The sequence below is a fragment of the Xanthomonas sp. fls2-241-TYG-148 genome (genome assembly GCF_030208815.1).
GTDB classification, from domain to species: domain Bacteria; phylum Pseudomonadota; class Gammaproteobacteria; order Xanthomonadales; family Xanthomonadaceae; genus Xanthomonas; species Xanthomonas campestris.
In genome coordinates, this window is record NZ_JARVTE010000001.1 from 564,767 (window position 1) to 795,452 (window position 230,686).

Annotated in this window: 192 protein-coding genes, 5 other RNA genes and 4 pseudogenes (2 of these 201 cut by a window edge); 106 read left to right on the forward strand and 95 right to left on the reverse strand. The window is 65.6% G+C overall.

What is annotated here, in order from left to right; all coding sequences use genetic code 11:
• Together parC and QRM60_RS02600 are read left to right on the forward strand one after the other, a co-directional pair.
• Window positions 1–1,303, forward strand: the 3' portion of a protein-coding gene (gene parC, locus QRM60_RS02595; protein ID WP_076039267.1) for a DNA topoisomerase IV subunit A. The gene continues 941 nt to the left of window position 1, outside the view; 1,303 of the gene's 2,244 nt are visible here — the last part of the coding sequence; its start codon lies beyond the left edge, outside the window; its stop codon occupies window positions 1,301–1,303.
• A 306-nt stretch (window positions 1,304–1,609) separates the two neighbouring features.
• Window positions 1,610–2,275: a thiopurine S-methyltransferase gene (locus QRM60_RS02600; protein ID WP_285445551.1), complete on the forward strand. Its 666-nt coding sequence runs from the start codon at window positions 1,610–1,612 to the stop codon at window positions 2,273–2,275.
• Window positions 2,276–2,512: 237 nt separating this feature from the next.
• Here the strand turns inward: QRM60_RS02600 and bfr are convergent, their stop codons facing one another.
• Window positions 2,513–2,998 carry a bacterioferritin gene (bfr, locus tag QRM60_RS02605; RefSeq protein ID WP_042599086.1) on the reverse strand — a complete coding sequence of 162 codons (486 nt, stop codon included), beginning with the start codon at window positions 2,996–2,998 and terminating at the stop codon, window positions 2,513–2,515.
• Between the two features lie 153 nt (window positions 2,999–3,151).
• Here bfr and QRM60_RS02610 point away from each other — a divergent pair, with 153 nt between their 5' ends.
• From QRM60_RS02610 to hpaM, 3 genes are all read left to right on the forward strand, one after another.
• On the forward strand, window positions 3,152–5,539 hold the full coding sequence (locus tag QRM60_RS02610) for a penicillin acylase family protein (protein WP_285445552.1): 2,388 nt from the start codon (window positions 3,152–3,154) through the stop codon (window positions 5,537–5,539).
• A 207-nt stretch (window positions 5,540–5,746) separates the two neighbouring features.
• Window positions 5,747–7,882, forward strand: coding sequence for a TonB-dependent receptor (locus QRM60_RS02615; protein ID WP_228418097.1), 2,136 nt, complete (start codon window positions 5,747–5,749; stop codon window positions 7,880–7,882).
• 337 nt (window positions 7,883–8,219) lie between these two features.
• The gene (gene hpaM, locus QRM60_RS02620) at window positions 8,220–9,269 is read left to right on the forward strand and encodes a type III secretion-associated outer membrane-bound protein HpaM (protein WP_161963255.1); all 1,050 of its coding nucleotides are present in this window, start codon (window positions 8,220–8,222) and stop codon (window positions 9,267–9,269) included.
• 202 nt (window positions 9,270–9,471) lie between these two features.
• On the opposite strand, the gene asnB is transcribed toward hpaM, so the two are convergent.
• Entirely contained in the window at window positions 9,472–11,166 is a 1,695-nt protein-coding gene (gene asnB / locus QRM60_RS02625) for an asparagine synthase B (protein ID WP_076036074.1), read from the reverse strand.
• 369 nt (window positions 11,167–11,535) lie between these two features.
• Between asnB and QRM60_RS02630 the strand changes: the two genes are divergently transcribed.
• Window positions 11,536–12,408 carry a tetratricopeptide repeat protein gene (locus tag QRM60_RS02630; RefSeq protein ID WP_285445715.1) on the forward strand — a complete coding sequence of 291 codons (873 nt, stop codon included), beginning with the start codon at window positions 11,536–11,538 and terminating at the stop codon, window positions 12,406–12,408.
• A gap of 192 nt (window positions 12,409–12,600) precedes the next feature.
• On the opposite strand, the gene dapE is transcribed toward QRM60_RS02630, so the two are convergent.
• From dapE to map, 6 genes are all read right to left on the reverse strand, one after another.
• Complete coding sequence (gene dapE, locus QRM60_RS02635; protein ID WP_285445553.1) at window positions 12,601–13,731, reverse strand: succinyl-diaminopimelate desuccinylase; 1,131 nt, start codon at window positions 13,729–13,731, stop codon at window positions 12,601–12,603.
• Window positions 13,732–13,839: 108 nt separating this feature from the next.
• Complete coding sequence (locus QRM60_RS02640) at window positions 13,840–14,196, reverse strand: arsenate reductase (protein WP_014507250.1); 357 nt, start codon at window positions 14,194–14,196, stop codon at window positions 13,840–13,842.
• On the reverse strand, window positions 14,193–14,672 hold the full coding sequence (locus QRM60_RS02645; RefSeq protein ID WP_285445554.1) for a hypothetical protein: 480 nt from the start codon (window positions 14,670–14,672) through the stop codon (window positions 14,193–14,195). The genes QRM60_RS02640 and QRM60_RS02645 overlap by 4 nt, the downstream gene beginning before the upstream one ends.
• Entirely contained in the window at window positions 14,669–15,841 is a 1,173-nt protein-coding gene (gene dapD, locus QRM60_RS02650; protein ID WP_285445555.1) for a 2,3,4,5-tetrahydropyridine-2,6-dicarboxylate N-succinyltransferase, read from the reverse strand. Before dapD ends, QRM60_RS02645 begins: the two co-directional genes overlap by 4 nt.
• Window positions 15,842–15,861: 20 nt before the next feature.
• Window positions 15,862–18,471: a [protein-PII] uridylyltransferase gene (locus QRM60_RS02655; RefSeq protein WP_042598706.1), complete on the reverse strand. Its 2,610-nt coding sequence runs from the start codon at window positions 18,469–18,471 to the stop codon at window positions 15,862–15,864.
• The gene (map, locus tag QRM60_RS02660; protein ID WP_011036574.1) at window positions 18,468–19,244 is read right to left on the reverse strand and encodes a type I methionyl aminopeptidase; all 777 of its coding nucleotides are present in this window, start codon (window positions 19,242–19,244) and stop codon (window positions 18,468–18,470) included. Before map ends, QRM60_RS02655 begins: the two co-directional genes overlap by 4 nt.
• Before the next feature lie 270 nt (window positions 19,245–19,514).
• On the opposite strand from map, the gene QRM60_RS02665 reads away from it, so the two are divergent.
• From QRM60_RS02665 to bamA, 16 genes are all read left to right on the forward strand, one after another.
• Window positions 19,515–20,066, forward strand: coding sequence for a spore coat U domain-containing protein (locus QRM60_RS02665; protein WP_029216855.1), 552 nt, complete (start codon window positions 19,515–19,517; stop codon window positions 20,064–20,066).
• Between the two features lie 8 nt (window positions 20,067–20,074).
• The gene (locus QRM60_RS02670; RefSeq protein WP_285445556.1) at window positions 20,075–20,818 is read left to right on the forward strand and encodes a molecular chaperone; all 744 of its coding nucleotides are present in this window, start codon (window positions 20,075–20,077) and stop codon (window positions 20,816–20,818) included.
• Between the two features lie 16 nt (window positions 20,819–20,834).
• On the forward strand, window positions 20,835–23,183 hold the full coding sequence (locus QRM60_RS02675) for a fimbria/pilus outer membrane usher protein (protein ID WP_285445557.1): 2,349 nt from the start codon (window positions 20,835–20,837) through the stop codon (window positions 23,181–23,183).
• Window positions 23,180–24,214, forward strand: a complete 1,035-nt coding sequence (locus tag QRM60_RS02680) for a spore coat U domain-containing protein (RefSeq protein WP_161961883.1) — start codon at window positions 23,180–23,182, stop codon at window positions 24,212–24,214. Before QRM60_RS02675 ends, QRM60_RS02680 begins: the two co-directional genes overlap by 4 nt.
• A gap of 48 nt (window positions 24,215–24,262) precedes the next feature.
• A complete protein-coding gene (locus tag QRM60_RS02685; protein WP_285445558.1) occupies window positions 24,263–24,601 on the forward strand; it encodes a hypothetical protein in 339 nt (112 codons plus the stop codon).
• Between the two features lie 37 nt (window positions 24,602–24,638).
• The gene (locus QRM60_RS02690; protein WP_285445559.1) at window positions 24,639–25,319 is read left to right on the forward strand and encodes a fimbria/pilus periplasmic chaperone; all 681 of its coding nucleotides are present in this window, start codon (window positions 24,639–24,641) and stop codon (window positions 25,317–25,319) included.
• A gap of 297 nt (window positions 25,320–25,616) precedes the next feature.
• On the forward strand, window positions 25,617–26,444 hold the full coding sequence (gene rpsB / locus QRM60_RS02695; protein WP_115530088.1) for a 30S ribosomal protein S2: 828 nt from the start codon (window positions 25,617–25,619) through the stop codon (window positions 26,442–26,444).
• Between the two features lie 170 nt (window positions 26,445–26,614).
• Window positions 26,615–27,493, forward strand: a complete 879-nt coding sequence (gene tsf / locus QRM60_RS02700; RefSeq protein ID WP_115530087.1) for a translation elongation factor Ts — start codon at window positions 26,615–26,617, stop codon at window positions 27,491–27,493.
• 284 nt (window positions 27,494–27,777) lie between these two features.
• A complete protein-coding gene (locus tag QRM60_RS02705) occupies window positions 27,778–29,301 on the forward strand; it encodes a GGDEF domain-containing protein (protein ID WP_285445560.1) in 1,524 nt (507 codons plus the stop codon).
• A 108-nt stretch (window positions 29,302–29,409) separates the two neighbouring features.
• Window positions 29,410–30,132: a UMP kinase gene (pyrH, locus tag QRM60_RS02710; protein ID WP_011036563.1), complete on the forward strand. Its 723-nt coding sequence runs from the start codon at window positions 29,410–29,412 to the stop codon at window positions 30,130–30,132.
• Window positions 30,133–30,368: 236 nt separating this feature from the next.
• Window positions 30,369–30,926, forward strand: coding sequence for a ribosome recycling factor (gene frr / locus QRM60_RS02715; RefSeq protein ID WP_011036562.1), 558 nt, complete (start codon window positions 30,369–30,371; stop codon window positions 30,924–30,926).
• Between the two features lie 17 nt (window positions 30,927–30,943).
• Window positions 30,944–31,705, forward strand: coding sequence for a polyprenyl diphosphate synthase (gene uppS, locus QRM60_RS02720; RefSeq protein WP_042598688.1), 762 nt, complete (start codon window positions 30,944–30,946; stop codon window positions 31,703–31,705).
• Complete coding sequence (locus QRM60_RS02725) at window positions 31,702–32,529, forward strand: phosphatidate cytidylyltransferase (RefSeq protein ID WP_011036560.1); 828 nt, start codon at window positions 31,702–31,704, stop codon at window positions 32,527–32,529. Before uppS ends, QRM60_RS02725 begins: the two co-directional genes overlap by 4 nt.
• Before the next feature lie 2 nt (window positions 32,530–32,531).
• Window positions 32,532–33,722 (forward strand): 1-deoxy-D-xylulose-5-phosphate reductoisomerase, encoded by a 1,191-nt coding sequence (locus tag QRM60_RS02730; RefSeq protein WP_119959939.1) that lies wholly within the window; start codon window positions 32,532–32,534, stop codon window positions 33,720–33,722.
• 26 nt (window positions 33,723–33,748) lie between these two features.
• Window positions 33,749–35,095 carry an RIP metalloprotease RseP gene (rseP, locus tag QRM60_RS02735; RefSeq protein ID WP_285445561.1) on the forward strand — a complete coding sequence of 449 codons (1,347 nt, stop codon included), beginning with the start codon at window positions 33,749–33,751 and terminating at the stop codon, window positions 35,093–35,095.
• 83 nt (window positions 35,096–35,178) lie between these two features.
• Entirely contained in the window at window positions 35,179–37,548 is a 2,370-nt protein-coding gene (bamA, locus tag QRM60_RS02740) for an outer membrane protein assembly factor BamA (protein ID WP_161962618.1), read from the forward strand.
• Window positions 37,549–37,629: 81 nt separating this feature from the next.
• Here the strand turns inward: bamA and QRM60_RS02745 are convergent, their stop codons facing one another.
• The gene (locus QRM60_RS02745) at window positions 37,630–37,830 is read right to left on the reverse strand and encodes a hypothetical protein (RefSeq protein WP_011269917.1); all 201 of its coding nucleotides are present in this window, start codon (window positions 37,828–37,830) and stop codon (window positions 37,630–37,632) included.
• Between the two features lie 127 nt (window positions 37,831–37,957).
• Between QRM60_RS02745 and lpxD the strand changes: the two genes are divergently transcribed.
• From lpxD to QRM60_RS02785, 8 genes are all read left to right on the forward strand, one after another.
• The gene (gene lpxD / locus QRM60_RS02750) at window positions 37,958–38,971 is read left to right on the forward strand and encodes a UDP-3-O-(3-hydroxymyristoyl)glucosamine N-acyltransferase (protein WP_285445562.1); all 1,014 of its coding nucleotides are present in this window, start codon (window positions 37,958–37,960) and stop codon (window positions 38,969–38,971) included.
• A complete protein-coding gene (fabZ, locus tag QRM60_RS02755; RefSeq protein WP_014507233.1) occupies window positions 38,968–39,429 on the forward strand; it encodes a 3-hydroxyacyl-ACP dehydratase FabZ in 462 nt (153 codons plus the stop codon). Before lpxD ends, fabZ begins: the two co-directional genes overlap by 4 nt.
• A 21-nt stretch (window positions 39,430–39,450) precedes the next feature.
• Window positions 39,451–40,242 (forward strand): acyl-ACP--UDP-N-acetylglucosamine O-acyltransferase, encoded by a 792-nt coding sequence (gene lpxA / locus QRM60_RS02760; protein WP_285445563.1) that lies wholly within the window; start codon window positions 39,451–39,453, stop codon window positions 40,240–40,242.
• Window positions 40,239–41,555 carry a lipid-A-disaccharide synthase gene (gene lpxB / locus QRM60_RS02765; RefSeq protein WP_285445564.1) on the forward strand — a complete coding sequence of 439 codons (1,317 nt, stop codon included), beginning with the start codon at window positions 40,239–40,241 and terminating at the stop codon, window positions 41,553–41,555. Before lpxA ends, lpxB begins: the two co-directional genes overlap by 4 nt.
• Window positions 41,552–42,274 carry a ribonuclease HII gene (locus tag QRM60_RS02770; RefSeq protein WP_115555689.1) on the forward strand — a complete coding sequence of 241 codons (723 nt, stop codon included), beginning with the start codon at window positions 41,552–41,554 and terminating at the stop codon, window positions 42,272–42,274. Before lpxB ends, QRM60_RS02770 begins: the two co-directional genes overlap by 4 nt.
• 245 nt (window positions 42,275–42,519) lie before the next feature.
• Window positions 42,520–46,116 (forward strand): DNA polymerase III subunit alpha, encoded by a 3,597-nt coding sequence (gene dnaE / locus QRM60_RS02775; RefSeq protein ID WP_285445565.1) that lies wholly within the window; start codon window positions 42,520–42,522, stop codon window positions 46,114–46,116.
• A gap of 147 nt (window positions 46,117–46,263) precedes the next feature.
• Entirely contained in the window at window positions 46,264–47,223 is a 960-nt protein-coding gene (locus QRM60_RS02780; RefSeq protein WP_011036549.1) for an acetyl-CoA carboxylase carboxyltransferase subunit alpha, read from the forward strand.
• A 57-nt stretch (window positions 47,224–47,280) separates the two neighbouring features.
• Complete coding sequence (locus tag QRM60_RS02785; protein ID WP_103699911.1) at window positions 47,281–48,036, forward strand: tetratricopeptide repeat protein; 756 nt, start codon at window positions 47,281–47,283, stop codon at window positions 48,034–48,036.
• A 126-nt stretch (window positions 48,037–48,162) separates the two neighbouring features.
• Here the strand turns inward: QRM60_RS02785 and QRM60_RS02790 are convergent, their stop codons facing one another.
• Window positions 48,163–48,609: a CopD family protein gene (locus tag QRM60_RS02790; protein WP_011036547.1), complete on the reverse strand. Its 447-nt coding sequence runs from the start codon at window positions 48,607–48,609 to the stop codon at window positions 48,163–48,165.
• Window positions 48,610–48,680: 71 nt separating this feature from the next.
• Here QRM60_RS02790 and QRM60_RS02795 point away from each other — a divergent pair, with 71 nt between their 5' ends.
• On the forward strand, window positions 48,681–49,283 hold the full coding sequence (locus tag QRM60_RS02795) for a class I SAM-dependent methyltransferase (protein ID WP_161960790.1): 603 nt from the start codon (window positions 48,681–48,683) through the stop codon (window positions 49,281–49,283).
• Window positions 49,284–49,437: 154 nt separating this feature from the next.
• Entirely contained in the window at window positions 49,438–50,745 is a 1,308-nt protein-coding gene (locus QRM60_RS02800; RefSeq protein ID WP_012438824.1) for a polyhydroxyalkanoate depolymerase, read from the forward strand.
• A 212-nt stretch (window positions 50,746–50,957) separates the two neighbouring features.
• Here the strand turns inward: QRM60_RS02800 and QRM60_RS02805 are convergent.
• The 3 genes from QRM60_RS02805 to QRM60_RS02815 form a co-directional block, all read right to left on the reverse strand.
• A non-coding RNA gene (locus QRM60_RS02805) (sX9 sRNA) lies at window positions 50,958–51,032 on the reverse strand.
• Window positions 51,033–51,267: 235 nt separating this feature from the next.
• Window positions 51,268–52,179, reverse strand: coding sequence for a sensor domain-containing protein (locus QRM60_RS02810; RefSeq protein WP_285445566.1), 912 nt, complete (start codon window positions 52,177–52,179; stop codon window positions 51,268–51,270).
• Window positions 52,176–52,538 carry a PadR family transcriptional regulator gene (locus QRM60_RS02815; protein WP_040941562.1) on the reverse strand — a complete coding sequence of 121 codons (363 nt, stop codon included), beginning with the start codon at window positions 52,536–52,538 and terminating at the stop codon, window positions 52,176–52,178. Before QRM60_RS02815 ends, QRM60_RS02810 begins: the two co-directional genes overlap by 4 nt.
• Before the next feature lie 412 nt (window positions 52,539–52,950).
• Between QRM60_RS02815 and QRM60_RS02820 the strand changes: the two genes are divergently transcribed.
• Window positions 52,951–54,498, forward strand: a complete 1,548-nt coding sequence (locus tag QRM60_RS02820) for an alginate export family protein (RefSeq protein ID WP_285445567.1) — start codon at window positions 52,951–52,953, stop codon at window positions 54,496–54,498.
• A gap of 200 nt (window positions 54,499–54,698) precedes the next feature.
• On the opposite strand, the gene QRM60_RS02825 is transcribed toward QRM60_RS02820, so the two are convergent.
• Complete coding sequence (locus tag QRM60_RS02825) at window positions 54,699–56,054, reverse strand: hypothetical protein (protein ID WP_192884148.1); 1,356 nt, start codon at window positions 56,052–56,054, stop codon at window positions 54,699–54,701.
• Window positions 56,055–56,218: 164 nt separating this feature from the next.
• On the opposite strand from QRM60_RS02825, the gene QRM60_RS02830 reads away from it, so the two are divergent.
• The 3 genes from QRM60_RS02830 to QRM60_RS02840 all read left to right on the forward strand — a co-directional run bounded on the left by QRM60_RS02830 (window position 56,219) and on the right by QRM60_RS02840 (window position 59,798).
• The gene (locus QRM60_RS02830; RefSeq protein WP_011036539.1) at window positions 56,219–56,890 is read left to right on the forward strand and encodes a DUF502 domain-containing protein; all 672 of its coding nucleotides are present in this window, start codon (window positions 56,219–56,221) and stop codon (window positions 56,888–56,890) included.
• A gap of 4 nt (window positions 56,891–56,894) precedes the next feature.
• Entirely contained in the window at window positions 56,895–57,671 is a 777-nt protein-coding gene (locus QRM60_RS02835; protein WP_012438830.1) for a queuosine precursor transporter, read from the forward strand.
• Between the two features lie 210 nt (window positions 57,672–57,881).
• On the forward strand, window positions 57,882–59,798 hold the full coding sequence (locus tag QRM60_RS02840; protein ID WP_011269918.1) for a DUF885 family protein: 1,917 nt from the start codon (window positions 57,882–57,884) through the stop codon (window positions 59,796–59,798).
• Between the two features lie 6 nt (window positions 59,799–59,804).
• Here QRM60_RS02840 and mmuM read toward each other — a convergent pair whose 3' ends face one another.
• Complete coding sequence (gene mmuM, locus QRM60_RS02845; protein WP_115555679.1) at window positions 59,805–60,767, reverse strand: homocysteine S-methyltransferase; 963 nt, start codon at window positions 60,765–60,767, stop codon at window positions 59,805–59,807.
• Window positions 60,764–62,161, reverse strand: coding sequence for an S-methylmethionine permease (gene mmuP, locus QRM60_RS02850; RefSeq protein ID WP_115555678.1), 1,398 nt, complete (start codon window positions 62,159–62,161; stop codon window positions 60,764–60,766). Before mmuP ends, mmuM begins: the two co-directional genes overlap by 4 nt.
• 345 nt (window positions 62,162–62,506) lie before the next feature.
• Between mmuP and QRM60_RS02855 the strand changes: the two genes are divergently transcribed.
• The 16 genes from QRM60_RS02855 (at window position 62,507) to QRM60_RS02930 (ending at window position 77,433) form a co-directional block, all read left to right on the forward strand.
• Window positions 62,507–62,896, forward strand: a complete 390-nt coding sequence (locus QRM60_RS02855) for a VOC family protein (protein ID WP_103699918.1) — start codon at window positions 62,507–62,509, stop codon at window positions 62,894–62,896.
• A 193-nt stretch (window positions 62,897–63,089) separates the two neighbouring features.
• Window positions 63,090–63,539: a DUF2147 domain-containing protein gene (locus QRM60_RS02860; RefSeq protein ID WP_114997528.1), complete on the forward strand. Its 450-nt coding sequence runs from the start codon at window positions 63,090–63,092 to the stop codon at window positions 63,537–63,539.
• A gap of 270 nt (window positions 63,540–63,809) precedes the next feature.
• A complete protein-coding gene (gene metG / locus QRM60_RS02865) occupies window positions 63,810–65,900 on the forward strand; it encodes a methionine--tRNA ligase (RefSeq protein ID WP_285445568.1) in 2,091 nt (696 codons plus the stop codon).
• 158 nt (window positions 65,901–66,058) lie between these two features.
• Window positions 66,059–66,649: an HAD family hydrolase gene (locus QRM60_RS02870; protein ID WP_285445569.1), complete on the forward strand. Its 591-nt coding sequence runs from the start codon at window positions 66,059–66,061 to the stop codon at window positions 66,647–66,649.
• Between the two features lie 11 nt (window positions 66,650–66,660).
• A complete protein-coding gene (gene rnfB, locus QRM60_RS02875; protein WP_042595954.1) occupies window positions 66,661–67,080 on the forward strand; it encodes an Rnf electron transport complex subunit RnfB in 420 nt (139 codons plus the stop codon).
• A gap of 471 nt (window positions 67,081–67,551) precedes the next feature.
• Window positions 67,552–68,340: a hypothetical protein gene (locus QRM60_RS02880; RefSeq protein WP_115572743.1), complete on the forward strand. Its 789-nt coding sequence runs from the start codon at window positions 67,552–67,554 to the stop codon at window positions 68,338–68,340.
• 82 nt (window positions 68,341–68,422) lie between these two features.
• On the forward strand, window positions 68,423–68,791 hold the full coding sequence (locus QRM60_RS02885; RefSeq protein WP_014507208.1) for a membrane protein: 369 nt from the start codon (window positions 68,423–68,425) through the stop codon (window positions 68,789–68,791).
• A 58-nt stretch (window positions 68,792–68,849) separates the two neighbouring features.
• Window positions 68,850–69,413: a sigma-70 family RNA polymerase sigma factor gene (locus tag QRM60_RS02890; protein ID WP_011036526.1), complete on the forward strand. Its 564-nt coding sequence runs from the start codon at window positions 68,850–68,852 to the stop codon at window positions 69,411–69,413.
• Window positions 69,410–70,249 (forward strand): anti-sigma factor, encoded by an 840-nt coding sequence (locus QRM60_RS02895; RefSeq protein WP_285445570.1) that lies wholly within the window; start codon window positions 69,410–69,412, stop codon window positions 70,247–70,249. The genes QRM60_RS02890 and QRM60_RS02895 overlap by 4 nt, the downstream gene beginning before the upstream one ends.
• 356 nt (window positions 70,250–70,605) lie before the next feature.
• Window positions 70,606–71,607 (forward strand): acyl-CoA desaturase, encoded by a 1,002-nt coding sequence (locus QRM60_RS02900; RefSeq protein WP_193387311.1) that lies wholly within the window; start codon window positions 70,606–70,608, stop codon window positions 71,605–71,607.
• Window positions 71,604–72,854, forward strand: coding sequence for an FAD-dependent oxidoreductase (locus QRM60_RS02905; protein WP_014507204.1), 1,251 nt, complete (start codon window positions 71,604–71,606; stop codon window positions 72,852–72,854). Before QRM60_RS02900 ends, QRM60_RS02905 begins: the two co-directional genes overlap by 4 nt.
• Window positions 72,848–73,732, forward strand: a complete 885-nt coding sequence (locus tag QRM60_RS02910; protein ID WP_161962613.1) for a DUF1365 domain-containing protein — start codon at window positions 72,848–72,850, stop codon at window positions 73,730–73,732. The genes QRM60_RS02905 and QRM60_RS02910 overlap by 7 nt, the downstream gene beginning before the upstream one ends.
• Window positions 73,729–75,024 carry a cyclopropane-fatty-acyl-phospholipid synthase family protein gene (locus QRM60_RS02915; protein ID WP_011036521.1) on the forward strand — a complete coding sequence of 432 codons (1,296 nt, stop codon included), beginning with the start codon at window positions 73,729–73,731 and terminating at the stop codon, window positions 75,022–75,024. Before QRM60_RS02910 ends, QRM60_RS02915 begins: the two co-directional genes overlap by 4 nt.
• Window positions 75,021–75,566, forward strand: coding sequence for a DUF2878 domain-containing protein (locus QRM60_RS02920; RefSeq protein ID WP_285445571.1), 546 nt, complete (start codon window positions 75,021–75,023; stop codon window positions 75,564–75,566). The genes QRM60_RS02915 and QRM60_RS02920 overlap by 4 nt, the downstream gene beginning before the upstream one ends.
• Window positions 75,563–76,345: a DUF1295 domain-containing protein gene (locus QRM60_RS02925; protein WP_115555671.1), complete on the forward strand. Its 783-nt coding sequence runs from the start codon at window positions 75,563–75,565 to the stop codon at window positions 76,343–76,345. Before QRM60_RS02920 ends, QRM60_RS02925 begins: the two co-directional genes overlap by 4 nt.
• Window positions 76,346–76,362: 17 nt before the next feature.
• The gene (locus tag QRM60_RS02930) at window positions 76,363–77,433 is read left to right on the forward strand and encodes a cyclopropane-fatty-acyl-phospholipid synthase family protein (RefSeq protein WP_103699928.1); all 1,071 of its coding nucleotides are present in this window, start codon (window positions 76,363–76,365) and stop codon (window positions 77,431–77,433) included.
• A gap of 95 nt (window positions 77,434–77,528) precedes the next feature.
• Here QRM60_RS02930 and QRM60_RS02935 read toward each other — a convergent pair whose 3' ends face one another.
• Window positions 77,529–77,876 carry a RidA family protein gene (locus tag QRM60_RS02935; protein WP_011036517.1) on the reverse strand — a complete coding sequence of 116 codons (348 nt, stop codon included), beginning with the start codon at window positions 77,874–77,876 and terminating at the stop codon, window positions 77,529–77,531.
• A gap of 11 nt (window positions 77,877–77,887) precedes the next feature.
• Window positions 77,888–78,589: a DUF998 domain-containing protein gene (locus tag QRM60_RS02940; RefSeq protein ID WP_161962612.1), complete on the reverse strand. Its 702-nt coding sequence runs from the start codon at window positions 78,587–78,589 to the stop codon at window positions 77,888–77,890.
• Window positions 78,590–78,847: 258 nt separating this feature from the next.
• On the opposite strand from QRM60_RS02940, the gene mprF reads away from it, so the two are divergent.
• Window positions 78,848–81,412, forward strand: a complete 2,565-nt coding sequence (gene mprF, locus QRM60_RS02945; RefSeq protein ID WP_228438908.1) for a bifunctional lysylphosphatidylglycerol flippase/synthetase MprF — start codon at window positions 78,848–78,850, stop codon at window positions 81,410–81,412.
• Between the two features lie 54 nt (window positions 81,413–81,466).
• On the opposite strand, the gene QRM60_RS02950 is transcribed toward mprF, so the two are convergent.
• The 7 genes from QRM60_RS02950 to QRM60_RS02980 all read right to left on the reverse strand — a co-directional run bounded on the left by QRM60_RS02950 (window position 81,467) and on the right by QRM60_RS02980 (window position 87,165).
• A complete protein-coding gene (locus QRM60_RS02950) occupies window positions 81,467–82,840 on the reverse strand; it encodes an AcvB/VirJ family lysyl-phosphatidylglycerol hydrolase (protein WP_115555669.1) in 1,374 nt (457 codons plus the stop codon).
• Between the two features lie 69 nt (window positions 82,841–82,909).
• On the reverse strand, window positions 82,910–83,092 hold the full coding sequence (locus QRM60_RS02955) for an oxidoreductase-like domain-containing protein (RefSeq protein WP_014507194.1): 183 nt from the start codon (window positions 83,090–83,092) through the stop codon (window positions 82,910–82,912).
• Between the two features lie 177 nt (window positions 83,093–83,269).
• A complete protein-coding gene (locus QRM60_RS02960) occupies window positions 83,270–83,872 on the reverse strand; it encodes a hypothetical protein (RefSeq protein WP_115555668.1) in 603 nt (200 codons plus the stop codon).
• A gap of 35 nt (window positions 83,873–83,907) precedes the next feature.
• The gene (locus tag QRM60_RS02965) at window positions 83,908–84,510 is read right to left on the reverse strand and encodes a 2'-5' RNA ligase family protein (RefSeq protein ID WP_285445572.1); all 603 of its coding nucleotides are present in this window, start codon (window positions 84,508–84,510) and stop codon (window positions 83,908–83,910) included.
• Window positions 84,511–84,914: 404 nt separating this feature from the next.
• Window positions 84,915–85,370, reverse strand: coding sequence for a PA2169 family four-helix-bundle protein (locus tag QRM60_RS02970; RefSeq protein ID WP_011036511.1), 456 nt, complete (start codon window positions 85,368–85,370; stop codon window positions 84,915–84,917).
• Window positions 85,371–85,609: 239 nt separating this feature from the next.
• Window positions 85,610–85,786: a hypothetical protein gene (locus QRM60_RS02975; protein WP_115555667.1), complete on the reverse strand. Its 177-nt coding sequence runs from the start codon at window positions 85,784–85,786 to the stop codon at window positions 85,610–85,612.
• A gap of 170 nt (window positions 85,787–85,956) precedes the next feature.
• Window positions 85,957–87,165 (reverse strand): MFS transporter, encoded by a 1,209-nt coding sequence (locus QRM60_RS02980; protein ID WP_285445573.1) that lies wholly within the window; start codon window positions 87,163–87,165, stop codon window positions 85,957–85,959.
• Window positions 87,166–87,409: 244 nt separating this feature from the next.
• On the opposite strand from QRM60_RS02980, the gene QRM60_RS02985 reads away from it, so the two are divergent.
• Together QRM60_RS02985 and QRM60_RS02990 are read left to right on the forward strand one after the other, a co-directional pair.
• Window positions 87,410–88,504 carry an alkene reductase gene (locus QRM60_RS02985; RefSeq protein WP_285445574.1) on the forward strand — a complete coding sequence of 365 codons (1,095 nt, stop codon included), beginning with the start codon at window positions 87,410–87,412 and terminating at the stop codon, window positions 88,502–88,504.
• Between the two features lie 414 nt (window positions 88,505–88,918).
• Window positions 88,919–89,974, forward strand: coding sequence for a L,D-transpeptidase (locus tag QRM60_RS02990; protein ID WP_343237642.1), 1,056 nt, complete (start codon window positions 88,919–88,921; stop codon window positions 89,972–89,974).
• A gap of 248 nt (window positions 89,975–90,222) precedes the next feature.
• On the opposite strand, the gene QRM60_RS02995 is transcribed toward QRM60_RS02990, so the two are convergent.
• Window positions 90,223–90,297: non-coding RNA, sX9 sRNA (locus QRM60_RS02995), on the reverse strand.
• Window positions 90,298–90,657: 360 nt separating this feature from the next.
• On the opposite strand from QRM60_RS02995, the gene QRM60_RS03000 reads away from it, so the two are divergent.
• Window positions 90,658–91,455, forward strand: coding sequence for a DUF6491 family protein (locus tag QRM60_RS03000; RefSeq protein WP_285445576.1), 798 nt, complete (start codon window positions 90,658–90,660; stop codon window positions 91,453–91,455).
• A 138-nt stretch (window positions 91,456–91,593) separates the two neighbouring features.
• Here QRM60_RS03000 and QRM60_RS03005 read toward each other — a convergent pair whose 3' ends face one another.
• Window positions 91,594–91,929: a zinc ribbon domain-containing protein YjdM gene (locus tag QRM60_RS03005; RefSeq protein ID WP_285445577.1), complete on the reverse strand. Its 336-nt coding sequence runs from the start codon at window positions 91,927–91,929 to the stop codon at window positions 91,594–91,596.
• A gap of 118 nt (window positions 91,930–92,047) precedes the next feature.
• On the opposite strand from QRM60_RS03005, the gene QRM60_RS03010 reads away from it, so the two are divergent.
• The 4 genes from QRM60_RS03010 (at window position 92,048) to QRM60_RS03025 (ending at window position 95,529) form a co-directional block, all read left to right on the forward strand.
• Entirely contained in the window at window positions 92,048–93,010 is a 963-nt protein-coding gene (locus tag QRM60_RS03010) for a cation diffusion facilitator family transporter (protein WP_285445578.1), read from the forward strand.
• A gap of 157 nt (window positions 93,011–93,167) precedes the next feature.
• Window positions 93,168–93,641, forward strand: a complete 474-nt coding sequence (locus QRM60_RS03015; protein ID WP_011036503.1) for a peptidylprolyl isomerase — start codon at window positions 93,168–93,170, stop codon at window positions 93,639–93,641.
• A gap of 130 nt (window positions 93,642–93,771) precedes the next feature.
• Window positions 93,772–95,154, forward strand: coding sequence for an Hsp70 family protein (locus QRM60_RS03020; RefSeq protein ID WP_285445579.1), 1,383 nt, complete (start codon window positions 93,772–93,774; stop codon window positions 95,152–95,154).
• Window positions 95,155–95,343: 189 nt separating this feature from the next.
• Window positions 95,344–95,529: a hypothetical protein gene (locus QRM60_RS03025; RefSeq protein ID WP_008578219.1), complete on the forward strand. Its 186-nt coding sequence runs from the start codon at window positions 95,344–95,346 to the stop codon at window positions 95,527–95,529.
• Window positions 95,530–95,630: 101 nt separating this feature from the next.
• On the opposite strand, the gene QRM60_RS03030 is transcribed toward QRM60_RS03025, so the two are convergent.
• From QRM60_RS03030 to QRM60_RS03040, 3 genes are read right to left on the reverse strand one after another with little or no spacing between them, the layout of a single operon-like run.
• Window positions 95,631–96,515 (reverse strand): DUF4097 family beta strand repeat-containing protein, encoded by an 885-nt coding sequence (locus tag QRM60_RS03030; protein WP_115530057.1) that lies wholly within the window; start codon window positions 96,513–96,515, stop codon window positions 95,631–95,633.
• Window positions 96,516–96,526: 11 nt separating this feature from the next.
• Window positions 96,527–97,060 carry a hypothetical protein gene (locus QRM60_RS03035; RefSeq protein ID WP_285445580.1) on the reverse strand — a complete coding sequence of 178 codons (534 nt, stop codon included), beginning with the start codon at window positions 97,058–97,060 and terminating at the stop codon, window positions 96,527–96,529.
• Window positions 97,057–97,644, reverse strand: a complete 588-nt coding sequence (locus QRM60_RS03040; protein WP_285445581.1) for a sigma-70 family RNA polymerase sigma factor — start codon at window positions 97,642–97,644, stop codon at window positions 97,057–97,059. The genes QRM60_RS03035 and QRM60_RS03040 overlap by 4 nt, the downstream gene beginning before the upstream one ends.
• Before the next feature lie 96 nt (window positions 97,645–97,740).
• Between QRM60_RS03040 and QRM60_RS03045 the strand changes: the two genes are divergently transcribed.
• Window positions 97,741–97,815, forward strand: a non-coding RNA gene (locus QRM60_RS03045) — sX9 sRNA.
• 295 nt (window positions 97,816–98,110) lie between these two features.
• Window positions 98,111–98,368 (forward strand): hypothetical protein, encoded by a 258-nt coding sequence (locus QRM60_RS03050; protein ID WP_285445582.1) that lies wholly within the window; start codon window positions 98,111–98,113, stop codon window positions 98,366–98,368.
• A gap of 153 nt (window positions 98,369–98,521) precedes the next feature.
• Here QRM60_RS03050 and QRM60_RS03055 read toward each other — a convergent pair.
• A non-coding RNA gene (locus QRM60_RS03055) (sX9 sRNA) lies at window positions 98,522–98,595 on the reverse strand.
• A gap of 131 nt (window positions 98,596–98,726) precedes the next feature.
• On the opposite strand from QRM60_RS03055, the gene QRM60_RS03060 reads away from it, so the two are divergent.
• Window positions 98,727–99,320, forward strand: coding sequence for a mechanosensitive ion channel domain-containing protein (locus QRM60_RS03060; RefSeq protein WP_042599338.1), 594 nt, complete (start codon window positions 98,727–98,729; stop codon window positions 99,318–99,320).
• A 13-nt stretch (window positions 99,321–99,333) separates the two neighbouring features.
• Here QRM60_RS03060 and QRM60_RS03065 read toward each other — a convergent pair whose 3' ends face one another.
• Window positions 99,334–99,600: a DksA/TraR family C4-type zinc finger protein gene (locus tag QRM60_RS03065; protein WP_042599337.1), complete on the reverse strand. Its 267-nt coding sequence runs from the start codon at window positions 99,598–99,600 to the stop codon at window positions 99,334–99,336.
• Window positions 99,601–99,729: 129 nt separating this feature from the next.
• Between QRM60_RS03065 and QRM60_RS03070 the strand changes: the two genes are divergently transcribed.
• A complete protein-coding gene (locus QRM60_RS03070; RefSeq protein ID WP_228438932.1) occupies window positions 99,730–99,993 on the forward strand; it encodes a DUF2789 domain-containing protein in 264 nt (87 codons plus the stop codon).
• 165 nt (window positions 99,994–100,158) lie between these two features.
• Here the strand turns inward: QRM60_RS03070 and QRM60_RS03075 are convergent, their stop codons facing one another.
• Window positions 100,159–100,332, reverse strand: coding sequence for a DUF1328 domain-containing protein (locus QRM60_RS03075; protein WP_003489471.1), 174 nt, complete (start codon window positions 100,330–100,332; stop codon window positions 100,159–100,161).
• A 227-nt stretch (window positions 100,333–100,559) separates the two neighbouring features.
• Here QRM60_RS03075 and QRM60_RS03080 point away from each other — a divergent pair, with 227 nt between their 5' ends.
• The 3 genes and pseudogenes from QRM60_RS03080 (at window position 100,560) to QRM60_RS03090 (ending at window position 102,591) form a co-directional block, all read left to right on the forward strand.
• Complete coding sequence (locus tag QRM60_RS03080) at window positions 100,560–101,060, forward strand: YgjP-like metallopeptidase domain-containing protein (RefSeq protein WP_228425890.1); 501 nt, start codon at window positions 100,560–100,562, stop codon at window positions 101,058–101,060.
• Window positions 101,061–101,162: 102 nt separating this feature from the next.
• A pseudogene (locus tag QRM60_RS03085) lies at window positions 101,163–101,333 on the forward strand (2OG-Fe(II) oxygenase); the annotation flags it as partial.
• 157 nt (window positions 101,334–101,490) lie between these two features.
• Entirely contained in the window at window positions 101,491–102,591 is a 1,101-nt protein-coding gene (locus tag QRM60_RS03090; RefSeq protein WP_011036492.1) for a Glu/Leu/Phe/Val dehydrogenase dimerization domain-containing protein, read from the forward strand.
• A gap of 101 nt (window positions 102,592–102,692) precedes the next feature.
• Here the strand turns inward: QRM60_RS03090 and QRM60_RS03095 are convergent, their stop codons facing one another.
• The gene (locus tag QRM60_RS03095) at window positions 102,693–105,536 is read right to left on the reverse strand and encodes an autotransporter serine protease (RefSeq protein WP_285445583.1); all 2,844 of its coding nucleotides are present in this window, start codon (window positions 105,534–105,536) and stop codon (window positions 102,693–102,695) included.
• A 156-nt stretch (window positions 105,537–105,692) separates the two neighbouring features.
• Here QRM60_RS03095 and QRM60_RS03100 point away from each other — a divergent pair, with 156 nt between their 5' ends.
• From QRM60_RS03100 to pdeM, 12 genes and pseudogenes are all read left to right on the forward strand, one after another.
• The gene (locus tag QRM60_RS03100; protein ID WP_285445584.1) at window positions 105,693–106,868 is read left to right on the forward strand and encodes a thiolase family protein; all 1,176 of its coding nucleotides are present in this window, start codon (window positions 105,693–105,695) and stop codon (window positions 106,866–106,868) included.
• A 123-nt stretch (window positions 106,869–106,991) separates the two neighbouring features.
• A complete protein-coding gene (locus tag QRM60_RS03105) occupies window positions 106,992–107,333 on the forward strand; it encodes a hypothetical protein (RefSeq protein ID WP_011036489.1) in 342 nt (113 codons plus the stop codon).
• 251 nt (window positions 107,334–107,584) lie between these two features.
• On the forward strand, window positions 107,585–107,920 hold the full coding sequence (locus QRM60_RS03110) for a hypothetical protein (RefSeq protein WP_011036488.1): 336 nt from the start codon (window positions 107,585–107,587) through the stop codon (window positions 107,918–107,920).
• Window positions 107,921–108,063: 143 nt separating this feature from the next.
• Window positions 108,064–109,800 (forward strand): diguanylate cyclase, encoded by a 1,737-nt coding sequence (locus tag QRM60_RS03115; protein ID WP_225041536.1) that lies wholly within the window; start codon window positions 108,064–108,066, stop codon window positions 109,798–109,800.
• Between the two features lie 69 nt (window positions 109,801–109,869).
• Window positions 109,870–110,430, forward strand: a complete 561-nt coding sequence (locus QRM60_RS03120) for a polymer-forming cytoskeletal protein (protein WP_225041552.1) — start codon at window positions 109,870–109,872, stop codon at window positions 110,428–110,430.
• On the forward strand, window positions 110,427–110,792 hold the full coding sequence (locus QRM60_RS03125) for a hypothetical protein (protein ID WP_012438863.1): 366 nt from the start codon (window positions 110,427–110,429) through the stop codon (window positions 110,790–110,792). Before QRM60_RS03120 ends, QRM60_RS03125 begins: the two co-directional genes overlap by 4 nt.
• A gap of 186 nt (window positions 110,793–110,978) precedes the next feature.
• Window positions 110,979–111,077: pseudogene (locus QRM60_RS03130) on the forward strand (MBL fold metallo-hydrolase); the annotation flags it as partial.
• A 219-nt stretch (window positions 111,078–111,296) separates the two neighbouring features.
• Window positions 111,297–112,307, forward strand: a complete 1,011-nt coding sequence (locus QRM60_RS03135) for a ligase-associated DNA damage response exonuclease (protein WP_285445585.1) — start codon at window positions 111,297–111,299, stop codon at window positions 112,305–112,307.
• Entirely contained in the window at window positions 112,304–112,537 is a 234-nt protein-coding gene (locus QRM60_RS03140; RefSeq protein ID WP_285445586.1) for a hypothetical protein, read from the forward strand. The genes QRM60_RS03135 and QRM60_RS03140 overlap by 4 nt, the downstream gene beginning before the upstream one ends.
• The gene (locus tag QRM60_RS03145; protein WP_285445587.1) at window positions 112,534–114,138 is read left to right on the forward strand and encodes an ATP-dependent DNA ligase; all 1,605 of its coding nucleotides are present in this window, start codon (window positions 112,534–112,536) and stop codon (window positions 114,136–114,138) included. Before QRM60_RS03140 ends, QRM60_RS03145 begins: the two co-directional genes overlap by 4 nt.
• Window positions 114,135–116,627 (forward strand): ligase-associated DNA damage response DEXH box helicase, encoded by a 2,493-nt coding sequence (locus QRM60_RS03150; RefSeq protein WP_285445588.1) that lies wholly within the window; start codon window positions 114,135–114,137, stop codon window positions 116,625–116,627. Before QRM60_RS03145 ends, QRM60_RS03150 begins: the two co-directional genes overlap by 4 nt.
• The gene (gene pdeM, locus QRM60_RS03155; RefSeq protein WP_285445589.1) at window positions 116,617–117,261 is read left to right on the forward strand and encodes a ligase-associated DNA damage response endonuclease PdeM; all 645 of its coding nucleotides are present in this window, start codon (window positions 116,617–116,619) and stop codon (window positions 117,259–117,261) included. Before QRM60_RS03150 ends, pdeM begins: the two co-directional genes overlap by 11 nt.
• Window positions 117,262–117,358: 97 nt before the next feature.
• On the opposite strand, the gene QRM60_RS03160 is transcribed toward pdeM, so the two are convergent.
• The 9 genes from QRM60_RS03160 to QRM60_RS03200 all read right to left on the reverse strand — a co-directional run bounded on the left by QRM60_RS03160 (window position 117,359) and on the right by QRM60_RS03200 (window position 125,884).
• Window positions 117,359–118,630: an NAD(P)/FAD-dependent oxidoreductase gene (locus QRM60_RS03160; protein ID WP_070692576.1), complete on the reverse strand. Its 1,272-nt coding sequence runs from the start codon at window positions 118,628–118,630 to the stop codon at window positions 117,359–117,361.
• 96 nt (window positions 118,631–118,726) lie between these two features.
• Window positions 118,727–118,933, reverse strand: a complete 207-nt coding sequence (locus QRM60_RS03165; protein WP_003488188.1) for a cold-shock protein — start codon at window positions 118,931–118,933, stop codon at window positions 118,727–118,729.
• 86 nt (window positions 118,934–119,019) lie between these two features.
• Window positions 119,020–119,772 (reverse strand): S-methyl-5'-thioinosine phosphorylase, encoded by a 753-nt coding sequence (locus QRM60_RS03170; protein ID WP_285445591.1) that lies wholly within the window; start codon window positions 119,770–119,772, stop codon window positions 119,020–119,022.
• Window positions 119,773–119,860: 88 nt separating this feature from the next.
• Complete coding sequence (locus QRM60_RS03175) at window positions 119,861–120,415, reverse strand: hypoxanthine-guanine phosphoribosyltransferase (RefSeq protein ID WP_011036478.1); 555 nt, start codon at window positions 120,413–120,415, stop codon at window positions 119,861–119,863.
• Window positions 120,415–121,410: a beta-N-acetylhexosaminidase gene (gene nagZ, locus QRM60_RS03180; protein WP_285445592.1), complete on the reverse strand. Its 996-nt coding sequence runs from the start codon at window positions 121,408–121,410 to the stop codon at window positions 120,415–120,417. Before nagZ ends, QRM60_RS03175 begins: the two co-directional genes overlap by 1 nt.
• 405 nt (window positions 121,411–121,815) lie before the next feature.
• Window positions 121,816–123,405 carry a cryptochrome/photolyase family protein gene (locus QRM60_RS03185; RefSeq protein WP_285445593.1) on the reverse strand — a complete coding sequence of 530 codons (1,590 nt, stop codon included), beginning with the start codon at window positions 123,403–123,405 and terminating at the stop codon, window positions 121,816–121,818.
• Window positions 123,406–123,575: 170 nt separating this feature from the next.
• On the reverse strand, window positions 123,576–124,583 hold the full coding sequence (locus tag QRM60_RS03190) for an FAD-dependent oxidoreductase (RefSeq protein WP_115555650.1): 1,008 nt from the start codon (window positions 124,581–124,583) through the stop codon (window positions 123,576–123,578).
• Window positions 124,584–124,611: 28 nt separating this feature from the next.
• The gene (locus QRM60_RS03195; RefSeq protein ID WP_161962609.1) at window positions 124,612–125,298 is read right to left on the reverse strand and encodes a DsbA family oxidoreductase; all 687 of its coding nucleotides are present in this window, start codon (window positions 125,296–125,298) and stop codon (window positions 124,612–124,614) included.
• Window positions 125,299–125,389: 91 nt separating this feature from the next.
• On the reverse strand, window positions 125,390–125,884 hold the full coding sequence (locus QRM60_RS03200) for a CYTH domain-containing protein (RefSeq protein ID WP_115555648.1): 495 nt from the start codon (window positions 125,882–125,884) through the stop codon (window positions 125,390–125,392).
• Window positions 125,885–125,977: 93 nt separating this feature from the next.
• Between QRM60_RS03200 and QRM60_RS03205 the strand changes: the two genes are divergently transcribed.
• Window positions 125,978–126,622 (forward strand): hypothetical protein, encoded by a 645-nt coding sequence (locus QRM60_RS03205; RefSeq protein WP_193589144.1) that lies wholly within the window; start codon window positions 125,978–125,980, stop codon window positions 126,620–126,622.
• A 171-nt stretch (window positions 126,623–126,793) separates the two neighbouring features.
• Here QRM60_RS03205 and rlmD read toward each other — a convergent pair whose 3' ends face one another.
• The gene (gene rlmD, locus QRM60_RS03210) at window positions 126,794–128,128 is read right to left on the reverse strand and encodes a 23S rRNA (uracil(1939)-C(5))-methyltransferase RlmD (RefSeq protein ID WP_285445594.1); all 1,335 of its coding nucleotides are present in this window, start codon (window positions 128,126–128,128) and stop codon (window positions 126,794–126,796) included.
• Window positions 128,129–128,286: 158 nt separating this feature from the next.
• On the opposite strand from rlmD, the gene QRM60_RS03215 reads away from it, so the two are divergent.
• Entirely contained in the window at window positions 128,287–129,009 is a 723-nt protein-coding gene (locus tag QRM60_RS03215) for a response regulator (protein WP_042599319.1), read from the forward strand.
• Window positions 129,010–129,064: 55 nt separating this feature from the next.
• On the opposite strand, the gene recO is transcribed toward QRM60_RS03215, so the two are convergent.
• The 10 genes from recO to rpoE form a co-directional block, all read right to left on the reverse strand.
• Window positions 129,065–129,790 carry a DNA repair protein RecO gene (gene recO, locus QRM60_RS03220; RefSeq protein ID WP_057672959.1) on the reverse strand — a complete coding sequence of 242 codons (726 nt, stop codon included), beginning with the start codon at window positions 129,788–129,790 and terminating at the stop codon, window positions 129,065–129,067.
• A gap of 143 nt (window positions 129,791–129,933) precedes the next feature.
• Window positions 129,934–130,710 (reverse strand): hypothetical protein, encoded by a 777-nt coding sequence (locus QRM60_RS03225; protein WP_285445595.1) that lies wholly within the window; start codon window positions 130,708–130,710, stop codon window positions 129,934–129,936.
• 26 nt (window positions 130,711–130,736) lie between these two features.
• Window positions 130,737–131,636, reverse strand: coding sequence for a GTPase Era (gene era, locus QRM60_RS03230; protein ID WP_115004221.1), 900 nt, complete (start codon window positions 131,634–131,636; stop codon window positions 130,737–130,739).
• Window positions 131,633–132,313 (reverse strand): ribonuclease III, encoded by a 681-nt coding sequence (gene rnc, locus QRM60_RS03235; protein ID WP_011036467.1) that lies wholly within the window; start codon window positions 132,311–132,313, stop codon window positions 131,633–131,635. Before rnc ends, era begins: the two co-directional genes overlap by 4 nt.
• Entirely contained in the window at window positions 132,303–132,710 is a 408-nt protein-coding gene (locus QRM60_RS03240) for a DUF4845 domain-containing protein (RefSeq protein ID WP_080640134.1), read from the reverse strand. The genes rnc and QRM60_RS03240 overlap by 11 nt, the downstream gene beginning before the upstream one ends.
• Window positions 132,711–133,511, reverse strand: coding sequence for a signal peptidase I (gene lepB, locus QRM60_RS03245; protein ID WP_011036465.1), 801 nt, complete (start codon window positions 133,509–133,511; stop codon window positions 132,711–132,713).
• Window positions 133,512–133,615: 104 nt separating this feature from the next.
• Window positions 133,616–135,406: a translation elongation factor 4 gene (gene lepA, locus QRM60_RS03250; RefSeq protein ID WP_014507149.1), complete on the reverse strand. Its 1,791-nt coding sequence runs from the start codon at window positions 135,404–135,406 to the stop codon at window positions 133,616–133,618.
• 180 nt (window positions 135,407–135,586) lie between these two features.
• Window positions 135,587–137,164, reverse strand: coding sequence for a DegQ family serine endoprotease (locus QRM60_RS03255; RefSeq protein WP_285445596.1), 1,578 nt, complete (start codon window positions 137,162–137,164; stop codon window positions 135,587–135,589).
• A gap of 109 nt (window positions 137,165–137,273) precedes the next feature.
• On the reverse strand, window positions 137,274–138,134 hold the full coding sequence (locus QRM60_RS03260) for a sigma-E factor negative regulatory protein (protein ID WP_285445597.1): 861 nt from the start codon (window positions 138,132–138,134) through the stop codon (window positions 137,274–137,276).
• Window positions 138,131–138,751 carry an RNA polymerase sigma factor RpoE gene (rpoE, locus tag QRM60_RS03265; protein WP_011036461.1) on the reverse strand — a complete coding sequence of 207 codons (621 nt, stop codon included), beginning with the start codon at window positions 138,749–138,751 and terminating at the stop codon, window positions 138,131–138,133. Before rpoE ends, QRM60_RS03260 begins: the two co-directional genes overlap by 4 nt.
• A gap of 236 nt (window positions 138,752–138,987) precedes the next feature.
• Between rpoE and QRM60_RS03270 the strand changes: the two genes are divergently transcribed.
• A complete protein-coding gene (locus QRM60_RS03270; protein ID WP_285445598.1) occupies window positions 138,988–141,060 on the forward strand; it encodes a 3-hydroxyacyl-CoA dehydrogenase NAD-binding domain-containing protein in 2,073 nt (690 codons plus the stop codon).
• A gap of 166 nt (window positions 141,061–141,226) precedes the next feature.
• Here QRM60_RS03270 and QRM60_RS03275 read toward each other — a convergent pair whose 3' ends face one another.
• The 3 genes from QRM60_RS03275 to QRM60_RS03285 form a co-directional block, all read right to left on the reverse strand.
• Entirely contained in the window at window positions 141,227–144,079 is a 2,853-nt protein-coding gene (locus tag QRM60_RS03275; RefSeq protein ID WP_285445599.1) for a TonB-dependent receptor, read from the reverse strand.
• A 314-nt stretch (window positions 144,080–144,393) separates the two neighbouring features.
• Complete coding sequence (locus tag QRM60_RS03280; RefSeq protein ID WP_285445600.1) at window positions 144,394–145,974, reverse strand: tetratricopeptide repeat-containing sulfotransferase family protein; 1,581 nt, start codon at window positions 145,972–145,974, stop codon at window positions 144,394–144,396.
• A 39-nt stretch (window positions 145,975–146,013) separates the two neighbouring features.
• Entirely contained in the window at window positions 146,014–146,466 is a 453-nt protein-coding gene (locus QRM60_RS03285) for a hypothetical protein (RefSeq protein WP_285445601.1), read from the reverse strand.
• A 157-nt stretch (window positions 146,467–146,623) separates the two neighbouring features.
• Between QRM60_RS03285 and QRM60_RS03290 the strand changes: the two genes are divergently transcribed.
• On the forward strand, window positions 146,624–148,126 hold the full coding sequence (locus QRM60_RS03290; protein ID WP_285445716.1) for a sulfotransferase: 1,503 nt from the start codon (window positions 146,624–146,626) through the stop codon (window positions 148,124–148,126).
• A gap of 18 nt (window positions 148,127–148,144) precedes the next feature.
• On the opposite strand, the gene QRM60_RS03295 is transcribed toward QRM60_RS03290, so the two are convergent.
• From QRM60_RS03295 to QRM60_RS03325, 7 genes are all read right to left on the reverse strand, one after another.
• Window positions 148,145–149,428 carry an aspartyl/asparaginyl beta-hydroxylase domain-containing protein gene (locus QRM60_RS03295; RefSeq protein ID WP_042599311.1) on the reverse strand — a complete coding sequence of 428 codons (1,284 nt, stop codon included), beginning with the start codon at window positions 149,426–149,428 and terminating at the stop codon, window positions 148,145–148,147.
• A 152-nt stretch (window positions 149,429–149,580) separates the two neighbouring features.
• Entirely contained in the window at window positions 149,581–150,540 is a 960-nt protein-coding gene (locus QRM60_RS03300) for a cation diffusion facilitator family transporter (protein WP_042599310.1), read from the reverse strand.
• A gap of 552 nt (window positions 150,541–151,092) precedes the next feature.
• Window positions 151,093–151,980: a 3-hydroxyisobutyrate dehydrogenase gene (gene mmsB / locus QRM60_RS03305; RefSeq protein ID WP_042599309.1), complete on the reverse strand. Its 888-nt coding sequence runs from the start codon at window positions 151,978–151,980 to the stop codon at window positions 151,093–151,095.
• A 16-nt stretch (window positions 151,981–151,996) separates the two neighbouring features.
• A complete protein-coding gene (locus tag QRM60_RS03310; protein ID WP_285445602.1) occupies window positions 151,997–153,169 on the reverse strand; it encodes an enoyl-CoA hydratase/isomerase family protein in 1,173 nt (390 codons plus the stop codon).
• Window positions 153,169–153,966, reverse strand: a complete 798-nt coding sequence (locus tag QRM60_RS03315) for an enoyl-CoA hydratase (protein WP_285445603.1) — start codon at window positions 153,964–153,966, stop codon at window positions 153,169–153,171. The genes QRM60_RS03310 and QRM60_RS03315 overlap by 1 nt, the downstream gene beginning before the upstream one ends.
• Window positions 153,963–155,144, reverse strand: a complete 1,182-nt coding sequence (locus QRM60_RS03320; RefSeq protein ID WP_285445604.1) for an acyl-CoA dehydrogenase family protein — start codon at window positions 155,142–155,144, stop codon at window positions 153,963–153,965. Before QRM60_RS03320 ends, QRM60_RS03315 begins: the two co-directional genes overlap by 4 nt.
• A gap of 15 nt (window positions 155,145–155,159) precedes the next feature.
• Complete coding sequence (locus QRM60_RS03325) at window positions 155,160–156,665, reverse strand: CoA-acylating methylmalonate-semialdehyde dehydrogenase (protein ID WP_285445605.1); 1,506 nt, start codon at window positions 156,663–156,665, stop codon at window positions 155,160–155,162.
• A 125-nt stretch (window positions 156,666–156,790) separates the two neighbouring features.
• On the opposite strand from QRM60_RS03325, the gene QRM60_RS03330 reads away from it, so the two are divergent.
• The 4 genes from QRM60_RS03330 (at window position 156,791) to galA (ending at window position 165,153) form a co-directional block, all read left to right on the forward strand.
• Window positions 156,791–158,173: a short-chain fatty acyl-CoA regulator family protein gene (locus QRM60_RS03330; RefSeq protein ID WP_115555633.1), complete on the forward strand. Its 1,383-nt coding sequence runs from the start codon at window positions 156,791–156,793 to the stop codon at window positions 158,171–158,173.
• Between the two features lie 358 nt (window positions 158,174–158,531).
• Entirely contained in the window at window positions 158,532–161,216 is a 2,685-nt protein-coding gene (locus QRM60_RS03335) for a TonB-dependent receptor (protein ID WP_285445606.1), read from the forward strand.
• 164 nt (window positions 161,217–161,380) lie between these two features.
• Entirely contained in the window at window positions 161,381–162,589 is a 1,209-nt protein-coding gene (locus QRM60_RS03340; RefSeq protein WP_285445607.1) for an arabinogalactan endo-1,4-beta-galactosidase, read from the forward strand.
• Window positions 162,586–165,153 (forward strand): beta-galactosidase GalA, encoded by a 2,568-nt coding sequence (galA, locus tag QRM60_RS03345; RefSeq protein WP_285445608.1) that lies wholly within the window; start codon window positions 162,586–162,588, stop codon window positions 165,151–165,153. The genes QRM60_RS03340 and galA overlap by 4 nt, the downstream gene beginning before the upstream one ends.
• A 227-nt stretch (window positions 165,154–165,380) precedes the next feature.
• Here the strand turns inward: galA and QRM60_RS03350 are convergent.
• Window positions 165,381–166,033, reverse strand: a pseudogene (locus tag QRM60_RS03350) (DDE-type integrase/transposase/recombinase); the annotation flags it as partial.
• 814 nt (window positions 166,034–166,847) lie between these two features.
• Here QRM60_RS03350 and QRM60_RS03355 point away from each other — a divergent pair.
• Window positions 166,848–167,894, forward strand: a complete 1,047-nt coding sequence (locus QRM60_RS03355; RefSeq protein ID WP_153066158.1) for a hypothetical protein — start codon at window positions 166,848–166,850, stop codon at window positions 167,892–167,894.
• 1,761 nt (window positions 167,895–169,655) lie between these two features.
• Here QRM60_RS03355 and QRM60_RS03360 read toward each other — a convergent pair.
• The 3 genes and pseudogenes from QRM60_RS03360 to QRM60_RS03370 all read right to left on the reverse strand — a co-directional run.
• Window positions 169,656–169,891, reverse strand: a pseudogene (locus QRM60_RS03360) (hypothetical protein); the annotation flags it as partial.
• A 64-nt stretch (window positions 169,892–169,955) separates the two neighbouring features.
• Window positions 169,956–171,881, reverse strand: coding sequence for an alpha-L-fucosidase (locus QRM60_RS03365; protein ID WP_115530037.1), 1,926 nt, complete (start codon window positions 171,879–171,881; stop codon window positions 169,956–169,958).
• A 943-nt stretch (window positions 171,882–172,824) separates the two neighbouring features.
• Entirely contained in the window at window positions 172,825–173,145 is a 321-nt protein-coding gene (locus QRM60_RS03370; RefSeq protein WP_103702246.1) for a hypothetical protein, read from the reverse strand.
• Between the two features lie 279 nt (window positions 173,146–173,424).
• Between QRM60_RS03370 and QRM60_RS03375 the strand changes: the two genes are divergently transcribed.
• The 4 genes from QRM60_RS03375 to katG all read left to right on the forward strand — a co-directional run bounded on the left by QRM60_RS03375 (window position 173,425) and on the right by katG (window position 182,615).
• A complete protein-coding gene (locus tag QRM60_RS03375) occupies window positions 173,425–175,680 on the forward strand; it encodes a methyl-accepting chemotaxis protein (RefSeq protein WP_285445609.1) in 2,256 nt (751 codons plus the stop codon).
• A 686-nt stretch (window positions 175,681–176,366) separates the two neighbouring features.
• Window positions 176,367–178,922: a DNA mismatch repair protein MutS gene (gene mutS / locus QRM60_RS03380; protein WP_343237643.1), complete on the forward strand. Its 2,556-nt coding sequence runs from the start codon at window positions 176,367–176,369 to the stop codon at window positions 178,920–178,922.
• 524 nt (window positions 178,923–179,446) lie between these two features.
• Entirely contained in the window at window positions 179,447–180,061 is a 615-nt protein-coding gene (locus tag QRM60_RS03385) for a DUF937 domain-containing protein (RefSeq protein ID WP_115555625.1), read from the forward strand.
• 307 nt (window positions 180,062–180,368) lie between these two features.
• On the forward strand, window positions 180,369–182,615 hold the full coding sequence (gene katG, locus QRM60_RS03390) for a catalase/peroxidase HPI (protein ID WP_115555624.1): 2,247 nt from the start codon (window positions 180,369–180,371) through the stop codon (window positions 182,613–182,615).
• A gap of 344 nt (window positions 182,616–182,959) precedes the next feature.
• On the opposite strand, the gene QRM60_RS03395 is transcribed toward katG, so the two are convergent.
• A complete protein-coding gene (locus QRM60_RS03395; protein WP_115555623.1) occupies window positions 182,960–183,367 on the reverse strand; it encodes an RNA-binding S4 domain-containing protein in 408 nt (135 codons plus the stop codon).
• Window positions 183,368–183,912: 545 nt separating this feature from the next.
• On the opposite strand from QRM60_RS03395, the gene QRM60_RS03400 reads away from it, so the two are divergent.
• Window positions 183,913–185,388 (forward strand): MATE family efflux transporter, encoded by a 1,476-nt coding sequence (locus QRM60_RS03400; protein ID WP_115555622.1) that lies wholly within the window; start codon window positions 183,913–183,915, stop codon window positions 185,386–185,388.
• Window positions 185,389–186,375: 987 nt separating this feature from the next.
• Here QRM60_RS03400 and rplS read toward each other — a convergent pair.
• The 9 genes from rplS to ffh all read right to left on the reverse strand — a co-directional run bounded on the left by rplS (window position 186,376) and on the right by ffh (window position 194,362).
• Window positions 186,376–186,783: a 50S ribosomal protein L19 gene (gene rplS / locus QRM60_RS03405; RefSeq protein ID WP_011036399.1), complete on the reverse strand. Its 408-nt coding sequence runs from the start codon at window positions 186,781–186,783 to the stop codon at window positions 186,376–186,378.
• A gap of 144 nt (window positions 186,784–186,927) precedes the next feature.
• A complete protein-coding gene (gene trmD / locus QRM60_RS03410; protein ID WP_042596825.1) occupies window positions 186,928–187,686 on the reverse strand; it encodes a tRNA (guanosine(37)-N1)-methyltransferase TrmD in 759 nt (252 codons plus the stop codon).
• A gap of 58 nt (window positions 187,687–187,744) precedes the next feature.
• A complete protein-coding gene (rimM, locus tag QRM60_RS03415) occupies window positions 187,745–188,257 on the reverse strand; it encodes a ribosome maturation factor RimM (RefSeq protein ID WP_011036397.1) in 513 nt (170 codons plus the stop codon).
• 43 nt (window positions 188,258–188,300) lie between these two features.
• Window positions 188,301–188,561: a 30S ribosomal protein S16 gene (gene rpsP / locus QRM60_RS03420; protein ID WP_011036396.1), complete on the reverse strand. Its 261-nt coding sequence runs from the start codon at window positions 188,559–188,561 to the stop codon at window positions 188,301–188,303.
• 108 nt (window positions 188,562–188,669) lie between these two features.
• Window positions 188,670–189,467 carry an aminotransferase class IV family protein gene (locus tag QRM60_RS03425; RefSeq protein WP_285445717.1) on the reverse strand — a complete coding sequence of 266 codons (798 nt, stop codon included), beginning with the start codon at window positions 189,465–189,467 and terminating at the stop codon, window positions 188,670–188,672.
• The gene (locus tag QRM60_RS03430) at window positions 189,458–190,552 is read right to left on the reverse strand and encodes a nitronate monooxygenase (protein ID WP_285445611.1); all 1,095 of its coding nucleotides are present in this window, start codon (window positions 190,550–190,552) and stop codon (window positions 189,458–189,460) included. Before QRM60_RS03430 ends, QRM60_RS03425 begins: the two co-directional genes overlap by 10 nt.
• A gap of 1 nt (window position 190,553) precedes the next feature.
• Window positions 190,554–191,393, reverse strand: a complete 840-nt coding sequence (locus tag QRM60_RS03435; protein ID WP_115555619.1) for a DUF2314 domain-containing protein — start codon at window positions 191,391–191,393, stop codon at window positions 190,554–190,556.
• A gap of 262 nt (window positions 191,394–191,655) precedes the next feature.
• Window positions 191,656–192,885, reverse strand: a complete 1,230-nt coding sequence (locus QRM60_RS03440) for a hypothetical protein (protein ID WP_285445612.1) — start codon at window positions 192,883–192,885, stop codon at window positions 191,656–191,658.
• 100 nt (window positions 192,886–192,985) lie between these two features.
• Window positions 192,986–194,362, reverse strand: a complete 1,377-nt coding sequence (gene ffh, locus QRM60_RS03445) for a signal recognition particle protein (protein ID WP_043921677.1) — start codon at window positions 194,360–194,362, stop codon at window positions 192,986–192,988.
• A 289-nt stretch (window positions 194,363–194,651) separates the two neighbouring features.
• Between ffh and ccsA the strand changes: the two genes are divergently transcribed.
• Window positions 194,652–195,449: a cytochrome c biogenesis protein CcsA gene (gene ccsA, locus QRM60_RS03450; protein ID WP_011036390.1), complete on the forward strand. Its 798-nt coding sequence runs from the start codon at window positions 194,652–194,654 to the stop codon at window positions 195,447–195,449.
• Between the two features lie 268 nt (window positions 195,450–195,717).
• Here the strand turns inward: ccsA and QRM60_RS03455 are convergent, their stop codons facing one another.
• The gene (locus tag QRM60_RS03455) at window positions 195,718–196,773 is read right to left on the reverse strand and encodes an aldose epimerase family protein (RefSeq protein ID WP_285445613.1); all 1,056 of its coding nucleotides are present in this window, start codon (window positions 196,771–196,773) and stop codon (window positions 195,718–195,720) included.
• Between the two features lie 274 nt (window positions 196,774–197,047).
• Here QRM60_RS03455 and QRM60_RS03460 point away from each other — a divergent pair, with 274 nt between their 5' ends.
• Window positions 197,048–198,628: an alpha-L-arabinofuranosidase C-terminal domain-containing protein gene (locus QRM60_RS03460; protein WP_285445614.1), complete on the forward strand. Its 1,581-nt coding sequence runs from the start codon at window positions 197,048–197,050 to the stop codon at window positions 198,626–198,628.
• Between the two features lie 161 nt (window positions 198,629–198,789).
• Here QRM60_RS03460 and QRM60_RS03465 read toward each other — a convergent pair whose 3' ends face one another.
• Window positions 198,790–199,773: a LysR family transcriptional regulator gene (locus tag QRM60_RS03465; RefSeq protein ID WP_115555616.1), complete on the reverse strand. Its 984-nt coding sequence runs from the start codon at window positions 199,771–199,773 to the stop codon at window positions 198,790–198,792.
• Window positions 199,774–199,902: 129 nt separating this feature from the next.
• Between QRM60_RS03465 and QRM60_RS03470 the strand changes: the two genes are divergently transcribed.
• Window positions 199,903–200,172, forward strand: a complete 270-nt coding sequence (locus QRM60_RS03470; RefSeq protein WP_042596814.1) for a DUF2798 domain-containing protein — start codon at window positions 199,903–199,905, stop codon at window positions 200,170–200,172.
• Between the two features lie 228 nt (window positions 200,173–200,400).
• On the forward strand, window positions 200,401–201,759 hold the full coding sequence (locus QRM60_RS03475) for a glycoside hydrolase family 16 protein (protein ID WP_285445615.1): 1,359 nt from the start codon (window positions 200,401–200,403) through the stop codon (window positions 201,757–201,759).
• A gap of 58 nt (window positions 201,760–201,817) precedes the next feature.
• Here the strand turns inward: QRM60_RS03475 and QRM60_RS03480 are convergent.
• From QRM60_RS03480 to QRM60_RS03490, 3 genes are all read right to left on the reverse strand, one after another.
• A non-coding RNA gene (locus QRM60_RS03480) (sX9 sRNA) lies at window positions 201,818–201,892 on the reverse strand.
• 77 nt (window positions 201,893–201,969) lie between these two features.
• Entirely contained in the window at window positions 201,970–202,332 is a 363-nt protein-coding gene (locus QRM60_RS03485; protein ID WP_285445616.1) for a response regulator, read from the reverse strand.
• The gene (locus QRM60_RS03490) at window positions 202,325–203,488 is read right to left on the reverse strand and encodes a PAS domain S-box protein (protein ID WP_223647649.1); all 1,164 of its coding nucleotides are present in this window, start codon (window positions 203,486–203,488) and stop codon (window positions 202,325–202,327) included. The genes QRM60_RS03485 and QRM60_RS03490 overlap by 8 nt, the downstream gene beginning before the upstream one ends.
• A 156-nt stretch (window positions 203,489–203,644) precedes the next feature.
• Between QRM60_RS03490 and QRM60_RS03495 the strand changes: the two genes are divergently transcribed.
• The 6 genes from QRM60_RS03495 to trxC all read left to right on the forward strand — a co-directional run bounded on the left by QRM60_RS03495 (window position 203,645) and on the right by trxC (window position 210,482).
• A complete protein-coding gene (locus QRM60_RS03495; protein WP_115556050.1) occupies window positions 203,645–206,785 on the forward strand; it encodes a response regulator in 3,141 nt (1,046 codons plus the stop codon).
• Window positions 206,758–207,606 carry a CheR family methyltransferase gene (locus QRM60_RS03500; RefSeq protein ID WP_193589142.1) on the forward strand — a complete coding sequence of 283 codons (849 nt, stop codon included), beginning with the start codon at window positions 206,758–206,760 and terminating at the stop codon, window positions 207,604–207,606. The genes QRM60_RS03495 and QRM60_RS03500 overlap by 28 nt, the downstream gene beginning before the upstream one ends.
• Window positions 207,603–208,190, forward strand: coding sequence for a chemotaxis protein CheB (locus QRM60_RS03505; protein ID WP_115539862.1), 588 nt, complete (start codon window positions 207,603–207,605; stop codon window positions 208,188–208,190). The genes QRM60_RS03500 and QRM60_RS03505 overlap by 4 nt, the downstream gene beginning before the upstream one ends.
• On the forward strand, window positions 208,187–209,311 hold the full coding sequence (locus QRM60_RS03510) for a hybrid sensor histidine kinase/response regulator (RefSeq protein ID WP_285445617.1): 1,125 nt from the start codon (window positions 208,187–208,189) through the stop codon (window positions 209,309–209,311). The genes QRM60_RS03505 and QRM60_RS03510 overlap by 4 nt, the downstream gene beginning before the upstream one ends.
• A 180-nt stretch (window positions 209,312–209,491) precedes the next feature.
• Entirely contained in the window at window positions 209,492–209,860 is a 369-nt protein-coding gene (locus QRM60_RS03515) for a DUF1428 domain-containing protein (protein WP_011036378.1), read from the forward strand.
• A 175-nt stretch (window positions 209,861–210,035) separates the two neighbouring features.
• Window positions 210,036–210,482, forward strand: a complete 447-nt coding sequence (trxC, locus tag QRM60_RS03520) for a thioredoxin TrxC (RefSeq protein ID WP_103702517.1) — start codon at window positions 210,036–210,038, stop codon at window positions 210,480–210,482.
• Window positions 210,483–210,716: 234 nt separating this feature from the next.
• On the opposite strand, the gene QRM60_RS03525 is transcribed toward trxC, so the two are convergent.
• Complete coding sequence (locus tag QRM60_RS03525) at window positions 210,717–213,086, reverse strand: TonB-dependent receptor (protein WP_285445618.1); 2,370 nt, start codon at window positions 213,084–213,086, stop codon at window positions 210,717–210,719.
• Window positions 213,087–213,186: 100 nt separating this feature from the next.
• Here QRM60_RS03525 and QRM60_RS03530 point away from each other — a divergent pair, with 100 nt between their 5' ends.
• A complete protein-coding gene (locus tag QRM60_RS03530; RefSeq protein WP_146049893.1) occupies window positions 213,187–213,369 on the forward strand; it encodes a hypothetical protein in 183 nt (60 codons plus the stop codon).
• Window positions 213,370–213,392: 23 nt separating this feature from the next.
• Window positions 213,393–215,033 (forward strand): glycoside hydrolase family 43 protein, encoded by a 1,641-nt coding sequence (locus QRM60_RS03535; RefSeq protein ID WP_285445619.1) that lies wholly within the window; start codon window positions 213,393–213,395, stop codon window positions 215,031–215,033.
• 88 nt (window positions 215,034–215,121) lie between these two features.
• Here QRM60_RS03535 and QRM60_RS03540 read toward each other — a convergent pair whose 3' ends face one another.
• The 9 genes from QRM60_RS03540 to QRM60_RS03580 all read right to left on the reverse strand — a co-directional run bounded on the left by QRM60_RS03540 (window position 215,122) and on the right by QRM60_RS03580 (window position 227,166).
• Window positions 215,122–217,056, reverse strand: a complete 1,935-nt coding sequence (locus tag QRM60_RS03540) for a response regulator (RefSeq protein ID WP_192884136.1) — start codon at window positions 217,054–217,056, stop codon at window positions 215,122–215,124.
• Window positions 217,049–217,927, reverse strand: a complete 879-nt coding sequence (locus QRM60_RS03545; protein ID WP_011036372.1) for an ATP-binding protein — start codon at window positions 217,925–217,927, stop codon at window positions 217,049–217,051. The genes QRM60_RS03540 and QRM60_RS03545 overlap by 8 nt, the downstream gene beginning before the upstream one ends.
• Entirely contained in the window at window positions 217,924–218,940 is a 1,017-nt protein-coding gene (locus tag QRM60_RS03550; RefSeq protein ID WP_115572685.1) for an ATP-binding protein, read from the reverse strand. Before QRM60_RS03550 ends, QRM60_RS03545 begins: the two co-directional genes overlap by 4 nt.
• Entirely contained in the window at window positions 218,931–219,332 is a 402-nt protein-coding gene (locus QRM60_RS03555) for an anti-sigma regulatory factor (protein WP_011036370.1), read from the reverse strand. The genes QRM60_RS03550 and QRM60_RS03555 overlap by 10 nt, the downstream gene beginning before the upstream one ends.
• Window positions 219,329–219,691 carry an STAS domain-containing protein gene (locus QRM60_RS03560; RefSeq protein WP_011036369.1) on the reverse strand — a complete coding sequence of 121 codons (363 nt, stop codon included), beginning with the start codon at window positions 219,689–219,691 and terminating at the stop codon, window positions 219,329–219,331. Before QRM60_RS03560 ends, QRM60_RS03555 begins: the two co-directional genes overlap by 4 nt.
• Before the next feature lies 1 nt (window position 219,692).
• Window positions 219,693–220,535: an STAS domain-containing protein gene (locus QRM60_RS03565; RefSeq protein ID WP_115555608.1), complete on the reverse strand. Its 843-nt coding sequence runs from the start codon at window positions 220,533–220,535 to the stop codon at window positions 219,693–219,695.
• A 647-nt stretch (window positions 220,536–221,182) separates the two neighbouring features.
• Complete coding sequence (locus QRM60_RS03570; RefSeq protein WP_285445620.1) at window positions 221,183–223,507, reverse strand: bacterial transcriptional activator domain-containing protein; 2,325 nt, start codon at window positions 223,505–223,507, stop codon at window positions 221,183–221,185.
• Between the two features lie 22 nt (window positions 223,508–223,529).
• Complete coding sequence (locus QRM60_RS03575; protein ID WP_285445621.1) at window positions 223,530–225,404, reverse strand: ATP-binding protein; 1,875 nt, start codon at window positions 225,402–225,404, stop codon at window positions 223,530–223,532.
• A gap of 406 nt (window positions 225,405–225,810) precedes the next feature.
• On the reverse strand, window positions 225,811–227,166 hold the full coding sequence (locus QRM60_RS03580; RefSeq protein WP_186829611.1) for a helix-turn-helix transcriptional regulator: 1,356 nt from the start codon (window positions 227,164–227,166) through the stop codon (window positions 225,811–225,813).
• A gap of 901 nt (window positions 227,167–228,067) precedes the next feature.
• Between QRM60_RS03580 and QRM60_RS03585 the strand changes: the two genes are divergently transcribed.
• Window positions 228,068–228,853, forward strand: a complete 786-nt coding sequence (locus QRM60_RS03585) for a response regulator transcription factor (RefSeq protein ID WP_103702731.1) — start codon at window positions 228,068–228,070, stop codon at window positions 228,851–228,853.
• Window positions 228,854–229,327: 474 nt separating this feature from the next.
• Here QRM60_RS03585 and QRM60_RS03590 read toward each other — a convergent pair whose 3' ends face one another.
• Both QRM60_RS03590 and radA read right to left on the reverse strand, forming a co-directional pair.
• Window positions 229,328–229,714 (reverse strand): DUF805 domain-containing protein, encoded by a 387-nt coding sequence (locus QRM60_RS03590; protein WP_115000798.1) that lies wholly within the window; start codon window positions 229,712–229,714, stop codon window positions 229,328–229,330.
• 328 nt (window positions 229,715–230,042) lie between these two features.
• Window positions 230,043–230,686, reverse strand: partial view of a DNA repair protein RadA gene (gene radA, locus QRM60_RS03595; RefSeq protein ID WP_043922114.1) — the 3' end only. It continues 748 nt past the right edge of the window; only the last 644 of its 1,392 coding nucleotides appear in the window; the start codon falls outside the window, past its right edge — the gene reads right to left on this strand; the stop codon is at window positions 230,043–230,045.

Here is a 230,686-nt window from a genome sequence, read left to right on the forward strand (position 1 = left end):
TGCCGAGCAGTTGATGGGCCACCTGTTCGTGACCACCGATCTGGAACGCAGCTACCGCGTCAACCTCAATGTGATCGGCCTGGATGGCCGCCCGCAGGTCAAGAACCTCAAGCACCTGCTGAGCGAATGGCTGACCTTCCGCAGCGACACCGTCACCCGCCGCCTCAACCATCGCCTGCAGAAGGTCGAGCGCCGCCTGCACCTGTTGGAAGGTTTGTTGATCGCCTTCCTCAACCTGGATGAAGTCATCCGCATCGTCCGCAGCGAGGACGAGCCCAAGCCGGTGCTGATCGCCCGCTTTGCGCTGAGCGAAGAACAGGCCGAATACATCCTGGAAACCAAGCTGCGCCAGCTGGCGCGCCTGGAAGAAATGAAGATCCGCGGCGAGCAGGAAGCCCTCGCCAAGGAACGCGAGCAGATCCTGTCCATCCTCGGCAGCAAGACCAAGCTGAAGAAGCTGATCAAGGACGAGCTCACTGCCGACGCCAAGAAGTTCGGCGATGCGCGCCGCTCGCCGCTGGTGCAGCGCGGTGCCGCCCAGGCGATCGACGAGACCGAGATGGTTGCCAGCGAACCGATGACGGTGGTGCTGTCGGAGAAGGGCTGGGTGCGTGCAGCCAAGGGCCACGAGGTGGATCCGGCCGGCATGTCGTACCGCGACGGCGACGGCCTGCTGGCCGCCGTGCGCAGCCGCAGCACCTACCACGTGGCGTTCCTGGATTCGGACGGCCGCGCGTACTCCACGCTGGTGCACACCCTGCCCTCGGCGCGCGGCAACGGCGAACCGCTGACTGGGCGTTTTTCACCGGCCTCCGGCGCCTCGTTCCAGGTGCTGGCCAGCGGCGAGAACAATGCCCGCTTCGTGCTGGCGTCCTCGCACGGCTATGGCTTCGTGACCCGTTTCGAAAACCTCACCGGCCGCAACAAGGCCGGCAAGGCGATGCTCAACCTGACCACCGGCGCGCATGTGCTCACGCCAGCGCAGGTGCTCAACCCGCAGACCGACCGCATCGTGGCGGTGACCAGCGCCGGCAACCTGCTGGCGATCACGGCCTCGGACCTGCCCGAACTGGACAAGGGCAAGGGCAACAAGCTCATCGAGATCCCCAAGGCCAAGCTCGGCACCGAACGCGTGGTCGCCGTGGCCGCGGTCGCCCCGGGCAACACCTTGCTGGTGCGCAGTGGCGCACGCGTGATGAGCCTGTCGTTCAAGGATCTGGACACCTATGTGGGCGCGCGTGCGAGCCGTGGCGCGTTGTTGCCGCGTGGATGGCAGAAGGTGGATGGGCTAGACGTGCAGTAAGAGGTGTTCACCAGCCGGGCGCGCGGCGGCGCGTTTGGCACTGCCGCGCTTTTGGGTCACTGAGGCGCGGCAGGAGGTTGGTGGATTAGACGTGCAGTAATGGGTGTTCACCAGCCACACGCGCGGCGGCGCGTTTTCCCATCAACGAATGCCGAGCACTGCGCCCTCATGCGCATTGCTGACCAAGCCTGCGCCCACGCAAGCATGCATAGCACTGTGCCCGCAGTTGGTTGCCATCGCACATCCCACCGCGGTGTTCAAAGTGGGCCAATGATCACCGCGCCAAAGCGCAGCTGGAGAAACACGATGGACACAGAGTTCTGGATACAACGCTGGCAGGCCGGCCAGACCGGCTTTCATCAGGACGAGGTGATGCCGCTGTTGCAGAAGCACTGGCCCGCCGTACAGGCGCCGCCTGCTGGTCGCGTGCTGGTCCCGCTGTGTGGCAAGAGCCTGGATATGCACTGGTTGGCCGCGCAAGGCCACCGCGTGCTTGGCGTGGAGCTGTCGCCGCTGGCAGTCACGCAGTTTTTTGCAGCAGCGGGGATTGAACCGCAGCGCCACACCAGCAACATGGGCGAGCACTATGTTGCCGGCCCGATCGAGATCATCTGCGGTGACGCATTTGCGCTGGATGCGCAGGTGCTGGCTGATTGCAGCGCCGTCTATGATCGTGCGGCGTTGGTGGCACTGCCTGCCGACCTGCGCCAGCAGTATCTGCACACCGTCTATGCGCGCCTGCCTGCGCAGTGCCGTGGTCTGCTGATCACCCTGGAGTATCCGCAAGCCGAAAAAGCCGGCCCACCGTTTTCGGTGGACGCAGCCGAGGTGCATGGCTTATTCGATGCCCACTGGCAGGTGCAACTGCTGGAGCAACGCGACATCCTCGACCAGGAGCCGCGCTTCCGCGCCGATGGCGTCACCACGCTGGCAACCGGCGTGTACCGTCTGCAGCGCAGCGGATCGACATAGGCGGGAACGGCTGAGCCGCGCGGTGATCGCAACGGCGAGCGTGCGAGTCTTCCGCACGCATCGACAACACGGCACTGTTGATGCGGTGACTCACGAGAACTGCACCGACCCGACGCAAGAAACCACCCTGCGCAACTGACAGCTGCCACCCCACGACACGCAGGCAGCACGCCTCAACCACGTACCCGCTTACACTCCGCCACGCAGACCTAGCGCTGCGCGGCGTCGAGACCGGATTTACCCGGCCACGTGACCCTTGTCGATCTTCGAGGTCTGGTACAGCTCCAGGCCGATGCGCTTGATCAGGCCGAGCTGCTGCTCCAGCCACCAGGCATGATCTTCCTCGGTGTCCTGCAACTGCTTGAGCAGCATGTCGCGGCTCACGTAGTCGCCGTGGTCTTCGCACAGCTTCATGCCGGCGGCCAGCGCAGCGCGCACTTCGTATTCCACGACCAGATCGCGCTCCAGCATCTCCACCACGGTCTTGCCCGGCGCAAACTCGGCAGGTCGCATGTCCGGGTCGCCTTCCAGGAACAGGATGCGACGCAGCAGCGCGTCGGCATGCTCGGTTTCCTCTTCCATCTCGTGATTGATGCGCTCGTACAGCGCCATCAGGCCCTGATCCTCGTAGCGACGCGAATGCAGGAAATACTGGTCGCGTGCCGCCAGCTCGCCACGCAGCAGCTGCTTGAGGTAATCGACGACTTCGGGATGGCCTTTCATGGTGTGCTCCAGCAACGCAATGCGCGCATGGTGCCCGAAGCGGGCGGGCAATGATCTAATCGGAATCACTTTCAGTTGCGCTTGCAGGCGGACCGGCAACGGTCACGCACCGGCGCGACACTGGTCACAGATGAATCGCTCAAGGAATCGATGATGCGCAAATGGCTGCGCCGGCTGTTGCTGGCCCTGGTGGTGCTCACCCTGCTGGTCACGCTGGGGCTCTACCTGGCGGTGCGTGGCAGCCTGCCACGGCTGGACGGCGAGACTGCGCTGCGTGGCCTGGGCGCACCGGTCAGCGTGCTCCGCGATGCGGGCGGCGTGGTCACCATCGACGCCACCAGCCAACGCGATGCGCTGCGTGCGCTCGGGTATGTGCACGCGCAGGAGCGCTATTTCGAAATGGACCTGATGCGCCGCGCACCGGCTGGCGAACTGTCCGAACTGTTCGGCCCTGCTGCGCTGGACCTGGACAAGCGCAACCGCGTGCACCGCCTGCGCGCCCGCGTGCACGCCAACCTGGACGTGGCCGCCGGCAGCGAGCGTGCGGCACTGCAGGCCTATACCGAGGGCGTAAACGCTGGGCTGGCGGCATTGCGCGTGCGCCCATGGCCGTATCTGTTGCTGCGGCAGACCCCGCGCGCCTGGACGCTGGACGATTCCATCCTGACCGGCATGGCGATGTACGCCGAACTGCAGGACAACGACAACCAGACCGAACTGGCCGCTGCGCGCATCCGCGCGGTTGTACCGCCGGCACTGGCCGCCCTGCTCGATCATCAGGGCTCCAGCTGGGATGCACCGCTGTTCGGCCCGGCGCTCGGCGATGCGGTGTTGCCGGATGCTGCCGCTGTCGACCTGCGCCGCCTCCCGCACCCGTCCACCGCGCCCGGCGCCGAGGCCCCCACGCCCGGCAGCAACAACTTTGCCGTGGATGGCAGCCTCACCGCCGATGGCCGCGCCATCGTTGCCGACGACATGCACCTGGGCCTGCGCGCACCCAATATCTGGTTCCGCGCGCGCCTGCGCTATCCGGATGCACGCGCGCCCGACGGCAAGGTGGACGCCACCGGCTTCACCCTTCCCGGCCTGCCCGCAGTGGTGGTCGGCAGTAATGGGCATGTGGCATGGGCGTTCACCAATAGCTACATCGACACCGCCGATTTCGCCCGCATTCCGGCTGACCAGGCAGGCCGCACCATCCCGCTGCGCGATTACACCGAAACCATTCGCGTCGCCGGCGCCGCGCCAGTGCCGTTCACTGTCCGCGAGGCGGCATGGGGCCCGATCCTGCACACCGAGGCCAACGGCGATCTGCTCGCCTTGCGCTGGGCGGCGCAGCTGCCCGGTGCAATCCGCCTGGATTTCGCCGAGATGGTCAACGCCGGCGATCTGGAGGCCGCCTTCGCCGTGGCCGACCGTTCCGGCATCCCGGCGCAGAACCTGCTGATTGCCGACCGGAGCGGGCGCATCGGCTGGCGGCTCATCGGCGCGCGGCCAGCGCGCAACCCGGGCTGCGGGCCCAGCGGGATTGCCGAGCTTGCGCCCACCACGCCCGCTTCGAATGGCACCGTCGCGCCGGGCAATTCGCCTGGCGGCTGCGTGCCCTGGCCGCTACGCAGCGATGCCGCGCCGTCGCTGATCGACCCACCCACGCACCGCCTGTGGACCGCCAATAGCCGCATCGTCGATGCGCAACAGCTCGCCATCCTGGGCAATGCCGGTTACGACCTCGGCGCGCGTGCGCAGCAGATCCGCGACGACCTGTTCGCCAAACAGCGCTTCACCGAACGCGATCTGCTGGCCATCCAGCTCGATGATCGTGCCGTGCTGCTCACGCGATGGTGGCAGCTGCTGCGCAGTGTGGTCGAACACAGCAAGGACCCGGCGCTGCAACAGATCGAAGTGGCGACACGGCAGTGGAGCGCCCATGCGGCCACCGATTCGGCGAGCTACCGCATCGTGCGTGGCTTCCGTGGCATGCTGCTCGATACGCTTCAGGCCGGCCTGCTCGCCCCCGCCAAAGACGCACTGGGCGAGACCTTCCTGCCGCCGCGCCGCGCGCAGCTGGAAGGCATTGTCTGGCCGCTGCTGCAGCAGCGCCCGGCCAACCTGCTGCCGCCGCCTTATCGCAGCTGGGAGCAACTGCTGGACGAGACCGCACACGCACTGCATGCCGATCTGGCCTCACAAGGCGACACGCTGGGCGAGCGCACCTGGGGCGAACGCAATACCGCCGCCATCTGCCATCCCGTCGCGCGTGCGCTGCCGGCGGTGGCGAAACATGTGCTGTGCATGCCGCCGGACCAACTCCCAGGCGATCGAGACATGCCGCGCGTGCAAGGCCCGGCCTTTGGCGCCTCCGAGCGCATGGTGGTCTCCCCCGGACACGAGCGCGACGGCATCGTACACATGCCAGGCGGGCAAAGCGGCCACCCGCTGTCGCCGTTCTGGGGCGCCGGCCACGACGACTGGGTCCATGGGCGCCCCACGCCGTTCCTGCCCACCGCCACCCAATACACGCTGCAGTTGCGGCCGGAGTAGCGGGTTCCGTTCTCTCACCTGGGCAGGCCGCTCTGCTCGGCGTACAGCTACGCGGCGCCAGCGAATTGCCGCATGCCCACCGCGCAATGCGTGGGCGTCTTTCACGGACTAGTCGCAGCGCCGTTCCAAACGCTGCGCCCGAGACGAACCCAACCGCGCAACCCGCCATGCTAAGATGCATTTGATAACCATTCCCATTGGTAAACAATGCGCCCCACGCTTCTTGTCACTGCGCTTGCCGCCGCACTCCTGCTGCCCCCGCCGTCCGCGCTTGCCCAGCACACCACGCCCGCACCCACCGAGCTAGATGGCGTGGATGTCATCGGCCGTGCGCAAACCTTGTACAAGTCCGACGACGCCGCGGTGGGTACGCGTACCGATACGCCGCTGGCGTTGGTGCCGCAATCGGTGCAGGTGCTGCCGCGTGAGTTGATCGACGACCAGGCCGCACGCCAGATCACCGATCTGTATCGCAGCATTAGCGGCATAAGTTTCTTCAGCTATGCCGGCGTCACCTTGCGTGGCTTCCGCCAGGAAAACGTGCTGTATGACGGGCTGCGTGGCGACCCGTACGCCGGCTTTTCGGTGCCGCAGCTGTTCAATATCGAACGCGTGGAAGTGCTCAAGGGCCCCGCCGGCGCGCTGTACGGCGGCGGTGAGCCGGGCGGTGTCATCAACTACGTGACGCGCAAACCCAGCCATCAGGCGTTGCGACGGGTGGAGCTGCAACTGGGCAACCAATCGTTCGGCGCGGCATCGTTCGAAGCCACCGGCCCGGCACGCGAGGATGGCCGCATCCGTTACCGCATCGGCGCCTATGCCGACGGCGAGGACGGGTTCCGCTGGAACACCGACAGCGAAAGCCAGATCGGCGATGCGTCGGTGGCATTCGATATCGGCGAGACCGGCGAGCTCACGTTGCAATACACCGACATCACCCAGAACCTGGGCGGCAACCGCTTGCGTGGCGTGCCGGTGGACGATGACGGCAACTTCCTGACCAACCGGCGCTGGAATCACAACGAATCCACCGACTTCCTGGACATGCGCGCCAAGGTCGCCTTCGCGCAATACAAATTCGCCCCCTCCAGTGCGTGGGACGTGGACATGGCGCTGCGTTGGTTCAAGAACGACGAGCACCAGATCTACCACGAGCCCATGGGCTTGATCGACCGCGATGGCGACGGCACCGCCGAGTGGATGACCCGCCAGTTGCGTAACCAGTACCGCGACAACGACGCGCTTTCCAGCAACGTCAACGCGGTGTTCCGCACCAGCACCGGTGCGATCGGCCACAAGCTGCTGATGGGCGCGGACTACTACCGCCTGGATGCGGATTTCCGCGCGCAAACCGCCAACACCGCCGACACCGGTCGCACGCGCGGGCCGGTACCTGGCATCGATCTTTTCAATCCGGTCTACGGCCGCAGCGGCTTTTACGACTACGGCCTGGACACGCTGCCCTGGCGCGCCACCAGCACCCGCAGCCAACGCTATGGCGCCTACCTGCAGGACGAACTCACCCTCACCGAGCGCTGGTTCGCGATGGCCGGGCTGCGCTGGGATGGCTTCAAGGACGACAACCGCCTGGATGGCTCGCGCATCACCGGCAACGACCTCAGCTGGCGCGTCGGCAGCACCGTGGTGTTGCGCGAGGGCATCAACGCCTACGCCAGTTACGCCAGCGGCTTCCTGCCGCAGGATGCGGCCAACCAGGACAGCAGCGTCGGCGGCCCGTTCGATCCCGAGCGCAGCACGCAGTGGGAAGTGGGCCTGAAGACCGCGCTCAACGACGGCGGGCTCACGCTCAACACCGCGCTGTATCGCATCGAGCGCAGCAACATCGTGCAGGCGAACGGCAGCATCGTCGATGGCGTCAACCAGCTCTCGGCGCTGGGCCTGGTCCGCAGCGAAGGCCTGGAAGTGGATCTGCTGGCCGACCTCACCGAGCGTTGGGTGCTCAACCTCACCTACGCCTACAACGACGCGCGCGTGCTGGATGCCGGCACCAACGGCATCACCAATGCCTCCGGCGATCGCTTTGCCAATGCACCGCGCAATACCTTCGGGCTGTGGACGCGCTATGAGCTACCGGCGTGGAACTCGGCCGTTGCGTTCGGCGCCGATTACGTCGGCGAGCGTCTGAGCCTGGAAGGTCAACGCGTCAAACCGTACGCCATCTTCGACATCAGCTGGCAGACCCAGTGGGATGCGTGGAAACTGCAGGTCAACGTCAAGAACCTGTTCGACAAGGTGTATGCGGCCAGCGGTTTCACCGAACGCACCGGCCACTTCCCCGGCGAGCCACGTCGCATCTACGCGCAGCTGGCCTACAGCTTCTGAGCCTGCTGCACAGCGCTGCTGCGCGGCCACGGAGCCGCGCAGCAGCGCGCTACGATCAACATCGCAGATGCGCTGCATCGCACGGCGCTGTACGCGCATCGCTGCGCTACCTGATCATCAATCGCGCCCCTGCCGCATCACAGCGCCAACGGTGCAGCACCAGAGTGCGCAACCGCGCACAGTTGGCTCACCGCCACGTTGACCGCCATGAACCTGCGCCGACCATGTGGGCCGATGTCGGCTGGAACTTAACGCCTGGTGCGACACACTAGAGGCCGTCGCGATTGGACGCTGCATCGCACCCATCGCCCCCCTCCCCTCACTGACCGGAATCCGCATGCCTCTGCTTGCCCGCTCCGTTTCCGCCCTGTTGCCCCTGGTCTTTGCGACCGCTTGCTCGGCTGCACCGCCAGCGCCTGCCGGCCCACCTGCGGCGCCTGTCGCCAGCTGCACCGCCAAGGTGCGGCCGGGCCAGGACCTGCAAAAAGCCATCGACAAGCTGCCGCAAAGCGATACGCCTGCCGTGCTGTGCCTGGAAAAAGGCGAGTTCCCGCTCAACGGGCTGGTATCGATCCACCGCGGCAACCTCACCGTGCGCGGTAAAGGCCCGGCCACCGTGCTGCGCATGGCCGATGGCGTGCAACAGCCGGTGCTGGTGGTTGGCGATTACGAGAACCAGCAGCCCACCGGTGTGATCCGCAACGTCAGCATCGAAGACATGCAGATCGTGGCCAGCACCGGCGACAAGGAATTCATGCCGGAGCGCCCGTACCTGAGCAACAGCGCGGTGGTGGTGCGTTCGGGCCAAGGCATTCGCCTGGCCGGCCTGCAGGTCAACAAGTGCCGCAGTGCGTGCCTGCTCAGCGAATACGACACGCGCGAGATCACCATCGAACGCAATGATGTCTCCGGTGCCATCTGGGACGGCGTGTCGTTCAATCGCACCGCCAAGGTGACGATGATGAATAACTACATCCACGACAACGTGGCTGCCGGCCTCACCACCGAGCACCTGGAAGACAGCGAGATTCGCGACAACCGCTTCGAGCGCAATGGCAGCCAGGGCATCTATCTGTCGGATGCGCGGCGCAACCGCTTCACCAACAATCAGTTCGATGGCAACAAGGTGGCGGGCATCTTCCTGGCCTGCGCCATCCGCTATCGCACGCCGGAAATCCTGTGCTGGGACAACAGCATGAGCCAGGACAACCTGTTCGAGAACAACCGCTTCGCCAACAACCCGTTTACCTACACCATCGGCGTGGACCGTGCGGCCAACTGCAGCGCGGCCGACTTCAAGCCCAACGTGTGGCGTAACAACCAGGCCGATGTGGCCGGCGTGGATATCGAGCCGCAGCGCTACGGCTACTGCGTGCGCCACGAGTAAGCGCAACGATCAAAACCGCTACGCAGCCGACAGGTGGGCGTGGCCGGTGCTCGGAATACGCACGTACACCTCCGCTCTGGTTCCCCGCGCCGTCCGCATCTACCTGGCGATTGCTCGCTACGTTTCCTAATCGGCTCGAAGCGCCGCACTGGCATGGCCGGCGCCCTTGGGCTGCCGGCCATGCTGTAGCGCAGTCGTTTGATCAGGAGGCCAACGCCTGCGCGTGCACGCCGGCAATCGCACGGCCCGACGGATCGGCCATCGCCGCAAAGCTCGCGTCCCAGGCAATGGCCGTCGGCGACGAACACGCGATGGATTTGCCACCCGGCACCGTCTCCGCAGCGGCCTGGCTGGGGAAGAACTGCTCGAACAGACTGCGGTAGAAATACGCTTCCTTGGTCTGCGGCGGGTTCACCGGGAAGCGCCGGTCGGCCGCCGCCAGTTCGCGGTCGCTCACGTGCGCGGCGGCATGTGCCTTCAGGCCGTCGATCCAGCCATAACCAACGCCATCGCTGAATTGCTCCTTCTGCCGCCACAGGATCGATTCCGGCAGATAGCCGGCAAATGCCTCGCGCAAAATGCCTTTCTCGATGCGGGTAGCACCGGTGCTGGTCTTGTCGATCATCTTGAAGCGCGCGTCCATGCGCATCGCCACGTCCAGGAATTCGCGATCCAGGAACGGCACGCGCGGCTCCACGCCCCAGGCCATCATCGACTTGTTGGCGCGCAGGCAATCGTAGTTGTTGAGCGCATCGAGCTTGCGCACCAGTTCTTCGTGGAATTCCCGCGCATTGGGCGCCTTGTGGAAGTACAGGTAGCCGCCGAAGATCTCGTCGCTGCCTTCGCCGGACAGCACCATCTTGACGCCCATCGCCTTGATGCGCCGCGCCAGCAGGAACATCGGCGTAGACGCACGAATCGTGGTCACGTCATAGGTCTCGATGTGGCGGATCACTTCCGGCAACGCATCCAGGCCTTCTTCAAAGCTGTATTCGAAGCCGTGGTGCACGGTACCGAGCGCGGCGGCGGCCACCTCGGCGGCGGCCAGATCCGGCGAGCCGGTCAGGCCGATTGCGAAGGAATGCAGACGCGGCCACCAGGCTTCGGTGGTGTCGTTCTCTTCGATGCGATGCCGCGCGTAGCGCGCGGCCACCGCCGCCACCAACGACGAATCCAGGCCACCGGACAGCAGCACACCGTAGGGCACGTCGGTCATCAGCTGGCGATGCACCGCGCGCTCGAACGCCTCGCGCAGCTCTTGCAGCGGCACCTGCACGTTTTCCACTTCGCTGTATTCGCGCCACGAGCGCTCGTAGTAGCGGCTCAATGCGCCGGTGGCGCTGTCGTACCAATGACCAGGCGGAAACTGCGCGGCATCGGCGCAATCGTCCACCAGCGACTTGAGTTCGGACGCCACGCGCAGGCGGCCTTCGCGGTCGTGGCCCCAGTACAACGGCACCACGCCAATCGGGTCGCGCGCGATGATCACCCGCCCCGCGGCCTTGTCCCACAGCGCGAAGGCGAAGATGCCATTGAGGCGGTTGAGATAGGAGGCCGGTGCATCTTCGCGGTACAGCGCGTTGATCACTTCGCAGTCCGAGCCGGTCTGAAAAGCGTACGGCTGCAATAACTCGCCCTTGAGTTCGCGATGGTTATAGATCTCGCCGTTGACTGCCAACGCCAGGCTGCCGTCCTCCGACAACAGCGGCTGCGAACCGCCCGCCGGGTCGACGATGGCCAGGCGCTCGTGCACCAGGATGGCACCAGCATCGACGTACACGCCGCTCCAGTCCGGCCCGCGATGGCGTTGCCGCTGCGAACATTCCAGGGCCTGCCGGCGCAGGGCCTGCAGGTCGTCGCCGGGTTGCAGGCCGAAGATACCGAAGATGGAACACATGGAGACACTCCTGGAAAAGTCGTGATGGGCGGCCGAAGGATCAACGCAGTGCAAGACGTCACCCATAAAAAAAACCCGCATCGGCCGATGCGGGTTTTCTGGAAACTGGGCGTGGGTGTTGGTACTTCGCCTAGTCGCAGACCCGCATCGGCCGCGCACGATTATTCGCGCGCAGATTGCTGCGGTGATTGGCGTTGGCGACGTTGGACTGAGACGATGTCATGGGCCGACCGTATCCCGCTTTCAACGGCGACGCAACTGTTGCGATGGCAACCAAGCAGGGCCGGCAAGCCCGGCATTCAAAGGCCGCCGCGCGATCGCGGACGCGTTGCGCGGATAATGTCGCCCCCGTCGTCGGAAGCCTCTGCAATGACCCCACGCATCGGACGCCTGGCGTTTGCGGCCCTTATCCCACTCGTGCTGCTGCAAGGGTGCAGCACGACGGCGCCGCGCACCGACCCTGCCAAACTGCGACAGCTGGAGCAGACGGCTGCCGATGGTAGTTTTGACAGCATCTGGGAGGTCGCCAGCCAACTGGAGAGCCGCAACGATCCGCGCGCCATCGGCTGGTATGAGCGTGCCGCCGCGACCACGCCGTGGACCTTCCGCAATGCCCTTGCCGAGCTGGCACTGGGCCGGATCTGGGCAAGCGGGACGCTTACGCATGCAGACAGCCCCTACATCGACCAGCGCGCGGCGTTGCGGGCATCGCCGCGCAAGGGCGAACGCTGGTATCTGGCGGCGGCCATGCACGGCAGCCCGTATGCGATTCGCGAGCTCGCCAAATTCCACCGTGACCGCGGCGAAGCGGCCGCTGCGTTGCGCTGGGATTTGCGCGTCGCGATCTACGAGCGCGCCGCCTCCGGGCCGTCAGGGCTTCCCGCCACCATCGCGCCACGCGACGGCGACATCCATCCGCTGGTGCGCGACATCCAACGCCGTGCGCGTGGCGGTGACGCCGAGGCGCAGGTCGATCTTGGGGCGCTCTACGAAAAGGGAATGGGCGGCGTGAACAGGGATGGTGCCGAAGCGCTGCGCTGGTATCGACGCGCGGCCGACCAGGGCAATGTGTATGGAGAATATTTCTACGCCCTACTGCTGGGACGCGGCAGCAGTGGGGTAACGCGCGACGAGGAAACCGCGGCGATCTGGTTTGCCAAGGCGTCCGCACAGCGGTTCTACATCGCCGACGCATCGCATTGGCGCGAGGCGATAAAACCACCGTTCTGGACCTTCGACTAGGCACTCTCGCTGGCGTGTTCGTACGGCCCGGCGACGCGGCGCGGTGTAAACGAGATGCTGCTGCAGCACCAAGTTCGCAGCGCACACGGTAGGACGCGCGCATCAGGATCAACCTGCCACGCATCGCTGCCGGCAGTGACGAGCGTCGCGCATGGCGTGCGTCAAATGTCGGCCTGAAGCGCCTGCAACACTTCAGACCAGCAGACGCTCGACGAGCGTGCGGTACAGCGCCGGCAGCGCTTCCAGATCGGCCACGCGCACGTGCTCGTCCACCTGATGGATCGATGCATTGACCGGGCCGACCTCGATGCACTGCGCACCCAGCGGTGCGATGAAGCGCGCATCGGAGGTGCCGCCGCCGGTGCTCTCTTCGGGCGGTACCCCGGCGAATGCGCCGAGCACTTCGCGGGCCACGCGCCGCAGCGTGCCTTCGGGCGTGTAGAACGGCTCGCCGCTGCGGTGCCAAGCCAGCGTGTAAGTCAGCGCATGCCGCTCCAGCAGCGCGACGATCTCGCGCTCGAGCGTCTCGGCATTCCAGTGCGGCGTGTAGCGCAGATTGAAGGCCACCTGCAGCTCGCCGGGAATCACGTTGTTGGCGCCAGTGCCGGCGTGGATATTGGAGATCTGCAGGCTGGTAGGCGGGAAGCTCTCGAAGCCATCGTCCCATTGCCGCGCGATCAATTCGGCCAGCGCAGGCGCCGCCAGGTGGATCGGATTGCGCGCCTTGTGCGGGTAAGCCACGTGCCCCTGCACGCCTTTGACGATCAGGTTGCCGGACAGGCTGCCACGGCGGCCCACCCGCAGCAGATCGCCCAACCGCTCGGTGGACGATGGCTCGCCGGTGATGCACCAGTCGATCTGCTGGCCGCGCTCGGCAAACAGCCGGGCCACATGGCGCACGCCGTCGATGGCATCCCCTTCCTCGTCGCTGGTCAGCAGTACTGCCAACGTGCCCGGGTGCTCCGGATGGGCAGCCACAAACTGCTCGGCAGCCACCACGAACGCAGCCACGCTGCCTTTCATGTCGGCCGCACCGCGGCCGTACAACACGCCATCGCGCACCTGCGGCGCGAATGGGTCGCTGGTCCAATCGCTCGCCGGCCCGGGGGGCACCACGTCGGTGTGCCCCAGCAACACCAGCACGGGTGCGCCACTGCCGTGCGTGGCCCACAGGTTATCGACGGCGCCCAGCCGCAGGTGTTCGCACGCGAAGCCGGCAGCGCTCAGGCGATCGGCGATGAGCGCCTGGCAGCCCGCATCGGCGGGCGTCACCGAGGCGCGTGCGATGAGGTCGCAGGTCAGTTGCAGGACGTCGCTGGTCATCATGGTCTCTTGGCAAGGGACTGCATGCAGCGCATGCGTGGGAGTGCAGCATGCGGCAACGCGCGCCACCGCGCGGGCCGCCAGGCGAAGCGATGTTGCCGCGCAGGTTCAACCCACGGCGAAGCGCGCCTTGAAGCCGTTGTCGGAGAACCCCTGGCTCAGCGTGCCATCGTCGGTCAGCACCACCGGGCGGCGGATCAATTGCGGGTACTCGCGGAGCAGCAGTTTCCACTCTGCCTCCGAGCCGGGCGTTTTCTTGTTGTCGGGCAACTGCCGCCACGTGGTCGAGGACTTGTTGATCAAGGCATCGAATCCACCGGCTTTGCCGGCCCATTCCAGCAAGGTGTCCGGTGCGGGCGTGTGCTCGCGGTAATCCACGAACGTGTAGGCAACACCAAAGCGATCCAGCCACTTGGTGGCCTTTTTGCAGGTATCGCAGTTCTTCAATCCATATAGCGTGGTCATGTCGTGCTCTCTTCAACTGCCTGGCGCGCGCCTGCACGCGCCAGCAGGGTGGTGGCCAACACGGCGGGGTCTTGCCCGTGCGCAGGCAGGAACACCACCGGTATGCGCTCACCGTGGAATTTCAATGCCAGCCGCACCGGCGGCATCACCCAGGCGGGATCGACCGCACGCAACTGCGCAAGGTCCACACGCTGCGATCGTCCCTGCTGCACGATCTCCAGCGCATCGCCGGCATCGCGCACCTGCGCCCATCGCCCGCACAGCACGAGGTACCGCACGGTCAGCCCCACCATCGCGACGGGCGCCAGCCAGCGCAGTACATCCAACTGCTGCGGGACGCCGTCGCGTGCCAGCGAGCCCGCCACGTAGATCGCAACCCAGCCCAGCCACAGGGCCGGGATGCCCCACCGGATCCAGCCACTGGCCGGACGCGACAGCAGGGTGCCGGCGCGCGTCTGTGCCTGTGCTGTACTCAATCGGCCAGACCGCGCAGCAATTCGTTGACACTGGTCTTGCTGCGCGTGCGCGCATCCACCTGCTTGACGATCACCGCGCAATACAGCGAATGCGAGCCATCCTTGGATGGCAGCTGGCCGGACACCACCACGCTGTACGGCGGCACGTAGCCGTAGGAAATCTCGCCGGTCGCGCGGTTATAGATGCGCGTGCTCTGGCTGATGAACACGCCCATGCCGATCACGCTGTGATGGCCGATCACCACGCCTTCCACCACTTCCGAACGCGCACCGATGAAGCAATGGTCTTCGATGATGGTCGGGCTGGCCTGCAGCGGTTCGAGCACGCCACCGATCCCGGCACCGCCGGACAGATGGCAGTGCTTGCCGATCTGCGCGCACGAGCCCACCGTGGCCCAGGTATCGACCATGGTGCCTTCACCGACGTACGCGCCGATGTTGGTGAAGCTGGGCATCAGCACCACGTCCTTGCCGAAATAACTGCCGCGCCGTGCGACCGCACCGGGCACCACACGCACGCCAGCCTGGCGGAACTCGGCCTCGTGGAAGCCGGCAAAGCGCGACTCTACCTTGTCCCAGAACGGCGCCGGCTGCGCATCGATCACGGCCATCTCGTTGACGCGGAAGTACAGCAGCACTGCTTTCTTCAACCACTCGTTGACGGTCCAGCCGCCCTGCCCGTCCGGCTCGGCAACACGGAACTCGCCGCTTTCCAGGCCATCGATGACACGATTGACGATTGCCCGCGTGGAGCCTTCGATCTCGTCGATGGTCAATGCCGCACGGCGTTCAAACGCGCTTTCGATACCGAACTTCAGTTCGTCACTGCTGACCTGCGCGGTGGGCTGCACGGCCTTCTTGGCAATCGGCAGCTTCTTGGCCGCTGCGGCCTTCTTGGCGGCCGGTGCAGCCACCACGGTGGTCGCCTTCTTGGCAACGCGCGGCGACTTTGCGGCGGCTTGCTTCGGCTGCGCTGGCGCAGCGGTGGCGTTACCGCGCGCGCTCTGCTTGGCGACGGCGGCGGTGCTGGCGGCCGGCTTGGTTGCCGGCTTTTTGGAGGCTGCAGCCTTGGACGCGGACGCGCGCTTGGGCGTTGCAGAAGAAGCGCGCTTGGCGGCTGCGCTGGCGGGAGTCGCGCGCGGCGTGCGCGCAGGCTTCTTGGTGCTCATGGGGGCTCTCCGGGAGGAACTCAGGTGGGGTCGAGACAGGCGCACAGCGCATCGCGCAGCGCCTGCCGGGCAGCATCGGGCAACGGGCGATCGTGCTCGTCGGTAATCTGGAACTGGTCTTCGGCGCGCTCGCCGAAGGTGGCAATGCGCGCGTCGTGCACGCGCAGGTGCTGCATGCGTAACACGTGCGCCACGTCGGCCAGCAGGCCCGGGCGGTCAGGCGCCACCAGGCTGATGCGAGTGCGCCTGCCACCGGCACTTTCGCTGAATTCCACCCGCGGGGCGAAGCGGAAATGCCGCAACTGACGCGGCACCGCGCGCCGTGACGGGCGCACTTTGAGCAGATCGCCCGCCAGTACCTGGCGCAGGGCAGCGGCCAGGCGCTGCGGGTCGCCATCGGCGGAACTGTCCTGCGGCAGCACTTCGAACACGTCGAAGATCGCATCGTGTGGCGCGTCCAGCACGCGGGCGCGGTGGATGCCGTAGCCCTTGCGGTCCAGCGTGGCCACGATCGCCGAAAACAACCCATCGCGGTCGGGCGAATACACGAACACTTCCAGCGCGTCGTTATCGGGTACCGCGCGGCGCGCCTTGACCAGCGTCTGGCCGATCTGCACCTCGATCAACGAGGCCGCTTGCCAGGCCAGTTGCTCGGGCCGGAAACGCAGGAAATTCTCGTCCGGCATGCCCGCAAACTGGCGATCGATGGTGGCATCGTCATGGCCTTGCGCCTGCATCAGCGTACGCGCGGATTCGCGCGCTTCGCGCAGGCGTTCCTCACGCGGCGGCGGGTGTTCCAGACCTTCGCGCAAGGCGCGGCGTGCGGCGAAATACAGATCCGCCAGCAACCGGTCCTTCCAGGCATTCCACAGTTTGGGGCTGGTGCCGGCGATGTCGGCACAGGTCAGCAGATACAGGTAATCCAGGCGCTCGCGCGTGCCCACCAGCGTGGCAAAGCGGTGAATCACCTCCGGGTCGGAGATGTCCTGCTTCTGCGCGGTGACCGACATGCGCAGGTGCTGCTCCACCAGCCAGGTGACCAGCTCGGTATCGCCTTCGCTCAACCGATGCGCCAGGCAGAACGCGCGCGCGTCCACCGCGCCGAGTTCGGAATGATCGCCGCCGCGGCCCTTGGCAATGTCATGGAACAAGCCCGCCAGCAACAACAGCTCCGGCTTGCGCAGGCGCGGCCAGACTTCGTGGGTGATCGAAAAACGCTCGTCGGCGCGGCCGGCGGCAAACAGCGCGATGTTCCGCAGCACCATCAAGGTGTGCTGATCCACCGTGTAGACATGGAACAGGTCGAACTGCATGCGTCCGGACACACTGGCGAACGCGGGAATCCATTGGCCAAGCACGCCCAGCCGCGCCATGCGATTGAGCGTTTCCACCGCACGCGGGCCGCGCAGCAGCGCCATGAACCGGTCGCGCGCGATGGCGTCGGCAACGTCGTACGCAGGTAGATCGCGCAACACTTCGGCCAGCGCGCGCGCAGTCAACGAATGCAGCCCACGCACCTCGCGGTGGGCCGCCCATTGCGCGAACAACGCAAACACCTGCAGCACATCGCCATCCGGCCAGGTGTCGGCATCGGCGGTGAGATAGCCACGGCGCAGGCTGAAACCGGCGTCCAGTTGCACCGGCACCGCTTCGCCATCGAACTGTTCTTCGAAGCGCTGCAGCAGGCGGTCGCTGATCCGGCGAATCAACGCGGCGCTGCGATAAAAGCGCTGCATCATCTTTTCCACGCCCAGGCTTTCCGGGTCGTCGGCAAAGCCCAGTCGCTCGGCCAGGGTCTTCTGGTAATCGAAACGCAAGCGTTCTTCCGGCCGGTTGGCGACCAGGTGCAAGCCGTAGCGCAGGCGCGCGAGCTCTTCGCGTTCGCGCCGCAATGCGGCCGCTTCGTCCATACCGACATGGCCCAGCCCGACCAGCGCTTCCAGGTCCTTGACCCCGAACGCGCGCAAGGCCATCCAGCCCAGCGTCTGCAGGTCGCGCAGGCCGCCGGGGCCGTCCTTGATGTCCGGTTCCAGGTTGTCGGCGGTGTCGCCGAAGCGCTGATGCCGCGCGTGTAGTTCCTCGCGCTTGGCCTGGAAGAATGCGCGCGGCGGCCACACCTGCTGCGGCGCGATCGCTGCGGCCAACGCCGCACGCGCCTGCGCATCGGCCACCAGCGGGCGCGATTCGATCAGTGCGGTGAGCACGGTCTGGTCAGCGGCCGCACTCGTGCATTGCGCGGGTGAACGCACCGCATGGCTGATTGGCAGGCCCACGTCCCACAACAACGCAAACAAGCGCGCCAGCGCCTGCTCGTGGCGTTGTTGCGCAGCGGTCTCGCCCAGCACCAGCAGGTCCACATCCGAACGCGGAAACAGTTCACCGCGCCCATAGCCCCCCACCGCATGCAAGGACAGCCCGGCGTCGGCGGGAATACAGCGCGTCCACGCATTGCGCATCAATTGATCGACGGCGCGCGCGCGCAAGGCAAGCAGACGCTCGGTCGGCTCGCCCTGGTCGAAGCGCTTGCACAGCCGCATGTCCGCATGCACCAGCAGCGGACGGGCCTCGGCGGCCCAGTCGGCGTCGCCGGCGACGCCCGGATCGGGTCTGTCCGCCGGCGTTGCGGTCATGCCGGCGCGGAGGCGTTGGGCGACAGCGTCAGCACATCCACGCCGTCTTCGGTCACCGCCACCATGTGTTCCCACTGCGCGGACAACTTGCGGTCCTTGGTCACCACGGTCCAGCCATCCGGCAGGGTCTTATGGTGATAGGTGCCTTCGTTGATCATCGGCTCGATGGTGAAGGTCATGCCCGGCTTGAGCACCAGGCCCTCGCCCGGCCGGCCGTAATGCATCACCTGCGGTTCGTCGTGATAGACCTTGCCGATGCCGTGGCCGCAGTAATCGCGCACCACGCTGAAGCGCTCGGCCTCGGCAAATTTCTGGATGGCATGGCCCACATCGCCCAGCGTCGCGCCCGGCTTGACCGCGCGGATGCCGCGCCACATTGCCTCATAGGTGGTTTCCACCAGGCGCTTGGCCATCACCGACGGCGTGCCCACGTAATACATGCGGCTGGTATCGCCGTGCCAGCCGTCCTTGATGACGGTGACATCGATATTGACGATGTCGCCTTCCTTCAGGACCTTGGCCGCGCTCGGGATGCCGTGGCAGATCACGTTGTTGACCGAAGTGCACACGCTCTTGGGAAAGCCGCGGTAGCCGACATTGGCCGGGATGGTGCCCTGCACATTGACGATGTGGTCGTGGCAGATGCGGTCCAGCTCGGCAGTGGTCACGCCTGGTTTCACATGCGGGGCCACCACGTCGAGCACCTCGGCGGCCAGGCGGCCGGCGACGCGCATCAGTTCGATTTCTTCTTTGGTTTTCAGATTGACGCTCATGCGGCGGATTATCGCCGATTCCGAGCGAATCTGAATGACTCCGCGCTTTGCACGGCACGCTCGCGCTCGCCGGCGGAAATCCGTCGCAAGGGGGCCGGAACTGTGACGAAGGTCTTCACGCGTCAAAACTGCGTGAAACGGAGTCATCCGTAGGACATCGCATTTTTTACTAAAGACCCAAAAAAAACAGCGGGATAGCTAACCGATTCATGGTTATCTTTGGCACGGACGATGCATTACGAAGAGGGCGACGACTTGGTCGCGTCATCAATGACCTATTCGGTCAAGGAAATGTCCATGCGTAATGTCCGCCCTGTCTTACTCTCTCTCGGCCTGCTCTCGACCGTCGGCATCGCGACAGCAGCAGACACCACCACCTTCAACGTCAAGATTGCCGTGACCAAGGCCTGCACCATCACCGCGGCATCGGCCACGGATGTCGACTTCGGCTCGGTGCTCTCCACCTCTACCGCAAATGCCGATGCAAACGGCAGCGTCACCGCGCAGTGCACCGCATTGACGCCTTACAACATCGCCCTGAGCGCAGGTAGCAACGCCGGGACGGCCAACGATGTGACCACCCGCCGCATGAAGAACACCGATGCACTGGTCACCACCAACAACTTCGTCGCCTATCAGCTCTACCAGGACCTGGGCCGCAGCACAGTGTGGGGCAGCACCAGCGGCACCAATACGCTGAGCCGCACCGCCACCGGCATCAATCAGATCTACCCGGTGTACGGCCGCGTGACCAACCCGTCCGCCGGCAACCCAGCCACTGGTACCTACCAAGACACCATCACCGCCACGATCATCTATTGAGCCCACGCATGCCGCTATCGCTGCTTTCGCCACTGCGTCCGTTGTTATTGCTGGCTTTGTCCGGCCTTGGCCTGGCTACCCAGTCGACCACAGTGCGCGCTGCCAGTCTGCAATTGGCGCCGACCTCGCTCACGCTGACCGCCCAGCAGAGCGCCGATGGATTGTGGCTGAGCAACAGCGGCAGCGCGCCGGTGCAGGTGCAGACCCGCGCCTACCGCTGGACCCAGCGCGAGGGCCAGGATCAGCTCGATCCCACCCAGGAACTGCTGATCAGCCCACCCATGCGCACGCTGGCCGCCGGCGAGCGTCAGCTGATCCGCGTGATCCGCGCCGGGCCGCCGCCACGTGGTGAAGAGGTGTGCTACCGCATCATCGTCGACGAACTGCCCAGCGTCGACGCAGACCGCAACGGCATGCAGTTCGTGCTGCGCTACTCGGTGCCGATCTTCGTGCTGCCACCCGGCATCGCCGCGCCCACGCCGCGGCTGGACACGCAACTGGTAGCCGGCAGCGACGGCAACGCGCAGATCCAGATCCGCAACACCGGCAACGGCCATGCACAGGTGGCCGATCTGCGACACCTGATCGAAGGCAAGGCCAAGACGGAGTTGAACGGACTGGTGGGCTACGTCCTGCCCGGGCAGACCATGCGCTGGTCGCTCGGCGCGCCGCTGGCACAGTTTGACCGCGGCGCCATCACCGCAAGGATCAATGGTGAGGCTGACGAACGCACCCTGCTGGCCGCGCCGTGATGTGGCGCGGCTGACGATGACGCTGCTTGCCGCCGCCATCGGTCTGCAGAACGCTGCAGCCGCCGATCTGGCAGATGTGGCGTCCCTGCCGCATCCTGCACCGCAGACCGGTGTCTTGGCCGCGCAGACCTTGTATCTGGATGTCAGCGTCAACCAGGCCGATCGCGGCCTGGCGCCGTTCGAACTGGTGGATGGAAATTTGCGTGCGTCGGTGCAGACCTTGCGCAAACTCGGTTTCATCCTGGCCGATCAAGCGCCCGAGGCGCTGGTCGACCTGGACCGCATGCCCGACGTCGAAGTGCGTTACGACGCCGCCCTGCAGCGGCTGGCCCTGCAGGTCCCGCTGGCGCAACTCTCGCTGTCCACGACGGTGTTGAAGAGCGAAGAAGTCGCGCCGCCCAGTGCCACTGCCTCGCCGGGCGCGCTGCTCAACTACGACCTGTATGCCAACCGCAACGCGGGGGCCAGCAGCGTCTCGCTGGCCACCGAACTACGTGGCTTCGGTCTGGGTCGGGGCATGGTCGAAAGCACGGCCGTGTTCCAGACCTACAGCCGCGCGCAAGACCACGGCTGGCGGGGCGAAGCCGTACGCCTGGACAGCGCCTGGCAGATGGATTTCCCCGACACCGCCACCAGCCTGCGGGTGGGCGATTTCTATAGCGGCTTCGTCGACTGGAGCCGGTCGATCCGCCTGGGCGGCATCCAGATCGGCCGCAACTACGCCCTGCAGCCGTATCGCGTACTGACCCCGACGCCCAGCTTTCTTGGCGAGGCAGCAGTGCCGTCGACCGTGGAGCTGTACGTCGATGGCCTGCGCCAATACAGCGGCCAGGTCCCGGCCGGCCCGTTCCAGCTCGCCGCACAGCCCGGCATCAGCGGCACCGGCCAGGCGCAGATCGTGGTGACCGATGCGTTCGGCCGCGTGCGCCGGCTGGATTTCGCGTTCTACGGCACCCCGCAGCTGCTGGCGCGCGGCATCTCCGAGTGGTCGGCCGGCATCGGCCACCTGCGTCGCGATTACGGCGTGCGCTCGTTTTCTTACGACAGCCGGCCGGTTGCCAGCGCCAGCCTGCGCAAGGGCGTGCGCGAGGATTTCACCATCGAGGCGCATGCCGAAGCCGGCGGCAGCCTGGTCAATGCCGGTGCCGGCGGCATCTGGTTGCTCGGTGTCGGCGGCGTGTTCAACGTGGCCTACGCGCACAGCCAGATGGGCGGCTTGCGCGGCGGCCAATACGTGCTGGGCTACGCCTGGAACAACCGCCGCTTCAATCTCAACTTCGCCACCCAGCGCACCCATGGCGACTATCGCGACCTGGGCGCCCTGCAGGGCAGCTTGCCGGCGAGCGTCAGCGACCGCGCGGTGTTCGGCGTCAACGTCAACCCGCTCGGCTCGCTCGGCACCAGCTACGTCCGGCTGAGCTATCCGCAGGGCGAAACCTCGCGCTACGCCAGCGTGTTCTGGTCGCGCAGCTTCGGCCGCAACTGGGCCGCCAACCTGTCCGGCAACCAGAACCTGGATCTGCGCCGCGACCGCAGCCTGTATCTGTCGCTCTCCACCACCTTCGGCGGGATCCGCCAGGCCAGCGCTTCGATGCAGCGCAACGGCAACCGCACCGGCTTTGTGGCCGATGTCAGCCAACCGCTGCCGGGTGACGGCGACCTGGGCGGCGTGGGCTGGCGCCTGCAGGCACGCGCCGGCGACGACGCCAGCGGCGGGCTGGCGGAACTGGGCTGGTTGAACCGCATCGGCCGCTACAGCCTGGGCGCTGCCACGCAAGACGGCGACACCTTCGGCTATGCCAGCGCCAGCGGCAGCCTGGTCTGGATGAACGGGCGCGGTTTCGCCGCGCGTGACGTGCAGGATGCCTTCGCCGTGGTCTCCACCGATGGCCAGCCGGGCATCCCGGTGCGCCTGGAAAACCGCCTGATCGGCGTGACCGACGCCAAGGGCATGTTGCTGGTGACCCCGCTGCAATCGTGGCAACGCAATCAGCTGTCGATCGATACGCTGGCATTGCCTGCCAACCTGCGTGTGGACCGGGTCGACACCACGGTGACTCCGCGCCAGCAATCCGGCGTGGCGGTGCGCTTCGGCATTACGCCCGTGCGCGCAGCCATGATCGTGCTGCATGACGCGCAAGGTGTGCCGTTGCCGGTCGGCAGCGTGGTATGGCGCGAGGGCGATGCCGAACGCGTGGTGGTCGGGTACGACGGCGAAACCTATCTGGACAATCTGCAGCAGGAGAACCGCATCCTGGTCGACCTGCCCGACGGCCGCTGCAGCGCGCAGTTCACCTACCCGGCCAATCCCACCGACATCCCGCGCGTCGGCCCGCTGCCGTGCATCGCCGAGCCGGCGCCATGAGCCTGCCGGGCCTGGGCCGTTTGTTATTTGCGCTGGCGATTGCCACGCTGTGGCTGGCCCCAAGCCAGCGCGCGCACGCGGACACAAACTGCACCGTCACGCTCGGCACGCCACTGGCGTTTGGCAACGTGGCCGCCAACGGCACCACCGACGCGGTGGCAACGCTCAACGTGTCCTGTGCAACCGCCGCGCTCAGCGTCCTGGGCTATGCGCACGTGAGCCTGTGCCTGGATCTGGGCCCGGGCAGCGCCAGTGCCGGACTGTATACGCCGCGCCGCATGCTCAACCCCACCAGCGACAGCCTGGATTTCCAGATCTACTCCGAGGCGACCCGTACCCAGGTCTGGGGGGCCACTGGCTCGACGACGCCCTCGCCGCGCGTACTGACACTTTCGTACGGGGTACCGCTGATCACCGGCGGCTCGCAGACCACGTCGGTCACGCTGTACGGCCGCATTCCAGCCAATCAGACCCTGTCGGTGGGCAACCACACCAGCACCTTCAGTGGCGCCGACACCGTGCTGCGGTATGCCTATACCGAAAGCATCATCGGCGTTCCGCCGGCGCCCAGCAGTTGCACGGCCGGCGGCAGCGGCGCCAAGACCGCCAGCAACGCCTTCCCGTTCACTGCCTCGGCCAACGTGCCGGCCCGCTGCAATACCTACGTCACCACCGACCTGGACTTCGGCACCATTGCCGGCAGCATTACCAGCGACATCGACCGCACCTCTACCGTCAGCCTGTCGTGCACCAACCGGACCGCCTGGAACATCGGCCTGGGCGACGGAGTGAATGCCAGCGGCAGCACCCGCCGAATGCGCCAGGCCAGCAGCAGCAACTACATCACCTACGAGCTCTACCGCGATGCGGCGCGCAGCAACCGCTGGGGCACCACCATCGGCACCGACACCCTGAATGGCACCGGCAACGGCGTCGCCCAGACGGTCACCGTCTATGGGCGTGCGCCGTCGCCACAGCTACCGGCCGCTGGCGCCTATACCGATACGGTGACCGTCTCGATCACTTACTGATGGTTAATTAAGTTCGCACCGGGCACGTCGTTATTGGCTACGTCTCCAATGCAAACGATTGCCTTCATGACGCCGTTCAACCTTCTGAAGTGCTCTGCATTACTTGCGCTGGCCTGCGCCGCCTCCCCTGTCGAGGCGGCCGGCACCAGCCAAGGACTGGAAAATTCCACCCTGCATATCGGCTTGCGCGTGCTCAGCGGCTGCGAACTGCGCACCTCGCCGGCACGCGCCAACTGCTCCAAGGGCACCCCGGCGGCGATTGCCCCGGCCACCAGTGCCGCGCCCGACACCGCTGCTACTGCCGCCAGCGCAACCGGCCAGGTCGCCAGCGCCTTGGCCGGCCCGGCGCCGACCGGTGCTGCCCGCATCACCACGGTGGCTTTCTGAAATGGCCGGCGCCTGGCCACTAACGCGCTGGCTTGCCATGGTTCTGGCCGCTGGCATGCTCCTGTTCACGTCCGCCCCGGCCCTTGCCGCCGAGATCACAATCGCGCCGACCACTGCACGCATCCCCGCCGATGCCGACCAAGCCACCGTGTGGCTGTACAACCAGGCCGGCAAAACGTGGCGTGCAGAGGCAAAGCTGTATCGCTGGCGTCAGGACGGCGAGCGCGAGGTGCTTGAACCGGCCATCACTGCCACCGTCAGCCCCAGCCAGTTTGAAATTCCCAGCCAGGGCCGCCAGCTGCTGCGGGTAATCCGGCTCGGCCCCAGCCCGGCCACCACCGAAGACAGCTATCGCTTGGTAGTGACACAGCAGGTGAGCGCCGAGGAGCCCGAACTGCTGCGCTATTCCATTCCCGTCTTCACCCTGCCCAGCCAGGCCAGTGAGGCGAAACCGAAGCTGCACGCTCACTTACTCCAGTCCGACACCGAAAGGGCATTGACGCTGCACAATGCCGGCATCGGCCACGCCCGCCTGGCCGACCTGGCCTACATCGATGCCAGCGGCACCCGGCTGAACATCCGCAACGACCTGGCCGGCTACATCCTGCCCGGGCAGACCCGACGCTGGACGCTGCCGGCCAGCCTGCCCTCCGGCAAGGGCCGCTTCGTGGCCCGTATCAATGGCGACACCGAGAGCACCCTGGTGCTGGAGCCATGATCCGGCGCTGCACGCACCGCGGCCCCTGAGTCAGATTGCATCGCCCTGCCCCGGCGGCTATACTCCGCCGGCTGTTTTGCGTTTCATGCGCAGCGCGCCGTCCACGTCGGACGTCATCGACGAATTCACACCTGCCGCCGCCATCCGTGCCGGGGTGCCCCGCAAGGGGTTCGTCACGGAGGCGACAGGGAAGCCCAACCCCGGAATTACGTGCGTCCCCGCAAGGGCTCGCACAGTCATGCGCAGGTTTTCAAACCACAGCCGCGCACGGCAATTCCGCTATCAGGAGTTTTTTCAATGCCTCAGGTCACCATGCGTCAGATGCTGGAAGCCGGCGTCCATTTCGGCCACCAGACCCGCTACTGGAATCCCAAGATGGCGCCGTACATCTTCGGCGCGCGCGGCAAGATCCACATTATCAACCTCGAGAAGACCGTTCCGCTCTTCAATGACGCGATGAACTTCCTCTCCTCGATCGCGCAGAAGCGCGGCACCGTGCTGTTCCTCGGTACCAAGCGCAGCGCGCGCGAGTCCATCAAGGAAGAAGCCGAGCGTTGCAACATGCCGTTCATGACCCAGCGCTGGCTGGGCGGCACGCTGACCAACTTCCGCACCGTGAAGCAGTCGGTTGCCCGCCTGAAGGAACTGGAAGCCGCTGAAACCGACGGCACCTTCGAAAAGCTGGTCAAGCACGAAGTGCTGGGCCTGCGTCGCGAACGCGAGAAGCTGGACGCGTCGCTGGGCGGCATCAAGGAAATGAACCGTCTGCCCGACGCGATCTTCGTGATCGATATCGGCCATGAAGACATCGCCATCAAGGAAGCCAAGAAGCTCGGCATCCCGGTGATCGCCGTGGTCGATACCAACTACGATCCGGCCCTGGTCGATTACGCCATCCCGGGCAACGACGACGCCATCCGCGCCGTGCAGCTGTACGCACGCGCCGCTGCCGATGCCGTGCTGGAAGGCAAGGCGGCTGCGCCGAACTCGGCGTCGGTTCGCGAAGAAGAGTTCTCGGCTGAAGCCAGCGACGAAGGCAAGGGCCGTCGCGCTCCGGCCAAGAAGGCCACCGAGAAGAAGGCCGACGCACCGGCCGCTGCACCTGCGGCACCGGCTGCCGAGTAATCGGCATGCAATGCGGCCGCACCATGCTGTGCGGCCGCAGCCCCGACGGGACCCTCGCGTCCCGTCGCTCGGGCCATTGAAGACACCCACGGGGGCGGCCAGTACGCTGCACCGTCTCCTCATTGGCGGAACACTTCCGCCGCACGTATTCGTCCATACGAGGTAATTCCATGGAAATCACTGCTTCCCTGGTTAAAGAACTGCGCGAGCGCACCGGCGCCGGCATGATGGAGTGCAAGAAGGCACTCGTCGAAAACGCAGGCGACATCGACGCCGCGGCCGAATGGCTGCGCAAGTCGGGTCTGGCCAAGGCTGACAAGAAGGCCGACCGCGTTGCCGCCGAAGGCCGCATCGCCACCGCACAGGCTGGCGGCAAGGCCGTGCTGGTCGAAGTCAACTCCGAGACCGACTTCGTCGCCAAGGACGAGAACTTCCTGGCCTTCACCGACGTCGTCGCCACCGCTGCGCTGAACTCCGACGCGGCCGATGCCGACGCCCTGAAGAGCGTCAAGCTGGACAGCGGCGAGACCATCGAAGAGCGTCGCGCTGCGGTCATCGCCAAGGTCGGCGAGAACCTGCAGGTACGTCGCCTGGTCCGCATCGACAGCGCCAACAACGTCGCGGCCTACGTGCACGGCGGCCGCATCGGCGTGCTGGTCGAGCTCAAGGGCGGCGACGCCGAGCTGGCCCGTGGCATCGCGATGCACATCGCTGCGATGAACCCGCCGCACGTCAAGGCCTCCGACGTCCCGGCCGAGTTCGTTGCCAAGGAAAAGGAAATCGAGCTGGCCAAGATGTCTGAGAAGGACAAGGCCAAGCCGGCCGAAATCCTGGAAAAGATCATCAGCGGCAAGATCAGCAAGATCGTCAACGAAGTCACCCTGTACGGCCAGCCGTATGTGCTGAACACCGACCAGACCGTCGAGCAGGCGGTCAAGGCCGCCGGCGCCGAGGTGATCGGCTTCCAGCGTCTGGCCGTTGGCGAAGGCATCGAGAAGGTGGTGGAAGACTACGCCGCCGAAGTGATGAAGCAGGCCGGACTGGCCTGATTCACCACGTTCGATTACGAAAAAAGCCGCGGCATGCCGCGGCTTTTTTTTTGCACGCAATGCGCGCTGGCGCAGTGCTGTTTGCCGCCAGGCCGCCTGCATGCGCGGTGTACGCAACCGGCCACATCGCTACAGATGCGCCTGCCGCTGCCGCTAAAAACGAGATGCCGACCAGGCTTTCCAGCGCCCATTGCGCCTGCGTTGCAGCGCGGCGACTGCACTGCGTGGCGTGCCCAACTCAACGACCGCGGCTGTATGCTTGCGATCACTGTCGGCGATGAACCATGCAACCAGACCTCCAGGCCGCCCTGCACTACTGCCGCAACCTGCCCTCCCCGCCGGGCGTGGCGCTGCGCATCATCGAGCTGGCGCAAGACCCCGACGTCGACATGACCACCACGGCCAACGTCATCGGCATGGACATGGCATTGAGCGCACGCATGTTGCGCGTGGCCAATTCACCGCTGTACGCCAGCCGGCGCCGCATCGACAACCTGGGCCAGGCACTGACCATGCTCGGCCTCAATGCAACCTTGAGCCTGGCGCTGGGCTTTTCGATGGTCCACGGTGTGCGCAGCACGTTCAAAACGCATCCGCTGCACGAGCGCATCTGGCGCCGCGCCGGCCTGTGCGCGCTGGCCAGCCGCATCCTTGGCCAGGCCTATGGCATCCGCAAGCCGGAAGAGCTGATGCTGGCCGGCCTGCTGCAGGACATCGGCAAGCTGGCGCTGCTGCAGGGCACGCCGGAGGTGTACGCCCCACTGCTGGAGCAGGCACCCGATAACGCCGCCCTGCTGGACGCCGAACGCGAGCATTTGGGCGCCACGCATGCCGAGGTCGGCGCCTGGCTGGCGCATCAATGGCAGCTGCCGCCGTACTTGCAGAACGCCATCGCCCAGAGCGAAGAAGAGCCCGCAAGCCTGGAACCCTTCATGGCCTGCGTGGCGCTGTCCGGGCGGCTGGCCGATATCTGGCTCTCGGCCAGTGCGGTCGCCGCCACCGAGCGCGCGCAACAGCAGGCGCAGGATGTGCTGGAGCTCGATGCCGAGCGCTTTGAAAAGGTGATCGAGCGCATTGCCGAATCGCTGCCCGAACTCGAAGCCCTGTTCGATATCCGTGTGCCGCAGCCCGAGCACATCCAGCTGATCTTCGAACAGGCACGCGAGCTGGCCATGCTGCGCAGCCTGCGCGAGCTGCAGGACGTGGCCGAGGCACGCCGGCATGCCGACGAATCGGAAAACCGCATGCGCCACCTGGCCGAACAGGCCAGCCGCGATGCACTGACCGGCGTGTTCAACCGCCACCAGCTCGGCACCGCGCTCGCGCATGAGTTCGAACTGGCCACCCGGCAGGCGTGGCCGCTGTCGATCGCCTTCATCGACCTGGACGACTTCAAGCGCGTCAACGATGCGCATGGCCACCTGGTCGGCGACGAGGTGCTGCGCAACTTCGCGCAGACCCTGCAGCGCATGGTGCGTACCAGCGACCTGGTGGCGCGCTACGGCGGCGAAGAATTCCTGGTGATCCTGCCCAACACCACCGCCGAGGCCGCACTGATGGTGATCGAGCGCATCCTGGCCGAAACCGCACGCACACCGATGGCGCAATTGCCCGGCGGGCCGCTGCACATCACGTTTTCTGCGGGATTGGCCACGCACGGTGGCGGCGACCGCCAATTCGAAAGCATCGAGCATCTGTTGCAGGCCGCCGACACCACGCTGTATCGCTCCAAGCATCGCGGCCGCAACCGCGTCACCGCCTACGATGCGACCGAGGTGCCGGCGCAACCGACACCACGCGCGCACTGAGCAACACGGCACGCATCGCGCAACAAAGGAATTTTTACCACGCCCGGTGACAGGCTTCCGCTAGAATTGCCGGCGTTTGCCGATCCCCCACCCCCGAGGCCTCCCCCCATGTCTGAACTTTCCTATCGCCGCATCCTTCTCAAACTTTCCGGGGAGGCGCTGATGGGGGATGGGGATTACGGCATCGACCCCAAGGTCATCAATCGCCTCGCGCATGAAGTGATCGAAGCCCAGCAGGCCGGCGCGCAGGTCGCGCTGGTGATCGGCGGCGGCAACATCTTCCGCGGTGCCGGCCTGGCTGCCAGCGGCATGGACCGCGTCACCGGCGACCACATGGGCATGCTGGCCACCGTGATCAACGCGCTGGCCATGCAGGACGCGCTGGAAAAGCTCGGCGCCAAGGTGCGCGTGATGAGTGCGATCAAGATCAACGACGTCTGCGAAGACTTCATCCGCCGCCGCGCGATCCGGCACCTGGAAAAGGGCCGCATCGCGATCTTCGCCGCCGGCACCGGCAACCCGTTCTTCACCACGGACTCGGGCGCCGCGCTGCGTGCGATCGAGATCGGCGCCGATCTGCTGCTGAAGGCGACCAAGGTCGACGGCGTGTACGACAAGGACCCGAAGAAGCACAGCGATGCCGTGCGTTACGACAGCCTGACCTACGACGAAGTGATCATGCAGGGCCTGGAGGTGATGGACACCGCCGCCTTCGCACTGGCCCGCGACAGCGACCTGCCGCTGCGCATCTTCGGCATGAGCGAGCCCGGCGTGCTGCTGCGCATCCTGCACGGCGCGCAGATCGGCACGCTGGTACAGGGCCGCAGCTGAGCGACACGGTCGGGCCCGGCTGAGACGCCGGAGCTCGCCAGACAGTGACCACACAGCCGCCTCCGGGCGGCTGTGCTGCATTTCCACCATGCAACGTGGCCATGCCCCGCCCGGCCGCGCCGCGTGTCCCCATGAATCCCGGCGGGCCGCTGCCGGGCTTTTTGCTGCGCTGCGCCGGCTGTCGGCGCCGCTGGCGGCTATAATCGATCAATTACGATTCACCAGGACGTTCGGCGATGCTCAACCAGATCAAACAAGACGCGCAGACGCGCATGACCAAGAGCATCGATGCTCTGCGCCATTCCCTGACCACCGTGCGCACCGGCCGCGCCTCGCCGGCGCTGCTGGACAACATCAAGGTCAAGGCCTACGGCACCGACACCCCCCTCAACCAGGTCGCCAGCATCAGCGTCTCTGAAGGCCGCTCGCTGGTCATCAGCCTGTTCGACAAGGGCATGATCAAGGACGTCGAGAAGGCGATCTATGCCTCCGACCTGGGTCTGACCCCGACCGTGGTCGGCACCGTGATCCGCCTGAACCTGCCGCCGCTCACCGAAGAGCGCCGCAAGGAGTTGAGCAAGTCGGTGCATGGCGAAGGCGAAGACGCCAAGGTCGCCATCCGCAACATCCGGCGCGATGCCAACCAGCAGGTCAAGGATCTGCTCAAGGACAAGCAGGTCACCGAGGACGAAGCGCGCGGCGCCGAAGACGACATCCAGAAGCTCACCGACAAGGCCATCAAGGACGTGGATGAGGTCGTCAAGGGCAAGGAACAGGAATTGATGACGGTCTGACCGTGGCGTCCACTGCCATGCATTCGGAGCCCTCCGCTGCCGCGGTGCCGCGCCACATTGCCATCATCATGGATGGCAACGGACGCTGGGCGCAGCGTCGGCGGCGTCCGCGCGTGATCGGCCACCGTGCCGGCGCGCGGGCGGTCAACCGCACCATCGATTTCTGTCTCGACAAGGGCGTGTCGGCACTGACCTTGTTCGCGTTTTCCAGCGAAAACTGGGGCCGCCCGCAGGACGAAGTCGACGCACTGATGAAGCTGTTTCTGCATGCACTCGATCGTGAGGTCGAAGAGTTGCAGCGGCGTGGCGTGCAGGTGCGTTTCATTGGCGACCGCAGCCGCTTTGCCGCGCCACTGCGCGACCGCATGGCCGGTGCCGAGCGCATCACCGCGGCTAACACGCGGCTGGTGCTGAGCATCGCCGCCAGCTATGGCGGCCGCCAGGACATCGCCATGGCCGCGCGCGCGCTGGCGGTCGAGGTCGCGGCGGGCCGGTTGCAGCCGGAGCAGATCGACGAAGCCTTGCTGGCCAGCCGGGTCGCGCTGGCCGATCTGCCGGCGCCGGACCTGTTCATCCGCACCGGCGGCGACACCCGGATCAGCAATTTCCTGTTGTGGCAGCTCGCCTACACCGAGCTGTGGTTCACCGAAACCCTGTGGCCGGAGTTCGACGCCGGCGTGCTGCAACAGGCTCTGGACGACTATGCCGGGCGAGAACGCCGCTTCGGCCTGACCAGCGCCCAGATCGCCGAGAAGGCGACGGAGACGTCTTCCGCATGACCCAGACCCGTGTGATTGCCGCGCTGATCATGGCGCCGCTCGCCATCTGCGCGATCGTGCTGCTGCCCACCCAGTGGCTGGCGGCGCTGGCGGCGATCCTGTTCCTGACCGGGCTGTGGGAGTGGCTCAAGCTCTCCGGCATCGACGACAGCCTGCCGCGCACCGTGCTGCTGATGCTCAACCTGCTGCTGATGGTGTTGATGGTCTGGGCATCGGTCGGCTCGATGGTGCTGTTCCAGATCGCTGCCCTGGTGGGCGTTGGCTGGTGGCTGGTGGCGCTGCTGTGGCTGCGGTTCTTCAACTTCGGCGCCGATCACGGCAATGGCCAGGCACGCGCGCTCAAGCTGGCCGCCGGCACGCTGGCGGTCCTGCCGGCCTGGGCCGCGCTGGTGCTGCTGCACGCCAATCCCGACAAGGGCAACCTGTGGCTGCTAACCGCCCTGACCATGGTCTGGGCGGCTGATTCGGGCGCGTATTTCGCCGGGCGGCGGTTCGGCAAGCACAAACTGGCGCCGCGGATCAGCCCCAACAAGACCATCGAAGGCCTGCTGGGCGGGCTGGTCGCTGGTATTGCCGTGGCCTGCGCCTTCGGCTGGCTGGCCGGGCTGACCCTGGCGCATGTGCCGCAGCTGGTGCTGGTGGCCGCCGTCGCGGTGCTGGCCTCGGTGCTGGGCGATCTGTTCGAAAGCCTGCTCAAGCGGCATGCCGGCGCCAAGGATTCGGGCACGGTGATTCCCGGCCACGGCGGCGTACTGGATCGGATCGACGGCGTGCTCGCCGCGCTGCCGGTGTTCGCGCTCGGCAAGGAAATTCTCGGATTCTAGGCATGTCAGGTTCTTCTCTTCGTCGGGTCGCCGTGTTTGGCGCGACCGGCTCCATCGGTGCCTCGGCACTGGACGTGATTGCCCGGCATCCGGAGCGGCTGCGTGCCAGCGTGCTGTCGGCCGGCAGCAAGGTCGATGCGCTGCTGGCGTTGTGCGTGCAGCACCGCCCCGCCCATGCGGTGATCGCCGACGCCACCTTGTATCCGGCATTGCGCGATGGCCTGCGCGCCGCCGGCCTGACCACCCAGGCGCACGCCGGTGATCAAGCGCTGGATGCGCTGGCGGCCAGCGATGCCTGCGACACCGTGGTGGCGGCGATCGTCGGCGCCGCCGGCTTGTCGTCCACCCTGGCGGCCGCGGCCGCCGGCAAGCGCCTGTTGCTGGCCAACAAGGAATCCCTGGTGCTGGCCGGCGAGCTACTGACCCGCACCGCCGCGGCGGCCGGCGCGGAGATCATCCCGATCGACAGCGAGCACAGTGCGATCTTTCAGTGCCTGCGCTCCTGCGACGCCAGCCGCGGGGTGCGGCGGGTGATCCTGACCGCCTCCGGCGGGCCGTTCCGCGGCCGCCAGCGTGCGCAATTGGCCGAAGTGACGCCCGCCCAAGCGGTGGCGCACCCGAAATGGTCGATGGGGCCGAAGATCTCGGTCGACTCGGCCACGCTGATGAACAAGGGCCTGGAAGTGATCGAGGCGCACCATCTGTTCGGCCTGCCCGGCGAGCAGATCGACGTGCTGGTGCACCCGCAGAGCCTGGTGCATTCGTTGGTGGAATTCGTCGACGGCTCCACCTTGGCCCAGCTCGGGCTACCGGACATGCGCACCACCCTGGCGGTCGGCCTCGCCTGGCCGGAGCGCGTCGAGTCCGGCGTCGGCGGCCTGGATCTGCTGCAGCAAGGCCGGCTGGACTTCGAAGCTCCGGACACCGAGGCGTTCCCGTGCCTGCGCCTGGCCTGGGACGCCTTGCGCGCCGGCGGCACCGCGCCGGCGATCCTGAACGCAGCCAACGAAGTGGCTGTTTCAGCGTTTCTTCAGGGCAAGGTGGGTTTCCTAGCCATCCCTGCGTTGGTCGAACACACGCTGACAACGCTTCAGCGGCAGAATGCCGATACCCTGAATACTCTCCTTTTCGCCGATGCCGAAGCACGGCGAACCACTGAACGCGCCCTCGCCCATCATTCCCTTCATGCCTGATCGAACCACGCTGCCGAGTTGCATCCATGGGTGATTTCATCGGTTCGGTCTGGTGGATGATCGTCAGCCTGGGCGTGTTGGTGACCTTCCACGAATTCGGGCACTTCTGGGTCGCGCGCCGCTGCGGCGTCAAGGTGCTGCGCTTTTCGGTCGGTTTCGGCAAGCCGCTGTGGATGCGCCGCGACCGCCACGGCACTGAGTTCGCGATCGCCGCAATCCCGCTGGGCGGCTACGTGAAGATGCTCGACGAACGCGAAGGCGAGGTGCACCCCGCCGAGCGTGAGCAGGCCTTCAACCGCAAGACGGTGTGGCAGCGCATCGCGATCGTGGCCGCCGGGCCGATCGCCAACCTGCTGCTGTGCATGGTCATGCTGTGGGCGATGTTTGTGATCGGCAAACAGGATTACTCGGCCACCGTCGGCCGCGCCGATGGGCTGGCCGCGGCCGCCGGGCTGGTGCCGGGCGAGCGCATCGTGCGCATCGACGGTCGCAGCGTCAGCAGCTGGAGCGATGCCAGCATGCAGTTGACCACCGCGGCCATGGACCGTCGCGACGTGCAGATGCTGACCGCAGCGGAGGAAGGCGGCAACAGCGAGCACACGCTGCGCCTGTCGCAGCTGCCGGCGGGGTTCGACGAGCGCCGCGTGGCCACGCTGGCCGGCATCGGCTGGCAGTTCATGCTGCAACCGCCGGTGGTGGACAAGGTGGTCGCCGGCTCGGCGGCCGACGGCGTCCTGAAGCCGGGCGACCGGATCGTAGCCATCGACGGCCAGCCGATCCGCTCGGCCGGCGAAGTGCCCGCCCAGCTCCAGGCGCTGGGCACGCAGGGCGGCACCGGCATGATCGAGGTCGCGCGCGAGGACGACCGGCTGGCGCTGGAAATTGCCCCGCGCAGGTCGCCCGAAGGCCAGTGGATGCTGGGTGTGGGGTTTGCGGCCACCGCAGCGCCGGCCTACGACAGCCGCCAGCAGTACGGGGTGTTTGCCGCGGTACCCGCCGCGATCCGCGAAACCGGCAAGATGACCGCCGATTCGCTGGGCATGATGAAGCGCATGCTGACCGGCCAGGCCTCGGTGAAGAACATTTCCGGCCCGGTCACCATCGCCCGCGCCGCCAACGCCTCGGCCGAACGCGGCGTGGACTGGTTCCTGTATTTCCTGGGCCTGCTCTCGCTCAGCCTGGCCATCATCAACCTGATGCCCATCCCAATCTTGGACGGTGGGCACCTGCTGTATTACCTTATTGAGTTGGTCAAGGGCAGCCCGATCAGCGAACGGGCCATGATCGCCGGGCAATATGTCGGCCTCGCGGTCCTGGCAGGCTTGATGGGTCTGGCGTTCTACAACGACATCCTCGGCCTGGTTCCACGATGAAGCTGCTCCACTCTTTCCGCCTGTTGTCGTCGTCATACGCCGGCACCCAGCAACACCCGCAATCGACTCCAACCGGATGTGACATGACGCGTCTTCCCACTCGCCGCCTGCTTGCCCTCGCTCTTGCCGCCGGCCTCAGCCTGCCAGCCGCCGCAGCCCTGGCCGCCGAGCCGTTCGTCGCCAGCGACATCCGCGTGGACGGCCTGCAGCGCATTGCATCCGGCACTGTGTTCACCTACCTGCCGGTGAACCGTGGCGATACCGTGGACGATGGCAAGGTCGCCGACTCGATCCGCGCGCTGTACCGCACCGGCTTCTTCGAAGACGTGCAGCTGGATCGCCAGGGCAACATCCTGGTCATCACGGTCAAGGAACGCCCGGCGATCAACAAGCTCACCGTGACCGGCAACAAGGACATCAAGTCCGAAGAGCTGCTCAAGGGCCTGGGCGACATCGGCCTGACCGAAGGCGGCACTTTCGACCGTCTGAGCCTGGACCGCGTGACCCAGGAGTTGACCCGCCAGTACAACAACCGCGGCAAGTACAACGTCGAGATCACCCCGACGGTCAGCCCGCTGGACCGCAACCGCGTCGATGTGGCCATCGCGATCAAGGAAGGCAAGGCGGCCAAGATCCGCCACGTCAACCTGATTGGTACGGAAAAGTTCGCCAACGAAGACATCCTGGAAAACTGGGAATCCAAGGAGCACAACTGGGCTTCGTGGTACCGCCGCGACGATCAGTACTCCAAGGAAAAGATGTCCGGCGACCTGGAGAAGCTCAACTCCTGGTACCTGGACCGTGGCTATGTCGACTTCAGCATCGACTCCACCCAGGTATCGATCAGCCCGGACAAGCGCGACATGTTCGTTAGCGCCGGCGTGACCGAGGGTGAGCAGTACAAGATTTCCGAGATCAAGGTCACCGGCGACACTGTATTGCCGCAGGCAGACATCGAGCGCCTGGTGATCCCCAAGGCCGGCGACATCTTCTCGCGCGCCTTGCTGGAGTACACCTCCGATGCCATCACCAACACGCTGAGCAACGTCGGCTACGCCTTTGCCAAGGTCAACCCGATCCCCACGCCGAACCGCGAAGACCGCACCGTTGCAGTGAACCTGCAGGTCGTGCCGGGGCCGCGCGTGTCGGTGCGCCGCATCCTCTACAAGGGCAACAGCCGCACCTCCGACGAGGTCTTGCGCCGCGAAATGCGCCAGTTCGAGAACACCTGGTACTCGCAGGCCGCGATCGACCGTTCCAAGATCCGTCTGCAGCGCCTGGGCTACTTCGAGAGCGTGGACGTGGAAACCCCCGCAGTGCCGGGCAGCAACGACCAGGTGGACGTGGTCTACAACGTCAAGGAAACCACCTCCGGCAGCTTCGTGTTCGGCCTGGGCTATTCGCAGAGCTTCGGTGTGACCACCTCGGTGCAGTTGTCGCAGAACAACTTCCTGGGCGGCGGTAACCGCGTGGCAGTGGAAGCCTCGCGCAGCACCTTCCAGCAGCGCTATGCGTTCTCGTACACGAATCCGTTCTTTACCGATGACGGCGTGTCGCTGGGCTACAACCTGTCGTGGCGCGAACTCGATTACTCGGACTTCAACACCGCGCAGTACAACAGCACCAACGGCTCGGCGCAGGTGGTGTTCGGTGTGCCGATCACCGAAAACGACACCGTCTCGGCGATGATCGGTATCGACAGCAATCAGATCACCACCTTTGGCGGTTCCACGCCGCAGGCGATCGTCGACTACATCGACGCGATCGGCACGCGCACCTTCCACGCCTGGCGCACCGAGTTGGGCTGGGCGCGCGATACCCGCAATGACTTCTTCATGCCAACCCGCGGCATGTACCAGCGTGTTGGTCTGGAAACCACCCTGCCCGGCTCCACGGTCGAGTACTACAAGCTCAACTACCAGATCTCCAATTACTGGCCGATCATTCCGGCGATCGTGTTGAACACGCGCTTCGAGCTGGGTTACGGCGACAGCTACGGCAACGACAGCTCGCGCGTGGTCACCAATCCGGATGGTTCCAGCCGCACGATCACCGCCTCGGGCCTGCCGTTCTACGAGAACTTCTACGCCGGCGGTACCAACTCGGTGCGTGGCTTCGAGGACAACACACTGGGACCGCGTTCGGAGCCGACCTTGTCGTATTCGCGCGGCCAGCCGCTCGGTGGCTCGTTCAAGACCGTGGGCTCGGTGGAAATGTATTTCCCGAAGCTGTTCGACAGCCCGTCGGCACGCATCTCGGCGTTCTTCGACTTCGGTAACGTCTATAACGGCGTGGACAACTTCAAGGCCAACGAGCTGCGCGCCTCTACCGGTGTGGCGCTCTTGTGGCGTGCACCGGTCGGCCCCATTTCGATCAGCTATGCGTTCCCGCTGAAGAAGGAAGACAACGACGAAGTCGAGCGCTTGCAGTTCACCTTCGGCGGCCAGTTCTAAGTAGGACGCAGCAAAACAATGGCGGCCCGACTACTCGGGCCGCCATTGTTTGTTTACACCAGGTCTGTTTGCGGGACTGACTCAGTAGGTGCTGAGGTAGTTGCTCCACACGGTGCCCAGGCAGTCGGCGGTGCCGCTCCAATCGGAGCTGTTGACGCACTGGACCTGCTGGTCCCACAGGCTCTGCGCATTGGCTTGCTGTTCCGAGAAGTCATACGCGGAGGCGGTGCTGACCGCGCCCAGCAGGACCAGGCTTCCGAAGACGGAGAGGACAGTTTTCATATGCTTCTTCCTAGGTGTGCCGCACGATTGCGACCACGCAAGGGATACGCCCGGAGTTTTAGTCACTTGTTGGTTGCGTTTTCTTTTCGTAAAACCAGCGCCTTCCTGTTTAAAAGAGGTTCACCTGATGCGTTTGACCGCCAGTGAGATTGCCGCGCAATTTGGTCTGACCGTTGTCGGCGATGGCGCCACCGAAGTCAGCGGTGTCGCCACCCTGGCGCACGCGGGAACAGGACAGCTGAGCTTCCTGGCCAATCCGCGCTATCGCCCGCAACTGGCCGAAACGCAGGCGTCGGTGGTGATCCTGCGTGCTGACGATGCCGAGTCTGCGCAGGGCACGGCACTGGTCGCCAAGGACCCGTACACCGCATTTGCCAAGATCGCTGCGCTATTCGATGTCGCGCCGGTGCGTGCGCCCGGCATCCACGCCTCCGCGGTTATCGACCCGACCGCCATCGTGTCGCCAACCGCGCATGTCGGCCCGTTCGTGAGCATTGGCGCGGGCAGCCGCGTGGGCGATGGTTGCGTGATCGGCGCCGGCAGCATTATCGGCGAAGACTGCGTGGTCGATGACGGATGCGAACTGATTGCCCGCGTCACCCTGGTCACCCGCGTTCGCCTGGGCAAGCGCGTGCGCGTGCATCCCGGCGCGGTGCTCGGCGCCGACGGCTTTGGCCTGGCGATGGACGCCGGCCACTGGATCAAGGTGCCGCAGCTGGGCGGCGTGGTGATCGGCGACGATTGCGAAATTGGCGCCAACACCTGCATCGACCGCGGCGCGCTGGAAGACACCGTGCTGGAAGAAGACGTGCGCGTGGACAACCTGGTGCAGATTGCCCACAACTGCCGCATCGGCGCGCACAGTGCGATCGCCGGCTGCACCGGTATCGCCGGCAGCGCCAAGATCGGCCGCTATTGCCTGCTGGGCGGCCACGTTGGCGTGGTTGGCCATCTGGAGATCTGCGACAAGGTGGTCATCACCGGCAAGTCGGTGGTGCGCAATTCCATCCATGAGCCCGGCGAGTATTCGTCCGGCACCCCTCTCACCGACAATCGCACGTGGCGCAAGAATGCCGCGCGCTTCAAACAACTCGATGCGCTGGCAAGGCGCATTCTGGCTGTGGGCAAGGAGAACCAATGAGTCACCCCATTTACGAGCTGCCGATCGACGTCAACCAGATCCAGACGCTGATCCCGCACCGCTACCCGTTCCTGCTGATCGACCGCGTCATCGAGCTGGATCTGGAAGCCAAGCGCATCGTCGGGCAGAAGAACGTCACCATCAACGAGCCGTTCTTTCAGGGGCACTTCCCGACCCGTCCGGTGATGCCAGGCGTACTGATCATCGAAGCGCTGGCGCAGGCCGGCGGTGTGATGACCCAGCTCGGCCTGGGCCGCGATGCGCTGTCCAAGCTGTTCTACATGGTCAAGGTCGACAACGCGCGCTTCAACAAGCAGGTGGTGCCGGGCGATGTGCTGATCCTGGAGGTGCAGATGAAGCGCCTGATCCGCAACATGGGATGCTATTACGGCGAAGCCAAGGTCAACGGCGAAATCGTGGCCAGTGCCGAAGTCATGTGCGCCGGCGCCAAGGAATAACCCGTTTTTGGAGGTGAGACGATGCGTGATCAGGCACCCTTGATTCATCCCACCGCTGTCATCGACCCTGCGGCGCGGCTGGCCGGCGATGTGCGCGTCGGCGCGTTTTCGCTGATCGGCGCAGACGTGGAGATCGGCGCCGGCACCGAGGTGGGGCCGCATTGTTCGATCCACGGCCCTACCCGGATCGGCAGCAACAACCGCTTCATCGGCCACGCCGCGATCGGCGGCGAACCGCAGGACAAGAAGTACGCCGGCGAGCACACCGAATTGGTGATCGGCAACGGCAACGTGATCCGCGAGTTCGTCACCATCAACCGTGGCACCGGCGGCGGCGGCGGCATCACCGTGGTCGGCGACGACAACTGGATGCTGGCCTACACGCACGTGGCGCACGACTGCCATGTCGGCAACCACTGCGTGTTCTCCAACAACACCACGCTGGCCGGCCACGTCACCGTGGGCGACTACGTGATCATCAGCGGGTTTGCCGGCGCGCATCAGTTCTGCCGGATCGGCGCGCACGCCTTCCTGGGCATGGGCGCGCTGACCAATGGCGACGTACCGCCGTTCACCATGGTGGGCAGCGACTCGCTGGGCCGCCCGCGCGGCATCAACAGCGAAGGGCTCAAGCGCCGCGGCTTCGATGCCGAGCGGATCTCCGCGATCAAGCGCGCCTACCGCACGCTGTATGTGGCCGGCCTGCCGCTGGCCGAAGCAAAGTTGCAGCTGGCCGAACAGGCGCGCGACAGCGACGACGTGCGGGGGCTGCTCGAGTTCATCGAGGCGGCGGAACGGCCGCTGCTGCGATGACCGGAATCGGGAATCGAGAACCGGAACACGGTGCAGGCGCGCATGTTGGTGCGGCCGTCACCGTCCCGGATGCCGCATCGATTCCCCATTCCCCACCCCCGATTCCCGGCGCGCGCATGCGCGCTCCACGTATCGCCCTGATCGCCGGTGAAGCATCCGGCGACATCCTCGGTGCCGGCTTGATCGACGCGCTGCGCCGCCGCTATCCCGATGCCGAATTCGTCGGTATCGGCGGCGATGCGATGCGCAGTGCCGGATGCCAGACCTGGTTCGACGCCAGCGAGCTGGCGGTGATGGGCCTGACCGAAGTGCTGCGGCATCTGCCGCGCCTGCTGAAATTGCGCAGCGCCTTTCGCGAGCGCGTGCTGGCGTGGAAGCCGGATGTCTTCATCGGCATCGACGCGCCCGACTTCAATCTGCCGGTGGAGCGCTGGCTCAAGCAGCGCGGCGTGCGCACCGTGCATTACGTGAGCCCCTCGGTGTGGGCCTGGCGCGAGAAGCGTGCCGAGAAGATCGGCGTCAGCGCCGACCTGGTGTTGTGCCTGTTCCCGATGGAGCCGCCGATCTACGCCAGGCACGGCGTGGATGCGCGCTTCGTCGGCCACCCGATGGCCGATGCCATTGCCTACCAGGCCGACCGCGAGGCCGCACGCGCCAAGCTGGGGCTGTCGACCTCCAGCACCGTGCTGGCGGTGCTGCCAGGCAGCCGGCATGGCGAAATCAGCCGGCTGGGCGACACCTTCTTCCAGGCGGCCTGGCTGGTCTCCGAGCACCTGCCCAACCTGCACGTGCTGGTGCCGGCCGCCAATCCGGGCTGCAAGCAGTTGCTGGCCGAGCAGTTGTCGCGCAGTTCGCTGCCGGTGATGCGCTCGCACCTGCTCGATGGCCAGGCGCGCACCGCGATGCTGGCCGCCGACGTGGTGCTGCTGGCCTCCGGCACCGCCACCCTGGAAGCGATGCTGGTCAAGCGGCCAATGGTGGTGGGCTACAAGGTCGCGCCGCTCACCTACCGCATCGTCAAGACGCTGGGCCTGCTCAAGGTCAACCGCTATGCCCTGCCCAACATCCTGGCCAACGAAGACCTGGCGCCGGAGCTGATGCAGGACGACTGCACCCCGGAGCGCCTGTGCGTGGCTCTGCTGGACTGGTTCAAGCACCCGGAAAACGTCGCCGGCCTGCAGTCGCGCTATCTGGCCCTGCATGCGCAACTGCGCCAGGACGCCTCGACGCGCGCGGCCGAGGCGGTGGCTGAGCTGCTTGAAGGCAGGGATTCGGGAATCGGGAATCGGGAATCGGGAGGAGCGGGGTCATGACGCGCTCAAGCTCGGACCGCGTGATCGTCGTTCCGGCGGCGCAGAACGCGCTGTTTACCGATTCCCCATTCCCGACTCCCGATTCCCGCCTCATTGCCGGCGTCGACGAAGCCGGCCGTGGTCCGCTGGCCGGGCCGGTGGCCGTGGCTGCGGTGGTGTTCGACCCGGCCAAGCCGCGCATCAACGGGCTGGACGATTCCAAGCAGCTCAGCGCCGAGCGCCGTGAGCAGCTGTATGCACGCATCGTCGATCGCGCGCTGGCCTGGTCGGTGGTGCTGATCGACAGCGACGAGATCGACCGCATCAACATCTACCAGGCCACCATGCTGGGCATGCGCCGTGCGGTGGAAGGCGTGGCGCATGTGGCCGGGTTTGCGCGCATCGACGGCAACCGGGTGCCCAAAGGGCTGCCCTGCCCGGCCGAGGCATTGATCGGCGGCGATGCACTGGACCGCGCCATCATGGCGGCCTCGATCGTGGCCAAGGTCACCCGCGACCGGCTGATGCGCGAGCTGCATACGCAGCACCCCGAATACCGCTTCGACCTGCACAAGGGCTATAGCACTCCTGCCCATCTGGCGGCCCTGCAGACCCACGGGCCCTGCCCGCAGCACCGGCGCAGCTTTGCCCCGGTGCGTCGCGCCCTGGGGCTGGAGACGGCCCAAACCGCCTGGGACGTGCCCTGCGCGCCGGCCGATGGACTGCTGCTGGCCGAGTAAGCCGATCCATTGCCGTCTGCCGGTCACCGGGTCACCGGGTCCCCGGGTCGCCACTACGAGGCTCTCGCGCTCGCCACGCAGCTTGCGCATCCACCTGTCTGCACACCGGCGCAACCCGCCGCCGCCTGAACCACCCGCGCCGCCCAGCCCCTGCCCCGCCTGGGCGCAGCGCGTGAACCCCGCTGTCAAGCCTTGTTCCACCCGCCCGCCATCGCTACCCTGACCGCGCATTATTCCGGTCTCGCATGTCCACTTCCCGCTTCGTCCATCTGCACGTCCACACCGAGTTCTCGTTGGCGGATTCCACCATCCGCGTGCCCGAGAAACCGGATCAGGCTGACCCGAAAAAAGCCAAGCAGGCCAACCTGCTGAGCCGCGCGGTCGAACTCGACCTGCCTGCGCTGGCGGTCACCGACCTGAACAACCTGTTCGCCCTGGTCAAGTTCTACAAGGCCGCCGAAGGCGTGGGCATCAAGCCCATCGCCGGCGCCGATGTCATGATCGCCACGCCGGACATGACGCCCTGGCGTATGACCCTGCTGTGCCGCGACCGCGACGGCTACCTGAGCCTGTCGCGGCTGCTCACCCGTGCCTGGATGGAAGGCCACCGCCCCGAAGGCGGCGTGGCGATCCACCCCGAATGGCTGCAGGCCGGGCATGCCAACCTGTTCGCACTGGCCGGCCGCGACAGCCTGGCGGGGCGGCTGTTCGCCGAAGGCCGCGCCGACCTGGCCGAGCAGCAGCTCGCCGACTGGCAGCGGGTGTTCGGCGACGGCCTGCACCTGGAACTGACACGCACCGGCCGCGAGGGCGAGGAGCGCTTCAACCAGTTCGCGCTGCATGCCGCCGGCGTGCGCGGCCTGCCGGTGGTCGCCAGCAACGATGTGCGCTTTCTGTATGCCAGCGACTTTGCAGCGCACGAAGCGCGCGTGTGCATTTCCTCCGGTCGCGTGCTGGACGACCCCAAGCGCCCGCGCGACTACAGCGACCAGCAATACCTCAAGTCCAGCGAGGAGATGACGGCGCTGTTCGCCGATGTGCCCGACGCCATCGACAACACGCTGGCGCTGGCGCAGCGCTGCAACATCGAGATGCGCCTGGGCACCTACTTCCTGCCCGCCTACCCGGTGCCGGAAGACGAAACCCTGGACAGCTGGATCCGCAGCCAGTCGCGCGACGGTCTGGCCGCGCGCCTGGAAAAGAATCCGATCGCGCCCGGCAAGACCCGCCAGGACTACGTGGACCGGCTCGAATTCGAGCTGGACACCATCATCAAGATGGGCTTCCCCGGCTACTTCCTGATCGTGGCCGACTTCATCCAGTGGGGAAAGAACCAGGGCATCCCGATCGGCCCGGGCCGCGGCTCCGGTGCCGGTTCGCTGGTGGCGTGGGCGCTGCAGATCACCGATCTGGACCCGCTGCCGTACAACCTGCTGTTCGAGCGCTTCTTGAATCCAGAGCGCGTGTCGATGCCCGACTTCGACATCGACTTCTGCATGGACCGCCGCGATGAGGTGATCGACTACGTCGCGCGCAAATACGGCCGCGAGCGGGTCAGCCAGATCATCACCTACGGCACCATGGCCGCCAAGGCAGTGGTGCGCGACGCCGGGCGCGTGCTTGGCTTCACTTACGGTCTGGTCGACAGCGTCGCCAAGCTGATTCCCAACATCCTGGGCATCACGCTTAAGGACGCGATGGGCGAAGGCAAGGACTCGGAGATGGCCTCGCCGGAGCTGATCCAGCGCTACCAGGTCGAGGACGATGTCCGCGACCTGATGGACCTGGCGCGCCAGCTCGAAGACCTCACCCGCAACGCCGGCAAACACGCCGGCGGCGTGGTGATCGCGCCCGAACCGCTCTCCGAGTTCTGCCCGCTGTTCGCCGAACACGACGAAGGCGGCCGCGGCAAAAATCCGGTCACCCAGTTCGACAAGAACGACGTGGAAGAAGTCGGCCTGGTGAAGTTCGACTTCCTGGGCCTGCGCACGCTGACCATCATCGATTGGGCGGTGAAGGCGATCAACGTGCGCCACGCACGTGCCGGCATCGACCCGGTCGATATCACCGCCATTCCGCTGGACGATGCGCCCACCTACAAGGGCGTGTTCGCCTCCGGCAACACCGGCGCGGTGTTCCAGTTCGAATCCTCGGGCATGCGCCGCCTGCTCAAGGACGCGCGACCGGACCGCTTCGAAGACCTGATCGCGCTGGTGTCGCTTTACCGGCCCGGCCCGATGGACCTGATCCCGGACTTCAACGCGCGTAAGCACGGCCAGCAGGAGATCATCTATCCCGATCCGCGCACCGAAGCGATCCTGAAAGACACCTACGGCATCATGGTGTATCAGGAGCAGGTGATGCAGATGGCGCAGATCGTCGGCGATTATTCGCTGGGCGGCGCCGACCTGTTGCGTCGTGCGATGGGCAAGAAGGTGCCGGCCGAAATGGCCAAGCACCGCGAAATTTTCCGCGAAGGCGCGGCCAAAGGCGGCGTGAGCGCGCAGAAGGCCGATGAAATCTTCGACCTGATGGAGAAGTTCGCCGGCTACGGCTTCAACAAGTCGCACGCCGCCGCCTATGCGCTGGTCAGCTACCAGACCGCCTGGCTCAAGCGCCACTATCCGGCCGAATTCATGGCGGCCACGTTGTCCTCGGATATGGACAACACCGACAAGGTGGTGGGCTTTCTCGATGAGGTGCGCAACCTCGGCCTCACCGTGCTGCCGCCGCGCGTCAATGAGTCGGCCTACATGTTCGAGGCCGCCAGCCCGGACACGATCCAGTACGGTCTGGGCGCGATCAAGGGCGTTGGCCAGGGCGCGTGCGAGGCCATCGTCGAAGAGCGCCTGCGCAACGGCCCCTACACCACGCTGCTGGATTTCTGCACGCGCGTGGGCACCGCAAAGCTCAATCGCCGCACGCTGGAAGCGATGATCAACGCCGGTGCGATGGACGGGCTGGGCAAGAACCGCGCTTCGTTGATGCTGCAATTGCCGGAGGTGATGAAGGCCACCGAGCAGATGGCACGCGAACGTGCCTCCGGCCAGAACTCGCTGTTCGGCGGGCCCGACCCGAGTGCGCCGGCGATGCGCCTGGACCTGCCCGAAAGCAAGGAATGGCCGCTGGGCCAGTTGCTCACCGGCGAACGCGAAACACTGGGCTTCTACCTCAGCGGGCATCCGTTCGATCCGCACCGCGACGAAGTGCGCGAACTGGTCGGCTGCGACCTGAGCGCGCTCGACAAGATCCTGGCCTCGCAGCAGCGCGGCGGCGGCGGCGGTGGAGGCGGCGATGGTGAAAAGCGCGCCTGGCGTCCTGAAGTCAGCGCCATCCTGGCCGGCCAGGTGGTGGGCGTGCGCCGCAAGGGCGACAGCCAGGTGTTCGTGCAACTCGAAGATGGCCGCGGCCGGGTGGAATGCAGCGCGTTCTCCGATGCGATGGCCGAGTTCGGCCACCTGCTCACCCGCGATCGCATCCTGATCATCAAGGGCGGCCTGCGCGAGGATGAGTTCAATGGCGGCTACAGCCTGCGCATCCGCCAATGCTGGGACTACGAGCAGATCTGCGCCGACCATGCGCAGCGGCTGTCGTTGCGCCTGGACCTGCGCGAGAAACAAGCCTGGTCCCGTATCGACACGTTGCTGGCCAAGCACCGCCCCGGCAAGACGCCGCTGCGCCTGGACCTGCTGCTGCGCTCGCCGGCCGGCGGCGTGGCCGGCATGCTCGACCTCAACGGCAGCCACTCGGTGCGCATCGACCAGCAACTGATGGACAGCCTGCGCGCCGACCCTGCCGTGCGCACGCTGAAGGTCAAGTACAGCCCGCCGTGGGCGCAGTGAATCGGGAATCGAGAATGGGGAATCGCAACAGCAGAGCAGCCAGCCGCCCTGCTTTGATTCCCGATTCCCGATTCTCCCAACGCCCCCGTACGGGCCGCAGACACCGCTTCAGCTACACTCCCCGCCTTACGTTGACGACGCCATTGCATGAATCCTAACTACCTCGACTTCGAGCAACCCATCGCCGATCTGGAAGCCAAGATCCAGGAGCTGCGCAAGGCCAGCACCGGCCCTGCAGTGAATGTCGATGCGGAAGTGCGTGCCTTGCGCGACAAGCTGCGCGTGCGTACTGCGCAGATTTTCCGCGACCTGTCGGCCTGGCAGGTATCGCAGCTGGCGCGCCATCCGCAGCGCCCGTACACGCTGGACTACATCAACACCATGTGCGACGAATTCCAGGAACTGGCCGGCGACCGCGCCTATGCCGACGACAAGGCGATTGTCGGTGGCCTGGGCCGCATCGATGGCCGCCCGGTGGTCATCATCGGGCACCAGAAAGGCCGCGATACCAAGAGCAAGGTGGCGCGTAATTTCGGCATGCCGCGCCCGGAAGGCTATCGCAAGGCGCTGCGCCTGATGAAGCTGGCCGAGCGCTTCCGCTTGCCGCTGCTGACCTTCATCGACACCCCCGGCGCCTACCCCGGCATCGGTGCCGAAGAGCGCGGCCAGTCCGAGGCGATCGCACGCAACCTGATGGAAATGGCCGAGCTGAAAGTGCCGGTGATCTGCACGGTGATTGGCGAAGGCGGCTCCGGCGGCGCGCTGGCGATCGGCGTGGGCGACCGCACCCTGATGCTGGAATACGGCACCTACTCGGTGATTTCGCCCGAAGGCTGCGCGTCCATCCTGTGGAAGGATGCCGCCAAGGCCAAGGACGCCGCCGAACAGCTCGGCCTCACCGCCAAGCGCCTGAAGGGCCTGGGCCTGGTCGACAAGGTGATCCGTGAACCCACCGGCGGCGCGCACCGCAATCCGGAACAGATGGGCAAGCGGCTCAAGGCCGTGTTGCTCAACGAATTGGACGCGCTGGAAAAAGTGCCGGTAGACGCGCTGATGCAGCAACGCTACGAGCGTCTGCGCAGCTACGGTGCCTACGAAGGGCATTGAGTCACTGGCAATGATCGCCGCGCAAATGCGCGGCCACGGAATGGAATCCTTGCACCGATGAGCCCTCTCCTGCTGCTGTCGCTGGTTCTGCAAGCCGCTTGCTGCGTGCACGTCGTGCGCAGCGGCCGCCCGCTGTACTGGATCTTCCTGCTGTTGGCGTTTTCGTTGCTGGCGGTGCTGGTCTATGTGTTCGTAGCGGTGATTCCAGACCTGCGCAACGACCCGAACGCGCGCCGCAGCCTCAAACGCGTGCGTAGCAAACTGGACCCGCAACGCGAACAGCGCGACGCCTCGCGCCGCCTGGACGTGGCCGACACCCCGGAAAACCGCCGCCAGCTCGCCGAAACGCTGCTGGCCCAAGGCGATTACGCCCAGGCCGCCGAGCACTTCCAGGGCGCGCTGCGCGGCTTGTATCGCGACGATCCGCACCTGATGCTCGGGTTGGCCAAGGCGCAGTTCGGGCTCGGCCAGCCGGCCCAGACACGCCAGACCCTGGATGCATTGATCGCAGCCAATCCCACCTTCCGCTCGCATGATGGGCACCTGCTGTATGCCCGTGCGGTAGAAGACAGCGGCGACATCGACGCCGCCCTGCATGAGTACGAAACGCTGGCACAGGGCTACCCGGGCGAAGAAGCGCGCGTGCGGTATGCACAGCTGCTGCAGCGCACCGCACGTACCGACCAGGCCAAGGCAATGTACGAGCAGGTGCTACGCCACGCTGGGGCCTCGCCCAAGCATTACCAGCGCGAACAACGCAGCTGGGTCGAGCTGGCGCGCAAGGGCTTGAGCGAGTTGGGCACCACGGCGTAAGCGCTGCGTTGCACTGTCTGCGTCAGTGCGGCAAGGCGATGCGTTGTGATCGCCCCACAGATCTGTCTTCTCGCAAGATCGATCACCACGCCTGATGGCATGGCGACGTTGCCGCCAGAGTGGCCCTTAAAACGGCTTGGCCAGCACCAGCCAGATCACGCCCACCAGCAACACCACCGGCACTTCGTTGAACAGGCGCAGCGCGCGCCCGCTGGGCAGTGCCCGGCCTTGGTCCACGCCCTTCAACCAACGCCCGGCCACGATGTAGTGCGCCAGGATCAGCGCGACGGCAAACAGCTTGGCGTGCAACCAGCCGCCAGCCACCATCGTGGGGAAGTCCGGGATCACCCGGTACCCCAGCCACAGCACCGCGCCTAGCAGCAGCGCCAGCCCGAGCATGCTGTGACCGAATTTGTAGAGCCGCCGCCCCATCAGCACCAGGCGCGCACGCACGGCGGTGTCGGTGCCGGCTTCGGCGATGTTGACCAGGATGCGGGGCAGATAGAACACCGCGGCCATCCAGGCGATGACGAACAACAGGTGGAAGGTCTTGATCCACAAATACAGGGTCATGCGCTGGCTCCGCTGGCTCGCGTAGGATGGCCCGCATTTTCACCTATCCGCTCGCGCGAAAGCGCATCCGCATGCACAAGCCCGACGACAAACAGTACGACGCCACCTATTTCACCCGCTGGTACCGCGATGCGGGGCTGGCAGACCCTGCACGCCTGCGGCGAAAGGTCGCACTGGCCGTGGCCCAGGCCGAGTACTACCTGGAGCGCCCGATCCGCACCGTGCTCGATGTGGGCTGCGGCGAAGCCGCCTGGCGTGCACCACTGCTGGCGCTGCGCCCGAAGCTGCAGTACCTGGGGTTCGATAGCAGCGAGTACGCGGTGCAACGCTACGGGCGCAGCCGCCAGATCCACCCGGCCCGCTTCGGCGACTTTGCCTGGCTGCGTCCGTGCGCGCCGGTGGATCTACTGATCTGCTCGGACGTGCTGCATTACGTGCCCACACGCGAGTTCAACCAGGGCCTGCCCGGCCTGGCCGAGATGTGTGCCGGGGTGGCCTTTCTGGAGACCTTTGCCGAAGAGGACGCCTTTGACGGCGACCATGAGGGCTTCCAGGCGCGGCCGGCACGCTGGTACCGGCGCCGCTTCGCCAGCGTGGGCTTCACTGCGCTCGGCTCGCATTGCTGGCTGTCGCCACCGTTGCGGGGCGAGGCGGCGGCGCTGGAGCACAGCTGAGCAGGGCCGCAGCGCATTCCGGCTGACCGCACGCTGGCCGCGTCGCATTAGCACAGTTGACTTGACGGCCTCTACCGTTCGCAGCCCCATTAAGGTGCAAATGCGCCAAACCGGGTATGCTGCGCGGCAGCAAAGAGCCGCACGGATGGGTGGAATGCTTTATCAACTGCATGAGCTGACCCGCAATCTGCTAGCCCCCTGGGTGCATCAGGCCCAGGCGAACGCCAAGATGTTTTCCGACCCCGACAGCCTGTGGGCCTCGCTCCCGGGTGCCGAGCGCATGGCCGCCAGCAACGAGCTGTTCCATCGCTTGGGCAAGGAATACGAAAAGCCCGCCTGGGCGCTCGACGATGTCGAGGTGGATGGCCACTCGCTGCCCATCATCGAACGCGAGGTGCTGAGCAAGCCGTTCTGCCGCCTGCTGCGCTTCAAGCGCTTCAGCGACCATGTCGAGCTGATCGGCACGATGAAGCAGCAGCCGGCCGTGCTGGTGGTAGCGCCGTTGTCTGGACACCACGCCACACTGCTGCGCGACACCGTGCGGACCCTGCTGCGCAACCACAAGGTCTATGTGACTGATTGGGTGGACGCGCGCATGGTGCCGCTGGAAGCCGGCGCGTTCCGGCTTGAGGACTACATCGCCTACATCCAGGAATTCATTCGCCACATCGGTGCCGAGCGCCTGCATGTAGTGAGCGTGTGCCAGCCCACCGTGCCGGTGCTGGCGGCGGTGTCGCTGATGGCGTCCAACGATGAGCCCACCCCGCGCTCGCTGGTGATGATGGGCGGGCCGATCGATGCGCGCCGTAGCCCGACCCAGGTCAACAACCTGGCGACCGAAAACGGCATCGAGTGGTTCCAGAACAACCTGATCCACACCGTGCCGTTCCCGTATCCGGGCCATGGCCGTCAGGTGTATCCGGGCTTCCTGCAGCACGCAGGCTTCCTGTCGATGAACCCCAACCGGCACGTGATGTCGCATTGGGATTTCTACACCGACCTGGTCAAGGGCGACCTGCAGGATGCGCAGGCGCACCGCCAGTTCTATGACGAATACAACGCCGTGCTGGACATGCCGTCCGAGTACTACCTGGACACCATCCGCGTGGTGTTCCAGGAATTCCTGCTGCCGCAAGGCAAGTGGAAGGTGGACGGCCAGCTGGTGATGCCATCGGCGATTCGCAACACCGCCTTGCTGAGTATCGAGGGGGAGCTGGACGACATCGCCGGCCTGGGCCAGACCGAAGCCGTGCACGATCTGTGCACCGGCATCGACGCGGCGCACCGTCGCCACCTGGTGGTGGAAGGCGCCGGCCATTACGGCATCTTCAGCGGCCGTCGCTGGCGTGAGGTGGTGTACCCGCAAGTGCGCGAGTTCATTGCCCGCTACGACGCCGACCCGGTCGGCAGCCGCGACCCGGCCACCGTCACGCCGATCCGCAAGCGCGGCAAGCGCGCCTGATCGCCGCCATAGGCGCTCCCGGTCTTTCGATCGTGAGCGCTTTTTTTATGCCTGTTTTCTAGCAGTACTTCCGCGTGAGCGCGTTGGTCTGCGGCGTGCGTCTGGCTGCTGTCGATCGGACTTCACAGTGCATGGTTGGTCGTGCACGGCATGCAGACTGATCGCCTGGTTCTAGCGTCCATCAAACCATTGCAGCGGCGCTGGCTAAGAGCGGCTAACGAAACGTAGCGAGCAGTCGTCAGGTGGGTGCGGACGGCGCGGAGGAACCGGAATGTACGCGGGTACATGCCGATTCCGAGCACTGGCCGCGCCCGCCTGGCGGCTGCGCAGTCGTTTTGATAGCTGCTCTAAGTCGTCATTCGCGGCGCGTGCACCGTGGATCATTGCCCTGCACTGCAGCTCGCCCGTGGCCTTCGCTGCAAAACACGTCAACAGCGACGGTGACCCAGGCATGGCACTGCCGTCGCAAGCGCCATCGCACCTCTTCGCCGAATACGAAACAAGCCTCACGCGCCAACGCACTCAGCCCTCGCCGCTCTTGACCAACAGATGCTTGGCCAGCATGCCGTGCCAGCTGCCAAGTCCACGCGCCAGGTGCAGCGTCGCGAACAGCAGCAGCACGCCGATCGCGCACACCGGCACCGACAGCCATCCACTCGCATACGCCGTGTCGCCGAAGGTAAACAGCACGCCGGTATCCAGCAACGCCAGCAGCGGTGCTGCGGCAAAGCCCAGCGACAGCGACAACAAGGTCACGATCACGGTGAAGTAGACGGTGCCCAGCGGCAGCATCAGCAGGAAGTACAGCATCGTGCTCCAGGTGCGCGCGTCGGTGAACATCGCGCCGATGCGCTGCAACCAGCTACCCGGAATGCCCGGATGTGGCGGCCGACGCGGCATGCGCACGCCCAACAGGGTTTCCACCACCCGCCCTTCCACCAGCGACAGCAGCCGCACCGAGCCGAAGAACAGCACCAACAGCGGCACGCCGATGATCAGGATCAGCAGCCCGACCGAGAGACTGGCGCCGGTGACCACCCAGCTGAAATAGAACACGCCGGTGACCAGCGACAGCAGCAGATAAAATAGCGCGCCGTAGGTGCGCGGATCGGCAGCCACGCCGAAGAAACTGCCGATCCACGAACTCCGCTTGGGCGGCAGTGGCGGGCGCAATGCACGTGTCACTGTGACTTCGGTTTCGCGGTAGATCTCGGCCACTTCGTCGGGCGCGCCGTAGCTGCCAGCCACACCGGCAATCACCTCGGCCTCGCTCTTGCCGGCTTGCTCGGCCAGTTCGGCGCGCAGGTATTCCTCGGCGTCGTAGAGCGCGTCCTGAATCATCGCCGGGTCCGCGCCAGCCAACGCGTGACGCAACTGCGTGAGGTAATCGGGAATGGTGGTCGGCAGCGGACGCGGTGGCGTAATCGTGTTCATGAGTGGGTCCCTTCCAGCACAGAGTCGACGGAATCGCGGGTGGCACGCCAGGCGGCCGTCCACGCGCGCAGGCAATCACGCCCGGTTTCGGTAATGCGGTAATAGCGACGTGGCGGACCGGAGGCCGATGGCTCGACATGGCTCTGCAACAGCCCGGCCCCTTCCAGGTTGCGCAGCACCGGATACAGCGCGCTCTGCTTGCCGCTGAGCACACCTTCCAGCCGCTCCAGCCGCTTGGCGATGAGATAGCCGTACAGCGGCGCGTCGGCCTGGGCCAGCACCGCCAGCAACGCCAACGACACCGTGCCGGCGCTGAGCTCCTTCTGAAATTTCTTCAGATAGGCATCCGGCTCGTTCATTGCCACCCCCGCACTAGGTCGAAGGCAATACTATGTAGAAGTTGGGTATAGCGAATGTGCCGGTAGTCATGTAGCCGGGAATTGGGAGTGGGGAATCGGGAATCGCAACGGCGGTGCACGTGATCTGCCAGTCGCGCGTCAAATCCACGCTTGTGATGTTCTGCCGCACACGCGCTTTATGTGCGTGAGCCCGCGTTCTTTTTAATCAGGCGACCTAGGCGACGACTGCACGCCTTCGCAATTCCCCATTCCCGATTCCCGGCCTGTCGCGCTCGCATTGCCAAACCCAAGTCCGTTCATGAGCTTAGAACCTTTGGGTTACTGCCTTTCCTGTACGGCTCCACTACAGTCGGTGGCCCCTGTGCCGATAAACCTCGCTCAGGTGGTTTTCACTTTTTGATGGGGTAACAAGATGCGATTTGCGCGTTCGGCACGGCCGTCCATGGCTGACACTTCCTTTGGCGCCACCAAGTGCCTGTGCCTTGCGATCGGGTTGTCGCTTTCGGGCGTGAGCATTGCGAAGCAGGCGCAGACAGCCGCGCCCGCGATCGAACAGCCGCAGGCCGAACCGGCCAAGACGCCGGCACCGCCCGCACCCACCGGTTATCCGCTGGAAGCGCAGGGCTGGGGTGCCAAGCAGGGCGGCAACATGTGGCAGGTGCGCTGGGCCGAAGACTGGTCGTATCTGAAAGACCCCTCCAAGCGGAAGAGCCCGTTTGATCCGCTCAAATTCATTCCGTTGAGCGAGTCCGGCGATGTGTATCTGACGCTCAACAACGAACTGCGCGTGCGCAGCAATACGGTGACCAACCCTGGCCTGATTCCGGGCAGCCACTCGCAGCAGCAGTATCTGTTCCGTGCGTTCTTTGGCGCCGACCTGCACGTGGGCGAGCACTTCCGTCTGTACACGGAACTGGCCCATGGCAGCCTGGACGGGCGCAATGAAGGCGCCAAGACCGGTACGCAGGAAAACAACGCGATCCTGCAGCAGGTGTTCTTCGACGTGAAGGGCCAGGTTGCCGAAACCGACCTCGGCCTGCGCGTTGGCCGCCAGGTGTTTGTGGACGGGCCGACCACCTTGATGGCGCTACGCGACAACACCGACATCTTCGTGACCTTCAACGGCGTGCGCGCCTGGGCGATCGGCGAGAAGACACGTGTGGACGTGTTCGATTTCAACTTCAACCTGGATGGCACCGAGGGCTTGGGCGATGACCGCATCGACCGCTCGCGGCATTTCCGTGGCGTGGTGGGCGGCTATCGCCTACCGACAGCCAAGCCGATGTATCTGGAGCCGTTCTTCTATCAGTTCCGCAACGACAACCAGGTGTGGGGCCGCCAGACCGCCGAAGAAAACCGCAATTACTACGGCCTGCGGTTGTGGGGCAACGTGGGCAAGCTGCGCACCGATTCGTTCGTGACCGTGCAGCGCGGCAGCTTCGGCGGACGCGACCTGCGCGCCTACATGGCCAGCACCTCCAATGCCTGGACGTTGAGCGACAGCGGCTGGAAACCGCGCCTGGGCTTCCATAGCGAAATCGCCTCCGGCGGCGGTGGCACCTCCGGCACCGGCACCTTGCGCAACAACAATTTCCTCTACGGCAACACCATCTATTTCAGCTGGGCCACGTTCTTCGGCCCGGTCAATCTGGTGACCGCTGCGCCCACATTCACCTTCTCGCCCACCTCCAAGATCACCGTGAATCTGGAGTGGGAAACCCTGTGGCGGCAGACCACCAGCGATGCCATCTACAACAACCAGGCACGCGCCTACGCACGCACGCAGAACACCGGCGAGCGCCGCATCGGCACCATGCCGCGCATCAACGCCACCTGGAACATCGACCCGAACTGGTCGGTGACCTTCCGCGCCGAGCATCTGATGGCCGGCCCGGCACTGGAAAAAGCCGGCTACGGCGACTCCACCTTCGTGATGGGCTGGTTGAACTTCCGCTTCTAGGCAAGCGCGGCGCACTGCCGCACGATGCTGATCACACCGCACAGCCGCCCGGAGCATTCCTGGCGGCCGTTGCGTGATCGGCAGCAGCGTTGCCTGGCGACGAGCAACACAGGCACTGCGGTGATCGCCACGCAGTGCGCGTCAGCAGCGCGCTTGCACGCATAGATACCGAAGCCACGCAGTGCACGCACTGCCGCGATTCACTGCAGCGATACGGCCGGTGAATTCGCCAAGGCACTGCCGGCCAGCGGGAACTGCAAGATCGCTTGCGTATGGCGCGCATAACGCGGCACCTGCACGGTCTGCCCTTGCGCTGCAATCGTGATGGCACGTGCTGGCCGCACCAGTTCGTCCGGGAGCTCCTGCAGGCGCTGCGCGAGCGGGCGCGCATCGGGGTGCTCGCGTAGCCACAGCACCACGCCAATCAACCGCATCGCCGCGGCAGTGTCCTGCAACTGACGCTGATAATTGCCACCATCGCTGTACTGGGCATCCGCCAACACACACCCGACGGCGTTGGCCACGCAGGCAACATCCTTCGCGGGCAGCGGTGCCAGGGCACTGTCGTCAACCCGTGCATCCTGCACCAGCTGCTTGCGTACGGCATCGCTGCAGGCCCAGGTGTAGTTGGGCGCTGTCAGTGCACGCGTGCGCTCGGCATCGAAAAATTTCAGCACAGCGCGGTCGTACCAACGCTGCGCGCGTTGGTCCATTTCGCCGAGCATTTGCGCATACACCGCATCGACAATCCTGGCCTCGCCATGCAGCGCGCCACACAGGCTACTGTCCTCGACGCGCAACGGTGCAAATGCGCTGGCGCACTGCGCCGGCAGGGCTGCGTTGACGGGCAGCTCGCTGAGCATGCTCGCAAATAGGTCGGCATTGCCGCGTAACATTGCCCCACCAATCATCGTGACGATCAGGCTCTCGTCGCTGCGCAACAACACGCGCGCCACCTGTGCATCGCTGCAGACAGCGGCCACCGCCTGCGCCTGGCGCCCCTGCACGAAGTCCAGCGCGTGCTGGGTCATCGACAACGTCAATCCCTGCAGTTCCGGCAGCGGCGAGTCGATACGGCGCGGAAACGGATCGCGGTAGTAGGCATGCTGCGAGAAGCTCGCCATACGTGCCATCAACGGCGCCTGTGGCGCCAGCGCAGCGGCATAGCTGCGCGATTGCGATCGCACCTGGGCCAGGCATCCGGACGCGGCCCAACTGCACTTGGGCGGCGCAGTCGCCGGCCACGCCGGCGCGCGGAGATAGCGGCTCAGTTCACTGCGAAATCCGCTTGCGACCGGCGTGCGCTGGAAGCGCTGCAGGTCGCGGGCCAGCACCGCTTCCTGTTCCTCATTTGGAATCGTGTACGGCGATGCCCACAGCGCGACAAACAGGTTGGACCCCGCCGGCGGCGCGGGCCGTGGCTGACGCAGTTGCGCCAGCGCCTGCTGCTGCGCCTGCGGGATCGGCCAACGCGCGGAGAGCGCATAGGCTCCCACCAGCAACGCAACCACCACACCCACCGACAGCAGGGCCCATTTCAAGAACGTTGTGAGCATGGCAGACACCTTCCCTGGAGAAGGCTGGCATCTTAGCGGGGGCCAACTACCGGATGCGATTGCCCGAATGGCGGCTGTACCGCACCACGCTGCCGACGCGAACGCGCCACGCGCTGGCCGAACCACAGGCCCACCGGCCGCAAGCGAATGCCTACAATGCGCGCATGTCTGAATCCTCTGCTCCGCATCGTCCCTCCGTGCAACGGGTCTTCCTGACCGGCCTGCTCACCTTGCTGCCGGTCTGGCTGACCTGGGTGGTGGTGAAGTTCGTGTTCTCGCTGCTGTCGGGCATCAGCAGCCCGTGGGTGGTGCCCTTGTCCGGACGCATTGCGGCCTCGTTCCCGCATTACCTGGGCTGGATCACGGCGCTGTGGGTGCAGAACACCATTGCGCTGATCGCCACGGTGGCGGTGATCCTGTTCGTGGGTGTGCTGAGCCGGCGCGTGATCGGCCAGCGGCTGCTGCGCTGGTTCGAAGCTATCATGCGGCGCATTCCGTTGGCCAGCGTGGTCTACGACAGCGCGCGCAAGTTGCTGGACATCCTGCAGACGCAGCCGGGTAGCACGCAACGTGTGGTGCTGATCGACTTCCCGCATCGCGATATGAAATCGGTTGGCCTGGTCACCCGCGTGATCAAGGAACAGGGCACCGGCCGCGAGCTGGCGGCGGTGTATGTGCCGACCACGCCGAACCCCACCTCCGGCTATCTGGAGATCGTGCCGGTGGAGCTGCTCACGCCCACCGACTGGACCGTGGACCAGGCGATGAGCTTCATCATTTCCGGCGGCGCCGTGTCGCCGGAGACCGTTCCTTTCACCCGGACTGCGGACCGCTGACGCCATGACACACGTGCGTACCCTCGACGATCGTGCGGTACGGCTGTTCATCGCGCTGGCCGCGTTCTTCTGCGTCAACGCCGCGCTGGCCGAGTTCATCGGCGTCAAGATCTTTGCGCTGGAAGACACCCTCGGCATCGCGCCGTTGAACTGGAACCTGTTCGGGCAGACCGGCTCACTCAGCTTCACCGCCGGCACCTTGCTGTGGCCGGTGGTGTTCATCATGACCGACACCATCAACGAGTTCTTCGGCAGCCGCGGGGTGCGTTTCATCTCGTGGGTGGCGGTGGGCCTGATCGGCTACGGCTTCGTGTTCGCGTTTGCAGCCATCGCGCTGGCACCGGCCGGCTGGTGGGTCACCGCCGCTCAGAGCCAGGGCGTGCCGGACTACCAGGCCGCCTTTGCGGCGGTGTTCGGGCAAGGCCTGTGGACCATCGGCGGCTCGCTGGTGGCGTTTCTGTTCGGGCAGTTGATCGATGTGTCGGTGTTCCACCGCATCCGCCGTGCCACCGGCGAAAAACACGTGTGGTTGCGCGCCACCGGCTCCACGGCGGTGTCGCAACTGGTGGACAGCTTCGTGGTGATCTACATCGCCTTCGTGCTGGGTCCACAGCATTGGTCCACCGACCAGTTCCTGGCAGTGAGCACGCTCAACTACCTCTACAAGATGGGCTTTGCGATCGCGCTGATTCCGTTGCTGTATCTGGCGCGCCGCGCCATCGGCGCCTATCTGGGCGCCGAACGCGCCGAACAATTGCGCGAAGAAGCTGCCGCCGATTGAGCCAGGCGGCCGCGACGAGCGACCGAACTTGGCGCCGTCAACGCTTGCAGCACAAGCCGTGCGGCACGTTATCGCACCGCAGCATTTATTTCTTACGAGGCGCCCTGCCCGTGCCGTGCATGAATTGCACGCGCAGGCCATGACCCTGGTGGCTGGCCGTAACGGTGCGGATCGGGCAAGCTCCCCGCTCGCTTGTTTCCGGAGCCGGTAATGCCGCTTAGCTTTTCCCGCCTGCTGTCCCTGGCCATGGCCGCCGTGTTGAGCCTGTCGCTGGCCGCACCGGCCGATGCAGCCAAGAAGAAGACCGGCAAGGCACAGACCTCGCAAACGCGCGCGAAGGCGGGCAAGGCCAAGAAGTCCACCAAGCCGGCCAGGAGCACCAAGGCCAAGGCCAAGCCACGCGCGGTGGTGGCACCGGTGGTGCAGAGCAAGGCACAGCAACTCACGCTGCTGTACGACCAGTACTGGGATGCCTCGCTGAAGCTCAACCCGTTACAGGCCACCTTCCAGGGCGAGAGCCGCTACAACGACCAGCTTCCCAACTTCCTGTCGCCTGCGTTCCGCCAGCAGTCGCACGACTTCACCACGCTGTGGCTGGCCAAGGTGGAGGCGATCGGCCCGGATGGGCTCAGCGGGCAGGACCTGCTCAGCTACCAGATCTTCGTGCGCGATGCGCGCAGCGCCCTGGCGGCCGAGCAATTCCCGAGCTGGATGCTGCCGATCAACCAGTTCTACAACATCGCCAGCATTGCGGTGGTCATGGGCTCGGGCACCGGCGCGCAGCCGTTCAACACCGTCAAGGACTACGACAACTGGTCGCGCCGCGCGCTCGGCATCCCGGACCTGTTCGACCAGGCCATCACCAACATGCGTGCGGGCATGCAGGCCGGGGTGGTGCAGCCCAAGGCCTTGATGGAGAAAGTGCTGCCGCAGCTGGACGCGATCATTGCGCGCAGTGCCGAAGAAAGCCTGTTCTGGGGGCCAATCCGCAACCTGCCCGCCGACATGCCCGAGGCAGACAAACAACGCATCACCGCCGAGTACAAGCGCATGATCGAGTTCCGCATCATGCCGGCTTACCGCGCACTGCGCGGTTTCATCGCCACCGAATACCTGCCGGCCTGCCGCGACACCGCGGGTCTGGCCGCGCTGCCCAACGGCGCCGCCTGGTACGCCTACGATGTGCGCCAGAGCACCACCTCCGACCTGACCCCGGCACAGATCCACCAGACCGGCCTGGACGAGGTGGCGCGCCTGCAGGGCGAGATCCAGAACGTGGCCAAGCAGGTCAAGTTTCGCGGCAACCTGCCCAAGTTCTACAAGTTCATGCAGACCGACAAGCGCTTCGTGTTCCGCAGCGAGTCCGAACTGCTGGACGCCTATCGTGGCCTGCAGAGCCGCGTGCAGGCCGCGGTACCCCGCCTGTTCGCCACCCAGGGCATCCCGGCCCTGGACGTGCGCCCGGTGGAGCCACAGCGCGCGCAAGCGGCGGCCAGCGGCTCGTACATGCGCCCCAACCCGCACGACAACACGCCGGGCATCTTCTACGTCAACACCTCCAACCTGCCCGCGCGCCCGCGCTGGGAAGGCGAAAGCCTGTTCCTGCACGAAGGCGTGCCGGGCCATCACTACCAACTCGGCCTGCAGCAGCAATTGACTGACCTGCCCAAGTTCCGCCGCTTCGGTGGCGAGACCGCCTTCATCGAAGGCTGGGGCCTGTATGCCGAATCGCTGGGCCGCGAACTGGGGCTGTACCAGGACCCGTACAACTACTACGGCTACCTGCAGAACGCGCTGCTGCGCTCGATCCGGCTGGTGGTGGACACCGGCCTGCATAGCCAGGGCTGGACCCGCGCGCAGGCCATCGACTACATGTTGCAGAACTCGGCCGTCACCCGCGAGGACGCCGAGGCGGAAGTTGACCGCTACCTGGCCATTCCTGGTCAGGCGCTGGCTTACAAGGTCGGCGAAATGAAGATCAGCCAGTTGCGCGAACAGGCGCAACGCGAGCTGGGGCCGCGCTTCGATGTGCGCGCCTTCCACACCGAAGTGCTCAAGGACGGCTCGGTGCCGCTGGAGATCCTGCAGGACAAAGTGCAGCGCTGGATCGCCACGCAGAAAGGCTGAGCACGCTCAGCCAGCCGTACGCGCCGCCACCAGTGCGGCGATGTCGGCCGGCGTGGTGCGGCAGCAGCCACCGATCAAACGCGCACCGGCCGCATGCCATTGCGCACGTTGCGTCGCCAGTGAACACGCCGCTGTGGTTCCCGCATGCCAGCGCTTGTCGCTGGCGTCGTAGTGCTCACCGGAATTGGGATACACCACCAGCGGCAAGCTGGTGAGCGCGGCCAACGACTGCAGCGCGGCGGTGACCTGCTCGATCGCAATGCAGTTGATGCCCACCGCGACCACCTGCGGGCAGGCGTCCAGTGCCGGAATCACTTGCGCCAGTGGCGTGCCATCGCTCAGATGCGCGGCATCGCGCAAGGTGAACGAAAACCACGCATGCACCTGCGGGAACTCCTCCAGCAACAGGCGCAGGGCGGTGATCTCACCGGCCGACGGCAAGGTTTCGCAGGCCAATAGATCCACGCCGGCATCCACCAACGCCGCGATGCGCGGGCGATGGAAGTCCCGCATCTGCGCCACCGGCAGCGCGTAGTCGCCGCGGTATTCGGAACCATCCGCCAGATAGGCGCCATACGGCCCCACCGAGCCCGCCACCCATAGCGGCGCCGCCTGCGGATGCGCGGCCAGGTGGTCCGCACGCGCCTGCGCCGCCAGCGCCACGCTGCGTGCAATCAACGCCTGCGACTGCGCCAGGCCCAGCCCGCGCGCGGCAAAGCCCTGCGGCGTGGCCTGGTAGCTGGCGGTGATCGCACACTGCGCACCGGCGGCGAAGTAGTCGCGGTGTACCTGGTAGATCAGTTCCGGCTGCTCCATCAACACCCGTGCCGACCACAAGCCGTCGTTGAGATCACAGCCGCGCTGTTCCAGCTCGGTGGCCAGCGCGCCATCCAGCACCACCTCACCGTCGCGCTGCAAGACATCACTGAAGGGCGCGCCGGCGCGCGGTTGGCGGGGCACAACGATCATGGACGCACTCTCCGGGCTGCAAGCCTTTGGGTCACTGCATGGGCGCCGTAACACAGCGCCATGAACGGAATCCCGCACCACAGCGCAATGCGCTGCTGCGGGTCAAACGCCAGCCCAGCGCAGGCCAGCACGCACAGCGCACCACCAATCAGCGGCGTCCACGGATACCACGGCGCGCGGTAGGCCAGGCTCTCCAGTGCGATGCCGTCACGCAGCAGCTGGCGGCGGAAACAGTAATGCGAGGCGCAGATGCTCAGCCATACCACCACCACCGCAAACCCGGAGACTGCAGAAATCGCCACGAACACGGTGTCGGCCGCGTACACACCGGTCAGCAGCGCCAGCAGCCCGCCAAGCATGCTCAGCACCAGCGCAGGCAGCGGGATGCCACGCCGGGTCAGCCGCGCAAAGCGCGCCGGCAAGGTGCCCTCGTTGGCCAACGACCACAGCATGCGGGCCGCCGCATACAACCCGGAGTTGGCCGCCGACAGGATCGCGGTGAGGATCACCGCGTTGAGCAGACCTGCGGCATACGGAATGCCCAGCAGCTCGAAGGCGCGCACGAACGGGCTGGTCTCCACCGCCGCCGCGTGCGCCGGCAGCAACGCAGCCAGCACCAGCACGGTGCCGACGAACAGCACCACCAGACGGATCAACGTGGTGCGGATCGCCAGCGGGATTGCGCGTGCAGGCTGTGCAGTTTCGCCGGCTGCGATGCCGATCAGCTCGGTCCCGGAGAAAGCGAAATTCACCGCCACCATTGTCATCAGGATCGGCACGGTGCCGTGCGCAAACCAGCCATCGGCGCGCAGATGGCGCACTCCCGGCGCCGGGCTGCCGTCGGCCAACGGCAGCCAGCCGACCACCGCCGCGCCGCCCAGCACGATGAACACCACAATGGTCACCACCTTGATCAGCGAAAACCAGAATTCGCCTTCGGCAAACCAGCGTGCCGACACCATGTTCAAACTGAAAATCAGCACGCAGAACAGCAGGCACCACGGCCACGCCGGGCTGTGCGGAAACCAGTACTGCATGCAGAACGCCGCAGCGGTGAGGCTCGACCCCAACGCCACCGTCCAGGTGAGCCAGTACAACCAGGCCACCACGTAGCCGGTGGCAGGCCCCAGATAGCGCGCGGCATACACATGAAACGCGCCGGTCTGCGGCATCGCCACCGCCAGCTCGCCCAGGCACTGCATCACCAGATACACCACCAGCGCGCCGATCAGGTACGCCAGTACCGTACCCAGCGCGCCGGTGCTGGCGATGATGTAGCCGGTGTTGAAGAACAATCCCGTGCCGATCACACCGCCCAGCGACAGCATCACCAGATGGCGCACCTGCATGCTGCGCTGGAACTGCGGTGTGGCGGTGGACGAGGGCTCGGACATGCGTGGTTCTGATCGGTGGCGCCCCATCCTGCCACGCACGTGCAGGCGAGCACAGCCATGCGATGGCGAGCTGTGACGTGGCCCTGCCGCTCAGCGGCATGCGGGTATCCTGACGACTCGTTTTTGCCAGCTTGCCGCCATGCCATCCTGTTATCGCACCTACCACGCGGGCTCCCGCATCATCGATGCCCTGCCGTTGCCGCGTGCAGTTGAATCTCGCAAAGTCCGCGCGCTCCGTGCTGCCGCGCGCTCCATCGAGCGCAAACGCCTGCGCACTGAACGCTGCGGCCTGTCGATTCTGTCGCCACTGGTTATCGCGCCGCAGGCCACCGCCAGGAGCGCCGCATGATGCTCGCGGGGATCCACCACGTTGCAATCATTGCCGGCGATTACGCACGTTCCAAGCAGTTCTATTGCGAGATCCTCGGCCTACGCGTGCTCGATGAGCATTACCGGCAGGCGCGCGACTCCTGGAAGCTGGATCTGGCGCTGCCGGATGGCGGGCAGATTGAGCTGTTCTCCTTTCCGGGCGCACCACTGCGGCCCAGCCGACCGGAGGCGCGTGGCCTTCGCCACCTGGCCTTCCGCGTGCAGGATCTGGATGCGGCCATCGCCCATCTCACCACCCACAGCGTGGACACCGAGGCGGTCCGCGTGGACGAATACACCGGCCGGCGCTTCACCTTCTTTGCCGACCCGGACGACCTGCCGCTGGAGTTGTATGAGATGGCGTGAGAGAAGTACTGATCGCTGCTGAAGCAGAACAACGGCAGGTAGTAAGCCCCGCCGACCGAGTACGGTCGCGCCCGCCAGGCGCGCCGACCCGGATGAATGCATGCCGCAGCGCGGCTTTCCGCCACCATACTCCACGGTATACATTGCGATCAGGCTGCCGACGGCGGCCACTGCACTCCCTGGGAGGGGACACATGCGCAAGACCTTCAAGACCCTGATGCTGGCTCTGCCGCTGGCCGCCGCTTCGCTGCTGGCCCAGGCCGCCGACTCGCCGGTGGGCCGCTGGAAGACCATCGATGATGAAACCGGCAAGCCCAAGTCGGTGGTGCAGATCGAGCAGGCCGCCAACGGCACGTTGAGCGGCAAGGTGGTCGAGATCCTGCAATCCAACCATGGGCCCAACCCCACCTGCGACAAGTGCGACGGTGCGCTGAAAGGCAAGCCGATCAAGGGCATGACCATCCTGTGGGGCCTCAAGCCCGACGGCACCGCCGTGTGGGGCGGCGGCTCGGTGCTGGACCCGGCCAAGGGCAAGACCTACAAGGCCAAGATCACCCTGACCGACAGCGGCAAGAAGCTGCAGATGCGCGGCTATGTCGGCATTGAAGCCCTGGGCCGCACGCAGACCTGGGTGCGCGAGTAGGTCGGGATTCGGGATTGGGGATTCGTAAAAGCAGGCGCCCGTGAGGGCGCCTTTTTTGTTCGTCTCCATTTTTTGCGCGTCTTCATCCGCGCATATCTGTGCGGCGGGAACTGGCGGGCGATGAGCGCCAGCCAATGCAGCCAAACGCTGACGCGCCTCGACAGCACGGCCACCTGGCCCGCTTTGACCGATTCCCGACTCCCCAATCCCGATTCCCTCCCCCTTTCCCGACTAATGCGATAATCGCGTGTCCCCCGCATTACGCCCGCCATGACCCGCACCGCACTCGTCACTACCGCCCTGCCCTATGCCAATGGGCCGCTGCATCTTGGCCATCTGGTCGGTTATATCCAGGCCGACATCTGGGTGCGCGCGCGCCGGTTGCGCGGCGACAAGACCTGGTTCGTCTGCGCCGATGACACCCATGGCACGCCGATCATGCTTGCGGCCGAAAAGGCGGGCGTCACGCCGGAAGCCTTCATCGCCAACATCCAGGCCAGCCATGAGCGCGATTTCGCCGCGTTCGGGGTGACCTTCGATCACTACGATTCGACCAATTCGCTGGTCAATCGCGAACTCACCGAAGCCTTCTACGCCAAGCTCGAGGCCGCCGGCCATATCAGCCGTCGCTCGGTGGCGCAGTTTTACGATCCGGCCAAGGGCATGTTCCTGCCGGACCGCTACATCAAGGGCATCTGCCCCAACTGCGGCAGCGCCGACCAGTACGGCGACAACTGCGAAGTCTGTGGCGCGACCTATGCGCCGACCGAGCTGAAGGAGCCCAAGTCGGTCATTTCCGGCGCCACGCCCGAGCTGCGCGATTCGGAGCACTTTTTCTTCGAAGTGGGCCATTTCGACGGCTTCCTGCGGGAGTGGCTGGATGGCGACGTGGCGTTGCCGGGTGTCAAGGCCAAGCTCAAGGAATGGCTGGATGCCGAAGGCGGCCTGCGCGCGTGGGACATCTCGCGCGACGCGCCGTATTTCGGTTTCCAGATTCCCGGCCAGCCCGGCAAGTACTTCTACGTCTGGCTGGACGCGCCGATCGGCTACCTGTGCAGCTTCAAGACGCTGTGCGCGCAGATGGGCGAAGACTTCCAGGCGCATCTGGCGGCCGGCACGCAGACCGAACTGCACCACTTCATCGGCAAGGACATCGTCAATTTCCACGGCCTGTTCTGGCCGGCGGTGCTGCATGGCACCGGCCACCGCGCGCCAACTAGGCTGCACGTCAACGGCTACCTGATGGTGGACGGCGCCAAGATGTCCAAGTCGCGCGGCACCTTCGTGATGGCGCGGACCTTCCTGGATGTCGGCCTGGAGCCGGAGGCGCTGCGCTATTACTTCGCCGCCAAATCCTCCGGTGGCGTCGACGACCTGGACCTCAACCTGGGCGATTTCGTTGCGCGGGTGAACGCGGATCTGGTCGGCAAGTTCGTCAACCTGGCCAGCCGCTGCGCCGGCTTCATCGGCAAGCGCTTCGACGGCAAGCTGGCCGACGCGCTGCCCGATCCGGCGCAGTACGCGCGCTTTGTCGAGGCACTGGCGCCGATTCGCGAAGCCTACGAGCGCAACGACCCGGCCAGTGCGATCCGCCAGACCATGGCGCTGGCCGACGAGGCCAACAAGTACATCGACGACACCAAGCCGTGGGTGATCGCCAAGCAGGAAGGCGCCGACGCGCAACTGCAATCGGTGTGCACGCAGGGCCTGAACCTGTTCCGCCTGCTGGTGGCCGCGCTCAAGCCGATCCTGCCGCGCACCGCCGCCGAGGCCGAGGCCTTCCTGTCGGCACCGATGACCAGTTGGGAGGACGTGAGCCGCCCGCTGACTTGCCATGTCATCCAGCCCTACATCGCCCTGTTCACCCGTATTGACCCCAAATTGATCGACGCTATGACCGACGCTTCCAAAGACACGATGGCCGCACCTGCGGCACCGGCTGCGACCACCGCCAGCGCTGAAAAGGTGGCCAAAATCGATGCAAAAGCAGCTACGCCGGCCAATCCCCCCGCCTCCGTCGCGAATCCAGGTCTTATTGGCATGGACGATTTCGCCAAGCTCGATCTGCGCATCGGCAAGGTGCTGGTGTGCGAAGCGGTGGAAGGCTCGGACAAGCTGCTGCGCTTCGAACTGGATGCCGGCGAGCTGGGCAAGCGCCAGATCTTCTCGGGTATCCGCGCCAGCTACGGCGAGCCGGAAACACTGGTCGGCCGCAGCGTGGTGTTCATCGCCAACCTGGCCCCGCGCAAGATGCGCTTCGGCATCAGCGAAGGCATGATCCTCTCGGCCGGCTTCGACGGCGGCACACTGGCGCTGCTGGACGCCGACGCGGGCGCACAGCCGGGGATGCCGGTTCGGTGAAGCAGGGAATCGGGAGTGGGGAATCGGGAATCGCAACGCACGCGGCCCTGTCCCTCACGCCTGCTCGGCTTCCACAGGGCAGCGCAGCGCGAACGACACTCTGACAGCAGACGACGCATTTCCCATTCCCAACTCCCGAGTCCCGATTCCCCGCCCCAATGCAACTCGCCCTGTTCGATTTCGATCACACCGTGACCACCTGCGACACCTACGCGCGGTTCCTGCGCCAGGTGGCCAGCCCGGAACGGCGGGCGGCTGCACGGTGGCAGGTGGGTCCGTGGGTGGCGGGTTATCGGCTCGGGCTGGTGTCGGCGCCGCGCCTGCGCGGGCGGGTGACGCGGCTGGTGTTTACGGGCCGCGCCCTGGACGAGATGCAGACGCACGGGGCCAGCTATGCACGCACCGACCTGCCGGGCCTGTTACGCCCGGAGGTGATGCGACGCATCGACTGGCACCAGGCCCAAGGCCATGAGGTGGTGCTGGTCTCGGCATCGCTGGACCTCTACCTGCAGCCGTGGTGCACGCAGCATGGCCTGTCGCTGATCTGCAACCGACTGGAGCACGCGGCCGGCCGGCTCACCGGCCGCTACGCCGATGGCGATTGCGGCCCGCACAAGGCTGCGCAGATTCGCCTGCGCTATGCACTAGCGCAGTACGACTGCGTGCATGCGTATGGCGACAGCCGCGAAGACCGGCCCATGCTCGCACTGGCGCAGCAGCGCTGGTACCGCGGCCAGCAACTGCACTGACACGCCGCGCAATGCCCACCCCGCTCCCCACGCTGGTCGAACGTCTGGACCGCCTGTTGCCGCAGACCCAATGCGGCCAGTGCGGGTTCGACGGCTGTCGCCCCTATGCGCAGGCGATGGCCGAGGGCAAGGCCACGATCGACCACTGCCCGCCCGGCGGCGATGCGGGCGCGCGGGCGCTGGCGCAGGTGCTGCAGGTGCCGGCGCGCCCATATGACCGCAGCCGCGGCACCCATCTCCCCCCGCAGGTGGCCTGGATCGTGGAAGCCGATTGCATCGGCTGCACCAAGTGCATCCAGGCCTGCCCGGTGGATGCCATCGTGGGCGGCGCCAAGCATATGCACACGGTGATCGCCCCGCTGTGCACCGGTTGCGAGCTATGCGTGCCGGCCTGCCCGGTGGATTGCATCGAGCTGCGTGTAGTCGGTTAAGCGCAGCGGTCGAAAACGGCCGCGCAGGTCCGCAGGCGTAGTCCGCGCCTATTCGACGGTGTCCGCGCCCTGGCCGCCAACGGCGATGTTGAGCAGACGAAATGACGGCATCGCCCAAGCGCATGAACCACGCGCCCCAGGGCGCTCTGCGCCTTCGCTTCTACGTGGCGACACGTCGTCAGATCCCCGAATGCCGAAGGGCACTGAGTGAAGCCGGGGGTGGCGAGACGCACATCGTTGAACGCGGTTGTTCGCCCGCTCCAGGCATCAATATCAGCACCAGCTCCCCACCCCCGCCAGCCAGCCGCATCACCCCGACGACACCCCGCACCGGCCACGTGCGCCGATCACTGTCACAGACGCTCGCCGCCCGCCCATCCTCCGACGTCAGGAACCCCCTGACGCCTCCCGCCGCATCCGTGCTGCGGACGCGCTCGTATGAGGTCAGGACTGTCATCGAGGAACGCGCCGATGCGCCTGCCCGCCGCCGTTACCAAGCTCGCTACGCTCTCCCGCCCCACACCGCCGCTACTGCTATTGGTGCTGGCCTGCCTGCCGTTGGGCGCTGCCGCCGCGGTCACCCGCGTCGACGGCGATGCCTTCGATGGCGACAGCGGTGCGCTGCGCTACCGCGAGTCACATTGGTTGCTCGATGACGGCGGGCGGTTGGTGCTGTACCGCTGCAAGGACGGGCAGCCGTTCGCGCGCAAACAGGTCGATGGCGGCGGCAGTGCGCCCAATTTCAGCCTGGTCGATGGCCGCGATGGTTATCGCGAAGGCGTGCGGCAGCGCGACGGTGTGCGCGAGATGTACCAGCAGCTCCCGGGCAAGCCGGAACGCCGCACCGCACTGCCGGCCACCGAGACGCCACGCGTGATCGATGCCGGCTTCGATGCGTATCTGCGCACGCACTGGGCCGCCCTTGGCAGCGCTGCGCAGCAGGTGGAATTCGTGTTGCCCAGCCTGCAGCGGCAACTGACGTTCCGCGTGCAACGCATCGGCGAAACCGCCGGGCAGCGCCGCTACAAGGTCAGCCTGGATGCCTGGTATGGCGCGGCGCTGCCGGCCCTGGAAGTCACCTACGCCATCGCCGACAAGCGCCTGCTCGAATTCCGTGGCGTAGGCAATCTGCGCGATGCCAATGGCCGCTATCCGCGCGTGCGCATCGTGTTTCCCGACACACCGGCGCAGCCGGCCAACGCCGTGTCGCTGCGCCAGGCCCGCGAGCAACCGCTGGTTGCGCGATGCGACGTGCCGTGAGCACCGCCACCCTCTTCACACCCGCCCACACGCGCTTGCGTACAACGGCCCGGGCAGCCCTTTCCCCTGCAGGAGCATCGTCATGGCCAAGGCCTATCTCTGGATCAACGCAGTGCTCTATGTCGTCCTGGCGATCTGGTGCACCCTCTCGCCAAGCAAGACCGCCACGGCGGTGGGCTACACGCAGCTGTCGCCGGCTGGTCAGTCCGAATACCTGGTCATCTATGGCGGGCTGCAGTTGGGCATGGCCTTCCTGTTCGGCTATTTCGCCTGGATCGATCAACCGCGCACCGGCCTGCTGGTCGCACTCGCGTTCTACGTGCCCATCGTGCTGTTCCGCACCGTCTCGCTCTCGCGCCTGTGGCCGGTCTCCGCGCCAACGGTGGCACTGGCGGGGGTGGAAATCCTGCTGCTGCTCGCCGCCGTGCTGCTGTGGTTCAAGCACCGATGAAAGACTCTTTCGGCCCAGTCCGGTACGATCGGCGCCACCTCCGCCAACGCCCGACCGCATGAGTGCCATTCCTGGCCACGACGACGATGAGACCGGACGCCTGCTCACCGCAACGGCGGGCGGCGACCGCCACGCCTTCGAAGCGTTGTACCGGCAAACCTCGCCCAAACTGTTCGGGGTGTGCCTGCGCATGATCCCGCAGCGCGCCGAAGCCGAAGAAGTGCTGCAGGACGTGTTTACGCTGATCTGGCACAAGGCCGGGCAGTTCGACCCGAGCCGTGCGCGCGGGCTGACCTGGCTGGCAATGATTGCGCGCAACAAGGCCATCGACCATCTGCGCGCCACCGCGCCGCAGCGCCGTAACGTGGCGTTGGACGATGCCGGCGAACTGCGCTCGGCCGACGCCTCGCCGTTGGAACGCGCCGAACGCCTCACCACGCGCCGGCGCATCGATCACTGCCTGGCCGAACTGGAACCGCCACGCAGCGAGCTGATCCGCACTGCGTTCTTTGAAGGCATTACCTACGAAGAACTGGCCGAGCGCACCGATACGCCGATTGGCACGGTCAAAAGCTGGATCCGCCGGGGTCTGGCCAAACTCAAGGCATGTCTGGAACGATGAGCACGCCCTTCCCCATCGACCAGGAACCACCCCGCGACGTGCTGGCCGGCGAGTATGTGCTGGGCCTGCTCAGTGCCGACGACCGTCTGGCCGTGGAGCAGCGCATCGCCACCGATGCGCAGTTCGCGCAGGCAGTGGCGCAATGGCAAGAACATCTGGCGCCGCTGCTGGAAGAGATCGCCGCGGTGACACCGGCCGACCAGGTCTGGGCGCGTGTGCGCCAGGCACTGGGCTTCGATACACCGTTGCATGCGGTGCCCGCATCCGGCGTGCAGAGCCCGGCGCCACCGGCGGCGGTTCCGCTATGGAACAGCGTGCGCTTCTGGCGCTGGGCCAGTGCCGGTGGCCTGGCCACTGCAGCGGTCTGCGTGCTGGCCTTGCTGAGCGTGCGCACGCCGCCGACCGCGCCGCCATCTGGCCCGGTGCAGAACACGCCGATCGTGCAGACACCGCCGGCCAAGCCGCCGGTCACTCCGCCGGCAACCGGCATTGCGATGACCTCCACACTGGCCACCGCCGATGGGCGCCCGGGCTATGTGGCGTTGATGGATGCCGACAAGCAGGTCATCACCGTGACGCCGCTGGATCGCACCGCCACCGCCGGCAAGGTGCCGGAATTGTGGCTGATCACCCCCGATGGCAAGGCGCACTCGATGGGCGTGTTCGACGACCAGCGTGCGCGGCGCGCGTCGATCCCGGCGCCGTTGATGCCGATGCTCAGCAACGAGGCGATCCTGGCCGTCACCCTGGAACCACCGGGTGGTGCGCCGGGCGGCGTAGCCACCGGCACCGTGGTGGCCAAGGGCGGCATCAGCACGTTGGCCATGGCGCCTTGATCGCCTGAGTGCAGCGGCATCCGTCAAAGGATGCCGCTGGCAGCGTCATTGGCAAACACCTCGCGCACCGTCGTCCAGCAGCACGGACCATGCGCACGCATAGCAATGTTCGAGCGAGCTGCCGCACCTGCGCACCGTCAGTGCCTGCCGCGCAGCCGTGCAGCCGTTTTCTTCTTCTGGCAAAGCAGACTCGTCCGCGCGCACGCGCTTTGCGCGGATGTTTTTGTGTGCGCCGCCACGCGAATCGCTTGCGTTCCCAACCGTAGACGCCGGATGCGTGCGACGATCAAGCGGACTGGTGCATCTGTTTGTCGGCAGCATCCGTAAAGGGTCCCATCCACCACGGAGAACCATGCGTGCCGAGCTCTGGACTCGACCCCCGCGTCGCACCCACGCCCCACCCCGCCACCCCGCCACAGCGCGCGGGCAAGGCCGGGCGGTTCGGCAGCCTGCGTCGCTGGGTGGATTCGCAAACCGACGAACCGCTGGACGAAGCCCGCGCGGACCGCATCGACTGGCTGCGTGCGCTGCCGTTCATCGCCTTGCACCTGGCCTGCTTTGCGGTGTTCTGGGTCGGTGTGTCATGGTTCGCAGTCGGCATGGCCGTGGCGCTGTACGCGCTGCGCATGTTCGCGCTGACCGGGTTCTATCACCGCTATTTCTCGCACCGCGCATTCAAGACCTCGCGCGTGGTGCAGTTCGTGTTCGCCGCGATCGCTGCCACCTGCGTGCAACGTGGGCCGCTGTGGTGGGCCGCACACCATCGCAACCATCACCGGCATACCGACACCGGGCGTGACCCGCATTCGCCGGCACAGCACGGCTTCTGGTGGAGCCATACCGGCTGGTTCCTGACGCCGCGCAATTTCCGCACCGATTGGGAAGTGATTCCGGATCTGCGCCGCTTCACCGAGCTGCGATTTCTGGACCGCTTCGACATCGTGATGCCGGTGCTGCTGGCACTGGGCCTGTACCTGCTGGGCGACTGGCTGGCGGCTGCAGCGCCTGGCCTGCACACCAGTGGCGCGCAGTTGCTGGTGTGGGGCTTCGTGCTGTCCACGGTGGCGTTGTTCCATGCCACCTTCACCATCAATTCGCTGGCGCACCGCTTCGGCAGCCGGCGCTTCGACACCCGCGACGACAGCCGCAACAACTGGTTGCTGGCGCTGCTCACCTTCGGCGAGGGCTGGCACAACAACCATCATTTCTTTCCCGGCTCGGCGCGCCAGGGCGTGCGCTGGTGGGAATACGACATGACCTGGTACGGGCTCACGGTGATGTCGTGGGTAGGCCTGGTGTGGGATCTCAAACCGATGCCCGCCATGCTGACGCGACGCGCCGGACGGGTGGCGCGATGAGCGGTGGCAGGATCGCGGTGGTCGGCAGTGGAATCGCTGGCCTGGGCGCCGCATGGCTGCTGTCGCGGCGTTACGAAGTGACGCTGTTCGAGGCCGCCGATTATCTCGGCGGCCACACGCACACGCACGACATCCAGCTGGAGGGCCAGCGTTACGCGGTGGACAGCGGCTTCATCGTGTTCAACCCGCAGCATTACCCTTTGCTCACCCGGTTGTTCGCCGAAATCGACGTGGCGTCGCAGTCCACCACCATGAGTTTTTCGGTGCACGACGCGCGCAGCGGGCTCGAATACAACGCTGGCTCGCTCGGCGGGCTGTTCTGCCAGCGCCGCAACCTGCTCAGCCCACGCTTCTGGGGCATGCTGGCCGACCTGCGGCGTTTTTACCGGCAGGCGCCTGCGGTACTGACCAGCGACGAGCGTTTCAGCACGTTGGGCGAGTACCTGCACCGGCACGGCTATTCGGACACGTTTCGCGACCAGCACCTGGTGCCGATGGCCTCGGCGCTGTGGTCCTCGCCCTCGCAACGCATTCTCGAATTTCCGATGGGCCAGTTGATCGGCTTCATGGCCAATCACCACATGCTGCAGATCAGCGGACGGCCGCAGTGGCAGGTGGTGCGCGGTGGTTCGTCGAGCTATGTGCGCGCGCTGCGGCGGCGTTGGCAGGTGCAGGAACGCCTGTCCACGCCGGTGCACGCCGTCCGCCGGGCCGGCAACGGCGTGGTCGTGACCTCGTTGCGCGGCGACGAGCACTTCGACGAGGTGGTGCTTGCCTGCCATGCCGACGATGCATTGGCCTTGCTCAGCGATGCCACGCCTGCCGAGCAGCAGATCCTGGGCGCCATCACCTACCAGAACAACGACACCGTGCTGCACACCGATGCCAGCGTGCTGCCGCGCGACCGCCGCGCCTGGGCGGCCTGGAATGCGCACGTACCGGCCGACCCGCAGGCGCCGTGCACGGTGAGCTACTGGATGAACGCGCTGCAGTCGATCAACGCACCGCAGCCGTTCATCGTCAGCCTCAATCGCGACCAGGACATCGCACCGGAGAAAGTGCTGCGCCGCATGCGCTACCGCCACCCGGTGCAGAACGCCGCAGCACTCGATGCGCAGGCGCGCAAGGCGCAGATCCAGGGCCAGCGGCACACCTGGTTTGCCGGCGCGGCGTGGGGCTTCGGCTTCCACGAAGATGGCCTGCGCAGCGGCGTGGACGTGGCGCATGCACTGGGAGTGCCGTGGTGACCCAGCTGCTGCGCGAAGCGATCACCGACGCCGTTCCACTGCCGCCCACCGAGGGCGGTGGTGCCGGACGGCTGCACGGCCCGTTGCGCAGCGCCATCTACACCGGCTGGGTGCGGCACCGCCGCTACGCCCCCAAGCCGCTGCAATTCCGCTACCGCCTGTTCCTGATGTATCTGGATCTGGCCGAGCTGGAGCACGTCTTCGCGCGCCGCTGGCTATGGTCGGTGGGCCGCGCGAATCTGGCGCAGTTCCGCCGTAGCGATTACCTGGGCGACCCGCAGGTGCCGCTGGACCAGGCCGTGCGCGACTGCGTGCAGGCCCACACCGGCGACCGCCCGGAGGGTGCGATCCGCCTGCTCACGCACCTGCGTTACTTCGGCCATGTGTTCAATCCGGTCAGCTTCTACTACTGCTTCGACCGCCACGACGGGCTGCGCTGGATCGTGGCCGAAATCACCAACACGCCCTGGCAGCAGCGCCACACCTATGTGCTGCCGGTGGCGCAGGCGCGCAGCCATCGCGATGTGCATGCGTGGCGCTTCGATAAACGCTTCCACGTGTCGCCGTTCATGGGCATGCAGCACCACTACGATTGGCGCTTCAGCGTGCCGACGGAACACCTGCGCGTGCACATGGATGTGCTGGATGCCATCGAAGCCGCGCCGCAAGCCCCTGCGCAGCAGGCGCGCCGCTTCGATGCCACGCTGGTGCTGCAGCGCCAACCGCTGACCGCAGGCACGCTGGCGCGCACGCTGCTTGGCTACCCCTTGATGACCGTGCAGGTGGTGCTGGCCATCCATTGGCAGGCACTGCGCCTGTGGCTGCGCGGCAATCCTGTCCACGATCACCCCACTCCGCCTGTGCGAGAACGCTCATGAGTGCCACCTCCCTGCCCGACACTGCCGCGCCGCGCGCGGCCTCGTGGACCGACCGTCTGTTGCGCAAGCGGCTGCTGGCCACACTGGGCGACCTGCGCGATGGGCAGCTGCAGCTGCATGAAGCCGATCGCGTCACCACGCTCGGCAATGCCAGCGGCACGCAGGCGCTGCAGACCCAGTTGCGGGTGACCGACCCGCGCTTCTATCGGCAGGCCGCGCTCAACGGCAGTGTCGGCGCCGGCGAGGCCTACATGGATGGCGATTGGCAGTGCGACGATCTGGTCACGCTGATGCGCCTGCTGCTGCGCAACCGCGACCGATTGGACGCGATGGAGACCGGCACCGCCCGCCTGGGCGGCTGGGCCATGCGCAGCCTGCATACGCTGGCACGCAATACGCGCAGCGGCAGCCGGCGCAACATCGCGGCGCATTACGACCTGGGCAACCCGCTGTTCCGGTTGTTCCTGGATGCCAACCTGATGTACTCCTCGGCCATCTTCGTCGACGGCGAAGAAGCGCAGGGCGAGGCGGCGCTCGAGCGCGCGGCCACCCGCAAGCTGGAACGCATCTGCGAAAAGCTGCGTCTTGGCCCGCAGCACCATGTGGTGGAAATCGGCACCGGCTGGGGTGGGTTTGCACTGCATGCCGCACGCGAACATGGCTGCCGCGTCACCACCACCACCATCTCGCGCGAACAGTTCGAACTGGCCACCCAGCGCATCGCCGCAGCCGGCTTGAGCGAGCGCGTGACGGTGCTGCTGCGCGACTACCGCGACCTGGAAGGCCACTACGACCGCGTGGTGTCGATCGAGATGATCGAGGCCATCGGGCACCAATACCTGGACACCTACTTCGCCAAGGTCGGCAGCCTGCTGACCGACGAGGGCGAGGCGCTGATCCAGGCGATCACCATCGAAGACCATCGCTATGCGCAGGCACTGCGCTCGGTGGACTTCATCAAGCGGCACATCTTCCCGGGCAGCTTCATTCCCTCGGTGGCGGCCATGACCGGCGCCATCGGCCGCGCCAGCGATCTGCGCCTGTTCAATCTGGAAGACATCGGCCCCAGCTATGCGCTGACCCTGCGTGCGTGGCGGCAGCGCTTCATGGCGCAACTGCCGCAGGTGCGCGCACTGGGCTACGACGAGCGCTTCATCCGCATGTGGGAATTTTATCTGGCCTATTGCGAAGCCGGTTTCCTGGAACGCTCGATCGGCGATGTGCATCTGTGGTTGAGCAAGCCCGGCGCACGTCCGCCGCAATTCGTGCCCGGGTTGAGCAGCGCCGCATGAAGCAGCTGGGCAACTACGTCGGCTTGCAGGTGCTGTGGCTGGTGGCGGTCAGCTCAGCCGCGCGTGGGCGGGTGTGGCCCACGCTGCTGGCGTTGGCGCTGTTTGCGCTCTACCAACTGTGGCCCACGCGGCGCGCGCGCGGCGACTGGCAGTTGCTGCTGGCCGCCATCGCACTGGGGCTGTTGCTGGACACCACACTGGCCGCAGGCGACTGGGTGCGCTACGCCGCGCCGTGGCCGGGCAGCGTGCTCGCGCCTGCGTGGATCCTGGCGCTCTGGCTGGGATTTGCGCTCACGCTCAATCATTCACTGGCAACGGTCATGCAGCGCCCGTGGCTGGCGGTTGTGCTGGGCGCAGTCTTCGGGCCGCTGTCGTACTGGCTGGCCGAGCGCAGCTGGCAGGCCATCGAATTGCTGGCACCGCAGCGCAACGCGCTGCTGGCGCTGGCGATTGGCTGGGGCGCGGCCTGCGGCCTGCTCTCGCTGTATGCCCGCCGCCTGGCACGCCCCGCGTTTGAGCGCATCACTGGAGACCCGCAATGACTGTCTGGCCGCTGCTGCATGTCGGCGTGTTCGCCGCCGTGGTGATGGTGTTGGGCTGGCTGTGGCAACGCCGCAGTGGCAACGCCGGCCCGGTGGACGTGTTGTGGGCGGGCTGCCTGGCGGTTGCTGCGCCCTACTGCGCGTGGATGTCCGATGGTGCGCTGCTGCCACGCGTGCTGGTGGCGGTGCTCGGCGGCGTGTGGGGCGCACGGCTTGCCTGGCACCTGGGCGTGCGTGTGTTCGGCGACCCCCACGAGGATGGCCGCTACCGCGCCCTGCGTGCGCACTGGAACGGCGATCAGCGCAAGTTCCTGGGCTTTTTCCTGGCCCAGGCGGTGGTGGTGGTGCTGTTCTCGGTGCCGTTCCTGGCCGCGGCCAGCAACCCGAACCCGGCATGGAGCGTGTGGAGCAGCCTGGCGATTGTGGTGTGGTTGATCGCCGTCGGCGGCGAGGCGCTGGCCGACCGGCAGTTGTCTGCGCACAAGGCCAAACCGGCCAACCGCGGCAAGACATGTCGCACCGGGCTCTGGCGCTATTCGCGGCATCCCAATTACTTCTTCGAATTCGTGCATTGGTTTGCGTATCTGGCCCTGGCGGTCGGTGCGGGGCCGTGGCCGGTGGCGCTGTGTGCGCTGGGCCCGGTGGTGATGTTCGCGTTCCTGTATCGCTTTACCGGCATCCCCTATACCGAGCAGCAGGCACTGCGCTCGCGTGGCGAGGACTACGCCCAGTACCAACGCAGCACCAGCGCATTTTTCCCGTTCCCCCCTTCGTCCTGATTCGCCTGGAGAGTCGCATGTCCACCGTTACCATCCCGCCCTCCGCGCATCCCGAAGAAGGCTTTGCCACCCGCCTGGCCGAATCCGGCGTGCTGCCCGATGCCGCGTTGCGTTACGGCATTCGCCGACTGTGCGCGCAGCGCCTGCTGGACGAACGCCGCGATGGCGCCGATGCCAGCGGCGAGCGCCAACGCGCCTTCATCGACAGCCTGCGCGGCAGCGCCATCGCGATTGAAACCGATGCCGCCAATCGCCAGCATTACGAGCTGCCGCCGCAGTTCTTCACCCTATGCCTGGGGCGGCGCCTGAAATACAGCAGCTGCTATTGGGACGCGACCACGCCGGACCTGGACGCGGCCGAACTGCGCATGCTGGCGTTGTACGGCGAGCGCGCCGAGCTGGCCGATGGCCAGCGCATCCTGGAGCTGGGCTGCGGTTGGGGCTCGCTCACCTTGTGGATGGCCGAGCGCTATCCGACTGCCAGCATCACCGCGGTGTCCAATTCGCGGCCGCAGCGCGCGCACATCCTGGAACAGTGCCGCGTGCGCGGGCTGAGCAACGTGCAGGTCATCACCGCCGACGTCAATGCGCTGGCACTGCCCACCGACAGCTTCGATCGCGTGGTCTCGGTGGAAATGTTCGAGCACATGCGCAACTACCGCGAGCTGCTATCGCGGATCGGCAGCTGGCTGGCACCGGGCGGCAAGCTGTTCGTGCATATCTTCTGCCACCGCGACCTGGCCTACCCGTTCGAAGTGGCCGGCGAAGACAACTGGATGGGGCGGCACTTTTTCACCGGCGGGCTGATGCCGGCGGCCGATACGCTGCTGCAGTTTCAGCAAGATGTGGTGATCGAACAACGCTGGGTGTTGTCCGGCGAGCATTACGAAAAGACCGCCAATGCCTGGCTGGAAAATCAGGACAGGCACCGCGAACAGATCATGCCGCTGCTGCGGCAGACCTACGGCGAGGATGCACAGCGCTGGTGGCAGCGCTGGCGCATGTTCTGGCTGGCCTGCGCGGAGCTGTTCGGCTATGACGAAGGCCGTGAATGGGGCGTGGCGCATTACCGCTTCGCCAAGCGCTGACCTACGCCGGTTAACCAGCTCGGCCAGTCGGCAGCCATGCTGCCGACTGGCCCGCAGCGCGATGCCGCAGCACCGCGCATTGATGCCGCAGCCAATCAGCTCGTTGCTGCGGTGATCACGATCTCCACCTTCCACTCCGGGCGAGCCAGCTTGGCTTCCACGGTGGCGCGTGCCGGGGTGAAGCCATGCGGCACCCACTCGTCCCAGGCCTTGTTCATGCCGTCGAAATCGGCGATGTCGGCAAGAAAGATCTCCGCACGCAGGATCTTGGTCTTGTCGCTGGCGGCCATCGCCAGCAGCTTGTCGATCTCGGCCAGCACCTGACGGGTCTGCCCGGTGATGTCTTCGCTGGTGTCGTCGGCAATCTGCCCCGCGAGGTAGCACACGCCGCCATGGACGGTCATTTCGGACATACGCGGGCCGGTATCGAATCGCTGCAGCATCTTCAGGCTTCCTACGGTTGGTTGACCCGGGCATTGTCACGCGAATGCGATGAACGTGCAGCGCGTGCCAGCCAACTGCCCACCAGCGTCAACCAGATCACGATCAGCACGATGGCGGTCTTCTGGCTGATGCCGCGTGGCGCGGTGTGCACGCTGACGTTGAACAGCAACACCGCAAACGCCACCAGGCCCAGCCCGAAGGCCGGCACGAAGCGGCTGCGCCAGCGTGGGTCGTTGCGGAAATACCACGACTGCAGCAGCAGCCCGGCGATCACGCATAGAAACGCGGCCTGCGCGGACAATAGGTGCACCATCAACGCCGCGTTCGGCGCCAGCGTCGGCATCCAGCTGTCGCCGATCGAGACTGCACTCAGGCCCAGTGCTGCGGCCCAGAACAAGCCCAGCACGGTGCGGCTGCGCGCAGTTGGCATCAGCGCGGCATGCAGGCCCAGCGCCAACCACGCCATGCTCGCGGCCAACACGCAATAAGCGGTGCGCAGCACTAACCCGTAAGGCCCGTGCAGATACAGGCTCAGTTGCGCGCCCACCCAGTCCAGGTCGGCACGCATCAGTTGCAGGGTCAACACCAACACGACGAATGCCACGCCAACCACGGCGGCGGTGCTGCCGGCATGCGCGCTCCAGCGCGGCGGCGCGCCTGGCACGGCCTGTGCATCAGCTCCCCTGCCTTGCGCCACCTCACGTTTCAACATCCTGTCTGCACCTTCACTGCATCGCTTTGCATCGTTTCGTTCCAACCGCACGCATGCGCCCGTTTGGCCTATGATGCGCGCGGCCGTCCAGGGCCGACAATGTGTCGGCCAGATCGAACCCTGTGTTCACCCTCCACCGGCGCCCACGCGACCACGCTGCATGCACTCCCACGTTGTCCGGCCCATGCAGATCCTTCGCACTTGCTGCCTCCGCGGCGCGTGCGCACTCCCCTCCTTTCAGCAGATCCCGTTGCCCCCATGACGGATACCCCCGTGTCTTCCGAAGCGACCGCCAGCGGCTGGCGCCGCGCGCTGCCCGTGATCATCAGCCTGGCGATCCTGGCCATGGCGCTGCACGCGCTGTCCTCGCAATTCACCGATCACGGCTACCGCCAGATCCGGCAGGCGTTCCGCGCACTCGGCGCCGGCCAGATCGCGCTCACCTTGCTGCTTGGCCTGAGCAGCTACGCGTGCCTGGTGGGCTTTGACTGGGTGGGCCTCAAGCGCACCGGCAAGCGCCTGCATCCGGCGCGGGTGGGCATCACCGCCTTCATGGCGCACGCGGTGGGGCAGACACTGGGCTTTGCGGCGCTCACCGGCGGCGCGGTGCGCTTGCGCGGCTACGGCAGCGTGGGGCTGACCCTGGCCGAGATCGGCCAGGTGGTGCTGATGAGCACGCTGGGCTTCATCTTCGGCGCCTGGGTGCTGCTCGGCATTGCGCTGATGCTCGAACCCGAAGCGGCCGCACGTGCGCTGCCGATCGCCGCCGAGGGCATCCGCATCGCCGGCATCGCCCTGTTGCTGGGCTACGTGGCGATGCTGGTGCTGGTGGGCCGGCACGGGCGCGAATTCGGCATCCGCAGCCATCGCTTCTGGCTGCCCGACCGCACCACCGTGCTGGGCGTGACCGCGCTCAGCGTGGTCGAACTGGGCCTGGCCGCGGCGGCGTTCTACGTGCTGCTGCCGCCCGATCCGGGCACCGGCTATTTCGGCTTCATCGGCATCTGGCTGGTGGCGGTGGTGGCTGGGCTGATCTCCACCGTGCCGGCCGGCCTTGGCGTATTCGAGTGGAGCCTGCTCAAGCTGCTGCCGCATGTCACCCCGGCGGCGGTGCTGGCGGCCGCGCTGGCGTACCGGGTCACGTATTACATCGTGCCGCTGCTGATCTCGGTGGCCATGGCGGCGGCCACCGGCCTGCGTGCACCGGTGCGCGCCAGTGCCAGCACCGCGCGCACGGTGTGGAAGACCTTGCGGCCGTGGCTGCCGCAGATCCTGGCCTTGGCGGTGTTTGCGGTAGGTGCGGCGCTGGTGATAGACGGCACCCTGCCCACGCCACGCGCACGTCAGGAGGTGGCGCCGCTGCCGCTGATCGAGACCTCGCACCTGCTGGTCAGTCTGGGCGGCATGCTGCTGTTGCTGATCGGCCAGGGCCTGCAACGCCGCAGCCATTCGGCCTGGGTGCTGGCACTGGGCGTGTGCGTGTTGCTGCCGCCGCTGTCGCTGCTGCGCGGCAGCCATATCTCGGTGTCGCTGTCGGCCGCACTGGCCGCAGTGGCCTTGTGGGCGGCACGCCGGGAGTTCTATCGCCAGGGCGCGCTGCTGGACGAAGCCTGGTCGTGGCGCTGGCTGAGCAATCTGGGGCTGGTGCTGGTGGCCACGTTCTGGCTGCTGTTCTTCGTCTACAGCCATGTCGAATACAGCAACGACCTGTGGTGGCAGTTCGCCACCTCGGCCAATGCGCCGCGTGCGCTGCGTGCGCTGCTGATCCTGTGCGTGGGCGTGATCCTGTTCGGCACCGCACGCCTGTTGCGCGGCGGTCGCCGGCCAATGCCGCCAGCCGATGCGCAGGCCCTGCAGGCCCTGGCACCGGTGCTGGCCAGCAGCGCCGACACCCAGGCCTGCCTGGCGCTCACCGGCGACAAGGCGTTCCTGCGCGATGAGAAGGGCCTGGGTTTTGTGATGATGCAGCGCTACGGCGGCTCGCTGATCTCGATGGGCGACCCGGTCGGGCCGCCGGAGGTTGCGCGTGCGCTGATCTGGCGCTTCCGCGAAGAGGCCGACCACATGGGCCTGCGCCCGGTGTTCTACCAGGTGGGCGAAAAATACTGGCAGACCTATCTGGACATGGGCCTGACCCTGGTCAAGCTGGGCGAAGAAGCCATCGTGCCGCTGGAGGGCTTCACCCTGGAAGGCCGCGACCGCGCCGACCTGCGCCAGGCCTGGAACCGCGGCAAGCGCGGCGGCCTGAGCTTCCGCATGCTGCAGCCCGAGCAGGTAGACGCGGTGATGGCAGAGCTGGGCGAGGTCTCCGAGCAATGGCTGGATGAAAAGGCCGGCGAAGAGAAAGGCTTCTCGCTGGGCAGTTTCGACCCGGACTACCTGCGCCGGTTTCCGGTGGCGGTTGCCGAGGCGGAGGGCAAGATCGTGGCGTTCGCCAATGTGTGGTGCGCGCCGGCCGGCGGCGAGTTGTCGGTGGACCTGATGCGGCACAGCGCGCAGGCACCCAAGGGCACCATGGACTTCCTGTTTATCGAGTTGTTCCTGTGGGGCCACGCCAACGGCTACACGCGCTTCTCGCTGGGCATGGCGCCGCTGTCGGGCCTGGCCGAGCATCGGCTGGCTGGCCGCTGGAATCGCTTCGCCAGCCTGGTGGCGCGGCATGGCGAACGCTTCTATGGCTTCAGCGGGCTGCGCCGCTTCAAATCCAAGTTCGCACCGACCTGGCGCCCGCGCTATCTGGTCGCGCCCGGCGGCATGCATCTGCCCGCCGCCTTGCTGGATGTCACCCGGCTGATCTCTGTGGATCCGGGCCGGCAGGACTGACGCGATACCTGACCCGCGCACCGCGTGCGATCACGCGGTGCGCGGCCCTGCTCGTTACGGTTTCGACAGGGCGTGCAGCTGTTCCATGATCACCTTCGCCAGCGTTGCGTAATCGCCCTTGAAGTGATGATCGCCCGGCAGCATGACGCGCTTGGCCGTCTCCGCCGGCAGGCTTGGGCACAGCGCGTCCTCATCGTCCTGGCCGTAGATGCACACGGTGGTGCCAGGCGGCAGACGCTGCACTTCCGGGGCGATCGGCAAGCCGTCGTCGTCCGACCCCAGCCAGTTGCTGACATGGAACTCGTAGTCGGCCAGCTTGCCAACAGACAACAGCGCGGTCATGCGCAGGTTTTGCTTGGTGGGTGCGGGCAGTTTGTTGATGGCCGCCGGCAGCACGTCGGCACCTTGCGAAAAGCCGATCAGCACCACCCGCCGGCGCTGCCAACGCTGCGCATAGAACCGCGCGATGCGGTCCAGGTCGGTGGCGAATCCTTGCGGCGTGCGTTCGCTCCAGAAATAGCGCAGCGAATCCAGGCCGACCACCGGAATGCCCTGCGCCACCAGCGCATCGGCAACCTCCTCATCCAGCCCCGCCCAGCCGCCGTCACCGGAGACAAAGATGGCGAAGGTGTCGTCGTCGTTGTCCCCATCACCCCGGGCCGGCAATTCGACCACGGGCAGCTCCTCCAGGCCACCCGGCGGTGGCGGCAAGGCCACGCCTTTCTGCTCGCCCAGCGAGCGCGCCGCTGCGCGCAGCCCCGGCAAAATATCGCCCTGCCTGGAGCGCCGGAATGTCTGGGCCTGCGGAATCTGCTTGAGAAAGGCGTCTTCGGCAGCGGACGGGCAACGCGTGCCCTGGCTGCTGGCAAGCACCCACGGAATCTGCAACGGCGCCGGCACCAGGCTGTTGCTGCCCGGGCGCACGCCCGGCTGGCAGATCGCCTGATCCGACACCGCCGCCGGACACAGGCCGTCGGTCAGCACGCCGGCGAGCGTGTGTGGCTTGGCCTGCGCGGCGATCGCGTAGGCCAGCGCGGCGCCTTCGCCATCGCCCACCAGCAGCGGCAGCCGATAGGTGGGGATGTGATAGAAGGCCTGCAGGTAGCGCGAGAAGTTCTCCACATCGCCCACCGAGAACGCGCAGGCACCGCCATCCTTACGCACCACGCCATACAGATGCGCGGTATCCACCAGCGCCACCATTGCACCGTCGGCACGCAGCGCTTCGGCCTGGGCCTTACGGGTGGCCGTATTGCCGTCGCCGGCCAGCCAGATCACCACGCGTTGTGGCTCGCCCTTGGGCATCAGCACCGGAATCTGCTCGAAACGCCCGTGGCTGACCGCCTGCGGTGCCTGTGCGGCGGCCATGCCGGAGAGCGCCACTGCCGCCGCGCCGCAAAGCGCGCTCCACATCTCAAGTCGTCGCATGTCGCACCATCGGGAAGAGTGGGCCAAAGATAATCGTTCCGCATGCTGCCGCGAAGCGCATTGCTTCGCTCACGGCGCAGCCGCAGGCTGGCGTGCTTGCCAGGCGGCCAACGCGGCGCGGTAACGCGCCAGCTCCTCGGCGTACAGGTCATGCACGCATAGGGGGCAACCGCTCTCGCAGCACTCGTTGGGGCCCGGCGGTTGCGGCGGCTGCGGGCGTGGCTCGTGGTGAGAAGAAGCGCCGTCGTGCATGCGGCAAGTGTACCGCGCACGCTGGCTGGGCCTTGGAACGCTCACTCAACGGAGCGAGCAATCGTCAGGCGGGTGCGCACAGCGCGGCGGAAGCCAAGCGTACGGGGAAGTGAGGATTTCGAACGCAGCCCGCGCCCGCCCGGGGGCTGCGCAATCGTGTTGATCGCTGCGCGTGGCCTAGCGGCCCAGCCGCCGGCGCAGGTTGGCCCGCGCGGCGGCATCGCAGCGCGCGTGGAAGTCATCGCTGAGGAAGATGCGCGGTCGCTTGAGCAGGCCGGCCAGGAAACGGCCGCGGTTGAGCCGGAACAGCAGGCTGGGCACCACCCCACGGTATTCCTCGGCAATTCCGCGGTCGTAGGCGTCGAAGACCTCGGCCGGCGCAGCAAGAATGGCCATATCGCAATCCAGGAACAGCGCCGCGTCGGCATCCACGTCCTGCGGCTGCAGCTGGCCGTGCCGGGCGGTGAGCAGGATCAGCGCCTGGACCCGGGCCAGGTCCACCGGCGCCTGCGGCCACCATTGCGGAATACAGGCCAGCGCCCAGTCGGCCGAGCGGGCTTCGTTGTCGCTGCGGCCGGGCGCGTACACCGCATCGTGGAACAGCACCGCCAGCCACACTTCCACCGGCTGCTGCCAGCCTGGCCCCGCCGCAACCTCGGCGTAATGCTGCAGCACGGCCCGCACGTGGCCGAAGTGGTGGTAGGCGCGTCGCGGAGTGGCATAGGCCTGTTCCAGCGCGGCCAGATGGTCAGGCGATAACGGAAGCGGTGTGGAGTCCATGCGCGCAGGCTAACGCGTTGATGCCGGCGTGCACATCAGCGCAGTGACCAGCGCCCTTCGATCTGGTAACGCGACTGGCCAAGAAAGCTGCGCACCAGGGCGAAGTCGGTGACGGTCCAGCGCAACGGGTCGCAGCGGCGTTGCGGCAGCGACTGATTGCAGTAGAGCAAGGTCATGTGCGGGGTGTATTGCGCATCGCCGGCAATGCCCACGTGCGCCAGTTGCCGGCCCAGCGCGCCTTGCAGGTCGTACAGTCCGCGCAGCTGCTCTTCGCCACGCAATACGCACGGCAGTTGTGAGCGGCGCCCACCGAATGTGCCCACGCGGTCGAACTCCACCTCGAACGCTTGCTGCGCCACGCGTTCGGCCGCCTGGCTGGCACGCGCCACCAGCGATGGTGGCAGGCCGCCGGCGTAATCGCCCAGATGATGCAAGGTGACATGCAAGCGCTCCGGCGCCAGCGGCTTGCCTTCGACCAGCCCGGCCTGCAGCAGCGCACTGCCGATCTGTGCGGCATGCGTGGCAGTGATGGCATCGGCCATCACCGCAAAAAACAGGCGCTCGGTGGTCTTTTCTTCGCCCAGGCCCAGCGACAGCTGCGCTTCGGCGGAGGACAGGTACAGGAACTGCTGCTGCATGGGATCAATCCACGACCGCGGGCGCCGGCCTGCCTGAACAAGGGCGGCGGATACTAGCAGAACCGCTCACGCTGCAGAACACAGGGCGTGTTGGTGCGTGCTGATCACAGCGCTGATGCTGGGTGACTGCGGACGTCCTCGCATCGACACGTGCAACGTTGGACGATGCGAAGCGCCACATCGCCTGCGTCACTCAAGGCGAGCGACCTACACACTGCGCATCAGCGAAGTGCTACCGGCCATACGCGACACATTGCCCGTAGCACTGCTCGTACCACGCAACAGCTCCGTACAACTCAACAACACCACACAAAAAGAAACGGGCAACTCGCGCTACCCGTTTCCGCCTCTATCGTTTACTTCCCGAAGCTGCACCATGCGGTGCATCCGGTCACGCTGTCGTATTACGCAGCGCTCTTCATCGCGTGCTTGCGGTTGCGCATGACGTCATGGCAAGCGCGCACTTCCGGCAGCAGGCGCAGCGCGGCATCGCGTGCGGCAGCCGGGGTGTCCTGGTCGGCGATGGTTTCGTCGAACGCCTTCAGCAAGCGGTCTTCGGACTCTTCCAGCTCGGCCACGTAGCCGTACTTGGTGTCGCCCAGCGTGGCACGCACCTTGCCGTAGAACTGCTGCATGCTGCCGACCATGGTGCCGTGGGTTTCCGGCTTGCCGCCGACCGACGCAACCACGCTGCTCAGGTTGCTGACGATGTCAGACTTCACGCCTGCAATGCGGCGGAACAGCGTTGCCAGTTCGGCATCGCCCACCTTGCTTGCGGCTTCTTCGTAGAAGTCCTTGCCGTCGCGGGAAATGGCGATCAGGTCGTTGAGGCTATGCTCGGTCTTGCTCTGGATGCTCATATGTCACTCCTGTGTTGCAGGTGGTCCAGCGCTGCGCACGCTCGTTACTGTCATGCGCTGCGGCGGAAGAAAGGGGTTTCAATCATTCTGTGTCACTGCGGTGTCGCTGTGTACGGCCTCATCCTGGTCTTGCCGCCATAAGCCGTGTGTGAGTGATTGCCCCGCTGTCCTCACGCGGCCGTGCCTGCCATGAACATCGATTCATTCAATGCAAGCGGCCTGGACTGAAGTGATATGCATCAGCCGTCCTTGGGCAATTTGCTGGCCCACATGTTGTCGACCAGATTGGGATAGCGCCGCCCCGCCGCATCGGCGCGCGCCTTGGCTGCAGCATTCTGTGCATCGCTCAACGGCGTGCTGCCGGTACGACGCTTGGGCGCTGCACGCGTCCAGGGTGGTGGAGTCGGAGTGGTCACCGCGGCACGCTCACTGTGTTGGAAACCAGCAGTCTCGACAGCGCGCCGTGAGCTAGCCGTGCAGCGCTGCATGCGCACGCTTGCAACTGCGGCGCCATATCGCATGCAGTGCCGCTGCGACTTAGAGCAGCTATCAAAACTACTGCGCAGCTACGTTTTATTAGACGCTCTTAGTAGCTGGCTGCCAGCGCGCGCTGGCGACGTTCCTGCCACACCGCGCAGCTGTAGACCAACAAGCCGCCCAGTGCGGTGGCCGCACCGACATAGCCGGTGGAGGTCCAGCCCCACCCCGCCGTGATCGCCATGCCCCCCAGCCACGGCCCCAAGGCGTTGGCGGTGTTGAACGCGGCATGGTTGGACGCGGCGGCCAGGGTTTGCGCTTCTGCGGCCACGTCCATCAACCGGGTCTGCAGGGCCGGTGCCAGTGCGCCCATGGTGCCGACCGCCACGATCGACACGAACACCCAACTGCTCGACAACGCCGCCAACGGGAAGGTCAACATCACCACGATCGACCACACCAGCAACACCGGCACCGCGCGGAACTGCATGCGGTCGAACAGCCACCCGCCAAGAATGCTGCCGAGCACGCCGCCCACGCCGAAGGCCGCCATGGCCAACGGAATGCGCGCAGGCGCCACACCGGTCACGGCGGTGAGCGTGGGCGCCAGATAACTGAAGACGCAGAACATGCCGGAAAAACCTACCGCGCCAATTGCCAGCGCAAACCACACCTGCGGCTGATTGAACGCGCGCATCTCGCGCAGGGGTTGTTGGCGCGGTTCGTCCGGTGCCGGCGGCAGCAGCATCGCAACTGCAGCGACCGTGCCCAGCGCAATCACCGACACCGCCGCATACGCCCAACGCCAGCTCAGGCTCTGGCCAAGCCAAGTGGCCAATGGGTTGCCGACCAGCAGCGCCACGCTCAGGCCCAGCAACACGCGCCCCACCGCAGTGGCGCGCTGGTTGGGCGGGCTGATCGACGCCGCCACCAACGAGGCCACACCGAAATACGCCCCATGCGGCAGGCCGGCAATGAAGCGGCACAGCAACATGGTGTGGTAGCTCGGCGCCAATGCGCTGGCCAGGTTGCCCAGCGCATAGAACACCATCAGCAGCAGCAACAAGGTGCGTCGCGGCCAGCGCGCACCCAGGATCGCCAGCAGCGGCGCGCCCACCACCACACCCAGTGCGTACGCGCTGATTACATGCCCCACCTGCGGCTCGCTGATGTGCAGCCCGTGGGCAATCTGCGTCATCAGGCCCATCGTGGAGAACTCGCTGATGCCGATGGCAAACCCGCCCATCGCCAGTGCCAGCAGGATCAGCACGTAGTCGCGGCGAGGCACGCGCGGCGTTGAAGCATCGTTGGAAGACATGCCCGGGTCCACAATGGCGAGCCGCCCATTATTGTGCAATGCAGCATCTGGCGAAAGGCGCGCCATCGCCTTGGTTCAGCACACGCCTCGTGACACATCACAGAATGCGCTGAAACACGTTACAAAAGACGCACTGTCCCATCGATGCAGCCTCGAATACAGATCAGTCCGCCACCATCGCTGGGAGGCCTACGTCATTGGCAAGATCGCGACGTACGCATTTTCTCCTTCAACCTGGCGACCGATGTCTACTTCCACTCCTTCTCCGTTGTTTTCGCCGGTGCGCCTGGGCGCGCTGGATCTGTCCAACCGCGTGATCATGGCGCCGCTGACGCGCAACCGCGCCGTTGCTGGCGCAGTGCCGTCGCCGCTGGCGGTGGAGTACTACGCCCAGCGCGCCACTGCCGGCCTGATCATCGCCGAAGGCACCCAGATCAGCCCGCTCGGCCAGGGCTACCTGGACACCCCCGGCATCCACACGCCCGCACAGGTCGAAGGCTGGCGCGCGGTCACCGATGCAGTGCACCGGCAGGATGGCAAGATCGCGCTGCAGCTGTGGCACGTGGGACGCGTCTCGCACACCAGCCTGTTGCCGCCGGGCGAAGTGCCGGTGGCCCCTAGCGCCATCCGCTCCACCGGCAAGACCTTCACCGCGCAGGGCTTTTCTGATGTCTCAGAGCCGCGTGCACTGGCGCTGGAGGAAATTCCCGCGCTGATCGAGGACTACCGCGCAGCTGCGCGTAACGCCATCGATGCTGGCTTCGACGGCGTGGAAGTGCATGCGGCCAACGGCTACCTGATCGACCAGTTCCTGCGCGACGGTTCCAACCAGCGCACCGATGCCTACGGCGGCGATATCGAAAACCGCACGCGCCTGCTCGCCGAAGTGGTGCAGGCCATTGCCGACGAGATCGGCGCCGAGCGCACCGGTGTGCGGCTCTCGCCGGTGACGCCGGTGTACGACATGCACGACTCCGACCCGCAGGCCTTGTTCGAGCGTGCGGTGGAGCGGCTGAACCTGATCGGCGGGCTGGCCTTCGTGCACGTGATCGAAGGCGCCACCGGCGGCCCGCGCGACAACATCGCCTTCGACTACACCGCACTGCGGGCCAAGTTCGATGGCGCATGGATCAGCAACAACGGCTATGACAAGGCGATGGCCGAACAGGCGATCAGCCGTGGCGACACCGATGCGGTCTCCTTCGGCCGTGCCTACATTGCCAATCCGGACCTGGTACGCCGCCTGCGCGACAACGCGCCGCTGGCGGAACCGAACCAGGCTACGCTGTACGGCGGCGGCGCCGAAGGCTACACCGACTACCCGGCACTGCCGGCGTAACCGCACCGCTGCCCGGTCGCCATGCAGGTGATCGGGCAGCTGCATTTTTCTTGAGCAGCCGCAGCCGAGCGTTGCCACTGCAAACGAGCGCTGTAAGTCACAACCACACGCGCGTGTGGCTCACCGACACAGATGACTGCGATAGTGCTGATCGCGCGCAACGCCGTTGCACATGCACGACAACACCGAGTGGCAACGCCGGTGCCACGCCCAACCTGCACACGCTGCGTCGCAACGCGCACAATGGACACCGACAGCGCATGGCAGACCGCAGCTGGCTCCCGCGACCTTCAACCGTCGTCTTCGCACCGGCATCAGCAACCAACACCGCATCGCCTACAGCGCCACCACAACCTGCGCGCACATGACGCACACGCGCAGCCCCGCTAGGATCGTGCGACATGATTTTCGGGAATGCCCATGCGCCGCCTGCTCCCTGCCCTGCTGTTGTGTGCCCTGCTGTTCTGCGACCAGGCAGCTGCGGTGCCGTTCTGGGGCGCGCGCCAATCCAGCCCTGCGGAAACGGCGCCGGACCAGCTCAAGCCAGGCGAATGGATCTGGGGCGGCGTGAGCAAGGGCTGGGGGCCGATGGCAGTGATCGTCAGCCTCACCGAGCAACGCGCCTATGCGTATCGCAACGGCATCCTGATCGGAGTGTCCACCATCAGCTCCGGCAAGCCCGGGCACGAGACGCCCACCGGCGTGTTCACCATCCTGCAGAAGGATAAAGACCACCGCTCCAGCATCTACAACGCCGCGCCGATGCCCTACCAGCAGCGGCTCACCTGGGATGGCGTGGCGCTGCATGCCGGCGGCCTGCCCGGCTATCCGGAATCGCATGGCTGCGTGCATCTGCCGTCCGAGTTCGCCCGCCTGCTGTTCGACAACTCCAACATGGGCATGGTGGTGGTTGTGGCGCAGGCCGGCGTGGATGCCGATGCGGTGGTGCACCCGCGCGCGCTCAGCCCGATCGACCCCTCCACCGGTGCGCAGCGCCCGCTGTTGCCGCTGCCCAGCGGGCAGACCTATGCCTGGCAGCCCGAGCTTGCGCCCACCGGGCCGATCTCGATGCTGGTCAGCAGCAGCGACCAGCAACTGGCGGTGTATCGCAACGGGGTGGAAATCGGCCGCGCCCGCGCGGTGCTGCACGCACCTGCCGATGCCGCGCCCCTGGGCACGCAGGCCTTCATCGTTGGCCAGGGCTTCTTGCCCGGCGAGGTGCCTGGGCTGCCCGGCATACGCATGCCCAACTGGATGCGCATCGGCATTCCCGGCAGCGCGGCGGCCGCTGGGCAGGCGCTGGATGCGAACACCATCGCGCGGCTGCAGGTGCCGCCGGCCTTTCTCGCCAACCTGCTGCCGCTGCTGACGCCGGGCGTGGTGCTGGTGGCCACCGATCAACACATCCTGCCGGAGACCACTGGCGGCAAACTGCAGGTGCTGGATTCGGATCCGCCGGAAGCGCCGTAGCGCGGGCAATGGCCGGTGAGAATCGCAGGGATACGTCGACCTTCGCCGTACCGAAGCGACGCACGGCATGACCGAAGCGACGTCGGTCCGGGTGCGCAGGTAGTCGCCTTCGACGAAGTTGCAGCAGAGCACACCGAGCGGCGTGGCGGTGACCTCGCCTACGGCAGTGAGCGGCTTATCGACTGCCCCGATGACGCACAAGCGGCGTGCCGTCCGACCAACCGAATGGTTGGAACTTCAGTAAGAGCGGCTAACAAAACGTAGCGAGCAGTCGTCATGTGGGTGCGGACGGCGCGGAGGAACCGGAATGTACGTGGGTACATGCCGATTCCGAGCACTGGCCGCGCCCGCCTGGCGGCTGCGCAGTAGTTTTGATAGCTGCTCTAAGTCGTTGCGCGTGCCACCCTGCAGCTCAAGGCCGCGATCACTGCCACGGTCGCCGCGCTCAAAGCCGGCTTGGCCGCCGCGAACGATCCAGCCTGACTCTGCGCATCGCGCCACAGCATGCGCCAAGCAGCACGCTCCCACTTGGTAGTCAGGCAGCGGATGCGCAGCGGCGCACGCACGCTTCGCTGTGCCTCCAGACCGCTAGTACGCCACCGTTCTCCTTCCCAACCAAGGCTGCAGTCGTGATTGCCACACCGGCGCCGCGCGGTGATGATGCAGTCACTTCATTGCCAAGGATGTGCGTGATGCGCCAACGATTGCTCGCCCTGTTGTGTGCCGCGTTGTACGCCGCCGCGTCGCCATCGCGCGCCGATGAGATGCGCCCGGCTGCGCCCGACGCCACTTGCCTGGATGCACGCCAGGTGGCCGAACTGCAGCAGGCCGATGCCCGCACGTTGGCGGTGACCGGCCAGCAAGGCCGCCTGTTCCGCCTGCGCCTGGCCGATGACTGCCCCGACATTGCCAACCAAACCGGCGCGTCGTTACTGGCTGCGCATGGCTGGGTCTGCAACGGCGCGGCCGCGTTTGTGGGCACGGGCACGCAGCGCTGCGTCATCACCCAGGTGGAGCCGATCGATGCACGGACATACGCCAGCATCGCGCGTTACCGCGCAACCGATGGCACCGCCACGCTGGATCCGGTGACCGTCCGGCAGAGCCGCCGCCGCAACTTCGCCGGTTCTTCCAGCTATTGCTTCAATCCCAGCATGCTGCGCTCGTGGTCGGAGGACCCCGATGGCCTGCTGGTCGAAGTCTCCGCGCGCCATCCCGGCACACACCGCTACTACCGTGTGGAGCTACTGGACAGTTGCCGCGAGCTCAGCGGCGCGCCGCCCATCCAGTTCGTTTCCGGTATGGGCATTAATGCCATCTGCGGCAATCCCGGCGACAAGGTGACCGTGCTCGACGAGCTCAGCCTGGCCGGCGCGGCGGCCGGCTCCGGCCAGCAAGGCGAGTTCGCCACCAGCCGCGGCGGGATGCTCGCCCGCCTGCGCCAGAGCTGCACCATCGCAGCGGTGTATCCGCGCGATTGAGTCGTCCGACGTTGCGATATACACACGGCTTTGTGGGAGCGCGCTTGCGCGCGATGGGGCGTCACCGATAACGCTCTATCGCGCGCAAGCGCGCTCCTACAATGCGTTCCAGATCCAACAAGCGCTCTAGATCGCGGCTCAGGCCTTGCGCAGGAAGCAGGTCTTCAGCACCAGACCCTTGATCTTGTCGGAGTTGCCTTCGATGTGCTCGGCATCGTCCTCGACCAGGCGGATATTGCGGATCACCGTACCCTGCTTGAGCGGAATCGACGAGCCCTTGACCTTGAGGTCTTTGATCACGGTGACGGTGTCGCCGGCGTCGAGCACATTGCCGTTGCTGTCGCGCACGACCACCGCGTTGGCCGGCGCATCGGCGGCGCTCCACTCGAAACCGCAATCGGCGCAGATCCACAGCTCGCCATCGGCGTAGGTGTTGTCCAGACTGCATTGCGGACAGGCGGGCGCGGTGGACATGGGCTTCCTTACGAACACAAAGAGGGCGTGGATTGTAGCCGCAGCCTGCCGCGATCACGCATCGGCCACGGCAGCGGCGCGATAGTGCGTCGCCTCCCCCGGTTGTCGCAGGTTGCCCGTGTCCAACAAGCCCAGTGGTTCGCATCTGGTCGTCTACGTGGCGTTGGCAGGCAATCTGGCCATCGCCGTGGCCAAATTCATCGCCGCCGGCATCTCCGGCAGCTCGGCCATGCTGAGCGAAGGCGTGCACTCGCTGGTGGACACCATCAATGAAGTGCTGTTGCTGTACGGCCTGCGCCGCGCGGCACGTGCGCCCACGCCCACGCATCCGTTCGGCTACGGGCGCGAGCTGTATTTCTGGAGTTTCATCGTGGCGCTGCTGGTGTTCGCGATGGGTGCCGGCGTTTCGCTGTACGAAGGCATCGTGCATCTGCGCAATCCCGAACCGGCCAGCAGCCATTGGCTGGCGTATAGCGTGCTGGGTGTGTCGATCGCGTTCGAGAGCATCTCGTGGGTGGTGGCGTTTCGCGAGTTCCGCGCCAAGAAGGGGCGCATGGGCTATTTCCAGGCATTTCGGCAGAGCAAGGACCCCAGCACCTTCACCGTGCTGCTGGAAGACAGCGCCGCGCTGGTCGGTCTGTTCATGGCGCTGCTGGGCGTTGCCGGCGCGCAGCTGTTCAATATGCCCCAACTCGATGGCATCGCCTCCATCGGCATCGCCTTCGTGCTGGCGTTCACGGCGTTTCTGCTCGCACGTGAGACCAAGGGCCTGTTGATCGGCGAACCTGCGCATGCGCACGTCACCGACTCATTGCTGGCCATCGCCGCGGCCGATCCAGACGTGCGCGCGGCCAATGGCGTGCTCACCATGCAGATGGGCCCCAACCAGGTGGTTGCAGCGCTCAGCGCCGAATTCGAAGACAGCCGCACCACGCCGCAGATCGAAGCCTGCATCGGCCGCATTGAAGCGGCGGCCAAGCAGAAACATCCCGAAGTCACCGCCTTGTTCGTCAAGCCGCAGACGCCGGAAACCTGGCGTGCACGGCGTGCGCAGATCGAGCGCGGCGCGCAGGCCGAGTAGCGCAAGCGCGTGTGCACCAAGCTGATCCTGCCGTAACCCGCACGCGCGGTCGCGGTTGCATCGGCTGTATCGATTGCCTACCGTTGTGGTGCGCCATCGTCCCGCATCGTGATCTGACCGATGCACTCCCCTTGTACTCAATCAATGGAGGTTTCCCATGGAAATCACCCAGGGTCGCGTTGCGACCATTCACTACACCCTCTCCGACGACAGCGGCCAAGTGCTCGATCGCTCCACGCCCGACACCCCGCTGAGCTATCTGCACGGCGCCGGCAACATCGTGCCGGGCCTGGAACAGGCACTGGACGGCAAGCGCACCGGCGACACGCTCACCGCCGATGTCGCGCCGGAACAGGGCTACGGCCCGCGCCATGCGCAACTGATCCAGCACGTGCCGCGCGAAGCCTTCCCGAGTGACGTGGACGTGGTTCCGGGCGCGCAGTTCGAAGCGCGCACCCAGCAGGGGCCGGTGATGGTCACCGTCACCGAGGTCGGCCCGGAGCAGGTCACCGTGGATGGCAATCACCCGCTGGCCGGGCAAACCCTGCATTTCGCCGTGGAAGTGACGGCGGTACGCGAGGCCACCACCGAAGAACTCGACCAGGGCCACGTCACCGACATCGCCGCCTGAGGCGTTGCGCCGCGCGCCAGTGGTGCGCGGCGCTCCCGCCAGCGCAGGCCGCAGACCGACCGTGAGGCCTCCCGCAACGGCAGGCAGGCAGCCGTAGTAAAGTGCGCGGCCCGCTCACAGGCGCGCCCGCATGAAACTCGGCATCGACTTCGGTACCAGCAACTCCGCCGCGGCGGCCATCGTCGACGGCAAGGTGGTCCCGGTGCGCTTTGGCGAGGCATTGCAGTTCCGCACCACCGTGTATTTCCCGGAAATCATGCGTGACCCGGACGATTTCAGCCTGACGCCGGCGCTGGAATACGAACTTGAACGCCTGATCGATGCCGGACGCCGCGACGCGGCCGCCGCCGGGCGCAGCCCCAGCCAGGACAGCCTGCGCCGCGACGCCCTGCGGGTGGTGCGCCGGCAATGGATGGAAGAACAAGTACGTGCGCCGCGCAGTTCCGCAGCATTGCTGCAGAACGCGGTCTATGGCGACGAGGCGCTGGATGCGTATTTCCTGGAAGGCGAAGGCAACCTGGTGCAGAGCCCCAAGTCGATGCTGGGCTACAACCTGCATCCACGCGCGCGCCAGACCATTACCGGCATTGCCACACATGTACTGGAACACATCCGGCTGACCGCCTCGCAGCAATTCGATCACAACATCCGCAGCGCCACGCTGGGCCGCCCGGTGCAATTTCGCAGCTCCATTGGCGAGGCCGGCAACGCACAGGCGCTGGAGATCCTGCAGACCGCAGCAATCGCTGCCGGCTTCGACCAGGTGGATTTCCTCGAAGAACCTGCGGCCGCAGCAATGCATTACCACGTCAGCCATGCCACCCGGCACGACACGGTGGTGGTGGATATTGGCGGCGGCACCACGGATGTCGCGCATGCCAGCGTGGGCGGCAGCACGCCCCCGCAGGTGCACCGCGCGTGGGGCATTGCCCGCGGCGGTACCGACATCGACCTGGCCTTGAGCCTGGCCGCCTACATGCCGTTGTTCGGGCGCGGCATCACGCGTGTCCCGGCGCACCACTACGTCGAGGCGGCAATGGTGCAGGACATGACGCGCCAGCGCGAATTCCGGCTGCACAAGTATCAGGACGTGCCGGCGCCGTTCGATCGTCGCCTGCAGGCCCTGCAGGACACCGGCAATACCGCACGTCTGTACCGCGGCGTGGAAGCCTGCAAGATTGCGTTGAGCGAGCACGACCGGCACAGCGCAGTGCTGGAGTTCATCGAGCGCGACCTGACAGTGGACGTCGACGCGGCCGCCCTGGTCGGGGCCGCTTCCAATTACCTGCGCGAACTGGAAGGCCTGTTGGTCCAGGTCAACGCAGACCTGAGCGCCGCGCCCGAAACGGTGTTCCTGACCGGCGGCATGTCGCGCGCCGGCTATATCCGCGACACCGTGGCAGCGGCGTTCCCGGCCTCGCGCCTGGTCCATGGCGACCCGTCGTTCGGCGTGGTGCAAGGCTTGGCCTGGGCCACCGCGGGTGCCGGAGAGGCCCAGCCCGCGGCCGTTTAACGAAACTCTACATCGCCCCGACTAGACTGCGCGGTTGCTGCCGGACGCCCCGCCGTCTTGCCTGCAAGGCACGCTCCGCCGTGCCGCCGTGACCACGCACCGAACGTGATCGCACTCTTCGACACCGCTTCCGCGCGCGCACCCTAGCCGCACGCGGTGTCCTTGCACTTCCCCGCTACAGGAGGCCACATGGCACGTCCCGCGACCAAGCAGAAATCCCAGCCCAGCATCGCTCGCAGCGAAGGTAAGTCGCAGCCGCTCAGCCGTGAGCGTATCGCTGCCGACATCGCCGCTTTTCGCAAGACCGGCGGCCGGATCGAAGTGCTCACCACCAACTTCGGCCCCGCCCGTAACGACGGCGACAAGAGCGCCTGAGTTCGACCGACGTGCTGCCCTGCGGGGCGGCACGTCGTGCTGCACTGTCACGGCAGGTTGCCGGTGACACAGGCAGCTGCCCTCCGCGGATCTGCAACGCCTCAGTTGCCGTAATCGACACGCACCGAGCCGGAATGCGACTCCAGTTTGATGTCGCCATTGCCCGCGCCCAGCGTCGTTTTCAGGCTCTTGCCTGGGCCGTACTCCGGCCGCTCGACCCGCCCGGCCACCGCGCGGATGTCGCCGCTGAAGACCTCTACGTTCAACGCCGCCGATACCGTGCGCGGCACGCCCAGCGCGATCTCTCCGCTCACACTTTCCGCCGCGATACTGCCGCCTGGCGCCAGGCCTGCCACCTTGAGCCCGGTTGTGCCGGATACGCTCTGCGCACGCAGCTGCGCCACCTGCCCGGTGCTGAGGTTGATATCACCGGACACCGACTCGGCACTCACCTGGCCACTGGCACCGTTTGGCGCCGCGATCTCGCCGCTGACAGTGCTCAGGTTCAAACGCGTGGTGGCCACGGTGCTGCGCACATCGCCGCTGACCGACTCCAGACGCGCTTCCTTGGCGCGCCCAGCGGCCACCACCTCGCCGCTGACCGACTTGAGCTGCAGCCGCGCCAGATCGATCTGATCCACATCCAGATCGGCGCTGACCACCTCTGCCTGCAACACTGCGCCGCGCGGCACCCGCAGTTCGAGTTGCGCCCCATTGCCGCTGCGGCTACTGCGCGGATAGACCACCTCGAACTGCAGCCGGTCGGCACTTTCATTGACATCCAGCCGCTGGCCCGGCCCAAGCGTGCCGGTCAACGACACCTCGTCGCGGTCCCAGCCACGCACGCGCACCTGCCCGGCGATGTTTTCGATCTCCACGCGCCCACCGCGCGCCAGTGGATGGATCTGCTTCACCGCAGTCTGGGCCGCGGCGGGCAGTGCGCAGACGGCGCTCAACAACAACAGGGATAAGGTGGCGTAACGCATGGGTGGCTTCCTCAGCTGGGGACGTAGGCCTCGCCCTGTGCGGCGAGACGGGTCAATTGCAGGCGCTTCGCGTAGGTGCGCTGCAACTGCGACAACAAAAACGCAGAGCGCGGGCTCTGCACGATGGCGGCGTGGATCGACTGCGCGCTAAGGTCCAGCTCGTTCAGTGCCGGCAACAATGCAGCCGGCGCCTGCTCCACGGGAACCGCCGCGATGGCCTGCTGGTATTGCCCGGCCAGCGCCTGCGCCTGAATCACCAGCGCTGGCGGCGCAGCTGCATTCGCTGGCGCAGTCGGCAGAGGCGTGAGCCTGGGCGCGATGGCGATCACTCCCAGCGCAGCCGCGAGCGCAAGGCCGGCCGCTGGCCACTGCCATGCGCGGCGCTGCCGGCGTGCTGCCAGCGCCGCGTCTGTGCCGCCCGGCGGCAGTGCGGCGGCAATGTTCTCCCACAGCTGCGGCGCTGGCTGGCGCTGCGTGGGCAAGGCCTGCAGGCGCGCGACCAAGGCCGCATCGTCGGTGCCGGATGGAGGAAGGGATTGGGTCATACGGGTTCTCCCAGCCGTGCACGCAACAGGCCGCGTGCGCGATGCAATTGCGCCTTGGAACTGCCGACCGCCATCTGCAGTTCTTCGGCGATCTCATGATGTTTCCAGCCCTCGATGTCGTGCAGCACCAGCACCGCACGCGCGCGTGGCGGCAGGGTCTCCAGCGCGCGCTCCAGATCCATTTGGGTGGCCTGGCAGGACGAAGCACCAGGAATTGCCGCGAGCAGTTCGCCATCGGCATCGTCAAGCTCGTGATCGCGCGAATGTGCGCGGCGACGCAGCTCCATCAATGCGTTATTGACCGCCAGCCGATGCAGCCAGGTGCCCAGGGCACTCTGAAAGCGAAACTGCGGCAAGGCCTTCCAGGCGGCGATGAAGGTTTCCTGCAAGGCATCGTCGGCGCGTGCGGCGTTGCCGCCGCACAGCCGCCACACCACCGCATACAGGCGTGGCGCATGGCGGCGGTAGATCGTCTCGTACGCCGAGCGGCTGCCTGCCGCGGCTGCACGCGCCAATGCCGCATCGTCGCGGTCGGCGGGGCTGTCGCAAGCGGGGGCATCGGGGGGCACGGTGGTATCGAGCATAGCCAGTTCGATGCACCGGGCAGCAAAAAGGTTTAGAGCAGCTATCAAAACTACTGCGCAGCCGCCAGGCGGGCGCGGCCGGTGCTCGAAATCCTCATGTACCCACGTACACTCCGGTTCCTCCGCGCCGTCCGCACCCACCTGACGGCTGCTCGCTACGTTTTGTTAGCCGCTCTTAAGCGCAGGCATCAACGCGACTGCGCAATCGTCAGACAAGCGCGGCAGACGCCCGAAATCGGCATATCTCCCCGTACACGCCAGTTCCTCCGCACCGCCCCCAACCGCCTGGCGATTGCTCACTACGTTGGTTCGCCGCTCTACGCCCGGCGCAGCCATTTTTCTACCGGAGTTCTAAACCTTTCCGGAGTTCTAAACCTTTCTGGCGCAGGGCGCATCGAAGGCTTCGATTGCACAGCGCCGCGCCGCTGTCCTGGGCGGCCCCGCCCTGGCGTTATCGGAGATCCGCATGACCCTCATCGTTGGCTTGCTGCTGAGCCTGTGCCCGACCCACTGCCCTGGCCCGCTGCCCACGGCCGCCTTACGCCTATCGCTCAGCCCGCAGCGCGTGGAAGCCTGCGTGCTGCCTGCAAGCAGCGCTGCGCCACCACGCTGTGTGCACGTGCCATCGCCCAATCACTGGGGCGCCTTGCGCACGCTGCGCGACAGTTGGCAGGCCGTGTTCGATCTCCGGGACTATCAGGCGATGCATCTACAGCGACGGTAATGCACTACCAAGACCCCACACATAACGAAGGGCACTCCTGCCGCATGACAGCGATTGCAGCGGCCATCCCAGGCCCACGACCGCAGCGCTTCACGCGTTTGACCATGGATCATTGCACCACGCAGCACACGCAGATGAGCGCGCATTTAGAGCGGCTGACAAACGTAGCGAGCAGTCGTCAGGTGGGTGCGGACGGCGCGGAGGAACCGGAATGTACGTGGGTACATGCCGATTCCGAGCACCGGCCGCGCCCGCCTGGCGGCTGCGCAGTCGTTTTGATAGCTGCTCTTAGCCCACGCACCCATTGCTCAGGGAGTAGCCCGTTACACTAGGCGCCCCCACGTATCCGCTTGAGCTGATGGCTGCACCCGACCCCCTTCCCGCGATGATCCGTAGTCTGTTGCCGCACTGGAACCCGCAGTGGCTGGATGTCGCAGTGCCCGCCGTCAAGATCGTCGTGATCCTCGCCGTCGCGGGCCTGATCCGGCTGCTATTGCGCCAACTGCTCAAACGCCTGTGCACGCGCTACAGCGTGCCGGCCGAAATGATGATCGGTATTCGGCGGGCGGGCGGCTTCATCATTTCGGTGAGCGCGCTGTTGATGGTGCTGCACGTGATTGGCGTCTCCGCCGGCACGTTGTGGACGGCGTTCACCGGATTCGCAGCGGTGGGTGCGGTGGCGTTCTTCGCTGCGTGGAGCGTGCTGTCCAACATCTTCTGCACGTTCCTCATCATCACCACGCGGCCGTTCCGGCTACATGACCACATTGAACTGCTCGAAGGCGGCGACAAGCCGGGCCTCAAGGGCCGCGTCATCGACATCAATGTGATCTACACCACGCTGGAAGAAACCGGCGACCACGCTGGCAGCGTGCTGCAGGTGCCCAACAGCCTGTTCTTCCAGCGCACCACGCGGCGCTGGCGCGAGACCAGCGGGTTTCATTCGCCTTGAATAGCGGCACCCATCAGCGCAGCTGGCTGTCCTTGCTGCCGCGCCGGTTGTAGCCGCCTTGCGCGGCTTGCGCATGGTCATGCGCCTCCTGGCAGGTGACGCACAGATGCACACCCGGCACAGCGCTGCGCCGCGCCTCGGGAATACGCGCATCACAGTCTTCGCAGTGCGTCAGGCTCGGGCCCTGATGCAGCTGGCTGCGCGCCCGCTGGATCGCCTCGTCCACCGTGGCATCGATCTGGTCCTGCACCGCCCCATCACCCGCCCATCCGGTCGCCATGTCTGCATCACCTTGTTGGTCTGTTTCTGAAATGGGCACGCACGGCGCAAAATCCAAGCCGGCTCTGCACAGTGCGCTCAAACCGGGTGCTCTAGCATTCACCGATTCGCCGCCCACAGGAACCCCACCATGGAACACCCCGTCCACCCGTTCTCCGAACTGTTTGCACAGCTCGGCCTGCCCTCCGACGAAGCCAGCATTCGCCGTTTCATCGCCGAACATTCCCCGCTTCCGGGCGATGTGCGACTGGAAGAAGCGCCGTTCTGGACACCGGCCCAGGCGCAGCTGCTGCGCGAAGAGCGCATCGACGATGCCGACTGGATCGTCACCATCGACCAGCTCAATATCGCCCTGCATACCGAAGCAGAAGACACCGGCGTGTCGGCAGGCTGAAGCGCAGTTTCGCGCAAAGCTAGAGCTTGCTTTTGCACTGACTTAGCGATCGCTTACAGGACGCACAAAACAAGACGCACAAAAAAAAGGAGCGGCATTGCCGCTCCTTTTGTATCTCTAACGCCTGCTAGCAGCGCTCGAAAGCGCTACTGCAGGCCATGGCAATCAGGTCACCTTTTTGGCGATCGTCATGCCCAGCACGAACAGCACGATGGCGATGATGATGCCGGCCCAGAACAGGAACTTGGCGATTCCCATCGCCGCACCTGCCATACCACCGAAGCCCAATGCACCGGCAATCAGGCCGATGATGGCGAAAATAATGGCCCACTTGATCATGATGTCTCCTATCGGCAAAGCCGTTGCGTCAGTCGAGTGCTTTCAGCGGCGCAGTGCCGGAAAACATGCCGTGCACGCTACCCACCACCCTGTGCCGCACTCGTGAATACGCGTGACACACGACGACACAGTTGCCCGGCCGTTTAGCTGCGCGAACGCCTCTTCACATCGCTCGCAGACACACTGCGCATCAGCGATCATGCGGCCTGGGCAACGTTTTGGATCACATGGACACGCTTCGCTATCTCACCGGTTACCCACCTGCAGTGCTGGAGCAGGTGCGCGCATTGATTGCGCAGGACAAGCTCGGTGCCGTTCTGGCGCAGCGGTATCCCGAGCGCCACTCCGTGCGCACCGACCGGCAGTTGTACGACTACGTCAAAGAAATGAAGGAGCGCTACATGCGCTCCTCGCCCACGCTGCACAAAGCCATCTACGACAATCACCTGCAGGTGGTGAAGCATGCGCTTGGCACGCACACCGCCATCTCGCGCGTGCATGGCAGCCGCCTGAAAGCCAGCCGTGAGATCCGCATCGCCGCGGTCTTCCGCGACGCACCCGCGCCCTTCCTGCAGATGATCGTGGCGCACGAACTGGCGCACCTCAAAGAGCCCGAGCACGACAAGGCCTTCTACCAGCTGTGCCACCACATGGCCCCGGATTACCACCAGCTCGAATTCGACCTGCGCCTGTATCTGACCCAGCTCGCGCTGAGCCCGCGCGACTGATTGCAAGCTTGGCCGGAACCTGATCGTCCCGCTGCCGCTCCCGTCTGCTTCCCAGCGTGGCACCGGCTCAGCACGATCCGCGTCTAGTTCAGTACCTTCAGGCCGGTGGTGCGGATTGCGATACCACGCGCCGGTGCAGTGGTGTGCTTCGACAATCTGCTGGCCGACGGCACGCCTGATCCGGATTCGTTGCACGCAGGTCTGCCGGTGGATGCGGGCAGCAAATGGCTGGGCACGCTGTGGTTCCGGCAGCGCCGCTACCGGGGTTGGTGAACGGGTTCATACACATCCACCGGCCAGCGTGGTTTAAAATGTTGCGGCGCGACGTGATCGGACAGGGTCTGGAGACGTCGCGTTTTTTGTTTCCCATTGCGCCGGCTGCAGGCCGGGCGTCAGGGAAGGCACATCACGCAGCCCCGCGGAGCCTTCGATGCTTTTCGAAACCCTCGATACCACCGGCCATGAGCAGGTGATTTTCTGTCACAACCGCGACGCCGGCCTCAAGGCCATCATCGCGTTGCACAGCACCCGTCTGGGGCCGGCACTGGGTGGGGTGCGCATGCGGCCGTATGCCAACAGCGAAGCCGCGCTCAACGACGCGCTGCGGCTCAGCCGCACCATGACCTACAAGAACGCACTGGCCGGCCTCAATGTCGGTGGCGGCAAGGCCGTGATCATCGGCGACCCGAAGACCGACAAGAGCGAGGCGCTGTTTCGCGCCTTTGGCCGCTTTGTCGACACCCTGGGAGGCCGCTACATCACCTCCGAGGATGTGGGCACCGATGTCAACGACATGGAGCAGATCTACCTGGAGAGCGAGTACGTCACCGGCGTGCATCAGGTGCATCGCGGCTCCGGCGATCCGGCCCCGTTCACCGCCTACGGCGCGCTGCAGGCGCTGATGGCCTCGCTCAATCGCAAGCTCGGCCATGAAGAAGTCGGCAAGGCCAGCATCGCGATCCAGGGCCTGGGCCATATCGGCATGGAACTGGTGAAGTTGCTCAAGGAACGCGGCGCCAAGCTCTATGTGGCCGATCTCAATCCGGCGCTGGTGGATCGCGCAGTGTCCGAATACGGCGCCGAGGCCGTGCGCCCCGAAGAGATTCATGAAGTGCCCGCCGATGTGTTTGCGCCCTGCGCACTCGAAGGTGCCATCAACGAAGACACGCTGCCGCGGCTCAAGGCCAAGATCATCTGCGGCACTGCCAACAATCAGTTGTCCAGCGCAGCGATCGGCGAAGAGCTGCACAAGCGCGGCATCCTGTATGCGCCCGACTACGTGGTGAATGCCGGCGGCGTCATGAATGTGTCGCTGGAGATCGACGGCTACAACCGCGAACGTGCGATGCGCCTGATCCGCAGCATCTACCACAACCTGGAAAAGGTGTTCGACCTGTCCACCCAGCTCGGCATCCCGCCGCAGCAGGCGGCCGACCAGATTGCCGAAACGCGGATCGAAGCGATCAGCAAGCTCAAGCTGCCGCTGGGCCGCACCGCACCGCGCTTCCTGCACAAGTTACGCGGCGAGTAAGCGCGCAAACGGGCGGGCCGCGGTTGACGACTGGTGCGATGACGCAATCCCCACCGCACACGTGACGCCCGGGCATTGCACCCGGGCGTCATATACACCGATCAGAAATCGGCGCTGTACTTCAGGCTCAACGCGCGGTCATCGCCACGCTCGCCCACCCGCTGGTCGTAGCCGAAACGCAGCGCGCCGCGCTCACCGAGCGGCGCGGACGCCGCAACCCCGAGCAGCCCGCCAGACCGCGCCGGCTGCATGCCGCGTAACGGCGCCCACGCATCCACGCCGATAAAGCTGGCATCCAGGCTTAGGCCCTCGCTGCTGAGCGCTTGCTGCCACTCGGCATAACCGCCCAGCTGCAGGCCGCGCCAGCGGTACGCCGAACGCAAACCAGCCAACAGCTGCGTCCGCGCAGAGGTGCTGGCATCGGCACGCAGACCGAACCCTTCACCCCCCTGTTCGCGGAAGCCTTCGCTGGCCAGGCGCACGTAGTCCACGCCCAGGTACGGCGTCAGCGAAGCAGCGACATCACCGAAGCGATAGCCGGTTTCCAGGTTGCCGCTGAGGTAGCTGCCGCTGTAATCGCTAAAGGCGGCACTGCGGTCCAGGCCAAACTGCAGGCTGCGCTCGATCTGCCGATGCACATTGCCAAAGCCCATCTGGCCCAACGCATACCCCGGCCCGCGCGTGGTGCCCCAATACAGTTGGGCATGCACCTGGCGGTCGCGCCCACGCGCGCCATCCAGATCGCCCAAGCTGTTGGAGCGCGTTTCGCCGAAGGCAAACCCGGCCACCGCACCGGATGCCATGCGCAGATCGTTGCCCATCATCCAGCCCGAGGTGGCGAAGCCATTGCTGGTCGCACCACCCTCGCCCGGCCCACCCAGTGCACGCTGCCAGACACCAAGCAGGCGCGGTTGTTGCGAGACGCCATCGAAATGCGTGGCCAGCGCGCGTCGACTCAGATCAATCGTGTCGAAGGTCATCGCCGCCGATTCGGCATGCGCGCGGCCGGACAGACTGCGCAGCGAATCCGCAGCCGTCTCACCGGTTGGCGACTGCTGCAGCGCGGCCGCAGCCTGGACAAACCCGCTACTGATCGCGCCGCTGCCCTGCAACAGCTGCACGTCCACTTGCTGAAATGCCTGTTCAACGCGCACGGCAGAGTCCATTGCCGTCGTGCCGGACAAGCCGAGCGTGCTGGCAACGGCAGTGGCTGTCAGACCGCGCAGCGCCAGGTACGCATTGTTGCTGTCGTAGGTCACGCTTGCATCGAGAAAGGTCACCGCCGGGCCGCGCGTAACCGTCCCGAACGTGCCCTGCAAGCCACCGGCTGCCTGCAACAAGGTGTAAGTGGCGTTGTCGACCACGTAATCGCGGCGCCCCAGCAATTGCAGCTCGCCCGCGATGCTCGCCGTGCCGGTGACGTTCAAGCGGTCGCCTACGTTCAAGGCCAAACGGCCGGTGCTGTCCTGGATGTAATTACCCGCGACCGCCAGCGTTGCGCCGTTGACCTGCACGGTGCCTGCATTGTTGAGGGTTCCGGCGATCCGGCCACTGCCAATCAAGCTGGCGCCGCTGGCCACGCCGACGCGCGCACTTTGCAGACTGGCGGTCTGCAAGGTACCGCCCAAGACCTGGGTGTCGCCAACAAAGGTATTGGCGGTGCTGCTCAACACCAACGTGCCGCTACCGCGCTTGGTCAACCCACCGTTGCCACTGATGTCGTTGGCCCAGGTCGAACGTAAGATCGTGACCTCGACATCCACCGTGCCCCAGTCAAACCGCGCCGGCCCCAGCACCGCCTTGCCCACGTTGAGCAGGCCATATCCGAACGTCGGATCGACGCCTGCGGCGCCGAGGTCGGTCGCCGTGCCCAACAAGGTCTGGCGCACCAGGTCGTTGTTGAAATAGGGGTACGCCTGCCACACCAGCGCGGCGGCGCCGGACACCAACGGCGCGGCAAACGAAGTGCCGCTGCCATAGAAGTAGCTCAGGTTACCGGCGGTACTGTCGGGGCCGACATACACCGACGTGCCCGGTGCCACCAGGCAATACCGCATCGTTACACCGCAGGCATTCGAATACGACGCCAGCTGGGTCGGATTGGCGGTATCCACTGCACCAACGACCAGCCAGCCGCGCTCTAGATCGGCAGCCGGCCGCGTGCCATTGGGGCCGGGCTGGCTGGGCAACGCAGCAGTATCGGATGGCTCGGTGCGCGATTCATTGCCGGAGGCGAACACCACCAAACCATCGTTGCCGATCACGAACGCACGGTATTCCTGTGCGACCGGGTTGGTCACGTTGGGGTCGTTCCAGTACAGCCCGCCCCATGAGTTATTCATGATGCGCGTGCCTGCGCGGATCAGGTCCGCATGCACGGCCTCCAATCCAAGCGGCCCGTCGATCTCATTGCCTTGCCCGCTGCCGTCATCCGTAGGCGCCTTATCGGCAATGATGCGCGCCGAGACCAGCGTCGCACCGGGCGCAATGCCGCCCGGCCATTGCCCCACCGCGCCTCCAGCCGCCAACTCAGCTACTACCGTGCCGTGTCCTAGCACGTCACCCACCGCGATATTGTTTTTGCGCGGATCGACATAGATGAAGCTGTCGGATAACCGCCCCTGCAACGCGGGATGATCGCCGTTGATGCCGCTGTCGACCACGCCGATGGGGTAACCGGCGCCGGTGAAGCCGAGTGCCTGCGCGGCACGCGTATTGGTCAGCGCCAGGTGCGCATCGAACGCGGGCTGCGGGGTCGGTACGGTCGTGGGTGGCGGCGGCGGCGGCGGTGAGGTGGGCGGTGGCGGAGGTGGTGGCGAGGTCGGTGGTGGTGCAGTCGGCGTGCTCGGACGAATACCGCCTCCACCCCCACCACCGCCACACGCGGTCAATGCCACGGCCAGCGCCGAGGCCAGGACAGTCCTGGCGACGTCTGTCTTTTTCATCTTGAGTTTTCCCCGAACCGATCCATGGATCGGGCCCAACCCCGGGCCCGAATATCGCTTTTATACGTCACGTCAAGCCACCACTCCAGCACGGTGCGCGCTGGCGCGAATCGGCCACGAGGCAGATAATCGTTTCACTTTAAACGGTATCCACTCATGTCCGACATCGTCATCGTTGCTGCAAAACGCACTGCCATCGGATCGTTCCTCGGCCAGTTCAATGGCGTGCCCGCCCCCACGCTTGCTGCCGCCGCCATTGAAGGCGCGCTGGCGCAGTCGGGCGTTGCCGCGGCCGATGTCTCCGAAGTGATCGTCGGCTGCGTGCTGCCCGCCAACCTGGGCCAGGCGCCGGCGCGCCAGGCCGCCATTGCGGCCGGCATCCCGACCTCGACCGGCGCCACCACCATCAACAAGGTGTGCGGTTCGGGCATGAAGGCAATCATGTTCGGCCACGACCTGATCAAGGCCGGTTCGGCCAACATCGTGGTGGCCGGCGGCATGGAGTCGATGAGCAACGCGCCGCATCTGCTGCCGAACTCGCGCACCGGCAACCGCTACGGCAATTTCCAGGCGGTGGACCACATGGCGTGGGACGGCCTGACCAATCCCTACGATGGCCAGGCGATGGGCGTGTTCGGCGAAGCCACTGCAGAGAAGTTCGGCTTCTCGCGCGCCGATCAGGATGCCTATGCCATCGCCTCGGTGGAACGTGCGCAGGCTGCGCAACGCAATGGCGCATTTGCCGATGAAATCGTGCCGGTGAAAGTCGCCACCCGCAAAGGCGAGATCGTCGTGGACAGCGACGAGCAGCCCGGCAAATCCGACGTGGCCAAGATCCCCACCTTGAAGGCGGCCTTCAAGAAGGACGGCACCGTCACCGCCGCCAGCTCGTCGAGCATTTCCGATGGCGCCGCGATCACCGTGCTGATGGCGGCCGATGAGGCGCAGCGCAGCGGGATCACGCCGCTGGCGCGCATCGTGGGCCATGTCACCCATTCGCAGGCACCGGAATGGTTCACCACCGCGCCGGTGGCCGCGATCCAGTCGCTGGTCGGCAAGATCGGCTGGACGCTGGACGACGTGGACCTGTTTGAAATCAATGAAGCGTTCGCCGTGGTGGCGATGACACCGATCAAGGAATTGGGAATTGCGCACGAGAAGGTCAACGTGCACGGCGGTGCCTGCGCGCTGGGGCACCCGATCGGCGCATCCGGTGCACGCTTGGTGGTGACATTGGTGAATGCGTTGCGCAGCCGCGGCGGCAAGCGCGGAATCGCGACGCTGTGCATCGGCGGCGGTGAAGCAACTGCCATTGCTATCGAATTGATTTGATTGGCATTAACAGCGAATTTGCAAAGCTGAATGCGCGCGCGCTTGACACTAGTCTTCGGGCCGTCATCATGTCGGGGGCGCGCAATAGCGCGTTGCCTAATCTAATCGACGAGGATTGAAACAATGACCATCAACAAGCTGCTGATCGCAATGGCTCTGGGCCTGGCCCTGACCGCTTGCTCGAAGCCGGAACAGGCTCAGGACGCTGCTGCTTCGGCTAACGAAGCTGCAACCGACGCTCAGACCGCTGCTGACCAGGCTGCTGCCTCGGGCTCGCAGTCGGCTGACGCCGCTCAGGCTGCTGCCAACACCGCCGCTGCTTCGGCTGACACCGCTGCTGACGCTGCCCAGGCTGCTTCCGGCGCCGCCACCGACGCTGCTGCTGACCAGGCTGCTGACGCTGCCAAGACGGCTGAAGACACCGCCGAAGCTGCTAAGGACACCGCTGAAGAAGCCAAGAAGTAATCACTTCTTAGCTCCAAGCGCGTTCGGAGAAAGCCGCTGGTTTCCAGCGGCTTTTTCTTTGCCTGGGTGTTGAGTGTTGCCCACCTCACGTCCACGCGTACTGCCCAACGCGTATCTATGCGCGCGTAACCGCACTGCGGCTCTACCGCTTCTGTTCGCGCAGCTGAATGCGGCCTCGCGGCATTGACACCGGCTGCATCCGGGTCTGCATAAGCTCAGCTTTCCAATCGGAACCGGAACAGGACCCACCCATGAACAAGATCCGCATGCTGTCGCTGAGCGCCGTTGCTGTTGCTGTGGTCACCCTCGCCGCCTGCCAGGGCCCGGATGCCGAACAGGCACGCCGCGATGCCGCTTCTGCCGCAAAGCACGCTGCCGCCGCGACCGAGCAGGCCGCCGACCGCGCTGCCGTGCAGGCCAAGGAAGCCACTGCCGATGCACGCGTCGCCGCACGCGACCTGGCCGCCGACGCCAGCCGCGCTACCGCCAACGCCGCCGATGCCACTGCCGACAAGACCCGCGAGATGGCCAACAAGGCCGAGCAGAATGCGGCCGAAAAGAATGCCGAGCACGACGCGCAGCATTGAGTGCAACCGCAACGCCTGAGCACGCACGCAATCCGCGACGCGCTTCGCAACTCCTGCATGCACCGGTGAAATCTGTCCGGTGCATGCAGCCCCGGACAAGCAGCCGGCTCGTGTTGTCGAGCCTGGCACGCTAGGATCTGCGGATGCCTTCTTCCTTTACCTCGCGGCGCCGCAATCAGCTGGCGCTGGTCTTCTCTGCGCTCATCTTTATTGCGATCGGGATCGGCATCTTCATCGGTGCGCGCCGCTCCCTCGCCGATGCCGCGCTCGTCTCGCATACGCATGAAGTCATTGGCCGCGTCGATGAGATCCAGGCGCGTGTGCTCGATGCCGAATCGGCCGAGCGCGGCTACCTGCTCACCGGCAATGACGCGTACCTGCTGGACTATCAGACCAGTGTGGAGCGGCTGCCGATCCTGATCGGCAACTTGCGCCGCAAGATCGCCGACAACCCTTCGCAGGTGGCGCATCTGGATCAACTGCATCATTTGGTCGACACGCGGCTCAAGCAGATCCAGCACGTACTCGACGTCTACGCCGACAGCGGCCTGGAGGCGGCGCGTACCAGCATTCGCCAGACCGCGTTTCGCACCACCAGCGCCATCCGCGAACAGGCACTGACCATGGTGCAGCGCGAGCAGGAGCTGCTGGCATTGCGTGCGGAAAGCAGCCGCCAAAGTGCGTTGTTGTTGCTGATCCTGGCGCTGGCCGGCATCCCATTCGGGCTGGCCGTGGTCGGCACGGTGTACGGCCTGCTGATGCGCGAACTGCGGCATCGCGCGCAGGCCGAGCGGCATGCCGCACGTGCCAACCAGGAACTGGGCGAGAGTATCGGCGCGCTGCAGCGCAGCGCGGCCGATCTCAATCTGCTCAGCCGCTACACCGGCCTGCTGCAGAGTTGCGTCAGTGCCGAAGAAGCATTGGATGTCACCAGCCGCACGCTCGCGCATCTGTTGCCCGGCATCGCCGGTAGCGTGTATCTGCTGCGCGCCTCGCAGGACCGCGCCGAGGTGATCAGCCACTGGGGCACGCCGTTGGTGCACAGCGCCTCGCATCTGCTGCCCGAAGAGTGCTGGGCACTACGCCGCGGCCAGCCGCACCTGATCGAAGACCTGGCGCGCGATGCGCCGTGCGCGCACATCGACCTGCCCGATGCGAGCGTGGCAATCACCACCGCGTGCCTGCCGATGTCGGCACAGGGCACGCAGCTGGGCTTTCTGTTCCTGTCCGCGCCCGGGCCGGCGCCGATGCCCCGCCTGGAGATCGCCGAAGCGGCCGCCGAGCAGTTGTCGCTGGCCTTGAGCAATTTGCGTCTGCGCGAATCGCTGCGCCGGCAGTCCATCCGCGATGCGCTGACGGGGTTGTACAACCGCCGTTACCTGGAAGAAGCGCTCAGCCACGAACTGGCGCGCTGCGCACGCCGTGATCTGCCGCTGTCGGTACTGATGCTGGATGTGGACCACTTCAAGCAGTTCAACGACGGCCAGGGCCATGCCGGCGGCGATCTGTTGCTGGCCGCAGTCGGTGAATTGCTGCTCACCCGCCTGCGCGCCGAGGACGTGGCCTGCCGCTACGGTGGCGAGGAATTCACCGTGATCCTGCCGGAAACCGACGGCGAGGAAGCGATGCGCGTGGCCGAACAAATTCGCGGCCACATCGCTGCGCTGGCGGTGAGCGACGGCCAGCGCGCGCTGCCACGGGTCACCGCGTCGATCGGCGTGGCCAGCTTCCCGGCCGATGGCGAGCTGGGATCGGCCTTGATCCAGAAGGCCGATGCGGCGCTGTACGTGGCCAAGCGCCAGGGCCGCAATCGGGTGGAACGGCACGGCGCGGTGGCGGTGAATGCCGAACCGGGTGGCACAAACGGCGCGATTGTTTGAGATTCGTCACACAAAAGATGCTCTAGCGCAGCGATAGTCGGCGTGACCCATCCAAGCGAGGCAGTCCCGATGTCGATGTGGCGCGATCAAGGTCCCAACAAGAAAGACGGCGTTCCCGCAGCGCCCGAGGTTCCGCCGGCCGATGGCCGCTTGTTCAATGCCGAACCCACCCCCGCCCCGGCCGCTGCAGCGGCGGTGACGCCAACTCCGCCGGTGGTGGCGACGCCGGCGCCAACCCGGCAGAGTGAGGCGAAGGAATCCCTGATCGCCGCCGACATCAGCATCGAGGGCAAGATCGAAGGTGCCGGACATGTGCGCCTGGCCGGCCGGTTCAAGGGCGACGTCAACGTCAAGGGCGATCTCACCATCGAACGTGGCGCCAAGCTCAACGGCGGCGTGCGCGCCAACAAGGTGATCATTGCCGGGGAACTGGAAGGCAATATCGAATCGGCTGCGCAGGTGGAGCTGCAGACCTCCGGCGTGCTGGTCGGCGACGTCAAGGCCGGCAGCCTCACTGTCGCCTCCGGCGCACGCATGCGTGGCCAGGCAGACTTTGGCTGGGGCGAGGACACCGGCAGCAAGCCGCCGGCCAAACCGGTGGTTGCGGCCGGAGACAGCGACGCCACATGAGTGCACCCCGCCCGGGCACGCCCGGCGCCACGCGCAGCTGCCCGCATTGCAAGGCGACGATTCTGGAAAGCGCGGTCGTCTGCCCTGCCTGCCGGCACCATCTGCGCTTCGATTCGGCGGCGGCGCAGCACACCCAGCCTGCGCCGATCGTGCCGCTCAAGGTCGACGGCACCATTCGCCACCCCGCCGATGGCGATGCCTGGGAATACACGGTGGTAGTGGTGGTGCGCAACGGCAAGGGCGAGGAAATCCGCCGCCAGGTGGTGGACGTGGGCGCGATGCAGGGCGGTGAGGAACGCGGCTTCACCCTGGCGGTGGAGGCCACGGCGGTGCGAACGACTGGGCGGCGTACGCGGCATTAGCTGCGCTGCGTAATTGCGGTGTGGCGTGGCCCGCAGTCGGCGCCGTGCGCGTCCTGGGTCGGCAGTCGCATCGGCCTGTTGCGGTTCCGGCGATCAGTCCGGACACAACGACCATGGTCAGGGTCGAACACGCGCAGGACCAGGTCGGCTGCTACCGAGACGGCGCAGCTCCTTTGGTAGCCCATCGCGCGCAAGAAATGGTTGATCCTGTCCCACGTGCACCTGGATCGCGCTGGTGGTACCGGCGCCTTGTTGCAGCACCTGCCCAATGCGTGCGTGCTCGTGGAGCAGTCGCCGCGCGCAGCTTCGTGACGCGGCTGCATCGTTGCCCACTGGCGACCAGCGCAACCTCCACCGCGCGGGGCTCTGTGCTCCCCATCGCGGCCTTCCACACCCAGACACCTGACACCGCCGCGCACCCCGCATCTGCGCAACACAGGCAGCATCTCGCACGCATCGCGCCCATTCTCAGGATCTGCACACCGGCTTGGCCAGAGTTGCCGCATGCACAACGGCAATGACACACGCGGCGATCTGGTGGTGCTTGGGCCCGAAGGGCTGTACTGCCCACAAGGCGATTTCCATATCGATCCATGGCGGCCGGTGCCGCGCGCGGTGATCACGCATGGTCATGGCGACCACGCACGCGGCGGCATGGGCGAGTACCACTGCACGCGCGAAAGCCTGCCGATCCTGCAATGGCGGCTGGGCGAGCAGGTCTATCACCCGCATGCCAATGGCGAGGCCTTCACCCTGGGACGCGCGCGAGTGTCCTTGCATCCGGCCGGTCATGTGCTGGGCTCGGCGCAGGTGCGCATCGAAGTCGATGGCCAGGTGTGGGTGGCCTCCGGCGACTACAAACGCCAACACGACCCCACCTGCGCGCCGTTCGAAGTGGTGCCGTGCGACACCTTCATCACCGAAGCAACCTTCGGGCTACCCGTGTACCGCTGGCCGGACACCGCGCAGGTGGCAGCCGATATCGTGGCCTGGCGCCATGAGTGCGCCGCGCGCGGCGAGGCGGCGATCCTGTATTGCTATGCGCTGGGCAAGGCACAGCGTGTACTTGCCGAACTGCGCGCCTGGGACACGCAGCCAGCGCTGTTGCATGGCGCAATCGCCGCCGGCGTGGAGGTGTACCGGCAAGCCGGCATCGCCATGCTGGAGACGCAACCGGTGAGCGAACACGCACGTGGCGCCGACTACGCCGGGCAATTGGTGCTGGCCCCGCCATCGGCGGCCGGCAGCCCGTGGATTCGCCGCTTTCGGCATGCGCAGCAGGGCTTTGCCTCGGGCTGGATGCGCATCCGCGGCAACCGTCGCCGGCGCAATTACGACCGTGGATTTGTGGTGTCCGATCATGCCGACTGGCCCGATCTGCTGCGCACCATCGCCGACACCGGCGCGTGCCGGGTCATCGCCACGCATGGCAACACCGATGCGTTGATCCAGCACCTGCGCGAGCACGGCGTGGCCGCCGAAGCCTTCCGCACCGACTTTGGAGCCGAGGAATGAATCCGTTGCCTGCACGCCGCTATGTCCGCGCGCGGCCGCGGATCCGGCTGAGTGGCGCACTGGCGTTTCGCCGGCATGCGCTGGCCTTTTGTGTGCATCGCGCCACCCCCGCCGCCACGCTGGGGCCACCGCGCCCGCAACGGCGCCCACACGCATTGAGTGCATTCACCCGCGCTGCCTTGCGTCTGCGCGCGAGACCGCTGTTGGCCAGCGCGGAAACAACGCCGTGAAACGGTTTGCGGCGTTGTACCGCACTCTGGACCGTAGCACCGGCACGCTCGACAAGCGCGCCGCCCTGGTGGCGTATTTCCGCGCAGCGCCGCCGCTGGATGCGGCCTGGGCGCTGTATCTGCTGGCCGGTGGCAAGGTGGCCAGTGCGCGCATGCGCATCGCCGCCAGCGGCGAGTTGCGCGAGTGGATCGCCGAGGCCGCCGGGATCGCCGACTGGCTGGTAGCCGACAGCTACGATCATGTAGGCGATCTGGCCGAAACACTGGCATTGCTGCTGGATGATCCAGCCAGCGAGGCAGCGGATGTGTCACTGGCCGAGTGGATTGAACAGCGCCTGCTGCCGATCGCCAATCAAGACGTGGCGGTGCGCAAGCACTGCATCGTGCAGGCGTGGCGCACGCTCGCCTTCGACGAACGCCTGGTCTTCAACAAGTTGCTGACCGGCGCATTGCGTGTGGGTGTCTCGCAGCGGTTGGTGCAGCAGGCCCTGGCTGAACTGTCGGGCGTGGATATCGCACGCATTGCCCAGCGCATGCTCGGCAGCTGGCGCCCGCATGCCACGTATGTGGCCGACCTGCTCACGCATGAGGAGCTGCCCGGTGACCGCCAGCAGCCTTACCCGTTTTTTCTGGCATCGCCGCTGGAGGCCGATGTCGAAAGCCTGGGCGCCATCGACGACTGGCTGCTGGAATGGAAGTGGGATGGCATCCGGCTGCAGCTGTTGCGTCGTGCTGGTGAAGCGGCGCTGTGGTCGCGTGGCGAAGAACGCCTGGATGGCCGCTTTCCAGAGATCGAACAGGCTGCCATGGGCTTGCCAGACGGCACCGTGATCGACGGCGAGCTGCTGGGCTGGCAACCCGAGCAACCGTTGCCGATGCCGTTCACCGCGCTGCAGACGCGTATCCAGCGGCTCAAGCCCGGGCCCAAGACGCTGGCGGCCGCGCCAGCGCGCGTGGTCGCTTACGACTTGCTCGAACTGGACGGCGAAGACCTGCGCGAGCGCCCGCTGCACGCACGCCGTGCGCTGCTCGATCGCGTGCTCGCCACCCTCGCCGACCCACGCATCATCGCCTCGCCGCTGGTGCACTCCACCGATTGGCAGGCCGCCGCGCAAGTGCGATTGGATGCACGTGCGCGCGGCGTTGAAGGGCTGATGCTCAAGCGCGCGCGTTCGCCCTACCAATCCGGCCGCCGCCGTGGCGACTGGTGGAAGTGGAAGATCGACCCACTGACCATCGATGCGGTGCTGCTGTACGCACAGGCCGGCCATGGCCGGCGCAGCACGCTGTACACCGACTACACCTTCGGGCTCTGGCACGACGGCGCGCTGGTGCCCATCGCCAAGGCGTATTCGGGCCTGGACGATACCGAGATCCTGCAACTGGATCGCTGGATCCGCGCCAACACCACCGAGCGCTTCGGGCCGGTGCGCGCGGTCACGCCGCACCATGTGTTCGAACTGGGCTTTGAAGGCGTGAATCGCAGCACGCGGCACAAGTCCGGCATTGCGGTGCGCTTCCCGCGCATCCTGCGCTGGCGCCACGACAAACCCTTCGCCGAGGCCGACCACTTGAGCAGCCTGCAGGCACTGGCGCGGTGAGCCCGGCACCGCCACAGCGCGGCACGCCGTTGCAGCAATGGCGGGCCTGGTTTGCGCAGCGCGGCTGGGCGCCGTTGCCGTTTCAACGCGATGTCTGGAAGCGCTATCTGGATGGCGAATCCGGCCTGCTGCACACCCCAACCGGCAGCGGCAAGACCCTGGCGACATTTGGTGGTCCGCTGCTGGAAGCGCTGGCCGCACGCGGACGCACGCCGCCGGCCATGGCAGTGGCACGTGGCCGGCGGCAGCCGCAGCGTAGCCTGCAGGTGCTGTGGATCACCCCGCTGCGCGCACTCGCTGCCGATACCGCGCGTGCCCTGCGCGAACCGGTGGAGGCCTTGGGCCTGGATTGGCAGGTAGGCCTGCGCACCGGCGACGCCAGCGCGCGCGACAAACGCCTGGCCCGCAGCGGCAAGCTCGATGTCCTGGTCACTACGCCCGAATCGCTGGCCTTGCTGCTGTCGTATCCAGATACCGCGCCGCAGTTAGCGGCGTTGCGCTGCGTGATCGTCGACGAGTGGCACGAGCTGCTCGGCAACAAGCGCGGCGTGCTGTTGCAACTGTGCCTGGCGCGCCTGCGCGGGTGGTCACCGGCGCTGCGCATCTGGGGGTTGTCGGCCACGCTGGGCAACCTGGCGCAGGCACGCGATGTGTTGCTGCCGCATCAACCAGACGCGGCCTTGGTGTCGGGGGTCAAGCCACGCGCCATGAGCCTGGAAACGCTGCTGCCCGAGACCGGCGAGCGCTTCCCGTGGGCCGGCCATCTCGGTCTGGCACAACTGGCACGCGTGCTGCACAAACTGATGGAACAACGCACCAGCCTGGTGTTCACCAATACGCGCGCGCAGGCCGAACTCTGGCACCAGGCGCTGAGCGCAGTGTGGCCGGAGGATGCGGCCACACTGGCGCTGCACCATGGCTCGCTGGATCCGGCGCTGCGCACCGCGGCCGAGCGCGGCCTGCGCGATGGCAGCCTGCGCTGCGTGGTGGCCACCTCCAGCCTGGACCTGGGCGTGGACTTTCCGGCGGTGGATCAGGTGCTGCAAGTCGGCAGCCCCAAGGGCATCGCACGCCTGCTGCAACGCGCCGGCCGTGCACGGCACCGCCCGGGCGAATCCGGCCATGTGGTGTGCGTGCCCTCGCATGCACTGGAATTGCTGGAATATGCAGCGGCGCGGCGCGCGATTGCACATGGGCAGATCGAGGCACGCCCGCCACCGCGGCTCTCATTGGACGTGCTGGCCCAGCATTGCGTGACCCTGGCACTGGGCGGCGGTTTCCAGGCCGATGCGTTGTTGCGCGAAGTCCGCGGTACCGATGCCTTCGCCGCACTCGATGAGGCCACCTGGCAGGCCGTGCTCGACTTCATCGTGCAAGGCGGCAGCGCGCTCGCGCACTACCCCGATTTCCACAAGGTGGTGCGCGACGACGCCGGCAGCTACCGCGTCACCGACCGGCGCGTGGCGCTGCGGCATCGCCTGTCGATCGGCACCATCACCAGCGATGGCAGCGTGCGCGTGCAGTTCCTGCGCGGCGGCCGGCTGGGCGCGGTGGAAGAACAGTTCGTCGGTCGCCTCAAGCGCGGCGACCGCTTCCAGTTCGCCGGGCGCTTGCTGGAACTGGTGCGGCTGGAAGACATGACCGCCTACGTGCGCCTCGCCAAGGGCGGCAGCGGCGTGGTGCCCAAGTGGATGGGCGGGCGGATGCCGTTGTCCTCGGCGTTGGGGCGCGAGGTGGAGGCGGTGTTCGCCGATCCCGGCGACGCGCCGGAAATGCGGATGCTGGCACCGTTGCTGCACTTGCAGTCCAGCCTGTCCGCACTGCCCGGCCCCGGCCACCTGCTGGTGGAAACCATCAAGGCGCGCGATGGCCGCCACCTGTTCGTGTATCCGTTCGCAGGCCGCCAGGTCAACGAAGGTCTGGCCGCGTTGCTGGCTGCACGCTGGGGCCGGCGGCAGCGCAACACCTTCAGCTTTGCAGCCAACGATTACGGGTTTGTGCTGTCGCCAGCGCAGGACGTGCCGGTGGATGCCGCACTGCTGCAGGAATTGCTGTCGCCGGCACGGCTGTTCGAGGACCTGCGCGACAGCCTCAATCTGGGCGAGCTGGCACGCCGGCAGTTTCGCGAGATTGCGCGCGTCGCCGGGCTGCTCTCGCCATCGCTGCCTGGGCGTGCGCCGCGCAGCCTGCGCCAGTTGCAGGCCTCCAGCGGCCTGCTGTACGACGTGCTGCAGCGCTTCGACCCGGGCCACCTGCTGCTGGCCCAGGCCGAGCGCGAAGTCTTCGAAGGCCAGCTGGAATTTGCGCGCCTGGCCCACGCGCTGGAAGACTGCGCAGCGCGCGCCTTGCGCCTGTGCACGCCGCGCAGCCTGACGCCGCTGTCGTTTCCGCTGTGGGCCGAGCGCGTGCGCGGGCAACTCAGCACCGAAGACTGGAAAGCGCGCGTGCTGCGCGCGGCCGCGCAACTGGAACGCAAGCATGGCCGATAGCGTGCATCTCACCCTGGCAGGCGAGCCGGTGGAGCTGCTCGGCGAGCGTGCGCTGTATCGGCCCGCGCGGCGCGCATTGCTGATCGCCGATCTGCATCTGGGCAAGGCCGATGTGTTCCGGCGTGCCGGCATCGGCCTGCCTGCGGGCGGCACGGAACACGATCTGGAGCGGCTGGACGCGTTGCTGGCATCGCGCCCGGTGGACGCGCTCTGGATTCTCGGCGACCTGCTGCATGGGCCGGCACCGCGCGCGGCCTGGCACCGCCGCTGGAGCGCCTGGCGCGAGCGCCATTGCGCCCTGCAGGTGATTGCGATCCGCGGCAATCACGACCGCGCCTTGGCAGGCGCCGATCTGCACATCGAAGCGGCCGGCGAACAGGTGGAAGATGGCCCGTTCCTGCTGCGCCACGATCCGCTGCCGCATCCGACCGGGCATGTGCTGTGCGGCCACCTGCATCCGCTGGCGGCGCTGCCCGGCCTGTCGCGCCGCTGGCCGGCATTCTGGTTGCGCGACGGCGTGACCATCCTGCCGGCGTTCTCGCACTTCACTGCCGGCATCGTGCCGACCCTGGTCGAAGGCGAACGCCTGGTTGCCTGCGTCGAAGGCGATGCGATGGCACTGCCGGTGCGGTGACAATGCGCGCACCGCGTTGATGCAGCAGTGCGCGTGCGGCGCACCAACGTCACTTCATCAGTAATGCCAACCGCACAGCGACTGCCGCTGCGCGTCACTACGCAGCCATGCCATCTCCTGCATTACTCGAACTTGGCACCGGCACCGGCTGCGCCAATGCATCGACGAACGCCGGGTCCAGCGCGAGCTTGCCGAACCAGCCGTGCTGGGTGCCGCTGAGCACGCGCAGCATGTGGCCGCGCCCACCCGGCACGCGGCCCATCGGCTGCAGCAACAGATCGCGCCCGCGCGCCCACACATCGCGCTCGGACTGGAACAGCGGCGTGAGCCAGCGACTCCAGCGGTGATAGATCGCCACATGCGCCTGGCGTTCGCGTTGGTAGCGCTGCAATGCGGCATCCAGGTCCGCGCCGGCGCGCAAGGCATCGCGCATCGCCAGTGCATCCAGCAGCGCCATGTTCACGCCCTGCCCCAGCTGCGGGCTCATCGCGTGCGCGGCATCGCCGGCCAGCGCAAAGCGACCGCGGTGCCAGCGCGACACCACCGCGTCGCGGTAGCTGGCGCGCGCCAAGGCGCCATGCACCTGCACGGTCTGCAGGCGCGCAAGCGCGTCCGGCCACATCTGCGCCACTTCTTCGCGCCAGGCATCCATGCCGCGGGTTTCCCATGCAGCGAAATCGCTGCAGGGCAGGCTCCAGAAAAAGCTCAGCCGCGGCGTGTCATCGCCCGGCCGCGTGCCCACCGGCAGCAGCCCGATCATCTTGCGTGCGCCGATGTAGCGCTGCCGCAACTCGTCCACGTACGGCCAGTCTTCGCGTGGCAACAAACACCACAGCGCGCCCCATGGATACACCCGATCCAGCTGGGTGCCCTGCGCCTGTGCGCGCAAGGTCGATGCCGAGCCATCGGCGGCGATGATCAGATCGTAGGGGCCATGCCATTGCCCGCGCTGGTCCTGCACGCGTACGCCGTCGTGATCGATCGCAGTGATCTGCGTGCCGATGTGCAGGTTGGCGTACTCGGGCCAGGCATCGCGCAGCAACGCGAACAACGCGCCGCGCTGCATGCCCAGGCCCATCAGGCGCGCATCCAGGTCGCGGTAGCGCATGTCCATCACCGCGCGCCCGCAGGGCGTCTCGCCATACAGCCGCCGCACCGGTGCACCGTGCTGCAAGGCCTGCTCCAGCAGCCCCATCTTCCACAGCACCTGCAGCCCGCTCGGCTGCAGCAGGAATCCTGCGCCGACCGGCCCGGGCGCGGGCGCGCGCTCGAACACGTCCAGCCGATGTCCATCGGCACCGAGCAGCACGGCCAGTGCCTGCCCCGCCGTGCCGTATCCCACTACCGCAATTCGCAATGTCTGCTGCATCGTCCGTGCTCTGTCTGCGTCCTCACCGGCCCGACATGGACCGGCGCAAAAAAAACCCCGCCGGAGCGGGGTTCTTCAATCGCACAATCGAGTGAATCACTCAACCGGCGTGATGTTCGAAGCCTGGGCACCCTTGGGGCCCTGGGTCACGTCATAACTGACGCGCTGGCCTTCCTGCAGGCTGCGGAAGCCCTTGGAGTTGATCGCGGAGAAGTGCGCGAAGACATCGGCGCTGCCGTCCTCCGGTGAGATGAAGCCAAATCCCTTGGCGTCGTTGAACCACTTGACGGTACCGTTCGGCATGGTGATGCGAGACCTTTGCAAAATTAATGGGTGGTGTACGGCGGAGCGTACGCGCCGAGTATGCAAAGCTTATGCCCCGATGACAATCACCCGCGTGCAAGTTCGCCAATCAGCTCCGGCAGTCCGGACGAGGCCGCATCCACGTTCGACAGCACCTCGGCCATGGTGATTTCCTGCGCGTCGCCACAGCCCGCCGCCCAGTTGGCCACGATCGCCAAACACGCATATTCCAGGCCTTTTTCGCGTGCCAGCGCTGCTTCGGGCATGCCGGTCATGCCGACCAGATCGCAGCCGTCGCGACGCATCCGCGTGATCTCTGCAATCGTTTCCAATCGCGGTCCCTGGGTGGCGCCATAGCATCCACCCGCTACCAGCGTGACGCCGGTCACCTTGGCCGCGGCGATCACCTTGCTGCGGAACATCGGCGAATACGGGTGACCAAAGTCCACATGCTGCACCTCGCTGCCGGCCTCCTCGCAAAAGGTGGAAATGCGGCCCCAGGTGTAGTCGATCAACTGGTCCGGGCAGGCCAGCACGCGCGGGCCGAAGGACTCGGTGATGCCGCCGACAGTGTTGAGCGCCAGCACGCGGGTGGCACCAATTTGCTGCAGCGCAGCGATGTTTGCGCGGTAGTTGACCTTGTGCGGCGGCAGCGAATGACCTTCGCCATGTCGGGCCAGGAATGCCACGCGATGGCCAAGCAGCATGCCCACGCGGATCGGGCCGGACGGCGCGCCGTATGGGGTGTCGACCTCGTGCGTCTGCACCTGGTCGAGCTGGGCCAGCTTGTACACGCCGGTGCCGCCGATGACGGCCAATGCGATGGAATTGGAAGACACACAGACCTCTGCATCGAAAGACGAAAGAAGAACGCTGCACCGGCAATGGCGCAGCGCTGCACCCACCGGGGTGGGTAGGTGCGCTGGCTTACTGCTTCATCGCATAGATGGCAGGAATGCCGCGCAGCTGCTCGTTGACGTCCATGCCGAAGCCGAACACGTAGCGGTCGGCCACTTCCACGCCCACGTAGTCGGCGGTGACACCCGGCACGCAGCGGTCGTGGCGCTTGACGGTCAACACCGCCACGCGCACATCGGTGGCGCCCTGCTCCAGGCACCACTGGCGCACGCCCTGCAGGGTGTAGCCCTCATCGAGGATGTCGTCGACCAGGATCACCCGGCGGCCGAACAGCGCAGTGGCCGGGCGGTGCTTCCAGACCAGCTCGCCGCCGGTGGTTTCGCCGCGGTAGCGGGTGGCGTGCAGATAGTCGAATTGCAGGTCCTGGCCGCGCGCGCCCAGCTCCAGCGCCAACTGGCCGGAGAACGGCAGCGCGCCGTGCATGATGGTGAGATACACCGGCACTTCGCCGGCGTAGTCGCGCGCGATCGCATCGGCGATGGTGGCGACGGCGGCATCGATGGCAGGGCGGTCGACCAGCAGATCGGCTTGGGCCAGGGCCTGGGAAATGGTGAGCGTGGACATCAGGCAAGTGTTCCGAAAGAGGCGGAAAGGGAGGTGGTGGGAGCATCGGCGAGCAGGCCATCCCAGCCCAGCGCGCCACGGCCGATCAGGCCGATCAGTGCGGCAGTGTTGAGCGTACGGCCGGCCACCGCCTGCAAGGACTCGGCGACCAGTTCGGGGTGACAGACCAGCACCACGTCGCAGCCGGCATCCAGGTGCGCGTGCACCCGTCCGGCGACGCCGCCAGCACTGAACGAGGCGGCCATGCCGATGTCGTCGGAGAAGACCACGCCGCGGAAGCCCAGTTGCCCGCGCAGGATCTGCTCGATCCAGCGCGACGCGTAGCCGGCCGGCTCCGGCGCCACCTGCGGGTAGACCACGTGGGCCATCATCACCGCGTCGGCACCGGCGTCGATCCCGGCCACGAACGGCACCAGGTCCTCGGCCAGCAGGATGTCCAGCGGCCGTGGGTCGCTGGCGTGGTCGACATGGGTGTCTTCCAGCACGGTGCCGTGGCCGGGGAAATGCTTGAGCGTGGCGCCCATGCCGGCGGCGTGCAGCGCCTGCACGTAGGCACGCGTGAAGCTGGCCACCACCTGCGGGTCGTCGCTGAAGGCGCGGTCGCCGATGGCGCGGTTGCCGCGTGCCAGGTCCACCACCGGGGCAAAACTGAGATCAACACCACTGGCGCGCACTTCGCTGGCCATCAGCTGCGCATGCGCGCGGGCCTGGGCAAGCGCGCCTTCCGGGTCGGCGGCATACAGCGCGCCAAAGCTCTGCAGCGGCGCCAAGGCGCTGTAACCCTCGCGAAAGCGCTGCACCCGGCCGCCTTCCTGGTCCACGCAGATCAATTGCGGGCGCGGCGCCGCGGCGCGGATGGCGGCCGACAACTCGGCCACCTGCGTGCGCGAGGCGAAGTTGCGCTTGAACAGCACCACGCCGGCGACGGCGTCGTGCTGCAGCCAGTCGCGTTCCTGTGCGCTGAGTTCGGTACCGGCAACGCCGATCAGAAGCATGTTGGGGACTCCCGGGCCAGGCGCCACGATGGCGCAGCGCGGCATTGTCGCAGATGCGCGCAGCAGCGTCAGACCGCGCATTCAGGCAAGGGCGGCCGCGGCTGGCGGTTGCGCGGGCGCTGGGAATGGGCGCGGCGACCTTGTTGGGTGCCGGAGGAGTCCTTTTCAGCGATTCTTTTGAGTCGCGTTGATTGCAGGCGCTGCCGGCTGACTGGCTGCTGCGCTCTGCAGACCCGTGCCGGTGTGATTGCTTGTGCCGGTGTAGCGCGCGGTAACGCTTCCGCGTGACCAGCCAGGTTGCATGCGCAGGCGCAGCCAAGAATTCTGCTCAGGCTGAAAAAGGATTCAGCCACCAACGGCACCGAACTCACCCCGACGGCCCCCATTGCCGTGCTACCCAGGCGCCTACAGCACCTCCAAGTGCGCGCGCCAATGCTCCGCCTGCGCCTGCAGCTGCGCCAGCGCCTCGGGCGCCATGTCGTCCAGTTGCCGGTACGGCAACGCCAGCCGCTCATTGCCTCCCAACAGCACGCGTTGGCGGGCCAGAAAATCCCAGTACAGCGCGTTGTACGGGCATGCGCGCGGGCCCACCCGCTGCTTACGCTGATAGGCGCAGCCAGTGCAGTAGTCGCTCATGCGATCGATATACGCCGCGCTGCTGATATAAGGCTTGCTGCCGAGAAAGCCGCCATCGGCGAACTGACTCATGCCAACCGTATTGGGCAATTCCACCCATTCGAACGCATCGATGTAGACGCCCAGATACCAGCGATGCAAGGCCTGTGGATCCAGCCCCGCCAGCAACGCAAAGTTGCCGATTACCATCAGCCGCTGGATGTGGTGGGCATGCGCGTTATTCAACGAATTGCCGATCGCATCGGCCAGGCAACGCATGCCGATCTGCCCATCCCAGAACCAGTGCGGCAGCGGCGCGTGCTGGCCCAGCTGATTGGACTGCGCGTAACCGGGCATCTGCGACCAGTACACACCGCGCACATATTCGCGCCAGCCCAGGATCTGGCGGATAAAGCCTTCCACCGACGCCAGCGGCGCATGCCCGTTGCGCCACGCCGCCTCGGCACGTGCAATCACTTCGGCCGGGTGCAGCATTTTGACGTTCAGTGCGAACGACAGCAGCGAATGAAACAACCGCGGGCTGCGCGTGCTCATCGCATCTTCGTAGCGGCCGAAGTGCGGCAGCGCGTGTGTGATGAAGTCGTCCAGCTGCTGCAGCGCTTCGTCGCGGTGCAGCGGCCAGGGCAAGGCATCAGCCTGCGGCGCACCGAAACTGCGCACGCCGGCTGCTTCGATGGTCTGCCAGAGTGCGGCGTGGTCGTGGGTCATGCGCCAGTCTGCCGGTGCCGGCGGGTCGCCCGGCCACGGCGCGCGATTGTCATGGTCGAAGTTCCAACGCCCGCCTTCCGGTGCGCCCGCGTGATCCAGCAGGATGCGATGCCGTCGCCGCATGTGGCGATAGAACACTTCCATGCGCCAGGCTGCACGCGCATCGAAGCACCCGGCCACGTCCTCGCGCTCGGTCAGGAAATGTTCGCTGCCCACCATGCGGCTGGCAAACGGCTGGGCTGCGCACCACTGCTCCAGCAGTTCATCCAGGCGCCACTCGTCCGGCGCCTGGTATTCCAGCCACTTGGCGCGGTAATGCACCATCAACGCTTCCAGATTGGCGGTGATCGACTGGCGATTGCTGGGCGTGTCGATGCTGACGTAACGCACGCGGTGCCCGGCCTGCCGCAAGCGCGCGGCGAACGCGCGCATTGCCGCGAAAATCGCCAGGATTTTTTGCGCGTGATGCAACACGTAGTCGGTTTCCGCACGCACCTCCATCAGCACGTAGACCACACTGGCGTTGGGCGTCTCGAACCAGCTGTGCAGCGGATTGAGCTGGTCGCCCAGCACCAGGCGCAGCGTATGCGCCGGCACCCAGCGCTGCGGTTCGGCGCCCGTGTCTGCACCGCCTGCATCGTGTTCACGCATCGGCGGCACGCGACTCGTTTCCGATGCGGGATGTGCATGCTGCTTGCTCCGTCACGCAATGCGTGCGGCTTCGCATTCCGTCATCGCGATATGCCCGCTCAACCTGATCCGCCATGCGGCTGTGCTCCCAAACCTCTTCCCTGCAATACGCGCAGTGGCAGCCGATGGATTCAGTCGCGACCGCCTGCGTCATACGCGCAGATGCGTTGCGCCAGCGCGGTTCCGCTACGCCAGGCGCCCTCGACCTTGCCGCCTACCAACCAATCGCCGCACAGCCCTGCCGCCGATGCTGCATCCCACACGCACGCATCGGCCACGGCCGGGGATTCGGTACTGGCCGCTTCCCAGAAGAAGGCCTCACACGCCAGCGGCGCGGGTAAGCCGAGCGCCGGTAATTCCGGCAGCAGCTGGTCGATCACCTCTGCTGGCGTGGCATCCCAATGGGCGTGGCTCCACAGCGCGGTGGCGTGCAGCAGCCAAGTCTCCGCACCGACACGGCCAGGCTTGCTGGAATTGCGGGCGATCCAGCGCAGTGGGCCGGCATTGACGAACAACCCGTCGTAACCCGCCTCCACCGGCGCCGTAAAACGTGCCACCAAGGCCCAGGCCGGTTGCATGCGGACGCGGGCAGCAATGCGCGCCAGATCGCTCGCAGCCGTCTCCAGCAACGCAGCGGCCTGCGGCGCGGGCAGCGCCAGCACCAGCAGTTCGGTATGCACGGCTTCTGGCAGACCAGCACCTCTCAGTGCCCAGCCGTGTTCGGTGCGTTGCAGCGCATCGATGCGCGTTTTTGTACGCAGGTCCAACCCAACCGCCAGCGCACGCGCCGGCGCCGCCATATCCGGCACTCCGACAAAGCGTTGCAGCGTGCCACGCGAGGGCTGCAGGGTGGTGCCATCCCAACTGGCCAGACGCGCAGGCCATGGCGCAGCACAGTCATTTGCTATCCACGCCCTTACCGCCGCCATGAAGTCCGGATCACGCGCAGTGAAGTACTGCGCCCCGTGATCGCAGTGCCACTGCTGGCCTGCAAGTGCGCGCATGCGTCCACCTGGCGCCGGTGCCTGCTCGAAGACCGTGACGGCGTAGCCGGCCGCCTGCAGCACGCTGGCGCAGCGCAGGCCGGCCAGCCCGGCACCGATCACCGCCACCGTGCGCCGCGTGCGGGGCCCGCGCATCAGGCTGTGGCGACCGCGGCCGCGCGCATCAGATCGCGCAACCGTCCGGGCCGCAGGCATCGCCGGTTGCGGCGGCCGACGCGGATTCGGCGGCCAATTGCAGCAACGCCTGTGCCATGACATCGGCCGGTTGCGCACCCTGGAGCAGGCTGCGCCCATCGATGACAAAACTGGGCACCGCGCGGATACCGATCTGCGCGGCCTGCTGCAGCTGCGCCTGGACCTGCGCACTGCCCTCGTCGGACGCCAGCAGCGCCTGCACGCGTGCCGGCGCCAACCCGCCAGCCGCACCGGCAGCGATCAAGGTGTCGGCCGCCGCAAGATTCTTGCCTTCGGCAAAGTGCGCATGGAACAGCGCTTCGATCACCGGCTCGACATCACCTTCGCACGCCGCCAACCAGATCAGCCGGTGCGCGGGCAAGGTGGTGACCTGTACCTGCCCACGCGAAAAATCAAACGGCAGACCTTCGGCGCGCGCGGTTTGCTGAGTCTGCGCCAGCAATTGCTCGGTGCGTTCGGCGCTGCCGAACTTCGGCAGCAAGGCCTCGCGCAAGGGTACCGGCTGCAGGCCACTGTCTGGATCCAGCTGGAAGGCGTGGTAGTGGATTTCCAGCGCCGGCAAGCGCTCACCAAGCGTGGCAACGGCCTGCTCGAAGCGGCGTTTGCCGATCCAGCACCACGGGCACACCACATCGGACCAGATATCGATTCTCATGACGGGTGTGTGTATCGCATGGTTGAGTTAGGTTGCAGCATAGACGCTGCGCCGCGCGAACAGATCCCCCGCGCCTTGCGGCCGGTGGAACTCAGCGTACCGACCACTGCGAAAATGGCTGCGATGCCAACGCCAGGTTGTAGTAGCGCGCATCGTCGGTGACTTCCGCGCCGATCCAGTCTGGCAATTGCAGCGCTTCTTCGGCGTGCTCCAGCTCGACCTCCGCCACCACCAGCCCGGCGTTGTCACCCAGGAATTCGTCCACTTCCCACACATGCCCGGCGTACTCAACCAGATGCCGGCGCTTGTCGATCAGCCCACCCACACACAACGCGAGCAACGCGCGCGCATCGTCGAGCGGAATCGGATATTCGAACTCCTGACGGGTATGCCCGAGCTCGCGCGACTTGAGGTTGAGGAATGCCGCATCGCCCTGGAGGCGCACACGCACCGAGGCATTCTGCGCACCACTGCGCAGCGACGCCTGGTCGTTGATATAGCCCTGCGCCATCGGGATGACCGCATGCGTGGCGGTACGCCAGCCGTCGCCGGTCACCAGAAATTTGCGTTCGATTTCGATACCCATGAAGGCAAGTATGGCCGGCCGCGCGGAAAAATGCCTGGCTATTGTGGGAGCCACCCACCTACACTCCGCGCCCCCAATGAAAGGATGCACGCCATGACAGGCCGTCGCCGTTACACACCGCAGATCGTTCTTGCCACAGCACTGCTGCTCGCCGCCAGCGGTGCCAGCGCCGCGGCCGCAGCGCCCTCGCTCGCACAGGCCCAAGCCGCGCTGGACACAGCGATGCAGAAGGACGCGGCAGGCAACCCCGACCAGGGCGATGACGTGATGGGTGAGCTGTTTCGCCCACGTTTGACGGCTCTAATTGGCTGCCTGCCCGCCGCGGAGCAGACGACCCCAGGCGCAGTCGATTGCCTCGTCACCGGACAGGCCGGACCCAGCGAAAAGCACATGGCACTGCGATTCCTGCCAACCGCCAACGGCTGGCAGTTGCAGCACAGCGACACCGAGATGGAAGTCGCCGCACCGGTGCCCGACAACGCGCGCGTGCAGGTGCTGCTACGGGAAGATTTTTCCAAGAAGCTGGTGACCGAACGCAATGCAGCTGTGCGCAAGAGTCTCGAACAGGCGGTCAGCACGGCGCAGGTCCTTGCGGTGGAGCGCTGCGCCGTCTCCGAGCACGCACCGGTGGTTGCCTGCACTGTCCAGGCCAGTGCTGCCAACGAGCGCGGCGAATTGCAGATGCAGTTCGCCCTGGTCGATGGGCAGTGGCAGAACGCCACCCCGCACACCGACTGACTGCGGCGTACGCGCCTCGCTGCAGTAGTTCCGACGCGCTCGCCATCACTGGGTGCGTGCGTGGAATGGCCCACACACATCCCGACCGGGATGTGTGCAGCATCAGCTGCCAGTGCAGGTACGCTTCGGATCAGCACACGTGACGCGTGACGCAAACGCGCAAGCCTCGCGCTAGCGCGTCTCAAACACCGCGATGCTTTCCACATGGGCGGTGTGCGGGAACATGTCCATCGCACCGGCACTGAGCAGGCTGAAGCCCTGCTCGTTCACCAGGTAGCCCGCATCGCGTGCCAATGACCCTGGGTGGCAGCTCACATAGACGATGCGCTTGAACTGCTTCAGCGGCAGCTGCTGCAACACGTCGATGGCGCCGGAGCGCGGCGGATCGAGCAATAGCTTGTCGAAGCCCTGGCGCATCCACGTAGTCTGCCGCTGATCTTGTGTGAGGTCCGCTGCGTAGAACTGCGCATTGTCCAGCCCGTTGCGCTGTGCATTCTCGCGTGCGCGCGCCACCAACCCGGCGTCGCCCTCCACACCGACGACTTCGCGCACGGTACGCGCCAGCGGCAGGGTGAAATTGCCCAGACCACAGAACAGGTCCAGTACCCGGTCATCGGGCTTGGCATCGAGCAATGTCAAGGCGTGGGCAATCATCTTCTGATTGAGCGAAGCATTGACCTGGATGAAGTCCAACGGACGAAACGCAAGCTCCACATCCCATTGCGGCAACCGGAACGACAAGGGCACCTCTTGCGGCCACAACGGATGCACACTGTCCACGCCGCCAGGCTGCAGGAAGATCGCAAAATCGTGCGCCTGGGCGAACTCCACCAAGGCCTGCTCGTCACGCGTGCTGAGCGGCTGCAGGTGGCGGATGGTCAGCGCCACGGCATCGTCACCGGCAATGAATTCAATCTGCGGAATGTCGCGCTTGCCGTCCATGCCTTCGACCAGCGCCGCCAGCTGCGGAATCTTCTCGCCAATCTGCGGAATCACCGTGTAGCAGACCGACAGGTCGGCCACGAAGCGCGGGTCCAGTTCGCGAAAGCCAACCAGGGTCTTGTCCTTCTTCTCGACCCGGCGCACCGAAAAGCGGCCCTTGCGGCGATAGCCCCAGGTATCGCCCACCAGGGCCGGCAGCACCGTCTGCGGCGTGACGTGGCCGATGCGCTCCAGGTTGTCCATCAGCACGCGCTGCTTGGCCACGATCTGCTGCGATTCTTCCAGATGCTGCAGCACGCAACCGGCGCACACACCAAAATGCGGGCAGCGCGGCGCCACCCGCTGCGGCGATGCCTGCAGCACTTCCACCGTTTTGGCCTCATCGAAATGGCGGCTGCGTGCGGTGGGCTCGGCGGTCACGACCTCACCCGGCAGCGCGCCACTGATGAAGGTGACCTTGCCGCCCTCGCCATCGCGGCGCGCCACACCGCGGCCGTCATGGCTCAGGTCGGTGATCGCGGTCTGGAACGGGGTACGGTCGAAACGGTTTCTGGATCTGGCCACGTGGCGACAAGCTGCGGGCAAAAAGGGTGCGTATTGTCGCAGATGCGATTGCCGCCGGTCGCCATACGGGTGCGAGCAATTGTCGTGCCCCGCAAACCAGGGCACACTTCGGGAGCTCGCGCTACACGCAGTACGCGGCACGCTGACAAGGAGGCAGCATGAACATGGCAACACGTCAGGAACCCCAGCCGCGCGTTCTGTTGGTCGAGGACGACCCGATCAGCCGTGGCTTTCTGCAGGCCGTGCTCGAAAGCCTGCCCGCCCAGGTCGACTGGGCCGACTCCTTGTCTTCGGCACTGGACCGCGCGCGCGCGCGCCGCCATGACCTGTGGCTGATCGACGTCAACCTCCCAGACGGCACCGGCAGCGACCTGTTGCGCGCCCTGCGCCTGCTGCACCCGGATGTCCCCGCCCTGGCGCATACCGCCGACGGCAACGCGGCCATGCAACGCGGGCTGCAATCGGACGGCTTTCTGGAAATGCTGGTCAAGCCGCTGACCTCCGAACGGCTGCTGCAGGCGGTACGCCGTGGCCTGGCACGTGGTCGCTACAGCGTGGCCCCGGTGGGCGTGGTGGATATCGCCGCCAGCGACTGGGACGAGGCCGCCGCACTGAGTGCGCTCAACGGCCAGCAGCACCACCTCAATGCCTTGCGCGAATTGTTCCTGGCAGAGCTGCCTGGCACCCGCGACGCCGTAAATTCGGCGCTGCTGGTCAGCGACGAGCTGGCGCTGCGCAATCACTTGCACCGGCTACAGGCCAGCTGCGGGTTTGTCGGTGCCGCCCGGCTTGCTGGCGCAGTGCGGTTGCTGCGTGGCGATCCGCAGTCGCGCATTGCACAGAACCAGTTCCATGCCGCAGTGGCCGCGCTGCTGCACTGAACCGCTGGCCGGCATCTCCGGGGCACCCCCGGGCATCGACCGGGCGCAACGCCATCTACGCGCCGCGTCGCGCCAATTCTTCCAGCATCTCCCAGGACTTGAGTCCGCGCCCGCTCAGGTGGTGCAGCAAGACTCCGCGCATGCTGCGGCGCAGCCCCGGCATATCCTCGGTGGCCGGTACCCGGTCCTCGCCCAGCGCCAGCAACGCCGCACCAGTCACGGTCTCGCGGCGATCCTGCGCCAGCCGCTCGCTCAATACCCGCCGCGCGCCGTCCTGCGGATCGAGCCGGTAACGGGCGGCCGGATCGATCGGCTGGCCGTCACTGTCGTGTTGCAGATCAAAGCCGAACCCCAGCCCGTCGAGCACGTCGCGCTCGAACTGCCGCAATCCCCATGCCAGCGCGGCACCGGAAGCCAGGTGCGCACGCGCCTGCGCATAGCAGTCGAACAGCTCCGGCACCGGCGCATGGCGCGGTGCAAGCCGCAGCAACAGTTCGCTGATATAGAAACCCGCCAGCATCGCTTCGCCAAGCAACCGCGGCGCGGTATCGATGGCCTCGGCCTGGCGCAGCTGCGCCAACTCGCCGCGCTGCACCGCGGTGAACTGGATCAATTGCAGCGGCTGCAGCGCAGCGCGCAACGCCTGCTTGCGTGGCCCGTGCACGCCCCGCGCCAGCAATCCCACGCGCCCGTGCTGCTCGGTCAGCACTTCCACCAGCAAGCTGGTCTCGCGCCACGCGCGTACGTGCAGGACAAAGCCGCGCTCGTGTTCGATCAGCATTTCAGACAAGCGCTCACCTGCGCCCTTCCAGCCCAGGCCATGCGCTCATCATGTGTCCGGCAGTGCAGTTGCCAATGCTCCTTGCTGCATCTTTCGTACGTTCCCCAGGACGACAGACAGGGCGCATGCAGCGATGCAATCGGTTACGAAGCGCTGCCTGCGGAAATACACCGCCTCAATTCATCTCTGGCTTGATGGCCGTCGTGCCACTCGATTTCGAACACCTGCTTGTTGTCGATGAGTAATCTGTAATGCGCCGTGTCGTCTATCCCGCCCAGCATTGCCTCGGCGCTGGGGACCGCGAAGGCGATCGTGACCAATTCAGTACCCGGAGTGAGATAGTGAAATGCACGCACGGTTGTCGGCTTTCCATCGCCACCGTCCAGGCCCACCTTGATCAAGCCGTCTTTCTTGGGTCGCGGCAATCCGGGGCCGGTGAACGACATCAACGCGCGGCGGTAGTCGCCTGCAGGGCCGGCCAGGGTCACGATACCTTGCAGATTACCGTAGGCAGCAACGCAATTATCGCCAGGCTTCGCGTCGGCACTAGGGTCGAAGTGCTGCCAGAAGCCCTTGCGAAAACGCTGATAATTCGGATCACTCGCAAGCTTGGCTTTCTCGCTCAAGAGCATCTGCGCCATACCCAGGGCAGCGGTCGCGCGTGCCTTGAGCGGGTCATATTCTGGCTGCGCCGCGCCTGTCGAGGCAGCACCATCACGCACGCATAGCGGTGTAGGTGCAAGACCGGGACCACCAGGTGCCGTCCCCACCATTCGCTCGCCCGGTCCGGGAGTGTTCGAGCATGGGAAAGTCTGAGCATTCACTGCAAAGGGCAGCAACCCAAGCACCAGCACGCTAGCCACCATCCTGACGACGCCAAAAAACCTCAGTCCACTAAAGCTCGCTTTCTTCAGCCACATCGTGCACCTCCCTGTTGATTCAAAGATTAGTCGCCGTACCCGAATGCCTTAAGCGCGCCCTCGTCATCCGACCAGCCTTCGCGCACGCGCACCCAGGTTTCCAGGAACACCTTGGCACCGAACAAGCGCTCCATCTGCAGGCGCGCCTTGCCGCCGATGTCTTTCAGGCGAGTGCCGCCCTTGCCGATCACGATGGCCTTCTGGCCCTCGCGCTCGACCCAGATCACCGCGCCGATGCGCAGCAGCGCACCGTCCTCGGCAAAGCGTTCGATCTCCACGGTGGTGGCATACGGCAGTTCTTCGCCCAGTTGGCGCATCAGCTGCTCGCGCACCAGTTCGCCGGCCAGAAAACGCTGGCTGCGATCGGTGATTTCGTCTTCGCCGTACATCGCCTCGGCTTCGGGCACCAGCTTGAGCAGGTCGCTCACCAACGCCTCCAGGCCCTTGCGCTTGAGCGCCGAGACCGGATGCACGGCGGCGAACGTGCGCCCTTCGCTGACCTGCGCCAAGAACGGGAACAGCGCGGTCTTGTCCTTGAGCCGGTCCACTTTATTGACCACCAGCACCACCGGCACGTCCGCATCGCTGAGCACGCGGAATGCCAGGGTGTCTTCTTCGTCCCAGCGGCCTGCCTCGATCACCAGCACCGCGGCATCCACGCCTTCCAGCGAACCGCGTGCGGCGCGATTCATCACCCGGTTCATCGCGCGCTTCTGCTCGCGGTGCAGTCCGGGTGTATCGACCAGCATCAGCTGGCCTTCCGGGAAGGTGGCAATGCCCAACAGACGGTGGCGCGTGGTCTGCGGCCGATTGGAGACGATGCTGACCTTGGCGCCAACCAGCGCATTGGTCAGGGTGGACTTGCCGACATTGGGACGGCCGATCACGGCAACGCTGCCGCTGCGGTGGGGAGAGGTTTCGCTCACGTGTTCGAATCCAGTTGTGCGATGACGGTGGCTGCGGCCTGTTGCTCGGCAAGCCGACGAGACGTGCCCTGCCCCTCGGCACGGGCGGCTGGCTGCTCAAGGATGCAGGCGACATGGAACTGCTTGGCGTGTTCGTCGCCGCTTTCGCTGATCAGGGCGTACTGCGGCAATGGCAATTGCCGTGCCTGCAGCCATTCCTGCAGCCGGGTCTTGGGATCTTTCTCGGCCTTGCCGACCGGCAGCGCGGCCAGCGACGGCTCGAACCAGGGCAGCACCACCGCGCGGCAACGCTCGAACCCGCAGTCCAGATAGATCGCCGCAACGATCGCTTCGACCGCGTCGGCCAGGATCGAATCGCGGCGATGCCCGCCGGATTTCAATTCGCCCGGGCCCAGCGTCAAGCGCTCGCCCAGGTTGAGGGTGCGGCCGATGACAGCCAGCGCGCCTTCGCGCACCAGCTCGGCGCGCGCGCGGGTCAAGGCGCCTTCATCGGCCTTGGGCCAGCGCTGATACAACGCCTCGGCGATCAGCAGATTGACGATGCCATCGCCAAGGAATTCCAGACGCTCGTTATGCGGCGTCCCGGCGCTGCGATGACGCAGCGCCTGGGCGAGCAGACCCGGATCGGCAAACGCATGCCCGATCGGATCACCGCGCTGGAAAGTTCTATTCGACACCACGCCTCGTCAGATCCTGCTCGGTGTCGAACTTGCCGACAACATCGAGATTGCCGACCAGCTCACGCCGCACTTCGTAATTGACCTTCATCCGCCAGCCGCCTTCGATGCGCTCGAACTTGACGTTCCCTGGCTTGACGCTCTCGGAGGAGTTGATATCGAGCCGCTTGAAGAACATGTCCTGCAATTTGGACGGGTCCATGTCGGCACTGCCCGCTTCATTCGCAAGTCCCTTCATCGACGTACGGACTGCGTAATATTCCTGATACATCGGGAACAACTTCATCCCCAGATACAACGCAAACCCCACCACCGCCAGCACCACCACGAACGACGTCAACGTCATACCGCTTTGCTTGCGCTTCATTGTGTGTCCCCCGGCACGCACCGCGTGCATTTACTGGATTCCAGTCCCGATCCGCGATGGATCGAAACTCCCCTTGCAGAACCACCCTTCACAATTGAGCCAGATCAGGAACGCCTTGCCGCGAAGATTGGCCTCCGGCAGGAAGTGCGTCTGCGTCCAGAATCGGCTGTCCTCGCTATTGTCGCGATTGTCCCCCATCACGAAATAGCTGTCTGCCGGCACCGTCCAGTCACCCTGGCCAGCCGGCATGTTGCGGTCTACCCACTCCAGCACGGTGTGGGTCCGCCCGGGCAGGTCTTCCACCAGCAGCGTGGTACCGGTCATCTCGGCGCCCTTGCCCTTGCCGATGTACTCGCCCTTGACGGTGTAGCGCATCGGCTTGTCGTTGATGTACAGCGTGTCGCCGTGGAAGCCGATCTTGTCGCCCGGCAGGCCGACCACGCGCTTGATCCAGTTCTGGTCCGGCGCATGCGGCGGCTTGAACACCACCACGTCGCCGCGCTTGGGTTCACCGGTCGGGATGAACTTGGTGTTGGTGATCGGCAAACGGAAGCCGTAAGCGAACTTGTTGACCAGGATGAAATCGCCGATGAGCAGATTGGGCATCATCGAGCTGGACGGAATCTTGTACGGCTCGGCCACGAAGCTGCGCAGGATCAGCACCACCGCCAGCACCGGAAAGAACGCACGCGAGTAGTCGATGATCGCCGGCTCGCTGTCCAGCAGACCGGCGCGCGCCGCGCGGCGCTTGGCCAGGAACAGCTTGTCCAGCAGCCAGATGAAGCCGGTGCCCAGTGTCAAAACAACCAGGGCGATTTCAAACCATTTCATTCGGGTTCCTTCGGAACAGGATTCGGGATTGGAGATTAGGGATTCGCAAAAGCTCAGGGCTGGCGCGTCGTTGCCAATCCCGAATCACGCATCCCAAATCCCAGCTACTTATCCATCTGCAGAACGGCCAGGAAGGCCTCCTGCGGAATCTCCACGCGGCCGACCTGCTTCATGCGCTTCTTGCCTTCTTTCTGCTTTTCCAGCAGCTTTTTCTTGCGCGAAACGTCGCCACCATAGCATTTGGCCAACACGTTCTTGCGCATCGCCTTGACCGTAGAACGCGAGATAATCTGCGAGCCGACGGCGGCTTGAATTGCCACGTCGAACATCTGCCGCGGGATCAGCTCCTTCATCTTTTCGCACAGCTCGCGGCCGCGCCGATCGGCGTAGCTGCGGTGCACGATGATGCTCAGCGCATCGACCTTGTCGCCGTTGATCAGCGTGTCCACGCGCACGAACGGGCCGACCTGGAAGCGCAGGAAGTGATAGTCCAGCGAGGCATAGCCGCGGCTGACCGACTTGAGCTTGTCGAAGAAGTCCAGCACCACTTCGGCCATCGGCAGCTCGTAGCTGATCTGCACCTGGCTGCCCAGGTAGTTGATGCCGATCTGGCTGCCGCGCTTTTCTTCGCACAGAGTGATGATGTTGCCGACGTAATCGGGCGGGGTGAGGATATTGGCGCGGATGATCGGCTCGCGGATCTCTTCCACGTGGTTGAGCGGCGGCAGCTTGGACGGATTGTCCATCGGGATGATGGTGCCGTCGGTCTTGAGCACCTCATAGACCACCGTCGGCGCGGTCGAAATCAGATTGAGGTTGTACTCGCGCTCCAGCCGTTCCTGCACGATTTCCATGTGCAGCATGCCTAGGAAGCCGCAGCGGAATCCGAAGCCCATCGCCTCGGAGCTTTCCGGCTCGAAGCGCAACGCGGCATCGTTCAGACGCAGCTTGTCCAGCGCTTCGCGCAGATCCGGGTAGTCCTCGGCATCGACCGGAAACAAGCCGGCGAACACGCGCGGCTGCATTTCCTGAAAACCGGGCAATGCGTGCGGCGCCGGGTCGGCCGCCAGGGTGAGGGTGTCGCCGACCGGCGCGCCGTGCACGTCCTTGATCGAGGCATTGATCCAGCCCACTTCGCCGGCGCCCAGTGACGCCAGCTCCTTGCGCTTGGGGGTGAACACGCCGACCTTGTCGACCAGATGTGTACGGCCGGTGGACATCACCTGGATCTTGCTGCCCGGCTTGATCTCGCCCTGCATCACGCGCACCAGCGACACCACACCTAAGTAGTTGTCGAACCACGAGTCGATGATCAACGCCTGCAGCTTGTCGGTATCGCGCGGCTTGGGCGGCGGAATCCGGTGCACGATCGCTTCGAGCACCAGATCGATATTGAGGCCGGTCTTGGCACTGACCGCCACCGCATCCTCGGCGTCGATGCCGATCACCGCCTCGATTTCGGCCTTGGCCCGCTCGATATCGGCGGTGGGCAGGTCGATCTTGTTGAGCACCGGCACCACTTCCAGGCCCTGCTCCACGGCGGTGTAGCAGTTGGCGACCGACTGCGCTTCCACGCCTTGCGCCGCGTCCACCACCAGCAATGCACCTTCGCAGGCCGCCAGCGAGCGGCTGACTTCATAGGAGAAGTCCACGTGCCCAGGGGTGTCGATGAAGTTCAGGAAATAGGTCTGCCCGTCCTTTGCCGTGTACGGCAAGGACACCGACTGCGCCTTGATCGTGATGCCACGTTCGCGCTCAATCGGGTTGGAGTCGAGCACCTGGGCTTCCATCTCGCGCGCCTGCAGTCCGCCGCACAGTTGGATGATCCGGTCGGCCAGGGTGGATTTCCCGTGGTCGACGTGGGCAATGATGGAGAAGTTGCGGATGTTCCGCATTGAATCAGAGGACATTGAGGTGGGCGCCGGCGGTGCCGTCGTCAGGGTAACGCCACATTATCGCACGGCTTGGCCCGCCAGGCCGGGATTGGGGAATCGGGAATGGAGAATCGTAAGAGCAGACGGCATGACCTGCCGCTGTTTCCGATTCCCCACTCCCAACTCCCGATTCCCTGCGTCTCAGCCGCCCGCCTTCAACGCCACATAGCTGGTGGCCTTGCCATCGGTGACCAGCAGCATCACCACGTCGCCCTTCTTGTAGCTGGCCAGCGCACGGTTCAGCTCGGCAACGCTGCCGACCTTGGTGCGGCCGACCCGGGCGATCACCAGGCCCGGAGCCAATGGCGGCTGGGTACTGCGTGCAGCCGAGCCGGTGACCGAGGCAATGTGCACACCCTCACCCGCTTCCAGACCCATGCGACTGCGCTCGGTGGCGGTCAGGTCCGCAACCTGCAGGCCCAGCAGCTCCACACTGGCCGGCGCGGACGGCTTGCTGTCGTCGGCCGCGGTACGCGGGGCGCTACTGCCAGACTCGTTTTCCAGCGTGCCCAGGGTGACGGTGACCTGGCGCGGCTTGCCGTCGCGCAGCACGTTCAAGCTGACCTTGGTGCCCGGCGGCATCAGGCCGATCATCGGCGGCAGGTCGCTGGCCACCGCGATCTCCTTTCCGTTGACCGAGCGGATCACATCACCCACCTCGATGCCGGCCTTGCCAGCCGGGCTGCCGGCGGGGATGTCGTTGACCAGCGCGCCGCGCGTATCCGGCAGGCCCAGGCCTTGCGCCTTCAGCGTATCGATCGGACCGACGGCCACGCCCAGCATGCCGCGGCTCACGTGGCCGGTGGCCTTGATCTGCTCGGCCGCACTGAAAGCCAGGTCGATCGGGATCGCGAAGCTAATCCCCATGTAGCCGCCGGAGGCGGAGAAGATCTGCGAATTGATGCCGACCACCTCACCACGGGTATTGAGCAGCGGGCCACCGGAGTTGCCCTGGTTGATCGCCACGTCGGTCTGGATGAATGGCACGTAGCGCTGGTCGGCGTATGGATTGCTGCGACCGGTGGCGCTGACGATGCCGGCGGTGACCGAATGATCCAGCCCGAACGGCGAACCGATCGCCACCACCCACTGGCCCGGCTTGAGCGTGTTGGAATCGCCGATGCGCACGGTCGGCAGGCCCTTGGCCTCGATCTTGAGCAGGGCCACGTCGAACTGCTCGTCGCTGCCAACCACCTTGGCCTTGAACTCGCGACGGTCGGTGAGCTTGACGGTCACCTCGCTGGCGCCATCCACCACGTGATGATTGGTCAGCACATAGCCGTCGGCGGAAATGATGAAGCCCGACCCCATCGACTTGCCGGCGATGCCGCCATCATCATCGCCCTGCCCCGGCCCCTGACGCGGGCCGCCCGGCATCTGGAAATCCGGGCCGAAGAAGCGCTTGAAAAACTCCGGCATCTGCTCGTCGTCGGGCATCGCGCCGCCGCCACGCCCGCCCGGACCGCCGCGCTGCGAGCGCGCCATGGCGTCCTTGCGGGTGATCGTGGTTTCGATATTGACCACGCCCGGGCCGACCTGCTCGACCAGATTGGTGAAATCCGGCAAGCCCGCCACCAGCTGCGGCGCCGGCGTGGTGCTGCGGTTGGCCGCGATCGGCGCGCTGGTCTTGGCTGGCGCTTCGGGTTGCTGCGCGCAGGCAGCCAACGGCAGGATCATGGCCAACAGGCCGAACATCTGGGTGCGGATGCGGTGATTCATCAGGTTGCCTCCGATGGCAGGGCGACAAGGGTCCAGACCCGAGCGATTGCACGGGCCGGACACGGTAACGGGAGCATGGATGCCGAACGGGTGAGGAACGGCGAAAACATCAGTCCTGCGGTGGCGGGGCCGGCTGTGCCCGGCCTGCCGCAGCGGCCGCCTGCGGGGCGGGCTCGAACGGATAGAACGCTGGCGCCTGCCGGCTTTGACTGAAGCTGGCGTTGAGCGGGCTTTCGCCCGACCCCGCCAGCGCGGCACGCGGCCACGGGCGGGCCTGCAACGTGGTTTCAGGATGCGTGAACGGGTTTGCTGCCGCCGGCGAGGCGACCGCAGGCGTTGCAGCCGGGGCCGCAGCCGAGGCCACCATCCGGGCCGGTGCCTCCTGGTTGCGCGCCGCCACGCTGCGAGCGACCTGCTGATTGCGGGTCGCCGCGCCACGCCGGGCCGAGGCCAGCGCCGCCGCGGGCACGGCCGCCGCCAGGGCAACCACGTCGTCCGGCGCATCCGGGGCCTTCGGCGCCTGTGGGGCGGGAGTGGATGCGGGCAGCTGTGCAGTGGTGGCGAACACCTGCTCGGCGGGCGCGGGCGCGGCCACCTCAGGCAGCCGCTCGCGGGACACGAACAAGGCGATTGCGGCGACCGATGCCGCCAGCGCAGCACCGCCCCCCCAACGCCAGCGCGCAGCAGGGCGGGCCGCCGGCGCCGCGGCAGGTGCCGGTTCTTCGGCCACGGCAGCGCGCACCTTGGCGGCGAAGTCCAGCGGCGCCGGGGCAATTGCCGCGCCGCGCAGCACATCGCCGCAGAGCTGCCAGCGCTCCTGGCAGCCGGCCAACTCTTCGTCATGGGCCAAGCGCCGCAGCAAAAAGCGCGACTCCTCGGCACTCAGCTCGCCATCCACCAGCGCGGACAGCTGCTGGCGGTAATGACGTTCGAACTTGTCGGTGGTGGACATGTCAGGGTTATTGGTCATACACGGTGTCGCTCACGGGTAGCGCTTTCGGTCTCCAGCAGAGGCCGTAGCTCGATGTCGATGGCCTCGCGCGCCCGGAAGATGCGCGAGCGCACCGTTCCGATCGGGCAATCCATCTTTCGCGCGATCTCCTCGTAACTCAGCCCTTCCACCTCGCGCAGGGTGATGGCCGACCGGAGTTCTTCCGGCAAGGCTTGGACCGCACGCATCACCGTTTGTTCCAGCTCCTGTCGCATCAATTCGCGCTCCGGGGTGTCGGTGTCGCGCAAGCGGGTCGCACCATCGAATTGTTCGGCGTCGCTGACGTCGATGTCATCGGTGGGCGGGCGGCGATTGTGCGCAACCAGGTGGTTCTTGGCAGTGTTCACGGCAATGCGGTGCAGCCACGTATAGAACTGGGCGTCGCCACGAAAACTGTTGATCGCGCGGTAAGCGCGCACAAACGTATCCTGGGCCACGTCCTGGCATTCGCTCCAGTCGGCGATGTAGCGCCCGATCAGGGCGACGATCCGGTGCTGGTACTTGCGCACCAACACATCGAACGCCGCGCTCTCGCCGCGCTGCACACGCCGGACCAGTTCCAGATCCAGCTCCTGAGGTGTATCGACTTCGGCCATGTCGGGCCGCACTCCTGTCTGCCCACCGAAGTCGGGCAATGAGACCGCCATTGAAAAGAAAAGTTCCTACCGATCCAAACGATCGCAGCGCTGCCGCAAACAGCGTCGCCGACGTGTCGCTGGCGACGCCTTGCACTGGGCCGGCACCGTCCTGCGACAGGTATGGGTATTTGACGTGAAGGAAACAACCTCTGGATGATAACGGCCTTTCCTTATATCGCCGGATGGCCAACCGCATGCTTCCAGGTTTCGACGGGCTCCGATTCAGCCATTGGCAGGCAGACCTGCGCGAGGACGGCGTGCTCGTGCTCAGCCTCGACCGTCAGGGCGCGGCAGTCAACGCCTTCTCGCAGGACGTGCTGCTCGAACTGGGCGATGTCATCGAACGCCTGGCACTGGATCCGCCTAAGGGCGTGGTGCTGCGCTCGGCCAAGGCCAATGGCTTCATCGCCGGCGCCGACCTGAAGGAATTCCAGGAGTTCGACCGCCGCGGCACCGTCAACGACGCAATTCGGCGCGGCCAGCAGGTGTTCCAGAAACTGGCCGAACTGCCCTGCCCCACGGTGGCCGCCATCCACGGCTTCTGCATGGGCGGCGGCACCGAAATTGCACTAGCCTGCCGCTACCGGGTGGCCTCGGACGATGGCAGCACGCGTATCGGGCTGCCGGAAACCAAGCTCGGCATCTTTCCCGGCTGGGGCGGCAGCGCCCGCTTGCCGCGCCTGATCGGGGCACCGGCGGCAATGGACTTGATGCTCACCGGGCGCACGGTGTCGGCCAAGGCTGCGCGGGCGATGGGCCTGGTCGACAAGGTTGCCGCACCGGCGGTGCTGGTGGATGTGGCTGCGACGCTGGCATTGGCCGGCACCACGCGCCCGTTCAAGCAACGCGCCACCGCCTGGGCGACCAACACCCTGCTCGCGCGCAAGCTGCTGGCACCGCAGATGCGCAAGCAGGTCGCGCGCAAGGCCCGCAAGGAACACTATCCCGCGCCGTATGCGTTGATCGCCACCTGGGAGCGCGCCGGTGGCGGCGGGATCCAGGCCCGCCTGGCGGCCGAACGCAAGGCAGTGGTCAAGCTGGCCAGTACGCCGGCGGCGCGCAATCTGATCCGCATCTTCTTCCTGACCGAGCGGCTCAAGGCCCTTGGCGGCAAGGACACCGGCTTGCCGGCCATCCGCCACGTGCATGTCGTCGGTGCCGGCGTGATGGGCGGCGATATCGCTGCGTGGGCGGCCTACAAGGGCTTCGAGGTCACGCTGCAGGACCGCGAACAGCGCTTCATCGATACCGCCCTGGCGCGCGGCGGCGAACTGTTTGGCAAGCGCGTGAAGGACGAGACCAAGCGCCCCGCGGTGGCCGCGCGTCTGCGCGGCGATCTGGCCGGCGCGGGCGTCGCGCAGGCGGATCTGGTGATCGAGGCCATCATCGAAAATCCGCAAGCCAAGCGCGACCTCTACCAGAGCATCGAGCCGCAACTCAAGCCGGATGCGCTACTCACCACCAACACCTCCTCGATTCCATTGACCGAGTTGCGTGGGCACATCCAGCGCCCGGCGCAGTTTGCCGGCCTGCACTACTTCAACCCGGTGGCGATGATGCCGCTGGTGGAAATCGTGCAGCACGACGGGCTGGATCCGGCCAACGTGGCGCGGCTGGCCGCGTTCTGCAAGGCGCTGGACAAATTCCCGGTGCCGGTCGCCGGCACGCCGGGGTTCCTGGTCAACCGCGTGCTGTTCCCGTACTTGCTGGAAGCGGCCACCGCGTATGCCGAGGGCATTCCCGGACCGGTGCTGGACAAGACCGCGGTGAAGTTCGGCATGCCGATGGGGCCGATCGAATTGATCGACACCGTGGGCCTGGACGTGGCCGCCGGCGTCGGTGCCGAGCTCGCCCCGTTCCTGGGTCTGCCGATCCCGGCAGCACTGGCCACGGTAGAGGCCGGCAAGCGCGGCAAGAAGGACGGCCAGGGCTTGTACAAATGGGAAAACGGCCGCGCGGTCAAACCCGAGGTTGCCAGCGGCTACGAGGTGCCAGCGGATCTGGAAGACCGCCTGATCCTGCCATTGCTCAACGAAGCGGTGGCCTGCCTGCACGAAGGCGTGGTGACCGATGCGGACCTGCTCGATGCCGGCGTGATCTTCGGCACCGGCTTTGCGCCCTTCCGCGGCGGCCCGATCCAGCACATCCGCAGCGTCGGTGCAGACGCGCTGCTGGCCCGCCTGCATGCCTTACAGACGCGGTATGGCGAGCGCTTTGCACCGCGGCCGGGTTGGGAGTCGCCGGTGTTGCGGGAGCCGGTGGCATAAGCCTGCAGCACCGGGATTCTGCCTGCGAAAGCGCGCGAACTGATTGATGATCGGCTGATGTCGAGTCAAGCCGCGGCGGCACAACGATCGAGCGGGCCATCACCACTGAACAAAGAACGGCGAGCCTAGGCTCGCCGTTCTTTGTTGACCAGTACAGCAACTCAAGTTAGAAGCGCAGACCCACGCTAGTGAAGATGTAACGACCCGCCTGGTCGTATCCACCCAGGGAGTTGCCGTTGAAGGTCAGGCTGCCCCCTACCAGCGGCGGTTCCTTGTCGGCGATGTTGTTGACGCCCAGCGTCCAGGTGACGTAGTCGCCCAACTGCATCGAACCAGACAGGTCGAAGTAGTTGTACGCCGACACCTTGTTGTCCTGGTTCACCAGGCGCACGTCGGTTGTGCCTGGGGTTCCGTCGGTGTTCTGGTAGTCCAGTTCACCGATATAGCGCCAACGCAGACTGACGGTGTAGCGGTCGAAGTTGTAGCGCGTGCTCAGCACATGCCGCCACTCCGCACTGTTGCAGGCCACGTTGACCACGCCAGCACAGTCGTAGGTCACTTCCTGCACACCCGGAACCGGCTCGTATTCCTGCTTGAGGGCATAGCTGCCCATCATCGAAGCAGTCAGGCGGCCCGGGCCGACACTCCATGCATACGACGCGGTCAGATCGATACCCTGGAAGTGCAAGGAGCCGAAATTGTCCTGGGAATTGAAGATCAGGCCGGAGACATCCGGGTCGCTTCCGCGGAACAGATCGCCGGTCGTAGCATTGCGGCGGACGCGACTGCAAATGTCTGCATTACCGGTGACACCGCATGCGGTCAGGATGTTGGAAGAACCGATGGCACGGATAGCGTCGTCGATCTTGATGTCGTAATAGTCCACGCTCAGATCGAGCCCCTTGATCGGGCTGGCCGCGAAGCCGACCGTCCAGGTGTTGGCCGTTTCCGGTTGCAAAGCGGTATTGCCACCACCGATTTCGTTGTACTGCCCTGCTGGATTTGCCGCTACACGGCCGTATTGCGCGGCCGTCACACCGGTGTTGGCGCACTGGGCCTGGGTAAAGGTTGGATTGGCGCCAGCGCAGGGGTCGCTACCGCTCCACAGCCCGATCGTATTTTCGTTGTACAACTCGGTGACGTTCGGCGCGCGGATTGCACGGTTCCAACCTGCACGTAGGTGGTATTTGCCATCGACGAATGTCGCACCCAGACCCGCCTTGTAAGTGCTGACACCCCCGGAAATGTCGTAGTCCGAGTAGCGATAGCCAAGCTGCATATCCAGGTGATCCAGGCTGCCTGCGTTGGCCAGAAGTGGCACCGCGCCTTCCAGGAACAATTCCTTGACGCTGATATCGCCGGATACATTGGATGTCGGGCCGCCCAGACCGGTGAAGTTGCCGGTCTGCATATTGCTATCGGCGACGCGTTTGAAGGTTTCAGTCCGGGTTTCCACGCCACCAACCACGCTGATGGGGTTGTCGCCGGCCCACGGCAGGCTGTAACCGAAGTTGCCGGTCACATAGGCATTGAACACGCGCATCGATGTTTCGTAATTGACGATACCGACGCCCTGTAGCGCTTCTGCCTCCGCAGCGGTCACGCTGTCGTTCCAGACGCTGTACGGCACGCATCCGTCGAACGCGCCAGGCTGGCAGCCCAAGAGTGCGTCGCGCACGCGGGTAGTGACAAAGTCGTTGATGTTTTCCGACTTGGTGGTACTGCGGTTATAGGTAAAGGAGGCGTCGTACGACCAGTTGTCATTGATATCGCCCTGTGCACCGGTGGTGATGCTGAAACTGTTTGTGTCTGAATCGGTAATGCGCGGGCCACCTTCGACGTTGCGCTTGGCAACGTAGACCGTGAATTCGTCGTCGGTAATCCCTACGTCGTTACACAGGCTACCGATCACCGATGTTGCGCAGTTGACGTTGAGGTCGGTAAAGAATGCACCCGATGGGGCAATCTGGGTCGAACTCTTGCGATTGACAAAGAGGGTCTCGAGGTACGGTTTGAAGTGCTCATTGACCTCGTACTTGATGCTGCTGCCAGCCGTGTACCGCGTGTCAGGCCGTTGGTAGTAATTCAACGGCGCAAAATTGTAGAGATTGGGCGAAGCGACCTGCGACCAGGTTCCGCCTGCGGAAGGCTGCACATAGAAGGCGCCCGCCGACGGCGCAACGACGTAAAAATTGGCAGGGTCCGCAGTCGCCGAGCCGCCGCAGGCAGTGCCCCCGTTGCTCAATGCACAGGCAGAGTAATCACGCTGCCCTTGCAACAAAGGATCATTTTCGCGCCAGGTTGCCCAGGCGGTCGCATGACCCGATTCACCGAAACTGCCGCCGATCGCCAGATCCACATTGCGGGAAATACCATCAAAGCCGGAATTGCCCGTTGGATAATCGTACCCGGCATCATCCATCAGGCCGCGCATCAACTTGTTGCCGTTGTCGTGCTGAAAGGCGTTGTAGCCCATGTCGACACTGACACCTTCAAACTCGTCGTCCAACACAAAGTTGACCACGCCGGCGACAGCGTCCGACCCGTACACCGCAGACGCACCGCCAGTGAGAACATCCACCCTGCGCACCAGTGCGGCGGGAATGATGCTGATATCCGGGCTTTCGCCGATGCCCTTGGGGATACGCCTGCCGTTGACCAACGTCAGGGTCCGCTGCGCACCCAAGCCACGCAGATCGACGGTTGCATATCCATCCGAACCGTTGTTGGCAAAGTTGTCGAAGCTTGCGGAAAGCTGGGGATATTGATTGATCAGATCTTCGACCTTGGTCGCGCCGGTGTACTGAAATTCTTCCTTGTTGATTTCTGCCACGGGGCTGGAGGCAGTCATCGTCTGGCTCTTGATGCGCGTACCGGTGACGTTGACCGTGTCCAGGCTCTTGGCATCCATCGATGGCTGCTCCTGCGCCATCGCGCTACCTGTGAACGCCAGGGCAGCGGCGCCAACCGCGAGCGATACCCTGATGGCATCGCGCAACTTGGTGGTCTTCAATCTCATCTCTCTCTCCGACAGTGCGAACGGGTGGCGCAGGGCAAGACCTGCCACCGGGAGCGGCAAGTACGCAACCACTGCGACGACGCAGGCGAGCGCATCAAACGGCGCTGACCACATTGGCTAGCGGGGGCGAAATAGGCGCCCTAAAAACGCTGCCAAGCCGATGCTAAGTCGATGTCAAAGAAAATTAAAGCCCTGTTCAGCAATGCTCCGAAAGAGTGCGCAAAAGCCCCAAAACGGTGCGCAGGTCACACAGCGAGTGGTTCGCATTGCTTATCGAGCAATTGAGCAACCGTCTGTGTCGGTCGATGCACCGCTCACCTTGCAGCTGGCACTGCAACCCCTGCCGCCTGTAGCCGTTGCACGAGCGCGTCGAGCCCAGACAGATGCCGACGTGAGCCATGTACCGAGCGCTGATGCACCTCTCCGCGCACTTGAGCCGCACTTGCGGTGACGAAAGCCACATCTGCCATCTCGGGCACGGCCTCGCGCGAGGCAAGCCCACACCACTGCACTACCCGAGCAATCTGGCTGTCTGTATCGCGCACCAGTTCTTCGTAGTGCACGTCCAGGATCTTCCCCGGCAGCAGCGCATGCCAATGACGCATCGTCTGCTGATATGCCAGGTAATACTCGCCAATTTCGTCCAGCGCGTACGAGAATGGATACGCGTTGTAGAACAGGGTTTTGTAGATGGCGTAGCAAGTATCGAGCGGATCCCGGACCAGATGGATGATGCGCGCCTTTGGCAAGGCCGCTGCGATCATTCCGCAGTAGAGATAGTTGATCGGCATCTTGTCGATCAACAGCGGGTGTCCATGAACAACCTCACGCGCGCCGCGCAGGTAATCGTCACCGAGCGCGGCAAAATCGATCTGCCGCGACGCCTGCCCCGCCGTCAGCGCCGGGTTGCTTGACGCGATGCGTGACGTTGCAGTTCCCAGCAGTGCACCGAAGTCCATCAGCTCCCCCGCCGAACGGGCGTCAGCGTGCTGTACGAGGAGCCGTTCCAGCAGCGTGGTGCCCGAGCGCGGCAAGCCAACGATGAAGATGACGCCCTCGCCCCCCTGCCCCGAACGCAGCGCCTGCAATGCTTCCGGACCGTAAGCGTCGCGGATCTCCGCGATCCGCGCGCACTCGGCAGCGACGTCGTACTGCAAGGTCGCACGCTTGCTGGCAGCCGCGACCGTCAGTGTCTGAAACGCCTCTTCATGCCGACCAATATCTTCCAGCTCCTTTGATAGCGCAAACAGGGCTGCTGCCCTCGCCTGCGGATCGAACGCGGTCGATGCCAACCTGCGACGCAGATCCTCCAGGTGGTTCTGCTGCGCGGTCTGCCGTCGCAAACTGGCGCGCAGGTACAACGCATCGCCGGCGTTCGGCACCAACTGCAACAGCCGATCCAGAATGCGCTCTGCAGCATCGAACTCACCGCTGAAAAATTGCATCGTCGCAAGGTCGTACATCAGCCGCGGCTGCTCTCCGAGCAATGTCAGCGCCTGTCGATAGGCGTCGCGTGCGGCAACAACATCCTGGCAGCCGCTGTGAAGCGTACCGATCTGCCAGAGCGCCGCTCCATCCGCCGCCGACAATGCCTGCGCCTGGCGAGCCACGCGCCGGGCCTCGTGGCGGCGGCGCAGCTGCACCAGCAAGCTGCCGTACTTGATCAGGAGCGGAACCGGCGACACCGCAACCGCCGCAGCACGCGCGATGCGTTCGGCCGCGGCGTCTGGATCGCCGTTCGCAAGCATGGCTTCGCTTGCCAACTCAAGCAGATGCGCATCATCAGGATGGCGTGCGCAAGCACCCTCTGCCAGTGCAACCGCATCGTGATAGCGGCCCTGACGCAACAACTGATATCCGTCTCGCAGGATGCTCTTGGGCTCACTCTCGGTCAATCAGGTCTCTCCCGCTCATGGACGTTGGTATCAGCGCTGTCAATCGATGCGTCGAGCACGCAGTGCAACGCCGCCGGGGGTAACCAACATGTAGCTCCCCATCGCGGCGCTGCGAATTGTCACGGCGTCGCCTTCAGCCAGATGACCACGGCTGGTGGATTCTGTGAGCGCCCAGCGCTGCTGGCTGTCCAACACCACGACGCGGGCACCGTCGGTCTGATAGGCCACGGCGCGGACGGTGGCGCTCACCTGTGCTGGCGGCTTTCCGGTCAACGTCGCCGGAGCGTGTGCTGGATCGCGACCGAATTCCCTTATTCCCCTGCTGGCTTCAGCGGCGCGCACTGCAGCCGATGGCGGGAAGCTCGCGTCGTAGCAGGCCAGCCGTGGCAACGGATCGAGCACCGACGCACAGGCATGCGTGGCTGCCTCCTGCGCCGTCGCGCTCGTTGCGCACACCATCAGCAGGGTTCCGAAGAATTTCCACATGGGCATTGCATGTCTTCGCTGTCGACGATGCCCGAGCATACAAGGCAACCGCATGGCCGGGTACGGGGCAGGCCGCGCCTCCGTCGGCAAGCCGATTGACACACCGCGCACGCTGCCCAAGCATGCAGCCACCACTCCTCCACCTCTGTTTCGGGAGCATGCGTTGAACGCCTCTTTGCAGCAGGCCGCAAAACTCTTGCAGCAGGGACATCTGCAGCAGGCTACCGAGGCCTATCGACAAGTGCTGCGCACCCAGCCTCGCTGCGCTGATGCCTGGTACAACCTGGGTTACCTGCTACGCCATCATGGCGACGCAACCGGGGCACTCGATGCGTACGGGAAGGCCCTGCTCTGCGGCGCTACGGCGCCGGAACAGATCCACCTCAATCGTGCCGCACTGCTGAGCGACCACCTACACCAGGACGCGCTGGCGCTTGAAGAACTGGGGCTTGCCCTGCAGTGCCATCCAGACTATCCGCCGGCGCTGCTCAACCTCGGCAATCTGCACGAGGAACTTGGCGCCCGCGATCAAGCGATCGCGGCCTATGCCCGACTTGTAGCACTCATTGGCGCCGACACATCCACCCATGCGCTCCAACTGCAGGCGACCGCCCGACTGCTGCACCTGGACCCACCGGCGCATGCGCAGGATCCGCGCCTGAGCAGGCTTGCCCAGGCTGTCGCGTTGCCCGGCCAGGATGCAGCGTTATCTGCCATCCTCTCACATGCACTGGCGCAGGCTTACGATCGCCTGGGGCTACACCAGCATGCATTCGAGACCGCAAGCGCGGCCAACCGCGCTGGCTACGCACGGGCACGCCGCTACGAGCCGGAACAGACACAACAGCGCTTCAGCCATATCAGCGCCGTGTTTGCCGATGGCGCCAGTGTGAGCGAGCAATCCGATCGGCTGACTGCGCAGGACGTACCGGCGCCACTGTTCATTTGCGGCATGTTTCGCTCCGGCTCCACATTGCTCGAACAAGTGCTGTCGCGTCATCCCCGCATTGCCGCCGGGGGCGAGCTGGATGCGCTGCCCCGCCTGGTTGCACAGGCGTTGTCGCCGTTTCCGCAAGCCGCCCAAGACCTGCCCGCACAGACCCGGGCACAGCTGGCGGCCAGCTATCGACAACGCGTGGCGCTGGCGGTTCCGCAACACGCGCAGTTGCGCTACATCACCGACAAGCGGCTGGACAACTTTGAACTGGTCGGCTTGATCAAGCAGCTTTTTCCCACCGCAAGGATCGTGCATACACGTCGTCATCCGCTGGACAACGGGCTGTCGATCTTCATGCAGCAACTTAATCCTCATCGATTCGGCTATGCAGGCAGACTGGAAGACATCGGGCATTTCTATGGAGCGTCTGCGCAATTGATGCAGCACTGGCTGTCGCTGTATCCGGACAGCATCCACACGTTCGACTACGACGCCTTCGTTACCGCGCCAGAATCCACCCTGCGGGCGCTGCTCGATTTCCTGCAGCTGCCGTGGGAAGCGCAGTGCCTGGAGTTCCACCGCGCGCAGAACCCGGTCAGAACCGCCAGCTACTGGCAGGTACGCCGCCCACTGCATGCCGAGGCATCGGGCCGCTGGCGAGCGTACGCCGCGCAGCTTGGGCCACTACGGCAGGCACTCGCAGCAACCGGCGTCGCGATCGAAGACTGAGCAACGGCCGGCGCGCACTCATCCAGCGCGATGGCGTGCGATGGTCGCTTCCATGGCGTTGACCATGGCGCGCTCCTCCTCGCTCAACTGAGGATTCCACACGTCGAAAATCAACACCACGCGCGCAGTCGCACTCTCGTTGCGCGCTTCGTGCTCGATCGAATCATCGAACACGAGCACCTTTCCGACCTCCCACTGCCGCCAGTCGTAGCCCACCCGGAAGCTGCAGCCCTCCGGCACGATCAACGGCAGATGCGCCACCAGACGCGCATTGGTCTCGCCATGGTGCGGAGGAATCACTGTATGCGGTGCCAAGACCGAAAACATCGCATTGGGACAAACGCCAGCAATCTGCGCGGCATCGACCGATGCCAGTGCGGCAGCGGTTGCAGGGCACCGCTGCAGGTGGGACTCCACGGGCTGGCCATGTTGCCATAGCGGGTACGCGCTCCATGCGGGCGAGTGGTTGAGTTGTTCCCACTGATTCACCGGCTGGCCGGGCGCGTAGGCGATATAGGGAGTAAAGCCATTGCTGTCGGCCGCCATGACGGCGCGCAGCTCCTGTGCGATGGCATCGGTCTGTTCCTGCAATGCAACCACCCAGGGAAACGCCGCCGGGTCATGGAAGGGCAATGCAGGCAATCGTGGAATGAGCAGACGGTTGGACTGGGAATGAAATGGGCGGGATCGGCCGCTTGCGATCGCTGCCGCTTCATCCCATCGCCCCTGGAGCGCAGCATTCACCGACTGACGCGGCACCTGCAGCGCAGTCCGCAGCTGTGCCTCCAGCTCCAACGTGTCCTGCTCGACAGCCTCGCTGGCGCGTGCCAGCTTGCGGCGCAGGACGGCCGGCCACTGTGGTTGCGGTGGTGCAACCTTCAAGGCGTCACGGTAGACACCGGCAGCCGCACGCGGCTTGCCGCGCGCTTCCAGAAACTCGGCTTTCGCCAACAGGCCGGGTAAGAAGTACGGATCCAGCGCCAGCGCCGCGGCAATGGCCTGCCATTCGCCGTCCACCTCCCCCTGCGCCTGCTTCACCACGGCAATGGTCAACACGATCATCGGATCGGCCGGGCTGGTTGCCCGCGCGCCGTCCAGGTACGCGATCGCGGCCTGCGTGTCGCCGCGTTGATAGGCGTGAACCCCCAGGCTATACAGCGCCTGCGGGTGTGCCGGCGCCAGTTGCCGCACGCCCTCCCATAACGCCTCGGCGTGCTGCCAGTCCCCTGCCGACGCTGCGGCACTAGCCGCTTGCACGAGTGCGGCAACCCGCTCGTTCACCTGCTCGACCTGTAGCGCCATGACACCCGCCGTGTGCAGAACTCATCCCGCGCCGATCATACGATGGAGGCGGCCGTGCGCCAGTCGGGCGTGATGACGGAAGCGCTGGCGCCTGTCTGGCGTACTGCGATAGCACACTTGCAACACGCTCAAGCGACGGCGCCACCCACCGCTCAGTGGGAATGACCGCCATGTGCGTGGCCGTGGTGATCGTCATGCGCGGCGCCTGACGCGGCCTTTGGCGTGCCGCACGGGTCGGTTCCGCAATCGCCGCTCTCCACCTGCAAGGTGACGTGGGCGATGTCGAAGCGGTCGTGTAGCAGTTCGCCCAGCGTTTGACGCAGGCGGTCGCGGTCGATCGTTTCGCCAACCACCACGTGGGCCGTCAAGGCCGGGGTGCTGGAAGCCAGGGCCCAGACGTGCAGATCATGCACGTCGTCCACGTCCGGGTGCCCGGTCAGGGCTTGGCGTACCTGGGCCAGATCCACGCCTTTCGGCACGCCTTCCAGCAGGACATTGATCGCTTCGCGCAGCAACACCCAGGTGCGCGGCAATACCCATAGACCAATGAGCACCGCCAGCACCGGGTCGATCCACTGCCAGCCAGTCCAACGGATCAGCAAGGCGCCGATGATCACCGCGACCGAGCCGAGCATGTCGCTCCACACTTCCAGATAGGCGCCCTTGACGTTGAGGCTTTCGCCACTGCCGGCGTGCAGCAGCTTCATCGCAATCAGGTTGATCACCAGGCCCAGCCCGGCGATCAGCAGCATGCCGTTGGAGGAAATATCCTGCGGTGTGCGAAACCGCTGCGCGGCTTCCCAGAGGATATAGGCGCCCACGCCGAACAGCAGCGCGCCATTGACCAATGCGCCCAGCGCCTCAAGGCGCACGTAACCGTAGGTGCGACGCGCGTCTGCCGGGCGCCGGCTGAGCCGGACCGCGACCAGCGCAATCATCAATCCCAAGGTATCGGTGGCCATATGCGCCGCATCCGACAACAGCGCCAGACTGTTGGACACGAACGCGCCGACGACCTCGGCAACGAGGAAGGTGGCGGTGAGAGCCAGCGCCCACCAGAGCGGCGTTTCGTGGCGGATTTCGCTGGGTGCGTGGCTGTGATCGTGTCCCATGGGGTGTCGGCCTTGTGCAATGCGCGCACCTTAGGGCCACGCGGTTGCGGAGACTATTACACCGGCGCGTGATGAGATCACATCACGTAAGGGCGGCGCTGCGCCTTATTGCCCAGCCCGGATAGCAACCTGGGGCGGCTAACGAAAGCTCTCGAATACCGTCGCAATGGCGGCACTTGCTGACCACACTGCCTTCATTGGCGGGTGGAGTGGTGCCGTATTAACAGTGACATTGCTCGGATGGAGGGGCTGGCCAGACCGCCCCGCATCAGACGGCTGCACTGCTCGCAAGCATGCGTACCGACCATCTCGACAGGCCCTTGCCCGCCTACCGTCCCGGGACCTCATGCGGCATGGATGCCGCACAAGAACCTACAGGGAGGGACTTGCGGTGTGTCCCGCGATGGTGGGCGGGCAAGGGCCTCGCAGCCAGGCCGCAGATCGTCGCTCTGCCCCCTGCGCCGCTCCGTTCGATCACCTACAAGACGGATGCCGGTGACAGCGCCAGCAACGCACACTTGGCGGTGGGCGTACCAGCTCCATAGGCTGCCCTCACACCTTGGCCACCAGCTTGACCACGCTGGAGAAATCCAGCGCGCCATTGCCGGCCTGGCTGTTCATGGCGTAGAGGTTGCGTGCCAGTTCACCCAGCGGAATCGATGCGCCCGCCTGCAGCGCGGCCTCGGCAACCAGGCCCAGGTCCTTGAGCATGAGGTCATTGCCAAAACCGCCGCTGTAGCCGCGTGAGGCGGGTGCGTTCTCAAGCACACCGGGCCACGGGTTGCAGACTTCGGTGGCCCAGCTGCGCCCGGTGCTGACCGCCATCATCTGCGACAACACCGCCGGGTCGAGCCCCTGCGCCACGCCCAGCGCGATGGCTTCGCCGGTGGCGGCCATGATCACGCCAAGCGCCATGTTGTTGCACAGCTTGGCCACTTGCCCGGCGCCGGTGTCGCCCACGTGAAAGAGGTTCTTGCCCATCGCTTGCAGCACCGGACGCGCGCGTTCCAGCGCCTGTGCAGCGCCGCCCACGATGAAGGTGAGTGTGCCGGCTGCCGCACCTGCGGTGCCGCCGGACACCGGGGCATCCAGCATGTCCAGGCCGCGCGCCTGCGCAGCAGTGGCCACCGTGCGTGCCATTGCCGGCGCAATGGTGCTGCAATCGATCACCAACGCGCCGGCGGGAATGTGCGCAAGGATGCCGGCATCGCCCAGATACAGCCCTTCCACGTGCTTGCTGGCAGGCAACATGGAGATGACGACCTCCGCACCGTGCAGGGTGTCGCTTGCGGAACTGGCCACCTGCGCGCCGGCAGCATGTGCGGCATCCAACGCACTGCGCACCAGGTCGAACACACGCAGCTCGTGCCCGGCCTTGATCAGGTTGGCGGCCATCGGCCCGCCCATGTTGCCCAGGCCGATAAAAGCGATCTTGCTCATGCGGTTGCTCTCCGGATTAACGCGCGCCAAGGTCGGCCAGCGGGTGTTGTCCTGCCGGCCACGGCGCAGTGAAGAAGGTGGCTGCCCAGGCTGCATCGGCCTGTTCCAGCGTTGGCGGTTGCCATGCGGGCTGGCGATCCTTGTCGATCAACAACGCTCGGATGCCTTCGGCGAAATCGCCGTGCGCGGCCGCGTGCAGCGCCACCATGTATTCGGTGCGAAACGCGTCCGCCAGCGTGGTTGTGGCGGGATGGCGCTGCAGCTCCCACGCCAGCCGTGCAGAGCCCGGCGCGCCAGTGGCAAAGGTGGCGCGCGCGGCCTGCAGCCAGGCGTCTTCGCTTTGCAGTGCCAGCAGCGCGTCGGCAACCTGCTGCAGCGTGCCGGCCGAGACAATGGTCGCGATCAGCGCAGCGTGCAGTTGCAGGGGGCCAGGTTCCACTGGCTGCGCCAGGCCCTGCAGGAAAGCGCCCAGCTGCACGCGATCGTGAGCGGCATCACCCGTCCAGGCATGCGCGCTCAGCGCATCCAGCACCGCATCGTATTGCGCATGTTCCAGGCGCACGTCGGCCAGCCTGGCGTAGATGGCATCGCTGGCGTTGAGCGGTGCGCCAGTGAGCGCGAGAAACAGACCGCCGCCGTGCGGCACGCGGCGCAGCGACCAGCTGCCGCCCACGTCCGGAAACAATCCCACGCTGATCTCCGGCATTGCCAGCCGCGAGCGCTCGGTGACCACGCGATGGCTGGCACCCGACATCAAGCCGATGCCGCCGCCCATCACAATGCCGTGCCCCCAACACAACACCGGCTTGGGAAAGGTGTAGATGCGATAGTCGAGACGGTATTCCTCTTCGAAAAACGCCGCGGCATGCGCATTGGCCTGTGGCTGCGCAACGCGATGCGCGATCTCGGGCACCGCCTCCGCATGCGCGCGCATGCTCTGATACAGCCCATGCAGATCGCCACCGGCGCAGAACGCCTTTTCACCGGCGCCGCGCAAGACCACGCAGGCAATCTGCGCATCATCGGCCCAGACGCGCAGTTGCGCGTCCAGCAGCCGCGTCATCTCCAGCGACAGACCGTTGAGGGTCTTGGGCGCGTTCAAGGTGGCGATGCCGATGGAGTGACCATCAGCGCAGGCACGTTGCTCGAACAGCACCGGTGCCTGGTCGGAGGCGTGTGTTTCCACCATTAGTGATCGCTCCACTGCGGCGCGCGTTTTTCCAGGAACGCGGCCACGCCTTCGCGCTGGTCGGAATGTTCGAACAGGTCCACGAAGGCCTCGCGCTCGGCAACCAGCGCGGCCGCGTGCGTGCCATGGCGGGTGGCCTGCACCAGGCGCTTGCACGCCGCCACGCTCTGCGGGCTTTGCTTGCCGGCGCGTTGCGCCCAGGCGATGGCGTGCGCGCGTGCTTCGCCGGGGCCGACCACCTCTTCCACCAGGCCGATGCGCTGCGCGGTGGCGGCATCGATGCGTTCGCCAAGCAGGATCATGCGCTTGGCCCAGCCCTCGCCTACCAGCCGTGCCAGGTTCTGCGTCCCACCGGCGCACGGCAGCAAGCCGACGCTGGCTTCCGGCAATGCCAGGTGCGCCTGTTGTTCGGCAATGCGCAGATCGCAGGCGAGCGCGCATTCCAGGCCGCCGCCCATGGCGTAGCCGTTGATCGCCGCGATCGACACGCCTCGAAACGCGCTCAAGGCTTCGAAGGCCTCGCCGAAGCGGCGCGCTGCCTCGCGTGCCAGCGCCTTGTCGCCCTCGGCAAATTGCTTGAGGTCAGCGCCGGCACTGAAGAACTTGTCGCCGGCGCCGGTGATCACCAAGGCGTAGATGCTGCGGTCGGCATCCAGCGCCAACACCAGGTCGCGCAAGGCGGCCAGGCTGTGCACGGTCCAGGTATTGGCTGGCGGGTTGCTCAACGTCACGATGGCGACGTGGCCATCGCGCTCGAGCTGCAAACCGGTATGCGCGCGTCCTTCCCAATCGCTCATCGCAACTCCTCCTCGCTGTTGAGCAGGTGGCGCGCGATGATCATGCGCATCACCTCGTTGGTGCCCTCCAGGATGCGATGCACGCGGCTGTCGCGCAGCAGGCGCTCGATCGGGTATTCGCGGATATAGCCATAGCCGCCGTGGATCTGCAGGGCCTCGTCGCAGATCGCAAAGCCGGCGTCGGTGGCGAAGCGCTTGGCCATGGCGCACCACACCGTTGCGTCGTGGCTGCCGGCGTCGAGCTTGCGCGCCGCGGTGTGCACCATCTGGCGTGCGGCCACCAGTTGCGTGGCCATGTCGGCCAGCTTGAATTGCAGCGCCTGGAAGTCGGCGAGCTTCTTGCCGAACTGGCGGCGCTCGCCCATGTAGCGGCGCGCCGCATCCAGTGCGCCTTGCGCGGCGCCCAACGAGCAGGCGGCGATATTGATGCGGCCACCGTCCAGCGCCTTCATCGCCATCTTGAACCCTTCGCCTTCCTTGCCGAGCAGGTTGCCGGCGGGAACGCGCACATCGGTGAAGGTGATGCCACGTGTGGGCTGGCTGTTCCAGCCCATCTTTTCTTCCTTGCGGCCGTAGCTGATGCCCGGTGCATCCGCCGCCACCACGAACGCACTGATGCCGCGTGCGCCGTCTTCACCGGTGCGCGCCATCACCACCAGCACATCGGTGGCGCCCGCGCCGGAAATGAAGGCCTTGCTGCCGTTGAGCACGTAGTCGTCGCCGTCGCGCTGGGCGCGGGTCTTCAGCGAGGCCGCGTCCGAGCCACTCCCCGGCTCGGTCAGGCAATACGAGCCCAGCTTGGCACCGCTGGTCATCGCCTCGCCCCACTGCGCACGCACGCCCTCATTGCCGTAGCTGGCAATCAACCAGGTGGCCATGTTGTGGATGGTGATGAAGGCGGAAGTGGAAGGATCGACCGTGGCCAGCTCCTCGAACACGATGGCCGCATCCAGGCGCCGCATGCCCAGGCCGCCAACGCCTTCGTCGGTATACAGGCCGCAGAAGCCCAGTTCGGCCGCCTTGCCGATGGCCTCGCGCGGGAAGTGGCTTTCCGCGTCCCAGCGCGCGGCGTGCGGGGCCAGCTCCTTGTCGGCGAAGTCGCGCGCGGCGGCGCGGAAGGCCTGCTGTTCGTCGTTCAAATCCACCGGGTCGGTGGGCAGTTGGATCGCTGCGTTCATGGCTGTGGGCTACGCTTATTTGAGGGAAATGGTGGTGTTGACGCCATGCCCCAGCGTCTCGTCGTCGAACCAGCGCGCGGTGATGGTCTTGGTCTGCGTGTAGAACATCACCACCTGTTTGCCGTACGGCCCCAGGTCGCCGAGCTTGGAAGCGCGCGAGCCGGTGAAGGAGAACAGCGGCACCGGCACCGGGATTGGCACGTTGATGCCGACCTGGCCCACGTCGATGTCTTCCTGGAAGCGCCGCGCGGCCGCACCGGACTGCGTAAACAGCGCGGTGCCGTTGCCATTGGGATTGGCATTGACCAGTGCGATGGCCTCTTCCAGCGTGGCCGCTTCCAGGATCACCAGCACCGGCCCGAAGATTTCTTCCTCATAGATGCGCATGCCCGGAGTGACGCCGGAGAAAATGGTGGGGCCGACAAAATTGCCGTGCTCAAGACCAGGCACTTGCGGCATGCGGCCATCCAGTTCCAGGGTGGCGCCTTGCTCCACGCCCGAGGCGATCAGGCCTTCGACACGCTCGCGCGCCGCGCAGGAAATCAACGGCCCCACATCGGTCCCCGGCGTGCTGCCGGCGCCCAGTTTCAAGCCCTTGGCCTTGGCCACCAGCGCCGGAATCCACTGCCGTGCCTCGCCCACCAGCACCAGCGTGGAGGCGGCCATGCAGCGCTGGCCGGCCGCACCGAAGGCCGCGCCGACCATCGCATTGAGGGTCTGCTCCTGATTGGCGTCCGGCAGCACCACCGCGTGATTCTTGGCGCCCATCATGCATTGCACGCGCTTGCCGGCCAGCGAGGCACGCCGGTACACATGCGTGCCCACCTTGGTGGAGCCCACGAACGAGAGCGCCTTGATATCGGGGTGGTCGCACAGCGCGTTGACCACCTCTTCGCCGCCATGCACCACGTTGAGCACGCCCTTGGGGATGCCTGCTTCCAGCGCAAGCTCAACCAGGCGCATGGTCACCATCGGGTCTTGCTCGGAGGGCTTGAGCACGAAGGTATTGCCGGTGGCGATGGCCATCGGAAACATCCACAGCGGAATCATGGCCGGGAAGTTGAACGGGGTGATGCCGGCGCACACACCCAGCGGCTGCAGCAAGGTGTAGGTGTCCACGCCATTGGCGACGTTGTTGGCCAGCTCGCCCAGCTGCAGGTTGCCGATCGCCGCGGCGTGTTCCACCACTTCCAGGCCGCGGAACACATCGCCTTCGGCATCGGCCAGGGTCTTGCCCTGCTCGGCGCTGAGGATGGCGGCCAGCTCGGGCATGTGTTCGCGGATCAGCTGCTGATATTTGAGAAAGATGCGCGCGCGGGTTCCGATCGGCGTCTTGCGCCAACCCACGAAGGCCTGCTGCGCGGCGGCTACGGCCGCGTCCACCTCGGCCGGCGTGGCAAAAGGCACCTGGGCCAGCACGCTCTGGTCGGCCGGGTTGACCACGTCCTGCCAGTGCGTGGTGGCAGAGGCGACCAGGGCGCCATCGATCAACAGGGAAACGCGTGGGACGGATTCGCTCATTGCAGGGCTCGCTTACAAAGTGGGCTGATCAGCTGCTTCGCATTGTTCGCATCCAGCCAGCGCCTTCCCAGTCTTGAACTGCTTAATCGCGCTAAGCTGCGGGCAGTCTTTTGCGAAGCTTGCGAATGCCCCAGTCCAGCGCCCTCCTCCGCCATCAGCTCGGCCTGCGTCTGCAGCGCCTGCGCCAGCGGCACGGACTGACCCAGGCCGAACTGGCACGCCGGCTCGGCCTGTCGCCGAGCTATCTCAACCAGATCGAACGCAACCAACGCCCGCTGACGCTGGCGATCCAGCAGCGCCTCAAAACCGCACTGGGCGACCTGGACGGCCTGCTGAGCGCGGACGACCCGGCGGCACTGGTCGAGCCGCTGGATGAGGCGTTACGCGCGCTCGGGCATGGCCTCTCGGCGGCGGAACTGCGCATGCTCACCGGCAACCTGCCGCAGGTGGCACAGGCGCTGCTGGACCTGCAGCGCGCGCATACGCATCTGCAAGAGCGCACTGCCGCGCTGGAAGTGCAAGTGGGCGCCGAACACGCCGCGTTGCCGTCGCTGTCGCCGGGCGAGCAGGTGCGCGACTACTTCAACCGCGCGCACAACTATCTACCTGAGCTCGACGAACGCGCCGAGGCGCTCTACACCGAACTGGGGCTGACCCCGGAAAACCTGCCGCTGCGTCTGCGCCAGCGCCTAGCCGACCGCCACGGACTGCTTGTGCAGGAAGCACCCGACCTGCAGAGCGACAAACGCAGCGTGGATGCGCAGGCGCGCGTGCTGTGGCTGCCCGCCCATCTGCGCCCTGGCCAGCAAGCGTTCCAGATGGCGGCGCAATTGGCCTTGCTGGAATGTGGGCCGCTACTCGATGCGCGCATCGCCGATGCCGGCTTTGAGGATGCCGAACGCATTGCGTTGTCGCGGATCGGCTTGTCGAACTATTTCGCCGGCGCGCTGGTGATGCCGTACACGCCGTTCCTGCACAGCGCGCAGGCATCGCGCTACGACATCGAGTGGCTGGCCGACCGCTTCGGCGTCGGCTTCGAGGCGGTGTGTCATCGCCTGAGCACCTTGCAGCGGCGCGGTGCGGCAGGGCTGCCGATCTTTTTCATGCGCGTGGACCGTGCCGGCAATGTGTCCAAGCGCCACTCCGCCACCGACTTCCATTTTTCGCACGTGGGCGGCGCCTGCCCGTTGTGGATCGTCTACGAAGCCTTCAACCAGCCCGACCGCATCCTCACCCAGATCGCGCGTATGCCCGATGGCCGTCGCTATTTCTGGCTGGCCCGGCAGGTGACCAGCGGGCCGCCCGGCTATGGGCGGCCGCGCAAGACCTTCGCGCTGGCGATGGGCTGCGACCTGCGCCATGCCGATCAACTGGTCTACGCACGTGGCTGGGATCTGGGCGCAGTGGACGATGCAGTACCGATCGGCCCGGGCTGCCTGACCTGCGAACGCAGCGACTGCGTGCAGCGCGCATTCCCGGCGCTGCCACGGCTGCCGGGCATGCGTTAGTTGCCGACGCGTGCGGAGCCACCACCTCATACGGATGCGATGCGCCTCACTACGCCAGCGTGACGCAAGCGGGCGCTAGCGCTGCACTGCAGCATTCCAACGCGAGATAGCTCCCGCAAAATGCTTCATTGGAATGGAATGTCATGCGCTTCTACCCTGAAGCGGACACATGCAGTACAGGGGGCGCGCCATCGGGTCATGCGATGACGCGGCACGCATACCGCAGGTGCACCACTAGCGCATTCGCAACACCGTCATTCCGCGTAGAAACACGCTAGCCGCGCGTTTCGCGCCACCCGGCCACACCGTGGCCGGCCTCATTCCGATTCGGTCATTTTGTCCTGGGAGGGATCAAAAGATGCCTGTTCACCACTCCGCCCGCCCGGTCAGCCGGCACGCTCGTCCACTGCCTGCCCGTGCAGTGCTGTGCACCACCATCGCCTGCGTGCTCGCCACCGCCTTCAGTGTCCAGGCCCAGGACAGCACGCCGCCCGCGCAGCCGCCGGCCACTGGCACGACCACCGCCCAGGCGCCGGTCACGCTGGACAACATCAACGTGATTGGACAGCGCGCCAGCCTCAATCAGGCCGTGCAAGCCAAGCAGATGTCCGACCATGTGATGGAAGTGATCTCCGCCGACAACATGGGCCAGATGCCCAATGTCACCGTCGCCGAGGCGCTGGTGCGCCTGCCCGGCGTCAACGGCACCCGCGACCGCGGCAACGAGAGCCTGGCTACCGTGCGTGGCCTGGGCCCGCGCATGACCATGGGCACCGTCAACGGGCGCGAAATCGCCTCGTCCGAACCCAATCGTGCCGTGCGCTGGGAAGTGTTCCCCACCGAAATCGTCTCCACGGTCAAGGTATACAAGACGCAGTCGGCGGACCTGGTGGCCGGCGGTCTGGCAGCCACCGTGGACATCTCCACGATCAGCCCGCTGGACTATACCGGCGCGGGCTTTGTCGGCACCGCCGGCCCGGTGTTCTACGACCATGCCAAGGACGTGGACGGCTACAGCCCGTGGGGTAACCGCTTCGGCGCTAGCCTGGTGCACAAATTCAACGACAACCTGGCCGTGGCGTTTGGCGCCACCTACCAGAAGCAGAAGAACTCCAACTCGTCGATCGGCAGCTGGGGCTATACCGACGCCACCACCTCACGCGATGTGGATGGCGATGGCACCGTGGACCCGACCCCGTTCGGCGCCGCCGACCAGCTCAAGCTGACCGAACAGACCCGCACCGGCGCGATGGGCACGGTGCAGTGGCGCTCGGGCAACTTCGAGATGAAGTTCGACGGGCTGTATTCGCGTATCGAAATCGACGAGGACCAGCTGCAGAACTGGTTCAACGGGCTGGCCTTCAGCACGTTCTCGACCGGCGCCAACCCGTACACCACACCCGGCTCGTCCTACACCATCGTCGATGGCGACGTGGTGGCCGGCACGCTGGCCAACTCGAACCTGCAGGTCGACCATGTGGTCAGCCACTACAACGAGGTCAAGACACTCACCGCAGGCGGCTTGAACGCCAAGTGGAACGGCGATGTGTGGACATTGGCCAGCGACCTGTCGTTCTCGCAGGCCAAGCGCGACAACACCTGGCAGGCGGTGCGCTTCGGCAGCAACCCAGACACGTTGTCGTTCGATTTCCGTCGCAGCGTCACGCCCACCATCCGCACCAGCTCGGACACGCCCGAATACGGCATCGCCGGCCAGACCGAGCCGCAGGCATTGCGCGACAAGATCGCCGCGCTGGCGCTCAACGCCGGCCGCCAGATCGACATGGCCGCGTTCACCTCGGTGGAATTCGGCGTGCGCGCCGCGCGCCGCGAAAAACAGAACCGCCGCTTCATCAGCAATCAGTCCGGCTACGACCAGCCGATCTCGGCCTACCAGGACCTGATCTACCCGGTGACCATGCCGGACTTGAACGTGCCCACGCTGACCGGCGGCAACATGGCTGCAATTGCCGATGTCGGCTTCGGTGGGTTTGATCCGGCCACGCTCGAGGAACAACTGCTCGACCACTGGAACGTCAAGGAAGACGTGCGCGAAGCCTTCGCCAAGGCAGTCTTCAGCTCACAGCTGTTCGGCACCGATGTCACCGGCAACATCGGCGTGCGCCTGGTCAACACCAAGACCACCAGCGACGGCTTCGATTCGGTCGGCACCACCGTGCAGGCCAGCAGCGACAGCAAGGAATACACCGACGTCCTGCCCAGCGCCACGCTCAACTTCCTGATCGACGACCAGCGCATCCTGCGCTTTGCCGTAGCCAAGGTCATCGCACGCCCGCCGCTGGACGAATTGCGCACTGGCCGCCGCCTGGACGACCCCACCGTGACCGTGGGCCAGCTCACCGGCAGCGGCGGCAACCCACAGCTGGACCCGTTCAAGGCCACCCAGGTCGATGTGTCGTACGAGTGGTACTTCCACAAGGAAGCGCTGGCCGCGCTGGCGGTGTATCGCAAGGAAGTGGACTCCAGCATCGGCTACCGCACCGACCGCGAAGTGATCAACGGCCTCGACTACCTGGTCAGCGCACCGTTCAATGGCGGCGGCGGGCATATCAACGGCGTGGAGCTCACCTTGCAGACGCCGTTCTACTTCATCCCGCACATGGAAAATTTCGGTGTCTACTCCAACTTCTCGCTGGTCGATTCCAACCTCAAGGAATTCTCGCCGGCAGACAACCCGTTGCCGCTGAGCGGCCTGGCGCGCAAGACCGGCACCTTCGACCTGTGGTACAGCAACGGCACCTTCGAAGCGCGCGTGGGTTACAAGTACCACAGCCCCTACACGGTGGTGTACGGCTGGAATGCGGCGCGGCTTGCGCGTCTGCAGAGCGAAGGCACGGTGGACTTAAGCTTGAACTGGCAGTACAGCAAGCAGCTGGGCTTCCGCTTCCAGGCCGGCAACCTCACCAACGAACCGCTGCGCGCTTACACCGACAACAAGCCCAACCGTCTGGCCAACCAGGACGACGGCGGCTACCAGGTGTTCGGCCGCCGCTACGCGCTGGAAGCCACCTACAAGTTCTGAGCACCACCGACAGCCTGGCTGCGCAGTCGCACAGGGCGCGCAGCCGCAACCGAAGGTGGGATGTACGCACGTGCATTCCACTTCGCGTGACCGGCCGCGCCCAAGCGCGATGACCTGCGGCATGCTGTCGGCCGCTTCACGTTTTCGATCTGCCGAGGAATTGCATGCGCTCCACTCACCGCCTCCGGGCGCCGACGCTGCTCGCGCTGGCACTGTCCACCGCCGCTTACGCCGCACCCGCCCCGAAAACGCTGTATCTGGGCGCGGACCTGTCCTACGTCAACGAGATGGAGGAATGCGGCGTGCAGTACCGCGAGAACGGCGTGGTGAAAGACCCGTTCGAACTCTTCCATACACACGGCGCCAACCTGGTGCGTGTGCGGCTGTGGAATGACGCACGCTGGACCAAATACAGCGACCTGTCCGACGTCAAAAAGACCATCCGCCGCGCGCGCGCGCAGGGCATGCAGGTACTGCTGGACCTGCACTACTCCGATGACTGGGCCGATGGCGAAAAACAGCTGATTCCCAAGGCCTGGGCCAGCATCACCGACACCGACGAGCTGGCGCGCACGCTCTACGGGTTTACCTACGACACGCTGAGCGCACTCGATCGCGCCGGGCTGATGCCCGAGCTGGTGCAGGTGGGCAACGAAAGCAATTCCGATCTGATGGACAGCATCCCATGGGACAAGAAGCGCCCGATCGACTGGCAACGCAACGCCAAGCTGTTCAATGCCGGAATCAAGGCGGTACGCGACATCAGCGCACGCTCGGCCATCAAACCACGCGTGATGCTGCATATCGCCCAGCCGGAAAATGTAGAGCCGTGGTTCGCCGCCGCGACCAAGGCCGGCGTGACCGACTTCGATTTGATCGGCATCAGCTACTACCGCAAGTGGTCCACCCAGTCGATGGCCGAGCTGGGCAAGACCATCAAGCGCCTGCGCGGCCGCTTTGATGCCGACGTGGTGGTAGTGGAAACCGCCTACCCGTGGACGCTGGCATCCGGCGACACCTCGCACAACCTGCTCGGCGAAGACTCGCTGATTGCCGGTTACCCCGCCACGCCGCAAGGCCAGGGGCGCTACATGGTGGATCTCACCCAACTGGTGATCGATACCGGCGGCGCCGGCGTGGTGTATTGGGAGCCGGCATGGACCAGCAGCAGCTGCAAGACGCGCTGGGGCACCGGTTCTTCTTGGGAGAACGCCAGCTTCTTCGATTTCCAGCACAACAACGAAATACTGCCGGCGATCGACTTCATGCGCCATCCGTATACCGGCGCGCCTGCATCGCATCAGCCCGAAGCAGGCAAGCCTAATGTCGACACGCGAGGCGACGCTGCCGACAACAAGAGGGCGCAGCCATGACCGGCATCAATCGCCGCGAGTTGCTGCGCGGCATGTTGGCAAGTGGCGTGCGTGCCGCACTCCCGGTCGGTGCAGCCGGTGCGTTATTGCCCGGCAGTGCGGATGCAGCGCCAGCCGTGGCGAAAGATGCCACGCCGCTCGCCCCGCTCGGCGATGCAAGCCTGGCACCACGCGAACGGCTGCTGTTCGACTTCGGTTGGCGCTTTCATCTCGGCCATGCCAGCGACCCATCGCGCGACTTCGAGTTCGGCACCTTCCAGCGCACCTTCGCCAAGGCCGGCAAGGACACCGCCACCGCCGCGCAACTGGCCTTCGACGACAGCAGCTGGCAACAGGTGGACCTGCCGCACGACTGGGCCGTGACCCTGCCCTTCCGCCCGGAGCCGATCTCCGCCTCGATGACCGAAGAAGACCCGGCGGCCGCGCACGGCTACAAGGCGCTGGGCACGAGCTTTCCGGAAAACAGCGTGGGTTGGTATCGGCGCACGCTGCAGATTCCGGCAAGCGATCTGGGCAAGCGCATCAGCCTGGTGTTCGACGGCGTGTTCCGCGATTGCGTGGTGTTTTGCAACGGCCACATCGTCGGTCGCAATGCCAGCGGCTATTGCGGCTTCGAGGTCGACCTGAGCGAAGTGCTCGACTACGGCAAGCCCAATCTCATCGCGGTGCGCGTGGACGCCACGCTCGGCGAAGGCTGGTTCTACGAAGGCGCCGGCATCTACCGGCATCTGTGGCTGCAGAAGACCGACCCGCTACACATGCCGCAGCATGGCGTGTTTGTGCGTAGCAGCCTGCAGGGCAACAACGCCACCGCGCAGCTTTCCACCGAAGTGCGCAACGACGGCACCGCGTCACGCCAATGCATGGTGCAGGCCCGCATCACCGCACCGGATGGAAGAATGGTGGCGCAAGCGGCTAGCGCAGCGGTCACGGTTGCGCCCGGTCAGGTACAGGTCGTCGAACAGACCGTGCCGCTCGGCCAGGCCGTGCTGTGGTCGATCGACACCCCGCAGCTCTACACCCTCACCACCAGCGTGCACAGCGCAGGGGTTGCGGTCGATGCGCTTGCCACGCCGTTCGGCGTGCGCAGCATCGCCTTCGATGCGCAACGTGGCTTTCTATTGAATGGCGAGCCGTTGAAATTGCACGGCACCAATAATCACCAGGACCATGCCGGCGTTGGCACGGCCATTCCCGATGCCTTGCACGCATGGCGCCTGCGCCAGCTCAAGTCGATGGGCTGCAACGCATATCGCAGCTCGCACAATCCGGCCACCCCCGAACTGCTCGCACTGTGCGACCGCCTGGGCATGTTCGTGATCGAAGAAACCCGGCGCATGTCCACCGACCCGGAGGCAATGGCCGAACTGGAGACGATGGTACGGCGCGGGCGCAACCACCCCAGCGTGATCCTGTGGTCGCTCGGCAACGAAGAGCCGCAACAGGTCAACGAACGCGGCGCACGCATTGTCACGCGCATGCAGCAACGCGTGCGCCAGCTCGACCCCACCCGCCCTACTACGTTCGCCATGGACAAGGGCTTTGGCGACGGCGTGGGCCAGGTGGTGGATGTGGTTGGCTTCAACTACCGCACCAGCCAGATGGATGGCTTCCACGCGCAATATCCCGACATTCCGATCTACGGCAGCGAAACCGGCAGCACCGTCTCGGTGCGCGGCAACTATCTGCGCGACGACACCCGCGGCTACACCCGCGCCTATGACCTGGACCACCCCTGGTGGGCGAGCACCGCAGAAGCCTGGTGGAGCTATGTGGCGCAGCGCCCGTACATTGCCGGCGGCTTCATCTGGACCGGCTTCGATTACCGCGGCGAACCGACGCCCTACAACCGCTGGCCCAACGTCGCCTCGCAATTCGGCGTGCTCGACAGCTGCGGCTTTCCCAAGGACAACTATTGGTACTACCGCGCGCAATGGACCACCGAGCCAGTGCTGCATCTGTTCCCGCACTGGAACTGGGACGGCCTGCTGCAACCGGACGACAACGGACACGTCGACGTCTGGTGCCACAGCAATCTCGAAGCGGTCGAGCTACTGGTCAACGGCGTCAGCCAGGGCCTGCAGCAGGTCCCGGCGTACGGCCATGTCGAATGGCGCGTGGCTTACGCACCGGGCGCAATCGAAGCACGCGGCTACCGCGGCGGCAAACTGGTGCTCACCGAACGCCGCGAAACGGCCGGCAAACCGGCAGCGATCCGCTTGAGCTGCGATCGCACCGTACTGCGCGCCGACGCCGAAGATGTGGCGGTGATGAAAGCGGAGATCGTCGATGCACAAGGCAGGCTTGTACCGAATGCCGACCACCTGGTGCACTTCGCCCTGCATGGACCTGCGCATCTGATCGGCGTAGGCAACGGCGACCCCAGCAGTCACGAAGACGACAAGGCGCCGCAGCGCAAGGCATTTAACGGCTTGTGTATGGCGTTGCTGCAAAGCACGCGCACGTACGGCGACATTGTGATTCAGGCCAGCGGAGTTGGTTTGAGATCGGACACGCTACGACTGAGCGGTAAAAAAGTCGCGTCCACACCGTGGGTGAAGTGAGTGGACACGTTCCGAAGCCACATGCATCTCATCGGCCTGTGAAGCCGTGATGCCGCTCCCGCATCGCCCTGATGCCGTGCTTCCCATTGCCCGGAGCATGATTGGGGGATTGCGAAAAATAGTTATGGCCGCAACGCGACGGCTTTCAGGCTCTTCAACCCCGCTAGCGCCGCGCGACTCCGATCCAGGAGATCCCGCTTGTTAAAGCCTTGCCACGCTTGCGCCTGATAATGATTGTAATCGACCCTCCAGTTTTCGATCTTCTCACGGGTGTCGTCGAGCGACAGGAACCAATGCGTGTTGAGTCACTCATCCCGGAAACTGCCATCGAGCGACTCGATGAACGGTTTGTCTGTCGGTTTGCCTGGCCGGGAATAATCCATGGTCACGCCGTTGTCGTAGGCCCAGCGATCCATCAGCATCGAGATGAACTCGCTGCCATTGTCGGTGTGGATGCGTCGCGGCAGGTCACGTTGATGACGTAAGCGTTCCATCACTGCCACCACGTCTTCGCCCTTGAGGTTCCGATTCACTTCGATGGCCAGACTTTCCTTGGTGAAGTTGTCCACGATGGTCAGCGCCCGGAAGCGGCGCCCGTCGAACAAGGCGTCGGCGATAGAGTCCATGCTCCAAACCTGATTGGGGCCGCTCAGTACCGTGCGCTCCATGCGATGTGCTACGGCCTTGCGCCTGCGCGGATGCTTGCGCCACAGGTTTGGGCCCACTTGGCAACGCCGAGCCCACCGAACGTCTTGTGCCACGCATAGACCGTGGCCTGGCTGATGCCCATCTTGCGGCAGATGTCCTCGACCGTTGTGCGGGTCTCGGCTTGCTTGAGGGCGAATGCGATCTGCTTCTCGGTGAACTTCGGCTTCCTCATGGCGACGGGCTTCCTTGGGCCTGAGTGTCGCCGAATTTTCCAATTCTGGCTGAGCCAAGTTGCAGGGAGCAGGTCACAGTCAGAAATTACACAAACTCTCGGCCATGGCTGTGGACGCAGTAGTGCGATAGATAAAGTAAAAACCGAGACCTTGGAAATGAATCAGCACCCAGGCCCGCGAATTACAGGGGCGAATTGCCATCGGGATCACGACATGCACCTATCGGACCACGGTGCGTTACGTGGATTGCAGCTGCCAGGTTATCGCGCGCTGACTTTTTTTCTTGCCAACCAACGCCAAGGCGAAGTGGATCTTAGCTCAGCAGAGACCTGGACCCGCGCGTCTAAAGCTATGCCATCCTCCCAAAGAAAGATTGCAATAAGCGTATAGATATGCGCACCCTAAGCCGCGAAATTTCGGCCGTAGCATCAAGCTTTCGTCTTTCCGAAGAAAAAAATAGCTCAGATCATGGTAATTACTTGAGACAAGCAACCAATACCGCGACTTATCAAAATAAAAACAAATATAGAACGGTAAATTACATAGTGACTTAATGGAAGAATCAACGCTATTTGTTGCGGAATGTGGCATGCGCTGACAAATAACTAGTTAGGCCTTCGTTTATGTTCGCCTCACTTAACCCCACGACTGACCGAAAACCTGCTTTACCTAAACATCAGGATCAGGCTTCAGTAACGTAATGACCACAGCACTGGTAGAGAAAAAAGGTCGACGCAATCGAGTGCAGATTGAATGTAATTATCGCGCTCAAACCATGCCTTCTTATAATTTCTGTCCGAAGTGATCTCCACCATGAATGTATTAAGCGAAAGCAGGTATAACTATTCGTCCGCCGCACTAATTGGAGCCGCACTCGTCGGCACTGCGATCTATTTCTACAGTATGTCCGGCGCTACGCCAGCGCAGAAATCAACGGAAGAAACGCACCTTGCAACGAGTCAAACTGTCGCAGGCGGGTCCATACCGGCCCTGAATTCATACCGGCTAGGGAATAGCTTGCGCTCTGGCAATTTCGTGGCGGACCAGCCTTATAAAGTGCCTTTCAGCGCGGAAAACGTCGTGGCGCACTTGAACGAATTCTTTGACAGATTCTACGCCCAGCCGCCAATGCCTCAAACTGAGATCGACGCCTTTACCGCTCAACTAACAAGCGCAATCGAGGCAAGCCCGGAGACCCAGAAACGGGTTGCGAGTTTCTATGCGAATATCCCCGGCAATCAGCCGATGCACCGCAATTTGGTGCGTGACATGCTTGCCGGCAGTCCAGTGGGCAGGCAGATGATGCTGGATGAAGCAAAGCGGGTGTGGTCAAGCAAGGACACATCCCTTTATCAGGATATGTATGAAACTTATTACGGTTTTCGTGGACAAGCGTCTCACGAGATCATTTCCGATGCCGTGGCAAGGTTGAACGACACAAGTGTAGATAAAGGCACAGCGATCGCCGCCTTGAATTTGGTCAGCACTCTCGAAAAAGACGACACTGTTGAAGGCGGGCAATTAAGAAAGGCAGCCACGGCCCAGATGGATTCACTTGCGTCTGGCACGGGAGATAAAGCAGTACGGGCGGTAGCCGCACAAAAGCTCTATCAGTTGTCAACTCCAGAACGTGCAGCCGATGCGGCTGCAGGATACCTTCAAAAGGACGGCAGCAACCCGCTATTGCTCAGGTTGACCCTTGATGCGATTAATAGCGGTGATGTCGAGCTAACACCGGCACTCCGATCGACACTTTCCAACACCATGACGCGCGCCTCCACCGATCCCGCCCAACGGAAACATTTTAGTGAGCTAGTTAGCGGTAGATCCGCCAGCACCACTAGCACTGGTTCCCAGTAACGACCGCGACCGTCAAACGACACGTCTCAACCATGTCGCTTTAGGCCACCGATTAAAACTAAAAAATAAACCAAGCAGCACCAGTTAAATTATTTGAGGCGTCAGGGCTGCCTCTGCATCAGCCGACTTTACTTTCTAGACTGATTTTATTTCACTTTGAAATTTAAGAGATATAAACCCTCATCCGTACCTAACATAACCCACCCAGGGCACTCCCATGTCAAAACATCGTAAGAGTTTATTTTTGGCCACGACCTCGTTACTTGTGCTTGCTTACGCCAGTACTGCATCCGCTACACATGTTTCAAATAATTTCACGGGCTGGGTGGGCCATGATCAGAAGGCTTTCTACCTGAACCCTAGTAGTTGGGCGTCGTGCAATACTGGCGAAATTTGCGGCACAATCGAGGCCACAGTTGGGACGAGCCAATGCCGCGAACAATCATTCAGCGTCGGAGCTAGCTTTGAGCCGCCGATCCCGCAGACCTGGGGAGTTTTCTCGTTAGGCGGCTCCGGCGGAATGGCTTGGAGTACGTGCCACGAAAGAAGCGAAACCTTTACATGCACGTCCTCTCACGGCATCCAGGTCAGAGGTGTGGAGCACCTTCAAGAGCGTGTGGGGACGATAAAGCTTACAGGTGGCACACCGAATGAAGTACGAGTGCGGGCTGATCAAGCTTGCCCGGCCCACTGGCAGTTTACGCAGTACATAGGGACTCGCGGAGGCAATCAGAAACAATGCATCTACAATAACCACGGAGACACCGTCACTGGATATCTGCCGGAGTTTCAGCGCCTTAAATGCGACTGGCAATGGTTGCCTGGCCATCCGAAGCCTGGCGAAAAGCCGCCAGCTTGACATGTATTGATAACAAACGTTGACCGGGCTAAGACTTGTTATTTTTGGGCCCTGTTGCGGTAAATCCGCGCTTGCGTAGTTCGCAGGCGCGGCTACCACTTAGAAACCCGCGTGCAGCCACGTCGCAGCAAGCGATAATGCTTGTACCCCTCAAGGCCCTGGCGAATTCTATCGCAAGAGGACGCTGGAGGTTCTTGGCGCGCGATCCAGAATAGCCGCGTCGCAGACAGAGTTTCTCTTTAAGAGGCTCACCGCGGCCTCAAGATTTAGACAGTCCATACACTGCAAACAGCTGTGTCATTCAATCTCGGGCAACGATGCACCACCGGCTCACAAATGTGTTGCAAGGCGGTGCTAGTAGTTGCCTGCTTAGGCCGTCGCACTGGTGGATAGGTGCAGGTACGCAAGCCCAAGTAACTCGGCTTTCAGTCGCGTGCCAGTCAACGCAGTTGTCCGCCGATGAGCGATCCAGCAAAGCACTCCGTTCGCCTTCGCCATAGGCGAGTGCGCCACTGCCGGTACGACGTGGTCCGGACACAGCGCAATCTCCACAACGCGCCCCAATTACACGCATGATCTCGTTGTAGTTCTCACGCAGGACCGTGCCGGCATTCAGCACAGCGCGCTCACGTGCCATGTAAGCGGTGCGCAGGCCCTGTAAACCCGGCAGCTTGGAGACACGACCAGTGCTGACGCTGCTTATATAGAGTGTCGCGATGCGCTGTGTTTCCTATACGTCCCACACCGGTCCACGGTACACCTCATCGCTCCGGACGCAATGCCTTGCCAAGTGGCTGAGCAACCGTGGGCGCCCTGGTGTGGACGCGCTGCCGCTGGCGCACGAAGCCGGCGCAGTCACCTAGACCGCAGCTCGATACTCGACGCATCTCAGGCCACCAGTCTTACGTGTCCGGCGCAAACATATCCAGATCGCTCGCAATAGCGCCGCATTCTGCAATCCACGCCTGGAACTGTCCCAACGTAAAGGCATCCAGAGGACGCGGGTCGCTGGTCAGTTTTTTCTTGTAAGCAACGTACGCAAAGCGCTGGGACAACAGCGCATCGCACCCCTTTTCCGCATGAACGGATCCAGATGCGAGACCGGCATCGCTTTTAGCAGTATGGCGTGTACCAAGCGCGAAACTGCCGCACCGCAACGATGTGCCTCCGCGCGGCAGATGGCCGCGCGGAAGCACAAGCACTCATCGCAAGCGCGAAAACGCACCGATCCCCGCGATTGCCAACCGGTCGGCAGGCACCGCCGGTTCCGCGAACGACAGCCGCAGATAGCGAATCTGGCGCACCTCGGGGAAATTCAGACGCTGGGTCGAGAGCGCATAGGCGATATTGGAGAGCTCGCCGCTACCGGCCGGCTGCCAGCGCTGCCCATCTTCGCTGGTTTCAGCACGATAACCTTTCGGCGGCGCCGCGCCGGTCATCACCGTGCGCGAGGGCGTGAGGCTGAAGCCGGCAACCTGATGCAACGCACCGAGATCGATGGTGGCTTGCACGGGATGGCCCGGCGTCGGCGCGGGCGTGATCCAGACCGTGCTGGCATCGTCGTCGAGCAATTTTCCTGCCCCTGGCGCGCTCGCATCGACGACTCGCCAGCCGGCGGTGGACAGCACATCTGGCGCGTTCGCCGCTGGTCGCGCCACCGGCACTGGCGCAACGGCACGGAATAGCGCGAATTCGCTGATCGCCGGGCACACCGGCGCCTCAAGCACCACCAGGCGCACGCGACGTGCGGCCACCGGGCGATCCAGCCGCACGATGCGCTGTGCACCGATGCAATGCGCTTCGGCCAGCCGACGCCACTGCCCATCGATCTCGGCTTCGACCGCGAAGCGGGTCACGCGCACACCCAGCGGCAAATATTCGCGCAGCCGGATCAGGTCGATGCTGTGCACCGCCGACAGTTCCAACGTCAGCGTCGGCGTGGTGACAGTGTCTGGCGAGGACCAGTAGGTGTCCGGCTGGCGGTCGAGGACGCGCGCCGGCTCGAACCCAGGGCCGCGCGATGCGCTGGCACTGGCCTTTGCGCCCTTGGCCAGATCGATCGCAAAGCTGGCGCGGATTGCATCGCCGAAACTCTTCAGCACCGCCGCGTCGTGGTCAGGGATGCGGCCGCGTCGGTCGGGCGGCAGATTGAGATTCATGTTGGTGCCGCGCGCGACGGAGGTGTCGAAATAGCGCACCAGGTTCTCCGGGCTCCGCACCTTGCCGTCTTCATCAGCGTGGTAGAACCAGCCCGGGCGGATCGACGTGTTGGTTTCGGCCGGCCACCACAGCGCCCCGCCGCGCACGCCGGAATTGCCGTTTTCCTGGGTGTACGGAGCATTGGGCATGGTCGGCCAGGACGGATCGCCGGCGATACCGTCCTCGTTCCCACCCCAGCGGATATCGGCGCCGAGCGGGTCGAAGGTACACGCCATTGGCTGATGCTGATGCACCAACTCGATCATGCGTGGCCAGTTGTAGTACGCGGGCGCATCGATCTTGCGCGATTCGCGCGCGCCACCGTAGTAACCGTCGCCGCCATTGGCGCCGTCGAACCAGAACTCGAACAGGTCGCCGTAGCGCGTGCAGAGCTCGACGATCTGCTTGCGGAAATAGTCGAGATAGCCAGGGCGCCCATACTCGGCGTGGTTGCGATCCCAGGGCGAGAGGTAGATGCCGAACGCCAGACCAGCGCGCCGACACGCCGCTGCCATCTCGCCAACAATGTCCCCCTTGCCGTCCTTGTAAGGCGAGTTGCGGATGCAATGTTCGGTCAAGCGCGTCGGCCAGAGACAGAACCCATCGTGATGCTTGGCCGTGAAAATGAGCCCTTTCAGATTGCCGGCCTTGGCGGCAGCGACGATTTGATCGGGTGAAAAATCGCTGGGATCGAATTTGCGCGGATCCTCGTCGCCGTAGCCCCATTCCTTGTCGGTGAAGGTGTTCATCGCAAAATGCACGAAGGCGTATTGCTCCCACCGATGCCAGCGCAGCTGTCGCTTGCTGGGCAGCGCCCCCCACGGTGCAGGCCCGTTGGCGACCGGCGTTTGCGCGATGCCAGCAGCGGAAACACCAAAACTGGCGGCGGCGACCACACCCGTGGCAAGAAAGGTACGACGATCGATCATTGGCGCTTCCGACTTTGCACAAGTTTCGATCTTAGCTTTTTCAATGGCGAAGCGTCGCCACTGCGCAGCGATAGACGGCTGTGCACGCCAATGCACGCGGGCTGACCCAGCACGGCGGGCGTTGAAGGGCATGAAGCAAGCCGCGAGCGTTCGTGGCTTGACTGCTAACTGCCCCACCCGCGCTGTCGTGGTGGTACTGGAGTGTCCATGTATCCGTCGCGCGTAAAGCAAGCTCCGCGAATAGGACAAACAATGACTCACCGACCACAACCAATAGATTCCACGCGACAACCTTGACTGACTAACGAACACCAAGCGCCGTCATTAACAGCAGCCGAAGCTTCTCATTTTGGCTGGCAATGACTTGCTGGAGTCCGCATGGGTGCCCGAGAAGACAAAGGCCGCAATTCCTGCGCGAGCACATCGGCGTGCGACGTCGGGTGCCGCGGCTGTTTGATGCCGAGCGGCTGGCACCCGCGGTTTACGCTCTTCAAACTGATAATCCGTCCGGCTGCGCTATCGATGACAGGCCCTGCCTCAACGCCGCCGGCTTTCCGGGGATAGGTCGACGAGACTCACAACAGCGGCTGCCGTACCAGTACCTCAATCGCAATGAGGGGCCAGCGAGACGACGATCAACACGGCCATATGTCCGCATCTGGAGCGGGGTACGCGTGCATCTATCGCGGCGGCAAGCCAGTGTTGACGAACGCGGCGCCCCCCCCCCGCCTGCCGGCCGTAATCCAGATGTTGGGCGCGATGTGACATAGCTGTGCCAATCAGCGGTGCGCACATGAGGCGCTTGTTCGCGTCAGTCAACTGCGCACCAGCAGCACCACTTTTGCCCAGGCCACGGCGCGCAATGGCGAATGGCGCAATCAACGAATCTGTCTGCTTGCAGCTCGCTCTTCTGCCGCGATCACGCTTGCAAGTCGCACCAATGCTAAACATCCGGCGCAGACGCATCCAGATCACGCGGAAAATAGCGGCGCATCTTGTCCTCCCATGCCTGGAACTGCTCCAGCGTGTAGGCATCCATTGGGCGCGGCACATCGGCAGCAGCCTTGCTTTGCGCCACGAAGGCGATGCGCATCGAGGACAGCTCGTCCCACACCTTGCGTAGCTGCACAGGATCCGGGTGCGAAACCAGCATCGCTTCCAGCAAGGTGGCTTGCGCCACCCGTGCGGCCTGCAAGTCGCTGAGCGCTTCGGTCACGGCGCGCATCCATTCTTCGTTCTGCTTGTCCATCTCGGCGGCGGCCATGATTCTGAAAGAACGCGCACGGTAACGCGTTCATCGCGAGGCCGGCGTGTAGCGATATGGGCGGCTCAATACGACAGCCTCAGCATCCTGGGGCACGCGCCGCAGCTGCCGCCAGTCGGTGTATTCCTTACATCTGTGAAATACAAATCCAGGGTAAACCGCTAATCCAATCGTCCAATCAAGTTTGCTGTTCCAGCGTCGCTATCAGCGTACCAGGGCGATCACACATGCTTCACATGAAGGCCCTGCACCTCCTCCTCTGCAACGCAGGATTGCTGCATGAACGCTTTTCTTCAACGCTACAACGTCGGCCACCGGCTCGGCGCCGCATTCGGCATCCTGATCCTGCTCTCCGGCCTGCTCGTCGCCACCGGCCTGAGCAGCATGGCCAGCGCGCGCCAGCAGCTGGATTTCATCGTGCTGGACCGCATGGCCAAGATCCAGCTCGGCAACGGCATGCTCGATGCGAACTCGTCCATCCTGATTGCGCTCGGCACCTATGCCATGGCCACCAGCGACGCCCTCAACGATGAGGCGCTGGCCACCATCAAGACCCAGCGGCAGCGCTACAGCGATCTGCGCGCCAAGCTCGATACGCTTCCCAGTTCTGAAGAAGGCCGCAAGATCCGTGCAGTGATGGATGAGAAGCGCGCGGTCTCGGGAGCCGTCAACGACGAGGTGATGGCGTTGTCTGCCAAGAACGATAACGCCGCTGCACAGGCGCTGCTCAGCGAAAAGGCACGCCCCGCCACCTTGGCCTGGCAGGAAAAGATCCGCGAGCTGGTGACGCGCCAGGAAGATCAGAGCCAGCAGGCGTACACGGAAGCGGTCGCGTCCATGACCCGCGGCAAGTTATTGTTGCTCGTTGGCGGCGCCGCGGTGGTGGTGATCAGCAGCCTGCTCGCCTGGCTGATCACGCGCAGCCTGACCCAGCCGCTCAACCGCGCGACCACCGCTGCCGAAGCGATCGCGCGCGGCCAGCTGGACAACAATGTCGATACCACCGCACAGGATGAAACCGGCCGGCTGCTGCGCGCGATGAGCGGCATGCAAAGCCAGGTGCAGGCGCTGCTGCGCGCACAGGCCGACATGGCCAAGCATCACGACGCCGGCCAGATCAGCTTCCGTATCGATGCCGGCAGTTTCCCCGGCGACTACGGCCGCATGGCGCAGGACACCAACACGTTGGTGGCCGCACATCTGGCCGTACAGAATTCCCTGGCGCGCATCATGGGCCGCTACGCAATTGGCGACTTGAGCGAAAGCATGGAGCGGCTGCCCGGCGAGAAGGCAGTGCTCACGCAGACCATGGACGAGGTCAAGGCGAACCTGTCGGCGATGAACCTGGAAATCAAGCAGCTTGCGCAATCGGCGGCCAACGGCGACTTCACCGCGCGTGGCGATGCCGAGCGTTTCCAGTACGACTTCCGCGTCATGGTCGACAGCCTGAACCAGCTGATGGCCACCGCCGATGGCAACCTGCAGTCGCTGTCTGCACTGCTGCAATCCATTGCCGATGGCGATCTCACCGCGCGTATGACCGGCGAATTCAAGGGCGTGTTCGCGCAGATGCGTGACGACGCCAATACCACTGCATCGCAGCTTGCCGAGATCGTTGGCCGCATCCAGAACTCTGCGGTGTCGATCAATACGGCAGCCAGCGAAATCGCCGCGGGCAATCAGGACCTGTCGCAGCGCACCGAGCAGCAGGCGGCCAATCTCGAAGAAACCGCCGCGTCGATGGAAGAACTCACCTCCACCGTGCGCCAGAATGCCGAGCACGCGCGTCAGGCCAATCAGCTGGCGATCGGTGCGGCCAGCGTGGCCTCGCAGGGCGGCGAAATCGTCAGCAAGGTGGTTGGCACCATGGCGGGCATCGAAGCCTCGTCGAAGAAGATCGCCGACATCATCAGCGTCATCGACGGCATCTCCTTCCAGACCAATATCCTGGCCTTGAACGCCGCAGTGGAAGCCGCGCGCGCAGGTGAACAAGGCCGCGGATTCGCAGTGGTTGCCTCGGAAGTGCGCACCCTGGCACAACGCTCCACCGCTGCAGCGAAGGAGATCAAGAGCCTGATCGACGACTCGGTGCATCGCGTTGCCGAAGGTTCCACGCTGGTGCACACCGCAGGCACCACCATGGCCGACATCGTCTCCAGCGTGCAGCGCGTCACCGACATCATGGGCGAGATCTCCGCCGCCTCGCAGGAGCAGTCTGCCGGCATCGAGCAGGTCAATCTCACCGTGACCCAGATGGACGAAGCCACCCAGCAGAACGCGGCACTGGTGGAAGAAGCCACCGCCGCGGCGCGCTCGATGGAAGAACAGGCCGGCCAGCTCACCCAGGCAGTAGCCGTGTTCAAGATCGAGGCCGCACCGGCGATTGCGGCGCGCACACCAGCGACCAATGTCGCGCGTCTCAAGCCGGTGGCACACCACGCCGCCAGCCGGCCAACGCCCGCCAAACCGCCGATCAAACGCACCGCAACGCTCGCGGCAGCACCGTCCAACGGCGCCGATTGGCAGGAGTTCTAAAGCGAAGGCCGGTTGCGAGAGCAGCCGGCTTTTTCGTTGACACGATCAGGTTTTACGCATTGGCGTTGATGCGCCCGGGTGATCTGAGCCACTGCAACGGGAGGTGCGTCGACAGCGCATCGTCCACAGACATCGCTCAAAAGCGTCACCGCCTCGCCACACCGCAACTGCCGGCGTGCGAGCGCTGCGCGCGGCCGTGCCGCACGCAGTCTCTACGCGCTGACGGCAGCATGCCCGCCCTGCCGCACGATCGCGGATCACCTGCCGCAGACCACTGCCCGTTGCCATCCCGCACGCAGTCTCGGCGCCATCACGCCCATCCGCACGCCCCCGGCCCCGCTAGCGCATTCGCTGCCGCACCCTGAGGCACCCGCCGCTAACCGCGCAGCGTGCCCTGCGCGCCAGCCACCCTCACCGATTCAGGCCACAGCGCAGCGACCGTGGCGCGGATTTCGGACCGGCTCGGCTTAAACTTGCACCCCCAACGCCGCCCGCGTTCGATGGAAGCTCTTAACAGGAGCACATCGCGCCGCCGCGCCAACGCGTCGCAAGGTCCACAGCACCACATCCCCGTGGCTGTGACGCCGGCTGATCGACCGCATACCCTGGAAGGACGTTTCTTGCAAAGCACTGATTCAAAAGACAAATCCAAGGCCGCCAGCGGAGCCGTCGAGCACACCCCGCTGATGAAGCAATTCTTCGCCGCCAAGTCGGACTACCCCGACCTGCTGCTGTTCTTCCGCATGGGCGATTTCTACGAGTTGTTCTACGACGACGCGCGCAAGGCCGCGCGGTTGCTGGACATCACCCTGACCCAGCGCGGCAGCTCCGGCGGCGCGCCGATCCCGATGGCCGGCGTGCCGGTGCATGCCTACGAAGGCTACCTGGCGCGGCTGGTAGCGCTTGGCGAATCGGTGGCCATCTGCGAACAGATCGGCGACCCGGCGCTGGCCAAGGGGCTGGTCGAGCGCAAGGTGGTGCGCATCGTCACGCCAGGCACGGTGACCGACGAGGCGCTGCTGGACGAGCGCCGCGACACCTTGCTGATGGCCATCTCGCGCAGCAAGCAGGGCTACGGCCTGGCGTGGGCGGATCTGGCCGGTGGCCGCTTCCTGGTCAATGAAGTGGACGGCGAGGACGCGCTGGAAGCCGAACTCGCGCGGCTGGAGCCTGCCGAACTGCTGGTGCCCGACGAAGACAACTGGCCCGAATTCCTGCGTGGGCGCATCGGCGTGCGGCGCCGGCCGCCGTGGTTGTTCGATGCCGACAGCGGCCGTCGCCAGCTGCTGGCGTTTTTCAAATTGCACGATCTGTCCGGCTTCGGCATCGACGACAAACCCTGCGCCACCGCCGCGGCCGGTGCATTGCTCGGCTATGTCGAAGAAACCCAGAAACAGCGCCTGCCGCACCTGACCTCGATCGCGATGGAAGTGGCCAGCGAGGCGATCTCGATGAACGCCGCCACGCGCCGCCATCTGGAACTGGACACGCGCGTGGACGGCGACACGCGCAACACGCTGCTCGGCGTGTTGGACAGCACGGTCACGCCGATGGGCGGGCGCTTGCTGCGGCGCTGGCTGCATCGCCCGCTGCGGCTGCGTGAGGTGCTGGTGCAACGCCACCATGCGGTGGGCACCCTGATCGACCACGGCACCGATGCCGACATCCGTGACGCGTTCCGCGCGCTTGGCGATCTGGAACGCATCCTCACCCGCGTGGCACTGCGCTCGGCACGTCCGCGTGATTTCTCCACCTTGCGTGATGGCCTGGCGCTGTTGCCGCAGGTGCGTGCGTTGCTGGCGCCACTGGATTCGCCGCGGCTGCAGACCCTGTTTGCCGAACTCGGCGAACACGATGCCACCGCGCATCTGCTTGCCAGCGCGGTGGCCGAACAACCGCCGCTCAAGCTCAGCGATGGCGGCGTCATCGCCACCGGCTACGACGCCGAGCTGGACGAGCTACGCCGGCTGTCCACCAACGCCGACCAGTTCCTGATCGATCTGGAACAGCGCGAGCGCGAGAGCAGCGGCATCGGCACGCTCAAGGTGGGCTACAACCGCGTACACGGCTACTACATCGAGATCAGCAAGGGCCAGGCCGACAAGGCGCCGTTGCACTACAGCCGCCGGCAGACGCTGACCAATGCCGAGCGCTACATCACCGAAGAACTCAAGAGTTTCGAAGACAAGGTGCTGTCGGCGCGCGAGCGTTCGCTATCGCGCGAAAAGCTGCTGTACGAAGGCCTGCTCGATGCGTTGGGCGGCACGCTCGAAGGGCTCAAGCGCTGCGCCGGCGCACTGAGCGAACTGGATGTACTGGCCGCCTTTGCCGAACGCGCGCAGGCACTGGACTGGTCGCAACCCGAGCTGGAAAGCGCGCCGTGTCTGCGCATCGAACGCGGCCGCCACCCGGTGGTGGAAGCGGTGCGCGACCAGCCCTTCGAGCCCAACGATCTGGACCTGCACCCGGACCGCCGCATGCTGGTCATCACCGGCCCGAACATGGGCGGTAAATCGACCTATATGCGGCAGAACGCGTTGATCGTATTGCTGGCGCATATCGGCAGCTATGTGCCGGCCAGCCGCGCGGTGATCGGGCCGATCGACCGCATCCTCACCCGCATCGGCGCCGGCGACGACTTGGCGCGCGGGCAGTCCACCTTCATGGTGGAAATGGCCGAAACCAGCTACATCCTGCATCACGCCACGCCGCACTCGCTAGTGCTGATGGACGAGATCGGCCGCGGCACCTCCACCTACGATGGCCTGGCCTTGGCCGATGCGGTGGCGCGTCATCTGGCCCACACCAATCGCTGCTACACGCTGTTCGCCACGCATTATTTCGAGCTCACCGCCCTGGCGGATGCCTCGCATGCCGGTGGCGGCAGCGGCATCGCCAACGTGCATCTGGATGCGGTGGAACACGGCGAGCGCCTGGTGTTCATGCATGCGGTCAAGGACGGCCCGGCCAATCGCAGCTTTGGCCTGCAGGTGGCCGCGCTGGCCGGCCTGCCGAAGGCGGCGGTGCAGCAGGCACGCCGCCGGCTGGCCGAACTGGAGCAACGCGGCGGCGACAGCCACGCCGCCGAGATGGCACCCGCCGCGCTGGATGCACCGCAGCAATTCGGCCTGTTCACCGCGCCGTCTTCGGCCGCGCAGGAAGCCTTGCAGGCGCTGGATCCGGACGAACTCACGCCCAAGCAGGCACTGGAAGCGCTGTACCGACTCAAGGCGCTGCTCTGAAGCAGCGCAATCCGGCCTGTGGCGCGCTGATCGCGTCCCAGGTCTGCGTGTACGCAATGCTGATCAACGCCTGAAGTAAGCCGCGCGCCAGATCGCCAGTGGTTTTCTCGACAACGAACTGCACGTAACCAGCATCACTCTGGCCGTCACCGACATCGTGCCGCTGCTGGAACGCCACACGGCACCGCTACAACGCTCACCTGCGTTGCACGCTTGGCAGCGCTAGCAGCGCCACCTCAGTAATGCTGCTAGTTCCTGCGTGCTGTACCGAAGACGCCACTACTGATTCCAGGCGCCGCGCAGATTAGGCACTGCTGCCGGGAGCTCTCTGCTGCAGCTAAAGCACCGCAACTGATCCGCAGCCGTTGCACGCTCCAGGCGCTGCCACCGCCCCCGCAACGCATTCGCATCGACGCCCCGATACACGCCTCCCTCCCCGCACCGCCCCGCACCATCTCCGGATTGCCCTGCGCGCCAGACAAGCGCACCCTGCCGCAACGCTTGCTCACCAGGATTCGGCACCGATGACCACTTCCGACTCGCTCACCTCGCAACTTGCCGCGCAGCTGCAGGGCCCGCAGCTGCAGCAGCTCGCCAGCCGCCTCGGCATCGCACCGGAGCAGGCGCAATCGGCGGTGCAGACCGCTCTGCCCTTGCTGATGGGCGCGCTGGGCCGCAACAGTCAACAGGCCGGCGGCACGCAGGCGCTGGCCAGCGCGTTGCAGCGCGACCATGCCGCTGCACCAGACCTCGGCAGTCTGTTGGGATCGCTGCTGGGCGGCTTGGCCAGCGGCGCGCAGGCCAATGGCGCCGGCATCGTCGGTCACCTGTTCGGCGACAAGGCGCCGCAGGCGGCCGCGGGTCTGGGCCAAGCCACCGGCCTGGAACCCAGCACGGCCAACCAGCTGCTGCAGCTGCTGGCGCCCATCGTGATGGCATATCTGGCCAGGCGCTTCCTGGGCGGCGGCACGGCCGACACCAGCCAGCTGGGCAGTGCGCTGGCGCAGGAACAGAGCCATGTGCGCAACGACAGCAGCGTCGGCGGCCTGCTCGGCAGCGTGCTGGACCAGGATGGCGACGGCCAGCTCGGCCTGGGCGACGTGATGAAGCTGGGCGGCAGCCTGTTCGGCAAGCGCTGACGCCGCCGACGCCTGGGCACCCACGTCCTATCCATAGCGTGACGCTATCGATATGGTTGGATAATTCGAATTCCGCTAATGATCGGCGTTGTATATCGTGTGCCCACACCCGTGTTGAGCCCGCCACCGATGCAGCCGCTGTCGTCCACACCCGTCGTCGTACAGCGCCCATCGGCCGCCGCCCCGCCCTGACGCACCCGCGTCACCAACGTCGCCCAGATTCGCTTCACCACCGCCGCAGTCTTTCCACCAGCGCGCGCCCTCCGGCACGCAGCTCCCTACGTGCAGCCGCACCCAGGTAAATGCCATGACTACCGAAGCAAAGTGCCCCTTCAACCACAGCGTCGTCGGCGCCGGCACCACCAATCGCGATTGGTGGCCCAAGCAACTGCGTGTGGACCTGCTCAACCAGCACTCGACCCGCTCCAATCCGCTGGCGGCGTCTTTTAACTACGCAGAAGCCTTCAAGCGCCTGGACCTGCAGGCGCTCAAGCAGGAGCTGCGCGCGTTGATGACCGATTCGCAGGACTGGTGGCCGGCCGACTTCGGGCATTACGGCCCGCTGTTCGTGCGCATGGCCTGGCACAGCGCCGGCACCTACCGCACCGGTGACGGCCGCGGGGGCGGCGGCCGCGGGCAACAGCGCTTCGCGCCACTCAACAGCTGGCCGGACAACGTCAGCCTGGACAAGGCGCGCCGCCTGCTTTGGCCGATCAAGCAGAAGTACGGCCAGGCGATTTCCTGGGCCGATCTGATGATCCTCACCGGCAACGTCGCGCTCGAATCGATGGGCTTCAAGACCTTCGGCTTTGCCGGCGGCCGGGAAGACACCTGGGAGCCGGACCAGGACCTGTACTGGGGCCGCGAAACCAAGTGGCTGGGTGGCGATGACCGCTACGCGCACGGCTCGCCGGGCGTGGAGCAGGCGCATGGCGTGCTGGTCAAGGACGACGACAGCGAAGTGCAGCACACCCGCGATCTGGAAAACCCGTTGGCTGCCGTGCAGATGGGCCTGATCTACGTCAACCCGGAAGGCCCTGACGGCAATCCCGATCCGCTGCTGGCGGCCAGGGACATCCGCGACACCTTCGGCCGCATGGCCATGAACGACGAAGAGACCGTGGCGCTGATCGCCGGCGGCCACACCTTCGGCAAGACCCACGGTGCTGCCGATGCCGCGCACGTAGCGGCCGAGCCGGAAGCCAGCGACCTGGAAAGCCAGGGCCTGGGCTGGCACAACAGCTTCGGCAGCGGCAAGGGCGGCGACACCATCACCAGTGGCCTGGAAGTGACCTGGACCACCACCCCGGCGCAGTGGAGCAACGACTTTTTCGACCACCTGTTCGGCTTCGAGTGGGAGCTGAGCAAGAGCCCGGCCGGTGCGCATCAGTGGGTGGCCAAGAACGCCCAGGCCATCATTCCCGATGCGCACGACGCCTCCAAAAAGCGTCTGCCGACGATGCTCACCACCGATCTGGCGCTGCGCATCGATCCGGCGTACGAGGCCATCTCGCGCCGCTTCCACGCCAACCCGGAACAGTTCGCCGATGCCTTTGCGCGCGCCTGGTTCAAGCTCACCCACCGCGACATGGGCCCGCGCGCACGCTATCTCGGCGCGGATGTGCCGGCCGAAGAATTGCTGTGGCAGGACCCGATCCCGGCCGTAAACCATGCGCTGATCGATGCGCAGGACGCTGCCGCGCTCAAGCAGACCGTGCTGAGCTCGGGCCTGGGCGTTGCGCAACTGGTTGCCACCGCCTGGGCCTCGGCATCCAGCTTCCGTGGCTCGGACAAGCGCGGCGGTGCCAATGGTGCGCGCATTCGTCTGGCCCCGCAGAAGGACTGGGCTTCCAACGAGCCTGCGCAGCTGGCCCAGGTGCTGGCCACGCTGGAGCGTATCCAGGCCGACTTCAATGCACGCCAGTCCGGTGGCAAGCAGATCTCGCTGGCCGACCTGATCGTGCTGGGCGGCAATGCCGCAGTCGAACAGGCCGCGCAAGCCGCCGGCCACGCGGTCACCGTGCCGTTCGCCCCCGGCCGCATGGATGCCTCGCAGGCGCAGACCGACGTGGAATCGTTCGCAGTGCTCGAGCCGGTAGCCGATGGCTTCCGCAACTACGCCAAGGCCCGCTACGCGGTGTCTGCCGAAGCGCTGCTGATCGACAAGGCCCAGTTGCTGACCCTCACCGCACCGGAAATGACCGTACTGGTCGGCGGCCTGCGCGTGCTCGGCGCCAATACCGGGCAGTCGCACAATGGCGTCTTCACCACCCGTCCGGGCGTGTTGAGCAACGACTTCTTCGCCAACCTGCTCGACATGCGCACCGAGTGGAAAGCGACGTCGGAGACCAAGGAAACCTACGAAGGCCGCGACCGTGCCACCGGTGAGCACAAGTGGACCGGCACCCGCGTGGATCTGGTGTTTGGTTCCAACTCGATCCTGCGCGCGGTGGCCGAGGTCTATGCCAGCGCCGACGCACAGGAGAAGTTTGTGCAGGACTTCGTGGCCGCGTGGACCAAGGTGATGCAGCTGGACCGTTTCGACCTGGCCTGAGTGAAGCGCAGCACGCGCTTGCTGCGCGTGCTGTCATGGGCGAGCGCGATTGCTGCCGACACGCGCTGCCACTGCAGTAACACAAACGCCCCGGTTAGCCGGGGCGTTTGCGTCTGTGGCATTGCGCGCGATCGCACTGTGGCCGCGATATGGCGTTACGTGCAGCGTGGCGCGTGCAGCATTGACGTTCTGTGGTGCTGCGTCGTACGGCCGATAGAGCATTTAGGCACCAGGATTCCGCGTCGTACGGCTGAGTGATGAAGGCATGAGATGCGCTGCGCTTCATGCAACTCCCTCGCACGATCACCGGCCCGACATCCGCAACCGCAACCGCAACCGCAACGCTACAACGCGTCGATATCACCCAGCGCCGTGATCAAGCGACGTGCGCGTTTGTCCGGCTTGCCATCCGGCGGGCGATACCCGGTGCGCTCGGCGGCACGTTGCAGCCGCCACTGCGCGCGCGCTCCGCGCGATGCCTCGGTTTCCGTGTAGAGCGCCTGCGCCACCGGTGCCGGGCCGCGTACCTCGCTCAGGGCCGCCACGGTGATCTCGAAAATTTCGCCGCCGCGGTCGATCCGCAGTTGCTCGCCCGTGCGCACTGCACGCGACGGCTTGGGACGCTGACCGGCCACATCCACCTTGCCGGTATCCACCGCATGCTTGGCCAGGCTGCGCGTCTTGAAAAAGCGCGCCGCCCAGAGCCAGACATCCAGCCTGACCGTGACCGCTGATTCCACCTGTAGAGTCATCGCGTTGTGCTTGTCGTATCCGTTGAGGGGCCGCTGCAGCGCTCCGTCCGTTCGAAACTGCCGGGGGACAGGCAACGATCTGCTGCGATTTCCGATATTTGGGCCGGCCCCAGGGAACTCAAGCAAGGCCAGCCAGCGCGCAATGGCGTATACGGCGCGGTGCCTGAACGCTTCGGTATTGCGCTCGCCGCATGTGGCGTTACGGGCGCGCGCACGCAGTACTTGCAAGGCCCCCAGTGCACCGAAAGCCCGCAATTAAAGTCGCTGCGGCACGCCTGGTGCGTTCACGCCCATCGCCGCCGCGCACAGGTGTCAGCAATCCTGGAGCGTCCCTGCCAAGCCTTCAAGAAAAACTCCGGTAGTCACCGCCGTGCCCGCAGGCACTGCGCCGATCCCGGTAGGCACACACAGCCGTCGCAGCTCAGCCGGAGCAACACCACCTTTCAGCGCGTATTTCCTCCGAACCGAAACGCAGCGCCGCCGCGCATGCATGCCGCACACCCGCAATGCTAGTGTGCGCAGCTTCTGCACATGGCTGGCCTGCGATGCCCAAATCCGCCGTATTGACCGAGGGACCGATCGGCAAGAACCTGCTGCTGTTCGCGTTGCCGATCCTGGCAGGCAACATCGCCCAGTCGCTCAACGGCTCGATCAATGCGATCTGGATCGGCCGCTATCTCGGCGAAGCCGCGCTCACTGCGGCGGCCAACGCCAACAGCATCATGTTCTTTCTGATCGGCTCGGTATTCGGCATCGGCATGGCTGCCACCATCCTGATCGGCCAGGCCATGGGCGCGCGCGACATCGCCCAGGCACGCAAGGTCATGGGCACCAGCGCCACGTTCTTTGGCGGGTTGTCGGCACTGATCGCCGTTGCCGGCTGGTGGCTGGCGCCACACCTGCTTGCCGCGATGGGCACGCCATCGGCCTCGCTGGCGCTGGCCGAGGATTACCTGCGGGTGATCTTTGTGGCCATGCCCACCATCTACCTGTTCGCGTTCCTGTCGGCCGCCCTGCGCGGCACCGGCGATGCACGCACGCCGTTCCGCTTCCTTCTGCTCTCGGTGGTGCTGGACATCGTGTTCAACCCGCTGCTGATCTTCGGCGTTGGCCCGTTTCCACAGCTGGGCATCGCCGGCGCGGCCTGGGCCACGGTGCTGGCGCAGTCGGTGGCGCTGGCGGGGCTGCTGCTGTATCTGCGCAGCCGTGGCCACGTGCTGTGGCTGGGACGGCGCGACCTGGCGCTGTTCCGCATCGATCCCGCCATCTTGCGTGCGCTGGTGGGCAAAGGCGTGCCGATGGGATTGCAGATGGTGCTGATCTCGCTGGCCATGATCGCGATGCTGACGCTGGTCAACGGCTTCGGCACCGATACCGCTGCCGCCTATGGCGCAGCCCTGCAACTGTGGAACTACGTGCAGATGCCGGCGATGGCGCTCGGCGCGGCCTGCTCGACGATGGCCGCGCAGAATGTCGGCGCCGGCCTGTGGGCGCGCGTGGATGCCACCGCACGCACCGGTGTGGCCGCCAATTTCCTGATGACCGGCCTGCTCATCGCACCGCTGATCCTGTTCGACCGCTGGACGCTGGCATTGTTTCTGCCCAGCGACAGCCCGGCGCTGGAGATCGCGCGCCACCTCAACCACATTTCGATCTGGTCGTTCCTGCTGTTCGGCGTGACCTTCGTGGTTTCCGGCGTAGTGCGTGCCACCGGCGCGGTCATCCCGCCACTGCTGATCCTGGCGTTCGCGCTATGGGGCGTCCGCGTGCCGCTGGCCAACCTGCTGCTGCCGCACCTCGGCGCGGACGCGGTGTGGTGGAGCTTTCCGATCAGCTCGGCCTGCTCGATGCTGCTGTCGCTGGCGTATTACCGCTGGGGCGGCTGGCGCAAGGCGCGCATGCTGGCAACACCGGCGCATCCCTCCGAACTGGCATCGGCAGCGGAAGTGCCGGCCCACCCAGCCGCCCCGATTGCCGACCCCGCCCCACTGACCGAGCCGCCTGCAGCGCAGCCGCGCTGATCGTTTAGCGAAGTTGCTGTTTGCGGTGCTTTGCAGACCGATCGAGCACTGCAACGCGATGCGCGAAGTGCTGCACCGCCGTGACCGACGCAGTGAAACGCCGACGGCAACGTGCGCAAAAAAGACGCGATGGCCGCACGCGGCAACACAGCGGATACCGGCGAAGCGGATGACGGACGGCGCTGTTCCGTAGAAGATGGCTAAATGCCGAAAGACGACCCGCGCATATCACGCCAGCGGATCCTGCCACCTGTCATTCGGTCACCTGCTCAGTCTGCACATGTGTGCGACGAGACGACTTGGCAGCACTGCACCCTACCGCTGACCGCACGACGCGTGCGCTGCCACCAATGACGCAGTCACGCACTACGCAGCTTGTGTCCGCAGCAGATCGAAGACGCAGAGCGACTCACGCCGGGAAGAACGCGTGACACGTCGCGCGCGTTGACTGCATCGGCGCAACGATAGCTGCGCTGCAAGGTTGAACCACATGCAGCGCACCGACCAGCGTCTGCGCCAGTATCGCTACTGTCCGACAGAAACCGCATCGCGTGCCCTAACTGCATCGATGCAACGACAGTTGCGCTGCAACGTTGGACTACCCGTCCACTGCACAGCGCGTGCGACAGCATAGCTACCACTCGACACGAAACGAGCGTGTGCATCAGCGCAAGGAGAGCTGAGCCGCACGGTTGGGCCACATCGCCGCACTGCCAAACCCTGCTTCGGCATCGCTACCGCCCGACAGCAAATGCATCGTGTGCTCTAACTGCATCAATGCATCGACAGTTGCGCTGCAATGTCGAACCAACCCGCCGCACTACCTCGCGTACGAAAGCCTCGCTACGACTCGACAACAAACCGGCACGCCACAACGGTCATTGCCATCGCATTGCTTACCGCCTTGCAGGCAGCCAAACGCCGAAACGCAAACAGCCGCCCGAAGGCGGCTGTTTGGCAGTGGCGGGACAAGCCCGCCAATGTGACTTACTCAGCCTTGGCAGCAGCCTGGCGAGCAGCCTTGGCCTGCGCAGCGGCAGCCAGATCTTCCTTGATGCGGGCAGCCTTGCCTTCCAGACCACGCAGGTAGTACAGCTTACCGGCGCGGACCTTACCGCGGCGCTTCACTTCGACCGAGTCGATGATGGCGCTGTGGGTCTGGAACACGCGCTCGACGCCGAAGCCGTGCGAGATCTTGCGGACGGTGAACGCAGAGTTCAGGCCAGCATTCTTGGTACCGATCACGACACCCTCATAGGCCTGCACGCGCTCGCGGTTGCCTTCCTTCACCTTGACGTTCACCACGACGGTGTCGCCCTGGTTGAACTCCGGCAGCTGGCGCTGGATCTGGGCGGCTTCGAAGTCAGCCAGGATGGTCTTGTTGAGTTTGCTCATGATGGGCACCGCGTGTCTGGTGATATTGGACCGGCAGTCGCCGCACGGCGATTGCTCGAGGTTCGTGGCAGGGCCAGACGCAAGGCTGGCCAGCAAGCCGCATATTATACCCCTATCTGTTTCGCTAGAGCTAGGGGTGAGCCCTTATTTCTCGTCGCCCGGGGCAAGTTCGCGACGGAACTCTTCCAGCAGACGTCGATCCTGCTTATCCAATGTGGCCTCGTCGAGCAACTCCGGCCGACGCAGCCAGGTCCGGCCCAACGATTGCTGCCGCCGCCAGCGCGCAATGGCGCCGTGGTTGCCCGACCGCAGCACCTCCGGCACATCGCCCCAGGCATGGCTGGATGGATGGCTGTAGTGCGGGCAGTCCAGCAGCCCCTGCGGGCCTTCGAAACTGTCCTGGGCTGCGGATTCGGCATCGTTCAACACGCCGTCCTGCAACCGGGTCACCACATCCACCAGTACCGCCGCACCGAGCTCGCCACCGGACAATACGTAGTCGCCGATGGAGATTTCCATGTCCACGGCCTGGTCGAGAAAGCGCTCGTCGACACCTTCATAGCGCCCGCACAGCAGCACCATCCGTGGCAACTGGGCCAGCTCGCGCGCCAGTGACTGGGTCAGCGGACGCCCTTGCGGGCTGAGGTAGATCACCGGTGCCGGCCGCGCATCGGCGGCTTGCGCCGCTTCCAGACAGGCCCGCAACGGCTCGATCAACATCACCATGCCGGGGCCGCCACCGAAGGGACGGTCGTCCACCCGGCGGTAATTGCCCTGCGCATGGTCGCGCGGATTCCAGCCCTGCAATTCCAGCAGCCCACGTTCCTGCGCCCGCCCGACCACGCCGAACGCCGCGCATTGCGCGATGAACTCGGGAAACAGACTGATGACGTCGATGCGCACTGGGGAATCGGGACCGGGGAATGGGGAGAGCAAGAGCGGAGCCGAAGCACCGCTTCGATCAGAAATCCGGATCCCAGTCGACCACGATCAGATTGGCCTCGAAATCCACCGACTTGACGTACTCCGGCAACACAAACGGGATCATCCGCTCACGATCGCCGCGCACCACCACCACATCGTTGGACCCGGTGGAGAACAGATGCGAGACCGTGCCGAGCTTGACGCCCTCCACGGTTTCCACCTGCAAGCCTTCCAGATCCACCCAGTAATACTCATCGGGCTTGGGCGGCGGCAGCGCACTGCGGGCCACATAGATCTCGGTCCCGTGCATGGCTTCGACGGTGTCGCGGTCGGTGATGTCGGGGAACACCGCAATCAGGTTCTTGCCCTGATCGCGTCCACGGACTCCACTGAGCACCGACTCCTGACCCGACGGCGTGCGCACGATCCACGGCTGATAGCGGAAGATCGCACTGCGCGGCTCGGTCCAGGATTCGAGCTTGAGCTCGCCCTTGACACCAAAAGCGCCGACAATCCTGCCTAACAGGATGCGGCGCTCGGTCGGCTTCATATGTGTCGACTCTGGGCCAGGCAGTGATGCCCGGCCCTCAAGATCAGGCCGCAGCGGCCTGGGACTTGGAGGCTTCGCGATACAGGTTACGCACCTTATCGGTCAGCTGTGCGCCCTGGCCGACCCAATGGTCGACGCGTGCAACGTCCAGCACGACGCGCGGTTCGGCGCCCTGCGCAACGGGGTTGTAATAACCCAGACGCTCAATGTTGCGGCCGTCGCGCGCGCTGCGCACGTCGGTCACGATGATGTGGTAGAACGGACGCTTCTTGGCGCCGCCGCGGGTCAGTCGAATCTTGACCATGGTGTGTAGTCCTAAGTTGCCCAGTCGCCAGGGTGGCGCGGTAAGCCGGCGATTATAGCGGGCCCCGGCGGCGAAGCCAACCCACCGGCCGCCAGCGCCTGTCATCACTCAGATCGCTTGCCAGGGCTGGGTCTGCAGGGCCTGGGCCAGCAGCGGCAGCTGGGCAGTATGCGAACCCCAGCGGGCCGGCCCCATCGCCACGATCGCCTGCTGCCCCCGCGCATTACAGGCAAACGCCCCATCAAACCGGTCCAGTTCGTCCAGCGGTACCGGCCGGCGGATCTGGCTGACTCCCAGCGCCTCCAGCCCGGCCTGCAGCAGCTGTTGGCGGGTGCCCAGCAAGGCCGGGCCCTGCGGCCAGACCACGCCGCCGCGCTCCCACAGGCCAAGATTCCAGAACGCGCCTTCCAGCACCCTGCCCTGCGGGTCCTGCAGCACCACGTCGTCGTGATCGGCATTCATCGCCAGCCGCCGCAGGTGCAGCAGCGGGAACGTGCCGACATGTTTGAGCTCCGGCTGCTCGCGAACGTAGGGGGTCACCTGCACACGCAGCCCGGTGTCGGGCATGTCCAGCGGCGGCGAGACCGCTACCAGCACATCCAGCGCCACCTCGCGCAGCGGGTTGCGGAAGTCGTACTCCTGCGCGAACACGGTAATCCGCACACTGGCGTCGGCCATGGCAGAGGCCTGCAGGGCCGTCTGTAGCTGCGCACGCACCTGCGCGGGAGTGAGTTCCTGTCCGAACAATGCACGGCTGCCCTCCTGCAGCCGCTGCAGATGCAGCTCCAGGCCCTGGGTGGCGCCGCCACGCACCTGCAACGAGGTGAAGTGGCCGTAGTTGACAAGCGCCGCGGCGCCGAGCTGGGCCGCGGTAGCAGGCGCGCCGTTGCAGAAGATCACCGGCACACGCGTGCCTGTGCCTGGGCCCACCACTGCGTGACGAGGTCGGCGGCCGGCTGCGCGGGTGCCATCCAGGCGGACTGCCCGGCCCAGGCCTGCAAGGCGTCGAGGCGATTCTCGCGGGCGGCCGCCTGGCGCATCACCGCCGTCAGCGCGCGCTGAACCGGATAGGGCGTCGGCGGTGGCGCGTCCACTGCGGCGGCGGCGCGGACGTAAGCCGTGGCGATCGACCGCCCCAGGCGCCCGGAAAATGCACGTGTTGGCCAGGTCTGCTCCGGCTCTGTGGCCGCCAGGGCGTCGGCCCAGGCGCCGGGCAGCGCCGCTTCGGGCGTGCGCAACAAGCCGGTGCCGATCTGCACCGCGCTGGCGCCCAGGGTGAGGGCCGCAGCAATTCCACGTGCATCGGCAATGCCGCCGGCGGCGATGACCGGAATCTCCAGGTGGTCGACCAGACGTGGCAGCAACGCGAACAATCCGGTCATCTGGCGCTCGGCCTGGCTGGCATCAAACGCGCCGCGGTGACCGCCGGCCTCGGAGCCCTGCGCAACCACCGCATCGGCGCCCGCCGCCTGCGCCGCGCGTGCCTCTTCCAATGTGGTGGCGCAGGCGAACCAGGCGATGCCGGCGGATTTCAGGCGGCTGACCTGATCGGGCCGGAACACGCCCATGATCGAGGAGGCTACCGCCGGGCGGGCCTCCAGCAATGCATCGAACTGCGCATCGAAATCAGCCGGGGGGGCATCGCCGGCATCGGCCGCCACCGCCGGGCCCCACTGCCCCAGAAATGCACGCATGCGCGCTTCGGCATCGGCGTCGCGGTCGGGCGCCGGATCGGGGATCCACAGATTGATCTGCGCAGGCCCGTCACTGGCCTGCCGGAAGGCCTGCACCCAGGCCACGATGTCCTGCGGTTGCGAGAGCACAGCGCCCATCGCGCCCATGCCGCCCGCCGCGGCCACCGCAGCCGACAACGGCACCGGGCAGGCGCCGGCCATCGGGCTGAGCAGGATCGGCACGCGCAACCCGAAGCGCTGGCAGAACGCGGCAACGTGCGCATAGGGACCATCTGTCGCCAGGGTGGCGGCGGCCATGTCAGTGCGCGCCTTCCAGCAAGTGCACGATCCTGGGCCACTGCATCTGCCGCGCCAGGTCCAGCGCGGTCTTGCCGCTCGGAGTGCGCAAGGTGGGGTCGGCCCCATGCTGCAGCAGCAAGGCGACTGGCTGGTAATTGCCCGCAAGCGCATCGCGCTGCAACAGCGTCCAGCCTGCGTCATCGCGCAGCTGCACCATCTCCGGCTGATCGCGCAGGCCTTCGTCGAACTTGGGGCCCATGTTCTCGCTCATTGGATGCTCCTGTTGCAGTGGATCTTCGACCGCTGGCGCAACAGGCGTGCCCTTGCCGCCGAACATCTTGTCGAACAGACCCGGTTTGCGCGCCGCAGCCTGTGCCGGCACCAGCCGCACCGCGCCGGGCTCACCGAAATCCAGGCCCCAGGCGGCATCGTGCTCGGCGCGCTCGTCCGGCGCCATGCCACGCCGCATGGCATCGATGGTATGGCCGCCGTAGACCTTGCCGTCGACCACGTACATCCAGTCTTCCAGATCCGCGAACGGCGCCGACACCGCGTCGCCGGCTGTCAGTGCTTCGATCCATTCCGGTTCGTTGAGCAGGCTGCCGGAGATCTGCTCGCCGTCGAAGTGCACATCGGAGATCCACATGTGCTCATGCGTTGGCGCACCGTGCACCTCCTGCGCGGCGCTGTCGGTGGCGAACGGCAGTTTGACTGCGGCCATGTCCAGGCCCGGAACGATGCGGCGGTATTCCCAGGACAACTCACGCCAGAAGAATTTGAACGTGTCGCGCGCGGCGATATAGCCCGCCTGCAACGCGGCATCCTGGTTGTCTGCGAAATACATCCGGGTATCGCTCATCTGCTGGCGCTCCTGCCAAGAAAGAGGCCACACGCTACTGCAGCCATGCAGCGAGGGCAACGCGTACACTACAGATGTAGCGCGATGCCGGAGCCGTGAGTGCATAAGCCAAACCGCTGCTGGAAGGCATTGGTATGCGAAAACGAACCCATCGTGGCACGGCCCGGCCAGGGAGACATCATGGCCATTGTCCCTGCGCCTGGCGTGCGCTCGCCAAATTCAGAACCGGCGCCCACGCGGCATGGCGCTCAACGCCGATCAGTTACTGCAACGGCAACGGCAGGACATCCCGGTACCAGTCTTCCACCATCACATCGCGCAATGCGAACGCGCGCACGGCCTGGGGACGCTGCACAAACGCACCCCACAGGCGAATGTCGACAAATGCCGATGAGGGCCGCGTGCGCCACGCCGCCGGACCGAAGAGACGAACTTCCAGGCAATAGAAGCCATCGGCGATGCAGGTGATTTGCCTGCACGCAGGTGTTGCCGCACTTGCCCATAGGTGCTCGAGATCCGGGCCACGGACGAGCTTGAAAACACGCAGCTCGCCCTGGGTGCGCCCGGTGCAATTGTCGGGCAAGGGCAGCGGCTGGTCGAAGTGTTCGGCGGCCCAGGCGCATTCCAGAGCCAGCACATCGCCCTGGCTCAGTTGCAGAAAATAACGATGAAGATGGGTATTTTCTTCCCGCCATGACGAAGCGGGATCCGGCGCTGCCGTCACGTCCCACGCATCCTGCGCGCTGCCGAATAACAGCACCGACCCGCTTGGCGCCGCACGCATTGTCGTCGTTTCCAATTGCGCATGCGGCAGCACACGCGCTTCGTCTTCGATACGCACTCTTGGCGTGCCGTCATCGCACTGTTCATAACGCAGATGCGAGCCATGCGCGGGCCGCCACGGCAGCGCAAGCCGGTCCGGCTCCGGCACGCACACCCAAAGACTCACTACACCTGGCGAAGGGCCATACGCCTGACCGATGCCGACTGAGTACACGCCGGTTTGCCCGACCGACACACGCACCTCGCGCGTTGCGAAAACGTCCAGCCACTGCGGATGGTTGGCGGCGGGACGCCAGAGATCGCAGCGCCACTGCGCAGGTGCGTCGCCGTCGTTCGGTGCGCGGTGAAAAGCGAGCACCAGCGCATCGCCTGTCCGCAGGAAAACATCGACCGTCGTACAGACGTCCTGCCGCGGGTAACGCTCTTCTTCGTAGGCGGCGACGTCGATGACATGGCGTCGCCATTGACGCGGCGTGTCCAGGCCAGGCCGCAGATCAGCGGACCGCAGCGGCGTGTTCGGCAATGCCGCCAGGCGGATGGCCGACTTCGACTTCGACTTCGACTTCGGCATTGGCGTCGGCGGGGTATCGGACACCGCAGCTGCACCCGGCGGTTCACCAGCGACGTTTGCGCGCGCCTCGGCGCGTTCATCGATCAGCCCGGCGACCACCACGACCACCACCCAATACACCACCACCGCCAGCAGCACCGTCCAGCCAGTGGTCGACTGCAGCGCCAGCGTGATCGCCAGCGCGAGTTCCAGGCACCGTCTACCAGCCACGGTACTCATGCGCGTCAGCGCCTGGAACTCAGCGGAACGGCATACCGCCGCGGCCGCCCATGGCGCCCATCATGCCTTTCATGTTGCGCATCAGGCCCTTCATGCCGCCGCCGGCCAGCTTGCCCATCATCTTTTCCATCTGCTGGTACTGCTTCATCAGCTTGTTCACGTCGGCCGGCTGCATGCCGGAGCCGCGCGCGATGCGGGCGCGGCGCGAGCCGTTGAGCAACGCCGGATTGCGGCGTTCCTTCTTGGTCATCGAGTTGATGATGGCAATCATGCGCGGCACTTCCTTGCCGGTGACCTGCTGCTTGACGTTGTCCGGGATCTGGCCCATGCCCGGCAGCTTGTCCATCAGCCCATGGATGCCGCCCATGTTCTGCATCTGCTCAAGCTGTTCCTTCATGTCGTTGAGGTCGAACTTCTTGCCCTTGGCGACCTTGGCGGCGAGCTTGGCGGCCTTTTCCTGGTCGACGCTGTGCTCGACCTGCTCCACCAGCGACAGCACGTCGCCCATGTCCAGGATGCGGCTGGCCACGCGGTCCGGATGGAACACGTCCAGGCCGTCGGTCTTTTCGCCGGTACCGACGAACTTGATCGGCTTGCCGGTGATGTAGCGCACGCTCAGGGCCGCACCACCGCGCGCGTCGCCGTCGGTCTTGGTCAGCACCACGCCGGTGAGCGGCAGTGCCTCACCGAAGGCCTTGGCGGTATTGGCCGCGTCCTGGCCGGTCATCGCATCGACCACGAACAGGGTTTCGGTGGGATTGACCGCGGCGTGCAGCGCCTTGATCTCGTCCATCATCGCCGCATCGATCGCCAGGCGGCCGGCGGTATCGACCAGCAGCACGTCGGCGAAGGACTTGCGTGCGTCGCTGATGGCGGCACGCACGATGTCCACCGGCTTCTGCGAGGCATCGGAGGGGAAGAACAGCACGCCGACCTGTTCGGCCAGGGTCTTGAGCTGCTCGATCGCGGCCGGGCGATAGACGTCGGCCGATACCACCATGACCTTTTTCTTGCGCTTTTCCTTCAGGTGCTTGGCGAGCTTGCCCACGGTGGTGGTCTTGCCCGCACCCTGCAGGCCCGCCATCAGGATGATGGCCGGCGCCGGCACATTGAGGTTGAGGTCGGCAGCGGCGGCGCCCATGACGGCGGTGAGCTCGTCGCGCACGATCTTGATCAGCGCCTGGCCGGGGGTCAGCGACTTGAGCACTTCCTGGCCCACCGCGCGCACCTTGATGCGTTCGATCAGGGCCTGTACTACCGGCAGCGCGACGTCGGCCTCGAGCAGCGCAATGCGCACCTCACGGGTGGCTTCGCGGATGTTCTCCTCGGTCAGGCGGCCACGGCCACGCAGGCGCTCCATGGTGCCGGAGAGACGTTGGGTAAGGGACTCGAACATGCGCAAGGGACCGCGTAAGGGGAAACGGGTGCCGATTATAGCGGCACCGGCTGACGGCCTGCCCCGGCCAGGGCCGCTACCCGGGACCAGCGCCCCTGTCCTGCCCGACATGGTCAGCTCGCCCAGGCCGCCCAGGCCGCCCGCGTCGCCGCCAGCCCGACAAGCGCCAGGTCGATGCCCGGCCCCACGACTGCTCGCTGCCAGCCTCTCAACTCTCGCGACCCACAGCTGCTGCTTCACGAATCCCGATTCCCGAATCCCGGCCCCACCAATATGCGAAACTTCAACGATGACAATCGTTCTCATCGCCTTTGCCCTGTACCTGCTGGCCGCCGGACTGCTCACCCGCGCCGTACTGCGCGATGGCAACCAGTCGCCCGCGCGCTGGCTGCTGCCGGCCCTGGCGGCCGTGGCGCTGCATGCCGGCTACCACGTGCTGGTGGCGTTTCGCACCGCGGGCGGGCCGGACATGCACTTCTTCGCGGCACTGTCGCTGACCGGGCTGGGCATGGCCGGGCTGACCGCGGTGTTTGGCGGACGCGGGCGCATGGCGGCGGTGGGCGTGGTGGTGTTTCCGCTGGCGGCAATCCTGCTGGCCTGCTACCACGGCTACGGCCACGAACCCAGCGCGGATCTGGGCTGGCGGCTGGAGCTGCATGCCTGGATGGCGCTGCTGGCCTACGCCACGCTGGGGATCGCCGCGTTGCTGGCGATCATGCTGTGGCTGCAGGAGCGTGCGCTGCGCCGGCGCGACTTCCACACCTGGCTGCGGGCGTTGCCGCCATTGACCGAGCTGGAAACACTGCTGTTCCGCACGATCACGGTGGGCTTCATTTTGCTCACGCTGACCCTGCTGACCGGCCTGCTGTTCGTGCAGGACTTCCTGGCCCAGCGGCTGCTGCACAAGACCGTGCTGAGCATCCTCTCGTGGATCGTATTCGGCGCGCTGCTGATCGGCCGCTGGCGCAACGGCTGGCGCGGCACCAAGGCCGTGCATTGGACGCTGACCGCCATGGCGTTGCTGGTGCTGTCGTTCTTCGGCAGCAAGTTCGTGATTGAACTGGTGTTGGGGCCGCGCGGCGGCTGAGGGCGGTGGCGCGATGCGGCGATGTTTGAGGCGTCGAGGCCTATCCATCGCTCGCGATTGATCAGGCACGCCAGTCTGCAATGTTAGCGATCACTAAGGCCGGTGTTACCGGCTGTGTACGCTCGCTGCGCTGAGACGCACTGCGGCCGCCGAGGTGGCTGCAGTTACAGCCACGACCAGCAACGCGCCGCTACCTCACCGCCACGCCGGGCGTCATCGACGCACGCGCCGGACGATCTCGTCTGCAGGAGCAGCCCCGCGACCACCCTCACGCATCCAGCGCAGCGACCACCGACGTCCACGGCTGCTCCGGCCCGGGGGCCGCAAAGTGGTAGGCAATGCGCCGCCGATAGACCTGGCCCGGGCGCAGGATCGCCGGCGGGAACCCGGGCTGATTGGGCGCATCCGGATAGTCCTGCGGTTCCAGGCAGACGCCGCGCCCCAGGCCGGGATGGTGGCTGTCCAGATGCTGGCCTTCGTACAGCTGTACCGCCGGCGCATCGCTGGTGATGCGCAGCGCAACGCCGCTCTGCGGTGAGTACAGCTCGGCGATGCAGTCGTTGTGCGCGTCCTTCGCCAGCACCAGGCACTGGTCGTAGCCCTTGCCGAGCTGGATCTGCGGGTGATCCGGAACCACGCGGTCAGCCAGCGCAGCAGGCGTGCGGAAATCGAAGGGCGTCCCCGCGACCGAGGCGATTTCGCCGGTCGGGATCGATTCGGCATCCACGGGGAGATAGCGGTCCGCAGGCACGCGCAACACCTGCGAGGCCGCGCGTGTCTGCGGGTCACCGGACAGATTGAAATACGGGTGATGGGTGAGGTTCAACGGCGTGGGGGCATCGCAGTGCGCTTCGAAATCCAGATGCAGGCGATTGCCCTGCACCTGCAGCTGCGCGCGTACCTGCAAGGTGCCGGGGTAGCCTTCTTCGCCATCGGGCGAGGTGTAGCCGAGCACCACCCGATTCGGCACCTGCTCCAGCACCTCCCACACGCGCCGCCCGAAGCCACGCAGCCCCCCATGCAGTTGGTTGCGCCCTTCGTTGGCGGCGAGCACGTGGGTCACGCCGTCCAGGGTGTAGCGGGCGCCAGCGATGCGGTTGCCGAAGCGGCCGACCAGGATGTTGAGGCTGTCGTTGTCGGCGGCGTAGGCGGGCAGATCGGGAAGTGTCAGCACCAGCGGCACGCGGCCTTGCGGGGTGGTCAGTTCTAGCGCGTGCAGGATGCCGCCGTAGGTGAGCACTTCCGCTTCCAGGTCGCCATCGCCACGCAAGCGCAGCGCATGCACCTGGACACCGTCCGCCAAGGTTCCGAACACTCGCTGCATGAAGACACCCGCCGATGAAGTGAGCGGCGAGCATAGCGGCGCCACCGGCCCGGCACCATGGCGCGGCGCACATCCTGGCGATGCGATGCCACCTGGTACGCCACCACGCACTCGCAGGCGGCAGAGCCTGCCAGCCTGCAGATGTGGCAGGAAGCAACGTGGCCTGTGGCGCAGACAGGCGAGGCCGCACGCACTACGCTTGCAGCGCCAGCGCTCGCCGACGCACCGCCCCCGCACTTGCCCTCGCCCATTCCTCGACAGGAGCAGCACACCGATGCAGTGGATTTCCAACACCTTGCGGCACCCGCGTTCATGGCTGTTGCCGGCCGTGCTGATCGCACTGACGCTGAGCGGCAATGGAGCGCAGGCGGCCGATGTGCAGGTGCGCGGCACGCTGCAGGTAGAGAAGCCAGGCGCGCAGGTGTCGCGGCATCTGTTCGGCCAGTTCGCCGAGCACCTGGGCAACGGCGTGTATGGCGGTCTCTGGGTTGGACCGGAGTCTTCCATTCCCAACACGCGCGGCTATCGCAACGACGTGCTGGCGGCACTGAAGGCGATTGCGGTGCCGAACATCCGCTGGCCCGGTGGCTGCTTTGCTGACGAGTACCACTGGCGCGATGGCATCGGCGCGCCCGGTCAACGCCCGATCAGCGTCAACACGCACTGGGGCGGCGTGGAAGAGTCCAACCGCTTCGGCACGCACGAATTCATGGACTTCACCGAGCTGCTGGGCACCGACGCGTACGTGGCTGGCAATGTCGGTAATGCCGCGCCGGACGAAATTGCACAGTGGGTGGAATACATGACCGCCGGCACGCGCTCCAGCCTGGCCGAGCAACGCCGCACCAACGGCCGCCAGGCGCCGTGGAAGGTGCCGTTCTTCGGCGTCGGCAATGAGTTGTGGGGCTGTGGCGGCAACATGCGGGTGGAGTACGCCGCCGATGTGTATCGGCGCTACCAGACCTTCGTCAAGGCGCCGTCCGACCAGAAGATCCTGAAGATTGCGCCCGGCCCCAACAACGACGATTACCACTGGACCGAGGTAATGATGCGCGAGGCGGGCACGCTCATGGATGGCCTGAGCCTGCATTACTACACCGTGCCTGGCGGCTGGCCGCCGCGCGCCTCCTCCACCGACTTCGACGAAGCCGCCTGGATCGAGACGCTGTCGCGCACGCTGGTGATGGACGAGCTGATCACCAAGCACAGCGCGATCATGGACCGCTACGACCCGGCCAAGAAAGTGGCGTTGGTGGTGGACGAATGGGGCACCTGGTACGCCGGCCTGCCTGGCGCCAACCCGGGTTTTTTGCACCAGCAGAACAGCCTGCGCGATGCGCTGGTGGCAGCGTTGAACATCGACATCTTCAGTGCGCATGCCGATCGCGTGCGCATGGCCAATATCGCGCAGATGATCAACGTGCTGCAGGCGATGATCCTGACCGATGGCGACCGGATGGTGCTGACCCCGACCTATCACGTGTTTGCGATGTACAAGCCGTTCCAGGATGCCACCCACCTGCCGCTGCAATTGCAGACCCCCGACTATCGGCATGGCGATGCCCACGTGCCCGCCGTGCATGGCTCGGCGGTCAAGGCCAAGGATGGGCATGTGTATGTGGCACTCACCAATCTGGATGCCAACAGCCCGGCCACGGTCAGCGTGGCGGTGGACGGGGTCAGCATGCGCGGCGTGGACGGGCAACTGCTCACCGCACCGACGATCACCGCGCACAACACCTTCGCTGCGCCCCGCACCGTGCAACCAACCGCCTTCACCGGCGCGCGGATCCAGGGCAACACGCTGCAGGTGGCGCTGCCGGCGCGGGCGATCGTGATGCTCAAGTTGCGTTGACGTGGCAGCGCTGCGGGCGACGCATGCAGCGCTGGGGGACGCCGCCACGCTGCCATCACGCCTGCACACCGCACCGCGTGCGCGATGGCGGCATGACGGGTGCTCACAGATGCATGGTGTGTGCGCAGGGCTGCTGATTGGTGCGCATCGCTCTTTGACGACTATGTGGATGACTCCGCGTCGGTCGGGCGCGCAAGTGTTTCGCGTAACGCGGGCAGCGAAATCCGCCAGTCGTCCGGCAGCCGCTCCAGCACGTGCTCCATGAAGGCGCGCACCTTGGGGGTGAAGTCGTGCCGGTCTGCTACGCACAGATACAGCCGCAGCGGCTCCAGCGCGAATGGCGTGGCCGTGCCGCCAGTGCCGGAAACGAACAGCGGCTGCAGCTGTCCGCGCAGCAGATACGGCTGCACCACGAACGCGGCCAGGCGCGTGATGCCACCGCCGGCCGCGGCCATCGCGGCCAGTGCATCGACATCGTCGCTGACCAGCGCACGGCCGAGGTCGGGCTGGAAGCGCACGCCATCGCGGATGAAATTCCAGCGCAAGTAGCGCCCATCCACCGGGTAACGCAGCAGCAGGCAGTCGTGATATTTCAGCTCGTCCGGCGTCTGCGGCGCGCCGCAGCGCTGCAGATACGCCGGCGCTGCGCACACCACGAACGGCACATCGGCGATGTGGCGCGCGACAAGGCCGTCCTCCAGTTGGGCTTCGATGCGCAGGCTCACATCCACGCTTTCCTGCGCGTGCTGCACCACCCGGTCGGTGCACAGCAGTTCGATCTCCAGCCGCGGGTAGCGCTGCCGCAGTGACGGCAACATCGGCGCCAGCACATGCCGCGCGAAGGCGGCGGTGCTGGCCACGCGCAGGCGGCCGGCCGGGGCCTGCTGCGGGCCGGCCACCAGTTGCCGCGCGCGCTCCAGGTCGCGTTCGATCTGCCGCACCTGCTCCACGTACAGCGCGCCGCGTTCGGTCAGCGCCAGGCTGCGCGTGGTCCGGTGCAGCAGGCGCACACCCAGGTGTTGCTCCAGGCGCGCGATGTTCTGGCTCACCGCGGCCGGGCTCACACCCAGGCGCTTGGCGCCGCCGGCGATGCTACCGGCATCCACCGTGCTGACGAAACTACGAATGGACTGAAGAATGTTCATATGCCCAGCCAGTGTTACCAATGGATTCGTAAGATTTGCTTACGTAAGCCACAAGGCTACGCGATCTACCGGCCTGGGTGAGCCGCTTCTACAGTGGCCGCTCCACCGCACTCCACCCGAGGCCACCGCATGTCATCCACCCCCACCGCCGTAGCCCGTGCTCGCTGGAAGCTGGGCGTGCGCGCCACCCCGTTCGTGTTCGCGTTCTACATGGCCGCGATCATGGCGCTGCTGATGTGCCTGGTGATCACCGGCGCCAACACCGGCCTGGCTGCCGGTTACCTGTGGCGGGTGCTGGATGCCTACCGTATTGCCATGCCCACTGCATTTTGCTGTGTGCTGGTGGTGCGCCCATTGGTCGTCCAACTGGTGGCCTGGACCGTGCATCCGCCGCGCTGAGCTGCGCCACCTGTGGCTGCCGGCAGCGGCCGGGTTTGCCACCGCAGGCAGGTGCTGCCGCGCAGCATCGCGCCAAGCCGGTTTGCGACCGCCGTCATGGCTGGCCGCAATGATTCCGGAATGAAATCCACGGAACTGAACTACAACCGCAAATTGCTTTGACTCTGTACCACCGGCTGCGCAGCGTCGCCCCTCCACGAACCCGGGTTCGTTTTGGAGACAGAGGCAATGAACATGCGATGCAATGTTGCTGTGCAGGTCGCCGTGCTACTGGGAACCGCCTGTGCAGCGCTCACCCCGCAGCTGCGCGCACAAACACTGGTGTGGGAAGACAATTTCAACGGCCCCGCCATCGACGGCAACACGTGGACCTATGACGTCGGCAATGGCTGCCAGATCGGCTTGTGCGGCTGGGGCAACGGCGAGATGCAGTACTACACCAGCCGGCCCGAGAACGCGCGCATCGAAGACGGGCGGTTGGTGATCGAAGCGCGCCGTGAAGCGTTTCAAGGCATGCCGTTCACGTCGGCGCGGCTCAAGACCGAGGGCCGCATGCACTTCAAGTACGGCACGCTGGAAGCACGCATCAAGACGCCGGTGGTCGGCAACGGGCTGTGGCCGGCGTACTGGATGCTCGGCACCATCGGCGTGTGGCCCGGCCGCGGCGAGATCGATCTGATGGAAGCCGGCATGGCCGCGGCAATCGCCAACGGCACCGCCAATCGGCGCATCGGCGCGGCCGTGCACTGGGACTACAACGGCGCGCAGGCCGACTACGACACCAGCTACACCCACCCGGTGAACCTGCACAACGACTTCCACGTGTACCGGATGACCTGGGACCCGAACGTCATCCGCATGAGCATCGACGGCCAGCAGTACTTCGAATTTGCGATCTCCAATATCGAAGGCGCCTCGCTGCACGAATTCCATCAGCAGCATTACCTGCTGCTCAATCTGGCTGTCGGCGGCACGTTCACCGGCATCAACACGCCGGGCGGTGTGACCGCGCCGCTGCCGGGCAAGATGGAAGTGGATTACCTGCGGCTGTATCAGAACCCCGGCGCGTCGCTGTATGTGGGCGCACAACACACCGCGCCGGCCGGGCGCTTTGGTGTGTTCACCGATCAGACCGACACCGCTGCGCGGCTCACCTTCGGCCAGGACGCGCAGCTGTATCTGTGGAACAACCTCGACCCGATCGCGCAGGCGCCGTTCGAAGGCGGCAACGTGATGGCCTACCGCGCCAATGCCGGCGCCTGGTATGGACTGGGCATCCAGACCGACTACCGTGACATGCGCAATTACGCGGGCGGGTCACTCAAGTTGCATCTGAAGACCACCACGCCGTCGACCTTCAAGATCGGCATCAACACCAGCTTTGGCGACAGTTGGGTGGACTTCGTGCCGGGCGGCAATCAGTACGGCCTGGTGCGCGATGGCGTGTGGCACGAGGTGAGCATCCCCTTCAGTGCCTTCTACGATCTGGATCTGCAATCGGTCAAACAGATGTTCATGCTGGTGGCCGACCCGCCGGCGAGCCCGGTGGAGATCGCCATCGACAAGGTCTACTACCAGAGCCGTTGAGCGCCGGCAGCGCACCCTTGTCTGCATCGCTACGCATGCGGCGATGCAGACTAAGAGCGGCTAACAAAACGTAGCGAGCAGCCGTCAGGTGGGTGCGGACGGCGCGGAGGAACCGGAGTGTACGTGGGTACATGAGGATTCCGAGCACCGGCCGCGCCCGCCTGGCGGCTGCGCAGTCGTTTTGATAGCTGCTCTGAGCAGTAAGGCGACTCAGCCGGCCTCGCCCTTCAACAGCCCGATCAGCTGGCGCAGGCGATAGGGTTTTGGCAGGAAATCCACTTGTGCCGGCAGCGGCGGCAACTGTGCCTTGGCAAAGCCCGAGGCCAGGATGATGCGTGCCTGCGGCAGCAACTGGCTCACCTGTTCGCTCAGTTCGATACCGGACATGCCGTTGGGCATGCGGATGTCGCTGAACACCACGTCGTAGGGGCCGTTCTCGCGCAGCATGCGCAGCGCACTGTGGCCATCGTCGGCGGTATCGACGGTGATGCCGGCGTCGCGCAGCGCTTCGCCGATGAGATCGCGCAGTTCCTGTTGGTCTTCGACCATCAGCAAGCGCAGGGAATCAGTCATGCTCGGCCTCCAGAATTGCCGGGAGCAACAGGGTCACGGTGGTGCCGCGGCCGGGCGCGGTCTGCAGATCGACAAAGCCGCCGGATTGCGCGGCAAACCCGTGCACCTGGCTCAAGCCCAGGCCGGAGCCCTTGCCGACTTCCTTGGTGGTAAAGAACGGCTCGCTCGCACGCTGCGCCACCTGCGCAGACATGCCCGGGCCCGTGTCGCTGACGGCGATGCCGACATAGGCGCGCGCGGAGCCGTGCGGGTCGTCCAGCGGTGCGCGCTGTTGCGTGGACGCAGACAGCACGATGCTGCCGCCGGCAGGCATCGCATCGCAGCTGTTGAACACCAGGTTGAGCAAGGCTGCCTCCAGTTGGCCGGGGTCCACGCGCACATCGGGCAGCGCGTCGGCAAAGTCCACGCGCAGGCTGATGCCGGCCGGGCAGGCGCGCCGCAGCAATTCGAGCGAGCGCTCCACCACCGCCGCGGGTGCGTGGCGCTCGGGCACCAGCCGTTGTCCACGGGCGAAGGCGAGCAGCTGCCGGGTCAGCAAGGTGCCACGATCCACCGCGGTCTGCGCGGCCTCCACCAGCATGCGCGTGCGTGCATCCTCGCCGGCGCGCAGCGCGATCAGGTCCAGGCTGGTCACCATCACCGTCAGCAGGTTGTTGAAATCGTGCGCCAAACCCAGCGTCAGGCGCCCCAGCGCTTCGACTTTCTGCGATTGCAGCAACGCCTGCTGCGCGTGCTGGAGCAACTGCTGGGCTTCATGGCGCTCGGTGATGTCGCGGGTGACCTTGGCAAAGCCGATCAGCACGCCATGCTCGCGCACCGGCTCGATCACCACGCTGGCCCGGAAGCGGCTGCCGTCCTTGCGCAGGCGCCAGCCCTCGGCGGAAAAGCGTCCTTCGCGCAACGCCGTGTCCAGCGATCGGGCAGGCTCGCCACGCTCGGCATCTTCGGGCAGATAGAACCGCGAGAAATGCGTGCCGAGCACTTCGTCGGCGCGGTAGCCCTTGATGCGCTCGCCACCGGGATTCCAGCTACGCACGAAGCCCGCGGTATCCAGCAGATAGATCGCGTAGTCGGACACGCTCTGCACCAACAGATGGCATTGCCGGCTGTCGTAAGAAAGCGGCCCAACGCTGTCCACGGCCGTTTCCGCATCCATCGCGCGGTTTCCCCCGGAAAAGCGCGCGACCATAGTGACGGAGCCGTGAAGGCAATGTGCAAGCCAACACGGCTGTAAATCCGTCAAAAAACCGGCGATTTGCGTGTGAAATTTATCGGCTACCATGACCGCCCTCCCAGTTTGGTCCACACCTTCATGCAGAACATCACGACCTCGCGCGACCGCTGGATCTGGGTGATCGCAGCAGGGTTGATGGCCGGCACGTTGGGGGTGGAGCTGGTCACGCCGCTGGGGTATGCGGTGTGGCTCACCTATTTTGTCGCCGTCGGCGTCACCGTGTTCCAGAACCATGTGCGCGTGCCGCTGGTGGTGGGCGTGCTGTCGTGCGTGTTGCTGGCAATCGGTTTCCACCTGGCCCCGTCCAGCACCAACTCGAGTTTCTCCTCGGTCAACCGCAGCATCGGCGGCATCTCGTTCCTGGCCATGGCGCTGGTGGTGATGCAGGCGATCCGCGCGCGCCGCCAGGCCGAAACCGCGCTGTGGCTGCAGCAAGCTGAAAACACCGTGGAAGCGAGCCTGCGCGGCGACCAGAGCCCGGAAGCGCTGGCCGATGCTGCCGTGCGCGCCCTGTGCGACACGCTGCAGGCGCAGGTCGGCGCGCTGTACCGGCTGGAAGGCGAGCGCCTGCGCCTGACCGGCGGCGCCGCGCTGGCCGAGGACGTGCCGAGCACCCTGCCCACCAACCTCGGCCAGCTGGGCGAAACCCTGCAGCGCGGCAGCGTGCGCCGCGTGCGTGGCGTGGATGCCGGGCACCTGCAGATTGCCTCGAGCCTGGGCAAGAGCGATTGCCAGGAATTGCTGCTGGCGCCGGTCACTGCCGACGGCCGCATCATCGGCATCGTCGAGCTGGGCCGCACCGGTGCGCCGGGCACGGCCGCCACGCGCGAAGAAGAGCTGCTCAGCCGCTGCGGCGAGAACATCGGCGTTGCCTTGCGCACCGCGCTGCTGCGCGCCCAATTGGTGAGCCTGCTGGAAGAAACCCAGCGGCAGAGCGAAGAATTGCAGACGCAGCAGGAAGAACTGCGCGTGGCCAATGAGGAACTGGAAGAACAGAGCCGCAGCCTGCAGCAGTCGCAGAGCGATCTGGAACAGCAGCAGGCCGAGCTGGAACAGACCAACGTGCAGCTGGAAGAACGCACTCAGGCGCTGGAGGCGCAAAAACAGGCCTTGCTGGTGGCGCAGGGGCAACTGGTGCGCAACAGCAACGAGCTGTCCACCGCGTCGCGCTACAAGTCCGAATTCCTGGCCAACATGTCGCACGAGTTGCGCACCCCGCTCAACAGCTCGCTGATCCTGGCCAAGCTGCTGGCCGACAACAAGGACCACACGCTCACCGCCGAGCAGGTGAAGTACGCGCAGGCGATTCATTCGTCCAACAACGACCTGCTTGCGCTGATCAACGACATCCTGGATCTGTCCAAGATCGAAGCCGGGCATGTGGAATTGTCGGACGACACCGTGGCGATGAGCTCGGTGGTGCAGCGCCTGCGCGACACCTTCGAACCACTGGCGCGGCAGAAAGGCCTGCAGCTGGAGATCAGCGCCGACGCCGCCGCGCCGACGCAATTGGTGGTGGACAACCAGCGCCTGCAGCAGATCCTCAAGAACCTGCTGGCCAATGCGATCAAGTTCACCGAGCACGGCCAGGTCAGTCTGGCGGTGCAATCGCACGGCAACGGGCGCGTGCGTTTTGTAGTGTGCGATACCGGCATCGGCATTGCGCGCGAGCAGAGCGAGGTGATCTTCGAAGCGTTCCGCCAGGCCGATGGCAGCACCCGCCGGCGCTATGGCGGCACCGGGCTGGGTTTGTCGATCTCGCGCGACCTGGCGTTGCGCATGGGCGGCAGCATCAGCGTGGACAGCGAGCCCGGACGTGGCAGCTGCTTCACCCTGGAACTGCCCGTGGATGGCGCACCGGCCGAGGCAGCTGCCCCGGCTGCTGCACCGGCCACGCACCTCGCGCCCACTCCGCGCAGCGACACCGCGCAGCTCTTTGCAGCGCGCACGTCCGCCGCGATCAGTGCTGCGCCGGTAGCGATGCCTGCCAGCAACGCGGCACCGAGCGTGCGCGCCGACGATGACCGCGATCAGCGCACCCGCCCCGGCCGCCTGATCCTGGCGGTGGAAGATGAAACCCGCTTTGCGCAGGCCCTGGTCGACCTGGCGCACGAGCTCGATTTCGATTGCGTGGTGGCGCCCAATGCCGAAGAAGCGCTGCGGCTGGCCGCGGAACTGCGCCCCAGCGGCATCCTGCTCGACATCGGCCTGCCCGATGCCTCCGGCCTGAGCGTGCTGGAGCGGCTCAAGCGCGACCCGGCCACCCGCCACATCCCCGTGCACGTGGTCTCGGCGCTGGAGCGCAGCCAGATTGCGCTGGAGTTGGGTGCGGTGGGCTACCTGATCAAGCCGGCCACGCGCGAACTGCTCGCCGGGGCGATCCGCCAGCTGGAAGAAACCAACGCCCGCGCACTGCGCCGCCTGTTGATCGTCGAAGACGACAGCGCGCTGCGCGCCAACCTGGAACTGCTGCTGGCCCGCGATCAGCTGGAGATCGTCGCAGTCGGCACCATTGCCGAGGCGATGGACCAACTGGGCAGCGCCACATTCGATTGCATGGTCACCGACCTCGCCCTGCCCGACGGCAGCGGCTACGACCTGCTCGAACGCATGGCCGGCAACGATGCGGTGGCCTTCCCGCCGGTGATCGTCTACACCGGCCGTGCGCTCACCCGCGACGAAGAACAACGCCTGCGCCGCTATTCCAAGAGCATCATCATCAAGGGCGTGCGTTCGCCCGAGCGCCTGCTCGATGAGGTGACCTTGTTCCTGCACAGCGTGGAAGCCTCGCTGCCCAGCGACCAGCAGCGCCTGCTGCGCGAAGCGCGCCGCCGCGATGCGGTGCTCGATGGCGCCACCGTGCTGCTGGCCGAAGACGACGTGCGCAACATCTTCGCGCTGTCCAGCGTGCTCGAACCGCTGGGCGTCACCCTGCAGATCGCCCGCAACGGCCGCGAGGCGCTGGAGCACCTGGCCAAGCACGAGGTGGACCTGGTGCTGATGGACATCATGATGCCGGAGATGGATGGCATCACCGCGATGCGCCAGATCCGCGCCAACCGCCAGTGGCAAGACCTGCCGATCATCGCGCTGACCGCCAAGGCGATGGCCGACGACCGCGAACACTGCCTGCAGGCCGGCGCCAACGACTACATCGCCAAGCCCATCGACGTGGACAAGCTGGTGTCGCTGTGCCGGGTGTGGTGCTCGCGGCAATGACTGCGGTGGAGCTGTTCGACCTGGAGCTGCGCGTGCTGCTGGAAGCGGTCTACCAGCGCTACCACTACGATTTCCGCGATTACGCGGTGTCGTCGTTGCGCCGGCGCATGCGCCACGCCATGGGCCGCTTCGACTGCGCACGCGTGGCCGATCTGCAGCACCGCTTGCTGCACGAGCCGGACACCTTTGCCCAGGCAATGCAGTTCTTTACCGTGCAGGTCTCGGAAATGTTTCGCGACCCGGCGTATTTTCGGGTATTGCGCGAACACGCGGTACCGGTGTTACGCACCTATCCGTCGATCAAGCTGTGGGTGGCCGGCTGCAGCACCGGCGAAGAGGTCTGGTCGCTGGCGATCCTGTTGCACGAAGAAGGCCTGCTGGAGCGCGCGGTGATCTACGCCACCGACATCAATCCCGAAGCACTGAACATGGCCGAGGCCGGCGCCTACGGCATCGACCGTATTGCCCAGTTCAGCCGCAACTATCTGGACGCTGGCGGCCGCGGTTCGTTGTCGGATTACTACACCACCGCCTACGACGGCGCGGTGTTCGACCGCCGGCTCAAGCGCAATATCGTGTTCGCCGATCACAGCCTGGCCACCGACACGGTGTTCTCCGAAGTGCATCTGGTGTCGTGCCGCAACGTGCTGATCTATTTCAACCGCAGCCTGCAGGACCGCGCGGTGGGCCTGTTCCACGATGCGCTGGTGCACCGTGGCTTCCTCGGGCTGGGTAGCAAGGAGTCGCTGCAGTTCGGCGCCCATGCGCAGGCCTTCGAAACCTGCGCGCGCGAGCAGCGGTTGTACCGGAAGGCCGCATGAGCCCGGCCAGGTCGCAGTATCTGGAATTCGATGCCATCGTGATCGGCGCTTCGGCCGGTGGCGTGATGGCCTTGCAGACGCTGTTGTCTGGCCTGCCGGCCACGCTGCCGATGCCGGTGCTGGTGGTGCTGCATTTGCCGCGCGACCGCCCCAGCCAGGTGGCCGAGCTGCTGGATGCGCGCTGCGCGCTGCCGGTGCGCGAAGCCATCGACAAACAACCGCTGCAGCCCGGCACGGTGACCATCGCGCCGCCGGACTATCACCTGCTGGTGGAAGGCCGCGACAGCCTGGCGTTGTCGATGGATGCACCGGTGCTGTTCTCGCGCCCGGCGATTGACCCGTTGTTCGAATCGGCTGCCGATGTGTTCGGCCAGCGGCTGCTCGCGATCCTGCTCACCGGTGCCAGCAGCGACGGCAGTGCCGGCGTGGCCGCGGTGCGCACCGCCGGCGGAAGCGCGTGGATCCAGCGCCCCGACGATGCCGCCTCTCCCCTGATGCCCGCCTCCGCCCTCGCCCATGCCGGCGCCGATGCGGTGCTCACCCTGCAGGCGATCTGCAGCCGACTGGAAGCCTTTCACGCATGAACCTCACCGCGACCAGCGCCGCCGCCCGCAGCGACGAACCCGCCAAGATCCTGATCGTCGACGATGTGCCGCAGAACCTGGTGGCCATGGAAGCGCTGCTGCAACGAGAGAGCATCCAGGTGCTCTGCGCGGCCTCCGGTGCGCAGGCGCTGGAGCTGCTGCTCGAACACGATGTGGCGCTGGCATTGCTGGATGTGCACATGCCGGAAATGGACGGCTTTTCGCTGGCCGAGCTGATGCGCGGTTCGCAGCGCAGCCGGCATGTGCCGATCATCTTTTTGACCGCCTCGCCGAACGACCCGATGCGTGCGTTTCAGGGCTATGAGACCGGCGCGGTGGATTTCCTGCACAAGCCGATCGAGCCGCACGTGATCCTGAGCAAGGTCAACGTGTTCATCGAACTGTACCAGCAGCGGCGCCTGCTCAAGGCGCGCAATGCCTCGCTCGAACGCGCGCTCACGCTCAACGAAACCATGATGGCCGTGCTCACCCACGACCTGCGCACGCCGCTGTCGGTGATTCTGCTGTGCGCAGACAAGCTCGGCCTGGACGTGCCCGAAGACGGCTCGGCCGCGCGCACGCTGGAGCACCTGGAAAACAGCGCGCGGCGCATGGCGCGCATGGTCGAACAATTGCTGGATTTCTCACGCCTGCGTACCGACGGGCTGTCGATGCAGTTCGGCCCATGCAACCTGGGCGAGGTGGCGCACAGCGTGGTGGGCGAAGTGGCGCAGGCCAATCCGCACACGCCGATCGAGTTGCGCACCGAAGGCGACCTGGACGGTGACGGCGATGGCGACCGCCTGGCGCAGGTGGTGTCCAACCTGGTCGGCAACGCGGTGCTGCATGGTGGTCGTCACCCGGTGCAGGTGCATCTGGATGGCCGCGAACACGACACCCTGCGGCTGTCGGTGCGCAACACCGGCCACATTCCCGACACCTTGATGCCGCGGTTGTTCGAACCGTTCAAAGCCAGCTTTCACGCCAGCCAGGGGCTGGGGTTGGGGTTGTTCATCGCTGATCAGTTCGTCAAGGCGCACGGCGGCACCTTGCAGGCACGTAACGAAGACGGCGACGTGGTGTTCGAGGCCAAACTACGCCGGCGCAACCTGGCTGCCTGACGCCGGTCTGCGGCACTGTTGGCAACTGCTCCATGACTGGGCGCGGCACGGACAGCAGCAAGCAGCCTCATCCGCACGGCGCAACGCAATGCCGCTCGCAGTTTCCGATGTCGATTTTTGCAGGCTTCATTCGTCGTGATCTGAAGACGCACGCCGTGCGTCCTGCCAACGGAGGTTGTCATGTCGTATATCGATGGGTTTGTGCTTGCCGTGCCCACTGCCAACAAAGAGAAGTTTCTCGAACATGCCCGTACCGGCGATGCGATCTGCCTGGAGCATGGCGCGCTGCGGGTGGTGGAATGCTGGGGCGACGATGTGGCGCATGGGAAGCAGACCGACTTCTACCGCGCCGTGGAAGCCAGCGCGGACGAAACCGTGGTGTTTTCCTGGATCGAATGGCCGGACAAGGCCACCCGCGACGCCGGCATGCAGAAGATGATGGACGACCCGCGCATGGATCCGGAGAACAACCCGATGCCGTTCGACGGCAGGCGCATGATCTACGGCGGCTTCGTGCCGGTCGTCACGCTGGGCAAGGCGGCCCGCTGAGCGCATTGCGCGGCAACTACGGGTGGATGCATTCGCCAGTGGCAGTGCATCCACCCGCCCTGCACAAGGCTGCAGCGGTGCGCGCATTACACTGACCAGCCTGCGTGTACTGCATTGCAAGCCGATGCAGCACACGCCGTGCCGGGCAAATGCGCGTACCCACTGGAGAGCCTTAATGACCGATACACCGCTACTGGTGGCCTGCCCCAGCTGCGCCGCAATGAACCGGCTGCCGCCCTCGCGGCTGCGCGATGCGCCCAAGTGCGGCAGCTGCCATACCGCCTTGTTCCTGGGCACGCCGGTGGCGCTGTCGTCAGCAGATTTCGATAACCACGCGGTACGTAGCGAACTGCCGCTGCTGGTGGATTTCTGGGCCCCCTGGTGCGGGCCGTGCCTGAGCATGGCGCCGCAGTTTGCCGCGGCCGCCGCCAGCCTGGAGCCGCAGCTGCGCCTGGCCAAGGTGGACACCGATCTGCATCCGGTGCTGGGCACGCGGTTTGGAATCCGCAGCATCCCTACCCTGCTGATCCTGCGCAACGGCAAGGAGCTGGCCCGCCAGTCCGGCGCCATGGGCAGCACACAGATCATCGCCTGGGCGCGTTCGGTGCTTTCCAGCCACTGAGTCTGTGCATGCGGATGCGTGCCGCCTGCAGTGTGTGCATGCGGCATACGGCACATGCGCGCGTCAGGCCATGAGGTCGATCAGCGGCCGGCCAACTGGCAGCAGTGGTTGACCCACGCGCAGGTTGCACGATGAGACGCCTGCACGCTGCAAACCGTTTGAACGCTGCAAGCCGTTTGAACGCAGAGCGGCGGCTCGTGGCCGCCGCTCTGCTTACAGCGCTAACGCTTTCGCTTACTGCCAGTTGACGTTGACCGACACGCCCACAATGCGCGGCTCGTTGTAGACCGCGGCCATGTAGTTCTCGATCACGCCCTTGACGTTCTTTTCGTTGGTGATGTTGCGCGCAAATGCCGCCACTTCCCACGCGCCGTAGCCACCGGTGTAGCCCAGCTTGAGCCCGCCCTCGAAATTACCGTCGGCGCGGAACTCGGTAGAGTCGTACAGCACGAAGCTGGTTTCGCCCTGCTTGTTCCAATCGGTGGACACGAAGAACGCGCCATCGTTGCCCATCGGAATGTCGTAGCGCGCGGCCAGGTTGAGGTTGTACTTGGGCGCGTTGGGCAGCGGGTTGCCATCGATCTGCGCGAAGGTGTTGGCACCCACGCGGATGGTGGGGTCGTTGACCGTGCACACCACCACGCCGTTGAGCGCACAGGCCTGCGCATACACGCGCTTGTCCTGGATTTCGCTGTGCAGCAGGCTCAGGCCGGCGGTCAGCGACAGGTTGGAGATCGGGCGCCAATCCAGGTCCGCTTCCAGGCCGTAGGCCTTGGCCTTGTCGGCATTGAACAGCACGCCATTGCCGTCGGCGTCGTTGCCGTTGAGCTGGATGTCGTCCACCGTGTAGGTGAAGCCACTGACATTCAGGCGCAGGCGGTTGTCGAACAGGCTGCTCTTGATGCCCGCTTCCCAGGACAGGATGGTCTCCGAATCGGCGGTGGTGAAGTCCGAGTTGAACACCGCGCTGCGGCCCTGGATTGTGGGGCCGCGGAAGCCGCGGGCCACGCGTGCATACACGCTCAGGTCCGGGTTGATTTCGTACATCGCGCTCAGGTCCCAGCTGGGCTGGGTGTCGGACAGGCGCACGTCGCGACGGCCGCGGTAGGTGACCGCGCCGGCAGCGGTGTCGGCGGTCTTGAGCAGGCGGGTTTCCTTGGTGTCCTTGGTTTGGCGGATGCCGGCGGTCAGCGTGAGCGCATCGGTGGCCTTGTAGCTGAGCTGGCCGAAGCCGGCCCAGGATGTATTGGTGTTGCGCAGGCGCACCCAGTTGCTGGGGTTACGCGCGGCGGTCTGCAGGAAATAGGCGCGCTGGTAGAAATCGGTGGTGTCGCGGCCATCGAAATAGAACCCGCCCACCTGCCACTGCAACGCGTCATCGCCCACGCTGGCCAGGCGCAATTCCTGGGTGTACTGGTCGAGGTCGCGGATCTGCCCCATCGACTGGCCAAACCCGTTCGGCACGCCGTTGACCGGATAGTTGGCCGCCGCGCCGCCGTCAGTGTCGCCACGGCTGTAGCCGGAGGTGGTTTCGTAAGCGCTGATGGAGGTCAGCGACACGCCGCCGAAGTCGTAGACCGCCTTGATCGAGCCGCCATCGGTCTTGTACGCCTGCGGGTTGTCGTGCGCTTCGTCGTAGGCCACGCGGTCGCGCGGCACATCCACCTTGTCGCTGCCCCGGGTCACCGCATTGCGCAGGAACAACGTGGAAGTACCGTCGTAATCGCGCGTGTGTGCGGACGCCAGCACCGAGAATTCCTCGCTGGGCTTGAGCAGCAGCTGCAGGCGCGCGTTGCGGTCGTTGTAGCCGCCCATCGCATCCTTGCGCGGCGTGCGCGTGCCGTCGGCGCTGCTGCCGGCGAAGGTGTTGTCCACCCAATCGTCGCGGTGCTGGTACAACGCCGACACGCGGAACGACAGCACATCGTTGATCGGCCCGCCGAAGCCGCCATCCAGCGAGATAGTGTTGTAGCTGCCATAGCTGGCGTTGACGCGCCCGGTGTAGGTATCGCTGGGTTTGACGGTGTCGAACTTGACGATGCCGGCCGTGGTATTGCGGCCGAACAAGGTGCCCTGCGGGCCGCGCAGCACTTCCACCTGGTCCACGTCATAGACGGGGTTGGACTTGAGCACCACGTGCTCCAGCACCACGTCGTCCTGGATGATCGACACCGGCTGCGAAGCGCCGAGATAGAAGTCGATGTTGCCCAGGCCGCGAATATAGAAGCGCGGGAAGATGCGCCCGGTGGTGGTTTCCGCATAGAAGCCCGGCACCCGGCCGGACAGCGCCAACAGCGTGTCGTCGCCACCGGCGGTGTACTCGCGCATCGCCGCGCCCTGCACCACGCCCACCGACACCGGCACTTCCTGCAGATTCTGCTCACGGTGTTCGGCAGTGACAGTGACCGTGTCCAGCGCGGTCGGGCTGGCTTCGCCCTGGTTCGCCGGCGCCTGTTGCGCGGCCGCGCCGGTGGCCGCCGATGCAAGCAGCAATGCGGCGCAGGCGCGTGCCAGCGGCGTGCGCTGCAGGCCGGCGCTGGAGCGTGTCACGCTGCGTGCGGCAAGGGAGGACAGGGAAGAAGCAACAGGCGAGTACAGCGACATGCGAGGGTGATCCTTGGGTGGGTGGCGCGTGGTTGCGTCCGTTCGGCGTGCGCAAGCCGTTGGAGGCGCCGTGTGGCGCCGCGCGCACGATATGTCAGCGATGTTGCAGCTCTATGGCAGCGATGCCGGCCGCGATGCGTCGCTCAGTACGCGCCTCCAGCCATTCCGGCCGGCACGCCTGGCATGGCAAACCGTCATGCCGGCGCTGCGTGTGGGCTGTCATGCTTGGCAGCGCGCCGGCACACCGTCCAAGGCGCCGCGCTACCAGGGGGAGATGCTGTGAGACGACTGCGATGGATGTGTGGCATGGCGCTGGTCATGGCCTGCCAGATGGCGATGGCCGGCACGGCGCTGGTCACCCAGGTGGACTACCAAGGCGATGACGGTGGCGCGGTGCCCACTGACGCGCAGTACCGCAACCCGGTGCTGGCCGGCTTCTATCCGGACCCGTCGGCGATCCGCGTCGGCAACGACTTTTATCTGGTCACTTCCAGCTTCGGGTATTTCCCGGGCCTGCCGGTGTTCAAGAGCAGCGATCTGGTGCACTGGACCCAGATCGGCAACGCCATCGATCGCCCCGGCCAGATCAACTACGGCAACGACGCGCTCACCCGCGGCCTGTTCGCCGCCAGCATCAGCCACCATGACGGCACGTTCTACATCGCCAACACCTGTTTCTACTGCGACGGCGGCAATTTCCTGATCACCGCCAAGGACCCGGCCGGGCCGTGGTCGGATCCGATCTGGCTGGACGCCAAGGGCATCGACCCGTCGCTGTTCTTCGACGACGACGGCAGCGCCTGGCTGGTCAACAACGATGTGCCGGCCGGCAAGTTGCGCTACGACGGCCACCGCGCCATCTGGTTGCAGCAACTGGATTTGCAACGCATGAAGCTGATCGGCCCGCGCCAGGTGATCGTGGATTCCGGCTTCCAGCCGGCCAGCAATCCCGAGCACATCGAAGGCCCGCATCTGTTCCGGCGTGACGGCTACTACTACCTCACCGCGGCCGAAGGCGGCACCGGCGAGCAGCACGCGCAGATGATCTACCGCAGCCGCCAGATCGCCGGCCCCTACGAGCCCTGGTCGGGCAATCCGGTGTTGACCCAGCGCGACCTCGACCCGGCGCGCCCGGCCCCGATCACCTCCGCGGGCCATGCGCAATTCGTGGAACTTGCCGATGGCAGCTGGTGGGCGGTGTTTTTGGCCACCCGCCCGTACCGCGGTAACCACTACACCCTGGGCCGCGAAACCTTCCTGCTGCCGGTGCAATGGCGCGATGGCTGGCCGCTGGTGTTGCAGCATGGCAAGGCGATCCCGGCGGTGGCCACGCGCCCACCGCTGCCGGCCGGCACGCAGGCCACGCCGACCAGCGGGCCGATGCACTGGAGCGAGCGCTTCGATGGCGCGCGCGTGCCGATGCAGTGGATGACCATCCACCCGCCACGCCAGCCGTGGTTGGCCACCGGCCCGACCGGCCTGCGCATCACCCCGTCGACCGTCGCGCTGGGCACCGAAGGCGCGGGCCAGCCCGCCTATCTCGGCCACCGCCTGCAGCACCATCACGCCACGCTGGTGGCCAGCGTGGACGGCAGCGACCTATCCGTTGGCGAACAAGCCGGGCTGGCGGTGGTCGCCAAAGAAAGTCATTTCCTGGCCGCCATGCTGGTGCGCGAGACCGCCGGCAATGCGGTGGTGCTGTACCGCCGCGCCGGCACGCAAGAGCCATCCACCGGCGTGGTCCTGGCGCGCATACCGCTGCCTGCGGTCACGCAACCGGTGACGCTGCGCGTTGCGCTGGATGCGGCGACGGTGCACGTGGATTTCGCGGTAGGCGACGGGCAATGGCAGACCTTGCTCGAACACGGTGACGCCAGCCTGCTCAGCACCGAAACCGCCGGCGGCTTTCTTGGCGCCACCTTCGGCCCGTACGCCTACAGGCCGTAAGCCGTAGTGCTGGCGCGCTGCCGTTCTTGGCGGCGGGTATGGCGCGTCATCGATGCATCAACACACGCAGCGCTGCGCTGCGACGCCGTCAGCCCAGCATGCGGCTGACGGTATTGAGCAGGTCGTTGAGGCTGAAGGGCTTGGGCAGCAGCGCCATGCCCTCGGCGAGGAATTCCTGCCGGGTGGCCGCATTTTCGGCGTAGCCCGTGATGAACAGGATCGGCAACCCGGGGCGCAGATCACGCGCCACATCGGCCATGTCGCGCCCGTTCATGCCGGGCAGGCCGACGTCGGACACCACCATATCGATCTGTGCATCGGCGCGTAGCTGCGCGAGCGCGCCATCGGCGTTTTCGGCCTCGATCACGTGGTACCCGGCATCGCTGAGCACTTCGCTCACCATCATGCGCACCACATCGGTGTCGTCCACCAGCAAGATGCGCTGCGAGCGCCCGCGCGGCGCGTTCGGCGGCGGCGGTGGCAATGCCTCGCCCACGGTCAGCCCGCGTGGCAACAGCAAGGCCACCGTGGTGCCACTACCCAGCGTGCTGGTGATACGCGCGGTGCCGCCGGACTGACGCGCAAACCCGTAGGTCATCGACAAGCCCAGCCCGGTACCCTCGCCGATCGGTTTGGTGGTGAAGAACGGTTCGAACACCTGGCTCAGGATCGCCGGATCGATGCCGCTGCCGTCGTCGATCACGTTCACCGCGACATAGTCGCCGTCCTCCAGCTCCGGGTCGTTGTAGGCAGTGTGCGGCGCGCTCTGGATGCGGATGGTGCCGTGGCCCTGCAGCGCATCGCGTGCGTTGATGACCAGGTTGAGCACCACGTTTTCCAGTTGATTGGCATCGGCGATTGCCACCAGTGGCGCCTCCGCCAGCTGCAGTTCTAGCGCGATGTTTTCGCCGATCGAACGGCGCAGCATGTCTTCCAGCGAGCGCACCCGCGCATTGACGTCGAATGGCTGCGCATCCAGCGACTGCTTGCGTGCAAACGCCAGCATGCGCTGGGTCAGCGCAGCAGCGCGATGCGCCGAGCCGGTGGCGATTTCCGCCAGCCGTGGCACGCGCTCGATACGGTTGGATTCCACCGCCAGCTGGATCATGTCCAGGCCGGAAATGATGCTGGTGAGCAGGTTATTGAAGTCGTGCGCGATGCCGCCGGTGAGCTTGCCCAGCGCTTCCATCTTTTGCGCCTGCAACAGCTGGATTTCGGTGCGCTGGCGCTCGGCAATCTGATGCGCCAGCTCGGAGGTGGCGGTATCCAGTTCCTGGCGTTGCTCGCGCTCGCGCAGGCGTTGCTCGGTGACGTCTTCGACAAACAGCAGGCCCAGGTCCGGCTCGCGGTACGGCGACACCCGCCATTCGGTTTCGCGCACCACGCCATCGCGCAGGATCGACAAGGTCCCGCTCCAGCGCTCGCGCCGGCCCAGTGCGGCGGTCAAGGCCTGCACGGTGGCGCACTGGTCCAGCCCAGGCACGTTGATCGCCTCGCATGGGGTGGCGCTGCCGATCAGCCGCTGAAACGCCGCATTGGCCTCCTGCGTGTGCAGCTGCGCATCGACCACCGCGATCGGCGCGCCGATGTGCTCGAAGATTTCGCGAAAGCGCGCCTCGCTGAGCCGCAGCGCTTCTTCGGCATTGCGCGCGCGCAGCAGCGTGCGCAAGGTGGCGACCAGCACGTTGGGGTCGACCGGATGGATCAGGTAGGCATCGGCGCCAGCGTCCAGGCCGGTGATCATGTCACCGGTGGCAATCGAGGCCGCCGACACGTGCACCACCGGCAGCAGCGCGGTACGCGGCTCGGCGCGCAGCGTGCGCACGATGTCGAAGCCGCTCATGTCCGGCAGGTTGACGTCCAGCACCACGGCGGCAAATGCCTCGGCGGCCAGGCGCACCAGCCCCTCGCCACCGGTGCCGGCTTCTTCGACCACGAACTGGTGGTGTTCGAGCACGCGCCGCACCGAATAGCGGGTCACCGCGTTGTCGTCCACCACCAGAATCCGATGAGTGCTAGGCAAGGCCATCCTCCTGCTGCGGCGCCAGCGTCACCGGCAATACCACGAAAAATTCCGAGCCCTGCCCGACCACGCTATTGATGCCCACGGTGCCGCCCAGCAGCTCGGCAAAGCGCTTGCAGATCGACAGGCCCAGGCCCGTGCCGGTGAGGCGCTTCTGCAGTGGCGAGTCCACCTGCACGAAATCCTCGAACAGCGCGTCGTGCAGTTCGGCCGGGATACCAATGCCGGTGTCCTGCACGCTGAAGCGCACGTGGGTGTCGCCCTGCAGTTGCGCGAACACGCGCACATGGCCTTGCGGGGTGAACTTGAGCGCGTTGGAAATGAAGTTGCGCAGGATCTGCGCCAGCTTCTTGTCGTCGGTGTAGAGCATCGGCAACACCGGCGGATCTTCGAAGATCAAGGTGGTGCGGTTGGCGTCGGTGAGCGGGCGGAACATGCCGCGCAAGGCCGCGAACAGATCCATCAGATCGAACCAGCCCGGCGAGATGGTGACCCGCCCGGCTTCGATCTTGGCCAGGTCCAGCAGGTCGTCCACCATTTCGCTGAGCTCGCGCGTGGACGCGCTGACAAAGCGCACCTGCTTGAGTTGCTCGGCGTTGAGCGGTCCGTCCATGCCGTCTTCCAGCAGCCGGGTAATGCTCAGGATCGAGCCCAGTGGCGTGCGGAATTCGTGGCTCATGTACGACAGAAACCGGCTCTTGAGCTCGGACACGTCGCGCAATTGCTCAGCCTGCTGATCCAGCTCGGCATACAACGCCAGCACGCCCTGGTTGGTTTCGTCCAGTTCCTCGCGTAGCGCCTGATTCTGCTGGCGCAAGCTCTCCAGCTCGGCCATCGCGTCGATGGCGGGAACCTCATTTGCGTGACTCATGACATGCCTCCCAAGCGCATGACAAACACACTGCAATCGTCGCGGCCGCGGTCGTGATCGCGCACCAGCAGTGCAGCGATGATGCGCGGATGGCGCGACAGCAGCCCCGGATGATCGCGCAGATTCCAGCGCGATTGCAGCCCGTCGCTGTGCATCACCAGCAGCTTGCCGGTGGCCTGTGGAAAATCGAATGGCTGCGCCTTGCGGAACTGCACGCCCACGATGCCCGGATGCGACGGCATGCCGCGCACGCCATCGCCGTCGCAGAGCGCGGCCGCGATATTGCCCACTCCGGCAAAGCGGACCTGCCCGCTGCGGCTATCGAACTGCGCCACCGCCACCGCGCCGCCACGTGTGCCCGACATGGCGGCATGCAGGCGCGTGACCCGCTCGCCGGGCTCGCCGGTGGCCGCCGCGGCCGCGTGGGTGCCGGCGTCTGCCGCCTCCGCTGCACCGGCACCGTGGCCAAGCCCGTCGATCACCGTTACCGTGGCACGCGCCTCGCGGATCTCCAGATGCCAGGCATCGCCGCACACGGTTTCGTTGTGGATCGGCACACGCAGCGCGCCGTACGCCAGGTCCTGGTCAGCGCCTTGCTGTGCGAACACGCGCGCCACCACGATGGCGCCCTTCGCGTCCGAATAGGCATCCAGCAGCTGCGCCTGGCGGTGGATCGCACCCAGCCCGGTGCCCGGCGTGCCGGAGGTGGAATAGCCATCGCGCAGACACTGCACAAGCGCAAATCCCGGACCGTTGTCGAGCGTGCACAACTCCACGCCAACGCCAACGCCGGCGCGCCCGGCCACCGGCGACAGCTGCACGCAGCCACCACGCCCATGCTTGAGCACATTGGTAGCCAACTCGGTGGCCACCAGCGCCACGCGCCCACAGCTGGCCTCATCCAGCGCCAGGGCCTGCGCCAGGGCCACCGCTTCGCGGCGTGCCTGCCCGACCTGGCTTGCGTCATCTAGACGAATCGACCGGGTCGGCGCACCTGCAAACGTCACTTCCATTTGGTGATGGTGATCCGCGTGCCCTTGCCGGGCGCGCTGTCCAGCACGAAATCGTCCACTAGCCGACGGCTGCCGGACAGGCCCAGGCCCAGGCCGCTGCCGGAGGTCCAGCCGTCGGTCAGCGCCAGGTCCAGATTGGGGATGCCCGGTCCTTCGTCGCGGAAGGTCAGCTGCACGCCCTTGCGGATGCCGCTCTCCACCAGCGCCCAGTCCATGTCGCCGCCGCCACCGTAGATCACGGTATTGCGCGCCAGTTCGCTGGCCGCGGTGACCAGCTTGGTCTGGTCGACCAGGCGCAGGCCGCATTGCACCACCAGCTTGCGCACGGTCTGCCGCGCCATCACCACGTCCTGCTCGGTACGCACCGGTTGCGAGCCAGCCGGCGTGCTCATGGATCGAGCACGGGTTGCTGCAGCAGCCGCATGCCGCGTTCGACATTCAAGGCGGTGCGCACGGTGGGCAGGGTCAGCCCCAGCTCAACCAGCGTGATCGCCACCGCCGGCTGCATGCCCACCACCACGGTCTTGGCATCCATGATCGCCGCCAGCCCGGAGATGGTGCTGATCATGCGGCCGATGAAGGAGTCGACGATGTCCAGCGCGGAGATGTCGATCAACACGCCGCGCGCGGAGGTGGCGCTGATCTTTTCCGACAGGTCTTCCTGCAGGGTCAGCGCCAGTTGGTCGTGCATGTCCACCTGGATGGTGACCAGCAACAAATCACCCATCCGCAGGATCGGAATGCGCTCCATGTCAGCCCGCCTTGCTCACGGTCACGCCGGTGCGCTTGAGCGCCAACGCCAACGCATCGGCCAGGTTGGCCTTGGTCACGATGCCCTGCAGGTCCAGACCCAGATGCACGATGGTCTGCGCAATCTGTGGGCGCACGCCGCTGATGATCGCATCGGCGCCCATCAGGCGAATGGCGGTAACGGTCTTGAGCAGGTGCTGGGCAACCAGGGTGTCCACGGTGGGCACGCCGGTGATGTCGATGATGGCGATTTCCGAACCGGTATCGACAATGCGCTGCAGCAGCGATTCCATCACCACCTGGGTGCGCTGCGAATCCAGCGTGCCGATCATCGGCAGCGCCAGCACGCCTTCCCACAGCTTCACCACCGGGGTGGACAGCTCCAGCATCTCTTCCTGCTGGCGCGCAATGATGTCTTCGCGGGTTTTCTGGAACGCCTTGATGGTGTGCAGGCCCAGCGCGTCCATCAACTCGGACAGCGCCCACAGCTGGTGGCCAAGTTCTTCCGGCGTATCGGCATATTCGCGCTGCACCAGTTCAAACAGCGCGCGCTTGAGCGAGAAGATGAAGTTGGCGGTTTCCTGCGAATCGAAACCACGGGTAGCGCGGTCACGCGAGAGGTTCTCCAGGAACCGGCGCACTTCGCTCCACTCGGCACTGTCCAGGCTGCTGCCGCCGTCCTTCAACGAAGCCGCCAACAGACGCAGAAACTCGGCGCCCTGCGCTTGTGCATCCTTGTGCGAAATGCGCGCATCGGCGGTCAGGCTGGAGCCCAGCCATGCCGACAACAAGCCGCCTTCCTGGCCACGAATCGCATCGATCGTGCGCTGCTGCAATGCCACCATGAGATCACCCGTCGAGTAGTAGTAAACGATGACGTGGCATGCGAGCTGGACTGCGCCCGAGTTGGCGCGGCGCCCCCACGCCGAAGCGCTGCAGATTAAAGCAATTCAGGTTTGCCAACCAGACACGAACCTGTAGCGGTCATTTGGATCGCTCCAGGCCAGTTTGACATTGCTCCAGAGCGCTGAACGTGCGCCGGGCCACGGCTGCGGGAATGGGGAATGGGGAATGGGGAATGGGGAATGGGGAATGGGGAATGGGGAATGGGGATTCGGGATTCGGGATTCGGGATTCGGGATTCGGGATTCGGGATTCGGAGGCTGCCGCTGCGTGGGTGTGGTGGCTACTGCGGCGTGCCTGCTGTTAGCGCAAACGCTGTCGATGCAGAAGAGCGTGGCATTGGCGCGATAAATGTTGCACCAGTCGCTGCGAGATTACACGCAAGCGTTACGCCGCCATTTCGCGTGCGCGCCCAAGCCACGCGAACATTCCGCTGTTTCTGCAGACTCAATGACGCCAGCTTGAGCGTCAAAAAAATTCCAGGGTCATCGCGCTTACCGGGCTAAAGACATCAGCGCCCGCATTGCGCTCCCCTACTAAAAAAACGGCGCGCCACGAGAACCGCAGCGCGCCGTAACCACTGGCGGTCTTACAGGCCGTAGCGCTCGATCGCCTGCATATGCGGGGTGGTGTCCTGGTCGCAGGCTTCGGCAAGCCGCATCCAGCACATGCGGTGCGGCCAGCCGGCCGTCGCCATCACCAGCGCGCGGTGCAGTTCCAGCGGTGGCACTGCCTCCGGCAGGGCGACGGTGAACAGCACGCCCGGCAATCCGGACTGCGGGTCTTCCGCATCGAAGGCATCTGCATTGTCCGGATCGATCAGGCGATAGTCGTCGCGGCTGTGCACCCACAGCGTCCACCCACGCGCTTCAATGTCCTTGCGCAAGGCGTCGATTGCCGGCTCGCCCGGATGCACGCCATCCACCAGCCAGCTGTTTCCGTAGCCGCCGGCCTGCAGCACATGCACCTGCGGATAGGTCGGCACGAAGCGTTCGCGTTCGGCTTCATCCTCCGGCGGCTGATACACCAGCTCCGCGTCGAACGCCACCCAGTCGCCCACGTGCTGGCGGCGCTGAGACGGCGCATTTTCAACGATGCGCGCGGTCACCGGCCCGGTGCGGCGTGCGTAATACTCGGCCACTTCGCCATCTTCGATGCAGCGGATGATCACCCAGCCCCAGGTCTCTTCGACCACGCCGCTGGTGCTGCTCAACTCCATGCCGATCGCCTGCGCAGAGGCACGCACTGCGTCCCAGTCCTGCGCCGCACTGGCGGCGGTCATGTGGTCCCAATATGCCGAGCGCGGTTCTTCCAGCAGTTCAGTCAGCTGTCGATAAACGTCGGCCGCCTCGGCAAAACGCCCGGTGTTGAGGTACATGCGCGCCAACAGCCCGCGCGCACCGTGCGAGCTCGGTGAGAGTGCCAGCAATGCGGTGCATGCCTGCTCCAGCGCGGGCCAGTCGGCCAGCCGCTGTGCCAGCTGCGCTTCGCACCACAACGCCGCCACCGGCACCTGCGCACGATACAGCTGCGCCAGACGGCGCACGCCGGCCTCGTCGCCACGGCCCAGCAAGAGATTCATCAGCCGGAACGTTGGGCTGGTTTCGCGATCGGTGTGCCGCTGCACGAACTGCCACAGCAAGGCGATCGCGTCTTCATCGGCCGCGCATGCGCTCAAGGCCGATGCGGCGGTGTCCACCAGCTCGGCATCGTCGGGCCGCTCGGCCACTGCCTGCAGCAACCACTGCGCTTCCTGTTCCGGATTGCGCGCGGATTCCTGGTCTTGCGCGGACAACCACGCCAGCAACTGGTCGGCGGGCGCCGGCGGCGGCGCGCTCACCGGCGCCGCATCGATGCGTGCGGCCAAGGTGTTCAGCAACTCGGTGGCGCCACGGTCCAGCCGCAACTTGGGCACGTGCGCGCGGGCCAGTGCCAGGTGCCGGCGCGCGGTCCACACCGCGCCGCGCTGCAAGGCCATCCCGATCGCAAGCTCCGCTGCTTCGATCAAGATGCGGTGCGCACCCACCTGCGCGTAGTGGTCCAGCATGGTCTGCACGCGGCTGCCCAGGTCCCAGCTGTTGCGCTCGGGCGCGCGCGACACCAGCACCGCCACCGCACGCAACCAGTGCAGGCGATAGCGCGGCGCCACATCGCGCCACGGCAGCAGGGCCTGCATGGCTTCTTCGTCGCGTCCCAACAAGGCCAGCGCGCGGGTTTTCTGCAACTGGCGCGGCTGGCTGCAGTTGGCCCACTCGGCGCCTTCGCGCGCGGCCTCGCGTTCGCGCTGCTCGACCAGCTCAAGCGCCTCGGCAGCGCGGCCCAGCGCCAGCAGGATCGAGATACGCATGTCCGGCACGCCATCGTAGATCTCGCCGCCGTGCGCCAGGATGGTTCCCGACTGCTGCTCCAGATACGCCAGCGCCGCATCGCCGCGGCCATCGTCGAGCAAGGCGTCGGCTTTTTCGCAGCTCAGGCACTGGTAGCACGACCAGCTCGGGTCGATGCGCGCCAGCGTTTCTTCGCACACCTCGATGCGCTCTTCCACCCAGCCCGGGCCATCGATGTTGGCGTAACACGCCGCCAGGTCCTGGGTGACACACACCGATTGCGGGCATTCCACTGCATCGGGGCGGTGCGCGCGTTCGAACAGCGACACCGCATCGCCCAACGCACGCTCGCCCTCGCACAGGTTGCCCACCCGGTTGCGCATTTCCCAATGCCCGACGAACACTTCCAGCCACGGGTTGGCCAGGGTCTTGCCCAGCGCGCGTGCCTCCGGCAACAGCGCCTCGGCACGCTCGATCTGCAGATCGCAGATGTGATCGGTCAGGCGTGTCAGCAGCTGCGCATTTTGCGGCTGTCCGGCTTCGCCCAGATCGTCCTGCAGTTTTTCCACCCAGTTCCAGATTTCCATGACTCGTCCTTTGATCCGGCGCTCAGCGCGCCAGCAAGTGGGTGACAGCCGCGGCAAAATCGCCGAAGGCCCGATTCAACGCAGACACACCCGCCTCCGCTTCGGCCGCGCCTGGCGTCTGCTGGGTGCGGCCCTGCGCGGCAACAATCACCTTGAGCGAACGCAGCAAACGTGCGGCGACGGCCGCCTGTGGGTTGCCCGCGCGATGCGCGGCCAGCAGGGATTGCAAGGCAGGGTTGTCCAGATTCAGATACAGCCGCTGGGTCTGTTGCGACTCGATGCGCGCGGTGAACTGCCGCGCCAGGCGCAAAGCCGCGGTCGAGACGCGCTTGTCGTTCTCGTCCTGTTCCAGGCGCCGCTTGAGCTCCGCCTCACGGTCTGGCACCACCACCAACGGCAATTCCTCCGGGCTGAAACGGGCCGGCACCAACGCCTCGCCATCGCCCAGGTGCTGCTCCAGCCAGGCCAGTTCGTCGGCAGGCAGGCTGTCCAGATGGAACAGCTGCCGGTTGCCTTGTTCGGTGCCCAGTTCGACCAAGCGCACGCCCTTGGCCTGCGCCCAGCGGCGCAGGAACGGCACCACCGCATAGCGGTTGCCATAGGCCACCGGCACGCCCATGGCGCGGAACAGCATTTCCTCGAAGCCGGCATCGCTGTCCAGGATCACGTGCACCGCACCACGCGCCGGCAGTTGCTGCGCCGGCAAATCGCCTTGCGAGGTGGGCACGCGCACGTGTTCCATCAACAATTCGAACAGGCGCTCGTCGCATAACGCCGCGCCCAGCAGCGCTTCGTTGTGGCGGAGCAGGATGCGGCGCCATGCCTCCGGCTGCTGACGTGCGACCTCGGCCAGACCTTGCACCAAGGCTTCGGAGAGTGCGTGTTGCACCGCGCTGTACACCGCATCGCGCTGCAAATCTTCGCGGCTGGCAGTGGGCGTCAAGCGGTTGGATTCGATCACCCCACCGATGAAACCGGCCCATGGCGGCAGCAATTCGCGCGCGTTGTCATCGAGCAACATGCCACGCAAAAAAACCGACAGATTGCGGTTATCGCTGGTGCCGTAGGTCGCCCCATCCTGCACCCACAACAGACCGACTGCGTCGCTGCCTTCGTCGCTGCGCACCGGCATGCAGCACAACGGCTCGAAGTTGCGCTCGAAGCGCGCGGCAAATTCGCGCTGGCGGCGCCAGGCCTGCACCGGATGCAACGGCACCGCATCGACCATGCGCCACGGCGGCGGCTCCGGGTTGATCGGCTGTGCATCGCGGCCAATCTGGATCGGCTCGCGCAACAGCGCGCAGTACTGCGACAGGATCTCGCGCAGGCGGCCCTCCTGGGCCAACGGCAGGTAATCCGGATGCAGCTCCAGCACCACCTCGGTGCCGACCTGCGCACGTGCGGCAATCGGGCTCACCGTGTATTGCTCGGCATTGCTGGACACATAGCAATGGCCCAGCGTCGGCGTCTGATACGAGGTGGTGCGCACGGTGACCCGCCGTGCCAGGACGAATGCCGACAGGAAGCCCAGGCCGAACATGCCGATCAGGCCGCTGTCTTCATGCCCGCTCTGACGCAGGCCGCCGGTGTAGCCCACGCCCACGGTGGCCAGGTAGTCGTGGATCTCCTGCTGGGTCAGCCCGGCGCCGGTATCGATGATGCGCACGATGCCCTGGGCGGGATCGCCATGCACTTCGATCAGCGATGCACCATCCCACTCCGGCTGCTCCAGGCGCCGGCGCAGGATCGAGTCGTGCGCGTTCTGCACCAGTTCGCGCAACGCGACCACCGGCGTCGAATACAGATGCTTGCTGAGTACGGACATGAGCCCGTTGAGATCGACGCCTGCGCGGCGGATCTGCGAGGCGTCCGTCGCCTCATTGATGGGATCTTGCATGATCGGTCGTCGTGTCCTTGGCGGCCGCGTCCATCCTCGGACACGCCTGCCTGGGTGGCAATGCGAGCCGGAAAGGATAGCCGCAAGCCACGGCCCGCGCACGTACGCGCCGCGCCGGCGGCACAGGCCGGCCTTCTCAGGCAACAGATCCCAGCGTTACATCCATCGTTACATAGGTGCCGGGCATTCCAGGCCCGGCAACACCACCTTGCAAAGCGCTGCAAAACGGCCAGATTTGCCGGCAAAAACTGCAAACGTCCCGCCTGCTTCGTGCAAGCGCGCTGCGCATAAACGCCGGCTGAGCCAACGTCCGGCACAGCGCGACCAGGGGGCGCATCGCCGCCGCCGCGTGCCACCCCTCTACCCGCCCACCGCTGCCCTGCATTGCTGCAGGGCAGCGGACTGCTTAACGTTGCAGGGTTTCCATCGGCGCTTCATTGAAATGCTGTCGATAGCCCTTGGCCAGCGCCGAGCGACTGCCCACACCCCAGCGGCTCGCCGCCTGCAGCACGCTGCCGCAACCGCCATCGGCCAGCAGTTCGTCGCGGATGCCCTGCATGCGATACCGGCGCAGCACCTGGGTCGGCGACAAGCCGGTCGCTGATTTGAAGGCCTGTTGCAGCGCGCGCCCGGTCACCCCGATCTGCGCGGCCACCTCGTTGATCGACAGGTCCGATCGATGCGCGTTGGTGATCATGTACGCGTAGGCACGCCGGTACTTGGCCGGCAGGCGGGCGGAAATGTCATCGCTGACATGCGCCGGTGTGCCGCTTTCCAGCAGCCGTGGCGCCTGAACTTCGCTGCGCAGGCATTGCACCGCACCCAGGGCGTAGCGGTTGTAGAGCAGCAAGGCCTGCTCGGCACGTCCCACGGCCTGGCTGATCTTGGCCTGGCAATACTCGAACTCCAGGTTCCAGCGCGGCGCGTGATGGCGCCCGGCACCGGCCAGCGCGCGTTCGGCCAGGTCCGCACGGCCAACCGCCAGTGCGGCCAACGCCAGCTCCACCTGCGCATCCTGACGCGCGCATGGCGGGCAACCGGTAGCCGCTGCGGGCAAGGCATCGATCTGCGCGTCGAAGCCGAAGGTGTCTCCACCGGCAATGCGCAGCAGATTGCGCACGTGGCGCATGCGTTGCGCCAGCACCGGCATGCTCTCGGACAGATCGGCGATGCAGGCACGCAGCTCGCTGGCCTCGAAGGTATGCGCGGCATCTTCCTGGCGCAGCGTGGCCTGCCAGAACACGTGGTCGCTCATGCGCTCGCCGCGCCGGATCCGCAGCTGAGCGATCAGGTCCAGACGCAGCGCGCCGACCACACGCGTCCAGTCGGCCGCACCGGTCTCCAGCTCGGAAACCACCTCTTGCGCGCGTTCCAGCGTCTGCAGTGCCAGGGTGCTCTGGCCCAGGTGGAAGTGGGTCAGCGCCTTGCCGAGCAGGCTCTCGCCGCACAGCACCGCCGGTGTATCGCGGTCCATTGCCAGTTGCGCAAAGCAACTGAGCGCTGCACTCAGCCGGCGCTGGCTCAACATCAGCCACGCGGTGTTGCGGCACGACAGCAGGCGCAGCTGCCGCTGGTGCCCGCGCATCGCCTTGGACGCCTGCCGATAGGCATCCTCTGCCTCTTCCTGATACTCCAGAATCAACAAGGCATCGGCGCTGGCGCCCAGCAATGCGACTTCGTCGTCGCTGCCATCCGGAGCTGCCTGCCCCTCGCGACGTTGCTGGAGGTGCTGCAGACCCTGTGGCCAAGCACCAACAAGCATCCTGCTCGTATAGATCGGAAGACGGTCTGCGTAAGACAACGCAGAGATCGCTGCGAAGTAGGTCGAAAGGATCATGCCGGGCTCTCTGAAGGGGGGGAGCAAAAACAACAAAAGGCGCCGTTGTGGTGGGCGCAAACGATTGTATGCAGCGGATCCAATGGAATTTCTCACTTCGAAGCAGCTAGAAATTCAAAAATTCTCACTCTGTCTTGCAAACAGCGAAGTGGATTCCGCACTTGCGTAGAGACAGCGGCCGGACGATGCGCCGGCGTATCTTGACGGTGCATCACAAGACGATGCATGGGCGTACGGATGCGGTATTCGGCACGCAGATGCGCGAAGGCGCGCTAAACATCTGCGATCACTCGCGCTCAATGTCAAATGGCCGTTAATCCAGTGCAATGTGGGCACACGCTGTTTTCCGGCGATTCGCCGGTCCACCCGTAATTACAAGAGCATTTTGTTCAGCGGCGCGATGGTTAAGTGCCCGGAGATATTCTTTCTCGCACACGGAGTCAGCAAAATCTCTATACCTTGGTCTACACCTGCACGTTGGCATGCCGCCGCTCCAGCATGGGGTTTTCTGTGCAGCAACCCGACCGAACTAAAACGCCCCAACCAGCCCTATGCGTCAGACGACGATTGCATAACTAGAGAGTAAGAGCTGTGTTGCGGCTAACTGACCACCCGCTAAAGCGGATGGCTCCGCTGATCGGAATTCGCGCTAGGCAACGAAACTTTTCGCCTCCGCAATGGTACATACCATTCGTCTGACGCTGGCTCAGATCCCCCCGAAGCGGTCGAGTGATATGGCTATGTGCCTGGATACCTTTAGTAAGCGTGTTGTGCTCAATTCCATGGTCTGGGCTGCGCCCGTACCGCCGGCGTGGGCGCGCGAGTGATGGACGCCGCTGCGAATGACCGCCAGGGATCGGCATTCGTACTGACGCAGGACGCGCGGCTGGCATCACAGATCAACGCCAGCCTGGCGACTCTGGTCCCAGAGGTCACGATCTTTTCCGACGAACTCGAACTGCTGCGCTGCCTGCGCCACTCGCCGTGCGAGCTTCTGGTCTTCGATGCCCATTGCGTGGCATCGGACGACAGCTCCCTGCTCGCCTGGCAGCGCTGCCACAGCGGTCACCCCACCCCATTGGTCGTACTGGGCCGTTTCGAATGCCCTGACGACTTGCTGGCCTGGTATCGCGCCGGTGCCCACGAAGTGCTCAGCCTGCCAGTCAACTCGCACGAGCTGCATGTGCGCGCGTCGCTAGCCATCGCGCCCATGGAAACCACCTGCATCCAGGCACAGCAGATCAAGGTGGGCCCGTATCAGCTGCTCCGCGAGAAAAACACGGTGTACCTGCACGAAACCGCGATTGCATTGACCGCACGCGAGTTCTCCATTGCCTGGCTACTGTTTTCGAACCCGGGCGTGTGCTTCCGTCGCTGCCAGCTGGCCAAGGCGGTCTGGGGTAGCCATACCGAGTTCACCGACCGCACCATGGAACAGCACATCTACAAGCTGCGCAAGAAACTGCGCCTGTGCAATCACAGTGGTGCTGTGCGCATCCGCACCGTGTATTCGCATGGCTACAAGCTCGAACTGGCGCTGTCGGACGGCAACACGGCGGCACCTTCCAAGGGCATGACATCCAATACGGTCAATCGCACCGCAGCTTGCTGAGCTGCGGCTGCTCTGCTTGGAGATAAGCACGGCGGTGCAGGCGTTGTTGATGTCTTGACGGAGCTCGCCTGAGTCAGAATGTTTGGCTGCATCGACGCGGCGTCATGCACACGGTCGATGGGGTTCGTTCGTGTTGCGACTACTCATGAAGACTTGGCCTTCGCAGTCAGCACAGACGTGTACGTTCGAGGCAGCAATGTCAGTAATGCGAGGCCACTGCGCCGCATGGAGCAGCGCTTCGGCCGCCGTCGTTGCGGCATCGCCCACACCGGAAATATTGGTCATTCCTGCAGAGCGTTGATGTCCAGCAACAAGGCGGCATCTCGCCAGATCCCCTGCCGCTCCTGATCAAGCTTGCGCCGCATGGCACCCCCCGCTGCTGCCATTGCATTACCGCACCGATGCAAACACCCATAAACGACAACGGCGCCAGGTTTCCCTTGGCGCCGTTGTTTTTTTGCAATTTAGAAAAACTTACTGCTTCGGGCTCTCGCCGTACTCGTTCGGGCCGGGCGTGCCCTCCAGGCACATAAACACCAACACGATGAAGCCGCCGAGGTAAGGCACCAGGCTGATCAGATAGAACCAGCCGGACTTGCCCTGGTCGTGGAAGCGACGCACGCTCACCGCAATGCTCGGCACCACCATCGCCAGCACCACGATCATCATGATCGCAAAGACCACCCAGGCCAGCGCGCCCGGGCCGTTATCGCCGCCGCCCACTGCCGCTGCGATGCCGAAAAGACCACCCAGCACCAGCAGGATGATGGCCTGCAGCAGCATGAACATCCAATATTCCTTGCGGCGCGAACGACCATTGAAGTCGGCGTAACGCTTGAGCGGCAGCAACATCCATTCCATCGTGAGTCTCCTGGTGACGAGCAATAAGCGGTGTGTGTGATCCGGTGCACAGTGCAACGGGCCGCGCATGGTGCCATAGCCGCAGTCTGGTGAAAACGTTTTCTTTACGCTCTGGCGCGTATCGCCGGCACTGTCCGACGAGCGGTCGGGCCCGGCGCTACTGCTGACCCGCACGGCCGCACGCTCTTCCCCTACCGCACTTGGCGCTGCGGAGAGCTGCAGCTTGCAGAACGTGGAGGCGTAGCACCTACGCCGCCCGCAGCGGCGAGCCGGGTAGAGGCGAGCAACCAGGCAGCGGCATAGCGACAACGTCGGTGGCGCTGCGGGGTTACTCCGCAGCCGCTTCCAGGGCCTGGCTCAATCGCTCCACGGCAACGATCTCCATGCCCTTGATGCTGGACGCCTTCGGCGCATTGGCCTTGGGCACGATCGCGCGCTTGAAGCCGTGCGTCGCCGCCTCCTTCAGGCGGTCCTCGCCGTTGGGCACCGGGCGAATCTCTCCCGACAACCCTACCTCACCGAAGGCGATCGTCTTCTCGGCCAGTGGCCGGTCGCGCAACGACGACAACACCGCCAGCAGCACCGGCAAGTCGGCGGCGGTCTCCTGTACCCGGATACCGCCGACCACGTTGACGAACACGTCCTGGTCGCCGACCACGATGCCACCATGCCGGTGCAGCACCGCCAGCAACATCGCCAGGCGGTTCTGCTCCAGCCCCACCGCTACCCGGCGTGGATTGGACAACGGCGAGGCATCCACCAGCGCCTGCACCTCCACCATCAACGGGCGCGTGCCTTCGCGAGTGACCATCACGCAACTGCCCGGCTGATGGGTGCTGCCGCCGGACAGGAAGATCGCCGAGGGGTTGGAGACCTCCTTGAGGCCCTTCTCCCCCATCGCAAACACGCCCAGCTCGTTGACCGCACCGAAGCGGTTCTTGAACGCACGCAGCAAGCGGAAGCGGCTGCCGC

Coding starts and splice junctions, on each gene's coding strand:
- QRM60_RS03470 (WP_042596814.1), top strand. CDS start 199,903: ATGTCATCCACCCCCACCGCCGTAGCCCGTGCTCGCTGGAAGCTGGGC.
- QRM60_RS02615 (WP_228418097.1), top strand. CDS start 5,747: ATGCGCCCCACGCTTCTTGTCACTGCGCTTGCCGCCGCACTCCTGCTG.
- QRM60_RS03215 (WP_042599319.1), top strand. CDS start 128,287: ATGAACATGGCAACACGTCAGGAACCCCAGCCGCGCGTTCTGTTGGTC.
- QRM60_RS02610 (WP_285445552.1), top strand. CDS start 3,152: ATGCGCAAATGGCTGCGCCGGCTGTTGCTGGCCCTGGTGGTGCTCACC.
- QRM60_RS03090 (WP_011036492.1), top strand. CDS start 101,491: ATGCTTTTCGAAACCCTCGATACCACCGGCCATGAGCAGGTGATTTTC.
- QRM60_RS02920 (WP_285445571.1), top strand. CDS start 75,021: ATGAAGCAGCTGGGCAACTACGTCGGCTTGCAGGTGCTGTGGCTGGTG.
- frr (WP_011036562.1), top strand. CDS start 30,369: ATGCTCAACCAGATCAAACAAGACGCGCAGACGCGCATGACCAAGAGC.
- QRM60_RS02990 (WP_343237642.1), top strand. CDS start 88,919: ATGCCCATGCGCCGCCTGCTCCCTGCCCTGCTGTTGTGTGCCCTGCTG.
- QRM60_RS03095 (WP_285445583.1), bottom strand. CDS start 105,536: ATGAAAAAGACAGACGTCGCCAGGACTGTCCTGGCCTCGGCGCTGGCC.
- QRM60_RS03135 (WP_285445585.1), top strand. CDS start 111,297: ATGCACAACGGCAATGACACACGCGGCGATCTGGTGGTGCTTGGGCCC.
- QRM60_RS03355 (WP_153066158.1), top strand. CDS start 166,848: ATGAATGTATTAAGCGAAAGCAGGTATAACTATTCGTCCGCCGCACTA.
- dapE (WP_285445553.1), bottom strand. CDS start 13,731: ATGACCAGCGACGTCCTGCAACTGACCTGCGACCTCATCGCACGCGCC.
- QRM60_RS03385 (WP_115555625.1), top strand. CDS start 179,447: ATGACCACTTCCGACTCGCTCACCTCGCAACTTGCCGCGCAGCTGCAG.
- QRM60_RS03030 (WP_115530057.1), bottom strand. CDS start 96,515: ATGCGTTACGCCACCTTATCCCTGTTGTTGTTGAGCGCCGTCTGCGCA.
- ccsA (WP_011036390.1), top strand. CDS start 194,652: ATGACAATCGTTCTCATCGCCTTTGCCCTGTACCTGCTGGCCGCCGGA.
- QRM60_RS03435 (WP_115555619.1), bottom strand. CDS start 191,393: ATGAGCGATACCCGGATGTATTTCGCAGACAACCAGGATGCCGCGTTG.
- tsf (WP_115530087.1), top strand. CDS start 26,615: ATGGAAATCACTGCTTCCCTGGTTAAAGAACTGCGCGAGCGCACCGGC.
- QRM60_RS02655 (WP_042598706.1), bottom strand. CDS start 18,471: ATGACCGCAACGCCGGCGGACAGACCCGATCCGGGCGTCGCCGGCGAC.
- mmsB (WP_042599309.1), bottom strand. CDS start 151,980: ATGAGCAAGATCGCTTTTATCGGCCTGGGCAACATGGGCGGGCCGATG.
- QRM60_RS02770 (WP_115555689.1), top strand. CDS start 41,552: ATGACGCGCTCAAGCTCGGACCGCGTGATCGTCGTTCCGGCGGCGCAG.
- QRM60_RS03035 (WP_285445580.1), bottom strand. CDS start 97,060: ATGACCCAATCCCTTCCTCCATCCGGCACCGACGATGCGGCCTTGGTC.
- QRM60_RS03275 (WP_285445599.1), bottom strand. CDS start 144,079: ATGAGATTGAAGACCACCAAGTTGCGCGATGCCATCAGGGTATCGCTC.
- QRM60_RS03080 (WP_228425890.1), top strand. CDS start 100,560: ATGGACACGCTTCGCTATCTCACCGGTTACCCACCTGCAGTGCTGGAG.
- katG (WP_115555624.1), top strand. CDS start 180,369: ATGACTACCGAAGCAAAGTGCCCCTTCAACCACAGCGTCGTCGGCGCC.
- mmuM (WP_115555679.1), bottom strand. CDS start 60,767: ATGATCGTTGTGCCCCGCCAACCGCGCGCCGGCGCGCCCTTCAGTGAT.
- rseP (WP_285445561.1), top strand. CDS start 33,749: ATGGGTGATTTCATCGGTTCGGTCTGGTGGATGATCGTCAGCCTGGGC.
- QRM60_RS02795 (WP_161960790.1), top strand. CDS start 48,681: ATGCACAAGCCCGACGACAAACAGTACGACGCCACCTATTTCACCCGC.
- QRM60_RS03370 (WP_103702246.1), bottom strand. CDS start 173,145: ATGGCCGCCGCCGAGATGGACAAGCAGAACGAAGAATGGATGCGCGCC.
- QRM60_RS03585 (WP_103702731.1), top strand. CDS start 228,068: ATGGACGCCGCTGCGAATGACCGCCAGGGATCGGCATTCGTACTGACG.
- lpxD (WP_285445562.1), top strand. CDS start 37,958: ATGCGTTTGACCGCCAGTGAGATTGCCGCGCAATTTGGTCTGACCGTT.
- QRM60_RS03040 (WP_285445581.1), bottom strand. CDS start 97,644: ATGCTCGATACCACCGTGCCCCCCGATGCCCCCGCTTGCGACAGCCCC.
- QRM60_RS02870 (WP_285445569.1), top strand. CDS start 66,059: ATGCAACTCGCCCTGTTCGATTTCGATCACACCGTGACCACCTGCGAC.
- QRM60_RS03105 (WP_011036489.1), top strand. CDS start 106,992: ATGACCATCAACAAGCTGCTGATCGCAATGGCTCTGGGCCTGGCCCTG.
- QRM60_RS02785 (WP_103699911.1), top strand. CDS start 47,281: ATGAGCCCTCTCCTGCTGCTGTCGCTGGTTCTGCAAGCCGCTTGCTGC.
- QRM60_RS03325 (WP_285445605.1), bottom strand. CDS start 156,665: ATGAGCGAATCCGTCCCACGCGTTTCCCTGTTGATCGATGGCGCCCTG.
- QRM60_RS02630 (WP_285445715.1), top strand. CDS start 11,536: ATGACCCCACGCATCGGACGCCTGGCGTTTGCGGCCCTTATCCCACTC.
- QRM60_RS03285 (WP_285445601.1), bottom strand. CDS start 146,466: ATGCCCATGTGGAAATTCTTCGGAACCCTGCTGATGGTGTGCGCAACG.
- QRM60_RS03570 (WP_285445620.1), bottom strand. CDS start 223,507: ATGGAAATCTGGAACTGGGTGGAAAAACTGCAGGACGATCTGGGCGAA.
- QRM60_RS03575 (WP_285445621.1), bottom strand. CDS start 225,404: ATGCAAGATCCCATCAATGAGGCGACGGACGCCTCGCAGATCCGCCGC.
- QRM60_RS02840 (WP_011269918.1), top strand. CDS start 57,882: ATGCCGCTTAGCTTTTCCCGCCTGCTGTCCCTGGCCATGGCCGCCGTG.
- QRM60_RS03460 (WP_285445614.1), top strand. CDS start 197,048: ATGCAGTGGATTTCCAACACCTTGCGGCACCCGCGTTCATGGCTGTTG.
- QRM60_RS03190 (WP_115555650.1), bottom strand. CDS start 124,583: ATGCGCGGGCCCCGCACGCGGCGCACGGTGGCGGTGATCGGTGCCGGG.
- ffh (WP_043921677.1), bottom strand. CDS start 194,362: ATGTTCGAGTCCCTTACCCAACGTCTCTCCGGCACCATGGAGCGCCTG.
- recO (WP_057672959.1), bottom strand. CDS start 129,790: ATGCTGATCGAACACGAGCGCGGCTTTGTCCTGCACGTACGCGCGTGG.
- QRM60_RS02890 (WP_011036526.1), top strand. CDS start 68,850: ATGAGTGCCATTCCTGGCCACGACGACGATGAGACCGGACGCCTGCTC.
- QRM60_RS02985 (WP_285445574.1), top strand. CDS start 87,410: ATGTCTACTTCCACTCCTTCTCCGTTGTTTTCGCCGGTGCGCCTGGGC.
- trxC (WP_103702517.1), top strand. CDS start 210,036: ATGACCGATACACCGCTACTGGTGGCCTGCCCCAGCTGCGCCGCAATG.
- QRM60_RS03225 (WP_285445595.1), bottom strand. CDS start 130,710: ATGTGGCTGAAGAAAGCGAGCTTTAGTGGACTGAGGTTTTTTGGCGTC.
- QRM60_RS03465 (WP_115555616.1), bottom strand. CDS start 199,773: ATGAACATTCTTCAGTCCATTCGTAGTTTCGTCAGCACGGTGGATGCC.
- lpxB (WP_285445564.1), top strand. CDS start 40,239: ATGACCGGAATCGGGAATCGAGAACCGGAACACGGTGCAGGCGCGCAT.
- rnfB (WP_042595954.1), top strand. CDS start 66,661: ATGCCCACCCCGCTCCCCACGCTGGTCGAACGTCTGGACCGCCTGTTG.
- QRM60_RS03550 (WP_115572685.1), bottom strand. CDS start 218,940: ATGGAAGTGACGTTTGCAGGTGCGCCGACCCGGTCGATTCGTCTAGAT.
- QRM60_RS03005 (WP_285445577.1), bottom strand. CDS start 91,929: ATGTCCACCGCGCCCGCCTGTCCGCAATGCAGTCTGGACAACACCTAC.
- rplS (WP_011036399.1), bottom strand. CDS start 186,783: ATGAGCAAACTCAACAAGACCATCCTGGCTGACTTCGAAGCCGCCCAG.
- QRM60_RS02705 (WP_285445560.1), top strand. CDS start 27,778: ATGCAACCAGACCTCCAGGCCGCCCTGCACTACTGCCGCAACCTGCCC.
- QRM60_RS02670 (WP_285445556.1), top strand. CDS start 20,075: ATGCCGCTATCGCTGCTTTCGCCACTGCGTCCGTTGTTATTGCTGGCT.
- QRM60_RS03000 (WP_285445576.1), top strand. CDS start 90,658: ATGTGCGTGATGCGCCAACGATTGCTCGCCCTGTTGTGTGCCGCGTTG.
- QRM60_RS02800 (WP_012438824.1), top strand. CDS start 49,438: ATGCTTTATCAACTGCATGAGCTGACCCGCAATCTGCTAGCCCCCTGG.
- QRM60_RS02640 (WP_014507250.1), bottom strand. CDS start 14,196: ATGACCACGCTATATGGATTGAAGAACTGCGATACCTGCAAAAAGGCC.
- QRM60_RS03110 (WP_011036488.1), top strand. CDS start 107,585: ATGAACAAGATCCGCATGCTGTCGCTGAGCGCCGTTGCTGTTGCTGTG.
- dapD (WP_285445555.1), bottom strand. CDS start 15,841: ATGAGCACCAAGAAGCCTGCGCGCACGCCGCGCGCGACTCCCGCCAGC.
- QRM60_RS03580 (WP_186829611.1), bottom strand. CDS start 227,166: ATGCTTGTTGGTGCTTGGCCACAGGGTCTGCAGCACCTCCAGCAACGT.
- QRM60_RS03495 (WP_115556050.1), top strand. CDS start 203,645: ATGCAGAACATCACGACCTCGCGCGACCGCTGGATCTGGGTGATCGCA.
- QRM60_RS03175 (WP_011036478.1), bottom strand. CDS start 120,415: ATGTCCACGCTCACCATTTCCCAGGCCCTGGCCCAAGCCGATCTGCTG.
- QRM60_RS03340 (WP_285445607.1), top strand. CDS start 161,381: ATGCGCTCCACTCACCGCCTCCGGGCGCCGACGCTGCTCGCGCTGGCA.
- QRM60_RS02950 (WP_115555669.1), bottom strand. CDS start 82,840: ATGCGACGACTTGAGATGTGGAGCGCGCTTTGCGGCGCGGCGGCAGTG.
- QRM60_RS02680 (WP_161961883.1), top strand. CDS start 23,180: ATGAGCCTGCCGGGCCTGGGCCGTTTGTTATTTGCGCTGGCGATTGCC.
- QRM60_RS03160 (WP_070692576.1), bottom strand. CDS start 118,630: ATGCAGCAGACATTGCGAATTGCGGTAGTGGGATACGGCACGGCGGGG.
- QRM60_RS03255 (WP_285445596.1), bottom strand. CDS start 137,164: ATGAATCACCGCATCCGCACCCAGATGTTCGGCCTGTTGGCCATGATC.
- QRM60_RS03475 (WP_285445615.1), top strand. CDS start 200,401: ATGAACATGCGATGCAATGTTGCTGTGCAGGTCGCCGTGCTACTGGGA.
- QRM60_RS03195 (WP_161962609.1), bottom strand. CDS start 125,298: ATGAGAATCGATATCTGGTCCGATGTGGTGTGCCCGTGGTGCTGGATC.
- mprF (WP_228438908.1), top strand. CDS start 78,848: ATGACGGATACCCCCGTGTCTTCCGAAGCGACCGCCAGCGGCTGGCGC.
- asnB (WP_076036074.1), bottom strand. CDS start 11,166: ATGTGTTCCATCTTCGGTATCTTCGGCCTGCAACCCGGCGACGACCTG.
- QRM60_RS02780 (WP_011036549.1), top strand. CDS start 46,264: ATGAATCCTAACTACCTCGACTTCGAGCAACCCATCGCCGATCTGGAA.
- QRM60_RS02980 (WP_285445573.1), bottom strand. CDS start 87,165: ATGTCTTCCAACGATGCTTCAACGCCGCGCGTGCCTCGCCGCGACTAC.
- QRM60_RS03515 (WP_011036378.1), top strand. CDS start 209,492: ATGTCGTATATCGATGGGTTTGTGCTTGCCGTGCCCACTGCCAACAAA.
- QRM60_RS03100 (WP_285445584.1), top strand. CDS start 105,693: ATGTCCGACATCGTCATCGTTGCTGCAAAACGCACTGCCATCGGATCG.
- QRM60_RS02820 (WP_285445567.1), top strand. CDS start 52,951: ATGCGATTTGCGCGTTCGGCACGGCCGTCCATGGCTGACACTTCCTTT.
- bamA (WP_161962618.1), top strand. CDS start 35,179: ATGACGCGTCTTCCCACTCGCCGCCTGCTTGCCCTCGCTCTTGCCGCC.
- galA (WP_285445608.1), top strand. CDS start 162,586: ATGACCGGCATCAATCGCCGCGAGTTGCTGCGCGGCATGTTGGCAAGT.
- QRM60_RS03565 (WP_115555608.1), bottom strand. CDS start 220,535: ATGGTGGCATTGCAGCAGCGCACGATCGATGCGATTCGTGGCCAGGAA.
- QRM60_RS02675 (WP_285445557.1), top strand. CDS start 20,835: ATGACGCTGCTTGCCGCCGCCATCGGTCTGCAGAACGCTGCAGCCGCC.
- pyrH (WP_011036563.1), top strand. CDS start 29,410: ATGTCTGAACTTTCCTATCGCCGCATCCTTCTCAAACTTTCCGGGGAG.
- lepB (WP_011036465.1), bottom strand. CDS start 133,511: ATGAAATGGTTTGAAATCGCCCTGGTTGTTTTGACACTGGGCACCGGC.
- QRM60_RS03075 (WP_003489471.1), bottom strand. CDS start 100,332: ATGATCAAGTGGGCCATTATTTTCGCCATCATCGGCCTGATTGCCGGT.
- QRM60_RS02730 (WP_119959939.1), top strand. CDS start 32,532: ATGTCAGGTTCTTCTCTTCGTCGGGTCGCCGTGTTTGGCGCGACCGGC.
- QRM60_RS03315 (WP_285445603.1), bottom strand. CDS start 153,966: ATGAGCGATTGGGAAGGACGCGCGCATACCGGTTTGCAGCTCGAGCGC.
- QRM60_RS02830 (WP_011036539.1), top strand. CDS start 56,219: ATGTCTGAATCCTCTGCTCCGCATCGTCCCTCCGTGCAACGGGTCTTC.
- QRM60_RS02915 (WP_011036521.1), top strand. CDS start 73,729: ATGAGTGCCACCTCCCTGCCCGACACTGCCGCGCCGCGCGCGGCCTCG.
- QRM60_RS03140 (WP_285445586.1), top strand. CDS start 112,304: ATGAATCCGTTGCCTGCACGCCGCTATGTCCGCGCGCGGCCGCGGATC.
- QRM60_RS02860 (WP_114997528.1), top strand. CDS start 63,090: ATGCGCAAGACCTTCAAGACCCTGATGCTGGCTCTGCCGCTGGCCGCC.
- QRM60_RS02685 (WP_285445558.1), top strand. CDS start 24,263: ATGCAAACGATTGCCTTCATGACGCCGTTCAACCTTCTGAAGTGCTCT.
- QRM60_RS02885 (WP_014507208.1), top strand. CDS start 68,423: ATGGCCAAGGCCTATCTCTGGATCAACGCAGTGCTCTATGTCGTCCTG.
- uppS (WP_042598688.1), top strand. CDS start 30,944: ATGCATTCGGAGCCCTCCGCTGCCGCGGTGCCGCGCCACATTGCCATC.
- QRM60_RS02925 (WP_115555671.1), top strand. CDS start 75,563: ATGACTGTCTGGCCGCTGCTGCATGTCGGCGTGTTCGCCGCCGTGGTG.
- QRM60_RS03070 (WP_228438932.1), top strand. CDS start 99,730: ATGGAACACCCCGTCCACCCGTTCTCCGAACTGTTTGCACAGCTCGGC.
- nagZ (WP_285445592.1), bottom strand. CDS start 121,410: ATGCTTCTGATCGGCGTTGCCGGTACCGAACTCAGCGCACAGGAACGC.
- QRM60_RS02940 (WP_161962612.1), bottom strand. CDS start 78,589: ATGTTGAAACGTGAGGTGGCGCAAGGCAGGGGAGCTGATGCACAGGCC.
- dnaE (WP_285445565.1), top strand. CDS start 42,520: ATGTCCACTTCCCGCTTCGTCCATCTGCACGTCCACACCGAGTTCTCG.
- rpsB (WP_115530088.1), top strand. CDS start 25,617: ATGCCTCAGGTCACCATGCGTCAGATGCTGGAAGCCGGCGTCCATTTC.
- QRM60_RS02955 (WP_014507194.1), bottom strand. CDS start 83,092: ATGCACGACGGCGCTTCTTCTCACCACGAGCCACGCCCGCAGCCGCCG.
- QRM60_RS03025 (WP_008578219.1), top strand. CDS start 95,344: ATGGCACGTCCCGCGACCAAGCAGAAATCCCAGCCCAGCATCGCTCGC.
- QRM60_RS02905 (WP_014507204.1), top strand. CDS start 71,604: ATGAGCGGTGGCAGGATCGCGGTGGTCGGCAGTGGAATCGCTGGCCTG.
- QRM60_RS03020 (WP_285445579.1), top strand. CDS start 93,772: ATGAAACTCGGCATCGACTTCGGTACCAGCAACTCCGCCGCGGCGGCC.
- QRM60_RS03015 (WP_011036503.1), top strand. CDS start 93,168: ATGGAAATCACCCAGGGTCGCGTTGCGACCATTCACTACACCCTCTCC.
- QRM60_RS02665 (WP_029216855.1), top strand. CDS start 19,515: ATGACCTATTCGGTCAAGGAAATGTCCATGCGTAATGTCCGCCCTGTC.
- QRM60_RS02835 (WP_012438830.1), top strand. CDS start 56,895: ATGACACACGTGCGTACCCTCGACGATCGTGCGGTACGGCTGTTCATC.
- hpaM (WP_161963255.1), top strand. CDS start 8,220: ATGCCTCTGCTTGCCCGCTCCGTTTCCGCCCTGTTGCCCCTGGTCTTT.
- QRM60_RS03205 (WP_193589144.1), top strand. CDS start 125,978: ATGACAGGCCGTCGCCGTTACACACCGCAGATCGTTCTTGCCACAGCA.
- QRM60_RS03115 (WP_225041536.1), top strand. CDS start 108,064: ATGCCTTCTTCCTTTACCTCGCGGCGCCGCAATCAGCTGGCGCTGGTC.
- QRM60_RS03310 (WP_285445602.1), bottom strand. CDS start 153,169: ATGGTGGAAACACACGCCTCCGACCAGGCACCGGTGCTGTTCGAGCAA.
- QRM60_RS03125 (WP_012438863.1), top strand. CDS start 110,427: ATGAGTGCACCCCGCCCGGGCACGCCCGGCGCCACGCGCAGCTGCCCG.
- QRM60_RS02600 (WP_285445551.1), top strand. CDS start 1,610: ATGGACACAGAGTTCTGGATACAACGCTGGCAGGCCGGCCAGACCGGC.
- QRM60_RS02815 (WP_040941562.1), bottom strand. CDS start 52,538: ATGAACGAGCCGGATGCCTATCTGAAGAAATTTCAGAAGGAGCTCAGC.
- QRM60_RS03505 (WP_115539862.1), top strand. CDS start 207,603: ATGAGCCCGGCCAGGTCGCAGTATCTGGAATTCGATGCCATCGTGATC.
- pdeM (WP_285445589.1), top strand. CDS start 116,617: ATGGCCGATAGCGTGCATCTCACCCTGGCAGGCGAGCCGGTGGAGCTG.
- QRM60_RS03050 (WP_285445582.1), top strand. CDS start 98,111: ATGACCCTCATCGTTGGCTTGCTGCTGAGCCTGTGCCCGACCCACTGC.
- QRM60_RS03335 (WP_285445606.1), top strand. CDS start 158,532: ATGCCTGTTCACCACTCCGCCCGCCCGGTCAGCCGGCACGCTCGTCCA.
- QRM60_RS03490 (WP_223647649.1), bottom strand. CDS start 203,488: ATGGATGCGGAAACGGCCGTGGACAGCGTTGGGCCGCTTTCTTACGAC.
- rpsP (WP_011036396.1), bottom strand. CDS start 188,561: ATGGTCAAGATTCGACTGACCCGCGGCGGCGCCAAGAAGCGTCCGTTC.
- QRM60_RS02880 (WP_115572743.1), top strand. CDS start 67,552: ATGCGCCTGCCCGCCGCCGTTACCAAGCTCGCTACGCTCTCCCGCCCC.
- lpxA (WP_285445563.1), top strand. CDS start 39,451: ATGCGTGATCAGGCACCCTTGATTCATCCCACCGCTGTCATCGACCCT.
- fabZ (WP_014507233.1), top strand. CDS start 38,968: ATGAGTCACCCCATTTACGAGCTGCCGATCGACGTCAACCAGATCCAG.
- QRM60_RS03545 (WP_011036372.1), bottom strand. CDS start 217,927: ATGAGTCACGCAAATGAGGTTCCCGCCATCGACGCGATGGCCGAGCTG.
- bfr (WP_042599086.1), bottom strand. CDS start 2,998: ATGAAAGGCCATCCCGAAGTCGTCGATTACCTCAAGCAGCTGCTGCGT.
- QRM60_RS03560 (WP_011036369.1), bottom strand. CDS start 219,691: ATGGAGCGCATTCCGATCCTGCGGATGGGTGATTTGTTGCTGGTCACC.
- QRM60_RS03320 (WP_285445604.1), bottom strand. CDS start 155,144: ATGAACGCAGCGATCCAACTGCCCACCGACCCGGTGGATTTGAACGAC.
- QRM60_RS03395 (WP_115555623.1), bottom strand. CDS start 183,367: ATGACTCTACAGGTGGAATCAGCGGTCACGGTCAGGCTGGATGTCTGG.
- QRM60_RS02690 (WP_285445559.1), top strand. CDS start 24,639: ATGGTTCTGGCCGCTGGCATGCTCCTGTTCACGTCCGCCCCGGCCCTT.
- QRM60_RS02825 (WP_192884148.1), bottom strand. CDS start 56,054: ATGCTCACAACGTTCTTGAAATGGGCCCTGCTGTCGGTGGGTGTGGTG.
- QRM60_RS02965 (WP_285445572.1), bottom strand. CDS start 84,510: ATGCAGCAGCAGTTCCTGTACCTGTCCTCCGCCGAAGCGCAGCTGTCG.
- QRM60_RS03535 (WP_285445619.1), top strand. CDS start 213,393: ATGGCGCTGGTCATGGCCTGCCAGATGGCGATGGCCGGCACGGCGCTG.
- QRM60_RS02970 (WP_011036511.1), bottom strand. CDS start 85,370: ATGAGCATCCAGAGCAAGACCGAGCATAGCCTCAACGACCTGATCGCC.
- QRM60_RS03555 (WP_011036370.1), bottom strand. CDS start 219,332: ATGAGCACGCCGGCTGGCTCGCAACCGGTGCGTACCGAGCAGGACGTG.
- QRM60_RS03270 (WP_285445598.1), top strand. CDS start 138,988: ATGCTTCCAGGTTTCGACGGGCTCCGATTCAGCCATTGGCAGGCAGAC.
- QRM60_RS03060 (WP_042599338.1), top strand. CDS start 98,727: ATGGCTGCACCCGACCCCCTTCCCGCGATGATCCGTAGTCTGTTGCCG.
- map (WP_011036574.1), bottom strand. CDS start 19,244: ATGAGCGTCAATCTGAAAACCAAAGAAGAAATCGAACTGATGCGCGTC.
- metG (WP_285445568.1), top strand. CDS start 63,810: ATGACCCGCACCGCACTCGTCACTACCGCCCTGCCCTATGCCAATGGG.
- rpoE (WP_011036461.1), bottom strand. CDS start 138,751: ATGGCCGAAGTCGATACACCTCAGGAGCTGGATCTGGAACTGGTCCGG.
- QRM60_RS02745 (WP_011269917.1), bottom strand. CDS start 37,830: ATGAAAACTGTCCTCTCCGTCTTCGGAAGCCTGGTCCTGCTGGGCGCG.
- QRM60_RS03200 (WP_115555648.1), bottom strand. CDS start 125,884: ATGGGTATCGAAATCGAACGCAAATTTCTGGTGACCGGCGACGGCTGG.
- QRM60_RS03120 (WP_225041552.1), top strand. CDS start 109,870: ATGTCGATGTGGCGCGATCAAGGTCCCAACAAGAAAGACGGCGTTCCC.
- QRM60_RS03295 (WP_042599311.1), bottom strand. CDS start 149,428: ATGGCGCTACAGGTCGAGCAGGTGAACGAGCGGGTTGCCGCACTCGTG.
- QRM60_RS02725 (WP_011036560.1), top strand. CDS start 31,702: ATGACCCAGACCCGTGTGATTGCCGCGCTGATCATGGCGCCGCTCGCC.
- QRM60_RS03185 (WP_285445593.1), bottom strand. CDS start 123,405: ATGCGTGAACACGATGCAGGCGGTGCAGACACGGGCGCCGAACCGCAG.
- QRM60_RS02960 (WP_115555668.1), bottom strand. CDS start 83,872: ATGGACTCCACACCGCTTCCGTTATCGCCTGACCATCTGGCCGCGCTG.
- QRM60_RS03300 (WP_042599310.1), bottom strand. CDS start 150,540: ATGGGACACGATCACAGCCACGCACCCAGCGAAATCCGCCACGAAACG.
- QRM60_RS02790 (WP_011036547.1), bottom strand. CDS start 48,609: ATGACCCTGTATTTGTGGATCAAGACCTTCCACCTGTTGTTCGTCATC.
- QRM60_RS03375 (WP_285445609.1), top strand. CDS start 173,425: ATGAACGCTTTTCTTCAACGCTACAACGTCGGCCACCGGCTCGGCGCC.
- QRM60_RS03430 (WP_285445611.1), bottom strand. CDS start 190,552: ATGGCCGCCGCCACCCTGGCGACAGATGGTCCCTATGCGCACGTTGCC.
- QRM60_RS03165 (WP_003488188.1), bottom strand. CDS start 118,933: ATGCCGAACGGTACCGTCAAGTGGTTCAACGACGCCAAGGGATTTGGC.
- QRM60_RS03260 (WP_285445597.1), bottom strand. CDS start 138,134: ATGACCAATAACCCTGACATGTCCACCACCGACAAGTTCGAACGTCAT.
- rimM (WP_011036397.1), bottom strand. CDS start 188,257: ATGAAGCCGACCGAGCGCCGCATCCTGTTAGGCAGGATTGTCGGCGCT.
- QRM60_RS03530 (WP_146049893.1), top strand. CDS start 213,187: ATGTTGCAGCTCTATGGCAGCGATGCCGGCCGCGATGCGTCGCTCAGT.
- QRM60_RS03590 (WP_115000798.1), bottom strand. CDS start 229,714: ATGGAATGGATGTTGCTGCCGCTCAAGCGTTACGCCGACTTCAATGGT.
- lepA (WP_014507149.1), bottom strand. CDS start 135,406: ATGCGGAACATCCGCAACTTCTCCATCATTGCCCACGTCGACCACGGG.
- QRM60_RS02855 (WP_103699918.1), top strand. CDS start 62,507: ATGATGCTCGCGGGGATCCACCACGTTGCAATCATTGCCGGCGATTAC.
- QRM60_RS03455 (WP_285445613.1), bottom strand. CDS start 196,773: ATGCAGCGAGTGTTCGGAACCTTGGCGGACGGTGTCCAGGTGCATGCG.
- QRM60_RS02930 (WP_103699928.1), top strand. CDS start 76,363: ATGTCCACCGTTACCATCCCGCCCTCCGCGCATCCCGAAGAAGGCTTT.
- QRM60_RS03065 (WP_042599337.1), bottom strand. CDS start 99,600: ATGGCGACCGGATGGGCGGGTGATGGGGCGGTGCAGGACCAGATCGAT.
- QRM60_RS03240 (WP_080640134.1), bottom strand. CDS start 132,710: ATGCACGCGGTGCGTGCCGGGGGACACACAATGAAGCGCAAGCAAAGC.
- mmuP (WP_115555678.1), bottom strand. CDS start 62,161: ATGTCCGAGCCCTCGTCCACCGCCACACCGCAGTTCCAGCGCAGCATG.
- QRM60_RS03400 (WP_115555622.1), top strand. CDS start 183,913: ATGCCCAAATCCGCCGTATTGACCGAGGGACCGATCGGCAAGAACCTG.
- QRM60_RS03365 (WP_115530037.1), bottom strand. CDS start 171,881: ATGATCGATCGTCGTACCTTTCTTGCCACGGGTGTGGTCGCCGCCGCC.
- QRM60_RS03330 (WP_115555633.1), top strand. CDS start 156,791: ATGCCCCAGTCCAGCGCCCTCCTCCGCCATCAGCTCGGCCTGCGTCTG.
- QRM60_RS02810 (WP_285445566.1), bottom strand. CDS start 52,179: ATGAACACGATTACGCCACCGCGTCCGCTGCCGACCACCATTCCCGAT.
- QRM60_RS02935 (WP_011036517.1), bottom strand. CDS start 77,876: ATGCTGCAGCGATTCGATACCGGCCCGCGTATGTCCGAAATGACCGTC.
- QRM60_RS02895 (WP_285445570.1), top strand. CDS start 69,410: ATGAGCACGCCCTTCCCCATCGACCAGGAACCACCCCGCGACGTGCTG.
- mutS (WP_343237643.1), top strand. CDS start 176,367: ATGAAGCAATTCTTCGCCGCCAAGTCGGACTACCCCGACCTGCTGCTG.
- QRM60_RS03525 (WP_285445618.1), bottom strand. CDS start 213,086: ATGTCGCTGTACTCGCCTGTTGCTTCTTCCCTGTCCTCCCTTGCCGCA.
- QRM60_RS03485 (WP_285445616.1), bottom strand. CDS start 202,332: ATGACTGATTCCCTGCGCTTGCTGATGGTCGAAGACCAACAGGAACTG.
- QRM60_RS03510 (WP_285445617.1), top strand. CDS start 208,187: ATGAACCTCACCGCGACCAGCGCCGCCGCCCGCAGCGACGAACCCGCC.